Raw genomic sequence first — 226356 nt, forward strand, 5'->3', positions numbered from 1 at the left:
GAGCCGCTGGCAACGCCCGAAGTCGTCGCCGTCCGCAATCCCGATACTCTGGAGCCACTGACGAGACTGCAAGGCCAGCCTATCCTCGTCGCCCTCTTCGTCCGCATCGGCACCACCCGCCTGCTGGACAATCGCGTTATTGGTCTCAAGCAGACCGTTAGCGACAAGGCCGCCTGAGATGAGCACCGTTGGACAAACCAAGCGCACCACCCCCGCCCAGATCGAAGCGATGAAGGGCACACGCCCGATCGTCAGCCTGACGGCCTACACGACGCCGATCGCCCGTCTTCTCGACCCGCATTGCGACCTGCTCCTGGTCGGCGATTCCCTCGGCATGGTTCTCTACGGCATGGAATCGACCGTCGGCGTAACATTGGAAATGATGATCGCCCATGGTCAGGGCGTCATGCGCGGCGCAAAAAAAGCCTGCGTCATCGTCGACCTGCCCTTCGGCTCCTATCAGGAATCGAAGGAACAGGCTTTTCGCAATGCGGCGCGCATTTTGAAAGAAACCGGCTGCAACGGCGTTAAGCTGGAGGGCGGTGAAGAAATGGCCGAGACGGTTGCCTTCCTCACCCAACGTGGCGTGCCGGTCTTCGGCCATATTGGACTGATGCCGCAACTGATCAACACCACAGGCGGTTATCGCTCGCTCGGTCGCTCCGACAAGGAAGCTGACAAGATTCGGCGAGATGCAAAAGCAATCGCCGACGCCGGTGCCTTCGCCCTTGTCGTTGAAGGGACGGTCGAGCCACTCGCCCGCGAGATCACCCAATCGATTGCCATCCCCACCGTCGGCATCGGCGCTTCAGCGGCCTGCGACGGCCAGATCCTCGTCTCCGACGATATGCTCGGCCTCTTCAACGATTTCAAACCTCGCTTCGTGAAGCATTTCGCCGAATTGGCGCCGACCGTTTCCAAGGCGGCGGAAGCCTATGCAGCGGAAGTGACGGCGCGGACATTCCCAGGCCCGGAACATACATTCCAGGTCAAAAAGTAGCGGGACGCGCCGCCACATTCGTTGTCCTTCCGATAGAATGCCTTCGGGGCAGCAACCGAAACGAGGCCAGTTCGATGGTTTGTGTGGAACGAGGAAGCCTCCTTGGTACCGGTAAAGAGGCGGAGGTCTATGAAAACGGCCAGTTGGTCCTGAAGCTATATAAGTCATCCAAGACTTCAGCCTTTCGGGAGGCGGCGATCCTCGCAATCCTCGAGGATCTCGGAGTAGACGCCCCAAGGGTGCAGGACGTTGGCGATATCGAGGGCCGCTGGGGCCTGACCATGACGCGAGCCGAAGGCGGCACATTCGGCGAAGCAATTGCCCTGCAGCCGCTGCAGGCGTCGGTCTATCTCAATGCTCTGGTAGCTATGCATCGCAAAATCCACGAACATAGCGGCGTCAGGCTTCCAAGCATAAAATCGCGCTTGGCTCATAACATTGAGAGCGCGGCGCAATTAGAGGAGATCCAGCGGCAGCATCTCTTGTCCGGGCTTCGTCTCCTACCGGACGGCGACAGGCTTTGCCATGGCGATTTTCATCCGTGGAATGTGCTTGGATCTCTTGAGCGCGCGGTCATCGTCGATTGGCTTGACGCCTGCAGCGGAGACCCCCTTGCCGATGTCTGCCGAAGCTACGTTCTCATGCATCACTATGACCATGACCTGGCCGCAGCCTATCTCGATGCCTATGCGGGTACAAACGGCGGGAGCCGTGCGGCTATCCTCGCCTGGCTTCCTTATGTTGCGGCGGCTCGTTTGTCCGAGGGCGTTCCGGATGAGGTCGACAGTTTGATTAGGATGGTCGAGAGCGACACGCCGATCTGAGTCACCGCTTACCCGGCGGTGAATGGCTTACCGCTTCCTTCTCCAACAGATAGATCGCCTCACCGAAATCCTCCATCTTCGTCATCAGCGCCGCATGGGCGTCGCGCAGGCCCTGATTGTAGAAATGCGGGCCGATCTCGCTGGTGAAGAAATCGAACAGGAATTCCGCCGGCAGCGCACCAATCGTCTGGTCGAGTTCGTCGGAAAAATAGTGCTGAATCCGGGCCACGATCGCGGCCTTTTCCTCTTTAGAAAAGCTAATCTTTTTCACGTGTTGCGCTCCGACGTTTACGAGCAAATCCAATCGGCTGGATCAACGAAATCAATTGTCCCATCAAGGAAATTGAATTGCCGACGCTCCACACGCAGCTTACAGGGCGAAAGGTTTTCCATAAAGGACAGAGCGGGAGATGGGTCGCGCGGATTTTTTTGAGGGGTTGAAGGGTGGTATTCCCGTCGGCCTCGCAGCGGCGCCCTTCGGCGCATTGTTTGGCGCCTTGGCGCGCGACCAGGGCATGTCGCTCGGCGAGCTGACCCTGATGAGCGGCACGGTCTATGCCGGCGCCAGCCAGATGGTGGGCATCGATCTTTTCGGCCACAACGTCCAGGCATGGCTGATCGTGCTGTCGATCCTGGCCGTCAATTTTCGCCATGTGCTCTACTCAGCGGCAATCACCCGTTACATCAGGCATTTCTCGCCCGTCCAAAAATTCTTCACCTTCTTTCTGCTGGTCGACCCGCAATTTGCCGATACGGTCAAACGCGGCGAGAGCCGCAAGCCAGTCACCTTTGCCTGGTATCTCGGTTTTGCAGCGATGGTGTATATCCCCTGGGTGGTGCTGAGCTTTGTCGGCGGTCTGCTTGGCAGCCTGATCGGCGATCCCCGGACAATCGGCCTTGATATTCTGCTGCCGGTCTATTTCCTCGGCATCGTCATCGGTTTCCGCAAACGTGACAATTTCCTACCCGTGGTCATCGCCAGCACCGCTGCCTCCGCCATTGCCTACCGCTACGTCGGTTCGCCCTGGCATGTCAGCATCGGCGCCCTTGCCGGCGTTGCCCTTGCCGCCGCGCTGCCGCCGGTCAAGTCGAACCGCAAGCCCGACCTCGCCACCGAAAATCACGAGGTCTGAGCATGACCGATTTCGACCCGCATATGGTCCTGCTGATCTTCGCCGCCGCCGTCGTGACATATCTCACCCGCATCGGCGGCTACATTCTCATCACCAAGATGACGCGCATTCCTCCGCGCGTCGAAGCCGCATTGAATGCCGTGCCGGCTGCCGTGTTAACGACACTCGTCGCACCGGCCTTTTTTATCGGTGGCTGGGATACGAAGGTGGCGATGGCTGCGGCACTGCTAGCAGGCCTGCGCTTCTCACCGACAGTCATGCTGATCACGGGATGGGTCGTCGTGATGGCATGGCGGCACTTTGCCGGGATTTAGAGCAATCTCAGGAAAAGTACGCAGCGGTTTTCCGCCTGAAAATTTCGAAAAAACAACGGGATAGAGCGGTTCTAAGATTCGTGAAAAGCCGAACCGCTCCAATACCTTCTCCCTCGTCGGGAGAAGGTAACTTGCTTCAATGGCTCAATTCCAGCGTCGCGTTCTCCAGCCAGGCCTGAATATCCGGATCGTGGATCAACGGCATCAGCGCCTCCCGGGTCTTGGCGTGGTAGTCGTTCAGCCAGTGCAGCTCATCATGGGTCAGCAGTTCCGGAAGAACGAGACTGCGGTCGATCGGGCAGAACGTCAGCGTTTCAAAACCAAGCATCGGCATATCACCGCCTTCGATCTCTTCCGGATCGCGGATATAGATCAGGTTCTCGATGCGAATGCCGAAATGGCCGGGACGATAGTAGCCGGGCTCGTTCGACAGGATCATGCCGGGCAGCAGTTCCTGCGTCGATAGCCGCGAGATGCGCTGCGGGCCCTCATGCACGGAAAGGTAGGAGCCGACGCCATGGCCCGTGCCATGGGCGAAGTCGACGCCGGCTTTCCACAGAGCGATGCGCGCCAACGGGTCCAGATCGCAGCCGCGCGAACCTTTGGGGAAACGCGCCGTGCTGATGGCGATCATGCCCTTCAGCACTAGTGTGAACAGGCGCTTCTGCTCTTCGGAGACCGCGCCAATTCCCACCGTGCGGGTGATGTCGGTGGTGCCATTGATATATTGCGCGCCGGAATCGATCAGAAACAGCTCGCCGGCTTGAATCAGCCGATCAGTCTCCGTCGTCACGCGATAGTGCATGATCGCCGCATGCTCGCCGGCACCGGCAATGGTGTCGAAGGAGATATCCTTCAGCGGGTTCTGCATGCTCTGGCCGACGCGCGCGCGGCTTGCCTCCAACCGCTGGGCGGCGGCTATTTCCGTGATAGTGCCAGGCTTGCTGCTTTCCAGCCAATAAAGGAATTCGACCATGGCGGCGCCGTCCTGCAGATGAGCGGCGGCTGAGCCGTTGATTTCTGCGGCATTCTTGCACGCCCGCGGCAGCCGGGCCGGATCGGTGCCCTCCACCACCTCGCCGCCCTCGCGACGGATGATATCCGTCAGCGCGTAGGAGGCTAGATCGGGATCGACCAAAATGCGCCCGCCATTTGCGGAGGCTATGGCCAGTTGCTTGACGAAATCGGAAGGCGGCAACTGCGTGCAGATCTGCGCCAGATAGGCCTCCGCCTCGACCTTGGTCTTGCGCTTGTCAAGGAAAAGCTGTGCCTCGCCGTCGGCATAGATGATGGCACGGGCAAGAGGATGCGGCGTATGGGGCACGTCGTTACCGCGAATATTGAAGGTCCACGCGACTGAAGACGGATCGGTGATCAGCGCCGCCTTGAGGTTCTTTGCCTTCAGATCGACCGCCATGGTTGCCAGCTTGTCTTTGGCTAACACACCGGCTTGCGCGATATCCTGGATGATGACGGCACCCAGCGGCTCGGCCGGCCGGTCGCTCCAGAGCTTGTCGAGCGGGTTATGCGGCAGGAAGATGAGCTTGCCTCCGATTTCCGCCAGCGCCTTTTCCAGCCGCCGGACTTCAGCGCCGGTATGCAGCCACGGATCGATGCCGAGTTTGAAACCTTTAGGCGCATGGCGCGGCAACCACACATGCGGCGGCTCGTCGACCAGATCGCCGCCGGTGAAGACGGATCCGTCCACCTGCTCGGCAAGCTGCGTCACATAGCGGCCATCGACGAAAACCACGGCTTGAGACTGTGTCACAAGTGCAACACCCGCCGAGCCAGTGAATCCCGTCAGCCAAGCCAAACGCTCCGAACACTTGGGCACATACTCGCCCTGATATTCATCGGCGCGGGGTACCAGGAAGCCATCTATGCCGAGATCGCCGAAGGCTGCGCGTAGACCGGCGACGCGTTCGCGGCCGAATTGCGGGGTGGAGGTGACATCGAAAGACTGGAACATGGCTTAATCCGAAATTGATCGAGAATCCGCGAAACTGAGTGCTGACAGCATGTTAGAGCATGATCCCGTGAAGTGCGAAACGATTTTCGGACCGGATTACGCGCTATTGATCCGATAGCGAGCTCCAGTCGAGGAACACACAAATGAAGCGAGTCGCGCGTTAACGAATTCGCCCATTTCGTGAGCAGCCGGTGCGGATTGTGACATCATCACGGCACATAATATGCATGAACTGCATAGCTCCCATGAAGCATGCCCCCTGCCACGCAGGAGTGCGAGTCGCTATATCGGCCGCATCAAACGGGGTTCACAGCGAACCCACTCGAAAAGGACTATGACAATGACTATCTCTCGCTCCGCATATGTTAGCCCGGCGCTGGCAGGCGAGCGTCGCACCGTACGCCACTCCATCGGCGCGCTTCGTCAGCTCGAGGTCGAAACGTCGAAGGCAATCGGCGCAAACCGTGGCGGTCGCCACTAACAGTTACAAAGCTACGCGTTCGTATTGGATCGCGGTCCGGAACTCCTCCTCCCTCCCCGGCTCGCATCCAGAACGGTAGAGCCCGCTTGAGCACTCCTCCACACGCTCGCGGGCAAGATCGGTCAAATACCGATCTGCAAGGCGGTGCTTCGGCACCGCCTTTTGCATTTTGAACGCATACTAAACTCCCCTCTCCCCGCGTTGGGCAAGGGTGAGGGGCAAAGAGCCTGGCGAAGGATCTTAAGGCCGGTCGAGATGGATCGTGACCCAGCCGTTGCGCCAGATGGTGCGCACATGGCGCATCCTCGCACCATTGTAGGCCGCCAGCACCTTCCAGCGTTGCGCGGCGAGGATGCCGGAAAGAATCACTGAGCCACCGGGAGCGAGATGGGCGACCAGTTGCGGCGCCATCCTGATCAGTGGCCGAGCAAGAATATTGGCGATGATCAGATCGAAAGGCCCGTGGCGGGAAAAAGCTGTCGAATGAAAGCCAGGCGCCGTCTCCAGAGCGATACCGGAGGCAATGCCGTTGCGACGGACGTTTTCGCGGGCGACGCGGACGGCGACCGGATCGATATCGGTAGCGAGAACCGGAATATTGCGCAGTTTGCGCACGCCGATCGCCAGCACGCCGCTGCCGGTGCCGAGATCAAGCGCATTGCGCACCCGCCGGCTGGCGAGCACTTTTTCGATCGTCTCCAGGCAGCCCGCCGTCGTACCGTGATGACCCGTCCCGAAAGCTTGGCCGGCATCAATCTCGATGGCGATATCGCTAGGCCCCACCTTGTCGCGGTCATGCGAGCCGTGCACCAGGAAGCGCCCTGCCCGAACCGGCTTCAATCCCTCCAGCGACTTGGCGATCCAATCGACATCGGGAATGACTTCCCTTTCGATGACGAGCTCCGGAAAAGCCGGCTTCAGAACGTTCGCAAAACGGGCGCGAACCTCATCTTCGTCGTCTGCGTAGAGATAAATAGAAGCTTCCCAGATATCCTTCTTCTCATCGATCTCGGTGGTAGCAATCGGCAATTCTTCGTCTTCGAACACCGGCGTCATCAGATCGAGAATCTGTTCGGCCTTCTTCTCGGTCGTCGTCACATAGAGGCGGATTTCACTCAAGTCTTTGGTCTCTCTTAATTCTTATTCGGCCCAATCGATCCATGGCGGCCTTGGCGTGTCATAGCCGGAAATACTATGAAGCAGCTGGCGCCGCACCGGTCCAAAACGCAGAAGCAACGGTGCGAACAGATTGCGCGCGGCAATCGCCAGCGGATTTCTCATCGTGACCAGGCGGGTCAGGCCATAGGTCTGCTTCAGCACCTGTTTCACGGCTGGAATTCTGAGCGCCGAATACTCCTGTTCGCGGCCTTCCGCAATGAGCCAGGCGAGCCAGCAGGCATCCTCTATGCCGAGATTCATGCCGCGGGCTCCCGCCGGGGAATGAATATGGGCCGCATCACCCGCCAGGAACACGTTGCCCTTGGCCATCGGCTCGACATGGCGGAAATGGATACGGAACTGCGAGACCCAGGTCTTTTCGACAATCGCCTCGGGATGAACGATGCGGCTTTCGAAATCCTCCAATGTCGAGATGTAACGCAGCACATCGGCGGACACCGGCAAACGTCCGAGCATGCCGGGATCGCAAAGTGTGATCTCGGCAAAATGCGCATCCACCGGTTTCACATACCGAAAATCGGCGAGATAGAAATAAGCCTCCAGCGCCTCGCCGGGAAAACCGGCGCCAAGTGCCTTACGAACGGCCGAATGCGCACCGTCAGCCCCGACGAGGATGTCGGGGCGAACCGTTTCCGTGGTCCTGTCCAAGCGCCGCAGCGTCACCTCCGGCTTCAGAGGATCGGCGATTGTTTCCGGCTCGACCGCCGTTTGCCACTCGGGCGAAATGCCGTAATCCGCTAGCGCTTCGATCAACAACCGCTCGGTTGCTCCCTGCGCCAAGCCATGAATAGCACAAAAACGGCCCGGCAACCGCCGCGTATCGACATTGGCAAGAACCTTCGCTCCGGAACGGAGGCGGAAATGGGCAATCGGCTGAGCGGCTGCAACAATATGATCGGTAACACCAGCGGCCGAAAGCAGCGTCAATGTCCGGGCATTGATACCGAGAGCCCGGCTCTCCTCCAGGGGCGCCGGCCCTTGGCCATCATCGACGATGCGTGGGACAAAGCCGCGGCGAGCAAGTTCCAGGGCCGCAGTCAGGCCAACCGGGCCTGCACCTGCAATCAGGATGGATTTGGCCTTCGCCCCGTCCCCCATCGGCGCTCCTATCCCTTTTTGATGAGGTTCTCCAGTTTCTTGACCGCCATGTCCGGGTCTTCCTGATAGGCGATCGTGCCCGCGAAACGACCGGCAGAATCAAGCAGGAAGACCGAGGCAGTGTGGTCCATGGTATAATCACCATTCGGGTCCTTCTCGTCGAGCGGAACTTTCTTGGCGTAGACCCTGAAGCCCTTGACCATATCCATCACCTTGTCGGGATCACCCGAAATGCCGGTAATGCGGCTCGATACGTTGGAGACATACTGGTTCATGATCGCCGGCGTATCGCGCTCCGGATCGACAGTGACGAAATAAGCGTTGAGCTTCGTTCCGTCGGGATCGACCTTCTGCATCCAGCCGTTCAACTCGAACAAGGTCGTCGGGCAGACATCAGGACAATGCGTATAGCCAAAGAACAGCGCCGCCGGTTTGCCGCGAAGTGCCTGGTCGCTGATCGGCTGGCCATTCTGCGCAACCAGCGTGAACGGCACCCCGTATGGGCCTGCACTCGCGACGTCCGGCGACCGGGTGATCCCAAAGCTCAACCAGCCCAACAGCCCGGCCACAATCACCACGGCTATCCAGACAACAATCCGTACGGTCTTCATCGCTGCTTTCCTCACCACCCACCGCGGCTCGATATATGGGCGGCGGGCATCATTGCGTGGGTGTAGCCGGTTGAAGTGGAGGAGGCAATTCAAGAAGATGTTTTTGGGCCTACAAGCCCGAACCAAGCGCAAAGATACGGAATCAGGGCCGGTGTTAAACCAATCCTAACCACTCCGCGCCAACATCAAAAACACAGAGGCGAAGTCCGACTCGCCGGCCGCCCAATATGCGGCAGACCGATCTTCTTTCAGAAGGGCATGACGCCCGCCGGAGCAGCGAAGCGTTTTTCAAACGCCAAAGCCACCGGATGCTGCCGCAGCCACGAGCCGCCCCAGCCGATCCCTTTTTTCAATCACTACCGCCGCCTGCCGCCGGCGCCAAACGGGAAGTTCTTGACCATGACGAATGCCATCAAACAATCGGGCGCCTATCTGGAGATCGTCTCCTTCCATCTCGGCGACCAGGAATTCTGCATCGACATCATGGCCATCCGCGAAATCCGCGGTTGGGCGCCCGTGACACCGATGCCGCATACGCCGCCCTATGTGCTTGGCCTCATCAACCTGCGCGGCGCGGTGATTCCGGTCATCGACATGGCCTGCCGCCTCGGCATGAAGATGACCGAACCGTCCGAACGCTCCGCCATCATCGTCACCGATATCGCCGGCAAACTCGTCGGCCTGCTGGTCGAGCAGGTCTCCGACATGATGAGCATCAAGAGCGAAGATCTTCAGCCGCCGCCGGAAATCATCCCGGAAGCACAGCGCGCCTTCTGCCGTGGTATCGTGGCGCTGGAAAAGACCATGGTCTGCTTCCTGAACCTCGACACCGTCATCGCAGACGAGCTGGCGCAGGCAGCCTGATTTCCGGAAAATGCAATAAACCAAAATCGCCCTGGAGCAGCAGCTTCAGGGCGATTGTGTTTGTAAGACCGACGTCGGCAGGGGTGTTGCCGGTGCGCCAGTCGCGCAGGCCGTGAACAGATGGAAGCAGCGCCTCCACGTTCGTCCCTAGAACTGCACCAAAACGGTGCAGTCCGAAAGCGACCGGGAGGTATTCAGTAACCAAACGGCAGGACTTTTTTTGGTACAAACCCCTTGACGATTGCAGATGCGGTATCCCGGTAATCCTATTTGGGTTTACCGTTCTTCCAGGTGACGCTTTGACCGAACAGCGGAACGGTCGAGATCGCCATTTTCGCCGAACCGTCGGTCAATTCGCGCGAATGGACGAGATAGATCAGCGTGTCATTTTTCTTGTCATAGATTCGGTTGACCACCAGCTTCTTCCAGATCAGCGACAAGCCGGCGCGAAACACCTCCTCACCACTCTCTGACAGGCTGATGTTGCCAATCTCGATCGGCCCGGTCTGGCGGCAGGCAATGGAGTTGTTGGAGGGGTCCTCGAACCAGTTGCCATTCTTCAGCCGGTCGATCACGCTGCGGTCAAAATAGGTGACATGGCAGGTGACTCCGGACACTTCCGGGTCAGGCACGGCGTCGACCAGAATGTCGTTGCCGGTCCAATCCACCCCAACCTTGCCGACAATCTCGGCTGAAGCGGAGACAGGCGCCAGTGCCAGGAGCGACGTGGCAATGGCGGCATGCAATTTCAATGAACACATCGAACATCCTCCAACATCGCCGCCGGTCGAGCAGCGGCACCGCTAAGGTAAGATGGCGGTCCGAGGATGCAAGGAGGTCGGGGCGCGACACAGACGCCCCGCAATGCTCACCTGATTTCTTTCAACACGACCTCGCCTGTCTCCAGAAGCGATTTGAGGTTGGATAGAATTTTCGGCCAACCGCCAGAGACGGCGCCGATGAATTTTGCGCCTTCTAGTTCCATCGTATGGGTGACCGTAAGTTTTACCGAGTCATCCACCGGCTCGATATCAATCACGCAACGCGACCAGCCCTCGGCCTTCAACTCGGGCATGAATTCGTTGCGCCATTTGATGGCCAGCCGCTTCGGCGGATCGAATTCCGCGATCTCGCCGGTGTCGGTGACCCGACCGTCCGGATAAATCATCCTCCATGGTGAGCCGACCTTCCAATCGGTCTCGTGCAGGATGTTGAACCAATATTTCTTGATGAATTCCGGCGTTGTCAAAGCCGACCAGACCTTCTCGGGCGTGGTGCGGATATAGGTGACATAAACAAAACTGCTTCCGGTCATGACATTTCTCCTCCTGTTAGGGTGGTTGCTGTTCACCGTGATCTGGCAACCGCTATTGGCCGCCATCGCCCTCCAGAGCTTTCTTGAGAGCGGAAAGAGCACTCAATTGCCGACGCTCGAATTTGTTGATCCAGCGTTCGGCAATGTGGTTGATCGGTACGGGATTGATGAAATGCAGCTTCTCCCGGCCCTGCCATTGCACGGACACGAGGTTCGCCTCCTCCAGGATGGCAAGATGCTTCGCCACCGCTTGGCGCGTCATCTCCAGCCCCTGGCAGAGTTCGCCGAGCGTCTGGCCGTTCTGCTCGTACAGCCTGTCCAGCAATTGCCGCCGGCTTGCATCCGCCAAAGCTCGAAAAACCGCATCGTCGTTCATATCAAACACGGAACCATTTAGTTGCCTATTAATGACCTTATAGGCAACTATTTGGTTGCATGTCAAGCGACATGTTCAGAGGCCGCAGCGGGAAACCGGTCAAGGCAGAGTTTTGGTCGTCAGATGGCGATGGCGTATTGCTCCTGCTCCATGCGCAGATGATCGAGCATTCGCGCAATTCCCTCCTCCAGACTGACGCGTGGGGAGAGCCCGTAAGAGCGCTGCAGGGCAGTATCGCCACAGCGATAGAAAACGCCCTCGGGGCGATCGCAGCGGCCGTTCACGACAGGATTCCAGCCAATTTGCCGGGCGATAATTCCCGCCAGCTCCATAAAGGAGGTAGCCCTCCCGGTCGAAAGGTTGAGGCTGGCACCATCTGGCAGGAGCTCCTTGGTTTTCCAGATGAAATCGATACAGTCATCGATATGGATAAAGTCCCGGCATTGCCGGCCGGAACCCCAGACGAAGACTTCCCTAGCACCTCTTTCCTCAAGCAGACGACGACAAATGGCCGGAAAGGGATAGGCGAGATCCTGATCCTCACCATAGCCGCTGAACGGCCGATAGGCGATGGCCCGGCTGCCATAGCGCTCGACATAGAGCTTCATAAGATATTCGCCGGTCAATTTCGCCCATCCATAGCTGAGATCGGGTACGCCGATGGCGGCGTCGAAAGAAATCATATCTTCCGAAAGCAGCCGATGGCTCGCGACCGTCTGCAGCGAGACGGGATAGGCCGCACTGGAACTGAAGAATACGACGCAGCCGGGTTTGGCGCGTGCCGCCCATTTCCACAATTCCGTATCGACTGCCAGATCCTCGGCAACGTCGAGCGTGCGGGCCTCCAGCGTCACACGGCCGCCGACCAGCGCCGCGAGATGGAAAACATAATCGAAATGTTCCACAGGGCGGAAAAAGAAAGTACGGCAGTCCTCCTCGAAAAAGGTGAAGCGCGATCCGGGAAACCGCTGCCAGACATCGGGATGCCGAGCCCCCGTCCCTTCCACCAGTTGGTCGACGCAGACGATATCCAAGCCTTCGGCCAAAAGTCGCCTGATCAGATGCCTCCCAACAAAACCACAGCCCCCCGTTACCAAAGCCCGCGCCATGTTATTGCCCCCTTTTCAATGAGCGAAGAAGCCGCTCCTGCCTGTATAGATATCGACCATGCGCCGACCCCATTCTGCTTTGCTGGGTGCAATCCGCTGGCCAAGCGCTAACGCGCCTTCGCATAGTTTCTGCATCAATCTGTCGTCATCGGTGCTCGCCAGGCGCTCCGCCAGCGAGCCGGCATCGCCGCTTCTAAAGACCAGCCCGGCGCCGTTCCGCTCTACTTCGGCGGCGATCAGCGCATTGCTGCTGACGATGACGGGAATGCCGGACATCAGTGCCTCGGCGGCCACAAGTCCGTAGGGTTCGGGCATGCGGGATGGCATGATGAAGACGCGCGCTTCCCCCGCCAGCGTCGTGACCTCTTCGTCGGCCAGCCAGCCCGGTACCCAACAATGCGGCAACGCTCGCTGCATTTCGTCGAGCAGCGGTCCGCGGCCGATCAGCGTCGCCGTTCGCCCAGTCTTGTTCAACGCGTCGGCGAGCGTGCGAACGCCCTTTTCCCAGCACATACGCCCCAAGAAGACGGTACGGCGGTTGCGCCAGGCCTCCACGGGAACCGGCGTCAGGGGCTCGGTTGGCGTGCGCAAGGTCAGAAAATGTTGCAGTGGACCGGAGCGCAGATAGGCCTCCATGCTCTCGTGAGCGAGTACGATGCCGACGCGGCTCCAGAATTCTTCGCCGACGCCGCGTTGTGTCAGCGTGCGGCGAAAGCGCCAGAGTTTGTGGAGATAGTTGCGCTTGTCGCAATTGGTCGCAAGACACTCCGCCGACAGCGGACGGACATTACAGACCGTACCACTTTGGAAATTGATCAGTCCTCCGTTCGGACAACTCAGGAAGAAATCGTGCGCGGTGATGATGACCTTGGCCTTGTGTTTGGCGAGGGCATAGAAGATCGATGGCGAGAGAATCTGCGACCAGCCGTGCACATGGACGATGGTCTCTTCATCGGTTTCCTTCAACAGCGCATCCAGCGCCTCGTAGGCGCGCTTGTTGTAGTTTTTCTCGAATACGTCGGTGAAAGTAGGGCCGTCGCGCAGCGGTCGTTCGCCAAGTGCGACCGTGCGGATGCCCGCAAAACGCGGCTTCAGCCCCTCGCCGTCATCGCCGACCAGGACGGCGCAATTCAGCCCGGCCTGCCTGCTCGCTTCGATGCATTGCAACGCCACTTTGGTCGCGCCGCCGCGAATGATCGAGACATCGTTGACAAGTATTAGACGCATAGAACCCGACACTCACCAACAGCATTTGCGTGGGGCCAGACGAAAGGGATTCGCCTTTTACATCATGCCCCTGGCGGTATTCAGCGGCCTGTTGAGGTCAGAAAACAATTCATCCTTTCGTATTAAGGCGAGCGGTCGCACGGCACGCGCGAGTAGGCTTGCAACCCCTGTTACTTCCGTTAGGGGAGTTGACTTCTGGAAAAAAACTCTGAAAGTTCAGCCCATGATCGCAAACTGTGCCATCGTGATGCATCTTCTCACCACCTCGCCCCTTGCAGGGAGAGTGGGAGCAGCGTTGCGTTAAGCTGACTGCGATCCCCTTCAACCCTGCCGAGGCGAGCAGGGTTTGAAGGCTCTGCTCTCCTCTTGAACCTTAAGGAGAGCAACATGAATTCCGAATCACAAGATCCAGACGAACGACGATTGCGAAAACCGGGCGGGTGCGAAATCCGCGCTGCGCGGCCATCCGACGCCGAGGCGGTAGCCCTCATCGCCAATCTGCCCGGCTACCGCGCCGGCACGCTGCGCCTGCCCTTTCAGAGCGTTGAAGAAACCCGGCAACGGCTGGAAAAGCCCGCATCCGATTCGGTCAATCTCGTTGCTGTGCTCAACGGGCAAGTCGTCGGCAATGCCGGCATGCGCCGCCATTCGGGTCGACAGATTCACACCGGCCACCTCGGCATGGGGGTCCACGACGACTTTACCGGCCGCGGCATCGGCTCGGCGCTGCTTGCCGCTCTCGTCGACGCCGCCGACAATTGGCTGGCGATCAAACGCCTGGAATTGACCGTTTATGTCGACAACGAACCTGCGATCCGGCTTTACGAAAAATTCGGTTTCGAGACCGAGGGCAGGCTTAGAGCCTTTGCATTTCGTAACGGCGAATACGTCGATGCGTTCACGATGGCACGCGTGAGAGTCTAAGTCTAAAAGCGACGCGCGGCGATCCTTCGATCCGCCGCCGTCGATCATCCCCCGATCAACGCCAGCCACTCGTCCTCGGTCATGACTTGCACGTTGAATTCCCGCGCCTTGTCCAGCTTCGAACCCGCACCCGGTCCTGCGACGACGATGTCGGTCTTTTTCGAAACCGAGCCGGAAACCTTGGCGCCGAGACTTTCGGCCTTGGCCTTGGCTTCGTCGCGAGTGAATTTCTCGAGCGAGCCGGTGAAGACCACCGTCTTGCCGACGACGGGGCTGCCCGATGTGGTTGGCTGCTCCGCCTCCTGCGGCCGCACTTCTTCAAGCAGCTTCGAGATCACGGCGATGTTGCGCGGTTCCTTGTAGAACTCGACGATGGCGCGCGCCACGACTTCGCCGATCCCTTCGATATTGTTGAGCTCGTTCCATGCGTCTCCCGCAAGAGGCGCCGCCTCCTTCATCGCCGCCTCGAAGGCGTCGTAGTTGCCGTAGGAGCGGGCCAGCAGCTTTGCCGTCGTCTCGCCGACATGGCGGATGCCGAGCGCGAAGATGAAGCGGTGCAAAGCGATATCGCGCCGCTCGTTGATGGCCGCATAGAGCTTCGAAACGCTGACTTTACCGAAGCCGTCGATATTCTCCAGTTTGGTAAGCGAGGACTGTTGGCGCCTCTCCAATGTGAATATATCGGGCGCGGTGCGCACCTGCAGCGCCGGATCCTCGTTCTCGAAGAAGAAATCGATCTGCTTTGAGCCCAGGCCCTCGATGTCGAGAGCATTGCGCGACACGAAGTGTTTCAGATGTTCCGTGGCCTGCGCCCGGCAGATAAAGCCGCCGGTGCAGCGCGTCACCGCATCGACCTTGCCGGTCTTTTCGTTGATATCGCGCACCGCATGGCTGCCGCAGACAGGACAAACCCTAGGAAATTCGTAAGGAACGCTTGACGCTTCCCGCTTCTCCAGCACGACATCGACGATCTGCGGAATGACGTCGCCAGCGCGCTGCACGATCACCATGTCGCCGACCCGGATATCGCGGCCATCGCGGATCGGCTCGCCCTTGTTGCCGATGCCCTTGATGTAGTCGGCATTATGCAGGGTCGCATTGGTCACCACGACGCCGCCGACGGTAATCGGCTCCAACCGCGCGACAGGCGTCAAAGCGCCCGTGCGGCCCACCTGTATATCGATGCCCATCAGCCGGGTGAATGCCTGCTCCGCCGGGAATTTATGCGCCGTCGCCCAGCGTGGCGAACGAGAACGGAAACCAAGTCGAGCCTGCAGTTCGAGGCTGTCGACCTTGTAGACGACACCATCGATATCATAATCGAGGTCCGGACGCTGGAGGCCGATTTCGTCATAATGCGCGAGAATGTCGGCCACCGAATTCAGCCGCTTCATCAGCGGATTGACCGGAAAGCCCCATTTCCCGAATGTCTGCACCATGCCGAACTGGGTGTCGGCAGGCATGTCTGATATCTCTCCCCAGGCGTAGGCGAAGAATTTCAACTTGCGGCTGGCCGTGATCTTCGGGTCGAGCTGGCGCAGCGAGCCGGCCGCGGTGTTGCGCGGATTGACATAGGTCTGCTTCCCTTCCGCCTCCATCTGCGCGTTCAGCGCCAGGAAATCGCTCTTGGCCATATAGACCTCGCCGCGCACTTCCACGACCGCGGGGGCGCCGGCAGGCAAGGTCTGCGGGATTTCCTTGATGGTGCGGATATTGGCGGTGACGTTTTCACCGGTGGTGCCGTCGCCGCGCGTCGCGGCGTTCACCATCCGGCCATTCTCATAGCGGATCGACATGGAAAGCCCATCGATCTTCGGCTCAGCGGTGAAGGCGATCGACTGATCCGGCAACCGGCCAAGGAAACGATACACGCCGGCGACGAAATCCTGCACGTCTTCCTGCGAAAACGTATTGTCGAGCGACAGCATCGGTCTTGCGTGCACGACGGGTGCAAAGGTTTCGGACGGTGCAGCGCCAACCCGACGTGACGGGCTGTCGGCACGAATCAACGCGGGGAAACGCGCTTCGATGGCATCGTTGCGCCGCTTTAGCGCGTCATACTCGGCATCCGAAATCTGAGGCGCGTCCTTGCCGTGATAAAGCGCATCATTTCGCGCAATCTCGGCGGCCAGATAAGCCAGCGCCGCGGCCGCTTCCTCTTCGCTCAAATCCTCGACGGGCTTCTGTTCGCTGCTCATGAATCTACACTCCCCGATTTCGGAGATGTTTTAGAGCACTTCCCCGAAAAGTGCGAAGCGGTTTTCCGTCCGGAACACGTAAAAACAAAGAGAAAAATCTGGAATCCGGCGGCGGACGCGAACAACCGTGATGGTCGCGTTCACGGCAACTTTCCGCGACAAGCGGTCATTCACGGTGTTACAAATTCTACATCGCCCGCTTGGCCAGACAAAGATTTTACAAATATCAATACTCCGACAGCCGCAACAGCAATCTCCGTCGAACTCTTAAGGTCGGCGGATCTTCCGCGGCTATTGCAAGGGATTTAAGGTAAGGTATCAAGAGAGCCAGCTTTTCGGAAATGATTGGCTCGTCAGCGAAAATTTGGAATCACGCGTGAAATATCGTCCTGCCGTTCTCTCTATTTCTCTCATTATTGCAGTCATAATCATGAGCTCATTCGTCAGCCGCTCTGCTTTGGGGCTGGTCGTTAGAGCCTGCGAGGTTAACTCTACCCTGACAGGATCGCCGTATCCGTGCCTCAAAATAGTCGAGGCGCAGGATCCGCTGTCTTCCTACGCCGTTCTTCGCGAGGCCACCGACAAAGAGCGCACCATTCTTGCGCCACTAGCCGATGTACCCGGCATCGAAGACCCCCGCCTTCTGGCTGCGGGAGCGCCGAATTATTTCGACGCAGCGTGGAGAGAGCAATCAGCCACAATCGGCCTGCGCACATCGAAGGGTTCGCCACAGGATTTTGCGCTGGCAATAAACGCCGCCAGTTGGCGCACCCAGGATCGGCTTCATATCCACATGGGATGCGAGACGCCTCGCTTTCGCGCTCTTCTGAAGACCCATGCGACAGAAATTGGAAGCGGCCGGTTTACAAAGTTGAGGACCAACGCCGGTTGGTGGGCAACATTCCAGGCAGCCGATGATCTCTCGAATTTGAACCCGTTGAAGCTTGTCGCAGACGGTTTGGATGGAGCCCGCTCAAATATGAAAGACGTGGTGGTTGGCGTCTTTGGCTCCACATTGCCGGACGGGCAGCATGGCTTCTATATTTTGGCGAGAATAGTCGGAGCAAACAAATTCCGCGGATCCGCGGAGGATATGATTGATCCTAAGTGCCAACCCTAGAGCGGTCCGCTTCGGTGAAGGTTTTTCGATGCGGGCCGCGGTGTGACGGTGGCGGCTGGGCGTGTGTCGGCCCGCGTTGAAAAACCTTCCAAGGAGGAGGCCTGCGGGGGCTGGGTGGAGCGCCTATGGGGAAAGCGTGCGGCTGCGGTTTTCTGAGGTGGCTATCGGTGGGAGCGTCGGGTGCAAGCGGGTTGCCCCGAAGGCTTGCAATGACGCGATCGGGGTTGGGGTGCTCCTCTTTCGTAGGCCTCGCATCGGCGGTTTTGCAGTGTGCGGCGTTGCCTGGCGCAAATCGGCGCCACCCCGGAATGCATCGCAGATCCGGGCCGGCCTTGGCTGATGTGACAGGCGTTTCGTCATGCGGCGTCCTTTCGGGGTGGCGCACGGGATTTGGGTCGCTGGCCACGGCGGAATATCTCGACGATGCGCATCGGGCCGCCGCAATCTGGGCATGGCTGCCTCAGGGTGAGCGGGATGCTCTCGGCGCTTGGCGTGTCGTCCTGTGATGGCGCTTCCGTCCCGAGCAGTTTCCTTATCTTTGCGACATTGGCCTTGCGGCCTGCTCCGGCCAGCAGGCCGTAGTGGCGGATGCGGTGGAATCCGTCGGGCAGCACGTGGATTAGGAAGCGGCGGATGAACTCGTCGGTGGCCAGCCGCATGACCTTGTGACGGTCACCGGTCTTGATGCGGTAGTCCTTCCAGCGGAAGGTGACCGCCTCGGCATTCGCGCTGATCAGGCGGCTGTTCGAGATCGCCACGCGGTGCGTGTAGCGGCTGAGATAGGCCAGCACGGCCTCGGGGCCGCCGAATGGGGGCTTGGTGTAGACGACCCAGTCGGATTTGCGGAAGGGGGCAAGCCAGGCAGCGAAGGCATCCGCCTCTGCAAGCCGGGCTAGATCGCCGAAGAAGCAGAGCACCCCGGATTGACTGAGTGCCATCAGTCCTTCGAGAAACAGCCGCCGAAACAGACGAGACAGAACCTTTATGGGCAGAAGGAACCCCGGGCGACAGCCAATCCAGCGCGTGCCATCCGGCGACAGTCCACCGCCGGGCACGACGATGTGCACATGCGGGTGATGGGTCAGCGCCGACCCCCAGGTGTGCAGCACGCTGGTCATGCCGATGTTTGCGCCAAGGTGCCGGGGATCGGCGGCGATGGTGGTCAACGTCTCCGCCGATGCCCGGAATAGAAGATCATAGACCGTCTTCTTATTCCAATAGGCGATCTGCGCGATCTCGGCGGGGATGGTGAAGACAACATGGAAATACTCGACCGGCAGCAGGTCTTCGGCACGGGCGGCCATCCAGTCCCGCGCCGCGGGTCCCTGGCACTTCGGGCAGTGCCGATTCTTGCAGGAATTGTAGGCGATGTGATGGTGGCCGCATTTGGCACAGGCTGCCACATGCCCGCCGAGCGCCTCGGTTCGGCAGGCCTCGATCGCCGCCATGACCTTGAGCTGGGTCAGGCTAACATGCCCGGCATTGGCCCGCCGCCACGCCGGGCCATAGGCACGGAAGATGTCGGCGATCTCCAGTTTTGGCCGGATCACCGGACGGGCGCTACTCCAGTTCGCGTCGGAGCGTTTGGTCCTGCAGCTTCTTCAGGGTCTCGAACGGGCTGATCGTGTCGCGGATCGTCTTCGTGGCGACATGCATATAACGGGCGGTGGTCGTCAGCTTGGCGTGTCCCAGAAGGACCTGGATCACCCGCACATCCGTGTTCGCTTCCAGCAGGTGGGTGGCAAAACTGTGCCGCAGGGTGTGCAGCGTCGCTGGCTTGGCGATCCCGGCCAGTTTTTTGGCGGCGGTGAAGGCGCGGTTGAGCTGCCGCGGCGAGATCGGGTTGATCTTCGGTTTGCCAGGAAAAAGCCAGCCCTGCGGCCGTGACTCGCGCCAATAGTCGCGCAAGAGTTCCAGCAGCAGGGGCGACAGCATCACCTTGCGGTCCTTCTGTCCCTTGCCCTGTTCGACATGGATCAGCATCCGATCGCTGTCGATGTCGCTGATCTTGAGGTTGCAGACTTCGGAGGCCCGCAGTCCGGCGCCATAGGAGATGCTGAGCGCCGCTCGATACTTCAGGCCCGGCCCCTGGGCCGCCACAAGCAGGTCGGAAACCTCCTCAACGCTCAAGACAACGGGCAACTTCTGCGGTTGCCGACGGAACTGCATATGCCGCTTCATCTCTTCGCGGTCGCAGGTGATGCCGAAAAAGAACCTCAGCGCGACGATGCGGGCGTTGAAGGTCGGCGGCGTGACGCCCGCATTGGTCATGTGCAATTGGTAGGCGCGCAGGTCGTCGGGTGTCGCGGTATCCGGAGATCGCTTCAGAAACCCGGCGAAATCCTTGATCGCCCGAATATGGGCTTGCCGGACTTTGTCGCCCATCCCGCGGATGCGCATGTCTTCGATCATCCGTTCGCGCAGCGGGGTCGTCTTCTCCTCCGTCATGGGAACCTCCTGTCTGGTGATTGAGAAGACCCCAATCCTCAGCCAGGACGGCAAACCCACAAAATGCACGGCGTTCAGATCGTTGCTGCACCGTCACCACGGGCGCCAATGCCGCGCGAGCGGCTTCGTCCTTGGGCCGAAAATGGCCATCCCGGGCATCTGCTAGATAAGACCGGAAAATCCAGCGACGGGACACGCGTAGTGATCAGCCGTTGCCAGCCAGCAAGCGCTTGGCGGCCGCCCTCGCCTCTTCGGTCACCGAAGCGCCTGCGAGCATGCGGGCGATTTCCTCCGTGCGGTCTTTCGGCTCCATTGTAGCGACTCGTGTGGAGATCTTCTCCGAGCCATCCGCAACTGGTCCCTTGGAGATCAGGAGATGTGTCGCAGCACGTGCTGCAACCTGTGGCGCATGGGTGACGGAAAGCACCTGCACACGATCGGAGAGACGCTTTAGCCGCTGGCCGATCGCATCCGCGACTGCACCGCCAACGCCGGTGTCGATTTCGTCGAACACGAGGGTCGGTGCCGAACCACGGTCGGCGAGTGCCACTTTCAAAGCCAGCAGGAAACGCGACAGTTCGCCGCCGGAAGCGACCTTGGTAATCGGACCGGGCCTTGTGCCCGGATTGGTCTGAACATGGAATTCGACGATATCGATGCCATCGGCGGTTCCGCCATCGGGATCGCTGGTGATCTCCACCATGAAACGCGCCCGTTCGAGCTTCAGTGCCGGCAATTCCGCCATCACGGCGTCAGCGAGCGCTTTACCCGCATGACGTCGCTTTTCCGAGAGGCTGCGCGCGGCCGCGTCGTATTCCGCCTTGGCGGCGGCAAGCTCTGCATCCAGACGAGCCAACCTTTCTTCGCCGGCGTCAAGATCTGCAAGATCCGAAATCATGCGCGCGGCCAATGCTGGCAGTTCCGTTACCGGTACGGAATATTTTCGCGAGGCACCCCTGAGCGCAAACAGACGCTCCTCGACCCGCTCCAACTCCCTCGGATCGTATTCGGTCTTGCGCAGCGCCGCCTCCACTTCCATCTGCGCATTGGAGAGCTGGTCCAGCGCCGCGTCGAGCAGGGCCACGGTATCTTCCAGCAAGCCTGGCGCCTCGTGGCTCTTGCGCTCCAATCGGCGAACCAGGGAGGCGATGTGCGGCACAGGTGAGGCATTGCCGTTCAGGAACTCCGAGGCCTCCGAGATGTCGCCGGCAATGCGCTCCGCCTTCATCATCCGCGAACGACGTTCAGCCAGGTCGTCCTCCTCTCCATCCTGCGGCGACAGCTTCTCCAGTTCCTCGACTGACGCCCGGAGATAATCAGCTTCGCGCGCGGCTTTCTCCACCTGCTCACGCTGCTTCTTCAGCGTCCGCTCGGTGTCACGCCAGATCTTGTAAAACCGTCCAACAGATTGGGTTTCCTCGGCGATGCCGGCGAAGGCATCGAGCAGCATGCGATGCGCATCGGTATCGACCAGGGCACGGTCGTCATGCTGTCCGTGAATTTCGACAAGAAGCTGCCCCGCCTGGCGCATCAGTTGAACGCTGAGCGGCTGGTCGTTGACAAACGCCTTGGTGCGACCATCGGCGGATTGCGTGCGACGGAAGATGAGGTCGCCATCGTCATCGATGCCATTTTCGCGCAGAAGCTTGCGGGCGGCATGCTGCATGCCGACATCGAAGACTGCCGTCACCTGGCCGCGATCCTCGCCATGACGCACGAGATCGCCATCGCCGCGCCCGCCAAGGGCTAGCGAAAGACTGTCAAGCAGGATGGATTTGCCTGCGCCCGTCTCGCCGGTTAGTACCGAAAGCCCGGTTTCAAAGGCAAGATCCAGCCGCTCGATCAGAACGATATCGCGGATCGAAAGCTGGACCAGCATGTGCGCTCAATCTCACGTCCCAAGAAGAAGTTTCTTGCCCGCTCTCGAAATCCAGGAGCCCTCGTTTTCATTCGGCGAAAGGCCACCGGTCTTCAGAAGCTTGTACGAATCGGCGTACCAGCGGCTGTCCGGATAGTTGTGGCCGAGAACGGCGGCTGCCGTCTGCGCTTCCTGAACGATACCCATGGCGTAGTAGGCTTCGACCAAGCGTGCCAACGCCTCTTCGATCTGATTCGTCGTCGGATATTGCTCGACAACAATACGGAAGCGGGCGATGGCTGCAAGATAATCCTTGCGCTCAAGATAGTAGCGGCCGATCTGCATTTCCTTGCCGGCGAGCTGGTCGCGGGCAAAGCGAATTTTGGCCTGCGCGTCGCTGACATATTGCGAGTTCGGGTAGTTGCTGACGACCTTGGACATGGCTTCGATCGTCTGCTGCGCGGCGCGCTGATCCTGCGTCACGTCAACGATCTGCTTGGCGTAGGACGAACCGACGAGATACTGCACGTAATCGGCATCTTCGGAGCCGGGATACTGCTTGAGATAGCTATTGCCCGTCTGGACGGCATCATCGTAGGCGCCGGTACGGTATTTGACGAAAGTGCTCATCACCAGCGCCTTGCGCGCCCATTCGGAGAAGGGCTGCTGCTGGTTGATGGCGTCAAACTTTTTTCCGGCCTCCGTCATATTGCCAGCTTTGATATTGGCAAGGCCCTGATTATAGAGCAGTTCCGGCGGATCGGTCTCGACACCGAGCTTGGTGATGTCGATATCCCTCTTCGTATCACAACCCGTCACCACCGCACCAGTACCGGCCAGGAGAAGCGATACGAGCAAAGCCCGTGCTGTAATCTTCATGCTTTCAGACCCTGCAAAACCCATCGGATGACTGTCCCACTAGCCGTTGTTGCGGAAACGGCGTTTTCTCGCTGGCGTTTCTAGCCGCAAAAGCACCATCAGGGCAACGCAATGATGATGCATTAACGCATTTTTGTGGCAAAGATTGAACGATGGCAGGCTTTAACCGCTGTATTGACAAGAGATTTCGTTTCCGGCCTGCTCTGCCGCGGCTTTAAAGCACCATTGGCGAATCTCTTCTCAAAAAAAGAGCCGCCCCCTTTCGGGAGCGGCGACTCTGCCACCTGGGTTTCTGGAGGTCACGCAGACCAGGGGGCGAATTCGGGAGCATTGACGGCGACGAATTCGCGGCTATGCGCACGCTGACGCGGTGCGGAAGTCTCCACGACATCATAAGCCGAGGGATCGCTCAGCAGTGCCTTCAACGCATTGGCGTTCATGCGGTGACCGCCGCGATAGGAGCGGTAGCAGCCGATGAACTGGGCGCCGGCCAACGCCAGATCGCCAACGGCATCCAGCGTCTTGTGGCGAACGAATTCGTCTTTGGCGTAACGCAAGCCCTCGATATTGATCACCGTATTGTCGTCGGAGATGACGACGGAATTTTCCAGCGAAGAGCCGAGTGCATGCCCCGAAGCCCAGAGACGTTCGACATCACGCATGAAGCCGAAGGTACGAGCGCGCGACAGCTCGGCCTTGAAGGTCTTGGCAGTCAGATCGCCTTCCCACTTCTGCCGGCCGATCAGCGGGCATTCGAAGTCGATCTCGACCTCGAAGCGCGTGCCGTCATAGGGGCGGAACTCGCACCAGGAACCGCCAGCTTCGATTCGAACAGGCTTGGTGACGCGGATATAACGGCGCTTGACGCCGAGCGAAACGATACCGACCTGCTCGATCGCTTCGATGAAAGGATAGGCGCTGCCGTCCATGATCGGCATTTCTGCACCGGAGACTTCGACGATGACATTGTCCAAACCGATCGCGTAGATCGCCGCCATGACATGTTCGACCGTCGCGACGGAACGCGCCGGCGAGAAGCCGAGAACCGTACAGAGATCGGTATTGCCCACTTGCGAGGAAACCGCGCGCAGCTCTGTCACGTCGCCATTGTCATGCATGCGCTGGAAGATCACACCCGTGCCGGCCTCAGCCGGATAGAGCGTAATCGACACGTTGGCGCCGGAGTGAACGCCGATACCCGAAAGTGCTACAGGGTTTGCAATGGTGGTTTGAAAACCCAGCAATCCGATTGCCATATAAATTCTGCCTTCGTCTTTCTGTCCCAGACCGGGCGGTCATCTTCGGACCCTTGCCCTTTTTGCTGGTTCAGTCTGTTACCTACCCCGCGAATTCACATGCAACAGTTGTTGAACGTGATTCCACAGGCTCGCTTGCTACTTACATACGCGCGAGAACATCGCATTCCAAATCACTGTTTCTTTCGCTTTGTTACGAAAGCAGATAATTGAATTTGCTGGGTAATTTTAGAATTAAAGACAGGCCGAAAATAAAGAAATCCGGGGCTCGTGAGCCCCGGATTCAATAAACATGGTTAGTATCCTATTAATAGGATGACCTATACGGGATCAGTTCGACTGACGGCGCAGGAAAGCCGGAATTTCGAGCTGGTCGTCTTCCTGGGTCGCCATGCGCGCCTGCGGAACCTGACGGCCCTGCTCATCGAGCTGGCCGCGACGCGGTGCGTAGAGGCTGGCTTCCGGCGACAGCGGACGGCGCTGCTGCGAAGCGGCACTCGGAGCCGAAGCCGTCATGTCGTTGAAAGCCGGATCCTCGTCGCGGCGACCGAGCGAATTGGTGATTCGCTTCAGCAAGCCCATCGGACCACGCTCTTCCGAAGCCTGGGCGGCAACCGGCTGAGCACGATGTTCCATCTCGGCCTTAACGACCGGCGGGAAATCCTCGACCTTCGGCATGCGGACCTGCTCGGGAGCCTGACGGATGATCGGCTCCTGACGGATCGGCTGCTGCATCTGCGCGGGAGCCGGCTGATGCTGCATCACAGGCTGTTGATGCATGACCGGTGCCGGCTGATGCTGAAGCGGAGCCTGACGCATCGGCTGTGCTTCCGGTGCAGCTGCAAAGATGCGGCTCTGCGGACGGAAGGTCTCTTCCTGAGCGAGCGGCGGCTGCTGCATTGCCGGCTGCGGTTGGCGGGTCATCTGGATTTCCAGCTCGCGTTCCATATCGGCTTCCGCCATACGGATGGTCTGCGCGATCGGATCGACAGCGGCCTTCGGTGCCTGCGCGACGTGGGCAGGCTGAGCTGCGGCCGCTGCCGGAGCAACGGCCGCGGAGGGACGGACAGCCGGCTTTGCAACCGGACGGAATTCCATGGCCTTGTCGGCCGCTTCGTTCATCGCGCGGTCGATACCGGTTGCGACGACGGAAACGCGGATGATGCCTTCCAGCGATTCGTCGAAGGTGGCGCCAAGGATGATATTGGCGTCCGGATCGACTTCTTCACGAATGCGGGTCGCAGCTTCGTCGACTTCGAACAGGGTGAGGTCGCGGCCGCCGGTGATCGAGATCAGCAGGCCCTGTGCACCCTTCATCGAGGTTTCGTCGAGCAGCGGGTTGGCGATGGCGGCCTCGGCAGCCTGCATTGCACGGCCCTGGCCGGAAGCCTCGCCGGTACCCATCATGGCGCGGCCCATTTCGCGCATGACCGAACGGACGTCGGCGAAGTCGAGGTTGATGAGACCTTCCTTCACCATCAGGTCGGTGATGCAGGCAACGCCCGAATAGAGAACCTGGTCAGCCATCGAAAACGCGTCAGCGAAGGTCGTCTTGTCGTTGGCGATACGGAACAGGTTCTGGTTCGGAATGACGATCAGCGTGTCGACCGACTTCTGCAGTTCCTGGATGCCCATTTCGGCAAGCCGCATGCGGCGACCGCCCTCGAAGTGGAACGGCTTGGTGACAACGCCAACGGTCAGGATGCCCTTGTTGCGAGCGGCCTGTGCGACGACCGGCGCAGCACCCGTGCCCGTGCCGCCGCCCATGCCGGCGGTGACGAAGCACATATGCGTGCCATTCAGGTGATCAATGATCTCGTCGATGCACTCTTCAGCAGCCGCACGGCCGACTTCCGGCTGCGAGCCAGCGCCGAGGCCTTCGGTGACATTGACGCCGAGCTGGATGATCCGCTCTGCCTTCGTCATCGTCAAAGCCTGTGCGTCCGTATTGGCGACGACGAAATCGACGCCTTGCAAGCCTGCCGTGATCATGTTGTTGACGGCATTGCCGCCACCACCACCGACACCGAACACGGTGATCCGCGGCTTCAGCTCGGTGATATCTGGCTTATGCAGCTTGATAGTCATGGTACCCGTTCCTTCTCTTTATGGCCGCATCGCCACGCCGGCCAATTCACTAAATTTCACTTGCCTGACCCCTGCCCGGAAAGCGCTTGTCGCGATCCGGGATCAGGCACTCAGAAACTCTCCTTCAGCCATTGGCCAACGCGACCGATGCGGCTGTTGTTACCCCCAAACGACGAGAGCAGACCGCTGCCCGCCGCATGTGTCTCCATGTCCGCAACCTGCGGATAGATCATCAGTCCGACCGCCGTCGAAAAAGCAGGCCCCTTGGCTGCAGTCGGCAAGCCGGACACGCCCATGGGGCGGCCGATGCGAACGTTGCGGGCAAGGATGCGCCGCGCCACGTCCGGCAAGCCGGTCAACTGGCTGGCGCCGCCCGTCAGAACGACGCGCTTGCCTACGATCGGGCTGAAACCCGAGCGCTGGATGCGGTCGCGAATCAGCTCCAGCGTTTCCTCGATGCGTGCCTTGACGATGCGCGACACAAGCGCCCTCGGCACCTGAGTCGGCTGGTCGCGTTCATCCTCGCCGATCGGCGGGATGGAAATCAGTTCGCGCTCTTCCGAGGAATTGGCGAGCGCGGAGGCATGGACCACCTTCAGCCGCTCCGCATCCTCGATGCGGGTCGAAAGACCGCGAGCCAAGTCTGTGGTCACGTGATGACCGCCGAGACTGACAGCGTCCGTATGCACAAGCTTGCCTTCGGCAAAGACCGAGATCGTCGTCGTACCGCCGCCCATATCGATCGCGGCGCAGCCGAGCTCGACTTCGTCGTCGACGAGAGCGGCAAGACCGCTGGCATAAGGCGTCGCAACCATACCCTCGACAGAGAGGTGCGCGCGATTGATGCAGAGCTCGAGATTGCGAAGGGCTGCGCGCTCTGCGGTGACCACATGCATGTCGACGCCCAGCGAGTCGCCGAACATGGCGAGCGGATCGCGAATGCCGCGCTCGCCGTCAAGCGAGTAGCCCGTAGCGAGCGAATGCAGCACGGCACGATCCTGGCGCAGCGACTGCTGGCAAGCGGCGGCAAGCACCTTCTTCAGATCGTTGGCTTCAACTTCCTGACCGCCCAGATCGATCGTGGCCGTATAGATGTCGCTGCCGAGGCGACCCGCGGAAACATTGACGATAAGGCTGTCGACGGTAAGGCCAGCCATGCGCTCGGCGGCATCGACCGAAAGACGGACGACATTTTCCAATGCGTCGAGGTCGGCGATTACACCGGTCTTGATGCCGCGCGAACGCTGATGGCCAATGCCGATGATCTCGATATTATGCGTGCGGTTCGGCAGAACCTGGCTTTCCTCGCGCGGCGTCAGCCGGCCGATCATGCAGACGACCTTCGTCGAACCGATGTCGAGGACCGATACGATGTGCGACCGCTTGGATGACAGCGGCTTCAGGCGCGGCAGACCGAAATGGGACGAACTGAACAAGCTCATGTATCCTGCCCTGCTTTCTTCAAAGCCTTGGTTCTTGCATCCAACGCCGCCTGGCGGCGAAGCGCTGCATCCTGCGTCAATTCAATAGCGGTACGGTCAGCAAGGCGAAGGTCGACGGCTGCAATATCGCGCTGCAGCAGGTTCTCATCCTTGTCGAGCTTGGTAAGCCGTGCGAGCGCGCCATCAATGTTGTCTTCCGGCAATTTCACGATTACGCCATTGTCGAGATAGAGATCCCAACGGCGGCCGGCGACACGCACGAACGCCTTTACATGGCTGCGAACATCCGGCCAGCTGGCAAACTCGTCATCGATCGATGCCGCAGCAGTTTCGGCATCGCGACCGACGAAAAGCGGCAGCTTGGCGAATTTATTGTCGCGCAGCGGCGCAATCACGCTGCCGTCCTTCTGGATCAGCGACAGTTCGGAGCCGTGCTGCCAGATGGCATAAGCCTTGCGCTCCGTGAGCTTCACCTCGACCGTCTTCGGATAGACCTTGCGGACCTCGACGTTCTGCACCCACGGCAGGCTCGCGATCTTCTGGCGAGCTGCATCGGCATCGAGCGCGACCAGAGAAGTCGTGCCGTCGAGACCGAGAAGCTGCAGGATTTCGATTTCCGAGGTCTGGTCATTACCCGAGACCTTCACGTCCTCGATGGCAAAGCCAGCAGCCGACGTCGTCGCCTGTGCAACGTCCTGCGTATGGCCACCGATCGACATGCCATAAAAGCCAGTCGCAGCCAGGAGAGCGAGAGCGGAGACCGTGCCCGTGTGGGCCGGAATGTTGACGCGGCCGGAACCGAGGCTCACAAGGAAACGCACGACGCGACGCATCGGCCGCGGCAACACGAAGGTGTCCTCGACATCGTCGATCGCGAGCGGGACACGGTGGCGGGACCGCCTCATATTTTTGACCGTCAGCGCAAACAAGACGCGTCCTCCACCATCCACCGGAGAAATTCACCAAAAGAGTAGCCGGCGTGAGCGGCCATTTCGGGCACCAGCGAGGTAGGCGTCATGCCGGGCTGGGTGTTGATTTCCAACCAGATAAGCTCGCCCTCTTCGGAAAAGCGATCGTCATAACGGAAGTCAGACCGACTGACGCCACGGCAGCCGATAGCTTGATGCGCCCTTAACGCTAATGTTTGTATCTTTTGGTAAAGATTCGGTGAAATTTTAGCAGGGATGACGTGTTTTGACCCACCCTCTGCATATTTGGAGTCGTAGTCGTAGAAGCTATGCCCCTGCGGTACGATCTCGGTCACGCCGAGCGCGGTATCGCCCATAACGCCGCACGTCAGTTCCCGGCCATAGATATAACGCTCGACCAGCACTTCGTCGCCATAGCGCCACTCGCAGGAGGTAATGATCTGCGGCAGATGCGCTTGATCTTCCTTGACGATCACGACACCGAAGCTCGACCCTTCCCGCACTGGCTTGACGACATAAGGCGGCTTCATCGGATGCTCGCCAGTAATGGCGAAACGGTTCATCACACGCGAATCGGCCACAGGAATGCCGGCGCCATCAGCCACCTTCTTGGCACGCGACTTGTCCATCGCGAGCGCAGACGCAAGCACGCCGGAATGAGTGTAAGGAATCCGCAGATATTCAAGGATGCCCTGGATGGTACCGTCTTCGCCGAAAGGACCATGCAGAGCGTTGAAAACGACATCAGGCTTCAGATCGGCAAGGCGCGCGGACACGTCGCGCTCCACATCGACACGCGTGACTTGGAAACCCTCGGCATCGAGAGCATCGGCGCATGCTTTTCCCGAGGACAGGCTGACGGGCCTCTCCGAGGAAAATCCGCCCAAAAGGACAGCCACATGCTTGCCACCCATCAATACCCCCAATTCACACCTTCGATCGACGTCTGCTTGATCGCTAAGCTGCGATTCTCGCTACGTCTTTTGCTGCTCCATTAGAACTACATTAAGGTTAATGAAGCGTTTACTTTCGTTAACTTCCGACCGCTTTCGCCGACATCGGTTTCTTCGAATCAAATCAACTTGAAGAATTCTGCCATTAGAATCAGAGAGTTGCTACTTTTGAATATCAATCTTTAGAAATTTTTAAACAAATAGGCCCGCGCCGGGGTGTTCGGCGCGGGCCTTCATAGGGCTTATCGTGACCCTGAATCAGTCGCGATCGCCGAGCAGTTTCCAGATGATACCGCCGAGTGCACCACCGACAATCGGAGCCACCCAGAACAGCCATAGCTGCTGCAGCGCCCAGCCTCCGACGAACAATGCCTGGCCGGTCGAACGAGCCGGATTGACCGATGTATTGGTGATCGGGATCGAGATCAGGTGGATCAGCGTCAGTGCGAGGCCGATGGCGATCGGCGCAAACCCAGCCGGCACCCTGCTGCTGGTCGAACCGAGAATCACGATCAGGAAGAACAGCGTCAGTACGATTTCGGCAACCAGCGCCGAAACCAGCGAATAACCGCCCGGCGAATGCTCGCCGTAGCCGTTGGCGGCAAAACCGCCAAGCTGAAAATCAGCCTTGCCGCTGGCGATCAGGTACAGCACGGCCGCTGCGACGATCGCGCCGACGACCTGGGCGATGACGTAGGGAATGAGCTGCGAACTTGGCAAGCGACCCGCAACCGTCAGACCGACTGAAACCGCCGGATTGAAATGGCCGCCCGACACACCGCCGACTGCAAAAGCCATGGTGAGTACAGTCAACCCAAACGCGAAAGCAACACCTAGAAAACCGATACCGAGACTCGGGAAAGCCGCCGCAAAGATCGCACTTCCGCAGCCACCGAACACAAGCCAGAACGTTCCAAGAAACTCTGCAATAAGTTTTTTCTGCATAAAACCTGTCTCCTCAGCCCTCAATCAGAGCGAAAGTTAGCCATTTATGAAAAAAGATCCGGTCAGCACCCGCCGGACAAACGCCGATAAAAACAGCAGACGTTCGCACAATTGCTCTCGAATCAACGAATACGATTAAAGATTAGCACGCATTCAATCGTTTCTTGCTTTTTAAACGTTTGCGCTGAACAAAAATTGCGTTAAGGACACATGCTACCCGCTAAGGTAACCTTAGCACCTTCTAATTTGGTGGGACCATGACTGACGCGATATCTCCTCTATCGCCGACCCCCTCGTCATCGAACAGCGTTGTTGCGAATTCCCCGGCACGCGTTCTGATCGCGAGCCTTATCGGTACAACGATCGAATTTTTCGACTTTTACGTTTATGCGACAGCGGCGGTTATCGTCTTCCCCAAGCTGTTCTTCCCGGCAAGTGACCCGACTTCGGCAACATTGCAATCCTTTGCAACCTTCTCCATCGCCTTCTTCGCCCGGCCCATTGGCGCGATGATCTTCGGCCATTTCGGCGACAAGGTCGGCCGCAAGGCGACGCTGGTAGCCGCCCTGATGACCATGGGTTTTTCGACCGTCGTGATCGGCCTTCTTCCGGGCTACGAATCGATCGGCATTCTCGCACCGCTGCTGCTGGCGCTCTGCCGTCTTGGCCAGGGTCTTGGTCTCGGCGGCGAATGGGGTGGCGCAGTGCTGCTCGCCACGGAAAACGCACCCGAAGGCAAACGGAGCTGGTACGCCATGTTCCCGCAGCTCGGCGCGCCGATCGGCTTCATCCTGTCGGCTGGTCTCTTCCTGATCCTGCGTGAAAGCATGCCGGATGCCGACTTTCTGAATTATGGCTGGCGCATTCCGTTCCTCATCAGCCTGGCGCTGGTTGCGATCGGTCTTTATGTGCGTCTGAAGATTACCGAAACCCCCGAATTCCGCCGCGCCATCGAAAAAGAGGAGCGCGTTTCGGTTCCGATCGCGGTCATCTTCCGTTCGCATCTGCGCAGTCTCATCCTCGGAACGATCATCGCCGTTGCGACCTTCGTGTTGTTCTACCTGATGACAGCGTTCACGCTGAGCTGGGGTACCAGGCCGCTTTCAGCCGTCCCCCCCGGCCTCGGCTTTTCGCAGGGCCAGTTCCTGGTCGTCCAACTCGTCGGCGTCGTCTTCTTCGGTCTGACAATCCCGCTCTCGGGCCTGCTGTCGGATCGTTATTCGCGCCGGCTGGTTCTAATTCTGACGACGATCGGCATCCTGATCTTCGGCCTGTTCTATTCGACGCTGCTGACCGCGGGCCTTGCCGGCGCGTTTGCTTGCTCGATCATCGGTCTTGCCTTGATGGGCTTCACTTATGGTCCGATCGGCGCGGCCCTTGCCGCCCCCTTCCCGACCGCCGTGCGCTATACCGGCGCCTCGATGACCTTCAACCTCGGCGGCATCGTCGGCGCCTCGCTGGCGCCCTATATCGCCACCTGGCTCGCATCCAACTACGGCCTCGTATACGTTGGCTACTATCTGGCGCTGGCCGCCCTTCTCTCGCTGATCGGAATCCTGCTCTCGAGCAACGACGAAGTTTGAGAGAAGCTCGAGGACTCCACCATAACCAATTGAAAAGGCCGGGTGAAAACCCGGCCTTTTTGTTCTTTTTGTTGAATCATCGCATGAAGGGAAGCGCGGCGGAAAGCTTATTCCGTCGTCACCCCCTGAAACGGCCGGACCTCGCGGCCGGGCATGAAGCAACCCAGACGCTTGATTTCCCATTCCAGCTTGATGCCGGATTTCTCGAAGACTTCGCGCCGAACCTGTTCGCCGAGATATTCGAGATCGTAGCCGGTCGCCTGCCCCATATTGATCATGAAATTGCAGTGCAGCGACGACATCTGCGCCCCGCCGATGACGAGGCCGCGGCAACCGGCTTCGTCAATCAGCTTCCAGGCGGAATGTCCTTCGGGATTCTTGAAAGTCGAGCCGCCGGTCTTTTCGCGAATCGGCTGCACAGTCTCGCGATGCGCACGCACGGCATCCATCTCGGCCCGGATCTTGGCTCGATCCTCGGGATACCCCTCGAAAAGAACATGGGTAAAGATCAGATCGTCCGATGCCGTCGAATGACGATAGGTGTAGCCCATCTCTGCATTGGTCAGCACATGCTTTTTGCCCTTGCGATCGACCGCATGCACCTCGACAAGGCGATCGCGCGTCTCGCTGCCATTGGCGCCGGCATTCATGCGCGCAGCGCCGCCTATGCCGCCGGGAATGCCGTAAAAGAAGTGGAAGCCGCCGATGCTGTTATCCATGGCCATGGCGGCGACGTGCTTATCCGGGCAAATGGCGCCGGCCACGATGCGGTTCTCGCCGGCGAGCTCCACCGAACCGAAGCCCTTGGCCGACAGGCGCAGCACAACGCCCGGAATGCCGCCGTCACGCACCAGAATGTTCGAACCGACACCGACCACCGTCAACGGCACTTCGGCCGGCAGGATCTTCAGGAACGCGATCAGATCGTCTGTGTCATGCGGCTGGAACATCAGCTCCGCCAACCCGCCGGCGCGAAACCACGTGACGCGATCCATCGGCGCATCCGGCGTCAACCGGCCGCGAATATCTTTTATGCTGTCGCCGAGCGACGCAAGAAGCTTTTCCCCATCTACCTGTTTCATGCGGATTTACCCGAGAGGCCTTCCAATTCCTTTGGCAATGAAGCTGCCCAATAAGTGATGCTACCAGCCCCCAAGAGAACCACAAAATCACCCGGGCGCGCAATCTCCGCGACCATGGGGGCAAGATCCTCCTGAGACGGCAGATAACGCGCGTCGCGATGGCCGCCTGCCTTGATGCGCGACACCAGCGCCTGCGAATCCGCACCCTCGATCGGGTCCTCGCCGGCTGCATAGACCGGTGCCAGGAAAATGCTGTCGGCATCGTTGAAGCAGGCGGCGAACTCCTCGAACAGGCTCGACAGGCGCGTGTAACGATGCGGTTGGTGAACGGCGATGATGCGGCCTTTGCAAGCCTCACGCGCCGCCTTCAGCACAGCCTTGATCTCGACCGGATGATGACCATAATCATCGAAGACCTTAACCCCGTTCCATTCGCCGGTCAGCGTGAAGCGACGTTTGACGCCGCCAAAAGAGGCGAGCCCCTTCGCGATAGCCTCGTTGGAAATGCCAAGTCGATTGGCGACAGCGATCGCCGCGGTCGCATTGGAAATATTGTGCCGGCCGGGCATCGGCATGACGAGATCCTTGATCTGGATCACCTTGCCCGTTCGGCGCCTGCGTATTTCGATATCGAAGAGCGAGCGCGTTCCGTCGATGCGCACATTCTTGAAGCGCACATCGGCCTGCGGATTTTCTCCATAGGTGATGACCTTGCGATCCTCGATACGGCTGACCAGCGCCTGCACTTCCGGATGGTCGAGACACAGGACGCCGAAACCGTAGAATGGCACATTCTCGACGAACTGCCGGAAAGCGGCGCGCACAGCGTCAAAATTGCCGTAGTGATCCAGATGCTCCGGGTCGATATTGGTGACGACTGCGACGTCGGCGGGCAGCTTCAGGAAGGTTCCGTCCGACTCGTCGGCCTCGACCACCATCCACTCCCCCTCGCCCATGCGGGCGTTCGTGCCATAGGCATTGATGATGCCGCCGTTGATGACAGTCGGGTCGAGCCCGCCGGCTTCGAGCAGCGTCGCGACCAGCGAGGTCGTCGTCGTCTTGCCATGTGTGCCGCCGATGGCGATGGCGTTGCGGAAGCGCATCAGCTCGGCCAGCATCTCGGCACGACGCACCACCGGCAGCAGCTTTTCGCGCGCGGCAACGAGTTCCGGATTGTTCTTCTTGATGGCCGTGGAAACGACCACGACTTCGGCGTCGCCGAGATTCTCCGCCTTGTGACCGATATGGACCGGGATACCCTTGTCGCGCAGCCGCTGCACGTTTGCGCTCTCCGACTGGTCGGACCCCTGCACGCGATGGCCAAGATTATGCAGCACCTCGGCGATGCCGCTCATCCCGATACCGCCGATCCCGATAAAATGCACAAGGCCGATAGCCTTCGGCAGCTTCATGCGCCCGCCCCCTTGAATTCCTGAATTGAACGTTTTGCGGCAACAGCCTCTACCATATCGGCCAGCAAGCTCGCCGCATCCGGTTTGCCCGCCTGCTTGGCGGCCGCCGCCATCTTCGCGAGCTTCTCCGGCATCGTCATCGCCCCACGAAGAATCGTCGAAAGCTTCTCCGGCGTAAGGTCGGCTTGCGCAATGACCTTTACGCCACCCGTCGCCGCAAGGGCGGCGGCATTGGCCGCCTGATCGTGATCCAGGGCGTAGGGATAGGGCACGAGGATCGCCGGGCGGCCGATGACAGCGAGTTCAGACACGGTCGAAGCGCCGGACCGGCAGAGAACGAGATGTGCAGCGCCGATACGCTCCGCCATGTCGGTGAAGAACGGCGCGACATCGGCGTCCATCTCCAGCCTCCTGGCGCAGCTATTGACCGTCTCCATATCCTCGGGGCGCACCTGCTGCGTGATCCGCAAGCGCTTGCGCAGCGGCTCTTCCAGCAAACTGATGGCCGTCGGCATCGCCTTGGAGAAATATTGCGCGCCCTGGCTGCCGCCGAAGACGACCAGGTTGAAAGGATCGTCCGCGCCGGACGGCACATAGGGCCGCTTGGCCGCTTCGATAACGGCCGGACGCACGGGATTTCCGGTCGTCACGGTCTTCTCCGGAAACGCGCCACCTTCTCCGGCAGGAAGCCGCCGGCGATCGCCTCGACGCGCCCGGCAAGCGCTTTGTTTGCGCGGCCCATGACGGCGTTCTGCTCATGAATCATGGTCGGCACGCCCATGCGGGTGGCGGCAAGCAGTGGCGGTATGGTCGGGTAGCCGCCGAAGCCGACGACGCAGAGCGGCTTTATATTGCGGATCAGCTTGCGTGCTGCGCGCATGCCCGACCACAGCGTCCAGAGCGACCTGGCGACCTTCATGGGATTTTTCGAGCCGATCGTTGCCGACGGCACCACATGGATCTCATCGGCCGGGAACTTGCCGGCATAGCGTTCAGCGCGGCTGTCGGTGACCAGGTGCACGGAATAACCGCGCTCCCTCAGCTTGTAGGCCAGTGCCTCGGCAGGAAATACATGGCCGCCGGTTCCGCCGGCGGCAAGCAGGACAATACCTTTACTCATGATCTTCGCTCCCGCGAATACCCCTCTACACAGGGCATCCCCCTAATATAGGAAGCCGCCATCCCCGCGTCACCGACGTGCGTCAGGCTTCCTTCATAGACCTCCATCCCCGCGAAAGCGAACAAAGAATACGCGTAATCCGGGAGACTGGGGCAAAGTGTAGACGAGTCCAATACGATCACTCCGCCGGCAATCCATGCGTCACGCGAAAGAGCGTGCGATCCTGCGCTCTCTTTTCCGGCCGATGGCGCGTCAGGGCGAGAATGAAGCCTGCCGTCACGCAGATGGCGGTCATCGACGAGCCACCATAGGAGATCAGCGGCAAGGTCATACCCTTGGCCGGCAGCAACTGCAGGTTCACGCCGACATTGATGATCGACTGAATGCCGATCTGCAGCACCAGGCCGGCGACGGCAAAGCGGTTGAAATCGTTCTTTTCCCTATAGGCATGAGACAGACCGCGCAGCACTAGGAAGGCGAAGATTAAGACGAGCACCATGCAAAAGACGACACCGAACTCCTCGGCAGCCACCGAGAAGATAAAGTCGGTGTGGGCGTCCGGAATGATGCGCTTGACGATGCCTTCACCCGGACCGACGCCGAACCAGTTGCCGTGAATGATCGCTTCCTTAGCGGTATCGACCTGAAACGTATCGCCCTCGCCGGTCATGAACTTGTCGACGCGAAGCGCCACGTGGGGAAAGACATAATAGGCCGCTACGAAGCCGCCGGCGCCGAGTCCGCCGAGCACTCCAATCCATAGCCAGGGCATGCCCGCCATGAAGAACATGCCGCCCCAGACGGCCGTGGTGAGAATCGTCTGCCCAAGGTCCGGCTGTGCAACAAGGAGTGCCGCAACAATGCCGAAGAGGATGATGGCAAAGAGATTGCCCGGAATTTCCGGTTGACGCGCATGCTCGGCGAACAGCCAGGCGCAGACGACGACGAAGGCGGGCTTCATGAATTCCGACGGCTGGATGGAGAGCGCCGCGATATTGACCCAGCGCCGCGACCCTTTGACCTCGACACCGAAGAACAACGCAAAAAGCATCATCGCCAGCGAAACGATCAGCAGGATGACCGCGGTGCGCCGCACCTGCCGGGGCGACATGAAGGAGATGCCGATCATCGTCGCGATCGCCGGAACGAGGAACAGGGCGTGGCGCTTCACGAAATGGAAGGGCTCGAGCCCGATGCGCTCGGCGACTGCGGGCGACGCTGCGAAAGAGAGCATGAAGCCGATACCGATCAGCAGGATGAATAGTGCCAGGAACACACGGTCGATGGTCCAGAACCAATCGGCCAAGGCCCCACGCTCAACGCGGCTTACCATATCAATTGCCTCCAGTTGCTGAACCGACCAGCATGGTGACACCTTCGATCGCAGCCACGTGGCTGACGAAGGCATCACCCCTGACCTCGAAATTCTTGTACTGATCGAAGCTTGCGCAAGCCGGTGACAACATCACTGCCGCCGCCTCATGTTCGTCCCGGTCCGCATCAGCTGCAGCATGGGCGACCGCGCGCTCCAGCGTGCCCGATATCTCGTAGGGCACTTGTTCGCCGAGCGTCGCCGCAAAGGCGGGAGCCGCCTCGCCGATCAGATAGGCCTTGGCGATGCGCGAAAAGAGCGGCGCCAGCGTCGTGATACCGCCTTCTTTCGGCAAACCACCGGCGATCCAGTAGATGTTGTCGTAGCTCGATAGCGCCGGTGCAGCGGCGTCCGCATTGGTTGCCTTCGAATCATTGACGAAAACGACGCGGCCGCGCCGGCCGACCGGCTGCATGCGATGCTTGAGACCGGGGAAGGATTTGAGCCCCGCACGAATCTGATCCGCTGATATACCAACCGCAAGGCAAGCGGCGATTGCAGCCGCTGCGTTCTGCGCATTGTGCCCGCCGCGCAGCGTCTGGATGCCGTCGAGATCGGCGATCTCCGAGGTCGCGCCGGTCGATGCCTGGATGATGCGGCTACCCTCGGCATAAAGCCCGTCAGCCAGCACATTCCGCCGAGAGATGCGCGTCACCTTGACATCAGCCCGCTCGACACGGTCGGCGATCAGCGAAGAATAGCTGTCGTCGACGCCGATGACGGCAACGCCGCTACCGGCCACCAGCCGTTCCTTGATATCGGCATAGTGTTGTATCGTACCGTGACGGTCGAGATGATCGGGCGTCAGGTTGAGCAGAATGCCGGCGGAAGGATTGAGTGTCGGGGCGAGATCGATCTGATAGGAGGAGCATTCCACGACGTAGTAACGCTCGGCCTTCGGCGGCTCCAGCGTCAGTATGGCCGTTCCGATATTGCCGCCAAGCTGCGTGTCGCGGCCGCTCGATTGCAGGATATGGGCGATCAGCGCCGTCGTGGTCGATTTGCCGTTGGTGCCGGTGATGGCGATGAAAGGGCAATCCGGCGCATGTGCTCTCCGCTCGCGGACGAAGAGCTCCACATCGCCAATGACCTCGACGCCAGCCGCGCGAGCGAGGTCGACGGTCCAGTGCGGCCTCGGATGCGTCAGCGGCACACCGGGCGACAGCACGAAGACAGACAGCCCGTTCCAATCGATGGTTCTGAGATCGGCGACAGGGATGCCCTCTGCGCCAGCCTTCGCCACGCTGTCGGGATTGTCGTCCCAGGCGATCACCTCGGCACCACCGGCGACAAGCGCCCGCGCGGTGGCAAAGCCCGAGCCGCCGAGGCCGAAGAGTGCGACCTTTTTCCCCTTGAGCGTGGTGACAGGGATCATCGCCGCCTCACCGGAGCTTCAGGGTGGAGAGGCCAATCATCGCCAGGATGACCGCAACGATCCAGAAGCGCACGACCACCTGGCTTTCCGTCCAGCCCTTCTTCTCGAAGTGATGATGGATTGGCGCCATCAGGAAAACGCGGCGGCCAGTCATCTTGAAGAAGCCGACCTGGATGATGACCGAAAGCGCCTCCAGCACGAAAAGGCCACCAATAATTGCCATGACGATCTCATGCTTGGTGGCAACCGCCACCGAACCGATCATGCCGCCCAGCGCCAGAGAACCGGTATCCCCCATGAAAATGGCCGCCGGCGGCGCGTTGAACCAGAGGAAACCGAGGCCGGCGCCGATAACTGCGCCGAGCACCACCGCCAATTCGCCGGTACCAGGCACGAAGTTGATCGCCAGATAGTCGGCAAAGACATAGTTGCCGGCGAGATAGGCGATAATACCGAACGAGGCGGCGGCAATCATGACCGGCACGATGGCAAGTCCGTCGAGACCGTCCGTCAGGTTCACGGCGTTGCCCGCAGCAACGATGACGAAAGCACCAAACAGCACGAAGAACATGCCGAGATTGAGCATGAAATTCTTGAAGAACGGGAATGCTATCGATGAGCCGAAGGTCGAACCGGCGGCGCCGGAGGACAGCGCCGTGGTCATCATGAAGTAGACGGCGATGGCGGCAATAACGAACTCGATGCCGAGGCGGGCACGGCCGGAAAAGCCCTTGTCGCTCTGCTTCGTGACCTTGAGATAGTCGTCATAGAAGCCGATGGCGCCGAAGCCTAGTGTAACCAGCAGCGTTGCGACCACATAGACGTTGGCAAGATCGGCCCACAGCATTGACGACACGACGATGCCGGCCAAAATCATCAGCCCGCCCATGGTCGGCGTGCCGGCCTTCTTGAAATGAGTCTGCGGACCGTCGGCGCGAATCGGCTGTCCCTTGCCCTGGCGCACACGCAGGGAGGAGATGATTCGCGGCCCGAAGAGGAAGACGATCAACGCCGAAGTGAACAAAGCGCCGCCGGTGCGGAACGTGATATATCTGAACAGATTGAGAAATCTGAAATGAGTACTGAAAAAATGAATGTGGTCCGACAGTTCGGCAAGCCAGATCAGCATAAGAGCCCTTTCTAAAGCCCCTGATGGGAGTGGGGCTCCGTGTCGGGGAATGCTGGAAACTTGTCAAGCAAAGCTGCCACGATCTTCCCGAATCCTATCCCCAGCGACGATTTCACCATCAAAACATCGCCTGGGGCGATCGAGTTGAGCACGAATTCCGCGAGCTCCTCCGTAGTCTCACGATATTCGACATGGACACTTTCCGGCAGCGCATCCCTCAACGCCGCCGTCTCCGGACCTGCCAGCCAGACATGCTCGATACCGGCCGCCAGCAGCGGACCGGCGAGGTTGGCATGCACTCGTTGGGCATAATCCCCCATTTCCAACATGTCGCCGAGAATGGCGACCCGCCTGCCCGCTCTGCTGCCGACATTGGCGTCCGGCAACGATGTCGCCAGCAGCGCGATAGCCGCGCGCATGGAGGCGGGGTTGGCGTTGTAACTTTCATCGATCAGCGTGAAATAGCCGTTGCCGATCGCCCGTTTGTGGCGCTGCCCCCTGCCCTTTTCCGCCCGCAGGTCCGCCAAGGCATCCACGGCCTTGTCGAGATCAGCTTCCACGAGCATGACCGCGCCGAGCACGGCAAGCGCGTTTTCGGCAATATGACGACCCGGCGCGCCGAGCGCTACTTCCATCGTCTCGCCGCCGATCGTCAGCCACAGCGTCGAATTCTCTTCCGACGCGTTGAACTCCGCCAGCCGCACGTCGGCCTTGGCGTGCTGGCCGAAACTGTGCACATGCTCGACACCGGCAGCCAGCGCGGCACGCTCCAGGAAATCGAACTGGTCGTTGTCGCGGTTGAGGATGACATGACCGCCCGGTACGACACCGTCGAATATCTCTGCCTTGGCGGCTGCGATCTCGGTGATGTTCTTGAAATTACCGAGATGTGCCGGCGCGATCGTTGTGATGATGGCCACTTCCGGCTGCACCATCTTGGTCAGCGGCCGGATTTCCTCCGGATGGTTCATACCAATCTCGAAGACACCGAAATCGGTATCCTGAGGCATGCGCGCCAAACTCAGCGGCACGCCCCAATGATTGTTGAAGGAGGCGACTGAGGCATGCACCTTGCCCGATGGCGACAACGTTCGGCGCAGCATCTCCTTCGTGGTGGTTTTGCCGACCGAACCGGTGACGGCGATGATCTTCGCAGCCGTGCGCTGGCGGGCGGCAACACCCAACCTGGCGAGCGCTGCCAATACGTCGTCGACAACGATCTTCGGCACGGTCAGCCGGCCCATCGCCGGCAGCCGTGCCTCGCTGATCACGATCAACGCGGCGCCGTTGGCCATCGCCAGATTGGCATAGTCATGGCCATCGACGCGATCGCCCTTGATGGCGAAGAAAGCTTCGCCTGGCTTGATCGAACGGCTGTCGATGGAAATCCCAGTCACGCCCTCAGGCAGCGCTCCGAAGGAGCGGCCCGCAATGGCGGCGATCATGTCTTCAGTTGTCCATAGCCAGCTCAAGACCTTACCTCCTCCAGTGCTTTGCGCAGTTCGGCATGGTCGGAAAAGGGCAGCGTGACGCTGCCGATCGTCTGACCTTCCTCATGCCCCTTGCCCGCGACGATTAGTGTATCGCCGGATTTCAGCATGCCGACTGCTTCGCGGATTGCCTTGGCACGGTCGCCGATCTCGGTGGCGCAGGGTGCTGCGGCCATGATCTCGGCGCGAATCGCCGCCGGCTCTTCCGAGCGCGGATTATCGTCGGTGACGACAACCACATCGGCCAGACGGCAGGCAATTTCGCCCATGATCGGCCGCTTGCCGCGATCGCGGTCGCCGCCACAACCGAAGACGACAATGACGCGGCCGGTGGTGAAGGGCCGCACCGAATTCAGCACATTTTCCAAAGCATCCGGCTTGTGCGCGTAGTCGACATAGGCGAGTGCGCCGTCATGGGTATGACCGACAAGCTCCAATCGACCGGAAGCACCGACGAGCTTTTCCAGCGCCGCCATGGCAACCGGCGCGACAACGCCGGTGGAAATGGCAAGACCAGCGGCAGCCAGCGCATTGGCGATCTGGAAATCGCCGGCAAGCGGAATGTGAACCTCGAAAATATCGTCGCCGATATGAACTTCGGCGACCTGCTTGTGACGGAAATGCTCGACGCGCTTCAACGTCAGGAAATCGCCCTTGCGACCGACAGTGCGGATGACCTGCGCGGCCTCGCGCGCGGCCGCAATTGCCTGTTCCGACCAAATATCGTCGGCAAAGATCACCGCGGGCGAGCCCTTCGGCAACAAATCGCGAAACAGCCGCATCTTGGCGGCCATATAGTCCTCGACCGTCGGATGATAATCCATATGGTCACGGCCGAGATTGGTGAAGGCAGCGGCAGCGAGCCGGACGCCGTCTAGGCGGAATTGATCAAGGCCATGACTGGAGGCCTCCATCGCCGCATGGGTAACACCTTCATCCGCAAGCTCGGCAAGCAGTTGGTGCAGGGACACCGGATCGGGCGTCGTCAGCGAGCCGTAATCATTGCGCGTCGGTGAGACGACTCCGGTCGTGCCGATCATCGCCGCCGGATGGCCCGCATGTGCCCAGATCTGACGGGTGAACGACGCGACCGAGGTTTTACCGGCCGTGCCGGTAACGGCAACCATCGTCTCGGGCTGCCTGCCATAAAAGCGCGAAGCGGCGACAGCGAGAAAACGGCGCGGCTCCGCAACGGTCAACAGAGGTACGCCGGTGGTGACAGCGCCATGGCCGGCGACAACCACAGACGCACCACGCGAAACCGCATCGGCAATGAAACTTGCGCCGTCAGCCTTCGTGCCGGCGACAGCTACGAAAGCCATGCCGGGTGCAACCTTACGGCTATCGGCGGAAAGGCCTGTTATCTCAAGATCGCCAAGTGTCCCGCCGACTTGTTCGTTGAGTTCCGGAAACGCTTTCCCGGCAATGTCCCGCAAGTTCATCGAATATACTTTTCGCCTTCTCGATCAGTCCGCCCCTCGCGAATCGACCCGTGTATTCTTTCACGCTTAATAAGACACCAGCAAGGCCGAGTTGCCGTTTCCGAAGCTGGGCTGGATTCCGAGTATGGGTGCGGCCCGCGCGATGATGTCACGAGCGATCGGCGCTGCCGTATAGGCCGAGATCGTGCCACCGTGCTCACCGGTCTTCGGCTCGTCGCAGAAGGTCATGACGACATATTGCGGATTGTCGATCGGGAACGCGGCTAGGAAAGTGTTGAAATTCAGCGTGTGCGAGTAGCGGCCGTTGACGACCTTGTCAGCGGTGCCGGTCTTGCTGCCGACGTCATAGCCGGGCACGCGGGCAGCCTTGCCCGATCCCTTGGAGCCGTTGAAATCAAGCAGGAAGCGGATGTCATCGCTGGTGCTCTTCTTGACGACGACCTTGGCGACCGCGTCGGCCTGCTCGCGAGTGCGCGGCAGGAAAGTGGGCTCGATCAGCCTGCCGCCATTGACGAGGGCCGCGCCGGCGACCGCCACCTGCAGCGGCGTGGTGGAGACACCGTGGCCGAAGGAAATGGTGATCGAGTTGATCTTCTTCCAAACATGCGGCTGGGTCGGCATCTTCACTTCCGGCAGCTCGGTGTCCATCTTGGTCAGCAGCCCCATCTTGGTCAGGAATTCCTTGTGGGCATCGATGCCGATGAGATCGGCGATCTTCGCCGTACCGATGTTGGAGGAATACTGGAAGATTTCCGGAACGGTCAGCACACGATGCTGCCCGTGGAAGTCGTGAATGGTGAAGCCGCCGATACGGATCGGGTTGGTGGCGTCGAAGGCATCACGCAGCGTGACCTTGCCGGAATCGAGCGCCATCGCCATGGTGAAAGTCTTGAACGTCGACCCCATTTCGAACGTGCCGTTCGTCATGCGGTTGAGCCAGCCTTCCGCAGCGCCCTCGTTCGGATTGTTCGGATCGAAGTCGGGAGCCGACGCCATGGCCAGCACCTCGCCGGTACGAGCGTCAAGTACCGCTGCACCCGCACCCTTCGCCTGGAAATTATTGACGGCATTGACGACCGCATCGTGGACGATATCCTGCACGCGCAGATCGACCGAAAGCTTCACCGGCTGCAACGGCTGGTCACTGGTCATGCCGGCCGCCGCGAGATCGGCAAGGCCCTGGTCGTCGATATATTTCTCCATTCCGGTCACGCCGCGGTTGTCGATATTGACGTAGCCAAGAATGTGGGCAGCGGTCGAACCGCCCGGATAGAAGCGTCGCTTTTCAGGACGGAAACCGATACCGGGGATGCCGAGCGCCAGAATCTGGCTCTGCTGTTTCGGCGTCAACTGGCGGCGAAGCCAGGCAAAATGCGAGGTCTTGACGGCAAGTTTCTTATAGGTGCCCTTGGTATCGAGGTCGGGCAGAACGGTGCGCAGTTGCTCGACAGCCTCATCGGGATCGATGATCTTGTTTGGCTCGGCAAACAGCGACACCGTGCGAATATCTGTCGCCATTAGGGCGCCGTTGCGGTCGACGATGTCAGGGCGCGAGGCCATGAGCCGATCTGGCGGCAGGATGCTCGAGGTCGTATCCGGCGGCGTCATGGCGAACTGGGCAAGGCGTCCGCCGATGATGCAGTAAACGACGGTAAAACTCACGACCAACAGAACGACACGGCTCTTGGCCTGATTGGCCTTGCGTTTGCGGGCACCTTCGAAGGTCGAGCCTCTGAAACCGTCGTTCGGGCGGTTATTGCCGTCGGTGGAGAAATGCGCCTTGCTTTTCAAGACCATGATGCGCGAAAGAAAAGACATCACTCGTCCACCGATCCAGTTGCGATATCGTCGACTTCTTGTTTTTTATGCTTCAGCAACGGCGGCGCCTTGGCGACCGGACGCGGTGCAGGAGCGGCGGCGACATCGGCAATCGCCTTCCTGATTTCCGCATCCGTCGTGTCGCCATTCTTCGACGCAGCGGCGGAATTCACCTTCCCGCCAGGCGCTTTGGCGCTGGCGCCCTTCGCGCCATCCTTGGCATCGGCAACGGTTTCGGGCGGAAGCTGCGAGCGCAGCATCGGCAACTCGTTCGGCTGCACAATCGCTGTCGACAGCGTCGGCTCCAGCTTGAGTTCACTACTATAGTTATTGACCAATCGCTCCAAACGGTTCGGCTGCACGACCAGCGCCCAATCCGCTTTCAGAAGCTCGATCGTGTCCTTTTCCAATTTGATCTCGGATTCGAGGCGATGAACCTCTTCGAGTTTCAGTTCGGCACGATGTTTGATGGTGTAGGTAACGGAGGCCATCGCCGTCATGACGCCAATCAGAACGATGTCAAAAGTCCTCAGCATATCAACCTCCGAGCTTTCCGAGACTGGCGAGATTGGGCAGATCGAAGATCGAGAGATCGGCAGCCTCGGCCGGGGCAGCCGTACGAAGACCGGCGCGCAGCTTGGCCGAACGCGCCCGCGGATTGGCTTCCGCTTCGACGTCACTGGCCGAAACCATCGACTTACCGATCGGATCGAAGGTCGCCAGCCGCTCATACACCATGGGCATGTGGCGGGAGCCGGTAGCGCGACCGGAGCGATCGGCAAAGAACTTCTTGACGATCCGGTCTTCCAGCGAATGAAAAGTCACGACGACCAGACGTCCGCCCGGCTTCAGCGCCCGCTCGGCAGCAAACAGCGCCTGCGCCAGCTCGCCGAGCTCATCGTTGACGAAGATGCGCAGCGCCTGAAAGACGCGGGTCGCCGGATGAATCTTGTCCTTGGCCTTTCGCGGCGTGACGATCTCGATCAGTCCGGCGAGATCGCGAGTGGTCACGAACGGCACTTCCGCCCGCCGTTTTTCGATTGCATGCGCAATGCGCGGCGCCTGCTTTTCTTCGCCGAGGAAGGCGAAAATGCGAATGAGATCGGCCAGCTTGGCGCGATTGACGACATCGGCCGCCGACACGCCGCTTGCCGACATGCGCATATCGAGCGGGCCATTCTTGCTGAACGAGAAGCCGCGCTCGGCCTCATCGAGCTGCATGGAAGAGACACCGATATCGAGCACGACGCCATCGAGCCCACCCTGCGGCGCATGATCGGCGAGCCGGGAAAACTGCGAATGAATGAGAGAAAGGTGACCGGCATGAGCAGCGACCATTGCCTGCCCAGCCGCAATCGCCGTCGGATCGCGATCGAGTGCAATCACATCCGCGCTGGCCGCGAGAATTGCCGAGGTATAGCCGCCAGCACCGAACGTGCCGTCAAGAATGAGCTTGCCGGCCGCCGGAGCCAACGCCTCAAGCACTTCCGCAAGAAGAACCGGAATGTGGCGAACCGGTCCGCCACCGGCATCAGTCGAGCCTCCGCCAGGATTCGCCACCATTCCGCTTCCTCGTTCTAGTCCGAGCGCCTGCCCGCCAGCCTGCGCTCCTCTCGTGCCTGCGCCTGCAAGGCCTGAAAGGCCTCCGGCTGCCACAATTGAAAATGATCCGCCCGCCCGACGAAGGTTACCTCGTTGGCGATACCGGTGAAATCGCGGATAAAATCCGTGACCATCAGCCGCCCTTCCGCATCGAGCCTCATAAAGACCCCGCCCCCGTGAATCAGGAGCGACATCTGGTTCGCCGCCGGCGAAAAAGGATCGTCCGCCGCAATCTGCCGCTCGAACCGATCGAGCAAATCGAGACCGCCGACGCTGATCGCCGGGAACACAAAATCCTGGAAACAATACAGCTCCTGGATATTGCGCTCCGCCAACACGGAACGGAATACCGCCGGCACGGAAACCCGGCCTTTGGCATCTATCCTGTTGGTCGCATTTGACAGGAAGCGGTTCATGACGCGAAACACCCGTTCCCCATGACACACGGGCGATCATTCGCCCGCAGACATAGCCAAAATCGGACACAGCTTCGCAAGCCGAAAGAGAGAACACCCTTCCGACACCTCCGAGAAAGGAGGAATCATGGCTTTGCGATGAACGGGCGATGATTTGCCCTTGTGCAGTGGGTTTTTGGGATACCATGGGACCATATGGGCGTCAATGGGATGAAGCCACGCAGACGTGGCCACAGCCTGAATATTCATAAGCTGTTAAGTTTAACGAAAGGTTAGGATCGCCCTGAGGCAAGGTGCCAAAACGGATTGTTTTCACGGATGAAAACGCCTTCTTCCGACACAGTGGAGAGGCTGAAAACCAGGCGTTCCGGCGGTCTGAAAAATTGTTTCCACAGCACCCGAGAGCATCGACTTTCGCCGAAAGATAATTTGCCAGTTGGCCTGTAAGCCGGGTTCTGTATGGCTCCGACCGAGGCCGGAACGTGGCAGCCATTCATCTTGGACGCCGCTTGCGCGCCGCCTCATGCAACCCACCCGGATGACCGGCCCGGAAACAGGCTGGACCGCTTTCGCGATCCGCGTCATCCCTATTCGGTTTTGCTCCCGGTGGGGTTTACCGTGCCGTCGCTGTTGCCAGAGACGCGGTGGGCTCTTACCCCACCCTTTCACCCTTACCCGATCCGAGGACCGGGCGGTTTGCTTTCTGTGGCACTTTCCCTGAGGTTACCCCCGCCGGACGTTATCCGGCACCGTGTTTCCGTGGAGCCCGGACTTTCCTCACCCCACCGCCTTTCGGCATTGGTGAGGCGCGGCTGCCCGGCCAACTGGCAGGGCTCCATTAGCCGAGAGCGCCGGTAATTGCCACCGAAATATGCGGCTTTCTCTTCCTGTCGGCCTAAACACGGAAATGCGCAGAGAAATCCGTATGGTAGCCGTCATCCTTGATTCGACCTTCGAGCAACAATTCGGCCCCGAGCCTGCCGATCTCGTCGGAACTTTTCGCCGCCATGCCGCAACCGCCGGTCAGAACGGCGGCGCGGGGCGACGACGTGTAACCGATCATCGGATAGCTCGTCGGTGAATAGGAAACGGCGCAGGAATTGGTAAAGGCCGATGGACCCGTCACACTCGGAACCAGTTCCTGGATGATCCGCGTCAGGTGATCGCGTGCCTTATCGCGGCCGGCGGTTCGAAACCACGCGCGCAGTTCCGGCTCGCTGTCGAGCTGGAAGTCATCCGGATCGCCACCGATCTTGATATAGTATTTCCCGTCCGGATAGCGGATCGGCGGCAGCAGATAGATGCTGTCGATATCGTCAGGCCTGGAAGATATCAGCGACGGCATGGCCGAAAGCGCTTGAGCCTCTGTCTCGCTTACCTCGAAGAATGTCACCGTGCGACCATAAACCTTCATCTCAACCGATCGCGGCAACAGATTCTCGGCAATGGAGAAACCGCCCGCGGCGAGGAGAACTTTCTCCGCCCGGAATGTCTCGCCTTCCGCGGTGGTGACGGCCACCAGGCCGCCCTCGTCGCGGATCGAGGCGACGGTCTGCTTGATGATGCGAGCCCCTGCCTCCTCCGCCAGTAGCGACTGCGCCTTCACCAACCGTCGCGGGCTGATATGACCGGCGCCGTGCGGCTCGTAGATGCCCTCGCTGCCTTCAGCGAAGGAGAAGAAGGGGAATTTCGCCTTCAACCCGGCGTCATCCAAAAGTTCCGTCTGAACACCGAGCCGAGCGGCGGCATCGACGACATTGCCGACATAAGCATGAGCGCCACCACGCTTCGGCCCGACCACGAGGCAACCGACGGGGGCATAGAAGTGAATGCCACTGTCGCGCTCGATCTCGGCATAGCGGGCGATCGAGCGGTTGGCGAGCCGCGCCCAATCGGCGTCCGGATCGATGGTGCGGGTGATCCGGCCTTCGTCGTAGTGACTGCCGAAAACACCCTGGTGGTTCGCGCGGTCGTCGGGTTCATCCGGGCCGATAACGGCTACGCCATCCGCCTGCTTGGCCAGATGGCGGGCGGCAGCCGCCCCCATCATTCCCCGACCGACGACGATGAACCTGAAATTCGCTGCCATGTTATATCCCTCGCAAATGATCGCGACTCGATAACATGGAAAGCAGCTCAGCCCTACCCGCAATCCTCTTGAGAGCGGCCGTTAATCAAGGAGCGCCAGCACCTTGCCGCAATATTCCTGCGAGACAGGATTCATGCGCGTCGCCGCGTGGCCGGCATTGTATTTGAGGATGGTGTTGCAGGTCGGTCCGCCGCCAAGCTTCTGTGCCATGGCGAGGTATTTCATGCCGAACTTAATGTTCGTGTCGGGATCGTAAAGCCCCTTGGCACTGCCGGCATAGCCCATCAGCTTCGCAGTGGTAGGCTTGACCTGCATCAGGCCGATCTCGCCGGCGCTGCCGCGCTTTTTAGGATTGAAATTGCTTTCGATCTGAACAACTGCGGTTGCCAATTCGACCGGCACGCCGTTCTGCTTGGCGTATTTGGCAATCACGGCCGAGTAGGGATTTTGTGCGGCAATGGAATTTTCCGTATCGCGCAATTCGGCGGGAACATTCGGTGTGGCATAGCCGGTCGTGCGTGTGATGGTCTTTAAAGGAAGGGTCTTGGTTTTTTCGTCGCGTGGGCCAGCGAAGGCGCAATCATATCCTGTCAGCAGCACGCTCACGCACGCTGCAGCGGCAATAATCAGATTTTTCATGTAGTCTTTTGTCTCCAGGCGCGGGATCGCGGACAGCACTAAGCCATCAGTCCGGCGGGAGGCAAAAAGAGCCGCCGGAGTGTACGGTCCCCGTTAGTCTTTACGGCCGCGCGACACACAAACCAGACTTGCGCGACCGCCGTTAAGCGGGCGTCGTTAGACCAGCGCAATGCGGAGATAATAGGGAAATGATGTGGCGCTGCAGTACGTTACGCATTTTGCGCGCTACGGTTTCTTTAGCATTGCAAAATGGAAACCCGCCTAACGTTAGGAAAAACGAGGCAGTGCGGACAGCAAGCGATGCAGCGTGTCGATGGTCGAAAAATCGGCGATCCCGTCCACCCTCTCCTGGCGGAAATGACGCTGGAAAGCCTCGACGTCACCCTCCAGCTTCGTGGAGAATTCGCCTGTAATTTCCGTACTGTAACCATAGAGCGAGAGCATGGATTGCAGCGCCTCGATCGGCTGTCCCGCATCGCCCTTCTGGAAAAACCGCCCACCTCTGATCGGCGTCGGCTCGACCCAATGACCGACCCCTGCTGCGGCCAGTCGCGCCCACGGGAATTTTTCGCCCGGATCGACCTTGCGGACCGGGGCGACATCGGAGTGTCCAAGTACACGCTCAGGTGAAATTGCCCAGCGATGGCCGCAATCGCGACAAAGTTCGATAATTGCTTCGATCTGCGCGTCGGGAAAGTCGGGCAGCCCGCCGGGATGGCCGGCATTGGCAATTTCAATGCCGATCGACAGCGAGTTGATGTCGGCCTCGTTGTGCCAGGCGCTCTTGCCGGCATGCCAGGCCCGACGTTCCTCCGGCACGAGCTGGATCACGCGCCCATCCTCGAAGATGAAGTAGTGGCTCGACACCTGGCTCTCGTCGCGGCAGAGCCAGTCAAGCGCACCTTCGGCCGTGCCCATGCCAGTATAGTGCAGGAGGATCATGTCCGGCTTGCGCCCGTCCTTCCGCTCGCCATAGTTCGCCGACGGCTGCACGCTGGCGCCTGCATAATCTGCCGCAAAGGAACTCATGCAGCGCGGCGTTCTTTCTCGATTTCCGCATATGCTGCGTTGAGGGCCGCCATACGCTCATTGGCGATGAGGTGGAATTCTTCCGGCACGCCGCGTGAGACGAGGCGATCGGGGTGGTTCTCATAAACCAGGCCATGGTAGCGGCGACGGATGGTCTTGAAATCATCCTGGGGCGACACGCCAAGTACCTTATAAGGATCGCGGCCGCCGACGCTGACATGGCGAGCCATGATCTGCTCGAACCGCTGCTCGCTCATATGGAAGATCTGGGCAATATGCTGCAGGAAGGCCATTTCCTTCTCGTGAATCAGGCCGTCAGCCTTGGCGATATGGAAAAGACCGTCGAGCACGTCTTCCAGTACCGGACAATTCTTTGAGCAGGTGACGCAGAGCGACGACAGCTTCTCGGCATAGGCTTCGTAACCGGCGACGTCCTGGCGGGCCAGATTATAAAGACGCGCAACGTTCTTCGCCTGGTCCGGCGGAAATTCGAAGATCTCGCGGAATGCGTTGACTTCGTTTTCAGTCACCACACCGTCGGCCTTCGCCATCTTGGCGGAAAGCGCGATGATGGCGACGGAAAAGGCTACCTTGCGGCGGGTTTCCGGATCGCCTTCGAACAGCGTGCGAATGGCTTCAACCACCGCCGACAGGGCATTGCCAGCGGTGCCACCAACAGCATTCAGCAATTTTTCCCAGAACGACATGATGGTCTTAACTACCCCTTCTGAATAAGAAACACGTTGATCAAATAATGGTTGCGATTGCAAGCAGTCCATTGGTCGCAGAGCCGAAAACACTTTTCACAATTCGGTAATGATGGCGTGTTCGAAGCCGCAATTTGTGATGCCGTACGGCCGGCCATGCTGATTGCCCGATTGAAAAAGCAAAGCATGCCTTTCTTAAATTCTTTACTTTACAGCCATCTCCGCCTGTCGCATCCATTCGAACGGCAATCACCGCAATGACGCAGCTAGGCTGCAAGGAGGATCCCCATGGCCAAACAAAAAGTCGCAATGCTCACCGCCGGCGGATTGGCGCCCTGTCTCTCCTCCGCGGTTGGCGGCCTGATCCAGCGCTACAGCGACGTCGCGCCCGATCTCGACATCATCGCTTATCGCTCCGGCTATCAGGGCGTTCTACTGGCCGATCGCATTGAAATCACGCCCGGTATGCGCGAACGGGCCCATCTGCTGCACCGCTACGGCGGTTCGCCGATCGGCAACAGCCGCGTTAAGCTCACCAACGCTGCCGATTGCGTCAAGCGCGGCCTCGTCAAGGAAGGTGAAAATCCACTCCGTGTCGCTGCCGAGCGCCTCGCCTCGGATGGCGTCACCATTCTTCACACGATCGGTGGCGACGACACCAACACGACGGCGGCCGATCTTGCCGCCTATCTCGGCGCCAATGGCTATGACCTGACTGTGGTCGGCCTGCCGAAAACGGTCGACAACGATGTTGTGCCGATCCGCCAGTCTCTCGGCGCATGGACGGCAGCCGAAGTCGGCGCGCATTTCTTCGACAATGTCAGCAATGAACAGACCGCCGCTCCGCGTACCCTCGTTATTCATGAAGTCATGGGCCGCAGCTGCGGCTGGCTGACGGCGGCGACCGCCCGCGCCTATATCCAGAAGACCAGCACCTATGAATATGTGGAAGGCTTCATGATGAATGCCGCCATGAAGAGCATTGACGGCCTCTACCTGCCGGAAATGGCCTTCGACATAGAAGCGGAAGCCGAGCGCCTGAAGGCCATCATGGACAAGACCGGTCAAGTGACGCTGTTCGTTTCGGAAGGTGCCGCTCTCGACGCTATCGTCGCCGAGCGTGAAGCCGCCGGAGAAACCATCAAGCGCGATGCCTTCGGTCATGTGAAGATCGATACCATCAACGTCGGCAACTGGTTCCAGAAGCAATTCGCCACCCTCCTCGGCGCGGAGCGCTCCCTGGTACAGAAGTCGGGCTACTTTGCCCGCTCGGCGCCGGCCAACGGCGAAGACCTGCGTCTCATCCAGGGCATGGTCGATCTCGCGGTTGAAAGTGCATTGAATAAGGTGTCCGGCGTCACCGGCCACGACGAAGGCCAGGGCGGCAAGCTGCGCACCATCGAATTCCCGCGCATCAAGGGCGGCAAGCCCTTCGATCTGTCATTGTCGTGGTTCGCCGAGGTCATGGAGCATATTGGGCAAAAATACACCCAATCCTAATTGACGGATCATAAATCCAATGTCTTTGCTGGCGGCGAATAGGAATAGAGGAGGATTCCATGTCCATCGAAACCTGGCTCGCTTTCGCCGCCGCGTCCTGCATCATGCTGGCAATACCCGGTCCGACCATTCTCCTTGTGATCTCGTATGCACTCGGCCATGGTCGGAAGACGGCGCTGGCAACCGTGACCGGCGTGACGCTTGGCGACTTCACGGCGATGACCGCCTCGCTCGCAGGTCTTGGCGCACTTCTCGCCACCTCAGCGACTCTGTTTACGATTCTCAAGCTGATCGGCGCAGCCTACCTCATGTTTCTGGAATTAAGCTCTGGCGCGCTCCGATCGTGACCGGCCCGATGGGCGATAATGACAACCTTCCCGAGGAAAAACCGCTGAAGATTTTGCTGCACGCTTATGTTGTGACGGCGCTTAATCCGAAGAGCATCGTCTTCTTCATCGCCTTCGTTCCGCAATTCCTCGACATGTCGAAGCCCTTCCTTCAGCAAACCCTTATTTTGGAGGCGACTTTCCTGACTTTGGCGGCATTGAACTCGCTAATTTACGTTTTCGTCGCCGATATGGCGCGCGGTTTTATCCGCAAGGCAAGCGTGCAGCGTGCCGTCAACCGGACGGGTGGAACCCTGTTGATAGCCGCCGGCGCAGTGACCGCCGGATACCGCCGGATGGCCGCTTGATCGCCGTCCAGGGTTGCGGGGAGATCACGGATAGGTTAATGGGGGATTCATAAATTTATTGACCCTGTGACTGATTTGCATCGCAGGGAGGTTTGGTTTTTTCGAAAGTGACAGAATGGTAACGATCGGATTTCCCAGCCTGAAGCGCAGCGTTGCCTTTTCGGCAATGATGTGCGGCGTTCTTGCGGGGTGTGCAAGCACTCAGCAACAGACGTCCCAGGCAGGACTCCCGTCGGCACAAACCAACGTGCCGCATCCGAATACAAACCCGGCTTCGGTCGGTGCTACATCGTCTTCAGGCGGCGTGGCTATGGCATCCACCACACCGGCAACAGCAGGCCAGCAGATCCAACCGCAGCAGCAGACCGTGCCGCAACAGCAGGCAGTATTGATGAAATCCGACCGCGTTGGCGCCGGTTTTGCGCAAAACGTTGGCGGCGGTTCGGCTGCTCAAAACCAGGTCCAAATAGCCCAGGACCGCATGGGTGGTCCGGTAACGAATGCGCCGAACGCAGCCAATCAGGGCACCGTCGCCATTGCGGCCGTGACCGGCACTCCGACGGCGAACACATCCGCAGCAGCCGCATATGCAGCCTCCGACGAGCCGCCGATCCCCGCCGTCGTCGCCATCCCGATTCCGAATCCCGCGCGTCCGGGCGATACCGCGCTTCTGCCTGTTTCGAGTTCCGTGACCGAGGGGCAAGCAACCATTCCGATGACATCGGACGTGGCCGCCATTCAATCCGTCGTTCCGACGCCCCGCCCTGGTGAAGATGCGCCGATCATGGCGCCGACCGAAGTCGCCTTTGCTGCACCCACGCAGATTCCCGGCATGGGCTACGTGGACAACCGCATGCACTACGATTTCAACTTCGATGCCAGCGGTCCAACGATCGTTCCGGCGGTGCTGCTCCCTCGGAATGACGATTCCTCGGACGTGCCGGCCGCTGAGAAGAGCTATGTATCGAAGCTCATTCAGAAATATGCCAAGCTTTACGAAATTCCGGAATCGCTCATCCATCGCGTCGTTCATCGCGAGAGCCGCTACAATCCGAAGGCCTATAATAGGGCCGGTTATTTCGGCCTGATGCAGATCAAATACAATACCGCCAAGTCCATGGGTTACGAAGGTCCGCCTTCAGGCCTGCTCGACGCGGAGACCAACATTAAATATGCCGCGAAATATCTGCGCGGCGCTTGGATGGTGGCCGACAACAAGGCTGAAAACAAGGAAGTCAATGCGGTTCAGCTCTATGCGCATGGCTATTATTTCGACGCCAAGCGCAAGGGCCTAGAGGCCGTCGCAAACGGCAATTACTGATTATCCTGGACCATTTTATTGGCGCCGGTCGGACCTGAGGTTTTGGCCGGCGTCGTTATATCCAGAATCTTCTTCAGCAGAATCTGCGGCTTGTAGTCGACCCAGCCCGGCGTCAGCCCCATGCGCACCAGCACGAGATTGGCCGATGGTACGATAGCAACACTCTGCCCATCATGTCCGAGCATCCAGAATGTGTCCGTCGGCAGGCCGAACTGTGCATCGGAGCCACCGGGGCCCGCGAGCCAGGCTTGAACCTGCGTATAGATACCTTCCGATGCCGTCGTCGGGGTCCGCATGGCGCCGACAAAGCCTTCCGGCAACAGGCGCTGACCTTTCCAGACGCCATCCTGCAGCAGGAATTGCCCAAAGCGCGCCCAATCGCGCGCCGTCGCGTAAAGATAGGAGCCGCCGACATAGGTGCCACGCTCATCGGCTTCGAACACCGCGCTGGACATGCCGAGCGGAGCAAACAGCGCCTCGCGCGGATAGGCGATCGCAGCACTCTCATTCGGAAGCCTGTTCATCCAGAGCCTCGCGAGCAATATCGCCGTGCCGCTGGAATAGTTGAAGCGCTCGCCGGCCGGAGCCTCCTGAGGCGCGCTGGCGGCGACCCTCGTCGAGTCCGGATCGAGATAGAGCATGCGCGTCACGTCGGAGACAGCGCCATATCCTTCGTTGAAAGCCAGCCCGCTCTCCATGCCGAGGAGATCGCTGAGCTTGATGTTCTTGCGCACATCGCCGCTCCACTGCGGCAGGAGATTCTGATCGTCGAAGGACATGCGGCCCGAAAGCATCAGACGGCCGATGATGGCGGCATTGACTGTCTTCGTCATCGACCAGCCGATCAGCGGCGTGCCGTTGTTGAACCCGTCGCCATAGGCCTCGGCCGCGATGCGGCCGTCCTTGACGACAACGATGGCACGCATTTCCGGACCGGCAAAGTCCGGATTGGCGATAAGTTTTGAAAGCGCGACGCCGGTCTCATTCTGATCCAGTACGACCTTACTGCCATCCGGCCAAAGGGAATCGTTTTTGGCCACCCTCACCTTGTTCAGGAAGACCGCGCTCCGTGCCGCATGTAAATCGCCGTCCGGAACTGTCGTGCACCCGAGCGCGCCACGATAGAGTGCATAGTTAGGCGCGAACATGCCCAGGAAACGGGCGGTTACTACCCCATCCTCTCGATCAACCGAAACACTGACGAGTTTCAGCGCTGGATTGCCTGGTGCCTGCACGTCATCCGCCAACACCTTTTCGGGATCGCGCTTGGCGATAAAGGTGTTCGAGCAGACGATTTTGGCGGCATAACCGTCGCCGACCCTCAGCAATTCCGGTGGCGAGACCGAAAGCCAGACGACACCGCCCGCGACAATGATCAGCAGCAAAAGGAAAAGAGCTCCGATCACTCTCGATATCAAATGCATATCATACCCTCCAAAGGTATGCGGACACAATCAGGAAACGCTGCAGTATGAAAGGCCTATCGTTATCGCACTTCTGTAAATGCCCGCGCGACGGTCCTTTCGGCGGATCTACCAACAGCCCACGTCATCAGACTGTAGCATTACCGGGTTACACGCCCTGAACCTGACAAATTGGTGACAAGACTCAGATGACGGAATTCGCCCCGGATGCCGGTCTCCGCAAGAACCGGAAAGTCAAGGAAGCTGTTCTGCAACACAAGGCTCTGTCGAAAGCCGGCTTTTCCGAGCGTCTGTTCGGCATGCTGTTTTCCGGCCTTGTCTACCCGCAGATCTGGGAGGATCCGGATATCGACATGGAGGCGATGGAGCTTCAGCCCCACCACCGCATCGTCACCATCGGCTCCGGCGGCTGCAACATGCTCGCCTACCTCTCGCAGAGCCCGGCTTCGATCGATGTCGTTGACCTCAATCGTCACCACATCGCCCTGAACAAGCTCAAGCTCGCCGCCTTCCGGCTGCTGCCCGCTCATGCCGATCTGGTGCGCTTCTTCGGCACGCCCGGCGTCAGCGCCAACAGCCAGGCCTATGACCAGTTCATTGCGCCGCGGCTGGATCCGGCAACTGCTGCCTATTGGGGCGGCCGCGATATGTATGGTCGCCGCCGCGTTACGGTGTTCAACCGCAACATCTACAAGACGGGCTTGCTCGGACGCTTTATCGGCGCCGCTCACGTGCTGGCGCGCCTGCATGGCGTCCGTCTCGCCAAGATGACGGAAGCGCGCACGGTCAGGGAACAACGGCAGTTTTTCGACAATGAGATTGCGCCGATCTTCGACAAGCCGATGGTACGCTGGCTGCTCGGCCGCAAGAGCTCGCTTTTCGGCCTCGGCATCCCGCCGCAGCAATATGACGAACTTGCGAGCCTCGCCGGCGACGATTCCATCTCGGGTGTTCTGAAGCACCGCCTGGAGAAGCTGTCGTGTCATTTCCCGATGCGCGACAACTATTTTGCCTGGCAGGCCTTCGCGCGGCGCTATGCCGCCCAGCATCAAGGGCCGCTCCCGACCTATCTGCGGCCCGAGCATTATCCCGCCATTCGCGCCAATGCTGACCGCGTCGACGTACATCACGCCAACTTTACCGAACTTTTGGCTTCCAAGCCGGCCGCCTCGCGCGACCGCTACATCCTGCTCGACGCGCAGGATTGGATGAACGACGAACAGCTGAACCAGCTCTGGGCGGAAATCACCCGGACGGCCCGCGAAGGCGCCCGCGTCATTTTCCGCACGGCTGCCGAAAAGAGCATCATCGAAGGCCGCCTCTCCCCCGCCATTCGTGATCAGTGGGTCTATTTCGAAGAGCGCTCGCAGGAGCTTAACGTCCGCGACCGCTCGGCGATCTACGGTGGCTTCCACATCTATGGGAAAAAAGCGTGAGCCAGGCGGACACAGGTCTTCAGACAAGCTCTAAGAGCCATGCCGGACTGATGGACGGCATGTACCGCTACCAGCGGCACATCTACGACTTGACCCGCAAATACTACCTCTTCGGCCGCGACCGCACCATTGCGCACCTCAACGTGCCTTTCGGCGGCTCCCTGCTGGAAGTGGGCTGCGGCACCGGCCGCAACATGTTGCTGGCGCATCGCCGCTTTCCGTCGGCCAGGCTTTACGGCCTCGACATCTCGCAGGAAATGCTGATCTCTGCCCGCAATAATTTTCGCGGCCTAAAGCAGACGCCGGATTTCCGTGTGGCCGACGCCACCGCCTTTTCGGCTGCCGATTTCGGTGTCGCCGGCTTCGACCGCGTTATGATCTCCTACGCTCTGTCGATGATCCCGGATTGGAAGAGCGCGATCGATGCCTCTCTCGATGCGGTTATTCCCGGCGGCGAACTGCATATCGTCGATTTTGGCCAGCAGGAGCGACTGCCGGGCTGGTTTCGCACCATGCTGAAGGGCTGGCTGAAGAAGTTCCACGTCACGCCGCGAGCCGACCTCCGTACGGTGCTGGAAGAGCGCGTTCAGGCGCGCGGTGCCAAGCTGATATTCGAAGAGATCGGACGTGGTTACGCATGGAGAGCCGTCGTCGTTAAGCCGCGCGCCTAGCGAAAAGAGTGGAATTCGGCATGAAATCCACTCAAACGGCATTTCAAGTATAAGAATTTACTTGAAGATAACACATTTTTTACGTTGATATGGTTAAAAAGTGGCAAGGCCGGCTGACAACAGCTTGGTCCATTGCCTCTTTTGGGACTTCGGGGACCACACATCACGGAAGCCAAGCTTTGGGGCAGCTAGATTACTCGCGCCATAACGGGATATCCATGCGCAGGCTTCTGTCATGCTTACTGCCGCTCGCCTTCCTCCTCAACAGCTGCACCATGGGCTATGACAGCTTTCAGACCGCGTCGGTACCGAAGTCTCGTTTCAAGGATACGAAGCCGCAGGACTTCGGCCGCGATCATCCGGAGCGTCACCCCGTTCACGGCATCGACATCTCGAAATGGCAAGGCGATATCAATTGGCAGTCGGTGAAGAACTCAGGCATTGCCTTCGTCTTCATCAAGGCGACCGAAGGCAAAGATAGGATCGATGACCGCTTCAGCGAATATTGGCGCGACGCGAACGCAGCCGGTATCCCGTACGCGCCCTATCACTTCTACTATTTCTGTTCGACGGCAGACGACCAGGCCGACTGGTTCATTCACAATGTGCCGAAGAACGCGAGGATGCTTCCGCCTGTTGTCGACGTCGAATGGAACCCTGACTCGCCAACCTGCCGTACCAGACCGGCTCCTGAAACGGTGCGCGCTGAGATCAAGCGCTTCATGGATCGCCTGGAAGCCTATTACGGCAAGCGCCCGATCATTTATACGTCGGTCGACTTCCACCGCGACAACCTCGTCGGATACTTCAAGGACTATAAGTTCTGGGTGCGCTCAGTCGCAAAGCATCCCAAGGAGATCTACGCGGATCGCAGCTGGGACTTCTGGCAATACACGTCGACGGGCCTGATCCCGGGCATCAAGGGACCGACTGACATCAATGTTTTCTCCGGTTCCGAACAAAATTGGCACAACTGGGTGGCGGCAGTAGAGAAGGAAGGAAATTCTTGAGACTGCCCGAACTTCTCTCTTGCTTCTGTCACAATCTTCTGTGAAAGCGACCCTATTCTGTCAGCAAAGAGGATCGCCCATGGACCCCTATACTATTCGACGCAGCGCACTCGCGTTGGTCTTCGCTTCAGCCATGGCAAGTGTGGCAATGGCGCAGAACGCAACCCCGACTGCGGCGCCGAATACAGGTGGAACCGGTGCCTCACAGGTGGCATGCGGCGGGGACCTCGCTTCCTTCCTGGCCGGTGTCAAGGCCGATGCCATCGCGGCCGGCGCAGATGCGGCCGCCGCGGACAAGACCCTTGCCGGTGCTCAGATCGACCAGAAGGTCCTCTCCATGGACCGAGGCCAGGGCGTATTCCGACAGACCTTCCTCGAATTCTCGCAGCGCACGGTCAGCCAGGGTCGCCTAGATATCGGTCGCCAGAAGATGAAGCAGTATGCCGACGTCTTCGCCAAGGCCGAGCAGGACTACGGTGTCCCTCCCGGTGTCATCACGGCCTTCTGGGCCATGGAAACTGACTTCGGCGCCGTTCAGGGCAATTTCAACACCCGCAACGCCTTGGTCACTCTCGCACATGACTGCCGCCGGCCGGACTTCTTCCGCCCGCGCCTGATCGCGCTGATCGAATTAGTGCAGCGTGGCGATGTTGACCCGGCGACCACCACAGGTGCATGGGCCGGCGAAATTGGTCAGACGCAGATGCTGCCCCCCGATATCATTGCCTATGGCACCGATGGCGACGGCGACGGTCATGTCAATTTGAAGACGAGCGCACCCGACGTCATTCTGACCACGGCAAGGTTCCTTCAGCATCTCGGCTTCCAGCGTGGCCAGCCTTGGCTGCAGGAGGTCACGGTGCCAGATAATCTGCCCTGGGAGAAATCCGGCATCGGCGGCACGCTCACGGCTGGCGATTGGTTCCAGCTCGGCGTCAAGCCGCGCGACGGCAACACGAATTTCGGCTCGCTGCCGGCCGCCCTCATCCTGCCGCAGGGTCGCAAGGGCCCGGCTTTCCTGACCTATCCGAATTACAACGCCTATCTCGGATGGAACCAGTCGTTCATCTACACGACGTCCGCGGCCTATTTCGCCACCCGTTTTGCCGGTGCTCCGACCTACAACAAGGGCACACCGGAAGCGGGCCTGAACGATGTCGATATGAAAGCGCTTCAGACCAAGCTCACGGCACGGGGCTACGATGTCGGCAAGATCGACGGCATTCTCGGCTCCGGCACGCGCGTCGCCGTCCAAAAGGAACAGTTTCGTCTCGGCCTTCCCGCCGATGGTTGGGCGACGCAATCATTACTGAACGCGCTTTGAGCACTACTGCTCTTCCAGGAAAGGCGGCCGTTGGCCGCCTTTTCGTTTTATGGACAAGCAACTATTCGGGGATCTTTCGGGCACTTGATCGACGCTCGGCAAGAAACGGGTGGAAAGCGCCTCTCCTTTCGCCAGAATAAGTTCAAAATAGCGGAGGCGCATCAATGAACACCACCAACGGCATGAACGCGCTGACCTGGAGTCTGCTGCTATTGCTCGGACTCATCTGGGGCGGCTCGTTCTTCTTCGCCCGTATCGCCGTTCACGACGTGCCGCCCTTCACGCTGGTTTTCCTCCGTTTGTCGCTGGCGGCAATAGCGCTACATGCCTACATCGCCGGTCGTTTCGGAATCTATGGTTTGCTGCGAACGCATTGGCGGCAATTCCTGTTGCTGGGCTTAATCAACAACGCCGTACCGCATGCGCTGATCTTCGTCGGCCAAACGCAGATGGGCGCGGGGCTCGCATCTATCCTGAACGCGACGACGCCGATCTGGACCGTATTGATCGGCAACCATTTCACCACCGACGAGCGGCTGACTTCCGCCAAGCTCGCCGGCTGCCTGACGGGGCTCGTCGGCACGATCGTACTGCTCGGGCCAAGCATGACTGATAGAGCCGAGGTTCCATTCTGGGCGCTGCTGCTGCCGATCCTTGCCGCGATCTCCTATGGCTTCGCCGCAATCTATGCCAAGCGTTTCAAAGGCATGGCGCCGCCTGTTATTGCGGCGGGCCAATTGACCTGTTCCGCTACCCTCATGCTGCCGGTGGCCCTTTTTGCTGACCAGCCCTGGACCTTGGCAACGCCACCCACCAGCGCCCTCGCCGCCATTTTCGGCATGGCACTCTTGTCGACCGCGTTTGCCTATATCCTCTACTTCCGCATCATGGCGCTCGCAGGCGCCACCAACGCCTCGCTGGTGACCCTGCTCGTGCCGCCGAGCGCTATCCTGCTCGGCTTTCTTTTCTTGGGCGAGCGACTGGGGATCACCGAAATCACCGGCATGCTGCTGATCGGCGCCGGCCTGCTCATACTCGACGGACGGCTCTACGCGCGCATGCGACCGAACGTCCGAACGAGCGGTCAATAGCCCAAACAATGGTTTGCCAGACCAAAGCCCGAATTAACCGATTCACGGTTCAGCAGGACACATTCGCCTTAATTTGCTCACGGCTAAATTAACGATGCATTAAATTTCGTGAGCGACATGCCGTTCAAATTTTTCATATAAAACAACATCTTGCCTGAAGATCGTGATTCAAGATCTGCGTTGCATGCCGCGACGCAGCATCGAATTCGCTTTCCAAGCGACACATTTTCGACATAGAGTTTACCAGTTGACTGAGGAGGAAGACATGGGATTGACGCGATCCATCAACGTCCTAGTGGTCAGTGCAGCGTTTGTATTCGTGCTGACGATGCTTTTCATCTAACGAAATACGAACATCGCAGGCAGCCGTACTCCTGAAAGCTAACAAAACAATCCATTTCATTTAAAAAAGCGCATGCCGAAAATCGACATGCGCTTTTTCATGTTCGTATCCCGGATTCCGTTAGGCAGCGGCACCCTCGCAGGCATCCGCCTTCCGCCGGATGCCCAATCGTTCGAGAACGGCTGAGACAAGCGGTGAGCGATTCATCGTGTAGAGATGAAACTCGTTGATGCCGCGGCGAACCAGGTCTTCGATCTGCTCCGCGGCGACATCTGCGGCGACGCTGGCCCGCTTGTCTGCATGCTCGTCTAGGCCGTCAAAGCGCTCATCCAGCCAAGAAGGGATGCTGGTGCCGCAGGCGCCGGCAAAGCGCTTCAACTGAGTCAGGTTCTGGATCGGCATGATACCCGGCACGACGGGAATCTTGACACCGGCGGCGCGGACGCGGTCGTGATAGCGTTCAAAGACGTCATTATCAAAGAAGAACTGGGTCAAAGCCCGGTTGGCGCCGTTATCAGCCTTGCGCTTCAGCATGTCGATATCAGCGGCGGTGTCACGGCTTTCCGGGTGCTTTTCCGGATAGGCCGACACGGAAATATCGAAATCACCGCGCTCACGCAACGCCGACACCAGTTCGGCGGCATTGGCATAACCGCCGGGATGCGGCCGGTAAGCAGAGCCGACGCCGCCCGGTGGGTCACCACGCAAGGCCACGAAACGGCGGACTCCAGCGGAGAGGAAATCATCGATGACGCGATGCGTATCCTCGCGCGTTGCGCCGACGCAAGTCAGATGTGAAGCGGTCGTAAACGGTGTCTCATGGATCATACGGCGCACGGCTGACAGGGTCGGCGCCTTGGTTGAGCCCCCGGCGCCATAGGTGACCGAGACGAATTCCGGCTGCCACTCGGTCAGGTCGGCGACCGTGTTCCACAATTGCACCTCGGCCTCTTCCGATTTCGGCGGGAAGAACTCGAAGGAAATGCGGATGCCACGCTGGCCGTTTTCAGTCTTTGAAGACATATCAAGCTCTCCCGGCAAGAACTGGGGACGACTGGAGGCCCTGCCCGGCGGCGATCAGCAGCCGCGGGTCGCGTGCCAGCCAGATCGTGACCGTCAGCGCTTGACCGCCTTCCTTCCCCGAATGAAGGTCCAGCACCTGTTCGACATCGAGCCCCGCCAATTTCAGCCATTCCGATATGGTCTGATGCGAGAAACCGAGTCTCAAATGCGCATGTTCGTCGCGTAGATATTCCAGCCCATGCGGGGCGAGATCGATGATCACCAGCCGGCCGCCGGGCCTGAGCATTCGTGCCGCCTCGTTGATGGCGATCTCCGGCTGATCGAGGAAATGCAGCACCTGATGAATGGTGATCAGGTCGAAGTCCTGCGCCTCGAGCGGCAGATTGAAGATGTCGCCATGTCGCACCGAAGCGGCGGTGATGTTCGATCGGTCGAGATTGGCGCGCGCCACCGCCAGCATGTCGCGGCTGGCATCGATGCCGACCGCACGGCGATAATGGCCCGCCAGCAATTGCAGCATGCGGCCTGTACCGGTGCCAAGATCGAGGAAAGAGTCGATCTGCTGCGGGCCGATCAACTCGATCAGAGCCTTGTCGACATCCTCATCAGCCACATGCAGGCGGCGCAGTTCGTCCCATTCGGCTGCATTGCGGCTGAAGTAGGCTTGCGCCCGCTCGGCACGGATGCGCTTGACGGCGGCAAGCCGCTCGCCGTCGCGCAGCAATACCGGATCATTTTCAGCCGCGTGCCGGAGAAGCGTGCGCACGAGGATGACCGCCTTGCCTTCCTGCTTCAGACGGAAATAGGCCCACGCGCCCTCCTGATAGCGGTCAATCAGGCCAGCCTCGCCGAGCAGCTTCAGATGCCGTGAAATACGGGGCTGCGACTGGCCGAGAATTTCGGTAAGATCGGTGACGGTGAGATCGCCGGCGGCAAGAAGCGCCAGCAGCCGCAGCCGCGTAGGCTCGCCTGCCGCCTTCAGCACATCCACCAGACCATCCAAACCGAATTTCACCAGATCCGTCATCCACCACCCAATCAAGATATAAAGATATCTTTATGTGATTTGCGTGCAATCTGCAAGGGCCAATTGCCCCTTGAGAGAATTCAATGTCGGAGATCTGTTAGTTTCTGTCGGCTCAGGAATATGCGCTTCCCGTGTCAAGACAAAGAAAAACCCCCGAAGGTTTACATCCAACTTTCGGGGGTAGTTCAGAAGCGCAGCTCTCGATGAGCCGAAATATGCGAGCTTTAGCGTGTCAGCCGCTTGTGCGCCTGGCTGCCCGGATTGAGAGCATCGGGGCCGAGGCGGCGGATCTTGTCCTGCTCGTAATCTTCGAAATTGCCCTCGAACCATTCGACATGGCCTTCGCCTTCAAAGGCCAGGATATGCGTGGCCAGGCGGTCGAGGAACATGCGATCATGGCTGATGATGATGGCGCAGCCGGCGAAGTTTTCGAGCGCGCTTTCCAGCGCCCCCAGCGTTTCCGTATCGAGGTCGTTGGTCGGTTCGTCGAGCAGAAGCACGTTGCCGCCAGCCTTCAGCAGCTTGGCCAGGTGAACGCGGTTGCGCTGACCGCCGGAGAGATTGCCGACCTTCTGCTGCTGGTCACCGCCCTTGAAGTTGAAGGCGCCGCAATAGGCACGCGAGTTCATGTCGAACTTGCCGAGCTTGATGACTTCAGCGCCGCCGGAGATTTCCTCCCATACGGTCTTATTGCCGTCAAGCGCGTCGCGGCTCTGGTCGACATAGCTGAGCTGCACCGTCTCGCCGATGCGGATCGAGCCGGAATCCGGCTTTTCCTGCCCGGTGATCATCTTGAATAGGGTCGTCTTGCCGGCACCGTTCGGGCCGATGATGCCGACGATGCCGCCCGGCGGCAGCTTGATCGACAGATCGTTGACCAACGTGCGGCCTTCGAAGCCCTTGGTGATGCCCTCCATCTCGATCACCACCTGGCCGAGACGCTCGCTGACCGGAATGATGATCTGCGCATCACCGGGACGCTGCTTTTCGGCGGCATCGACCAGCTGTTCGTAAGCGTTGATACGCGCCTTGGACTTGGCCTGACGGGCCTTGGGGCTGGAGGCGATCCATTCCTGTTCGCGGCTGATCGTCTTCTGGCGGCCGGCTTCTTCGCGGGCTTCCTGCAGCATGCGCTTGGCCTTGGCCTGTAGATAGGCGGAGTAGTTGCCTTCGTAGGGAATACCACGGCCGCGGTCGAGTTCGAGAATCCAGCCGGTAACATTGTCGAGGAAGTAGCGGTCGTGGGTGATCATCATCACGGCGCCTGGATAGTCGCGCAGGTGCTTTTCCAGCCAGGCGATGGTCTCGGCGTCGAGATGGTTGGTCGGTTCGTCGAGCAGCAGCAGGTCCGGCTGCGACAGAAGCAGCTTGCACAGCGCCACACGGCGGCGTTCGCCGCCGGAGAGGTTGGTGACGTCGGCATCGCGCGGCGGGCAGCACAATGCTTCCATCGCCATCTCGACCTGGCTTTCCAGATCCCAGAGGTTCTGGCTGTCGATGATGTCCTGGAGCTTGGCGCCCTCTTCCGCAGTCTCGTCGGAATAGTTCATCATCAGTTCGTTGTAACGATCGAGCACCGCCGTCTTCTTAGCGACGCCTTCCATGACGTTTTCGAAAACCGTCTTGTTGGGATCCAGCTGCGGCTCCTGCGGCAGATAGCCGATGGTGGCCCCTTCGGCCAGCCAGGCCTCGCCGGTATATTCCTTGTCGAGGCCGGCCATGATGCGCAAAACGGTCGACTTACCGGCGCCGTTCGGGCCGAGAATGCCGATCTTGGCGTCGGGATAAAAGGAGAGATGAATATTTTCGAGAATCTTCTTGGCGCCATAGGCCTTATTCAGACCGGCCATATGGTAGATGAACTGACGTGCCATAGCTTGGGTTACTCCACGGGCGGATAACATTTCGAATTGTGCCGCTATGTAGGCGAAACCCCGCCCTCGGGCAACGGCGAAACCTTGTCCGAGGGCAATTATCCGCGCCGAGCCGCTTGTCGGATGTCAGAAACCTGCTGCGTCCACCACGCCCTGATCGCAGCCGAATGATGTGCTGCCGGCACCCTGGATCAGTTGCTCGAGACGCGGCTCGTTTCCTTCCGACGGCTGAATAGCGTCTTCCGACAGGCCGATCGTCAGTTCCGAGATCACGCGCACCTTGCCGACTTGGCGGCAGCTCATCTTCACGCGACCGCTGGCGCCTTCGCCAAAACTCTTGTCGAAAGCGGCCTTGATGGCTTCGGCATTAAGCGTCTTGCCGATATTCTGCGCGAAAAGATCACGCACGGCCGAACCATTGAGTTCATTGATCAAACCCACCGCCGCCCCGAAATAATCATCGGCGCTGAGCTTGGTGCAACTGCCGTGTTTGATCCATTCATGCCGCTCCAGACCCGATTGCGTGCCGGGCATGACTTTGTCCAGTGCGGCCTTGGTTTCTGCCGACAGTTGAACAGCCGGCAGGTCTTTCCAATCGTTGCTACTATCGGATTGCTTCAAATCATCGGAAACGTCGCAATATTCCTGCCGCATTGGCCAGAGACCATGTAGCGAAAAGTTCTTGGCGTCGAAATTGTTCGGTGATTGATTTCGGCACTCTGCCTTCTTTTGGTTCGTCGCGCAGAAAGCGGGTTCCCAACTTGCCGCCAGAATAAATCGCGTCCGGCCACGGCTGTTTTCCTGCGCCACGGCACTCGTCGCCATCACCACCGCGGTCAGAACCGCAACTGCAAACCCCTGAAGCCAAGGCCTCATTCCACACCTCCAAAAACAGAACAATATGAGAACAAATAAGCAGTTTGATTTGCGGCACGCAACCCTGAATCGCAAAAACCACGAACATTTATTTCTGTGAGCTTCACTCGCCGTCCATTGCAATCCCGTCGGCGATGACCTTTCGTTCACATGGGGAGGAAACGTGCATCATGTTCGCCGAGACGAGGCATCTGGCTAGCCCAACGGGCGCGACACTCGCCTATCATCATGCGCCGGCTGAGGGCGACGCGCTTGGCGTGCTTCTCATCAGCCACGGCCTTGCCGAACATTCCCGTCGCTACGAACGTTTCGCCGGAGCCATGGCGGCGGGCGGCTTTCATGTCTACGCTCACGATCACCGCGGCCACGGCGATACAACAGCTGCCGAGGCGCCACTCGGCCGCTTCGCAAGGCGCAACGGCGTTGATGCGGTCATTGCCGATGTGCTGGCCATGCGTGAGCTTGCCGCCGCCGCCCATCCCGGCCTGCCGGTAACGCTCTTCGGCCATTCAATGGGTGGGCTGATTAGCCTCAACGTGGCAGTGACGCATCCGAACAAATTCGACGCGGTCACTGTCTGGAACGCGAACTTCAATCCGGGGCTTGCCGGGCGCGCTGCTCAGGTCATCCTGAAGGCGGAACGCATGCTGAAGGGTTCCGACGTCCCGAGTGGGTTGCTGCCGAAGCTGACCTTCGGCGCCTGGGGCCAATCGATCGCAAACCGCCGCACCGAATTCGATTGGCTGTCGCGCATTCCCGAGGAGGTCGATAAGTACATCGCCGACCCGCTCTGCGGCTTCGATGCCTCAGTCTCGCTATGGCTGGATATTTTCGAGCTAACCTTCCGCGCGCCGCAAAAGGCCCATCTCGATCGGCTCAAGCGCGAGATGCCGATCCATCTCGTCGGCGGCGGACATGACCCGGCGACGAATAATGGAAAAGCGATTTCCTGGCTGTCAAACCATTTGAAAAAGGCCGGATTCTCGCATATCACCATGGCCATCCATCAGGACATGCGGCATGAGACGCTGAACGAGATCGGCGCGGCCGCAGCCATTTCGGATTTTGCGGACTGGTGTCAGCAAGTGACGGCAAGGGCCTGATTCCCAAAGGAATGTTCGAATGAGTTCCACCGGCAGTTCCCTGCCCCGTTTGCGTCAGTCGGAATTGACATTCGGCCTGTTGATGATGTTCCTGTCCGTTTTCCTGTCACCGATCGTCGACATTTTCTCGAAGCTTGCCGCGACCACCATTCCGCCGGCGGAAGTCACCGCCGCCCGTTTCATCTTTCAGTGGCTGTTCGCGCTGCCGATGTTGGCCCTGCGCGGCCAGTGGGGCAGATGGTCTCTGCGCCGCAGCGGGGTGCATGCCATTCGCGCCGGCGTGCTGACGCTGTCGATGGTCTCTTTCGTCACGACGCTGCAAGTCATGGAGGTAGCCGACGCCATCGCCATTTTCTTCGTCGAACCGATCATGCTGACCATCCTCAGCAGCATCTTCCTGAAGGAAACGATCGGTTGGCGACGCTACACGGCCTGCGCCGTCGGCTTTTTCGGCGCGATGTTGATCATTCAGCCGAGCTTCGAGCAGGTCGGCTTCGTGGCGTTGTTGCCCGTCGTCACCGCGCTCTGCGTCGCCGTCTATGTGATGATCACGCGCGTCGTCTCGCACAGCGAGGATGCCTGGCCGATGCAGTTCCAAACCGGTCTCTGGGGCATGGCCATCTGCCTCATTCTGCTCGCGATCGGTCACGGCTCGGGCTCACCCATCATCGCTTCCGTCATCCCTGATGGTACCGCGATGGCCTATCTTCTGGGCGTCGGCGTCACCGCCGCAGCCTCCGGCATCCTCACTGTCCATGCCTATCGCGCCGCACCGGCCTCGACGCTGGCGCCGCTGCAGTATTTCGAGATCGTCTCGGCAACGATCTTTGGCTGGCTGGTCTTCCACAACTTCCCGGATCTGATCAAATGGGCCGGCATTTTTATCATCATGGCCTCAGGCCTCTACATTCTCTGGCGCGAGCGGCGCTTTGCTTCCAGGCCCGTATCCGATACATCTGAGACCACTTTCGCGCCGTAGCCGCCCATCTGGACCGACATGACCGACAATAAGACCAAGAAACCGCCCCTTTCAGGCATTCGCGTCATCGAATTGGCCCGCGTTCTTGCCGGCCCCTGGGCAGGGCAGATGCTGGCTGATCTCGGCGCCGATGTCATCAAAGTCGAGAACCCGAATGGAGGCGACGATACGCGCCAATGGGGTCCGCCTTTCGTCGAGGGCAAGGATGGGGAAAACCTTTCGGCCGCCTATTACCATTCCGCCAATCGCGGCAAACGTTCCGTCGTCGCCGACCTCAAGACCGAAGAGGGCCAGGCCCTCGTTCGGCGGCTGGTCATGACCGCCGATGTGCTGATCGAGAATTTCAAGCTCGGCGGTCTGGTCAAATACGGGTTGGACCACGAGAGCCTCAAGAAGATCAATCCCAAATTGGTCTATTGTTCGATCACCGGCTTCGGCCAGACCGGCCCCTATGCCGGCCTCGCTGGCTATGATTATATCGTTCAGGGCATGTCCGGCTTCATGTCGATCACCGGCGAGCCGGATGGGCAACCGATGAAAGCAGGCGTCGCGATCGCCGATATCTTCACCGGTATCTATGCTGTCTCCGCGATCGAAGCGGCTCTGATCCATGCATTGAAGACCGGCGAAGGCCAGCTTGTCGATATGGCGCTGCTCGACGTGCAATCCGCCGTGCTCGCCAATCAGAACATGAACTACCTGATCTCCGGCAAGGCCCCCACGCGCCTTGGCAATGCCCATCCCAATATCTCGCCCTATGAGGTCGTGCCGACGGCCGATGGCTATCTGATCCTTGCTGTCGGCAATGACGGGCAGTTCCGCCGCCTCTGCGCGATCCTCGGCATCGACGAGCGGGCGAATGACGAACGCTATGCGACCAACAAGGCCCGCGTCGCCCATCGTGACGAAGTCCGCACTTTCATCTCGGCGAAAACGCTTTCATGGAAGAAAGCGGATCTGTTGAAAGCCTGCGAGGACAGTGCGGTCCCGGCGGGCGCCATCAATACGATCGAAGACATGTTTGCCGATCCACAGATCCAGGCTCGCAGTTTGCGGCTCGATCTCGAGGACGCTGCCGGCACCGTCATCCCGAGCGTGCGCACACCGGTCGTCTTGTCGGAAACGCCGTTGACCTATACGCGGCCGAGCCCGCGTCTTGGCGAACATCAGGAGGAGGTTCTCGCCGAACTGGCGGAACTGGAAGGAAAGGCAAAATAATGAAGCGCACCGGCGGCCAACTCATCGTCGAAGCCCTGAAGGCAAACGGCGTCCGGCGAATTTCCTGCGTTCCCGGCGAAAGCTTTCTCGCCGTGCTCGATGCGCTGCATGACAGCGATATCGACGTGCTCGTCTGCCGCCAGGAGGGTGGCGCGGCGATGATGGCGGACGCTTGGGGCCGTTTGACGGGCGAACCCGGCATCTGCATGGTCACGCGCGGTCCGGGCGCGACCAATGCCTCCGCAGGCCTGCATATTGCGCGGCAGGATTCGATCCCGATGATCCTCTTCATCGGCCAGGTCCAACGGGACGCACGCGAGCGCGAAGCCTTCCAGGAGGTCGAATTCCGGCGAGCCTTCACCGAATTCGCCAAATGGGTCGGCGAGATCGACGATGCCGCCCGCATTCCGGAATTCGTCACCCGCGCCTTCGCCGTCGCGACATCGGGACGGCCCGGCCCCGTCGTGCTGACCCTGCCCGAGGACATGCTGCGCGACGAAGTCGATGCCCCGCCTGCCAAGCGCTATATGCCGGTAGCGGCCCATCCAGGCCGCAGCCAGATCGACGATCTCTATCTGCGTCTGATCGCAGCCGAACGGCCAATGGTCATCCTTGGCGGCACCCGCTGGAACGAAGAGGCGGTTGCCGGTATCCGGCAGTTCGCGGAGCGCTTCAAGCTGCCGGTCGGCTGTTCCTTCCGCCGGCAGATGCTGTTCGATCATCTGCACCCGAGTTACGCCGGCGACGTCGGCATCGGCATCAATCCGGCACTGGCAAAGGAGATCAAGGAAGCCGATCTGCTGATCCTGCTTGGCGGCCGGTTCTCGGAGATGCCGTCCTCCAGCTATACGCTGATGGACATCCCCTATCCGCAACAACAGCTAATCCATATTCATCCCGATCCATCCGAGCTCGGCCGTGTCTACCGCCCGGATCTGGCGATCTGCGCCAGCCCCGCCGATTTCGTAGCCGCGCTGGCCGATCAAGAAGCTCCGGCTGAACCGCGTTGGGCAGAGCGGACGGAGCGCATACATGCCGCCTATCTCGCCTGGTCGAAGACGCCGGAAAAAAGTCCCGGCGCTGCGCATATGGGCCGGATCATGGACTGGATCGAAGCCAATACCGCGCCAGACACCATCTTCACCAACGGCGCCGGCAACTATGCCACCTGGCTGCATCGCTTCCACCGTTTCCGCCGCTTCAACACCCAGGGCGCACCTGCCTCCGGTTCGATGGGTTACGGCTTACCGGCGGCTGTCGCTGCCAAACAACTCTTTCCTGAGCGCGAAGTAGTCTGCTTTGCGGGAGATGGCTGTTTCATGATGCACGGACAGGAGTTCGCGACTGCCGTGCAATATCACCTGCCCTTGATCGCCCTGGTCATCAACAACGGCATGTATGGCACCATTCGCATGCACCAGGAGCGGGAATATCCCGGCCGCGTCAGCGCCACTGCTTTGAACAATCCGGATTTTGCGGCTTTTGCCCGCGCTTACGGCGGCCATGGCGAAACGGTGAAGGCAACCGAGGAATTCGGCCCGGCCTTTGAACGCGCGCGCGCGAGCGGCAAGCCGGCGATCATCGAGATCGTGCTCGATCCCGAAGCGATCACGCCGTCACGCACTTTGACGGAAATTTCGCAAGCAAAAGGCCGGTGAGCATGCGCTCACCGGCCTTGCAAAAAGCGTCAAACGAAATCAGTCGATCGCGGCGGTGACGATGAACTCGACCTTGTACTTCGGTGCAGCGAGCTTGGCTTCGCTGGTGGCGCGGGCCGGCGTATTGGCCGGATCGACCCAGGCTTCCCAAGCGGCGTTCATTTCGGCGAAATAGGAAATGTCGGAGAGATAGATCAACGTCTGCAGGATCTTCGACTTGTTGCTGCCGGCGGCGGCCAGCAGGCGATCGACTTCGGCGAGCGCAGACTTGCATTGATCCGTGACGCTTTCGCCTTCACCAACCTGGCCGGCGAGGTAGACGGTGTTGCCGTGAATGACAGCACCGCTCATGCGGGCTCCGACGTCGATACGCTTGATGCTCATGGTTCTCTCCTGATGTTGTCCGGTGACGGGTAACAAACCGGGCGCTGCTCGTCAGCAGCGCCCTCAATTTCTCGCATGTTCGGGATGCGGTGGCTTAGCCGCGGATGTGATGGGTCTTCTGATAGATCGCGGTCGAGCGCGCGCCGGAACGGCAATAGCCGAGCATTGGCCGCGGGAATTCGTCGAGAGCGTCGACCATGCCCTGCACGGCCTCTTCGGTCACGCCCATCGGCCCAACGGGCACATGCGCGATTTCGAGCCCCAGCTCCTTGGCGTGGGCTTCGATGACCGAAAACGGCGTCTGATCCGCGCTCTCATTGTCCGGGCGGTGGCAGACGATCGACTTGAAACCCATGGCCTTGATCTGATCGAGATCCTCCAGGGTGATCTGGCCGGAAACCGAGTATTCGTCATCGATCGGGCGGATATCCATGGTTCATTTCCTCTGTAAAACCGTGGGCCTTGGTCTACGCCGCCATAAAGGAAGCGTCAACCGCTCAGACCTTTCAGGCGAAGGCAAAGTTGAGCGCGAAACTCCTGGCTTCCCCGGGCTGGAGAATATTGAATTCACCCGCCTCTTCCAGCTCGCCGCGTGACGCTAACCGGTGCGAAACGGGTTCGATGCCGAGGATATGGGCCGGCGCGCGCTGATTGCGCCAGACCTGCAGGAACGGCAGGGTATCCGTGCCGAAGCGTACCCGCAGGGATTTGCCGCCGATGGCAGCGATCGGCCCGAGGCATACCTCCGACCAATCCTCGCCCTTCGCCGTCGCCGGCACGCAGAAAAGACCGCCCAATTCCTCGCCGAAGGTCCAGGGAAAACCGCCGTTCTCCAGCATCTGGCCAGAAAGGCGCACACCGCCGTCGAACCATTTGGCGCCGACGTTCATATGATACATCAGGAAGACCGGCATAGCCTCGACGCTGGTGTTGACGACACGGTCCATGAGCGAAACCTCGCCTGTTGTCCCGTCGATGCGCCAATGGCGCTCCAGCCGCGCCGTGCGGCGTTCGGCGGTGACGATATCGATATCGGCACGGCACTCCGCATTGTCATCCTCGAATCGAGTCCACAGGATTTTGGCAGGATGCGAGGAAAAAGAGCCGTGCAACGGATAACGCTTGCCCTCGAAAGCGCCCGACATCGGCTGCGGATGGCGGATATGATCAGGGCCGCAGGTAAAGAGGAAGCCCTCTAACGAATGATCGATGCGCGGGTCGCCGTCATCCGGGATGGCGCGTCCTGGCGCAAGATTGTTGCCGTCGACGATGCAGGCGCCGATATCCAGCACAGAGCCTTCATCCAACGTCAGTTTCGGTCCCTTGGCTGCGGCAAAATCCATCATCTCCTGCAGTCCTCCCTGGTCGGCTCTCGATCGGCCATCCCTCATCGACATGGCTCGAAACGGGACAGGACGAAAATTAATGGTGGTTTGTCTTATCGAACGTTAACTTGACGCCTTGATCACACAAAATTTTATCTTTTATTCAGCATGATAATCTTTAATTCCATACTGGCGTCAAAATTGCCATGTGTGTGTCGGCTCAGCCATCACCCGAGGGATTCGACAGACGTGAACCGGTTCCTGAAACTAAGTCTTACTCTGGCCTTGGCGGCCACGGCATCTGCTCTCGCATTGACTGATGCGCAGGCACAATACTACCGTAACGGGAACAACGACATCATCCTGGTGACCCCCGACGGACGAATCCTCGATCAATATCCAGAGCAAGGCGTGGTGACCGTCGCACGCGACGGGCGTGGCCACCGCGTATTGATCGACCGCTACGGCAATGTCCTCGCCACCGAGATGCGGGCCAGCACCTATTACCCGCGCGCGCCCGGCCGCAACGTCTACAATGACAACGGCTATGGCGACGGCAACCGGTACGGCGACACGCAGCTTTCCAACAATGGTGGCTACCGCGACTATCGCCAATATCGGGGCGGCGACTACGGCAATGACGGTGGCTATGTCGACAACGGTGATGGCCAACAGGATCGCGGCGTCATCACCAACGGCATCCCGCGCGATGGCGACGTCCAGAGCGAGCCGCTCGACAACCAATCGCTGCCGGAGATGAATGGCCAGTCGCAACCCAATCCAAACGGCACCGACTACGCATCGATCGATCCCCAGGAGGCAACACCCGGCATCGAACGCAAGCCGCCGGCCGAGCCCGTCATCACGCTGAAGGGCAAATCGAAATTGGAGATCACCGCGCTTGAGGTCTTCCTCGCCCGCCAAGGCATTTCGCCGGGCGCGATCGATGGCCGTATGGGTGCCAATGTCACCAAGGCGATCTACGCCTACCAGCAGATGACCGGCCAGACGCTAAACCCGAACGATACGGATTCGATCCTCGAGCAACTGCGCCTGTCAGGCGGCATGCCGATCATCAACTACACGATTACGCCTGCCGATGCCGCCGGCCCCTATGTCGCGTCGATCCCTGAAGATTATGCCGCGAAGGCGCAGATGCCGTCGCTTGGCTACACGTCGACCACGGAAATGCTGGCCGAACGTTTCCATATGGACGAAGGCTATCTGAAGGAGCTCAATCCCGGCGCCAACTTCACAGTTCCCGGCAGCACGATCAAAGTGGTCAATACCGGTCCCGGCAAAACCGGTACCGTTGCAAAAATTCTCGCCGACAAGGGCCGCAAGCAGGTTTTCGCCTACGATGCCAGTGGCGCCCTGATTGCCGCCTACCCCGCCAGTATCGGTTCCACCGACACACCATCGCCCTCTGGCACTGTGACGGTCGAACGCGTCGCCTTCAATCCCGGCTATACGTACAATCCGAAGATCAACTTCAAGCAGGGCGCCAACGACAAGATCCTCGACATTCCGCCTGGCCCTAACGGCCCTGTCGGTGTTGTCTGGATGGCGCTGTCGAAGCCTACCTACGGCATCCACGGGACACCCGACCCTTCGAAGATCGGCAAGTCACAGAGCCACGGCTGTGTGCGCCTGACCAACTGGGACGCGACAGAACTCGCGAAAATGGTCAAACCCGGCGTGGTCGTCGAATTCGTCGATTGATCGCGCGGAGCAAATGACAAGGCCGTCGGATGGTTCGTCCGGCGGCCTTTTTTCTATTGTGAGTTCGTTAGACTAGGCCGCGCTGCGGATCGCGTCGTGGCCGGCACCGCGGGCCGAAGCCGTCAGCCGCACCGGCAGGAGTCGCATCATCTCCTCGGCAAAGACGCGGGCGTTCTCCTGAGCCTTGTCTAGATTGCTAACGCGGTTTGGGTCCATCGTATAGAGCGTTCCGCCACAGTCGAAGATGTCGCGGAAGGCCGAACGTTCAATAATCGGCGTTTCAAGAACCGTAACGCTCCGCTCGGACAGCAGGGCCTTCACCGTCTGCAGCGCCCTAGTCGTCACCATCGAGTTCACGCGGGTCAGAACGACCGAATGATTGATGTGAATGCCGGCCCGCTGTTCCAGATATTGCAGCAGCTCAAGCACCTGTGCCCCACCTCGCGCATCCATCGCACAGCCCTGGATCGGAATGAGCACATGATCGGAAAGACCGAGTGCCGTTGCCAGCAGCGGCGTGCGAGCACCCGGCAGATCGAGGATGAAATAATCCGTCCCGCTGTTTTCCGAGAGATGCACGGGCAAGGATGCGCTGGTCACGAAATCGATGACGGAGATGTTGGGCACATGGCCGGAAATTTCGTACCAGTGCGAAATCCAGTGCTGCGGATCGGCGTCGAGAATGGTGACACGATAACCGCGCCTCGCCAGCTCCGTGGACAACAGCAGAACCGCCGTCGTCTTCCCCGCCCCACCCTTCGTATTCGCAAATGTGATAACTGGCATTGTCGGTCTCCGGCGTGATGGCGGTGAGCACGAACATCGCTCTTTCGGCACCATCTGACTCATCGGTGCAGTTAACGCATTGTTTCGAGATATGGTTAATAAAGCCTTAATGGTCACTTTGGCGACAGCATGGTGTTGCATGGGTGAAACCTAACCCGCTGCCCTACCGGCACACTACTTGCCGATGAAAATTGCCGTCGCCAACCCGGCCGGCGGACAGACACAAAAAATCGTGCCGCAATCGTCTCGCGGCACGACCGAGAGCTGGGACGATATGCCTAGAAGCAATCGTGGAAGAGCGCCTTGGTGTTTTCCAGGGTCATTGCCACAGGATTGCCGCCGGCGCTCGGATCTTCGATTGCCATGGCCGAGAGCTCGTCGATGCGATCGGGCGCAATGCCCATGGCCGAGAGGTTTTCGGGAACGCCGAGTTCGGCCCGCAGCTTCAGCACATACTCATAGAAACCGTCGAAACCGCCGGAAATGCCAAGATAAGCAGCGGCACGGGCGATCTTGTCTTCGATAGCCTTGCGGTTGAAGCGCAGGACGGCCGGCATGACGACGGCATTGGTCATGCCATGATGCGTGTTGTAGACGGCGCCGATCGGGTGCGACAGCGCGTGAATGGCGCCAAGACCCTTCTGGAAAGCGACCGCGCCCATGGCGGCGGCACTCATCATGTTGGCGCGAGCTTCGAGGTCGGTGCCTTCCCTATAGGCGCGCGGCAGGAATTCCTTGACGAGCCGCATGCCTTCCAGCGCGATGCCAGCCGACATCGGGTGATAGAAGGGCGATGAATAGGCTTCCAGGCAATGGGCGAAAGCGTCCATCCCCGTGCCGGCGGTGATGATCTTCGGCATGCCGACGGTCAGTTCCGGGTCGGCGATGACGACGCCCGGTAGGAATTTCGGATGGAAGATAATCTTCTTCACATGCGTCACGGAATTGGTGATCACGCTGGCGCGGCCGACTTCCGAGCCGGTGCCGGCGGTCGTCGGCACGGCGACGATCGGGGCGATGCCTTCGACACTCGCACGAGTCCACCAATCACCGATATCCTCGAAATCCCAGACAGGTCGCGTCTGGCCGGCCATGAAGGCAACGCATTTGCCGAGATCGAGCCCCGAGCCGCCGCCAAAAGCGACGACGCCGTCATGACCACCATCCTTGAAGGCCTTGACGCCGGCATCGAGGTTCTTCTCGTTTGGGTTCGGATCGACATCGGCGAAGATGGCGCGGCCGAGGCCGGCGTCTTCGAGAATATCCAATGCCGTCTTGGTGATCGCCATCGAGGCAAGTCCCCGATCGGTGATCAGGAGCGGCTTCTTCATGCCCAGACTCTTGCAGGCATCCGCCAGTTCCGCGATCCGGCCGCGGCCGAGCTTGAAGGCGTTCGGATAGCTCCAGTTGGCTGAGATATTGCTCATGCTGTTACTTTCTTCAGGTGATAGGATTTCGGACGCGTCAGATTGTGGAAGCCGATGATCGACAGCGAACCGCCGCGGCCGGTTTCCTTGACACCGGTCCAGCAAAGCGCCGGATCCAGATAGTCGGCGCGGTTCATGAAGACAGTGCCGGTTTCGATCTCGCGACCGATGCGCGAAGCGCGCTCAACATCCTTGGTCCACAGCGAAGCTGTCAGGCCATAGGGGCTGTCATTCATCAATTCCAGCGCTTCCGCGTCGCTCTTCACCTTCATGATACCGACGGCCGGGCCGAAGGTTTCCTCGCGCATGAAAGCCATCGAGTGATCGACATCGACGAGGATCTGCGGAGCGAGATAAGCGCCGCCGTCATCGGCCGGGAAAAGCTTGGGATCGACCAGTGCTTTGGCACCCTTGGCGACGGCGTCAGCGATCTGCTCGCGCACCACCTTGGCGAAGCGCTTGTTCGCCATCGGGCCAAGTGTGGTTTCCGGATCGAGCGGATTGCCGAGCTTGTAGTTCGACACCCAGGCAACGGACTTTTCGACGAAGGCATCATAGAGCGATTCATGCACATAGATGCGCTCGATGCCGCAGCAGCACTGCCCGGAATTATAGGTAGCGCCATCCATCAGGGTATCGACGGCGGCCTCGAGGTCGGCATCTTCCATGACATAGCCCGGATCCTTGCCGCCAAGTTCGAGGCCAAGGCTGGTGAAGGTGCCGGCAGCCGCGCGTTCGATCGACCGTCCGCCTTCGACCGACCCGGTGAAGTTGATGAAGTTGAAGCTACCCGCGGCAATCAGCGCCGACGTCGTTTCATGATCGAGATAGATATTCTGGAAGACATCCGCGGGAACGCCAGCCTCGACGAAGGCCTGCACCAGCCGCTCTCCGACCAAAAGCGTCTGGCTGGCATGCTTCAGGACAACGGTATTGCCAGCCATCAGTGCCGGGGCGACCGTGTTGATTGCCGTCATATAGGGATAATTCCATGGCGCGATGACGAAGACGACGCCGTGCGGCTCGCGCTCGATGCGACGCGCGAAATTCGCGCTGTCTTCCACCACCATCGGCGACAGCGCGTCGGCTGCGATCGACGCCACATAATTTGAGCGTTCGTTGAAGCCGCGATATTCGCCGCCGTATTTAATCGGGCGGCCCATCTGCCAGGCTAGCTCCGGCACGACGACATCGGCCATCTCGTTGAGCCGGGCAACGCCCTTCAAAACGAGCTGAACGCGATCCTCCAGCGGGCGGCGCGCCCAATCCTTCTGCGCCTTGCGGGCGCGTGCGACAGCTTCCTTAGCGGCCTCCAGTGACAGCGCCGGACGCTCCGCATAAACCTCCCCGTTCACCGGGGATACGCATGTGATCATGGTCATGATCGAATTCCTGTTTTCTTAGTCATCCATTGATTGCCCGATGTCGCACAACCTGCAGCCGCATTCAAACGGGAAACAGCGCGCAGGAAAAACATCCCGGCGCCTCCGCCCGATCGTAGAATGAAAATCGGGCATGGGGCAGATCTCAAAAGCCTTACGCCCTTTCGAATCCGCGCGCCACTTCCCAGTCGGTAACGCGGCGATCATATTCCTCCTGCTCCCAGTCAGCAGCGCGGGTGTAATGATCGATAACGTCGTCGCCGAAGGCGGCGCGCAGCATCTTCGAATCGGTCATCGCGGTCGTGGCATCGCGCAGGGTGCGCGGAATTTCGCGAACCTCGCGGGCGCCGTAGGCGTCCCCCACAAACGGCGCTTCCAGCTCAAGCTTGTTCTCGATACCGTCCAGGCCGGCGGCGATCAGCGCCGCGAAGGCGAGATGGGGATTGAGATCGGAACCACCGACGCGGCATTCGATACGGATCGACTTGGTATCTTCGCCGCAAAGACGATAGCCCGCCGTCCGGTTGTCCTTGCTCCAGATCGCCTTGGTCGGCGCAAACGTGCCGGCCATGAAGCGCTTGTAGGAATTGATATAGGGCGCCAGGAAGTAGGTGATTTCGCTGGCATGGGTCAGGAGGCCGGCGACATAGTGCTTCATCATTGGCGACATGCCGTACTTGCCGCCTTCTTCGAAGAACATCGGGCTCTTGCCGTCGACGCTCCAGAGCGACTGATGAATATGCGAAGAGCTGCCGGCGGCGCTGTAGTTCCACTTCGCCAGGAAGGTGATGGCCTTGCCCTTCGACCAGGCTATCTCCTTGCAGCCGTTCTTAATGATCGCGTGCCGGTCGGCCATGGTCAGCGCATCTGCGTAACGGACATTGATCTCTTCCTGGCCGGCGGAAGCCTCACCCTTGGAATTTTCGACTGGGATGCCTGCGCCCTGCAGCCCGGTGCGGATCGCCCGCATGACCTCTTCTTCCTTGGTGGTCTGGAAGATATGGTAATCCTCGTTGTAGCCGCTGGCGAGCTTCAGATGGCGGTAGCCCGACTCTCGCGCGCTGTCGTAGCTTTGATCGAAGAGGAAAAACTCGAGCTCGGAAGCCATGTAGGCCTTCAGGCCCATGGCTTCCAAACGCTTGACCTGCTTCTTGAGGATGGCGCGCGGCGAATGCGCCACTTCCTCATGCGTGTGATGGTCGAGCACATCGCAAAGCACCAGAGCCGTGCCCTCGAGCCAGGGAATGCGGCGTAGCGTGGAGAGATCAGGCTTCATCGTATAGTCGCCATAGCCCTTCTCCCAGCTTGTCGACTTGTAGCCGGAGACGGTTTCCATCTCGATGTCGGTCGCCTGGAGATAATTGCAGCTATGCGTTTCCTTCCAGGCGCTCTCGACGAAAAATTCCGCCTGGAAACGCTTGCCCATCAAGCGACCCTGCATGTCCACCTGACATGCCAGAACCGTATCGATGCGCCCCTCGGCCACATCCTGCTTGAGGTCTTCGAACGTATAGCTAGTGCTCATGAGTGATCCGCCTGAACAGTGAATTGGGACTTCGGACAACAAAACAGCAGCCTGCGGCCGGGTGCGACCTGGCGCGGTGCGTTTCGTTGTACCGGTGAAGGGGCCGCACGCAGGCGGCCCCGCCGTTTAAGAAATGCAGCTCGACGCTCAGCGTTCGCCGACGGCCACTTCGGCCGCTGCGATTTCGGCTTTGCGCCTGGCGATTTCCTCGCCGATCGGCGGGCCTCGGAAACGGCGACGTTCGAAGCCGAACCAGACGATCGCCGTCAGGGCAAAGAAGCCGACGGTGATGATGCCCGCCCAATCATTCGGCGGCTGAATGCCGATAACAAAGATCACGATCATTGCGATGATCGACAGCACGGCAAAAAGCTTGAACGCGCCCTCGCCGAGGTTCCACGGGCCCATCTTGTCCCACTTCGACGTGCCCCATGCGAACAGACCAAGCGTGATCGGAATCGCAAAGGAGAAGAAGAGGAAGATAACGGTGCACGACACGACGATGGTGTAAACAGGCGTATCGCCGATCGATACCAGCGACGAACCCCAGACGAACAGCACCGACAGGATCGAGCCGGTCCAGATCGCGGAAACCGGCGTGCGGTATTTCGGGCTGACCTTGGAGAGCCCCTTCGATGCCGGCAGGCCGCCATCACGCGAGAAGGCGAAGATCATGCGCGATACCGACGTGACCGTCGCAAGGCCGCACAGCCACTGGCTGACGAAGATCAGGAAATACAAAATATCCTTGACGACAGGATTCACCCGGGCGTCCATCGCCCAGAAGAACACATTCCAGCCCTGCTTTGCGGCATCGTCCATATTCGGGATCATCAGAACGAACGCACATAGCATGATGTAACCGAACAATGCCGACCAAAGCACGGAGGCTACCATGCCTCGCGGAACGGAATGCGCTGCCTTGACCGTTTCCTCCGAAGTATGCGCCGAGGCGTCATAGCCGGTGATCGTGTAGATCGGCAGCAGGAGGCCGAGAGCGAAGACCCAGAAGGTCGACACCTGCGGCCAAACCGGTGCTCCGGTGGCCGATCCGTCGGTAGCGATCGTTGCGACGCCCGAGTAATTCGTGAAGGTGAACAACCGCGCGAAATCATAGGACGGCGCAGCGATCAGGCACACGATCGCCAGCGCGATCGAAGTCGCGAAGATCAGATAGCCGGAGAAGTCGGTCAGCTTCGCGGTGAGCCCGATACCCATGTGGTTCACGAGTGCCTGAAGGCCGGTGATGACGACCAGGAACAGGATCCGGACCAGTGTTGTATCGACCATGCCAAAATAGCCGCCGAGAGCGCCGAAGAAGAAATAATAGGTGCCGACATTGATGGCGCCGAGAACGGTGACAAGGCCGAGCAGATTGAACCAGGCTGTCAGCCAACCGGTGAAGCGGTTGCCGAGGATCGACCCCCAGTGGTAGAGCCCGCCCGCGGTCGGATAGGCCGAGCTGATCTGCGCCATCGCCACGGCAAAGACCAGAGAGATAAAGCATCCGACCGGCCAGCCGATGCCGATCGCGGCACCGCCTGCGCCCGAAGTCGCCTGGGCGAGAGAATTGATGCCGCCCGACAGAATGCAAATAATCGAAAAGGATACGGCGAAATTCGAGAACGAGCTCATGCGCCGCTCCAACTCCTGGGCATAGCCCATGGAGTGCAGAATATGCACGTCCTGCTTCTTGTCCAACTCTGTGTAATCAGACATGTCATTCCCCCTAAAACCCGGTCGTCCGCGGAATTGCGGACAACCATGTACCAAGTGCGCCGCCGGCTTTTTGCCGTGCGGCCCGATCGCAGTTGAACTGCTCCCCGGGTCTCTTTTGCTCAGGCTTCCAGACTGCTCTGGATAAGCCCTGTCAGATAGCCGGCCACGACCCCTTGGCCGACGTCATCTCCGATGAGGTCGTTGCGGACCTCGATCATTACGTTATGCAAACCATTGGCGAGCCCATGCAGTTTCAGCGTATGGGTAACGCCATCCTCCGGCCCGTAAGGCTCGTTTCGTTCAGTGCGATAGAGCGGCGCCTTGGCGGCCGCATCGAGCATTCGATCCGCCAGCCAGCGGTCTTCATCGTGCAGAATGCCGAGCTCCACTGCCCGCTGCCTGCCGTTGTACACAGGCGTAAAACTGTGAACCGTGACGATCACGGTTTTTTGTTCTTTCGCCGCCCGTTCTTTCAAGAGAGCCCGAATGCGGTCGTGGAACGGTATATAAAGAGCGTCGATGCGTGCCTGCCGGTCGGCGGCCTGCAAGTGCTGGTTGCCGGGGATCGTGTATATCTCGCTGGTTTCCGGCATGGCGCCCGCGCTTTCCGGCGGCCGGTTGCAGTCATAGATCAAGCGCGAGAAGCGTTGGTAGACCAGCGTGGCATCAAGGCTGTCAGACATTTTTCTGGCAACGGCCAGTGCGCCCGGGTCCCATGCAATGTGACTGGAAAGCGCTTCGGCCGAAAGGCCGAGATCGCCGAAATACTCGGGCAGCGTGCGCGAAGCATGTTCGCAAATAATTAGAACCGGGCTCTTTCCGGCCGGCCGTTCGACCGCAACGCAATCGCCATCCGCTTCCGTCAGAATGCCTTGCCGGGCAAGCATCAAAGGGGGCCCCATCGCTTAATAAAATCTTTATAAGAAAAGAATTCTTCAGGTTTCGGCGACTGTCAACTGGGAACTGAAATTATTTCTTCATTTGTGACATTGACACCAAATGTGACAGCGTAGTTATATCTTTAGAGGAGACTGGCATAAGACCGTCCCGGGGAGCAAAAAACGAGTGAGCAATGCGTCGAAGACAGTTTCAGACGTAATCCATGCCCAATTCGACGCGCTGACACGCGCCGAAAAGCAGCTCGCCAAGAGCCTGCTCGACAACTACCCGGTTTCGGGGCTGGGCAGCATTACAACGGTTGCCGAAAATGCGCGGGTTTCCACGCCGACAGTGGCCCGCATGGTGCAGAAACTCGGTTTCAAGGGTTATCCGGACTTTCAGTCCCGCCTCCATCAGGAGGTCGAGGCGACCATCTCAAATCCGCTGACGAAGCATGACCGCTGGGCATCCAATGCCCCGGTACACATATCCTCAACCGTTTTGCCGACGCCATCATGGGCAATCTCCGCCAGACCTTGACGGATATCGATGCGGCAACCTTCGATAGCGTCGCTGCACTGCTGTCGGAGCGCAAGCGCGGGCTTTATTTCGTCGGTGGACGCATCACCGGCGCGCTTGCCGAATATTTCTTCACCCATATGCAGGTCATCCGCCCGAATACCACCCTGCTCTCCTCCAATTCCAGTTCCTGGCCGCAATATGTTCTGAACATGAATCCCGGCGACCTTCTGGTGATCTTCGATATCCGTCGTTATGAACAGGAGATCGTCAGCCTTGCCGCTGCCGCCCGCCGCCACGGGGCCGAGATCATCGTCTTCACCGACCAATGGGCTACCCCAGCCGCCAAGTACGCTAAACACACGTTCCGCGTGCAAATCGAGGCGCCATCGGCCTGGGATTCCTCCGTCGTTACCCTCTTCATCGTCGAAGCCCTGATCGAAGCTGTGCAAAGCTCGACCTGGGACGAGACCAGTGAGCGCATGAAAACGCTCGAAGGCCTGTTCGAACAAACAAGGCTGTTCCGCAAGCTAGGTTAGAGGGAGGGAAAGTATAAAATTACAACTTGAGGATCGGCCGGCAAGACAAAGCCTGTCATCGTTAGCGGATAAAAGTAAATCCCCGACGTTTCAGGAAACGCAACCCGCTGCAACCCGTCACACAACCTTCATGCAACGTCATTAACAGCAACGCCAGACACTGAAAACCCAAAAGGAGGAATACCAGTGATCTCGAAAATTCATCGTCTTCTGACGCTCTCCACTGCGATGATCGTAGCTTCGACCGCCATCGCTGCTGCTGAACCGAGCGCGGACCTCATCGCTGCCGCCAAGAAGGAAGGCACGCTGACCACCATCGCCCTGCCCCACAACTGGTGCGGTTATGGCGACCTCATCGCTGCTTTCAAGGCAAAGTACGGCCTCGATGTCAACGAACTGAATCCGGACGCCGGTTCGGGCGATGAAGTTGAAGCCATCCGCGCCAACAAGGGCAACACTGGCCCGCAGGCCCCCGATGTGATCGACGTTGGTCTCTCCTTCGGCCCGACCGCCAAGAAGGACGGCCTTCTGCTGCCTTACAAGGTTTCCACCTGGGACTCGATCCCGGACAGCGCCAAGGATGCTGACGGCTCCTGGTACGGCGACTACTACGGCGTTCTCTCCTTCGTCGTGAACAAAGACGTCGTCAAGAATCCGCCGAAGGATTGGTCTGACCTGCAGAAGTCGGAATATGCCAACACGGTATCGCTCGCCGGCGACCCGCGCGCTTCCAACCAGGCTGTTCAGGCCGTTTACGCTGCCGGTCTCGCCGCTGGCGAGAAGGATGCAACCAAGGTTGGCGACGCTGGCCTGAAGTACTTCGCCCAGCTCAACAAGGCCGGCAACTTCGTTCCAATCATCGGCAAGTCCGCTTCGCTCGCTCAGGGTTCGACCCCGATCGTCGTCGCTTGGGACTATAACGGCCTCGCATGGCGCGACAGCCTGAATGGCAACCCGCCGGTCGACGTTACGGTTCCGGCTTCGGGCGTTATCGCTGGCGTATACGTCCAGGCGATCTCGGCTTTCGCTCCGCACCCGAACGCTGCCAAGCTCTGGATGGAATTCCTGTATTCCGACGAAGGTCAGATCGGCTGGCTGAAGGGTTATTGCCACCCGATCCGCTTCAACGACCTGGCAAAGAACAAGAAGGTTCCGCAGGAGCTTCTCGACAAGCTGCCGCCGGCAGCAGCCTATGAAAAGGCCACCTTCCCGACGCTTGACGAACAGAACGCAGGTTCGGCTGTCATCACCAAGCAGTGGGACAGCGTCGTCGGTTCGAACGTTCAGTAATCTGACTTGATCTGACCTCCCCGCTTCCGCGGGGAGGTTTTCCATTTTTCGACGCCGCAAATTGGGGCCTCTCATGAGCACCGTCACAACATCAGCAGTCAGTACCGCACCACTGATCAACAAGCGTATCGTCGTCGACTGGCTGGGCATCGCCCCGTTCGTGATCTTCACGCTGTTGTTCCTGATTATCCCGACGCTCTATCTCGTCATGGGCGCGTTTCTGACGCCGGACGGGAGCTTCACGCTCAAGAACCTCGGCGACCTGTTCACGCCGACCATCATGAGCGCCTATTGGATCAGTATCAGAATCTCGGTTGCCTCGGCGCTCGGCGGCGCCATCATCGGCTTTTATCTCGCCTGGGCGCTCGTACTTGGCGGCCTCCCTTCCTGGATCCGCAGTGCCTTTCTGACCTTTTCCGGCGTCGCTTCCAATTTCGCAGGCGTGCCGCTGGCCTTCTCTTTCATCGCAACGCTGGGCCGCCAGGGCCTAGTCACCATATTGCTCGCCCATTTCGGTTTGAACCTTTACGCAACCGGCTTCAATCTTCTGAGCTTCTTCGGTCTCACCATCACCTACATGTACTTCCAGATCCCGCTGATGGTGCTTATCATCACGCCGGCGCTGGACGGCATGAAGAAGGAATGGCGCGAAGCCGCCTCCATTCTCGGCGCCACCAACAAGCAATATTGGCTGATGGTCGCTCTGCCGATCCTCTGGCCTAGCCTGCTCGGCACGACGCTGCTGCTGTTCGCCAACTCCTTCGGCGCCATCGCAACCGCAATCGCGCTTACCGGCAGCTCGCTGAACATCGTCCCGATCGTGCTCTATGCACAGATCCGCGGCGACGTGTTGCATAATGCCAACCTCGGCTATGCGCTGGCGCTCGGCATGATCGTCATCACAGGTATTTCAAACGTCATCTATATCTTGATGCGCATGCGCGCTGAACGGTGGCAAAAATGAAGCTGCAAAAATTCTTTGCCTGGATCGCAGTCGCCATCGGCGTCATCTATTTCTTCGTTCCGCTCATCGGTACGCTGGAATTCTCGTTACGCATGCGGCGCGACGTCTATAGCTTCGACGCCTATAGGTCGGTCTTTTCAGACCTGGGCTTCCTGACCGCCTTCGGCTTCTCCATGCTGATGGCGCTACTCACCATCATCTTCGGCATGCTTCTCGTCGTGCCGACGGCCTATTGGGTGCGGCTGCGTTTGCCACAGATCCGCCCCTTCGTCGAATTCATCACGCTGATGCCGCTGGTCATTCCCGCCATCGTCATCGTCTTCGGCTATCTCCGCCTTTATAATTCGTCGTCGATCCTGCCGCTAACCGGCTACAATCAGACAACGAACCTCCTGCTCGTCTGCTCCTACATTGTCTTGTCGCTGCCTTACATGTACCGTTCGGTGGATACGGCTATGCGCACCATCGATGTCGGCACGCTGACGGAAGCGGCGGAAAGCCTGGGTGCAAAATGGACGACGATCATGTTCAAATGCATCTTCCCGAATGTGATGAGCGGTGTCCTTTCCGGCGCTTTCATCACGCTCGCGATCGTCATGGGTGAATTCACCATGGCCTCGCTGCTCAACCGTCCGGCCTTCGGGCCTTATATGCAGCTCATCGGCGCCAACCGGGCTTACGAGCCGTCGGCGCTGGCGATTATCGCGCTCGCTGTAACCTGGCTCAGCATGGGCCTGCTTCAGCTCGTTTCACGCTTCTCCAAATCCGCTCCGATTAAGGCGTAAGGCTTCACACCATGGCTTTTCTCGAACTCACACACATCAAGAAGTCCTTCGGCGAAGTCCAGGTCGTTCACGACTTCACCATGCATATCGAGAAAGGGGAATTCATCTCCTTCCTCGGACCGTCTGGCTGCGGCAAGACGACCGTTCTCCGCATGATCGCCGGTTTCGAAACCCCGACCGCCGGCACGCTGACGATCAACGGCAAGGACCAGCGTCCACTGAAGCCGAACCAGCGCAACATCGGCATGGTGTTCCAGGCATACGCCCTGTTTCCAAACATGACCGTGCATGACAATGTCGCCTTTGGCCTCAAGGTAGCCGGTGTCGCCAAGCCTGAGATCGACAAGCGCGTCAAGGAAATGCTTGCCCTGATCAAGCTCGATCATCTTGCCGGCCGCTATCCCTTCCAGATGTCCGGCGGTCAGCAGCAGCGCGTGGCACTCGCCCGCGCTATCGCCGTCAAGCCGCAAGTTCTGCTGCTCGATGAACCGCTCTCGGCCCTTGATGCCAAGATCCGTGTATCCCTGCGCGAAGAAATCCGCGCCATCCAGCAGCAGCTCGGCATCACCACTGTCTTCGTGACACACGACCAGGAAGAAGCTCTGTCGATCTCCGACCGCATCGTCGTCATGAACGCCGGCCGCGCCGACCAGATCGGCACGCCCTTCGAAATCTACAACACCCCGGCTACCCGTTTTGTCGCGTCCTTCGTCGGCACGTTGAACCTCATCGAAGGCAAGGTCGTCGATCCGGACAGCAGCCGCATCATGATCGGCGATCAGGGCGTCACCTTGAAGCAGTCGGTCACCGCCTATAAGCCCGGCGATACCGTATCGCTGGCGCTGCGCCCGGAAGCCGGCTCGCTGGCGGAATCGGCCAAGGGCGATACTGCCTTGACCGGCGAAGTCGCCTCGGCGCACTTCCTGGGTTCGGTCATCCGCACCCGCATGAATGTCGGCGGCAATACAATTTCGTTCGACATGTTCAACAGCCCGGGCATGATGCCCCCCAGCGTCGGCGAGAGGGTTACGCTGCGCTTCGCCTCCTCCGACTTGTTGGTTATCCAGGACTGACGGACGAGGACAATCGGATAGATTTTTCGCAAGCGCCGGGCAAATCGCCCGGCGTTTTTCTTTGATTTCTATTGCACCGCATTTATAGTCCAGCCGTTCTCAGGGCGGGGTGCAACTCCCCACCGGCGGTATGGAGATTCGTCTCCGAGCCCGCGAGCGCCTTCTGGTCCCCAGAAGGGTCAGCAGATCCGGTGAGAGGCCGGAGCCGACGGTATAGTCCGGATGGAAGAGAGCAAGCTGGATCGCACCCTCCTCCCCCATGAGGAGCGCGGCAGTCCTGCGTGTTCGCCCAAGGGATATTTGACAACAACCCTTGAAAGGCAAAATTCATGACCATTTCGATCTCCACCCAGCCTAGCCGCATTGCGCTGATCCGAGCCCGGTGGCATGCCGACATCGTCGATCGTTGCGTCGATTCATTCGTCGCCGAATGGCAGACGGCAGAGGGTGCATCACCCATCGATATTTTCGACGTACCGGGCGCGTTGGAAATTCCACTGCATGCACAGACACTCGCTCGCAACGGCCGCTATTCTGCGATCGTCGCCACCGCTTTCGTTGTCGACGGTGGCATCTATCGCCATGAATTCGTCGCCAACACAGTCCTGGATGCAATGATGCGCGTACAGCTCGACACCGGCGTGCCGGTCCTGTCGGCTGTCCTGACGCCGCATCACTTCCAGGAATCGGAAGCCCATATCCAGTTCTTCAAGGAGCATTTCATCATCAAGGGCCGCGAAGTCGCAACCGCCTGCCGGCAGATTCTGAGCGAACGCGCCAAGCTGCTGCCTTCGGTAACGGTCTAAGCTAAGATGGTGGAGGCGCGGCAAAGGCCCGCCTCCATTTCTCTGCCAAGGAGCATCGCATGACCGTTCTGCGAATTGTCCCCAATCTCGCCGGCGACTCCGCCAGCGCTCGTGCCTTCTATGGCGACCTGCTCGGCCTGGATACCGTCATGGACCACGGCTGGATTGTCACCTTCGCCTCTGATGCGGCGACCTTCCCGCAGATCAGCATCGCGAGCGAAGGCGGCTCGGGAACTGCCGTACCCGATCTCTCGATCGAGGTCGACAATGTCGATCAAGTCTATGAGCGCGCTCAGTCGATGCAGCTCGACATCGTCTACAAGTTGACCGACGAACGCTGGGGCGTTCGGCGTTTCTATGTCCGCGATCCCCTGGGCAAGATCGTGAATATCCTGTCGCACCGATAGGCATCATCCCACATCGACCTTGAAGGTCACCCGCTCCGCCGACCATAGTGTCTCGGAATAAGTAATCGGCGCTCCGTCGCTATCGACGTCCACTTTGAGGACCACCAATACCGGCGTCGACTTCGGCTGCCGCAGCAGCCGGGCCTCCTCAGCACTCGGCATGCGCGCCTCGATCTCGGTCGACAGGCGCACATAGTCATGGATGTCGTAGCTCGCGAGTGCTGCCGTAATCGTCTGGTATTGCAGCCTCGCCTTGTCGAAATCCGGAAAGCGGTCAGCCGGATAGTAGGTGTCGCCGAGTTCTACAGGAACGTCGTCTGCCGTCATGACGCCGCGGCGATGAATGACCGGCGCGCCGGAGGCAAGCTTCAGCCGCGCCGCAACTCGCTCCGACGCTGGAACAATCTCGTGGATCAGCAGCTCGCCGCCAGGCTCGAAACCCTGCTCGATCAGATTCTGGGAGAATCGCGTCTTCTTCGAGAGCCTATAGTCGAGAGACCCTCTATGTACGAAGGTTCCGCGCCCCTGTTCGGCACGCACCAATCCCCGCTGCTCCAGATGGCCGAGCGCCTGGCGGACGGTGAAGCGGCTGACGCCGAAGCGTTCCATAAGCTCCGGTTCGGTCGGCAATTTGGCGCCTGGAGCAAAGGTCCCGGCGCCAATATCAGCCGCCAGGATTTCGCCGATCTGATGCCAGAGAGCGCTGCCGCTCTTGCGATCGATCGTCTCCATGTCACACGCGCTTTTCAAGCCGGAACAGCAGCTTGTATTCGGCGGGATAGCTCAGCGCATCGAGAATGCTCGGATAATATTTGCGATCCTTCGATCCGCTGACGAAGCCGTTATAGCCGAAACGCCTGACGGAGACATCGAAGCCCGCGGCAACGAAGGTATCGATATAATCCTGCGGGGACCGATCCTGTACTGGCGCATTGCTATTAGCGCCGATCAGCTCGCGCCATTTCGGCCAGAGAGGCATCTCATTGTGGCAACCAGTGACGGCATAATAGACGCCGCCATTGCGCATGACCTCGAACATCTGCGCGGCATGCCGTTTCAATTCCGGCAGGAGATAGATGACCTCATAGCTGAATGCGACATCGAAGCTGTCGACAAAGGGCGAAAGATCGGTGGTCACATGAAATTCCAGCGGCATGTTGCCCTTTGCCGCGGCAGCCGCCGCAACCGATTCCGAGGCGATGTCGATGCCGACACCACGGCGGAACGGCCGCATCGCGTGAAGCAGCCGCAGGAAGCCGCCGCGATTGCAGCCGAAGTCCAGCACCGTCTTCGACGAAAAATCCCGCTCCGGCACGGTCTCGATGAAATGCCGCCAAAGCGGACTGTGCGACTCTGCCATCGCCACGTCGCCATTCGGTTGAGTATGCCATGTTGCATAGGTGGTTGCTGCGTTTGTCATGATGCGCTCGCTGTTGGAGTGGACTGAGCGAGCAATAACGCAGCCCTGTGACAGGCATATGAATTCATCCGGACGACTGGACTATTTGAAGCTATCGCCGGACAAATAAAAAGAGGGCCCTGCCGAAGCAGAGCCCTCTTCGATTTGGCAAATACCGACGCCTACGCGCGGATTGCCTGATCATTCGCATCGAAGCGATGCATATGTCCGGCATCGGGCGTCGCATAGACCGTTTCGTCCGGCTCGTATTTGTGTTCGCCGAAGAGGCGCACGGTCAGAAGGCCGGTTTGGTCGGATTCGAGATAGATGATCGTGTCGGCGCCCAGGTGTTCGACATGGATCACCTTGGCCGCCCAAGTGCCCTGTTCGCGTGACAGATTGATATGCTCCGGACGAATGCCGATGGTCTTGGCGCCGCTTTGCTCGAGCTTTTCAGCAGGGATGAAATTCATCTGCGGCGAACCGATGAAACCGGCGACGAAGGTGTTCGCCGGACGGTTATAAAGCTCCATCGGCGAACCGATCTGTTCGATCGCGCCGGCATTCATCACGACGATCTTGTCGGCCAGCGTCATGGCCTCGACTTGATCGTGGGTGACATAGATCATCGTTGCCTTCAGACTGCGATGCAAACGGGCGATTTCGAGGCGGGTCTGGACGCGCAGCGCCGCGTCGAGGTTCGATAGCGGCTCGTCGAACAGGAAGAGTTCCGGCTCGCGCACGATCGCGCGGCCGATGGCGACACGCTGACGCTGGCCGCCGGAAAGCTCGGCCGGACGGCGGGCGAGGTAGGGTTCGAGAGCGAGCATGCCTGACGCCTTGTCGACGCGACTATCGATCTCGTCCTTGGCAGTACCGGCCTGCTTCAGGCCGAGGCCCATATTGTCCTTCACCGTCAGATGCGGATAAAGCGCATAGGACTGGAACACCATGGAAATGCCACGCTTGGCGGGCGGCGTCACCGTTACATCCTTGCCATTGATCATGACCGCGCCCGAGGTCACATCTTCAAGACCGGCGATACTGCGCAGAAGGGTAGACTTGCCGCAGCCAGAAGGGCCGACGAAAATCACGAACTCGCCGTCCTTCACGTCGAGATTGATACCTTTCAGCACCTCGTGCGTGCCATAGGCCTTGCGGATGGATTTCAGGTGAAGCGATCCCACAGTGTCTAATCCCTTACAAATAAATGGGCTTGCCGGTGCGCACGCTCTCGTCGGCGGCGAGGCAGATGCGCAGCGATTGAACGGCGTCGGCCATGTGGCGGCTGAGGTCGACGTCCTCCCGGATGGCCTTCAATACGAAGGCTTGCTCAAGGTCACAGAGCTCCTGATGACCTGGCTCGCCGTCCATACGCAAATCCTGGTCCGGCCGGATGAACTTGCCGTCCGGGCCGGTTTCGGCGGTGTGCAATCGGATGACCGAGGTCTTGGTGTGTGTATCGATGTCGTCCGACTTGGCATTCGGGTCCATGACGATCGAGACTGCGCCATTCGGTGACATCACATCCTTCACGAAGAAGGCAGTCTCGGAAATCATCGGTCCCCAGCCGGCCTCATACCAGCCGACAGAACCGTCCTCATAGATCACCTGCAGATGGCCGTAATTGTACATGTCCGGCGCGATCTCGTTCGACAGGCGCAGACCCATGCCACGCACCTCGACCGGCTTGGCGTCGGTGATCTGGCACATGACGTCGACATAATGCACGCCGCAATCGACGATCGGCGATGTCGTGCGCATCAGTGCCTTATGCGTCTCCCAGGTCGGTCCGCTTGACTGCTGGTTCAGGTTCATGCGGAACACATAAGGGCCGCCCAGCTTGCGGGCTTCGGCGATTAACCGCATCCACGATGGATGATGGCGCAGGATATAGCCGATCACCAGCTTGCGGCCGGCCTTCCTGGCAGCGGCTACAACCCGCTCCGCATCCTCGACGGTCGTCGCCAGCGGCTTTTCGACGAAGACATCGCAGCCTGCCTCGAAGGCCATGACGGCATAGTCCGCATGGCTGTCGGAATAGGTGTTGATCGAGCAGAGGTCGGGCTTCAACTCTTTCAGAGCTGTCTCGAAATCCGGATGGATCGTGTAACCCTGCAGTTCTTCCGCCAGCTTCGGCTTGGAGCGGTTGACGAGACCGACGATCTGAAAACCGGGATTGTTGTGATAGGCGAGCGCATGGCTGCGGCCCATATTGCCAAGGCCGGCGACGAGAACGCGGATCGGCTTTTCGGATGAGCTCACTTGACTGCTCCGGAGGTAATGCCACGAATGAGTTGGCGGGAGAACAAGACGTAAAGGATGAGGATCGGCAGGATGGCGAGCGTCAGCGCTGCCAGCACGGCGTTCCAGTTGGTGACGAACTGGCCGATGAAGATCTGCGATCCCAGCGTCACCGTCTTGGTCGCCTCGCTCGGCGCCAGGATCAGCGGGAACCACAGGTCGTTCCAGATCGGGATCATGGTAAAGACGGCGACCGTCGCCATGGCTGGGCGAACCAGCGGCAGCACGAGACGGAAGAAGATCGCATATTCGCTGAGCCCATCGATGCGGCCCGCATTCTTCAGGTCATCCGACACGGTACGCATGAATTCCGACAGGATGAAAATGGCCAGCGGCAAGCCCTGCGCCGTGTAGACGAGGATCAGCGCGGTCAGCGTATTGACCAGACCGAAGGCGACCATGCCCTGGAGGATGGCGACCGTGCCAAGGCGGATCGGGATCATGATGCCGATCGCGAGATAAAGCCCCATAATCGTATTGCCGCGGAAACGGTACTCAGACAGCGCGAAGGCGGCCATGGCGCCAAACAGCAGTGTCAGGATGATCGACACGATCGTCACGATGAAGCTGTTCTCGAAATAAGTCAGAAAGTCTCCCTGCTTCAGCACGGTCTGATAACCGATCAGGCTGAAGCTGGACGGCGTCGGGACGCTCAAGGGCGCCCGGAAGATCGAGGCGCGATCCTTGAAGGAGTTGATGATCGTCAGGAACACCGGGAAAACGGCAAGCAACGTGTAGGCGATCAGCGCCAGATGCATGAGGCCGGAACGGACAAGGGAAGTGCGTGCCTTGGACATGGTCGCCTCTCCTCAGAACTGGTAACGGCGGATGCGCCGTTGAATGATGAAAAGGTAGAAGGACACGCCGGCGAGGATGATCAGGAACATCACCGTCGCGATCGTCGCACCCATGGAACGGTCGCCGAGCTGCAGCTGGAAGCCGAAGAAGACGCGGTAGAGCAGCGTACCGAGGATATCGGTGGAGCCATCCGGCCCCGCCAGCGCGCCCTGCACAGTATAGACCAGGTCGAAAGCATTGAAATTGCCAACGAAGGTCAGGATCGAGATGATGCCGATCGCCGGCAGCACCAGCGGCAGCTTGATCTTCCAGAACTGGCTCCAGCCGGTGATGCCATCGCATTCGGCCGCCTCGATAACCTCTTCCGGGATGTTCAGCAGCGCCGCATAAATCAGCATCATCGGGATGCCGACATATTGCCAGACCGAGATCAGCGCGACCGTGACCAGGGCTGTGCCGGGCTTGCCGAGCCAGGGAGCGAAGAACGACTTGAGGCCGACCAAGCCCATCAAATCGGGCGCCACACCCCATAGAGGTGACAGGATCAGCTTCCAGATGAAGCCGACGATGACGAAGGAAAGCAACGTCGGCAGGAACATGGCGGTGCGATAGAAGGCGACGAACCGCAGTTTCGGCAGCGACAGAAGCGCCGCGAGCGCGATACCGATCGGGTTCTGCACGCACATGTGGATGACAAAGAAGATCAGATTGTTGCGCAGCGCATTCCAAAAGTCATGCGACCAGCGATCATCGCCAAACAACACTTTGAAATTGTTGAGACCCACGAAGGTCTCCTGATTGTCGACGACGTTATACAGCGACAGCCGCAACGTTTCGATCAGAGGCAGGATCATCACGGCCGTATAGACAATGAAGGCCGGAAGAAGAAAAACGAAGATGTGCCAGCGTCTTTGGCGTTTGATCGGAACCGCATCAAACGCGGCTGATATAACGGCTTCGCTCATGGCTTTCTGCCTGTTTTTATTGGCTGCTGATCGGGGCGGCAGCGCAGATGTTCAAATCCGCCCGTTGTTCCGGTTCTCCAGCCAAGCATGGAGAAACAATATCGGGCGCGGCACAATGCTGGTGTCACGATAGTCGCCAGTCCAGCGGGCTTATCGGCATAAGAAATAACAAAGGCGCATCATATGCTTGCCCACAAAAGCGGGGAAGCATGTGCCTCTGTTCTTCTCTCCATCTGCACTCACCAGGGAGAGAATAAGGTGAGGAGCCATGAGGCCCCTCACCCACATTGCGTCACAGCAGGATTACTTGCCCGGCTTGAACCAGCTGTCGAGGCCCTTCTGCAGCTTCGCGCCAGCCTGTTCCGGCGTATCCGTACCGTTGATCACGTTGGCAGATGCCGTCCAGGTTTCGTTTTCCAGATTCGGCGTGCCGCGCGACAGGATCTGATAGGTCGAACGAACGGTGGACTTATGATTGTCGCGCCAGGAGACGAATTCCTGGGCGAGCGGATCGCTCATCTTCACCGGGTGCGAATTCAGGCTGAAGAAGCCCGGCAGCGCGTTGGCGTAGATGTTGGCGAACTCGTCGGAAGCAACCCAGCTCAGGAATTTCTTGGCCTCTTCGGGATGCGTACTCTTGGCATTCAGGCCGACACCGATATCTGGATGGTCGGAGATGTAGGCCGTGTCACCAGCCTTTGCGACCGGCGGCGGGAAGGCACCCATCTTGAATTGAGCCTGCGTGTTGAACAACGCGATTTCCCACGAACCGGCCGGGTAGATGGCGGCCTTGCCGAGCGTGAAGAGGTTCTGGCTGTCCGAGTAGCTCTGTGCTTCGAAGCCGTCGCCGAGATAAGGCTTCCACTTGGCGAGTTCCTTGAAAGGATCGACCCACGGAGCATCCGTCAGCTTTTGCTTGCCGGAAATCAGAGCCAGGCGGCCATCTTCACCCTTCCAGTAGTTCGGGCCCACGTTCTGGTAGCCCATGGTTGCGGCTTCCCAGAGGTCCTTCGTGCCCATGGCCATCGGGATGTAGGTGCCGTCGGCCTTGAGCTTGTCCAGCAGAGCGAAGAATTCGTCGCGCGTTGCCGGAACTTTGAGACCAAGCTTGTCGAAGGCGTCTTTGTTATAGATGAAGCCGTGGATGACCGATGCCATCGGCACGCAGAAGGTCGACTTGCCGTCGTCGGTGGTCCAAGCGGCCTTGGCGACCGGCGAGAAGTTATCCATGCCCTTCAGCGTCGTCAGGTCGGTCAGCTGCTTCTTCTTGAAAAGATCCAGCGAGGCGTCGAACGGACGGCAGGTGATGATGTCGCCCGCAGAGCCAGCTTCGAGCTTGGCGTTCAGCGATGCGTTATACTCGGTCGGAGCCGTCGGCGAGAAGACGATCTTGATGCCGGGGTTCTTCGCCTCGAAAGCCGGGATGATCTTCTCCTGCCAAATCTGCAGGTCATCGTTGCGCCAGCTTTCAACCGTCAGCGTCACGTCCGCCGCATGCGCAAAGCCGACTGAAGTCAGCAGGCTGGATGCGAGGAGCAAGCCTTTCAGAACATTGTTTTTCATTTCCCTCTCCTGTTTAAGCGCCTGGAATAAGGCACTGTTCTCGATCTGAAAAATCCGCTGGCATATCCGAGGAAACAGCCAACGCTCCACAAGGACCGCCAACATTGCCGGCCCCAGATGCACAAGGGCGCGCAAGGCACTTTGCCCGATCGGCCCGACCAATCGTGACCCGCCGGACGACCGGACAGAGACACCAGAAACTCAACACACGGGAAATTCATGACGAACGCGGCGCCTGGATCCTCCTGATCCACGCGGCTACTGACAACGGCAGAGGTCCGCCACCTTCTGCTGGGCCTCCGGCTATTATTTATTCTGCCGGTTCTGCCGATGCCTGTTCGAACTGTTCCCTTGGTAAGAATTAAGGCCAAAAAAATACCAATTGTCCAGCCGAATTTACCTTTTTGGGGTGAGAAAAATCGTAAAAAAAAATTTATCAATATTTTTCAATACGATACGAGAGCGAAAAAAGCGAGGCATTGCCTATTGGTAAATGGTATTTTTTTGGTATTGTAAGAAAAAACGGGGAATGGGTGGTATCTGGAGGGTGCGATGGCGGAGTTTGCGATCGGTATCGACGGCGGCGGGACAAGCTGCCGCGCTGCTGTGACAGACAGAATGGGCAGAGTTCTCGGCACCGGCAAGGCGGGTGCCGCCAACATCCTTTCCGATCTCGAAAACTCATTGATCAACATCGTCGCATCCGCCCGGCAGGCACTCGAGGATGCCGCGCTCGATCCCGAGTTGGCTTACAAACTGCCCGCCGTTGTCGGCACGGCCGGTGCCAATGTCGGCGACTACGGCAAGCGCATCGAAAAAGCCCTGCCCTTCGCGAACGGTCGTGTCGTCACCGATGCGATGATTGCGCTTCAGGGCGCGCTTGGCGATGCCGACGGGATCATCGGCGCATTCGGCACCGGCTCCGTCTACAATGCCCGCCGCAACGGCAATATCTGGGGTATCGGCGGCTGGGGCTTTGTCGTTGGCGATCAGGCAAGCGGCGCCCGCCTCGGCCGTGATTTGCTGGAACGCTCGCTTCTGGCGCATGACAGGGTATGCCCGCCCTCGTCACTCACCGAAAAGATCATGGCGGAATTTAGCGGCGATCCCGAACGCGTCGTCGAGTTCGCGCATGTCTCCAAGCCGAAGGATTTCGCGCGTTATGCACCGATTGTCTTCGAATATGCCGAAAGAGACGATGTCATCGCCGTCGGTATCGTCAAGACAGCGGTGAACGCCATCGCCGAAAGTCTCGATGCCCTGCTCTGGCCAGAATGCCCGTCGATCTGCCTGCTCGGCGGCCTCTCGAAGGCATATTATCCATGGCTCGATGCGCGGCATAAAGCGCTTCTCACAGAACCGAAAGGCGACGTATTGCGCGGCGCGGTCGAACTGGCGGCCAAGCTCCTGCAAAATGACGCGGGGGGCACGCCATGACCGAGGATCTGAGCCGTATCTTCTCATCGGGACGCCTGCTCGCCGGCGGCACCGGCCCGCTCTATGTCAAATTGCGCCGGACACTCGAAGACGCCGTCAAAGTCGGAACGCTGAAACATGGCGATGCCCTGCCACCGGAACGTGACATCGCCGAATATGCCGCCGTCAGCCGCGTGACAGTGCGCAAGGCGATCGACGATCTCGTCGCCGAGGGCGTCCTCGTCCGTCGCCACGGCTCTGGCACTTTCGTCGCCAAACCCGTCTCCAAAGTCGAGCAGCGCCTGTCGCAGCTAACCTCCTTCACCGAGGACATGGCGCGGCGCGGCATGACGGCACGCTCGGAATGGCTGCATAAAGGCGTGCACACTCCCTCGCCCGATGAAATGATGATCCTCGGCCTTGCCGCCGGGACCAAGGTCTCCCGCCTCAGCCGTCTACGCATCGCCGACGACCAGCCACTGGCCATAGAACATGCCAGCGTCTCCGGCGAGTTCCTGCCAGATCCATCGACCGTGACCTCATCGCTTTACGCCGAGCTCGAAAAGCGCCAAGTCCGCCCGGTCCGTGCCGTACAACGTATCTCCGCGACCAATATGAAAGAGGTCGACGCCGGCCTGCTAGGCGTCCCCGTCGGCGCCGCCGGCCTGTCGATCGAACGCATTTCCTACCTCGGCTCCGGTCGCGCCGTGGAATTCACCCGCTCGCTTTATCGGGGAGACGCCTACGATTTTGTCGCGGAGCTGACGATCGGGGCGACGTAACGCCGGCTCTCACCGGAGCCGGGCAATCCAGCCGGGACGGTCGGCAAGCCCGTCGGAAACATCGCTTCAAATCAGATCTATCATGCCGCGTCATCTACCGCGGCATCACGCTTTTCCGGCACATAATTGAGCACCGGTCCGAGCCAGCGCTCCACCTCCGCAACCGGCATGCCCTTGCGCGTCGCATAGTCGTCCACTTGATCTCGCTCGACTTTGGCGACACCGAAGTAATAGGAGTTGGGATGGCCGATGTAGAGGCCGGAAACGGAAGAGCCCGGCCACATGGCGTAGCTCTCTGTGAGTTTTACGCCCGTCGCCTCTTCCGCATCGAGCAGGCGGAACAGGGTCTCTTTCTCGGTGTGGTCGGGCTGGGCGGGATAGCCCGGCGCCGGACGGATGCCGGCATAAGCCTCCGCCAGCAGCTCGTCGCCATTAAGGTCCTCATTCTTGGCGTAGCCCCAGAATTCGCGCCGCACCCGCTCATGCATCCGCTCGGCAAAAGCCTCGGCGAAGCGATCGGCGAGCGCCTTGACGAGGATCGAGGAATAATCGTCATTAGCGCGTTCAAAACGCTCGGCAATGGCGATTTCCTCGATACCAGCCGTCACGACGAAGCCGCCGACGTAATCGCCGACGCCACCCGAAACCGGCGCCACGAAATCCGACAGGGCCACGTTCGGGCGGCCATCCCGCTTCGACAATTGCTGACGCAAGGTATAGAAAGTCGCGAGTTCATCGGTGCGCTCCTCATCGGTGAACAGGCGGATATCATCGCCGACCGTACCCGCCGGCCAGAAGCCGATGACAGCGCGCGGACGGAACCAGTTTTCCGCGATGATCTTTTCCAACATGGCCTGCGCATCGGCATAAAGCTGGCGTGCCGCCTCACCCTGCTTTTCGTCTTCGAGGATCGCCGGGAAGCGACCCTTTAATTCCCAGGTCTGAAAGAATGGCGTCCAGTCGATATATTTCGCCAACTCCGCCAGGTCGTAATTCTCAAACACTTTGGTTCCGAGGAACTGCGGCGCCATCGGCTTGTAGCTCGTCCAATCGACTTTTTCGGCATTCTCGCGGGCCCTTGCGATTGGCAGGCGCACTTTCTCCGCCTCGCTGCGGGCATGCGCCGCAGCGACCTTGGCATACTCGGCGCGAACGGTATCGACATAGCCCTGCTTGGCTTCCGGCGACAACAGTGCCGAAACGACGCCGACAGCGCGGCTGGCATCCGTCACATAGACCGTTTGGCCCTTCTCATAGCGCGGATGGATCTTCACGGCCGTATGCACGCGGCTAGTGGTCGCGCCACCGATCAGCAATGGAATATCAAACCCTTGCCGCTCCATTTCCGCAGCAACATGCGCCATTTCGTCCAGAGACGGTGTGATCAGGCCGGAGAGGCCGATAATATCGACCTTCTCGGCAATTGCCGTTTCCAGGATCTTCGTGGCCGGCACCATAACACCGAGATCGATGATTTCGTAATTGTTGCAGGCGAGCACAACGCCGACGATGTTCTTGCCGATATCATGCACATCGCCCTTGACGGTCGCCATTAGTACCTTGCCCGCCGCCTGACGCTCACTGGCGCCGCCATTCGCAAGCTTTTCCGCCTCCATATAGGGCAGCAACACGGCAACGGCCTGCTTCATGACGCGGGCAGACTTCACCACCTGGGGCAGGAACATCTTGCCCGAGCCGAATAGATCACCGACGACATTCATGCCCGCCATCAGCGGTCCTTCGATAACATGCAGCGGGCGCTCCGCCTTTTGCCGTGCTTCTTCGGTGTCCGCTTCGATATATTCGGTGATTCCGTTGACCAGCGCATGCTCCAGCCGCTTCTCGACCGGCCATTCGCGCCAGGCGAGATCCTGCACCTTGGCTTCGCGGCTGCCGGCGCCACGAAAACGTTCGGCTATTTCGAGCAGCCGCTCGGTACCGTCGGGCCGGCGGTTGAGGACGACGTCCTCGCAGGCTTCGCGCAGCTCGGGATCGATGTTGTCGTAAACTGCCAGCTGGCCGGCATTGACGATACCCATGTCCATACCCGCCTGAATGGCGTGGTAAAGGAACACGGCATGCATCGCCTCGCGCACCGGCTCGTTACCGCGGAAGGAGAATGAGAGGTTCGATACGCCACCCGAGATATGAACCAGCGGCATGGTCTGGCGGATCGTGCGTGTCGCTTCGATGAAGTCGACGCCGTAATTGTTATGCTCTTCGATGCCGGTCGCGATCGCGAAAATATTCGGGTCGAAGATAATATCTTCCGGCGGCAGCCCGGCCTCTTCTGTCAGAAGCTTGTAGGCGCGCGCGCAGATCTCGACCTTGCGCTGATAGCTATCGGCCTGCCCCTGCTCGTCGAACGCCATGACGACGACAGCAGCACCGTAATTGCGCAGCAATCGCGCCTGCTTGAGGAAATTCTCTTCGCCCTCTTTCAGCGAGATCGAGTTGACGATCGGCTTGCCCTGCACGCATTTCAGGCCCGCCTCGATGATCGAGAATTTCGAGCTGTCGATCATGACAGGCACACGGGCAATATCCGGCTCGGCGGCGATCAGGTTGAGGAACTCAACCATCGCCTTTTCCGAATCGATCAGGCCCTCGTCCATATTGATGTCGATCACCTGCGCGCCGTTTTCGACCTGATCGCGGGCAACAGCCAACGCTGCCGTGTAGTCGGCATTGGTGATCAGTTTGCGGAACTTTGCCGAGCCGGTGACGTTGGTACGTTCGCCGACGTTGACGAAGGGGATATCCTTGGTCAGCTCGAACGGCTCAAGACCGGAGAGCGACATGAATGGGCGGTGTGCCGCGGGCTGGCGCGGCTGGTATTTCGAGACCGCTTGAGCAATCGCGGCGATATGCTCCGTCGTCGAGCCGCAGCAGCCACCGACGATATTGACGAGGCCGTCGCGGGCAAAGCCTTCGACTTGCGCCGCCATCATCTCAGGCGTTTCGTCATATTGGCCGAATTCGTTGGGCAAGCCAGCATTGGGATAGGCGCAGATGAAGGTATCGGCGGCAGCCGAAAGCTCCTGCAGATGCGGCCGCATGGCGTTGGCGCCAAGCGCACAGTTGAGGCCGATGGTGAAGGGGCTGGCGTGGCGCACCGAATTCCAGAAGGCCGAGGGCGTCTGGCCGGACAAGGTGCGACCGGAGAGATCGGTGATCGTACCGGAGATCATCACCGGCAGGCGGACACCCTTGGCGTCGAACCGCTCCTCACAGGCAAAAATCGCCGCCTTGGCGTTCAGCGTATCGAAGATTGTTTCGATCAGGATGATATCGGCGCCACCGTCGATCAGGCCGTCGACCTGCTCGCCATAGGCCAGGCGCAAATCGTCGAAGCCTACTGCACGATAGCCGGGATTGTTTACATCGGGAGAAATCGAGGCGGTACGGTTGGTCGGGCCGATAGCGCCGGCGACAAAGCGGCGCTTGCCGTCCTCGCGTTCGGCACGGATCGCAGCTCGGCGGGCAACTGCCGCGCCCTCCTTGTTGAGATCGTAGACTGCACCTTCCATCTGATAATCGGCCTGGGCGATCCGGGTTGAAGAGAACGTATTAGTTTCCAGAATATCCGCGCCTGCCTTGGCGTAGCGATAGTGGATCTCCTCGATGGCGTCAGGCTGAGTGAGTATGAGAAGGTCGTTGTTGCCCTTCTGATGACAGGCGCAGCCGATGAAGCGATCACCGCGGAAATGATCCTCGTCAAAGCCGAGCCCCTGGATCTGCGTGCCCATGGCGCCGTCAAGCACGAGGATTCGCTCACTCGCCGCCTGCCTCAGGGCCGCAAACACTTCGCTGCCATCGCGTTTCGCTGTTTCCGACCCAAAAAGATTGTCAAACATAAACGAACTCCATTGGCCTGATTGCGACTTCGCACTCAGATCACATAAAGATATCTTTATGTCAACATATCTATGCCTCGGAGAAGCCTGGCGCAAGGATAATGCTGCTGTAGTTCATCGCGCTTCCGAAAAATATCGATGTGATCGGCTGCAAACCCTTCAGCCATGGACAACGCTAAGCAGCCGACACAGTTTCATCCCATAAAGTCATGACAGCGCTTTCAGGCAGCGCTATAGGGCTTATGGCAAAAGAGTCTTGGGAGGATAGTATGAGCATACAGCGTGAAACGGCAGCACTCGGAAATTGGAGCACGCGAGCCTATCACCGCCGCTGGCTGCTGGATCAGGCGAGCGAGCTTTTCGATTTCTTCCAGTATCGCGGTATCAATCCCAAGGGTGGATTCTACGACATGGACGATGCCGGCAGGCCGCTCGATGCGGTCAATCCCGTGCGCGGCATTCATTCGACCGCGCGTATGGTGCATTGCTTCTCGATCGGTTCGCTGCTCGGGCGCCCTGGCTCAGAGGATATCGTCGATCACGGCATGAACTACCTCTGGAAACATCATCGCGATGCCACACATGGAGGTTATGTCTGGTCGCTCAACAATGACGGCCCCGTCGATGCAAGCAAACAAGGCTATGGCCATGCTTTCGTGCTGCTCGCCGCCTCCTCCGCCAAGACCATCGGCCATCCCCTCGCTGACGGCATGCTCGCCGACGTCACGAAAATCCTGAACACGAAATTCTGGGAAGAAAAACACGGCGCCATCGCCGAGGAGTTCAATCAGGATTGGTCACCGATCGATGGTGGCAGCTATCGAGGCCAGAACTCCAATATGCACCTGACGGAAGCGCTGATGGCCGCTTTCGAAGCGACTGGCGACAGGGCGTATCTCGACAAGGCCGATAGCATCGCCGATCTCGTCATCCGCCGCTCCGCCGGTTCCGTCGGCTGGCGCGTCGCCGAACATTTCAACGCCGACTGGGAGCTCGACAAGGATTATCGCGGCAACGAGATGTTCCGCCCCTCTGGCACGACGCCCGGCCATTGGTTGGAATGGGCGCGCCTCGTCCTGCAACTTTGGTCTCTCGGCGGCAAGCGGCACGACTGGATGCCGGACGCCGCCAAAGGCCTGTTCTCCCAATCGATGTCACTGGGCTGGGACAACGACAAGGGCGGCTTCTTCTATACGCTCGATTGGGCTGACGTTCCCGCCAAGCGCAACAAGCTCTGGTGGCCTGCCTGCGAGGGCGCCGGTGCTGCGCACTACCTCAACGAGCATATGCCGAGCGATTTCCACGAGGAGAGCTATCGCAAGATCTGGGGCACCATCGGCCGCGCCTTCATCGACCACAAGAATGGCGGCTGGCATGAGGAATTGACGGAAGACCTGGTTCCTGCCCACACGCTTTTCCCTGGCAAGGGCGATATTTATCACGCGCTGCAGGCTTGCCTCATCCCGCTCTTCCCGGCAACCGGCAGCCTGACCAAGGTTATCGCCGAGGCTGGCGGGAAAATCTGAAATCAAGGGCGGCGTCCGCCTCGAGCGTGACGCCGCACTCGTCTTTTACGACAGGCTGAGATTGTGCAGCTCGTGGCCAAGCGTAAGCGCCAGAGCCTCGACAACGAGATTGTGGTCTTCGCGCTGCGGAAGTCCCGACACAGTGACAGCACCGATACAGCCTGTGCCGTTGACGAAGATCGGAAAGCTGCCGCCGGATGCGGCATAGTCGGCACTTGAGAGCCCGTTGTGCTCGATCGTCTTACCCTGCTGTTCCAGCCGCAGCGTGCTTGCATAACTGCTGCGGAAATAGCGCAACACCATATTGCGCTTACGGCGAATCCAGTTGGAATTGTCGGGCGTCGAGCCCGGCAGCGCGATGTAAAATACCGGCATGGAATGCAGCGTAATGTCAATTGCGACACCCAGATTGCGCTCGCTGGCAAGGTCGTGCAGCAGTTTGCCGAGCACCCAGGCGGTCGAAAGATCGAAAGCGTCGAAGCGCAGCGTCTCTTCCTGCAGCGCGATGCGGCTGAGGTCATATTCGATCGTCATGGACATCCTTCCTCCAACATTGATCGGCTTATCAAACGCGGACGAGGCGATTTGTCTACTGCTCTCTTCGGTAGGTCGAAATCGAGCCGCCATTTTTGGTCGAAGATGCGAATTTCCACCAATGTTTTCCGACATCACCCGACGAGCACCAAGCCAACGTCAAGTGTTGCATCCCCTTGCCCCTTGAAGACGAACAGGTCATTGATACTGTTCCAAGATCACCCCGCCGAAGGAGCCTCCCGTCATGAACGCAAAATATGCACTGCCCGCCATCCTGGCCTGCACTTGCACCTGCGTTATGACACCGGCATTGGCCGAGGATCCCGCTCAATTGGTGCTGCACGATGGTTTCGATGGTAGCGACTTCGCTCCCTCGGGCCATCTCTATTATCGTGACAATTCCGAACAGGAAGCCGGCAAGGTCGAATTCCAATCGGAAGTAAAGCGCACCGGCACCGGTGCGCTGAAGCTCAGCGTCAAGCCGCTGTGCGCTCCAGGTAAGGTAAACTGCAGCGAACGAGCCGAAATCTGGGAGCGCACTAAATCTCGTGTCCCCTATAACCAGGGTGTCTGGTACGGTTTTGCGGTCAAATTCGCCGACCCCATTCCCTCCGGTGATCATCGCTATCTCATTGCTCAATGGAAGCGCGAGATCGGGCCGAAGGCAAAGGGAGACTTCAGTCCTTTCCTCGCGCTGCGATTGAACAATGGCAAACTCTTCGCCACGGTTGAAACCAACTATGTCGCTCCACCAAAGACCGACGTTAGCGCCGGGGCAAAGACATGTGACGACAATCAGACGCCAGTCTGGTTCCGCGCCGACACGAACCAGATGCGTGCACTGGTCGCCACCGACGGCAATTGGGGCAAGGAGGATGGCAAAGAATTTACCGGCTGCACCAGCGCCATCACAATTACCGATCACGGCAACAAGTTGCCGACGCCGGATTCCGGCTGGATCGACTTTGCCATCTACAGCAAACCAGGCCCTGACGGCACCGGCCATATCGAGCTCTTCGCCAACGACAAATGGATCGTCACCGTCAAGGGACATATCGGTCATGCCGACAAGGGCCTGGGCAAAAACCAGTATTTCAAGTTTGGCCCCTATCGCGCCGCCGACAGCACAGAATGGATACTCTATTACGACGATTTCCGTCGCTCACCGCGCTGTGCTGATGTATTGTCGGATATGAAGCTCTGCCCGATGAAGTGACCCATTTGCGCGTGTTTCAGCATCAATGAGGTCATTGAGAAAAGCCAATCGTCACGGGACCAGATTTTCATAGAATTTGGCTGAACCTTTTTGCTTCTCATTGGTTATCTGCCTCAGCAGAGGAGACCGCTGAAATGCTCACCACTCATCGTGATTGCAAACATCATGTGGAGAAAAATGCCATTCCTTCACTCGGCGAAATCGAGGGACGTGTCGCAGTCCTCGAAGTCGTCGCGCAATCCGCCCTGACGCATGTCTTCTATGAAGGCCATGTCGACCTCGACGCGGCCTTGCTGTCCGAGATTCGCAGGGCCATGCATCGCAAATGCCGGGAATTGAAACTTGATGGCGAAGACACAGCCTCCGCGCTGTCCTATGCAGAGGAATTGATCGAAGCGGCAGTTGAGGCGTCTCACCCGGTCCATCAATGATGCCTTCGCGGCCGAGACTTATCCTTCTGATCATGGTGGCGCTGGCCCTTGCGCTGGGCGTCCTTCTTTTCGTCGTGCCACATAACGGTAGAGATCAAATTGCGAATCCGGCGCCTCACGCGCCCGACCAGACGCCGCAGTAGTGTCTTCCAGCAAGCATCTGTCCCGATACGAAACTGGATCTGTATCATATCAGGCGGGCGTTAACGCCGGCGCGAGAAGTCGATTGCAATCTTTTGGAATAAAAGCAGTCTTTCTTCCGCCCCGCTCAAGTTTGAGCTTCCAACCACGGTGTAGCGAATGTCTATGATGGTCAACTCGCCCCTATTCGACGATGTCGATATTCTCGCCGGCGCGCTTTACGCATGGTGCGCCGAACGCAGCATCAAACTGCATAGCCAAGAAGGTTTGTCCGCGGCCAATGTCGCGATCAACCTCTATGAGGCCGGCTATCAGACGCAGGATCGACTGCTCGGCGCCCTGCACGAGCACGAATTTCACTGAAATTCGCAGCGCCGTTTCAAGTGAACACTGGCACCTCAACGATGGAAATCAATCGCCGATGGCAGGCTCAGCTATTCGCGTGAGCCTTGCCGCGATAGATTGATAAACCGCGAACATGGGAGCCTCTCCCGCGTCAACGTCCGCCGCTGGGCGCTTCCATGCGTTCTCCGACAGTTGCCCTTTGGCTCTGCTTGCCCAGGTAAAGCCCGCTTGCCGCGAAGGAGGCCCTCCTCTGCGGCAACATCGGGCCATCACGCCGCTGCAGCCGCTTTCCGCAACACACTGGCTACGCAATCCCGCTCTTCCAGGAGCCCTAGCCATTCGTCCTCATAAAACGAGGAGTCGTAGATCAGCGTAAACGGGCCTTTGTAACCGGCGGCATTGGAAAGCTCGACGCAGCGGACATAGTCCTCGATATCAAGACCGGTGTCTGAATAATGCGCCTTGGCGTGGCAGAGCTCGGCGCGGCCCATGATCTGAGCCAGATCGCCGTATTTGCCCGCGCCCTTCCAATTGCCGAAGTCGCCATTGAGACCAAGCTTGCCGTCGAGCCCGTCAAGCACACGATTGACCTCGACCGGCCCCGGCAGCAGCGAGAACCAGTTTTCAATGACAAGGCGGATATCGGTGCCGGCAATCCGTTCGGCCAGCCAACGAAGATGTTTTTCTGCCCGGGCCAGCGCCTCGTCGGTCGGCTGCGACTTACCGGCAATCACGCGCATATTTTCGGCGCCAAGGGCCACAGCGACCTTGATCCAGCTCGCCATCCATTCAGCATCGCGCTCGGCCGTCTCTGGACTGCTGAGATCGCCGTCTTCGACCAATAGCGTTTGTAGCTTGACGCCCGCCTTATCGAAGGCATTCCGCAAGTCGGCAAGATAAGATGACGAAAGGCTCGGGAGATGAAACGAGCAGATCTCCATCCGGAAGAAGTCGCGCTCGGCAAATTGTTGCGGAAGATCGATCAGCTCTACCGAGCCTTCCCCATAGGTCGGCAGGCGCGTTGGTGCGTCCGAGCCGCCAGGTCTGTAAGGATAAGTGCCACCGAGGGCACGATGCAGAGACCATGTGGAAACGGCAAAACGATCTGCCAAATCAGCCGTGAAAACCATTGATATTTCCTCCTTTTTTGCCCGCGATGGGCAATCGCGATCCGCCGAAAGCCAGGCGGCCGGCAGCAAATCAGAAATAGAGCGACATGACGATATCTTGATCGAAATCGCCAAAACCCTTGCCGAAAATATTCAGGCCGCCGGGATTGCCCGCCGTCTCATCGATGCCGATGCGAAAGCGGATCGAGTGATGGTCGTGCAGCCCGAGCGATGTGATCGTCTGCATCGAAACCATGGTACCGTCGATCCAGGTGCCCTGATCGTCGATGCTCCAGGTCTTCAACTTGCCATATTGAGAGCCGCTGAGCTTCCACCAGCTCGGCGAATAAAGCCCGCGCCGGTCGCCGAAATCGCCGGGCGACGTCCAGTGGCCGGCCTTGATGCCGTTGACCCAGATGGAGATATCGGATGGCCAATTGGAATTGGTGGCCGGCGTCTCGGAACTGAGCTCGGCGGAGAATTCCACCTTGCGGATCCGACGCCCGCTGACTTTGGCATTGTTCGGAAACTTGTATTCGACGTAACCGCGCGTGAACCAGAGAAGCGCTGCCTGCATGCGTTGCGGGTCGAGAAATACACCCGGCACATCGAGCATGCCGATGACGTTGTTGACCGAACAAAGACCGCAAGGCGGACCGACCTCGAACTCGGTGAACAATCCGATGGGCATGCTGACGGCGACGACGTCTTCGCGCAGACTGGTAGAACGATTTTCGAAGCGGATGAGGATTTCGCCGTAGACGCTGGAACAGATCTTCTGGTTGCCCTTGCTCGCTTTCATGGTGTGGGTTTCGATCAGCCCGGCCTTCTCCAGCGACTTGATATTGATGGCGGCGGTCGATTGCGGCAGCTTCATATGCGCCGCTATATCATTGACATTCAAGGGACCTTTGAGACGGAGCAGATTGAGGATTTCGATACGTGTGGCCGAGCCCAGGGCCTCGACAACCTCCGTATCCTTCATCGGATCAACTGTTAAAAGCTTCGTCTCCATATCGAACTGTCAAATCTCCGCGTCATACCAATCTTTGGCTCATATCACGCTCTTCGGTTGTTTTCCTCTCACTTTTTCGGGGTACCGGCCCGCGGTCCGGGAGAGGATACCGCGGGCCGGTGAGGGAAACGCAGCCGCTCATCCCTTGATGCCCGAAGACAGCATCAAGGCCTGCGTCACCCGTTTCTGGAATAGAAGATAGGCAACGGCAACGGGCATGGCAGCGAGGATCGCCACGGCCATGTCTCGAGCATATTTGATGCCGAAAGCATCATCGACCTGGGTGATACCGACCGTAACCGTCATAGTGCTTTCGGAGTTCGATACCAGGAAAGGCCACATGAAGGCGTTCCAGGCCATGATATAGGTGATGATCGCCAACGCCGTGGTGATCCCCCAATTCAGCGGCAGGTAAAGCCGGAAGAGGATCTGGAATTCGCCGCAACCGTCGAGCTTTGCCGCCTCGCGCAGCTCCTTCGGCACGGAATCGAAGAACTGTTTATAGACGATGACGACAACCGGCACGATGAGTTGTGGCAGGACGATGCCGCTCAGCGTATTGATCAGCCCGAGCTTCTGCATCAGCACGAATTGCGAGATGATCAACGCTTGCGACGGCACCATGAAACTTGCCAGAATGACGAAATAGAGCACCCGCCGCCCCGCGAAGACAATCTGCGACAGCGCATAGGCGCACATCATGCTGATAACAATGACGATCACCGTCACGCTGACCGATGTCACCACCGAATTCATGTACCAGGTCGGCAAGTTGGTCTGGAACAGCGCGAAATAATAGGATGAAAAATCGAAGACACGTGGGATGAAGGTCGTGCTGGCAATAACGTCCTGCTCCGGCTTCACCGAAGTTATGATCGCCCAGTAGATCGGGAAGGCCCAGAGACCGGCGATGAAAAGCGTCAAAATCAACAGCAGCGAATTGCCGATCGCGCGTCCTGGCATCAGCTTGCTCTCCTCACTCTCAAAAGCTGGTACTGCAACACCGACGCGGCCACGATGATCAGAAACAATATAACCGCGATCGCCGAAGCAGCACCACCATGGCTAAGGCGAAAGCCTTCGCGATAGACAAGCAACAACAGTACATATGTGGAATTGAACGGCCCGCCTTCGGTGAGCAGGTAGATCTGATCGAAGATCTTCAGTTGCAGAATGAGTTGCAGCGTCAGCACAAGCGTCGTCACCGGCCATATCAAGGGCCACGTTATGCGCCGGAATGCCTGGAGACGAGATGCGCCGTCGAGGGCGGCGGCTTCATAATAATCCTTGGGTATGTTCTTGAGCGCAGCGATAAAGAGCAGCAGGTTGAAGCCGTTCGTCCACCAAATGGTGACAAAAGCAACCATCGGCATCGCCCATATGGGATCGCGAAAGACGCTGACGGGATGACCGGTGAAAAGTTGAATCACGTTTTGCGCGATGCCGAATTGCTGGTCCAGTACCCATTTCCAGATTGTCGTGACAACGGAGACCGGCAGAATATAGGGAATGAAGAACAGTACGAGCACCAGGCTCTGCAACCGGCCTTCCAATCGAACGACCATCAGCGCCAATGCAAGCCCGATCAGCGTGTTGGGCACGGCACTCAAAAGGACGAAATAGCCGGTGTTCCACATCGAGGTATAGAACAGCTTCTGGCTGAAGAGTTTGATGTAGTTGTCGAAACCTACCCATTGGCCGTCGCCGATCAGCGGGGCGTTGGTGAAGCTCAACGCAAACATCTTGTAAACGGGATAGGCAAATACGATCAGATAGACAATCACGAAGGGCGCCACCATCAGCACGACGGTCAGAGCCTTCTTTCGTCCTTCGCTAGCGAACATGGCGCTTCCTCTTGCCAGCAGGAAGCCGACCGGATCAGTTCCGGCCGGCCTTTGTGCCCAGGGCTGCTATTGCTGGCCCTGCAGCTCTTCACGCATCTGATCGATGGCGTCCTTCGGATCGAGCTGGGCATTGATTGCCGGAATGATGAAGTTCTGCGCAGCCTCGTAGATCGGCCCAGCGACACCGGCGAGCGGCGAGATCGGATCATAGACGGCGGTATCGGCAAGCTTCGAATAGACGGCGTTCGGCTGCATATTCTTGAAGTCGGCGCTTTGCGTCACCGGCTTGTAGGCCGGGATGTGGCCGGCACTTGCCCAAGAGATGCTATTCTCGTTCATCCACCGGATGACTTCGAGCACGGTCTTGACCTTATCCTCCGAGATCGGCTTCACGGTGCTGTTCGGAATTGCGAAGGAGTGGGAGTCGACCCAGGTCGCCTGCTGCCCCATCAGGTTCGGAATTTCGATTGCGCCCCATTGAAAGCCGAGCTGACCTTTCTTTTCCAGGTCGACCATGGTCGGCACTTCCCAGACCCCGTTGATATGCATCGCCGCCTTGCCCGAAGTGAAGAGCGCGATCGATGCCTCGTAGGAGATGAGCTGCGGGGAATAGCCGGACTTGATCCAATTCGTTATCGTATCCAGCGCCTTCAGGCTGGAATCGCCAGGCATAATCTCCTTGCCGTCCAAGAACTTGGCGCCCTGTTGAGCGACGAGCGTATAAAAGATGCGCCAGATGGAAGCGCCCTGATCGCTATTAATCGACAACGGATATTGGACCTTGCCGAGCGCCTTGATCTTGCCCAGCACCGCATTGAAATTATCGAGCCCATCCAGCCCTTTTGGCAAACCGTCATCCCCGAGGAGGCCGGCCTGCTTCAGGATATCCTTGTTGTAGTAGAGAATGATCGAATGGACATCGAAGGGAATGCCGTAGGTCTTTCCGTCGGTGGTCGCCGAGTTCCAGGCGGCGTCGACATAATTCTCTTTCTTGATGCCCGCCGCCGAAAGCTCATCGGCCGTAAACGGGCGCAGGATGCCGGTCGGCACGGCCAGTGGATAGCGCGAGATATGGTAAGTCATGATATCGGGCTGCTGACCGACAGCGGCGGCGGTCTGCACCTTGGTGTAGAAAGGTACGCCCCATTCCAGCGTCGTCGCATTGATCTTGATGTCAGGATGCGTGTCGTTGAATTTTTGGATCAGCGCCTTCATGCGCACGCCATCGCCACCGCTGAGGAAGTCCCACCAGGTGATTTCAGTCTGCGCAAAAGCCGCCGTAGCCGGCAGCAAAGTCAAAGCGGCCGCCATCGCCAATTTCAAAAGTCGTCTCATGTCTGTCTCCTCCAACACAGGGGCATGATTGCCATTGAACCGGCTCGCTCCACCGAGCCGGTAGACCCATCGGAAACGTCCGGCATCCTCTTGCCGGCCGCATTCCGTCATTCTCAAACTGCCTGCACACTCAATATTTTACGATACATATCAAAAAAAATGATATCATCGGATACGCCTGCCATTTTCGCTAAAAGCCAGCAGCGTCTCCGGCGTCATCGTCAGCACCACCGGCTCGCCCGGTTTTGGACGGTGGTCGCTGCGGCATTCGATCGTCAATTCGGTGCCGGTGCGGGTCAACGCGTGCAGGTATGCAATACCGCCGAGCTCCTCGATGAACTCCGCCTTCACCTGTAGGGAGGCGGACCGAACCTCACCGTCCAGCGCCAACTGCTCAGGCCGGACGCCGATGAAAACCTTGGCCCCGGCCTGTGGCAAAACACCCGTCAGAGGCAAAGCGATCGAGGTTTCGGGCTGGTCGTCAAGCGTGATGACCAGGCGACCATCGGCGTTGCCGACGACCTTGCCGGAGAGAAAATTCATTCCCGGCGAGCCGATAAAGCCGGCGACAAACATATTGTCGGGATTACGGTAGAGATCGAGCGGCGCCCCAGCTTGCTGCACAACGCCGGACTTCAGCACCACGATCTTGTCTGCGAGAGTCATCGCTTCGACCTGATCGTGGGTGACATAGACCATTGTTGCGCCGATCTGGCGATGTAACCGGGCAATCTCCATCCGCATCTTCACGCGTAGCTCGGCATCGAGATTCGACAGCGGTTCATCGAACAGAAAAACCCGAGGCTGACGGACAATGGCGCGACCGATCGCGACGCGTTGACGCTGACCGCCGGAAAGCTGGCTGGGTTTGCTCTTGAGATAATCGGTGAGACGCAGGATCTCGGCGGCCGATCGCACCTTTTCGGCAATTTCAGCCTTGGGTCGCCCCGCTACAGACAGGCTGAAGGCCATATTGTCGAAGACGGTCAGATGCGGATAAAGCGCATATGACTGGAAGACCATGGCCACGCCACGGGTGGACGCTTCCTTGTGCGTGACATCCCGGCCCTCGATCTCGATCCGGCCGCCCGACGTTTCCTCCAGCCCGGCAATCATGCGCAGCAAGGTCGATTTTCCGCAGCCGGAAGGTCCAACGAAGACGGCGAACTCGCCCTGCTCAATCTTGATGTCAACACCATGGATGACCTTCAGCGCGCCGAAGGACTTGCTGACATCCGTCAACTGGATTCCTAGATTCTGGACTTTGGCATTTTGAACGTCGGCACTCTGAATTCCCACCATGAGCCTGATCCTCCCGTGATCAACTCCCCTCCGGACGGCGGCCTCTTTCGCCACCGTCCAGCGGACCCAGCTTGTCAGGCTGTTGCGACCGACAGCAGGATGAAGTGGTAGGATTTCGGCGGCAGCTTGCCGGCAACAGCGCCTTCATCCGTCAGACCAAGACCGGAGCCGTCTCTCGGAACAACGGTGTGCTGTGCGTCGACCGTATTTCGGGCTCTCAGATCTTCGCCAGTCATAATCGTGTGCTTCTCGATTTTGACATTCTTGAAGCCCTGAAGCGCAACGGATAAATCGAGCGATTGATCAACGCTGCGGTTAACGGCAAAAATCGCGATGCTCCTGCCCCCCTCATGCAGCACCGCCGAAATGTCGAGGTAGGGTACGTCCTGGGCGACCTCGCAATCATAGGTCGGCCCCGATGCCGAGACGTTCAACGCCGTGCCACGTCCATACTTGGACGCAAGCTGCAACGGATAGTAGATGGTTTGGCGCCAGGCCGGGCCATCGGTGCGCGTCAAAATCGGCGCAATGACATTCACCAGCTGAGCCATGCAAGCGATCTTGACGCGATCGGACCGACGAATAAACACATTGAGGAGCGAGGCGACGAACAAGGCATCCTCGAGGTTATAGACCTCTTCGAGCAGCGCCGGCGCTTCGGGCCAGTTCCAGCTGGCGATGCGCTCACCGTCCTCCTTGCGATCGTGATACCAAACATTCCATTCATCGAAGCAGATTTTCACATCGCGCTTCGAGCGCTTCTTTGCCTTGATATAATCGATGATGCCACCGACGGTCACAATATAACGGTCAAGATCCATCGCCTTGGCGAAGTAGTTGAGCGTATCCTGCTCCTCATTGCCGAAATATTTGTGCAACGAGATATAATCGACGCTCTCGTAGGCCTGATCGAGAACAGTCGCCTCCCACTCTGGATAGCTCTTCATCTTGTCATTGGACGAACCGCAGGCCACCGTTTCCAGAGTTTTATCGAAGTATTTGAATGCCTTGCTGACCTCATTGGCGAGATGGCCATATTCAGCCGCACTTTTATGACCAACCTGCCAAGGCCCATCCAATTCGTTGCCCAAGCACCATATACGGACATTATGCGGGTCCTTATAGCCATGCTTGGCGCGCAAATCGCTCCAATAAGTGCCGCTCGGATGATTGCAATATTCGAGGAAATTGCGGGCATCATCGAGGCCGCGTGAACCGAGATTCATGGCAAGCATCATCTCGGTCTTGGCAAGCTTCGCCCAATCGGCGAACTCGTTGACGCCGACTTGGTTGGTCTCGCGCGTCCTCCAGGCAAGGTCGAGGCGTACTGGCCGCTCCTCGCGCGGACCGATGCCGTCCTCCCACCGATAAGCGGAAACGAAATTACCCCCTGGATAACGCACGATCGGCATATCCAGATCGCGAACATACTCCAGAACATCCTGACGAAAACCGTTCTTGTCTGCCGTCTCGTGAGCCGGTTCATAAATTCCGGTATAAACCGCCCGCCCCATATGCTCCAAAAACGAGCCGAAGACCCGTTTGTCGACGTTGGAGACGGTAAAGTCCTTGTTGATGACGGCTTGAGCTTTCATCGTGTTCCCTCGCTTATTGCTGTTGGTTGCTGGCGAGAGTATGATGGAAAATTTTTTAATTCAAGTTTTTTGTTTTATATCGTATTTTTTGTTTTACTTGGCCCGATCATGCCTGCCAACCGTTTCATATGCGCAAGCGCGTCATTCGCCAAAACAGTGGTCAATTCAGCCGATCGAAGCGATCGCGCCAATTTCGCAGCCTGACCGGACCAGAGGTTGGTGAAATCACCGGAATCAGCTGCTTCGGCCTTGGCGCGCAGGGGCGCCAGCGCGCCACCAGCCGTCGGAAATGCGGGCGCCAAATGGGAGAGTGGCCCAACTTCGCGCATGATACGGTTCATCACACCCCTCGCCGGCCGTCCGGTGAAGACATTGGTCAACGCTGTATTGTCGTCGGCTGCATGCTCCAGTGCTGCGCGATGAACGGGAGGAATTTTCGCTTCGGGCGTAAACAAATAGCTGGTGCCGATTTGTGCGGCGGCGGCGCCGAGTGCGAAAACCGCCGCAATCCCCCGCCCGTCCGCAATTCCGCCCGCGGCAATAACGGGAACTGTGACAGCATCGACAATCTGCGGCACCAGCGCCATCGTGCCAACCTGGGTCGCCATATCTTGCGTCAGGAAATTGCCGCGATGGCCACCGGCCTCAAAACCCATGGCGATAACTGCGTCGACGCCACGTTCGGCAAGCCACCGTGCCTCCGCCACCGTAGTCGCTGAGGAGATAATCTTCGCTCCGGTTGCTCGTACCCGTTGGACCAGCTCCGCATCTGGCAACCCGAAATGAAAACTGACGACCTCGGGCCGATACACCTCTACGATTTCACAGAAGGCGGTATCGAACGGCGACCGGCCACCTGCCGGAACTGGTGCCGCGGGATCAAGCCCTGCCTCGACATAATAGGGCGCAAGCCGCGATCGCCATGCCATTTGTCCCGCGGGATCATCTTCGGGCATGGTGTGGGCAAAGAAGTTGACATTGATCGGCTTTTTCGTAGCCGCTCGTATCGTATCCAGAGTCGCTCGGAGTTGCTCGGCATTATACTGCGCGCTCGGCAGGGATCCGAGCCCGCCAGCCTCACTGACCGCAACCACCATCTCCGGCGTGGTCGCGCCTGCCATGGGCGCCTGGATGATGGGGATGTCGATACCGAACAGATCAAGGATCCGGTTGTCTGGCCATTGGCTCATCGCAAGCGCCTTTCATCTTCGATGTCCGCGAGCCACTATTACCAGCCAAACGACGGCGGTGATAATGATTAGTTCAGATGAAAGCCATTGCTCTTGGCGATAGATACGAAGATCTCACATTGCGATTCGGTTACTGTGCCTCGGCAAAAACGCTGTCCCGTACGACGACAAAAGCCATAAACACAAAAAAAGTCCTCTCCTGTTCAGGAGAGGGCGAGGTAGGCAAATTGCCGGCATCAGGTGAAGCCGACAAATCCATAGGGGCAAACAGAGATAGTTGCGACAACCGTGTGTGATGGTGACATTCAGGGTATGGCCCTCCCGCCTCTAATCCACCGCGAAATCGAATCGATAGCTAGGTCTGCGATCCACATGGCGCAGACGCCGACCACAAAGGCCGTGGCATTCATGGCAGCAACATCTTTTTGCGGCAACGGCCAATTGACCGCGCGCAGATAGTAAAGCGCCGGCTCCGTCAGGTAAGCCGCCGCCAGTGCTCCGCAAATGGGTGATGCAATGATTTCGCGGGTGGTATATCGGCGACGCGATAGGCCGTACAAAATGCCGCCTGAGAGACCAGCGATGACAACTCCGACCTTGACGCCTGACGCATCGAGAAATTCGTTCACTATCATGACCTGCCTCTAAACCCCTTGAAATTAGAATCCTCGCTCCCTCCGGCTATGTTAGCCAGGGAAGGCGCTCTCATTTAACGGCCGGCGGCTGAGGCTTCGCCAAGCTGGACAGTCTATCGCGCGTAACCTTGACCACCGCCGCTTCAAGCGGATCAAAACCAGAAAATTAGGAAGCAATTGCCTCAATCCGCGTCGCGTTCGAGCTTCTGAATTTGCTCTGCACAGACGGCGTCTACGAGATTGACTAGCACCGCAGCGCGATCGGCAAGCCAGGCAAGAGCTTCCTCGCTGATGTCGAAATGTCTTGAATACCGCGCCTTCACATAGGCTTCATTCAATGTATTAAACCAGGCGCGCTCACGATGCTGATCGCGGGGAAATACCTTTGCCAGCCGTCGCTCCTGCTCTTCTGCGAGCGAGCGGAGGAATTTGATATTGTGGGATGGCGGTGCGTAGTTCGTCAGCGTTAGCAAGACACAGGAGTAGGCTTGCTCAAGTGACTGATGCAAATCGAACGCGGCTACATCATAATTGCCTCTGCTTATATGGAATTTGGCCCCTTCCGCGAATTGACGAAGTAGGCTTTGGCGAGACGCATAATGCCGCTGTGCTACCCGCAACCTATCCAGCGCCGATAGCGGTTGCGGCTCAGGCAGTGGCTCATCGTCTAGCTCGTAGAGAACCACACCTTCCTTGCGGATGTCGGAAAAGAAGTACTGTCCGTCCTTGAGGAAGGTGTTAACCTCGCGTCTGGAATGGACGATGAAACTGATCGGCGTCTCGATCGCATTGTCACGGATGATCCGGTCGGCGGCCTTGTGCCAGTATGTGGCGAAATCGCAGAGTTTTCGGTTGTTGACGATGATCAGTAGATCGAAGTCTGAGCGATAGCCCTTCATCGTAAATGGTTCATCGACCCAGCTGCCCTTGGCATAAGAGCCGAACAGGATGATCTTGAGGATCCGGCCGCGTTTCTTGAATTCGGCCGTGCCTTCCTTCAACGCGTCCTCGAATTCCTCGTGGAGGATTTCGACAACACGGCTGAGCTCGCGCTGCTTGCGAAGCGGAATATGATCAACTGACGTCTTCATCATGGCAGCAATGATTCCCCAATCGAGCTGAAACAATGGTTAAAACGGGTGAGCCAGTATCGGCTCGTTCTACACGGCTTACGCGAGCGCTCAAAGTACCGATCGGCATCGACAGCCAATACCGCATAGCCGTCTGATCGCAAGAGCGACCAGCCCAACCCGCCTTGCAGATCCTCTTACGCATGATCGAACAGGCCCTCGGCTGTGTCGATATCGAGCTGATTGGCAAATAAAGTTCTGTTACGGTCACGGGTTAGGAAACCCGGAAACTCTGGCCGCAACCGGGCAAAGAGGCCTTTCGAGACATCGTCGCGGCAATGCGCGAGACGTCGAATGATGGAGGCGCCGACCTCGATCTCACGTCTCGTGTCCTCGGAGCGTTCCTGGCTGTTCAGCCGTGCTTGGAGAGCCTTCTTGTGTGCTTCCCGTTGGCCCGGTGTTTCCCTGATGGATCTGCGTGCCATGTGATTGGTCCTCTTTCCTCCATGAGAGGGGAAACCAATCGAACGGCTGGCGCTATAATTAAATGTACCGGGGCACCACTCTGGCGTTCACTCGGATTCTGGTGAACATAGGATGCGGCGATCTTCGCCATTTCATCTCGCCGCTTCTGATCCGCCTCGTCGTCGCGCATGACTTTCAGCATATAGTCGAGCGGCGTATCGCCTGCGGGCACGCGGCTTGCGCGGTGCGACAGGCTTGTCGGCAGTGGACATGCTTTGGAATTTCCGATGGAACGTTGAAAGGGAAACAAGCGGTCGATAGTGCCGCTCGTGGTCAACAGTGCGTCGCTGCAACTGTTCTCATCATGCCAAAATCAATAGCCCAATTCGGCGCTGTTGGCGACACCCTTGATCGACGAGCCGGCTGCAAGGATTGGGAAATGTTCGGCGACCCCATAGATAATATCTTGAAATTACATCAAAATATCGCATCCTGTCGTCCGACGAGTGAAGCGGAATACTCCGCTTTCCCTGCCGGTAGCTCCAACAGCTGACAAGCAAATGACTGAAAGACCAGATGGACATCAGCCCGATCACTTCTCGCAAATCAGCACGATACTGTTGCGCGAGTGGGACCCGATTGACATCCAGGAGAGATCGGAAATCAGCGACGAATATGACAGTTATGCCGGGGAAATCTCGACAATGCTGACGCTCGAAGAGGTCACACCGGCGACCGTGGCCGCCCATCTCCACGCCATAGCAGTCGAACGCATGCAGTTATCCGAGTCGCAGTTCTTGACCGAACGCTGCGAGCGTGCCGCGAAACGTCTTGTTGCGCTTCAGTTCACCTGGCCACAGATGGAAACTCCGGAAAATGCCGAGCAAAGCTTAGCCAGGATCGAGGCGGCAAAAGATTTCATCTTCGCCAATCTTCCTGTCCTGCCTGTCCCGTCTATTCCGGAAATTCGCCTGCACAGAGCCGGACCGCAAAGCGGCTTGTGGCGGCTTGCCGAACAGGATCCGGAATTTGGCTCACCCTACTGGGCGCATCACTGGGGCGGAGGGTTGGTGCTGGCGCGGTATCTTCTCGATCGGCCTGACGTGGTTGCCGGCCGGCGCGTGCTCGATCTCGGGGCCGGCTCCGGCATTGTCGGCATTGCAGCGGCAAAGGCGGGCGCAACGGAGGTGATCGCGGCCGACGTCGATCCCTATGCGATCGCTGCGATAGGACTGAATGCCGCCATCAATGGGGTGACAATTCTGCCTGTTCTCGCCGATCTGACGAAAGGCGAGCTTCCCGCCACAGACATTGTCTGCGTCGGTGATCTCTTCTACGAAGCCGGGCTTGCCGAGCGCGTCACGGCGTTTCTCGATCGTTGCCTGGAACAAGGCATCGATGTCCTGATTGGCGATCCCTGGCGTGCCCATCTGCGGCAGTCGCGGCTGCGGTTGCTAGCGGAATATACTGTGCCGGATTTTGGCGCCGCCACCAGCTCGAGGCCGAGCGGGGTCTTTGCATTTGAAAGCAAAACGCCCCGGCAAAGCCGAGGCAACGAAGATCAATCTTGACGACGAAAGCCTTGGGTTTGAACCAGGGCCGATAGCGAACTTAAGCTTTCATCTTCGCACGCCGCCGGTTCTCTCGTTCCAGCCGATTCGCCAGTACCGCCAATTCCGGGCTGGCTGCATCGAAGACCGGCTTCGAATCTTCCGGCAGCCAATGCGTCGGATGCTTTACGGGCGGTGTTTTCATTCGCTCAAAACTCCCTCCGGAGTTCGGCATCATCGGCGATATGCGTGACCAATCGGGCTCGTGCAGCGAGGGCGAAATTGCGAGCAGTGCATTGGCAACGTTTTGAAATTCGCTCTGGATACGCCGTTCCGCCGTTCGCCGCACCCGCCCTGTCCTCCCGCAGAAATCGCGGAAGGAACCGACGATGTGGGGCGCGACAAGGCAGACAGACCATCGGGAAAGCAGGATGCGGCGCTCCGGGTCCCTGATATGGGTCAGCAGCCAGCCCTGTAGCACTTCTTCGGCACGGCTGATCGCTGCCGCATTCGGGCGATAGCGGATACGGATATCGCCGTGATCGGTCGGTTCAGGAAGAACATCGGGCCAAAGCGAGCGCACCTGATCGGGGCGCACGCCCCGCACATCGAGATGGATCATCGTGTCGGCAGCCTCGACAAAACGGGCGCGAACGATCAGGCTCAGATCGGCGATCTCAGCCGCGCGCTCCGACAAATCGTCAACCTGCAAGGCGTTCCGATGCATCAAGGCGTTTCTCCAGTTCCCGATAGATCAAAATCCGAAGTGTCGCGCGCACCGGCCATGGACGCCGCACCACGGCGTCGGCGCGCAAAGCGCCAAGCGCGATATCGTCGAAGGCGGCCAGCAGGTCGCTGGGGCGCTGCAGCGCCCAATCCTTCCGCTGAACGAGGATGTCGGAAACGGCTCCGATCGTGTCCGACCAAAGTTCATCGCGGTTGCTGCCGGTCTGGCGGATACAGCGCAATACGAAGACCAGATGCCCGTCGCCGTGCTGCCCGCGAATTTCCTGCATTGTGCCGCGCGCATGACTTTGTGCAGGAGCGCGGCGGCGGTGAACCGGGACCAGCTTGATGCCGAGACCGTCAAGAAGAGTATCGAGCCTGCCTTTGCTCATGGGTATCTCGCCTCACTTCCAGGAAAAAAATGAACGCAATCAATGGCAACCTCTTGGTCATGCCACCTTCCCGTTGGCTGCTCCGGCGTCGGCGAAAGGATGCCTCGGCTTGAACAGCGCTTCCGCCTTTGAGATCGCCTCCACTCTCGCCCCATCGCGCAGCATCGGCGTGTTGAGATAAGCAATCATCGCCTCCCCGGCTGCCGCCTTGGCCGCATCCTGGGTCGAGAAAACAATGGGTTCGCCGCGATGATCCCTGAGGACTTCGTTCGTGGCGCGGTGGACCTTGCGTATCCAGCCAAGATGGCCTCCGGCGACGGCCTCGGTACCGATTTGAAATTCATTCATGGAAACCTCCTCTGGCCGCTTCGGACCAGGTCTTTGAATTAGGATTTGAAATTGTTTCGATCGCCGATCTGGTGTTCCGCGTTGTGTTTCAGCGCGCGACGCGATCTTGGGTGCACCTCGCACTACTCGTTCCCGGTCATCCGGAAGTGGACCAGATCCCCCTCTGGCGCGCCGCTGGCGTCATCCTCCTCGCCGGCGGACAGCCGCGACGAAATGATCGGCTTCAGGGTTGCAAGAACACAGGTGAAGAACAGGGCGGCACCGACACTGGCAAGAAAGCCTTGAATCATCTCGCTCATATCGCCTTCTCCATGTCGGGCTGACTCCCGACCGAACCAGTATCAAATGTCTCCGCTGGCTCGACATGTTCGTCGCAGGCCTCACAGTGCTGCTCGATCACCTCCCCGATCGACAATGCCCGGCCACAGCCAGGGCAGCCCCAGAAGAAGTCCAAATAACCTGAGCTCAAGCCCGCCTTTCTGCCCTTCCCAGTCGAGATCATGCGATCACTCCCAAAACCGTTGTTCGCCGGACGCCGTTTGCCCCGGGACTTCAGCCTGCTGCGAATTTCGCCACCGGCATCTTGATGGACACAAAATATGTTGTTATTAATATCGATGTCAACATGATTTGTGTTATTTGTTTTGCGAGTGTTGGATCATGCAGAAATCCATGGGCGAACGACTGAAGGCGGCGCGCGAAGCCGCAAATTATCCCTCCGCGACGAAAGCGGCGGAGGCGCTCGGTATCGGGTTATCCACCTACCGAGCGCACGAAAACGGCCAGAACGAATTCGGCCCCGAGATCGCCGATCGCTATGCCAAGAAGTTCAGTACCACTGCCGGCTATCTCCTGACCGGCGAAGGTCCAAGGAAGGTTGAGCGGCCAGGACCACGCATGGTGGTCACCTCCTTCGACCCGGATGAACAATATAATGAAGGGTTTGCCGAGGGCGTCGAAGACCTCAGCTACAGTCGGGAACATTGGCAGCCGAAGATCGAAGGCGCGACGCCGGAGGTGGACGTCAAACTCGGCGCCGGCAGCGGCGTTGTCGGCGAGGTCATCAATCTGCCCGTCGGCGCGGGCAATGTCGCCGGCCACAAGATTGTCGCGGAATGGCTGATTCCCTCAGGCTACTTGCGCAACGAAGCGAAGGCATCGCCGAACCATACCATCATCATGGAAGTCATCGGCGATTCCATGCAGCCCACCTACATGCCGGGCGACCGCGTGATCGTCGATCTCTCGCAGAATCAAATGGCGACCGACACGGTCTATGCCATCAGCGACGGCTATTCCGAACCGCAGATCAAGCGCCTTCAGCGTGTTCCCTTCACCCAGCCCAGCCAGGTCAAGATCATTTCAGACAACCCCGCGTTGGAAACCTTTACGGTGGAGCTGGCACGGCTGACGATCATTGGACGCATCTGCGGGCATATTGCCAGGAAGTGAGCCGAAGCGCTCTTCCTTTACTCATCGCCTATTCAGGTCCAGCCTAGACCGAATCCGACCGGTAGCGCTCAGCTGAAACTAAAGAACATCATTTGTGTTTATTCTCAACCATAAGACACAAAATATGTTGACATGTATCGTGCTGCCTGACAATTTGCCTTTCACGAGCCGGTCGGCCGAAACGGAATGAGCCCGCGCAAGTCTAGAGATCTTGCCTGAAGCCAGCGAAACCGGATCGGCTGGCCGAAAATGATGTCGCAGCGTAACGGCTGCGGAAAGGGAGATTGTCGTTCATGCCTCTAGAGGTCCGGTGTCAGACAATAAAACCGCTTGTGCCGACAGCACTGATGGCCGCCTAATGATGTCCGCTGACGTTTTCTCCTGTGAATACTCATTTGACGAACTTACCATCAACCTCTGCGACCGTTGGGAAACGGGCTTGCTTCTTTACGGCTGCGCCGATTTGACATCGGCAGGAGACGATTATGATGGCGAATTTTATGTCTCGGCGATCCGATTGGACGGAGGTGCGCGGCTGCCACGGCCAAACCCGATCAACACTGCGGGCGGCTTTGAGGCCGAACTGTTCCGGCGGATCGCTGCCGTGATCGAGAACGACAGAACATCTGCCGGCCGGCATGCCGCCGAGCTATTCGCTATCGAGTATGAACAGTCTAGAGAGACGGATTACTGCATGTTTCGCAAGATCGAGCAGGAAAAGGCTTTGGAGCCGATGGCGATGGCCGCGCCGATCTACACGTCTTTCCACTTCGAAAACGTCGCGGCCTGCCCACGTCGATTTCCGTCGCGGTCGATGAGTTGCCAGACAATGCCGTCTTCCATCCAGAAGCGCCGCCCCGACTTTGTGATCCGCAACCCGCGATAACCCGAGATGAAGCCGTCCCGCGTAACCGCATCTAACAATTGCTGACGTTCGGCGCGGTTCGGAAGCTCCGCCGAAAGACGCGACGGCAAAGTGATGAATTCGTCCCAAGGATATTCGAAACAAGCCTGGCCAGCTTTATTGGCATAAATGAAACGCGGATCGGCGTCGGTATTGTGCGCGACCACCACGAAGGGAGCATCGTTATAAAGCCAATCAGGTCCCAGCTCCTCGCCGATAAGAGGCGTCCCAACGATGCGGGCATAGCTTCCGGTCAGCAGATCGAAGAACTCAGGGTCAACAGACAAATCGGAGGCATTGCGTTCGGGATTGGTGGCCATGGATATCTTTCCTGTCGTGCACACCCGGTTTTTTAGGCCGGAAATGCTGGAAACCAAATAGAACATCTGGCTGACGCTTGTAATTGGTCTGGTGCATAAATCACACGTGGCGTGCCCGGAGGCACGCCACAACCACCGAAAATCAATGATTTAGACGAAAATGGGATCGGAAAACTTCCGGCGGCCAGTCCCGATCGCCGACTCGGCTATTGATCGTCCTCGTACCGCGACGAGGAGGACCGCCCTTCAAGCCTGTCCAGAATTTGGTTTAACTCGTCTGCACATGCCTTCATTGGTTCGTCATCGGCACATTTGATGTCGATTTTGACGTCGCCGTTCTCGATGCGGAAACGAGCGGCCCTAGACAGGAACGGACGATGGTTCATTGGCCCCCTACGCCAACCGCCCCTCATCATTGCATCGTCATCAGGTCGGTGCTGCCCCATTTCTGGTGGTTGCGGCGAGTTTGCTGAGGGTGCGGTTTCGGTCTGAGCTGGCTGTTGGGCCGGCGGTGTCGGTGTTGCTGTATTTGGAGCTTGCTGGGCGAAACTGACGCCAGCGGAAAGCATTACTGTAAGTGCGGCAACAGATAGAATCGTTTTCATTCCTCGGTCCTCCTCTAGACAGTGTGAAGAACACGCGAACCTAAGGATGGTTGCCAGAATATACGAAAATTTGAGCTGACCTTGGTTTGTGGCGATATCAGCGAGCCAAAATCGCCTTGCGCGTAACATATCCGCGAGGTTCTAGGAAAAAGGCGAACACGGTATAAACGCCAGCTAATGCCGACAACGTGAGAAATTGCTGGCGCACGTCGGCAACGGTTGCTCCCAATTGCGCAACCGCGACCAGTCCGTTGATCGCGGAGGTGCTCGGGAGCGCAAGTGCCGCCGCCTTCAGCCAAGCCGGGATTGCTTCTGACGGCCATGAAAAACCCGCCAAGAACAGAAATGGTATTCCGACTGCCGCCGTGAGGAGCTGAACCGCCAATGGGTTCCTCACTAGTCGTGCAATGACCATTCCAAGAGATGATACTGCGATGACGAACGGGATGGCGAGGGCCGCTATCGCCATTGGTGATCCGAGCCTTGGCAGCCCGTAAAGATACGGCAGGGCGATCAGGTAAAAGGATACCGCGAATAGCTGAAGCGTCATATAGGCCAGCAGTTTTCCGAGGACCCTGTCATAGGGACCTGCCTGTGCGGGCGAGAGCTCTTCCAATTTGGGATTGGCGTGGGTTCCGAGCAAGCCGACGCCGATCAGCAAAGTCTGCTGCAGAATCAGGACAAAGGCTGCAGGAAGTATGTAGGTGGCATATCCCCCCTGCGGATTGAAAAGGGTCACGGCAGTGAGGGGCAAGGGATCCGGAACAGCCGCCGCGATGGCGGGATCTACGTGAGCTGCAATCAGACGGGCCGTCTCCACCTCCGCCCCCATCGTCCGGGCGACCGCCGTCACAGCCCCCGATATGCGCTGGTAGATCAGGAAATAGCTCGCATCCGCATAAAGGGCGATCGGCGACGCGCGACCGTGCAGCAGGTCCCGCTCGAAATATTTCGGTATGATGACAAGCCCGTAAAGGTTCCTGGCGAAGATCTCCCGCTCCGCTGAAACCTCGTCCGGCAAGGTGGCGGCGATAGCAATATCCGAGGAAGCATCCAGCCGGCGGGCAAGCTGCCGACTGCTGTCGGTGTCGTCTTGATCGACCAAGGCGATGGGGACGTCGCGCAGGGCCTCGTTTCTATACGGTTGGGGGTAGAATACCGAATAGATAAGGACGGCGATCACCAGCACCGCAAAAGCGGGCCGCAGGGTGAAGATACGTTCCAATTCGATACGATAGACCCTGAAGGCTCCGGTCATGCCGAGGCTTCCCTTCCGAACCGGTTTGCGTTTTCTCGGTCCGTACGAGCCCGGATCTTTTCCAGCCGAAGGAAGACAAAGATGGCGAGCGCTATCGTCAATGCGAGAAGGCTGGCGAGCGGCCTCAGCGACAAATCAAAGGGCGTTCCGCGGACCGTCTGATCCACGCGCACCATGAGATACCAGGTTCCCGGTAGCAATTGCCCCCAGTAATAGGCGAAGACATTCATCCCCAACCTGGGAAAGCCGATACCCATGAAGCCGAAAGCGGGAGCGGCAAAGAGTGCGCCGATGCTGATTGCGCTTGCCGTGGGGCGAAGGATCAGAGCGAGAAGCGTTCCGATAAGCTGGCAGGCCAGCACGAACAGGATCGCCCCGCAAACCAGCAGCAGCCGGTCGCCGCGTAGCGGCGCTTCCAGAACCGCGAAGAGCACGATATCGGAAAGACCGAGCACGAAGAGAAACAGAACCGTGTAGGGCAAGATCTTCCCGAATAGTGCCGGCCACAGACCACCTCCGAGCCTGCGCAGCACGCGCAATCGGTGCGGCCTGTCAACGTCAAGACCCACACTATAGGCCATTGTCGTGATGATCGCGACCTGCAGGACAGAGGGCATCAATGCCGCAAGAAGGAAATGGGCGTAGTTCAGGGTCGGATTGAACAGTGGGTGGATTTGGACAGGAATGGGCTGCAGATCCGCCTCAGCGATATCGACCGGCTCGCCCTTCTCGGTTCGCAACGCCAGCCTGATCCCGGCGGCGACGCTCGGCACGGCCGCGCTGACGCCCCGAAGCGTCAGGTTTCCGGGCGTCAGGGTCTGGGTGTTATAGAAGAAGACGACTTCCGGTCGTCGGCCGCTCAGAGTATCGCGCTCTAGATTGCGAGGAAGAAACAGCAGGCCATGCACCTTACCCGACAAGATGAGCTGTCGTCCCTCGGCCAGATCGGCCACTCTGACAGCTACAGCCGTATCAGGCGTGGCGTCCACCGTCCGGATGATGGTCCGCGATAAATCCGAATCATCCAGATCGAGGACGGCGATCGACAAGCGCGTTGCCAAACCTTCGTTGAAGACGGTTGCCAGCAGACCCATCAACAGCAACGGCAGCAGCGTGGACAGAAAGAGTAGGAAGGGACGACGCCAAAAATGATCGATTTCCCGCCTGAAGACGAGGGCGAACCCGTACCTGATCCTTCCTTTCCCGAGCACGTTACGACCTCGCCTTAGGCCAGCGTGCGATTGCGCTCATGCCGGGTCGCAGCCCCTTGATCGGACTGGTCGGCTCGGCACGAACCTCGAATGTGCGCAAATCGAAGTCGCCCGTCGCCCGGGTTGCCCGCCACGTGGCGTACTGCCCCTGTACGTTGATCACAGTCACCTGCACCTCGATCTTGCTGTTGTCGAGAGCCGGGACCGTCACATCGAACCGATCACCGATCGCGAGACCCTTGATGAGATCTTCGCGCAGGTTGAACGTGAACCAGGGATGGTTGATGTCGATCAGCGAATACAGCGGCGCGCCGGCGCTAAAATTCTCGCCGAGTTCAGCCACGCGCGTCGTCACCTGTGCATCGATCGGCGCCCGGATAGTCAGTTCGCCGACATCCGTTTGCGTCTGCGCTAGTGATGCCTTGGCCTGCTCGACTTGGGTCGCGGCAAGCGCCTTTTCTTCCTTGCTCGATCCGGCGACGGCGAGGTCGAGAGCGGCCTGCGCGGATTCCCGTTTGCGGATTGATCCTTCGAGATTGCGTGTCGCCTCATCGACCATCGACTGCGTCGATGATCCCGAACTGATCAATTTGGCCTGGCGGGCGGCATTTTCCTGGTAAAGCGTAACATCGGCATCGGCGGCGGCCAGTTCGGCCTTGCGGGCCGCGATGGTTTCCGGTCGTGTACTGTTGACGCGAACAAGATCGGCCTCGGCCACGGCGAGCGCAGCCTTCGCCATCTGGAGGCTCGCTATCAATTGCGGGCTATCCAGTTCGGCGATCACCGCGCCTGCCGCCACGTTATCGCCGACGTCGGCGTTGAGCTTCGCCACACGTCCCGATACACGTGGGCTAAGATCGATCCGGTTGGCGGAAACCTCGCCCTGGACCACCAGCGGCGGCGGCCTGGTTGCGAACCAGAGAACAACGCCAAGGGCGACGATGGCCACCAAAGCGATCAATGCCCGAACGAGCCTCAGCATGCGGATATTTCCCCTCGAAATCTCTGCTTTCAAACCGGTCGGGCCGGATGTCGCCGCAACATGACGTCGGTTTTTCACGCTGAAAACGTAAGTAACTGTTAGACGCTAGCAGCTAACGGCGGCATTGCCCAGATCCGGATAAACGAGCTCGCGTCTCACGTCAGATCAGCTCATGGACAGTGAGCGCGACGAACAGCCCACCTTTTCTTTTGTGAATGAGGCCGCGAGATAAGCTCTATCATTGATAGGAGTGGACCGGGATGGTTGGAGATCGCGCTGATGCCATGCTTGAAGTCATGGATGAAGGCATGCATGAAGCCAGGCATGAGGGAAAGTATCGGCGGATCGAGATGATCACCGGTCGGCGGCAGCGGCGGAATTGGACTGACGAGGAGAAGGCGCGGATTCTCGCGGAGAGCGCAGAACCTGAAGTGAACATTTCGGCTGTTGCGAGGCGCTGGGGCGTCAATCGCGGCTTGCTGAATGTGTGGCGACGGGAAGCCGGACTAACCTCTCAACGGTCGGCAAAGACCAGTTTGCCACCTGCCGTGTTCGTGCCGGTGACAGTGGTTGGGGATGGCGCACGACACGAAGGCTCGCCATCGAATGCCCCGGAGGTTCTCGCTGGCCGAATTGAGATCGAGATTGCGGGCGCACGCATGACGGTCATCGGCTCGGTGGCGCCTGAACTGGCGCAGGCGATGGTAGCGGCGTTGCGAGGGCGCCGGTGATCGGAGTTTCGCCAAATGGCGCGAAGATCATGGTTGCGACGCAACCTGTCGACTTCCGGCGCGGGATGAATGGGCTTGTGGCCTTGGTGGCGTCAGCGCTTGCGGCCGATCCCTATTGTGGCGACGTGTTTGTATTCCGCGCCAAGCGCCTCGATCGCCTTCGCTGCATTTACTGGGACGGATCAGGCATGATCCTGGCAACAAAGTGGTTGGAAAGCGGAAAGTTCGTTTGGCCGCCGATCTGCGATGGCGCGATGCAGATGAGTGCCCAGGAGTTCTCGCTTTTGCTGGCCGGCATTGACTGGACGCGGGTCAAACGAAACGCGGTGAGAAGGCCCTCAAAAGCAGGCTGATCCTATTGGTTTTGCTTGAAGATTCAGGCTCATATGGTAGGGTCTGTCATGCCGCTTCGACCCGATCCCTTGCCCCAGGATGCTGCGCAATTGACCCGGATCATTCTCTCGCTCAACGAAGAGAATGCCGACCTCAAGGCGCGCGTGGCCTTCCTTGAGCGCCAACTCTTCGGGACGAAATCGGAGAAGATGACGGTGCTCGATCCGACGCAGGCAATGCTCGATCTTGGCGATCTAAGCGACATTCCCGTTGCTGCCAATGACGATGTCGCGCCAGTCGATGACGACAAAACGCAGGCACGGAGATCGCCAGCCCGCAATATCGGCCGCTTGCCCAAACACCTTCCGCGTTATGACGAGGTCATCGAGCCGGAGAGCAAGACTTGTCCCTGCTGTTCGTTCGAACTTCATTGCATCGGCGCTGATGTCAGCGAGGCGCTCGACATCGTGCCTGCGGTTGTCAGGGTGAAACGGACGATCCGGCCGCGCTATGCATGCCGGGCTTGCGAAAACGTTGTTGTGCAGGCGCCGGCACCAGCGCGCGTGATGGACGGTGGCATGGTGACCACGGCGTTTGCCGCGCATGTCGCTGTTTCGAAGTTTGCCTGGCATCTCCCGCTCAATCGCCAGGCCCAGATGCTGGCCTCCTGCGGCGTCATCATCGATCGCGGCACACTCGGTGCCTGGGTGACGCGGGTCGCCTGGTGGCTCGAACTTCTCTATGATGCACTCACCGCCTTCATCCGCTCGCAGCCAAGGGTGTTCTGTGACGAGACGCCACTTCCGCGCCTCGATCCGGGGCGCAAACGAACCAAGCTTTGCCAGTTATGGGCGCAAGCAGTTGACGACCGCCCCTGGAATGGTCCGGCGCCACCGGCGGTGGCCTATACTTTTGCCGAAAGCCGCAGCGCTCGCGAGGTTGAGGGGCAACTGTCGTCGTTTGCCGGCGTGCTTCAGGTTGATGGATACCAAGCCTATAAAACCATGGTCAAACGACGCGGCAAGAGCAACGTTGCCCCCATGCGGCTGGCCTTCTGCCTCGCCCATGCACGGCGAAAGTTCGTTGATGTCGTCAAACTGACCGGCTCTTCGGAGGCCTTGTCGATCCTTGCCAGGATTGCCGAAATCTATCGCATCGAAGCAAAACTACGAGGGGAAGATGAAGATACCCGGCTTAGCGGCAGGCGTCGTGAGGCAGCTCCCATCATGAGAGAACTGAAGGTCCATCTCACCGAACTGAGCGACGAGGTGTCGTCGAAATCGGCACTTGGCAAGGCAGTCACTTACATGCTCAACCACTGGAGCGGACTGACAGCCTTCCTGGAGGATGGCCGGATCGAGGTGGACTCCAATGTCGTCGAGCGTTCAATGAAATCCGTGGCCTTGACGAGAAAGAACTCATTATTCGTGGGCAACGAGCGGGGTGGCAAGACCTTCGCGGTCCTGGCATCGCTCGTGAACACGGCAAAGCTTAACGGCGTGGACCCCGACGTCTGGCTTGCCGATGTGCTGGAGCGCATCATCTCCGGCAAAGTGAAAGCCAACGAGATGGAGAGCCTTTTGCCTTGGGCCTGGAAGGCGGAGCGCGAAGCGATGACACAGCAGGAGCGACAAGCGGCATGACACAGAACAGCCAGGAGATGACGCCGCGACCGAAGCTCGATGACGAAGCGTTCGAAGCCTTTATCAGGAGACGTCGTCCGCCATCGCCTATCTGGTCAATGAGCAGTCTCGATGGTTATCTTACGGCCCTCATCATCGGCCCGAAGTTCATCGACCCACGGCAATGGATCCCGGAACTGACCGGCCCGGATGCCCTAAACCTGCCGATGGAAACAACCGAACATCGGGCCGTGCAGACGATCGTTGCAGAGTATAATCGGATATCTGCAAGCCTTTCCGAGAGACCGAAAGACCACCGGCCAAGGTTCACCCAGATCGATGATCAGACCCTTGATCCATTTGATTGGGACCTCTGCTTTTTGCTGGGAACAGGGTATGCGCCGAAGCTGTGGCGGCCTGTCCTTCGAGGTCATGCCGTCACTGGGGATATCATCGCGCCACTCCGCAAGCTCGGCGAGATAAAACGGAAAGCGACCCACCAGGATGCTGCTGCCGTCGCCGAAGCACTCGTCAATATCCGAACCTATTTTATGCCGAAGCGGGCAAAGCAGAAGTTCTGACCGAGAGCCAGAAACCTATTTTAGTCAATCACAAAAGCCGTGGGCCATTCATTGCGCTCACCATGGACAAACACGCCGCGAGCGGAGAACGGTACAGCATCGGGTGGCCGATCAGGAAATTCCTCACTTCGACAAGCTTGCCCGCTTCCCATCGGGAAACGGCCGCAACGGTCAAGTCGATATCGCCGGCCGGGTTGGAGCCATGGGGACGTGTCGCGGTGAGGCGGGCAATGGAACAGGTTTTGTTCCCGTCGTGGCTCATAAAGAGGTCGACATAGGGATCGATATGCAGGTGCGCGTCCGGAAAGGCGCGGCAAAGTTCTCTCGATCTCCTTACGAGCTCGCTCTTTCCATGAGGGCGCCTGTGGGGTCCGATGAAAAGGACGGCGCTGTCGTCTATCAACTCGGCATAGTCGTCCCAGCGTCGAGCGTTCCAGGCGCGATCCAGGTCCTTCACACTGTTGAGATTGCGCCTCCCCACGCGCCTTCCCTTCGTTTCGCGGCATCGATAGCCAACAGGCTGACTTATTTTAGCCTGCAGACAAAGTGAGGCGTCCACGATCTTACGGTAACAAGCTATGAGGCTCGTTGCGCATTCAGCTCATCCACCAGAGCCTGGAACTCGCGGCTATCACGGAACCTGTCGAAGCGGGCATCAGAGCGAATCCAGACGGTCGCCAGTTCGCGCTTTTCCAGAGCCAGGCGGAGTTGTGCGATCGTCCTGTCCTGATCGTCGATTGAGGCGGCAAGAGTTGCCAGCGCATATTCGCTTCCTTTCCTGGCTGGGCTATCAAAGACGCGAGTGGCCAATTGGCGGTTGCCCAACCAGGCCTGCAACTCCGCATGCGCATGGACGAGCATTGGATGATCGATCAATCGCCTGGAGAAATCGATCGAGCGGGCCGCCGCCTTCGCCGGATCGCCGGCAAAGTACTGTGCCAAAGCCAAATAGAAAGCAGCCTCTCCAGGGAGCGATGCACTATCCTCATCGGCATTCGCCTCCATCATGAGATCGTAATGTCGGGATTGATAGCGGCTGGTCGTTTCAGCGATGTCCTGCTGCTCTGAATATGGCTCCATCCCGCGCGCTTGCGCAAAAAACGCTTCCGCTTCATCGCCTCGGCCCAAGATCGTCAAGAAGACGCCGTAAATGCGAGCGGCGCGCGGCGTTGAGCCTACCTCCAACGCCTGAATGAAAAAGGCCTCGGCCCTTTCGCGATCCCTTCCCAACCAGGCGGCGATTGTCGCAAGCGCGGTATAGGCTTCCGCAGAACGATCGTCGATTTGAAGCGCGCGTTCGGCGGCTTTGGTGGCTTCCGCGAGAGCCGTGTCCCTCCCTACGGCGCCAATGCGGTAGAGGTCGCAAAAACAGTCAGCGATCCCTGAGAACCCACGTGCGTAATCTGGTACCGACGCCGCGACATCCTGAAAGATCGCCAATGCTTGCCGTATGCTTGACGGCATCTGCCTGTCGAGCAAGCGCCTCGCCTTGTAAATCATCGCATGGGCTTCGAGAATGGCGGGACCTGGGCTGATCGCGCGCGCCCGCATTTTCGAATTGTCGAGACGAACGCGGCTGAGAAGAGTGGCTGTCACACGTTCCTGCAACTGCTTACGGTTCGCGGACGGCCCGGAGAAGCGGTCCGACAGGAGAACAAAACCGCTGCGGTCCGAAAGTTCAACCGTGATCTTCAGCTGGTCGTCTTCCTCGCGGACCGTACCCTGTAACACGACGTCAACGCCAAGCTCGGCGGCGATGGCGGCCGGCTGGCGCTGTGTTTCTCCGAACGGATAGACCATGTTCCTGGCCGAAACCCGAACGCCGGGCTCCAATCCCAGCAGATAAATCAATTCGTCGCTGAGACCCTCGGCGAAGACTCGCACGGCAGAATCGAGGGCGAAGGCGCGAAATGGAATGACGGCGACCGAAGCGCCGGCTCCCTGCGTATAGACTTTCGCTCGTTCGGACGGAGCTTCGGCGAAGCCATCGTAGTTCACGGCCTCTCTCACCGAGAACTGCGGAATATAGCTCCCTGTGGGTATTACGATCAGGACAAGGTCCTGCCGACCCTCGGAAATAAAATAGTCCTTCAGTTTGGCGCGAAGGCGCCGCGCCTCCACGCGCACAGTCGAATCGATGCGGGGATCGTAGGGTGGATCGCGTCGATATACGGCATTGCCAATGACGGCCTCCCGCAAATGTTCCCCTCGCCCTGAAAGCGTTTCCTCGACCAGATAACTCAGCAATGCAATCAACCGGTCGGAACCGGCAAAGGTCTCACTACGTCTAAGACGGCCAAGTTGATCCGTCACGTCTAACGGCGACGGTGTCCCAGCAGCATTCATCCAACCCTCCGGCCATCAAGCGAGAATGCGATCATCCTATGTGATCTCTTCGCAAATGATAAAGCGCGTTGCATTTGGACGAAATTATCAAGGGTGCAAAGGTTAGTTGCCTGTTAGGCGGGAGTGGTCGGCTGTAGCAACAGATCGTAGCTTGGACGTTAACAACACTCTGAAAATGAAGGAGACTTTTGACTTCGACCACTTAGGCGAAAATTGGTGGGCCCGGAGGGAAACCCCAATTTTTTGAAAAAGACCTTGCAAATCAACCTACTACGGACCAATCTGCGAGCAACATGTGTAGCAACATTGTGCAGCGACAGCAAGGCTGCCTCCTCTCGCGATCGTAGCCAACCGTTTGTAGAGCTCAACATTTGCGCGACTCATCATTCGGTTGTAAATTAGACCCGGACAGCAGAAGATAACGGGAACATCGATCAAGTTTAGCTTTTGTTATCAATTAGTTAACGAGAATTCAACACTTGTGTTGACTTCCACAGATCTGTTGAATGCGCTATATAATGAACGCAAGCGAATTCAGGCGTTGGCTCGCCAAACAAGGTTGCACCTTTGAAAACCATCGCGGTGGGAGCGGACATGTTACTATTTACCGCGATGGAAAGAAATCCCAACTTCCTACTCACGGTGGGAACAAAGAGTTGGGTCCAGGCTTGATTAACACAATCAAAAAACAGCTTGGCTTAAAATAAGAGAGGATGAGATATGGCGTGGTACAAACTGGCTCTTCAGCCGGACGGTGACGTTTGGCTGGTAACTTCACCCGATTTCGAGGAAGTTGTCTCCTTTGGGAAAACTCAGGAGGAGGCATGCCGTAACGGCCGGAATGCCATTGAAGAAGCGATAGCTGCGCGCATCGCCGACGGGGAGGATATTCCTTTCCCGATGAAGGATACCGACGGCAAAGGACATTTTGTCGAGGTACCAATGATGGTGTACCTGAAATCCGCTATATACATGCTAATGCGCGAAAAAGGGTGGACGCGTGCCGATCTTCAACGCGCTTTGGGTTGGAGCCACCGTGAGCAGATCGACCGACTTTTCAGGCTTGATCATCAGACCAAGTTGGATGCGATCGAGGACGCCTTCAAGGCTTTAGGAGTGACACTTACAATTGATACCCCTTTTAGTCATGCAGCTTGAGACCCGCTTCGGCGGGTTTCTTTTTGGCCTCTGGCATAGCAAAGAAAATCCAAACGCAACGGGATAGGCGACAAGAAAAACATCGCGATGCTGCAACGAGTTGCAACTTTCGCCTCGGCAATCCGGGATGGCTGTTCATTTCTTCGGATCAAGCTGAATTGTCTTAATCTTTGCCAGAAGTTCCTTGTTAAAAGGCGTCTTGTCGACACCAGAATGTGCACGTCGATGACAGTTCGGGCAAAGAGCGATCACCGTCCGCGGATCATCCGGACCGCCGTCACTGACCCTGTAGATATGGTGTGGTTCAAGGTACGGTTCGCCGTCTGCACGGAGAAAGGGGGCCGGCGCACCATCGTATTCGCATTTGCCTTTGGCGCGGCGCAGCACCCAATTGCGAACATCTTTGCTTCGCTCATATATGTTCGCCCTCCCTTTGCCTTCGGACTTACCTGCTTGAGGTTTTGCGGCGGCGAAGGCTCGCTTTTCAAGCTCCTCGTCACTGACTCCTGGCTCCGCGGCACTTTCCGTGTCAACCTCTTCATTGATGTTTTCCAGCGGTCGCAAATGGAAGACGATCGCCTTACGCATCTTTTTGTTTTCACCCGGGGCTTGGCGTTCGTCATAACCTTCGCAAACATACTCGCCAAGGAAGCGGAGTTCGCGTCTCTCTTCTTTGAATAGAAGGAGGCTTTTGCCGTCGGCACTATGTTCATAGAGCCGTCGGTTGCGGTCTCTGAACTTCATATCCCCATTTCGGCCAGCACCGAAATAGTGATAGCTACCGTCGGACATTCGTTCGTCGGCGTAGCCGTGTTGTTTGCCGCGATCGCCCGTTATGGCAATCACGACCTTGTGGTCAGCCGGCGTGATAATGCCGCCTTGCTCCTGACCTGCAAACTTTCCGTGAATGTCATTCTGTCGGTTGTAGCGCTTGTCGCGCTCAAAGCCCCAGCTCATCAGACCGCTCCCTGCATACTGCTTCCGATTGTTGTCCTGGAAACAGATTGCAATCGAGTTAAGGAGGCATGCCAGTTTCAGATTGGAGCCCAGCCGCTACCGGCGGGTACCTCGTCTGGCTAAGTCACATGCATTAAGAATGCTAAGAGCAGCCCATCACTTTCGCGCGCTCTCAGATGGTGGCGGACTAGACGCCGGCCCCTTCGAGAAGGAATAGTCACAAGCAGTCCCTATATAGGTCAACAAAGGCGCATCGCCGTGCAACACGTTGCAATAACTTACTGAAATTATTGACAAACACTTGCATATATGGCATTTTGTTGTTCTAAATTCTTGAGATATTGAAACAGATGCAACGCCATAGGAAAGGTCAGCACAATCATTAATTGTCGAAGAGAGGCTTAAGGCCAATATGCTCCGGTTTGATTTCAATGAACGAATGTCCACGGGTATCAATCATACGGCCACCCTCTAAATGAGTGTTCATTTCGTCACTGCCAAAATCATAAGAAAAGATCATCTCGAAACTGTCGAGGGTCCTCTCTAGATCGTCTGCCCCTCCCTCGGGCTCCCAAGTCAGTCTTCTTTTGACAAGGTCAACCGCACTTATTGCGATGATATCATTGCCTAATCGAACAGGGTTTTTGCAGTGCACCGTACGAATAAAAACTCTTTTCCCAAAATTTGCCCTCAGTTCGACTTGGTAATTAAGTTGGCCTGACCTGGGCCTCTGCAGAAAAATTCCCTTTTCGTCATCTGGACCTGCTAGAAAAGTGAGAGTGACGCCATTGTCCTTCGGATTTTTTTTATCGTCTTTGCCCGCATTCTTGGCGTTCACATCGGTCGCGAAATTGAAGGTGACAGGGTCGGAATAGAGAGGACTGGTCGCGGCAATTTTCTCGAATTCATTTGGCGTCATGTTGAACGTAGTAAAGACAGGGAAAAGTAAGTCGTCTCTCTTTGCAATCTCATCAAATTTGGGGTCGCGAGGAAAAGGATGCTCGGTCTGGTAAATCTTTGGGCAAGTTCACGCGCTGTCTGAACGTAGTCCCGAAGCGCTTCCTGATCCATTGGAAACTCTTCCGTAAAGACCAATTGAATTGGTTCAAGCGGATAGGAAAGTCCGGCAAGCCTCAGAGCTGTTTTCGTATTTTGCGCATTGATCTTGGCGGCCGTTGCAGCGTCAACGGTAAATTGAAATACCTGAGCTGCCCCGGCCAAGAACAGGCCCGCACCTGCGGCACAAACCACCAACCAGCCCTTCAACGTCAGCCGCCCTGAGTCGACTGTCTTTGTGCCGTCTAGGTATGCGCCTGCTATCGCCGCCAAAGTCGACGTTAAAGTTCCGAGAAATTTTATTAGCTCAATAATAATGGCCAATCTCGCCCCCCTATCCAGCGGCAGCATCCGCACAACTTGATGAGCTCATGAACAACAGGTCCGCCCTCGTCTCGCAGATTGCTACATGCCTTCAGTGAAATCGCACAAAGGCGGCGGCTTCACGAAAACACCCGCGAACTCCCCAACATCCTTGGCCTGAACCCAGCCGTCCATGCCGGGTTTCCAAAGGAACGTTTCGCCTTCCACCGCTCCCGATCGGAATAGCGCACGCAACTCCTCTTCCTCAATCGACCCCTCATAATCCTGTCCGACTGCATAGTGCCACGTCGACGTCCGTATGACCCCACCCATAACGCGGGGGCAATATTACACAACCTCTGCGGACGGTAAATGAGCCGGCATTTCGCCTGGCTCGAACGTAGACGCCTTGCATCCGCAAAAGCCGCGACGTCTCCCCCTCTCTCTCCAATGAACGTCAGGCTGGCGTCGCTTGCTATCGAAGTGCCGCCAAGTCACCAGCAGCAACACAATGGGCCAACCAAGACAAAATAGCCCGACCACGATTATCTTAGGTTGGCTAAGCCGATCTACGCCACCAAGTCGATACTTCGAAAAGGTATGCTTCAAGCGCACCGGGAAATTCGTTTCTAAATCGCACTTCGATAAATCAATTTGACAATGTAAAACGAAGCGATATAAATAGAAGTGGTTAAAACGAAGCAAAGGCTATTTCGATGTTTATTCGGGCATACCTGAGGGCCTCCACAAAAGAGCAGGATGCCACGCGCGCAAAGCTGGACCTCACCCGCTTTGCGGACGAGCGCGGCTTAAAGATTGCTGCCACTTACATTGAGAATGAAACGGGTTCCACGCTAAAGCGCCCTGAGCTTTTCCGGCTACTCTCGGATTGCCAGCCTGGCGACGTCTTGCTGGTCGAACAAGTAGACCGCCTCAGCCGCCTCAACACCGAGGACTGGTCGAAGCTCAAGGCGGAGATCACGGCGAAACGCGTACGCGTGGTAGCGCTCGACCTGCCGACTTCACATCAGCTAGCGCAACAGGGAGACGAATTCTCCTCCCGGATGCTCGATGCTATCAACGGCATGATGCTCGACATGCTAGCGGCTATAGCTCGCAAAGATTACGAGGACCGTCGTAGACGCCAGGCTCAAGGCATCCAAAATGCCAAGTCCCGGGGCGCCTTCAAGGGGCGCCCCGAAGACGAGAAGCGCAACGCCGCACTGACAGCAATGCTCAAGAGCAAACAAAGTTGGGCAAGCATCGTCGCAGCGACAGGCGTCTCAACTTCGACACTAGCGCGACTGGCCAAGCGCATCCGCGAGGAAGAAACGGCTATATGAACCTCGAGACACAGCCGTTTTCGGTGCAACGGGTTGCAAAAGCAAGGGGTGACGATGACCATTGCAAAAACCTTCATGGATAAAGCACTTTGTCCCCGGTCACGCCGAAATCGCGTCAACCCATTTGGAGAATTCGAAGCTGTTCCATCACATGGCACGCTTATGGGCAACAGAGGCGATCTCCACAACAATGATGGCAGTATAGGCCGGAAATGGAAACTGAAACGCTGGATTAGCTGCATCCTGCACTCGCCGACTGGACATCGCGTAGCCTTCGATACGCCAGGACGCTACACGCCGCTCTTCTTCGCCGACGAAGTCACGGCCCTAGCAGCAGGTCATCGACCATGTGCAGAGTGCCGTCGCGGCGAGTATGATCGTTTCCGGCAAGGCTGGCAGGTTGCATTCGGAGCACCAGTAACGGCGGCAGAGATGGACGAGACCCTGCACCGGGCGCGCATCGATCGACATGGCCGCAAGATCACGTTTGAGGCCAGTCTCGGCGATCTCCCAGACGGCACGTTTGTCGCGACGTCGCAGCCGGCGCTGATCTGGAACGGCGCATTACATCCTTGGGCGCACGCCGGTTACGACACCCCTCGGTCGTTCAATCCTGATCTCACTGCTACAGTACTGACGCCAGCTCCGACGGTCGCCGTACTTCATGCCGGATACAGACCACAAGTCGCGTTGCGCGAAATTGCCGGGATAGCGCACTTCCCGACCGACGACATGGCAGCATGAACGGTCATTCGTTGCAACGCGTTGCACTGGCAGCGCATCTTACGCAGCCAGCAGCGCCGATATCTGCCGACGGTCGCGCTCTACTAGCTTCCTGAAAACGGATTGAAGCGCCCGCCGTGCATCTGGCAAAGCCCGGTCGTAGGCCCGTAGCCGCGCCAAAATCCAGAAATCACCCGCCTGCCATTCGCGGAAAGCCGCGCGCCACGCCTTTACGGCTCGCAACATCTCTTTTCCGCCTGCGTCTTCGCCGACAACCTGCCTTGCGGCCAGCCGATCGAATTTTCGGGCGAACTTTTCGACGTTTTTGCCGGTCGGCACTGCCTCGACTTTGCCTCTCACTCGTTTGATTTGGTATCCAAGGAAAACGAAGCCGTCCGAAAGTCTCTTGATGCCATCGCACGTCAGACGCATATCGCCAGCAGGGTGCTGCCCGAAGGCAGCGGACAGGGATTGAATAGCGGCTTCAAGCTCTCGCCTTGTCCGCGCTAGAAGAGCAAAATTGTCGGCGTAGTTCACCAACTCGACATCGGCGATAGCCTTTGTCGGATGGAGGGTGCCGAGAACTTGCGCCACTATGGCATCAGCGACGATGGAGCTTGAAGCGGCGCCCTGCAAAAGACCCTGCCGGCTCGCGTACGTGAGTGAACAACTAGAGAGACAATGAAAGGCACTCGCTAGCCCATACCCCGACAACCTTGACCGGGTATGACTGTTTTCAGCCAACACGACATTGGCCGAAACTCGTACCCCAACTGGCAGGTTGGCCTTGAGCCAGTCTCTGCACACGTTAGGGTAAAAATCCTTGATATCGAGCGTTGCTACAAAACGGAACGTTTCGTTCTCAACAAGCTCTAGCATCCGCTTGATTGCGGCCGGCCTGCCGCCGTTGCGGGTTGCGTATTGGTTCGGCTCTACCGGCATGAACGGTTGGGCGCACCATCCGAATAAAAGCTGCCGCGCCGTCTCTGCAGGGCCGAAGGCGTGAATAGGACGAAAGTCCGGATACCGCTTTTTATTCACAGCCTTGATATGGATTTGTTCCGTGCCCGGCCGAATAAGACTTAGTGCAGCGGCGGCGGCATAGAACGCCTCGCCTTGCGGCCTATTTTTCTTGAACCTAGCGCCTTCGTATGCCGCATCGAGCGCAACGATCTTGCCCGACATGCTGCTGCCCAACATCTGCGCCCAGTTCCGGGCCTTGTACTGCGCACTTTTGCAACGCGTTGCATCACCTGCCACTCTCGCGGCTTCCGCGTCGGCAAGCGCATGCTCAATACGGCTGCGCAGCTTCGCGACATGCTTCTGTGCTGCCGCCAATGTCGGCGGGCATTCATGCGCGATTATGTTTGTGCCGGCTGGCATGAATTGGAAACCTGTCCTTCCCTATCCCAAACCTCTTTCACCGCCGCCCGCCTAACAGCGCGGGACAGGGAGGCGCTGCAGGCTTTGGGCGGGGTCGCACGGTAGCTACTCCGTACAACTAATAATATAGTTCCGATACCCTCCTGGATCAAGGAAGGCAGAGTCATTTTTGAGATTTTATTATTTTAATTCCAGCCGCTTAGGCGAATGTTTCTTGTTTGTTCCACTTATTGCAACAAGTTGCAAAAATTCAGAGGCGCATGCCCCTCGACGGTGATCTTAACCAACTTAAAAACACTACAGAGCAGATGTTGCGCACCGGCTTAACGCTCAACAACTCCTGTTAGGATCGCTTTCTTCCGCCCCTCAAAATCTGCGGCGGTGTAGCCCCTTCGGCAGGGACTTCGAATAGGTCGGCAACCTCCACCAAAAGCGCACCAGCGAGCTTATCGAGCACGTCAACGCCCGTGTTGACTGCTTGGCGCTCCACTTTGGCAAGGTAAGCCCGGTCCACGCCCGCGTCGGCGGCAAGCTTCTCCTGAGAGAGCCCCTTCTCAACCCTAATCCGTCGCAAATTCCAAGCGACAATTGCGCGTGCGTTCATGCACGCAAATCAAAACGTCTGGAGGCAATAAACCCACTGGCGATCGCCACAGGATTGCGATATTTCTTCGCCGGGGCACACGTGAATTCCGTGCCCTGCGATGTGGGGCATTCAATGAAGATAATGCGTAATGTGGCGCTCTTCGCAGCGCTGCTTCTTTCCGGCTGCACAACGTATACGCCTGCAGAACAGGAAAAAGCCGTACAGAGCATGCCGCGCGATTATCGCGCGCAGATTGTCGACCATGTACACGGCGCTTTAAATGATCCGTTCTCCGTCAAAGAAGCCGAGATCACAGGAACGATCCCCGTCTTCGCGCCAATCGGCAAACGACTTCCTGGTGTCTGCATTCGCTTCTTCGCAAAGAACCAGTATGGCGCCTATATGGGCCGGGTGACCTATGCTGTCTCATTCGAAGGCGGCAAGTTGTATCAGGTGAACCCTTATGGCGCTGAATGCGCCGGTCCTTGGCAACCGTTTCCCGAGCTGGATGGCAAGGAATGAGTTGCAACCCGTTGCAACGATCCGTGACGCTAGAGCCAGCATAACAGCCGCCAATCTTCTGGGAAGGTGAAAAATGGCATTCGTGTTAGCCGCAATAGGCATGATTTACTGCGTTGGAATGGTGGTTCTGTTGCTATTCAGGCGAACTCGGAAGTTTGCCTTTTGGACTGGATTGCTTGCCGCTCTCATTACGCTTCCCCTGCTAGTAGTGGCCGGTGTTCAATTAGACGACGACGCGCGAAAGGCCGGCTTTCGGGATGCAGACGATAAATTTAACGCCCAGAAGGCTGGCATTTCGGATGCGGAATTGTGGAACGAGCGGCGAGTTGAGTTTCTGTCAAAGTGGTCGGCAGAGGAACGGCAGAAGGAAGCGGACGCAAGACGAGCAGAGGCAGAGGCGGGGCGCTCCTCCAATGCCGCCTGTAAAGCCGATTTTAATTGCTGGACGAACAAATTCCAGCGCACAGCGACAAACCTATGTGCTCAGCAAATCGAACACCTAGCCAAGAACAATTTCGAATGGACTGACAGCTTCAGCTCACCCAAATTCCCCCGAGCGAGAATTTCTGGCCCGGGCACGTTGATCACCTACGTTGGTGACAAGATAAAGATGCAAAACGGCTTCGGGGCATGGACAATCGTAACCTACGAATGTGATTTCGATACCGAAAAGGGCGTTGTCCTTGCGGTCCGAGCGAACCAGGGGCAGTTGCAGGAGTAGCACCCGGCGACATTGTCGGTCGAAAATTGCCCCCGACCAGTTTAGTGCAGGAGCCGCTTACCGAAGCCAGTGGTTGTTGACTCCAGGCAAACGGGACTGGATGATGCCTCAAATGAGAGCATATTCGCAGAGGAAACCATGGGGCAAACTGTACTTCCGTCCGCTCTGGTCGACGCGGTCCGGGCAGGTGATGCTATGCTGTTTTTGGGAGCAGGCGCGTCGCGGGGGGCCAAGCATCCAAAGGGAATAAATCCGCCGAACGGAAATCAGTTGCGGGACCTGCTGTGCGACAAGTTCTTGAATGGCAAACTCAAGGATCGGTCATTGGCCTCTGTCGGACAATATTGCGTCACCGAAGTCGGCTTGAACCCTCTACAGACCTATATCCGAGAGGTCTTCATTGATTTCTCTCCTGCTCCATTTCATGAGTTGATACCGGAATTCAACTGGCATTCTATTGCGACGACAAATTACGATTTGATCATTGATCGCGCTTATCGGAACCACCGTTCCCCTCTGCAGTCGCCAGTGAAATTCGTGAAGGACAGCCAAGAGATCGAGCGCGAGTCGAAGAAGGTTGCTCACCCGCTCCGTTACATGAAGCTCCACGGCTGCCTTGATTTCATCAGCGACGCCGAAATACCTCTAATCCTCACCACTGATCAATACGTAACCTATGCCAAAAACGTATGCGGCGTCCACGCCCCATCGAATTTTCAGTTGCAGCGGTCTGAGGTTGATCTACGGGCCGTCAAATGAGCTCACCGAAGAGTACCTGACGAGCTCATTGTGAGGCTCTGATCCGTTGCGCATAAGCCCATGGCATCAGGGCGTCGATGTCTTTGGCGAGGTGGCCGTTTGCGAGGCGGGTGAAGAGGTCGCACAGATAGGCGTAGGGCTCAACGCCGTTCATTTTACAAGTGCCGATCAGGCTGGCAAACCGGGCCCAATTGCGGCCCCCTTCATCGTGCCCCGCAAAGAGCGCATTGCGGCGGTTCATGGCGGGTCGGCGGATCGCGTTTTCCACCAGGTTGGAGTCGATATCGACGTGGCCGTCGTCCAGGAACAGCCGGAAGCCGTCCTGCCGCGTTAGCATATAAGCCAGGGCTTTTCCGAGGTCAGACTTGCGTGAGATGCGCTTGGCTTGCGCTGCCAGCCAGGTGAAGAACTCGTCCACCAGCGGGAGGGACAGGTCCTGTCGAACTGCCCGGCGATGTTTGGGATCTGAGCCCCGGATACTGTCTTCGATCTTGTAGAGCGCGGCGATCCGCACCAGCGCCTCGTCGACGATGGGCGATCCACTCTTTGGCGTGGCCTTGATCAGCTTCCTGCGTCCGTGCGCCCAACAGAAAGCCAGCTTCAAGGGGTCGCCACCCATCCGGTCCGACGTGGCGAGGTGAGAGTAACCACCGTAGGCATCCACCTGGATTGTCCCGTTGAAGCCGTCGAGGATTTCAGCGGCATATTCGCCTTTACGCCCAGGTCGATAATGGAACACCACGCCCGACGGCGCGGAGCCATTCCAGCCGCGATCGTCACGCAACACGGCCCATAGATAACCGGTCTTCGTCTTGCCGCGCCCCGGATCCAACACCGGAGCCGTGGTCTCGTCGACATAGAGCCGCGCGCTTTCCGACAGCAGCCGTTCGGCCATGTGGTCGACCACCGGTGCGATTTCGCTGCCCGTGCGCCCAAGCCAATCGGCCAGGACCGTGCGGTCTATCGGCACCCCGTGTCGCGCCATGACTTCGGCCTGCCGGTTGAGCGGCATATGTTCGGAATGCTTGGAGACGGCAATCTCAGCCAGAAGGGCTTCCGTCGGCCAGCTCCCTTCCAAGAGATGCGCCGGCGCTCTGGCTTGGACGACGCCCGTTCGACCCTTGGGGCATGCGTATTTCGGGCGGATCGTGACGATCACCTCGTAGCGTGCCGGAATCCGGTCGAGCCGTTCCGTCCGATCTTCGCCGATCCGGACCATGTTGCCGCAACCACAGGGGCAGACAATACTGTCGGGCTCAATCACCTTCTCGACCCGCGGCAGGTGTTCGGGCAGTGCACGGGCCTTACGCTCCTTGCGAGGAGCGGCCTTTTCCGGATCGGATGCGCTGGCTTCGATCTTTTTCTCGACGGCGGCGATCCGCGCCTGTGTTTCGGCAATCGCCGTTTCAAGGTCTTCCAGCGCCAGTTCCATCTGCGCCGGATCGAGCTTTTCCGATTTCGGCCCGAACTTGGTGCGCCGATAGTCGTGAACCTGCCCCTCAAGCTTCTCGATCAGTTCCTTCAGCTCGGCGATGAAGGCGTCCTTTTCGGCCACCACAGCCTGCTCATGCTGACGCGCAGCACGCTCGACCGACAGCTCGAACTGCATCGCCGCAAAGGCTTTGATAACCTCTGGCGGAAGGTCCGGAAACAGGCTGAGATCAAGGCGCGACGACATGCGGCCTTATAGCAAGGCAGCACAAAAAAGCCAAATAAAACAATGCAAAGACGGCCGGATATTTACCCTGCCGCCGACGGCGCGGTCACCCGCTGTGCCATGACCCGTCGCCAGTCAAGACCTTCGAACAAAGCCTCATATTGACCCCTGGAAAGACGCATCGTCCCATCCTGAACCTTGGGCCAGGCAAAGTTTCCATGTTCAAGAATTTTGTAGGTTAGCACCATTCCGGTGCCATCCCACACCAGGATCTTCAGGCGATCCCCGCGCTTCGACCGGAAGATCACCGTCACCCCGGAATGCGGGTCGAGCTTCAACTCGGTCTGCACCATCAAGGCCAGCGCCTGATGCCCACAGCGGAAGTCCACCGGACGCGTTGCAATCAGGATCGGCAGTCGTTGGCCCGCGACGATCATGCCGTCCCTCGCATGGCTCGTACCAGAGCCGCCACACGTTCAACCGGCACATCGCCGGGAACCCGCATCACAACATCCGGGCCGATCTCCAACGTCAAGACCGGCCAACCCGCCTCCGGCAGCGGCGGCGCCAAAACATTCACCGCCTCGCTCGGCTCTGCCGCAACCGCCAAAGGCACAAATGCAGGCGCGGCATCGCCGCTCTCCGACAGGCCCGACATAGCCTCAAAAGGCAGGGCCAGAATGCCCTCGCGCACTTGCCGGCGCCACAAGGAAAGCTGGTGCGGCACAACGTCATGACGGCGCGCGACATCAACAACACGAACACCAGGCTCAAGGCTTTCCGCCACGATCCGCGCCTTCACATCATCCGGCCAGCGCCGGTTTCCGCGGCGCGGCTCGACAATTTCGTAGCGGCCAACAAATCCATCATCTGCCATGCCAATCTCCAGATAGTCCTGGAAACCTTCTCGCACACGCAGCAAGCCTCAAAATACAGCCAATCCAATGGGGCGGAGACGGCGCTTACCCAAAAACCGCCAGCGGCTTTTCGATACGTTGCGCGGTAGCGCGTACGAGACGCCGATCATTTTTTGCGGCTACTCCTTGGATGATCCTAATATCCGGACAGTGCTGTTCGACCTGATGAACGAGGATATTCGTCGTCCTACTTATTATACAGTTAGTCCGCATTTCGATGATATTGAGATACGCAGCTTTGCTCGCCAGCGCATCTCAGCTATCCCGCTGACGTTCCAAGCGTTCCTTGAAGAGCTCGATCGCCAGATTGCGAAGCCGAAGCGTTCCCTCGGACTCTTCGCAATGAGCAAAACATCCACCGTTGCAAAGTTTTTCGTCGCCCATGACCGAAGTCTCAGCGAGGCGACCGCCACCTATCTGGAAAAGGATGTCATTCACATCCGGCGTGACCTGCCCGTGGAAGCGGCGAAGCCGACTGAGTTTTACAAAGGCTATGACGTCGGTTTTGGGGGAATTGCTGCAGAGCTGGATGCCAAACGAAAGATCGCAGACACAATATTGGTTGATGCCGTACTCTCCGAAGAAACGAGCACACGAAGGGACGTCGAACTCTTCGTGTTGAAGGGAGCCGCCGGCAATGGCAAGACGACGGTACTAAAACGCGTTGCGTGGGATGCCGCTGCGTCCTTCGGGGCGCTTGTCCTCTTCGTGCCCGAAAGTGGCGCGCTCATCGCAGAGCGGGTCAGTGAATTGTCTCTTCTCACCGACAGGCGCATTTTTATATGCGTCGATCGCGCCGCTTTGCGCGCAAACGAGCTTGCGCGTTTCATGCGTCAAATGGCTGCTGATCGTGTAAAAGTGACAATTATCACGGCAGAACGAGATAGTGAATGGAATACGCGATGTGAAGCGCTCGAAGAATTTGTTACTGCCTCCCATGCGGTGCGCTACCTAAGCGATGATGAGATCAGAGACTTGTTAGAGCGTCTCGAGAAACACGGATCACTGGGGCTTCTAGCTGAGCAGTCACCACAACAGCGCTTCGTCGCCTTGAATGAAAGAGCGCAGAGGCAATTGTTAGTGGCGCTACACGAAGCCACCCAAGGGCGCCCGTTTGAAGACATAATCGCAGATGAGTATGCGCGAATTATGCCACCCGAGGCCCAAAATCTCTACCTCGACATCTGCACACTCCATCGGTTCGGAGTCGGCGTAAGAGCGGGTGTGATCTCACGAATTTCCGGCATTCGGTTCGAAGACTTCCAACGCTCCCTTTTCCTGCCGCTCGAAAACATTGTCTCAGCAACGTTCGACCGCTTCATTAAGGATATGGTCTATCGTGCGCGCCATCAGCACGTTGCTGAAATCGTATTTATGGAAGCATTGAAGACCGATGAAGATAAATTCAATCAAATCCTAAGGCTTTTGCGCGGACTGAACGTCAATTTCGGCATTGACAAGGAGGCTTTTGGCAATCTGACACGAGGCAGAGCGATAGCCCAAGCCTTCCGTTCCGTGGACATGGGGCGTGCATTATTCAAACTCGCGGCAGAAATCGGCGGGGAAGACGCGTATCTGCTCCATCAGGAAGGTAACTTCGAAATCAATCATCATGGCGGCGATCTCGATCGTGCCGAAACGCTTCTCAAGAAAGCGGAGGCTATCGCAACCCACAATGATCCAAGCATTCAGCATAGCCTTGCAAATCTCTATCGCAAGAAAGCGCTAGAAGAGCCTAACGAGCTGTTGCGCAAGGAGCTTCGCCAGCGTGCGCTATCGCGTCTGCGCCTCCAAGATGCGTCAGGGCGGAACCATGTCTACACCGTGAACACAAAGCTCTTGGTACTGATCGACGGCTTGAAGGAAATGCTGCCGGCGAACGGAACCAAGCTTGATCCGCCAGCTGAGCGCGTACTCGTCGATCGGATGAAAGAGATCGAGACGGAGTTCGTCACTGCACATCAGATGTTTCCCGACGATGAATACATCCTCTCTGCAGAGGCAAATTATCGAACAGCTATCAGCGAGCACCCCAAGGCGCTAGCGGCCTTGGAGAAGGCATTCACCACCAATCCCAGGCAGGAATGGCTGGCCCTGAGATTGGCGTCTCACTACGAGAGCGCAGGTCGCTTGCCAGAGGCTAAGGCGGTTTTGCTTAAGGTCACACACGAGGTCCCGACTGCAAAACAGGCACATTTTCGCGTTGGTCAGATGAATGCGAACTCCGGCAACGAGACCGAACGTAGAACAAGCCTTCAGCATTTTCGATCGGCATTTTCGAACGGTGACACCAATTACATAGCCCAGCTGTGGTACGGGCGACAACTGTTCCTCGATTTGCAGTTCCAGGAAGCGGATAAGGTCTTCGAACACCTTTCCGGTACCAAGATCACCTCCGCAACAAAGCTCAAACCACGCGCAATTTTAACGGACACCAACGGATCATCCGTTCGGTTTCGCGGCGACGTAGTGACGATTGAGGCGGGTTATACGTTCGTACAAAACAAAGAATATGGCCGGAACCTCTTTTCACACGAAGCGAACTCGGATGCGAGTGAATGGGCAAAATTAAAGGTCGGCGCAGAAGTAACCTACGAGCTTGCCTTCAACTTCAAAGGACCCTGCGCGGTAAGCTTAAGATCGATCGAATAGGCAGTGCGGTGGTCGGTTTTTCGCTGATCCGTTTATCAATGGCAAAAAGCCTGTTTGCGTTGCCCGCACCAATCGCGGACGCTATGAAGTGGACGCCAGCGTCTTTACATAATTTCGGGTTTCTGCAACGCGTTGCAAACACAGCGCCCCTTTGCCCATCACCGGCGCGAAATCTTCCAGGCGTAACCGGTGAATTTGGCCGAGGTGTCAGGAAAGGCGCACAACGTCGTCCGTGCTACAGCGTCGTCATACCCCCATTGCAACGGGTTGCAAATGATCGGGTGGATCAAGCCCCTCATAGCTGATCTCTGCCACCCATCTGGCAAGCGTGCGGACACTTACGCCCGCACCATACCTCTCCTCAACGATGCCCGACCTCGACCAGCCACCTAAGGCGCGCGTCGAGTCGATCGGCACGCCGTTTTCACGCAATGCGTCGCGGAAGTTATGGCGCAAGGAATGGAACGACAGACCGCGCTGCTTGATACCTAGCTTTGTCAGCCAGTAGCTAAAGCGCTTTTGGAACAAATCGGAAAGTTGGTGTTGGTCTTTGCCTGGAAGCTCGGGAAAAAGACGCCCTCCCCCCGCCTTCTTGGTTTCCTCTACGAGATCAATTAGACCGAGGCGCACCAATTCCGGGTGAACGGGAATAAGGCGCTCACTACCCGGCGTCTTGTATTCCTGATCGTCTGTCTCCCAGAGAACGAAGCAATGCTCGCCATACGTTTTCTCAACATCATTCACAGTCAAACCCACGATTTCGCCCAGGCGCATGCCCGAGAACAGAGCAATCAGCGGCACCCAATAGCGACCAATGCTCTCACTCTCCCGCGACCATGCGGGCAAGCCGGCGATGATTGTGTTAAGGGCGTCGATCTTCCAGGGGCGCCTTGCATTCTTCGCCCGTTTCTTGCCGCCCGCTAGCCTTGCGGCCGGGTTGAGCGTGAGCAGGCCCTTGCGTACCGCCCAATTGAAGAAGGCGCTGAGGGTGTGTGTGTACACCTTGACGGTGGTCGGAGACAGCATGCGATCGGTCCGGGTGGCCGCCAAGTCAACTATCTCCCGCATTGTCGCACAAGTCTTGTAGGCCTCCAGCTTAGCAACGTTTGCCGGCAGCCCGGCAATGAGTTCCTGAACACCGGCGCACTCGGCACGTGTGATCGTAGCAAGCGGCTTGTCCTCGCCGAGCAGTTCCTTCATGGCACGGAAGGTAACGACATACTTTGCATCTGCGGTGTCGCCCAAATGAGCGCGCGTGGGATCACTTTGCATTCTGGTGATGGCTTCCCCGAGCGTGATGCCGTCGGATTGGGCCGGCACGACCGATACAGAATTGACGCCCTTGAACAAGGGATCATGCTCCTGGTCGCCGTGCGCGCCCTCCAAGCGATCAATCATTCGCTTGAGGTGCTCGACATCGGCGCGGCGGATCAACTCCAGAAGGCGTTGTAGCTCGGGCGACGGGATGAAGGGCTCTCTCGCTCCGCCCACAGTCCTCTCGGCCGGCAGGGAGATGTTGAGCTTTCTTTCCCGGATAATGGACCGAGCTTGAGCGAACAGCGCAGCTTCGGCAGATGGATCGCGGGTTTCAAGACCGCCGATCTCGTGTTCAATATTTTCTCGTCTCTCGTCATCCCCTACCGTTATTGCTGCAGCTTGCTCGCGGGCCCAGAAATCACTTATCACAGCGCGACGAAGTTCGCCTTCCGACAGCCGATCATTCGGGTTGATTTTTCCGCCCTGCTTCAGTGTCTCCCGGTGCTTCTCCCACTGGAGATCAAGTCGGACTGAAGCGAGTCGCGCTTCCTTGGCAGCGGCGCGGTAATCAGACGTCCCTAACGCGATCCATATTTCCGTCTTGCCAAGCGCCTTGACCAGATCAGTCGGCACGCGCCGGCGCAAGCTGTAGGTGCTGCCGCGCCGTATCAAACCCGTAACCTTGGTCACCTCTTGCCCCTCGCCTGTGTAGCGGTCTTGTGTAGCAGAGCGGCCGTTTACAGATTTGATTTTGCTTTTCTTTTTCAAATTTCAATCCCTTAGGAAGGAATTGGTGGGCCCGGAGGGACTCGAACCCCCAACCAAGCGGTTATGAGCCGCCGGCTCTAACCATTGAGCTACAGGCCCGGCACGATTAAAAATGATCGTGCATGCAGCTTCGGGGCAATGGTTCCCCGGGAGCCGATCTGGCTCTAGCCCAATTCGTCTTTTCCCACAAGGGACTGCCGCAATACCTTCACAATCAATCCGCAAAAGCGAACCTCAAGGAAACACCAACCAAGGAATGAGCCATGCCCCTGATGAAAACCAGAGATTTTGTTTTTACTGCTCTTCTCGGCGCGACTCTCCTCGTGCCCGCCACCCATAGTTTTGCTGAGGATGCAAGACCGCGCGAGGCTATCATCACTGTCACCGGCGAGGGACATTCGGCCATCGCGCCGGATATGGCCGTTGTCACGCTCTCGGTCGTCAAGCAGGCAAAAGCCGCCCAGGACGCGCTCGACCAGAATAACAAGGCGATGGGCGCCGTGCTGGCAACGCTGAAGAATAGCGGCATAGCCGACCGCGACCTGCAGACATCGGGCTTCTCGATCCAGCCGCAATATCTCTATCAGAACGACAAGAATGGCCAGCCGCTGCCGCCGACGCTGACCGGTTATCAGGTCACCAACGGCCTGACGGTGCGCGTGCGGGATCTTTCCAAGCTCGGCGCCCTCCTCGACCAGGCGGTCAACCTTGGCGTCAACCAGGGCGGCGATATCCAGTTCACCAACGACAAGCCGGATGCGGCGCTCGAAGAAGCGCGAAAGAACGCGGTGGCCGATGCCGCAGCCAAGGCAAAAACCTTGACCGAGGCGGCAGGTGTCAAACTCGGCCGCATCATTGCGATCAACGCCGGCGCCATCGTCACGCCACCGCAGCCGGTTATGCGCTCCATGGCCATGGCGTCTGCCGAGAAGTCGGTGCCGGTGGCGGGCGGTGAAAACAACTATAACGCCTCGGTCAGCATCACCTACGCAATCCAGCAATAACCATAAACAAAACCGCCCTTCGCTCAGGTCCGATCGGACCGAACAAAGGGCGGTTTAGCGGCCCCCACCGAAAAAAGCGAAAGCGTCAAGCGGTGGCCGCCGGGCGCAAAGCGCCCCAAGGCCGTATCAGCGCCCGATCAGCGGGCAGCCGCGGACATTGGCGAACATCATCGTATCCGGACCACGGCGGCCGAAACCATCGACAATGACGCGACGTGGCGTCACGTCGACCACGCGAGCACGGTGCAAGCCGTAGCTGCGGGCAACATCCATGGCCTCCCGCGGATCGCAGCCGCGGCGCTCGTAGCGCGGCGGCGGGGCATAGTAATCCGGCGGTGGCGGCCGATGGTGACCTGGGCCGATATAGATGTCGACGCCCTGGGCGGAAGCATATTCTGTCGTGCCCGACAGCGCGGTGACGGTGATCGCGGCGGCGATCCCCAATTTTGCCAGCAATTCTTTCATTTGTCCTCCATGGAGCGAGAAGCCTCTCTCAGTCATGCCGCATCTGCTGAGCGAGTGCCGTGGGAGTAATGGCGTGTTTCTGAACAAGTTCAGAATCAGCCGTTCATACGCTGTTCAGCTACAATGAAAGCAAAAACGAGACCAGAGGCGGACTCACTCAATAACAGAAAATAAAAGCCGCCCTCTCTTGTGAGGACGACTTCACTGATCTTGGAATATCGCCAAGGTGGCACGATCATGACTGTAGATATTCGCGCTACCTGCCGTTGTAGTCCGGCATCAACTGTGGATCAGCGGGCAGCCCGGCACGTTCGCGAATACAACGCGGTTCGGACCATGGCGTCCAGCACCTTCTACGACCACACGGCGCGGCGTGATGTTCTTGCTATGGGCGCGGCGCAGGCCTATGGCGCGAGCCTTCTGAACGGCTGATATCGGTGAGCAGATACGGCCGTGATGAGGGTCGTGACGCTCCTGATGACTGCTCGCCGAAACGTCATTGGCCGATGCCGTGGAAACGGTGGCTGCAACGGCGCCGAGCGTGATGAGAGCTGCAATGCCTGCCTTGGCGAAAATATTGATCATGAGTGTTTCTCCTTCAAATCCTGCTACGGATCGTTGTAATCCCGGTAATCGGCCCGATGCCTTGGGATTGGAGCCACACTAGGTCAGCCAAGTTGAACCCTACGCGAATTCGCGGTTCAGATTGTATTCAGAACAATTAACAGCCGACAGACGAGAAATTTCGGTGATTCAGGCGGAAAGATGCAGAATGATTTCGCGCCGATGCGGTCGGTCGCGATGCTCGAAAAGATAGATGCCCTGCCATGTGCCGAGCGCCAGACGCCCGCGCATCACGGGGACGCTGATCGACACCTGTGTTAGCGCCGCCTTGATATGCGCCGGCATATCGTCCGGCCCCTCCGCTGTATGCACGATCCAGCGCATCGAGGGATCGGAAGACGGTGGTACGAGCCGGCGGAAAAAGGCGTTGAGATCTGTCTTCACATCAGGATCGGCATTCTCCTGAATGAGGAGGGAACAGGAGGTATGGCGAACAAAAACGGTGAGCAGCCCCTCACCTGCTCCCGAGCTCGCCGCACGGACGAATTCCGCCGCCTGCCCTGTAAGTTCGTAGAGCCCTTGACCATGGGTGGATAGGGTAATGACGGTCTGCGGCATGATATCTTTCGGCAATGAGTACAGCGGTCTACGTGAGGTCGGTCGCGGCGGCCGGAAAGTCAAGCCCGGCCGCCGCCAGGATAAGTTAGAGCTGCAGAAAGATATCGAAACCGCCGTAGATCATACGCTTGCCATCGAAGGGCATGTTCGCCATCTCGTCCTTCAATCGCGAATCGACCATGACCTTTTCCATCACGGCATCCCGCTGCTGACGAGATTCATAAGTGATCCAGGAAAAGATCACGACCTCGTCTTCCTTGGCCTGCACAGAGCGCGGAAAGGATGTCAGCTCGCCATAGGGCACATCGTCCCCGATCGACTCGACATAGCTCAGCGCACCATATTCCATCCAGATGTCGCCGGCCTTTCGCGCCAGCGCCTTGTAGGTCTCAATCTTGTCTTTCGGAACGGCAATAACAAAACCATCCACATAGGGCATAATAGCAGTCTCCTCTGTTCAGTTCTCACACGCAAAGGACGACCGATCATAGCGCGATCCGACATGTGATGCACTTTTCCGTTTCAATCACCCCGACCTTGTCGGCCTTACTCCCCCATTGCTTCGGCTCGCTGTGCAGCTAAACTTGGCATTGCATCATCATCAACAATCAGCGAGAGGGATGATTATGGCGATCGAATTCAGGATCGATCCTTATCCTGAAAACGATGCACTCAACGCCCTGTGGGCTACGGCTTGGAACGAAGACGCGCGCGATTTCTCGACGATTCTGTCCAGAAGCCTCACCCACATCGGCGCCTTCGATGGAGCCCGCCTAGTAGGCTTCGTCAATGTTGCCTGGGATGGTGGCGTGCACGCCTTTGTTCTCGATACCTGCGTAGCCCCGGAGTTCCGCCGACAGAAAATAGCAACCGGACTTGTCGAAATAGCAACGAACATTGCGCGCGAACGTGGCGCGGAGTGGTTGCATGTCGATTTCGAACCGCATCTCGCCGGCTTGTATCGGAACCTGGGCTTTGCAGCGACAGAGGCCGGTTTGATCAGGCTGCGCTGTTGACGGCGGTCGGGCCGCTCACACAATTGCGTTGACGCGAGATATCAGCCAATTGCGAAACAACGCCGCCGACGGGTTCTGCAGGGCATTCGGCGGATAGAGCAGATTGTAGCTGACGGCCGCCGGCTGCACCTCCACGAAGCAACGCAGCAACTGTCCTTCCGCAATGTCTTTCGCGACAAGGGAACTGCGAACCAGTGCAAAGCCGAGGCCGTCTCGGCATGCTTCAAGCATATCCGCGAAGGTCTCAAATAACGGTCCGCTCTCCGCCGCCTGGCCAATATCGAAATCCGCTATCCCGCCATCGTCATCATGATCAGTCACCTGCTCGTACCAGCGTTGCCAATCCAGCACGGTATGCCGCATGCCGGTGTAACGCAGCAAGGATGCTTCCCTTATGGCATTCCGCTTCGGCAGCCGCTCAGACAGTTTCGGCGAACTGACGACGAATTCCTCGTCCATCAGCAGTTCTTCCATAACAAGGCCGGCTTCGGCTCGCCCGAGCCAGATCGCGAGATCGACGCCACCAGGCCCAAAATCGGGCCGTTGATAGCCGACGGCCATCTTCAGCTCGATGTCGGGGTAGCGCTGACAGAAATCCCCGAGTCGAGAAGCCAGCCATTGGCTTGAAAATTCCGGGGTCACCGACAGCGTCAGAGTGCGCACCGAGACAGCGGCCCGCGCCTGATACAGTGCTGTCTCCAATTGAGAGATCGTCTCCACAATCGCCGGGTGGAGACGCGCACCCAGCGGCGTCAATCTTGCGCCTGAGCGGCCGCGATCGAAAAGCTTGCCGCCGATCCAACCTTCAAGCTGTGAAAGCTGATGGCTGACGGCAGTCTGCGTCAGCCCCATCCGCTCGGCCGCACGTCCAAAACCGCCGGTTTCGACGATGGCGCAGAATGCTTGCAAGACGGCCAGCGGTGGAAGCGGTCTTTTTCCCATGAAAATCCTTCATGTATGATTGGCGAGGACTTCATTATACATGACAAATTTTTGGGCGCATTCGTCGAAGCCGTGAGACCATACGGCTTATGACAGATGAAAATAATTCATGCATTCATTTTGATGCGCCTCATCGGAGAGCGGGCCGGTCGGCTGCTCGGCCAACTCGCTTATGTCCGGAAGCCACGTGCCGAAAAGAAGGCTGGACGTAAAAACATCCTATCGGTCAACGGCCACCTCAGGCGAGATGCCGGGCTGGACAACATCGAGGATGATCCATAAGTCAGCGAACCACCGGCCTCGGTAGGATTCCAAGCATTCGGCGCTCGCAGCGATACGCTCGATCGTCTCGCCGATCTCACATCAGCCCTTGAGTGTCTTGACCTTGGTCAGATCCGGAAAGATCCTCATCCAAAGCAGCACGACCGCGATTGTGCCGACGCCGCCGACGATGCCGGTGAGAACCGGGCCAAGTGCGCTGGCGAGCATCCCCGATTCGAATTCGCCGAGCTGGTTGGACGTGCCGATGAACAGCGAGTTCACAGCATTGACGCGGCCGCGCATATTGTCGGGTGTCAGAAGCTGCACCAGCGAACTGCGCACGACGACGCTGACCGTATCCGACGCGCCGACGACGAGCAGCGCCGCAACGGAGAGGATGATGTTGCTCGAGAGCGAGAAGACGATGGTCGCGATCCCGAAAACGAAAACGGCAAGCAGCATCTTCTTGCCGACATCCGTCTGAAGCGGCCGGCGCGCCAGCCAGATCGACATGATCAATGCACCGATCGCAGGCGCGGCACGCAGCAGGCCGAGACCCCAGGGGCCGGCATGCAGGATGTCGCGTGCAAACATCGGCAGCAGCGCCGTGGCGCCGCCGAGAAGTACAGCGAAAAGATCGAGCGAGATCGTACCCATCATCACCGGCCGCCTCTTGATGAAAGAAACACCGGCAAAGACTGACCTCAACGTCACCGGCTCGCGCGACGATGGCTGCCGCCGTTCGACACGGATCGAAACGACGTTGAAGCTCGCGATGACATACAGCGCGGCAGACACCGCGAAAGGCGCGATCGGACTTATTCCATAAAGCAGCCCGCCGAGCGAGGGGCCGATGATGAAGGCGGTCTGCATCATCGACGTGGAGGTCGCGATCGCCATCTGCAACATCGACGATGGCACGATATTCGGCAATAGCGCGGCCATCGTCGGGCGTTCGAAGGCCGTGGCGGCGCCCATGACGGCAACGGCGGCGAGGATGCCGGCCGGACCGATCCAGTGCTGCCAGACGGCGACGGCAAGGACCAGTGCCGTCAAGGCTTCGATCAACTGGCAAACCAGGCCGATGCGCCGCCGTTCGAACCGATCGGCAACGTGACCGACGATGAAGGTCAGGATCACCATCGGCAGGAACTGGCAGAAGCCGACCAGACCAAGGAAGAAGGCGCTATGCGTCTGATCGTAGATCATCCAGCCCATGGCAACGGTGACCGACTGGAAACCGATGGAGGAAAAGACGCGAGAGGCAGCGAAGGAACGATATCCGGGATGACCGAGCACGCTTACCCGGTCTTGACTCTGCAGAGTGTCCATATGTCTTTCTTCGGCTCCGGGCATAGTGGACGGAGCAAACTTTATGAGCAATATGAAATATTTATCTATGCCCCCTGCTCTGCCCGAATGCCGCGCTTGTCAACTGTGTTTTCGCCCGGATCGACAATTTGCCGCGGAAGCAGGAATGACTAGAGATCAAATCGTGGTGAAGAGCGACTAAGCACCCTAGTCTTGGCATCGACCGACCATGCACCGGCCAGTTCTGCGGCAAGGGTCGCGATCAATCTCGGCGCATCATTGCCGGCCGATTCATGCATGGCCTCGGCGACGATCAGCACGGATCGCGTATCCTCCCGAACGGCGGAAAGGCCGCTCTGCCTGTTCGTCCAGCGCCGCGCATGCGCCCGGTCCGCGCCATCGGCAAAGATCACCTCGCGCGGCTCCGGATGCTCCGTCTCGCCGGCAAAGGTCAGATAGGTCTCTTTCCCGGTCGCATGTCTGACTTCGAGATCGCCGGAAATCTTTGCGAGATCGAAGACCGCGACAGGTATCGCAAAGGCGATCGAAACGGCGTTGCACAGGTCGACCAGCGGATGCAGTTGCGGCAGCGATTTTTCCTGGCGGAATCGTCTGAGCAACGCCTCGGACGCACAGCGATATTGCGTCGGCTTCAGCCCCATTTTCGAGAAGGTGCGCCGCCAGGCTTGGATTTCGGGCATCTCACCTTCCGAACTGCTCGCCAGCCGTTCTTCGGCTATCGCATGGAACTTCGCGATGCGATCAGCGACCGCGGCATCCGCGGTGATCCCTCCCACGAAGAGCGCGCCGGGAACCAGATCGGGGAATTCGTTCCACATCGCATTCGAATGGCGGAAATACATGGCTTTTCCTTCTGCACGGTTTTCACTTGGAGCAGCAGAAAAACCCGATGCCGCCATTCGGTCTTGAACGAAATTGCAGATGCTTTCAGCGCATGGTGTCGGCATAGGTGCGTGGCGACACACCAAAATTGCGCACGAAAATCCGTGTCATATGGCTTTGATCGGCAAAGCCGCTGGCAAAAGCCGCTTCGGCTAATGGCATGCCCCCGGCAATCAGCCGCCGTGCTCCATGGATGCGGCGCTGAAGCAGATAGGCGTGCGGCGTCAGCCCGGTCGCCTTGGCGAAACCGCGCAGGAGCTGGAAACGGCTAAGCCCACTCACCTCGGCGAGATCGGCCAGCGTCAGCGGTGCCGCCGGATCATCATCAATGAGATCGCGGGCTCGTGTGATCGCGGCCGGAGCGGCGATGCAGTCATCCGCTGGCCTTTGCTCGCGCATCACGTCCGCGACAACCGATAACAGCAGTACATCGTGCCGCAGTGCCGCTTCCGAACCACCCTGGACGATCACCGTCGAAAACAGCGTCCTGAAACGCGCTGCTGCCTGCTCGTTGCGAATGACTGGGGAAGGAAATTCCGAGCCGGAGGCGTCACCAAGGCCAATATCGTCCAAAAGATCAGCAATCAGCCGCGGATCGAAATAGAGCATCGACCAAGCCCGGCTCTCTCCAACCGGCATGCCGTCATGCACCTCGTTCGGATTGAGGGTGATGATATCGCCGGCCTCGGCCCGCACTACGCCACGCCCGCTCAGCGATATCTGCGCGCCGCGCTCGATGACGCCGATGCCGAATTGATCATGTGTATGCCTGGGAAAGCTATGTCCCGTCTCCGCTGCCACCGCTTCGATGCCGGTGACGGAAGAGCGGAACATCCTGAACTGGCCGGGTTTCATGCGTGCCGCTCTTCCAGTTTGCTGAAATCCGTCATCCCAACGCTTGGCCGGGCAGCAATACGCGACCACCATGACGCCAAACGCGGATGATGGTCGATCATCTTCCGCCCCTCAGGCGTCATGAGAAAATAATCGAACATCGGCGCGACATACAAATCGGCCAGCGTCAGATCCGGGCCGCAAAACCAGGCACTGTCGCCGATCAGATCGGACAGAGCGGCAAGGCTGATTGCGGCTTTGGAAAGGCTCGCAGCAATCCGCTCTTCGTCGGCGGCAATACCCTTTGCCGGCTTCGTCACCCGTTCCACGCAAACGCCCCACACGAGATGAGGATAGAGATATCCGTCGGCAATGCTGACTATTTGGTTCATTCGCGCCCGTGCCCGCAGCGCTACAGGCTGCAGGCACGGCCCGTCGAATGCCTCATCGACATAGCGTGTGATCGCAGCAGTCTCGTAGAGCCGAAAATCATCATGCTCGAAAGCCGGAATCCGACCGAATGGATGCCGCTCCAGATAAGAAGTAGAAGGCCCGCCGTCGGCGAAAATGTCGATCGGCACCCTCCGATGATCGACGCCTTTCTCAAGCAGCGTGAGCCGCGCAATTCGCACGTAGACACTATAATCTGCGCCAAACAGGCAAGGCTTTTCCATGTCTCAACGCCCATTCCGTTCATCAGCCGGCATCTTTTCGGACTTGGTCGCTGCGGTCAATGGTGACCCCTATCGCCTCAACCCTCGCGCGCCCGCCGCACCTCATAGGCCTTGAGATGGGCATAAACCGTCTCCAGCATGAAATAGGACGGACGCTTTGCGGGATCGGCGCGATTCAAGAGATCGCCGATGATCTGGTCGCTTTCGATACGGCCGCCGGCTTGGATGTCGCGCAACATCGAAGCGGTGATCGGAGAGCCGGCGCGCGTCAGATTTTCGCGGATGCGTTCGTCGGCAATCTTGGAAAGTGCGAAGCCGTGACAGGCTGCGATCTCGGCACATTCGTCGATCAGTTTCAGTGCCAGCTTATCGGCGCCGGCGGCAACGAAGTCGCCGATGGAGGAGCGCATCAGGCAAGTCATGCCGGCCGTTGCTGCAATGAAGATCCACTTCTCCCACATGTCGGTGAGGATCGTCTCGCTCGCCTGCGCCATAAAGCCGGCATCGGCAAAGACCGCGGCAATGGCTTCGATACTCGCCGGCATGCCGCCGCGTCGGTCGCCATAGGTCAGGCGGTGGAGGTCGTTCATATGCAGGATCTCTCCATCTTGCCCGATCGTCGCCGAGATGAAGCAAGTACCGCCGAGGATGGCTTCGGCGCCGAACCGCGTCTCCAACCGGTCGAGATGGGCCATGCCGTTCAAAAGCGGCAGGATTGCCGTTTCAGGCCCAACAGCCGGCGTAAAGGAGGCAATGGCGTCTTCGAGATCGTACGCCTTACAACTCAGCAAAATGAGATCGAAGGTCTCGCCAAGTTCATCGGCGGTGACGACTTTCGGCACGGCGATATGGGCGTCGCCCAGAGGGCTGCGGATGACAAGGCCGTTCTTGCGCAAAATCTCAGCCCGCTTCGGCCGCACCAGAAAGGTAACGTCACGGCCGGTCGCCGCCAACCTGCCCCCGAAATACCCGCCAATACCACCGGCGCCGACCACAAGAATACGCATGCTGAAATTCCTTTGCCTATAGATGAGGAGCTTCAGCGTTGCCAAAATCGAACGAAGGTCAAGCAACGAGATGACATGGCTGGGAAGCGGCACGCGAACATCTGTGCCGATTTAGCGCCGAACCTTGAAGCTTCGGCCGCTACTAACAGTAAACTGGTGGGCATTGAACCGATTCGCTTGCATTAAAGTGACCGGTCATATAAATCTGATTGTAAGTTTCCATTAGGATGTGCCTACATGCCCAGACCCAGCGTACGCGGAAAATTGGTGGATGCCGGATATGAAACCCTTTTTTCTCAGGGATTTCAGGGCTCCTCCATCCAGGACATCACCGAAGCCGCCGGCGTGCCAAAAGGCTCTTTCTTCAACCATTTCAAGACGAAAGAGGCTTTGGTGCTGGAGGCGTTGGCACGATACGAAGAGGTCGGCCGCGGCGATCTACTATTCGATGAAACCAAACCGCCGCTGCAGCGACTACGGCAGCATTTCGAGTTCCTGGCCGACAGGCTTGAGGGATGGGACTTTAATCGCGGCTGTATGATCGGCAACTTCGCAACGGAAATGGCTGATGCCTATCCGGTGGTGCGGGAGGCCTTACTCGGTGCTCTCACGCGCTGGACCGATGCCGTCGCTTCCGTATTGCGCAGCGCCCAGACGGCCGGCGAAATTGATCCGCGGCACGATGCCGATCTATTGGCGCGTTTCCTTGTAAATGGCTGGGAAGGTGCAGTTATTCGTCTCCGCATCGTTCGAAATCGACAGCCGCTGGACGAGTTTTTCGCCATCTGCTTTGGAATGCTGCTGAAATAGACTGCCCCGTTCCAGCCAGTAAACGACCCTTCGCTTTGCCAGGTTTCCAATCTTTGACTAAGCGATCTTGTCAAAGGCAGAAATTTTTAATTTGACATTTTAAAGTGACTGGTCATTTTAAAAGCATCACTGAGATTGGGGGAACCGGCTGAATACGGCAGGCAACCCGAACGTTGAGCTGAGGAATTTAAGATGCTTGCCATTCATCTGAACGCCTATGGCGATCCCGCGGAGAACCTTGAACTCGTCAATCTTTCCGAGCCGCCGGCACCAGGCTCTGGAGAGGTTCTTGTCGGCGTCGAATATTCGCCGATCAATCCTGCCGATCTTCTGCTCGCCATGGGTTATTATGCGTTGCGCCCCGCCCTTCCGAGCGTCATCGGCAACGAAGGCGTCGGCTCCGTGCTCGCCATCGGCGCTGGCGTCACCAACGTCAAAATCGGCGACCGGATCATTCCGCCGCTGTCGAGCTTCCTCTGGCGCGAGCGCTTGGTCCTTCCCGCCAAAGGCCTGGCCGCCCTGCCGTCGCAAGCCGACCCGAAACAGTTGGCAATGCTCGCCGTCAATCCGGTGACCGCCGCGCTGCTGCTCAGCGAGTTCAAGACGCTGAAGCCTGGTGACTGGATCGTCCAAAGTGCCGCCAATTCCGGCGTTGGCCGATCGGTCATCGCTTATGCGCAGGAGCGCGGCCTGAGGACCATCAATATCGTTCGCCGCGAAGAGCTGGTAGCGGACTTGAAAGCCAAAGGCGGTGATGTCGTTCTGGTCGACGGGCCTGATATCGTCGAGCGAGCCAAGGCACCGGTCGGCAATGCCGATATCGCTTTTGCCCTTGATTGTCTGAGTGGGCCGGCCACAGCCATGCTCGGCAGTATCCTCTCGCAAGGCGGCACGCTCGTCAGCTACGGCGCCATGAGCGGCATGCCTATCACGGTCAATCCCGGCGACATGATCTACAAGGCGCTGACGATCAGGAGTTTCTTCCTGGGTCACGAGCAATATGCCGCCAAGCTTCCAGCCTTGATCCAGGAATCGGCAAACCTTGTCGCCTCCGGAAAACTGCATGTACCGGTCGCGGCAACCTATCCGCTGACAGCCATCAAGGATGCCGTCGCGCACGCAAAACGCGGAGGCAAGATCCTCTTGGACATTTCCGGCGACTAACGGCCCGGACAACATCCCTGAACCTTAAATCCCGCTGCCCCACGCCGCGCCCAACCGGCGCGCGATGAACACCACATGCCTTTGATTTCGCGCAGAGTTTCATTTCTGAGGATCATTGCCCCGGGAACCTGCGTCAACACGGGAAAGGACCCGCTTATGCCGAATACCCTGAAAACCCTCGCTCTTTCCACTGCTCTGTTTCTGTCTGCCGTCACCCTGCCGACGACTGGCTTCGCACAGGAACACGGCAAGGTGCTGGTCATTCTGTCTAGCGCCCATCAGCTCGAACTTCGCGACGGCAAGAGCTACCACACCGGCTATTATCTCGATGAATTGGAAATTCCCCTCCGCAAGATCATCAATGCCGGCTATACGCCGATCTTCGCCGATCCCAAGGGCGACGATCCGAGCTTCGATCCGGTCTCAAACGACAAGATTTTCTATGGTGGCAACGAGGCAGCCCGTGCGGACGCCGTAAAGTACGTCGAGGGGATCAAGGAGCTGCATCACCCGAAGACGCTGTCCACCATCCTGGCTGAGGGCACGAGCGACTATGTTGGCATCTTTATTCCCGGCGGCCATGCGCCGATGCAGGATCTGTCGCAGGATGAAACGCTCGGCAAGATCCTGACAAGCTTTCACACCACCGGCCGCCCTACGGGCATTATCTGCCATGGCCCGACGGCACTGCTGTCGACGGTCATCGACCCCATCGCTTTCCGCAAAGCAATGGTTTCCGGCGATTTCAACGCGGCTGCGAAGCTTGCCGCCGGCTGGCCCTATGCCGGTTATCGGCTGACGGTGTTCTCGTCCGGTGAAGAACATGCAATCGAAGGCAAAGGCAACCAGCTTGGTGGTTCGGTCCAGTTCTATGCCGCCGACGCGTTGGCTCAAGCCGGCGCCCATGTCGATCGTATCGGCGCGTGGCAGGTCAATGTGGTAGAGGACCGCGAAGTGGTGAGCGGCCAGCAACCCTTCTCTTCGGATGCTTTCGGCGACGCCTTCGTCGCAAAACTCAACGCTGCCAAATCGCTGTAAGATCTTCCGCGACGTTGTTCCAATGCCCGGTCAGCCCCGCTGGCCGGGTTTTTGCTATCAAAATGGCAAGATCGTCTCGCCACTATCCCAATGAGGCAATGATCTCGCGGTAAGCTGCTTCAGGAAAGGCCTTCAGCGTCTGTGTGCGTACATTGCCGAGCATTCCGACCGACAAACCGAAACGGGCCATCACCGCATCATCGGGTGCCTCGCAGACAGCGACCATGTCATATTCGCCCATGGTCAGGAAAAATTGCTTGAACGAACCGCCCATGTCTCCCAACTGCTTTTTGGCTGCATCCAGCCGCTTGGGCGATTCCTTTACGCTACGCACACCCTGGTCGGTCCAATTGAACAGAACGATATAAGTGGTCATCTCACACCTCCTCCGCTGCATCTTGCGCCCATCGGACGCGCAAAAGATGCAGTTGCGGTTTGATCCACACGTAAGCCCCTCGAAATCCGTCTCGATTTTCAGGGTTACGCGCCGCCGCCCCAGTGTTTCGAATGTCCTCTCCCGAAAATGCGATCCCCCAGGAAAAATCATAGGCTTATCACCTTGCAGCGACAATAAACCTAATACCCATTCATTCGGGTGACGGGCGATAGAGTTACAACCAACCCGTATCACCTATTTGGTGTGTTGGCCTGCGACTCCCGTGTTGTAGCCAACGCCGGCGTGTTGGCGGCAAGAACGGCTGCCGGCAGCGGCGTGCCGCGTTTGCGCTCGCGCGCCAGCGTCAGCAGGCCGGAAAAGATGATGAGAACGATACCGAGCGCCATCGGCAGGTCGATATCGTCGTTGAACAGCAGATAACCGAAACCGATCGCCCAAATCATCTGGCTATATTGTGGCGGCGCGACGAGATTGGCCGGTGCCAGATGCGCGGCGTTCATCAGCAGAACGGTGCCGACAGCACCGAGAAGGCCGTAGCTTGCAAGGAATATCCATTGCCATGCCGTCGGCCACATCATCTCGGGCAGCATCAGCAAGCCGCTGACGATCAGCGCGCCGAACAACGCTGCGCCATAAAGCGAGACGCGCTTCTCCTTCGACCCGAGCGCGCGATTGATGACGATCGAGACTGCCCCACTCAAGCCACCGATCGCCGCACAGACATGACCGGCCGAAAGCTCGCGAAAGCCTGGTCGCAGCACGATAAGCACGCCGACGAAGCCGAGGAACACCGCCGTCCAACGCTGCCAGCGCACATCCTCCTTGAGAAAGACGACAGACAGGATGGTGACGAAGGATGGCAGCAGGAACAGCAGCGCGAAAGCCTCCGCCATCGGCAGCTTGGTAAAAGCCACGATCGAGCAGATGGCGCTGATGGCACCAGAGGCAAAACGCAGCATCCATAGTGGCCGGTTCGTCGTCCTGACGACATCCAGCCACCCATCCCCGCGTGCCTTCAAAAACGGGATCGCCGCAAATCCGAACAGCGAGCCGATGAAGGCCACTTCGTAGGAGGGCAAGGTCCCATGCAATATCTTGATTGATGCGTCACTGAAGGCGAAGACGGCATAGGATGCGAATGCCACGAGCACGCCACGAAGCGTGGAATGGCTGGCAGCCATCGAATTGGAATCGGCTGTGATTGATGTCATTGGAATTGTGCAATGCGAAGGGAGGGGATGAATCAGACGTTGTCGGCCACAATTGTATGATGAAATCGGCCGAATTTCGATCAGGGGTAGGAATAAACTATTGTTTCAAGCTGATGAAGCAGGTGCGCCCTTCAGTAGCTGGGAATGCCCAGTTTCTCTATCTGACTTATTGAGATGCGACCTTTGACGGCATAGGAGAAACCAACGACCTTCAAGGCGTCGTCATCAACTTGGCATTTGAATTGGACCTGTTGCCACCCTTTAGGTGTTTGGACTGCGACACCATCGCCGTAGGCGCCGACGTCCGAGATCATCGCTGGCGAAAGCGCGGAATTGACGAAACCGAGACCGTAAGCGTGCAATTCATAGCCGTACTGCAGCTTTTCCTCGCTATTGCAAAGCTGCTGCACTCGTGTACGTCGTGGCAGCTTTTTCCAGGCGTCCAGTTCGTCCTTCGACAAACGCGCCAGTTGGCTACCGGAATAGAGACGCTTCGCTTGGGTAAATTTGCCCTGTTGACCGCCGGACTTTTGCTCGGTCTGCGACGGATCGGTTTTCGATGCCTCTTGTGTGCCGTCCGCTGACTGTGTCTGCTGCGGCCGAGGTTGAGGCTCGGGAACGAAGGTGGTTCCCGCCGTTGGATCACTGGGGTTGCCGGAGGCCGATTGGTCCTGAGGTTGTTGCTGTGGTTGTGCGCCGCCGGTTGTTGGAACGGCGACATCCGGCGCGACCTTAGGATCAGCGACGGCCTGCTGTTGTGCGTTCGGATCCACCTGCCCTTCCGCAGCTTTCGCCTGCCCCGTTGCGAGGTCGGTTGCCGTTCCGGGCTTTTGCTCCGCCTGTGTGCCTGCTTCATCCGTCGAAGGCTTATTCGGCTCGGCAATTTGGGTGTCGGATGGCTGGTTCGTCGCCAGCTCTTCGGGTGTGGCGGCAGATGCCGGATCACGGGCGTTCGGATCGGTTGCAGACGCAGCAGCATCCGCCTTGGTTGCGTTTGCTTCCGCGTTGGCCTGTGCCGCTTTCTCTGCCAATGCTTGTAGCTGCGATTGCATATCCGCATCCGTCGCGGAGGGGGTCGCGTCGGGTTGCTGCTGCGCCTTGGCATCTGCGGCAGCCTGTTCGGCAGGCGTCGGCTGAGCCGGATCGTCGGCCGACGGCTTTGTGCTGGCCTGATCCGCCTGCGTGTCCGGCTTTGGCTGATCTGCCGCCTGCGCGGTCTGCATATCGGGGTTGGTAGCGGGCGGCGCCTGATTCTGCTGTTGTGCGTCCGGAGGCGTTGGCGTCTGATCTTGCTGCTTCGCTTGATCATCGGACGGTGTCGGCGACGGGGCGTCACCCGGCTGCGGCTTCGCATCCGCCTGCTCCGTGGTCGGTGCCGGCTGATCAGCCTTTACATCGGCAGGCTTATCGGCCTGCGCCGGCTCCTGCGACTTCGCATTCTGGTCCTGGGCATTGGGATCGGGACCCTTCTCAGTCTTCGTCTTGCTCTCGTCGCTCAACTTGTCGGCAGTCTGCTCGCCTTCCTTTTTATCGGTTGACTCGGTCTTCTGTTCCTTCTGAGGCTGCTTCTCGTCGGGCTTGGGCGTCGGAGTCGGCACGCGGCCGGATCGCTCGTTCGGCTTGGCGGCGTTCTTTGCCTCCTCCTTTGGCTGCGGCACCATCTCGACATGGATACTCTCTTCCGGCTGCGGTAACGGCACGGCCACCACCGGCAACAGGAAAAGCGCGGCGAAAAACAGGATATGCAGCAGGATGGAAGGAATCAGTCCCCATCCACGCTTTTCCGGTTCCCGCTGTTCGGCGACGCGCTCCATCGGTCAGCGGCCACAGCGCTGACAACACAGGGCAGACGGAGAAGCGGTCAATAATTTCATCCAAACCTTACCGAACAAACGACATCCTATGATGCCTATATCCCCGACATATGGTGTTAAACATCAAGGCCAGAAAGAGGCAGTCGGGAAATTGTAAATTGTCAGGCCTGCGACCGCTGCGCAATGCCCAGAAAACACAGCTACGTGATGACAAGGCGGCAGTTGATAGCGAAGCACGTTGTAAAGATCCACCACCAGATCTAGATTAGACTAAAATTATGGTCAGGAACGACAATGACGACAGTCAATCTTGCAGAAGCAAAGGCCCACCTCAGTGAATTGGTGAGCGAGGTCGCGGCTGGCAGCACCGTGCGTATTCTACGGCATGGTAAGCCAGTGGCACAATTGACACCGATAAAATCCGAAAAGAAGCCTATCGACATCAAATTTTTGCGCTCCGTAACGGATGGGATGTCGACACAGGTCGAAAGCGCCGGCGATTTCATGCGCGCTCTGCGCGATAGTGAGCGCTACTAATGTCCTATATCGATACGTCTGTGCTGATATCCGCCCTGACGAACGAAGCGGCCACCGCGCGAGCGCAAGAATGGCTCGCAGCCCAGGGAGCCGCCGACCTCTATATCAGCGATTGGACGATCACCGAATTTTCTTCGGCGCTCTCCACTAAACTCCGAACTGGGCAGATATTGGCCACTGAACGTAATACAGCACTGGCAGCCTTCAATCATCTGGTGGTTTCGACCTTTGAAGTCTTACCTGTTTCCGCGGTACACTTTCGAACTGCGGCCCGATTTTCCGAGCGTATTGAGCTTGGTTTGCGCTCCGGCGACGCACTGCATGTGGCGGTAGCTATGGAGCACGGAACGCGAATCGTCACATTCGATCGGCGGTTAGCCGAAGCAGGAAATCTGCTCGGCGTAAATTGCGTTTGTTTATAGCAAAAACCCGGCTCACTTTCGCGAACCGGGTCCGATTTGAGAATGGCACAAGCCGCTCAGCTATCGAGGAACGAGCGCAGCTTCCGGCTGCGGCTCGGATGCTTCAGCTTGCGCAGCGCCTTGGCTTCGATCTGGCGGATACGTTCGCGGGTGACCGAGAACTGCTGGCCGACCTCTTCGAGCGTATGGTCGGTGTTCATGCCGATGCCGAAGCGCATGCGCAGCACGCGTTCTTCGCGCGGCGTTAGCGACGCCAGCACGCGAGTCGTCGTCTCGCGCAGGTTGGCCTGAATGGCCGCATCGATCGGCAGCAGCGCGTTCTTGTCCTCGATGAAATCGCCGAGATGCGAATCCTCTTCGTCACCCACCGGGGTTTCAAGCGAGATCGGCTCCTTGGCGATCTTCAGCACCTTGCGCACTTTTTCGAGCGGCATGGCGAGCTTTTCAGCCAATTCTTCCGGCGTCGGTTCACGGCCGATTTCGTGCAGCATCTGGCGCGAGGTACGAACGATCTTGTTGATCGTTTCGATCATGTGCACCGGAATGCGGATCGTGCGGGCCTGGTCGGCGATCGAGCGGGTGATCGCCTGCCGGATCCACCAGGTGGCGTAGGTCGAAAACTTGTAGCCGCGGCGGTATTCGAACTTATCGACCGCCTTCATCAGGCCGATATTGCCTTCCTGGATGAGATCGAGGAACTGCAGGCCGCGGTTCGTATATTTCTTGGCGATGGAGATGACGAGGCGCAGGTTCGCTTCGACCATTTCCTTCTTGGCGATGCGCGCTTCACGTTCGCCCTTCTGCACCATGTGCACGATGCGGCGGAATTCCGAGATCGAAATACCGGTTTCGGTCGCAAGGTTCTGAATTTCCTGGCGGATATCGCGGATCGTGGTGTTTTCGCTCTTGGCGAATTCCTTCCAGCCGCGAGCGGCCAGATTGCCGATCGACTTCATCCAGTTCGGATCGAGCTCGGCGCCCTGATACTGCTCCAGGAAGCTATCGCGCTTGACGCCGTAGGATTCGGCAAGACGCAGCAGGCGGCCTTCGTTCTGCACGAGGCGCTTGTTGATGTCGTAGAGCTGCTCGACGAGAGCATCGATGCGGTTCTGGTTTAGCGAAAGGGACTTGACCGACTTGACCAGCTCATCCTTCAACTCCTTGTAGCGGCGCTCCTGCGCCGACGACAGCGTGCCGGAAGCCGACAGACGCTGCTCGACCTGCTGATCTTGCAGCTTGCGCAGCTTCTTGTAGGTCTCGGCAATCGTGTCGAGCGTCAGCATGACCTGCGGACGAAGCTCGGCTTCCATAGCGGCGAGTGAGAGGCTGGATTCGTCCTCGTCCTCTTCCTCCTCCTCGATCGGCATGCCTTCGCCGCCGACATCGGTTATATCGTCATCGCCAGAGGGACGGCGGCCGCGGGCCTTTTCCTTCTCCTCAGCGGCCTTGCGGTCAGCCTCGATTTTTTCCGGGCTCTGGAACTGCGGCGCAGCCTTGGCCTCGGGACCGGAATAGGTGGTTTCGAGGTCGATGATCTCGCGCAGCAGCGTCGTGCCTTCGTTGAGTTCGTCACGCCAAATGATTAGCGCCTGGAACGTCAACGGGCTCTCACAGAGGCCGCCGATCATGGTTTCGCGACCGGCCTCAATGCGCTTCGCAATCGCGATTTCGCCTTCGCGCGACAGCAGTTCGACGGAACCCATCTCGCGCAGATACATGCGCACCGGATCGTCGGTGCGGTCGGTCGGCTCTTTCTTCTTTGCAGTCGTCAGCGCCGAACCGCCGGAGGGCGCAAGTTCGCCGCCTTCTCCATCGTCGTCGCCGCTGGAATCGTCGTCGTCGCCACCGCTGGCTGCCGCGCCCGCCTCTTCGACATCCTCGTCTTCAATGACGTTGATGCCCATATCGGAGAGCATAGCCATCGTATCTTCGATCTGCTCGGACGTCACTTCTTCGGACGGCAGAACGGCGTTGAGCTCGTCCATCGTCACGTAGCCGCGTTTCTTCGCGGCCTTGATCATCTTCTTGACCGCGTCGTCGGAAAGATCGAGAAGCGGGCCATCGGAGGCGCCGTCGCGTTCGACTTCAGCTTCTTCGTTCTCTTTGACCTTGGTTGCCATCTCTATATCGTCGCTTTCCCTGACGCTTAAAACTTACACGCGGTTACTGACCGCGCTGGCCCGGCGCGCCTCACGCCAGCCCCGAATCATCGACAAACACCTAACGGAATGACCTTTAATGCCCAATTAACCACAATCACCGGCACCGGACAGCAAAGCTGGATTGCGTTTGGATTTCCGGCCATGGTATATGTGATCCGCTTGACCCAGTTCACCGTTTTTCCGAGGACAAACGGTGATTCCTACAATTTTTGCTCCCGTCAAGCTTTTCTAGCAAAAAAGCCCGTTAAAAACGTGAAAAAGCCTTATCCACAGGCTCCACACGTCACAAACAATTGTTTCCGGTATTTAGGAAGTCCCTGCGCGATGACAAGAGCAGGCTCGTGAAACCACCAGTATTTCCGCAGTTGCGGCTAATGTTGATGCTAACAAGCCACATATCGGATCAAATCCAGTCCATCACCACCTTGCCGGAGTTGCCGGAGCGCATGGCTTCGAACCCCTCACGGAAATCATCGATGCCGATGCGGTGGGTAATAACCGGCGAGACGTCGAGGCCGCCCTGGACGAAGGCGATCATCTTGTACCAGGTTTCGAACATCTCGCGGCCGTAGATGCCCTTCAGATTGAGCATCTTGAAGATTACCTTGTTCCAGTCGATCTCGAAGCCCGCCGGCGCAATGCCAAGGATGGCGATCTTGCCGCCGTTGTTCATCTTGTCGATCATGTCGCGGAAAGCGGGCGCCGCACCTGACATCTCCAGACCGACATCGAAACCTTCGGTCATGCCGATAGACTTCATCACATCGGCAAGATTTTCTTTCGAGGCATCCACGACATACTCGATGCCAAGCTTGCGGGCGAGCGCCAGCCGGTTGGGGTTGATATCGGTGATGACCACCTTGCGCGCGCCGGAACGCTTGGCGACCATGGCGCCCATGATGCCGATCGGTCCGGCGCCCGTGACCAGCACATCCTCGCCCACCAGATCGAAGGAAAGCGCGGTGTGTACCGCATTGCCGAAAGGATCGAAAATCGCCGCCACCTCGTCCGGAATATCGTCGGGGATCTGCACCACGTTGGATTCCGGAATGCAGACGAATTCGCCGAAGGAACCGGGACGATTGACCCCGACGCCCAGCGTATTGCGGCAGAGGTGTCCTCTGCCCGCCCGGCAGTTGCGGCACTTGCCGCAGACGATATGTCCCTCGCCGGAAACGCGCTCGCCGACATGATATTTCGTGACCGCCGAGCCTATCTCGGCAATCTCGCCGCAGAATTCGTGGCCGACGACCATGGGTACCGGAATGGTCTTTTGCGCCCATTGGTCCCAATTCCAAATATGCACATCCGTGCCACAGATCGCCGACTTCCTGACCCGGATCAGCACGTCGTTCGGCCCAACCTCGGGAACCGGCACGTGCTCCATCCACAGCCCGACTTCAGGCTTCGATTTGACCAGTGCCTTCATCATGTTTGACATGAGCTGTCGTCTCCATCCGATTCAAATGATTCCGAGTTCACGCCCAGCCTCGGCGAAAGCGGCAATCGCGCGCTCGACATCGGCTTTCGAATGCGCCGCCGACATCTGCGTGCGGATGCGCGCCTGCCCCTTCGGCACGACCGGGAAGGAGAAGCCGATGACATAGACGCCCTTTTTCAGCATCAGCGCCGCCATCTCCTGTGCCAGCTTGGCATCGCCGAGCATGACCGGGATGATCGGATGATCGGCGCCCGCCAAAGTGAAACCGAGCTTAGTCATTTCACTGCGAAAGAACTCCGCATTGCCACAAAGTCGGTCGCGAAGACCATCGCCGTTTTCGATTAGATCGAAGACTTTCAGCGAAGCGGCCGCGATCACCGGAGCCAGCGTATTGGAGAAGAGATAGGGGCGCGAGCGCTGCCGCAGCCAATCGACGATCTCGGCTTTCGCGGAGGTATAGCCACCCGACGCGCCGCCGAGCGCCTTGCCGAGCGTACCGGTGATAATGTCGATCCTGCCCTCGACGCCGCAATATTCCGGCGAACCACGGCCATGATCGCCGACGAAGCCGACGGCGTGGCTGTCATCGACCATGACCATCGCTGCATATTTTTCGGCAAGATCGCAGACGCCCTCGAGATTGGCGATGATGCCATCCATGGAGAAAACACCGTCGGTGGCGATCAGCTTGAAACGGCTGCCCTCGGCCTTCTTCAATTCCTCCTCCAGTGCCGCCATGTCGTTATTGGCGTACCGGAACCGCTTCGCCTTGGAGAGACGCACGCCGTCGATGATCGAGGCGTGGTTCAGCGCGTCGGAGATGATCGCATCCTCTTCGGACAACAACGTCTCGAAAAGCCCGCCATTGGCGTCGAAGCAAGAGGAATAGAGAATGGTATCTTCCATGCCGAGGAAAGCCGATATTCGCGCCTCAAGCTGCTTGTGCTCTTCCTGCGTACCGCAGATGAACCGCACCGAGGCCATGCCGTAGCCATAGCGATCGAGTGCCTTCTTCGCGGCCTCGGCCAATTCCTCGTTGTCGGCGAGACCAAGATAGTTGTTGGCGCAGAAATTCAGCACCCGCTCGCCGCCAGCGACGGCGATTTCGCCCGCCTGTTTGGAGGTGATGACCCGTTCGGATTTATAAAGGCCCGCTTCTTTCAGGCCGGCAAGTTCTGTACGCAAATGGGATATGAATTCAGAGGTCATCGTCGCATTCCGATGCTGGTCGTGGGCGGAGACGAGCTGAGAAATAACACAGGATTCGCTCTCTTGCTGCATTCAGCAGCGGCAAAAATACGCGAGGCTTTGCCGCACACGCGATATGGTAGTGGACGGCCTCGGTATTGCCCGTCGCTATCGCAAAAAATTATTTGACTGAGTCCATCATCTTCCCGCAAACATAATGCAGTTCCCGTATGGTGAGGATGTGATGAGTATATTCCATAGGTTTTCACTCAAGGGTCGGGTCGCGCTCGTCACCGGCAGTGGTCGCGGCCTGGGTTTCGAAATGGCGAAGGCACTTGCCGACGCGGGAGCCCATGTCATCGTCAATGGACGCACGGATGCGACGCTGGACAGTGCCTTGGAAACCATTCGTACGACAGGCGGCACCGCCGAAGCTGCTGCTTTCGACATTGCCGACCATGAGGCGCAGCGTGCGACAATGGCGGATATCGAAAGGAACCATGGCCGGCTTGACATACTGGTCAACAATGTAGGTGCTCCGGACAGACGCCCGCTGGTCGATTTTGAAGATGAGGAAATCCTTGCTCTCCTCAACACGGATCTGGCCGCCTCGATCATGCTCTCTCGCAACGCTGCACGCCTGATGAAACGGCATAGTCACGGACGACTGATCTCGGTAACCTCGATCAGCGGTCACGTCGCCATGCCGGGCGACTGCGTCTACCCCGCGGCCAAACAGGGGCTGACCGGCCTTATGCGCGGCATGGCCGTGGAATTCGGCCCATATGGCATCACAAGCAACGCCATTGCTCCGGGCTGGTTCGCGACGGAAACGAACGCCGCAATGGCGGCGAACGAAGAGCTTATGCCCTTCGTGCGCCAGCGCATTCCTGTTCAACGCTGGGGCCGTCCGGACGAGATCGCCGGCGCCGCGCTGTTTCTCGCCAGCGACGCTGCTTCCTTTGTCAACGGCCATGTGCTGACCGTTGATGGCGGCATGACCGTCAGGATGTGAGCATGCTCCGCGAGAGAATGTTACCGATTGGTGAAATCTTCTATCACCTTCAAGAACGCGTCCCCATACCGTTCCAACTTCGACTGCCCCACGCCCGAAATTCCCAGGAGAGCATCGCGGGTTGCCGGCTGCTCCGTAGCGAAAGCAATCAACGTCGTATCCGGAAAGACGACATAGGGCGGCACGCCGAGCGCTTTGGCGATCTTGGTCCGCTCCGCTCTCAACGCCTCGAATAGAGGTTGAGCCTCGCCGGAAAGGGCGGATGCGCGCTTCTCGATCCGCGCAGCCTTCTTGGTGCGCCGGCCCGTCTCCGACCTATCCTTGCGAAAGAAGACCTGACGCTCGCGTTTGAAGACCGCCCGTGCCTCCGGCTCCAGCTTCATCGCGCCGAAAGCCGTGTGATCGATGCTGACGAAGCCGCTCGCCAACAGTTGACGGAAGACGGACTGCCAGGTGCGCGCCGGAATTTCCTTGCCGGCCCCGAAGACCGGCATGTCCACATGACCGAAACGCTCGGTCTTCTCATTGACTGTCCCTATCAGCACGTCGATGACATGGCCGGTGCCGAAACGCTCCCCCGTGCGATAGACGGCGGCGAGTGCCTTGATTGCCGCTTCCGTGCCATCCCACGTCTCGACCGGCTTCAGGCAGGTATCGCAATTGCCGCACCCCCCGCCATGCCCCTCGCCGAAATGCGCAAGGATGGCCTGTCGGCGGCAGCCGGCCGTCTCGCAGATGGCGAGCAGCGCGTTGAGCTTGGCGCGCTCTACGCGCTTGATCTCTTCCGCCGCATTGCCCTCGTCGATCATGCGTCGCCGCTGGATGACATCGGCCATGCCATAGGCCATCCAGACTTCGGACGGCAAGCCATCGCGTCCGGCGCGTCCCGTCTCCTGGTAATAGGCCTCGACGGAACCGGGCAGATCGAGATGGGCGACATAGCGCACATTGGGCTTGTCGATGCCCATGCCGAATGCGACCGTCGCCACAAGGCAAAGATCCTCTTCCTTCAGGAAGGCATCCTGATTGGCATCGCGGAGCGACCGATCCATGCCGGCGTGATAGGCAAGCGCACGAATGCCCTGCCCGTTCAGCCACTCCGCGGTATCCTCGACCTTGGCCCGCGACAGGCAATAGACGATGCCGCTATCACCACGATGACCATCAAGGAAACGCAGCAATTGCTGGCGCGGCTGATCGCGCTCCACGATCTCATAGGTGATGTTCGGCCGGTCGAAGCTGGTGGTGAAAACCTTGGCGTTGTCGAGCGCCAGCCGCTCGATGATATCGTCGCGCGTGTGCGGATCGGCAGTCGCCGTCAAGGCGATGCGCGGCACGTCGGGAAAGAGGTCCGCGAGCCTGCCGAGATCACGGTATTCCGGCCGGAAATCATGTCCCCATTGCGAGACGCAATGCGCCTCGTCGATCGCGAACAGGGCAATTTTCGCCCTGGCGATCATCTGTTGAAAGCCGTCCGTCAGAATACGCTCGGGCGTGACGTAGAGCAGATCGAGCGTGCCGCTGGATATGGAGCGATAGACATCGCTTGCTTCCTCACGCGACAACGACGAATTCAGCGCCGCCGCGCGGATGCCGAGCTGTTTCATCGCCTCGACCTGATCGCGCATCAGAGCAATCAATGGCGAAACGACGATGCCGACGCCGTCGCGGCATAATGCCGGAATCTGGAAACATAGCGATTTGCCGGCGCCGGTCGGAAACAGCACCACCGCATCCCCGCCGGAAACCACATGCTCGACCACTTGCTGCTGCTTGCCGCGGAAGGCGGAATAGCCATAGACCCGCTTGAGAATATCGAGCGGCGCGGCTCCCGAGTTGTCTCTCCCGAACAGCGGATCATCGGCGGAAAACCGCGGCTCCTGTCGATCTGGCTGTGACATCTATCCCCTATTTCCCCGCTGCCCCTTTGATGCGGCCGGAAAGCACGCCAAAGCCATCGATGATCGCTTCCTGGTTTTCGAGGCGCAAAGCTTCGAGCTGCACTTCCTGCAAAGCACGCATCAACTGCTCGATAAGGTCGCCGTCGCCCTCTTCCGTCGCCTCCGCGATCGCGCTTTCCAGCTCGATCTTGTGCCAACGCAATGCCTTCGAGCGTTTGTGAAGCGCAAGCGCCTGGCGATAGCCCTCCCGCGCATCTTCCGTTGCGGCGTCCTCGGTCGCTGTCCAGAGGCGAGCATTGCGCACCTGCTGGTCGAGGCTTTTCAGCAAAGCGGCGAAACCCTGCTCCTCCAACTGCTCGAGCAGCCGTTCGCGCGTAAGCTGCGGACCGGCCATCGCCGCCGCCGTGCCGAGCATGGCGGACCATAGACGCTGCAATTCGCGGCTCTCATAATCGATCGCGGCGATCTCATCATATTCATCCTGCAACAACAGCGGGTGATTGACGATGGTCACCGCCAGCACGCTCTCGCGCAGGCCCGGAATGTCTTGATGACCCTTGATCATGCCCGAACGTGTCAAGCGATCCGACGCCGCTATATTGGCCGCCTGCTGCCGGTCCCTGCCCTGCCCGCCACGGCCACCAAAATTGCGGCCGTTGCCGTCGCGGGAAAAGCCGCGTCCCTGCTGATTGCCGGCCCGCTGAAACTGCGGCTGGAACAGCCCGTTCAGCCGGTCGCGCATGTCCTGCTGATAGTGCCGGCGGACGTTCTCATCGGCAATAACCGAAACCATCTGCTTCAGCCGGGCCTCAAGCTCGGCGCGCGCCTCCGGCGTGTCAAAGGTTCCGCTGCCCGCTTCGCGCGTCCATATCATTTCCGCCAATGGCTTTGCTTGCGCCATCACCTTATCGAAAGGCGCCCGGCCATCGTGGCGCACCAGATCGTCCGGATCCTTGCCATCGGGCAAAAGCGCAAAACGGACCGTGCGGCCAGGCTTGATGTGCGGCAGCGCCAGATCGGCCGCGCGATTGGCGGCGCGAATGCCGGCGCCATCGCCATCAAAGCAGAGCACTGGCTGCGGGGTCATCTTCCACAGGAGTTCGAGCTGGTTTTCCGTCAGCGCCGTGCCGAGCGGCGCGATGGCGTTTTCGACGCCGACCTGATGTAGCGCGATGACGTCCATATAGCCTTCGACGGCGATAATCGTCCCTGCGCCGTCGCTGCCCTGAGCGGCACGGCGCGCGCGGGCGAAATTGTAGAGCACATTGCCCTTGTGAAAGAGCTCGGTCTCATTGGAATTCAGATATTTGGCCGGCGCATCCGGCGACATGGCACGGCCGCCGAAGGCAATCACCTTTTCGCGCGACGACAGAATGGGGAACATGATGCGGTCGCGGAAACGGTCGTAAGAGACCGGCACATTTTCGTGCACGACAAGGCCGCAGCCTTCCATCTGCTCCTTCAACACGCCTTTGCCTGCCAAAAACTCCTTCAGCGCGTTGCGGCTGTCCGGCGAATAGCCAAGGCGGAACGTCTCGATGGTGCGGCCGGTCAGGCCTCGATCACGCAGATAAGCGCGCGCCCTCGCCCCGTTTGCCGTCTGCAACTGATCCTGAAAGAACTGCGTCGCCATCTCCATGACGTCGAGCAGCGACGTGCGCTCCTTTTCGCGCTTTGCTTCCATGGGATCGGCAACCGGCATGGGAACGCCCGCCATGTCGGCGATCTGCTGCACCGCTTCGGGAAAACTGAGCCCCTCGAGCTCGGTCAGAAAACGGAAATGATCGCCGGTAACGCCGCAGCCGAAGCAGTGATAACGGCCCTTGCGGTCCTCGCAGTGGAAGCTCGGCGACTTTTCGCCATGGAACGGGCAGCAGGCCCAGTAATCGCCGCGAGGCACATTCGTCTTGCGCCGATCCCAGGTCACACGTCGACCGATCACGTCCGAAATGGGAACGCGGTCGCGAATCTCATCGAGAAACGTATTGGAAAATCGCATGACTACCTCTGACTTGCTCCCATATAATCAGGAACGGAGCGCATTGCCACGAGAACCCTCCTCCACGCCCGCTATTCACAGCCCCGTTATCGCCGATCGAAATTCAACCTTTCCGATCACAACTCCGTGAAAACCTCGACGCGGATAACACGCGCACGCCTGCTTAAAAGACGATTTTGACATCATCTCACACAAAATCCCAGTGGCTCTCCGCGGTCTATATGCACACCGAGAAGCCCGCGGCCACAGCCTCGCCGGGCGAGAAAAGCCACGCAAAAGCAAAGAGTTGCTGAGATGAACAAGAGTGTGCAGTGATGCCCGCGGCAACCATTGGCCGAGGGTTGATAGGCGTGCCTCCTCGCCCATTGGTGGCGCATTTGCGGCATCGTTCGTAAGCCAAACATTATTTTTTTGTAATTTGATTGTTCGTGTGCACCGCAATAGCGTTCTTCTCACGGGACGAGACAAGCCGGCGAACAAAATGCTTCGCGACGCGACATGCCTAGACGTCCCGCCGAACGGAAAGCCAAAGGTACAGGTTTTCAGTTTAGGAGAATTCAAATGCGCGTTCTGCTCGTACCCTTTGCTGCCGCTGCCCTCTTCGTCACAGCCACCTATAGCTCGGCTACGCTGACGGATGCAGCAGCCACGAGCAACGTGCTTTATACCGAAGCCGGCTATCAATTGCCGGTTGACATGAAAGTTCCGGCTCTCAAGGCCGGCATCAAGGTTCAGGTATCCTGGTCGCAGACGCAAGGCGCGCCTCAGCAAGTCAGGATTATCAGGTAAAGTTCACCCCATACTCAGGTGAGGCACCATCCCTACCCCCGGCGCCGCCTCACCTGAGTGCCTTTGCAATAGACGTTTGATTTTTGGGCCCCACCCTGCGTCATCAAACGGCTGCAAAGCGCAAGAAGGCAGGAGCTCCCCCAGCTCCTGCCTTCTCTATTTTGGCCGCTGGCGGCAGAAGCACTAGCTCGCGAAGTCCATCAAAGTCGCATGATCACAGTTACATTAGAAAAACTTGATCATAAGTAGCTTTTACTAAATTCAATTGACAATCGTCTGAGCCGTGCCAATGAATTTCCAGTTCATCGGGAACCCTTGCATGTCGTTTACCGCAAACGAACTCGCATCTGATCTTAATTTCTTCAGGACTATTCTCGGCTTCTCGCGCGAGATGGTTGCTGGCTATGCTGAAAATCCACGCATGAGCTCGATTTTTGCCTCGCAGCAACGCTGGCTGATGGCACAGGCGGGCTTTGCGCTGCATTACGGCGGAATCGACGGAGAGCAACGAGGCATCTATGTCCGCCGATTTGTCGACTACGTTCTCAAACATGAGATCGCCAGCCACAATACGGCGATAAGCTTCATCCACGAAATGCTGGCATATCGCTACCTGCGTTATCTGTCCGATTCACCCGACAGACGCGTGCGGCCGATGGAGCCGACCGAAACGGCGATCGAAAATTTCGCGAAGTGGTTCCATATCCATCTGGCGGTACTCGACAGCCTGGATGGTGGTATGCGGGCCATGACGTTCGCCGAACGCCCGGAGATTGTTGCGGCGATGCAGCCGGCAATCGCGGCGGGAATCCTCGCCAACGACAAAGTCCGTCATCCCGGCGAGACCTTCGATCTGTTCACCTGGGCAAATTCTGGCGGCGTGATGATGGACTATCTGATCTCGCGTATCGGAACGTTCGATCCCACGGCGGCAAAAACGACCATCGACCCGATTTCGTTCAGTGATATCTGTGATCGATTCCTTATCTCCAGAACGCATGTGAAGCGGTTGATGAGCAAGGCATCAGCAATGGGGAGCGTGGGCTGGACAGGCACTCCGGGAAAGAGCGACTTCTGGCTGTCGCGCGGCTTTATTCAGGAATATTGGGATTATCAGGCCGAAAAATTCGCCATCATCGCCGCGGTCTGGGAAGAGAGCATCGGCGCTCAGCCGGAGCCGGCGCCGATGGGAGGGCAGAGACTTACTTCAGCAGCTCTTTGAGGATCGCCGAAGCCTTGGCGAAATCCATCTGTCCGGCATAGCGCTCACGCAGCGCGGCAACGCACTTGCCCATGTCCTTCAAGCCCTGCGCACCGAGTTCGGCCACCACAGCGACACAGATCTCGCGCACCTTCTCATCAGAAAGCTGCTCAGGCATGAAGCCCTGGATGACGGCGATTTCCTCGCGCTCCTTGTCGGCCAGTTCCGGACGGCCGCCATCCATGTAGATCTTCACGGACTCTTCCCGCTGCTTGACCATCTTGGCGAGCAACTGGAGAATCTCGTCGTCGCTCGCCTGTTCCTTGCCGAGACCACGATTGGCGATGTCCTTGTCCTTGATCGCGGCGAGCACGAGGCGCACGGTCGAGAGCCTCGCCGCGTCCTTGGCCTTCATGGCATCCTTCTGGGCGTTGGAAAGCGTTTCGCGGATCATGTTTTTAACTCCCTAAGCAGGCCGGCGACGATCACCTGGCCTCTCATTTCGCGTTGCCAGTCTCATAGACCATGAGCGGCGATCAATGCAATTGCGTCCGACCGATCGAAAGCCGGCGAATTCCTTGGCGAGAAACGAACGGGGCGCATTGACCGGCACGCCTTGTTTGGCTATGTCCAGCACCTGCACATTAGATCGATATTAAGGTCTCGAGCCGCGACAAACGTCGCCGGCTGCAATCTGCGACAAACATGGCGGAAGCCCCCGGTCTTTTCAAGGCCGCGCACGACGCCGGAAACGGGATGACAATGACCGCGACAGCCCCATGGACAACTGAAAAGCCGAGTGCCCTGCTCGTTCTCGCCGACGGCACCGTGATCGAAGGCAAGGGCATCGGCGCGACCGGCAAGGTCCAGGCCGAAGTTTGCTTCAACACGGCGCTGACCGGTTACGAGGAGATCCTGACGGACCCCTCCTATCTCGGCCAGATCGTTACCTTCACCTTCCCCCACATCGGCAATGTCGGCACCAACGACGAAGATATCGAAGATCTGACGCCTGCCGCGCGGCACGGCGCCGTCGGCGTCATCTTCAAGGCCGATATCACCGATCCCTCGAACTACCGCGCCGCAAAACATCTCGACCAGTGGCTGAAAGCGCGCGGTATTATCGGCATGTGCGGCATCGATACGCGCGCACTGACCGCCTGGATCCGCGAAAACGGCATGCCGAACGGCGTCATCGCCCATGATCCCAACGGCGTCTTCGATATCGAGCAGTTGAAGGCGGATGCCAAGGCTTGGAGTGGCTTGGAAGGTCTCGACCTCGCCAAGGTCGCCTCCTCCGGCCAATCGTCGCAATGGTCGCAGACGCCCTGGATCTGGAATGAAGGCTATGGCGAACTCGACGCCGACGATGCCAAATATCACGTCGTCTGCCTCGACTATGGTGTCAAGCGCAATATCCTGCGCCTCTTCTCCGGCCTCGACTGCAAGGTCACAGTGTTGCCGGCAACCTCCTCCACCGACGACGTGCTGGCGCTGAAGCCGGATGGCATTTTCCTGTCGAACGGCCCGGGCGATCCGGCGGCGACCGGCGAATATGCAGTGCCCGTCATCAAGGACCTGCTGAAAACGGAAATTCCGTTGTTCGGCATCTGCCTCGGTCACCAGATGCTCGGCCTCGCTCTTGGCGCCAAGACCGCGAAGATGCATCAGGGCCATCACGGCGCAAACCATCCGGTCAAGGATCACACGACGGGCAAGGTCGAGATCGTTTCGATGAATCATGGCTTCGCAGTCGACTCGAACAGCCTGCCGGAAGGCGTTGAAGAGACTCATGTTTCTCTCTTCGACGGCAGCAATTGCGGCCTGCGCGTTTCCGGCAAGCCGGTCTTCTCCGTGCAGCATCATCCGGAAGCCTCTCCCGGCCCGCAGGACAGCCACTACCTCTTCCGTCGCTTCATCAATCTGGTGCGCGAGAAGAAGGGCGAACCGGCGATGGCCGAGCGCGCCTGAGCAACCGCCTGAACCCATAAAAGGAAGCCTCGGATTGGCAAGCAATCCGAGGCTTCTTTGTGTGTCGACTTGGGAGGATTATGTCTTCACATCGGCTTACGCCTGCAGGCGACGCTGCTTCACGACTTCCAGCTCGCTCATCATGATCTCCTGCAGGAACTCGAAATCGGACTCCCCAAAGGCGACAAGTCCGGATCTCAGTCTGTATCCCCAGTTCTTGTCCTGGGTAAAATCCAGCCAGCCCAGCAATGGACGGAGCGGCTGTTCAGGCGCATCGAGCCAATCGACATCGCGGCGATAGGCCTTGCCACAATCCATCTGCGCCGGATACGGCTCGCCGTCACGGACATAGCCAATGGCCGTGAAGCTCTGGAACCCGTCCTTGTCTCCCATTGCTATCGATGGCGAATAGTAGACGATACCGTCTCCTGGCTTGACGCGCTTCAGAGGCCCCGGTTTGCCGTGGCAAACCTGCATGAAGCCCTGTTCTCTCCCGTGGCGAACATGGTCCGCACAGGCAACCGCCAGCCAATAGGATTTCCGCGCCGGCTCGGGTTGCCGGCGCGACGCATTGGCATGTGGGAAAAGGCGAACCATCCTGCCCTGATCAATGGAATCTTCCCGCGGGAAAAGCGCGGCATCAATATGATCGCTTGCCTTGAATGTCATGGTCATCTCCCGTCTTTGGTATGAGACGACTATAGACGAGCATGCTGTCAATTTTTGTCAGCAGTCTCTCGATCCATGATCGATTCCGCCATCAATTGGCAACCCTCTCCGAGCGCACCAAGATGTAGAACCGCGCACAAAGCATGGTCGCGGCCGAGGCCAGACCAAGGAGGAAGCCGAACCAGATGCCAATGCCGCCGAAGCCGAGCGGGAATGCCAGCAGCCAGGCGAGGAAGAAACCGATCGGCCAGTAGGCGATCAACGCCAGGATCATCGGCACACGCGCGTCCTTCAGACCGCGCAACAGACCGCTGGCGATCGATTGCAGGCCATCGACGAGCTGGAACAGTCCCGCGACGACGATCAGCGGCGCCGCATAGGCAAGCACCTGCGGCGCATCGGCCGAGGTAACGTCGAGAAACCAGCTTCCGAGCCAGGACGGTGCTGTCGCAAACAGGACGCTGCCACACAGTGAGATGAAGCTCGAAACGATGACGACGACGATAGCCGCACGCGTCAGCCCCGCGTGATCCCCCTGTCCATGCGCAATACCGATGCGAACGGTTGCCGCCTGGCTAAGGCCGAGCGGTATCATGAAGGCGATCGACGCCCACTGCAGCGCAATACCATGCGCGGCAAGCTCGATCGTTCCGATCTGTCCCATCAGCAGCGAAGCCGCCGTAAACAGGCTGACTTCAGCCAAAACCGTGACGCTGATCGGAAAACCAAGGCGAACGACTTCCCACAACGCATGCCAATCCGGCCGCCAAAGTCGAACGAAGATTTCGTAGCGGCGTGTCTCTTCGCGGCTCTGGACATAGGCGACGATGAACAGGAAGCCTGCCGTCTGCACCGCGACTGATACCATGGCCGCGCCATGCAGCCCGAGCGCCGGCATGCCGAAATGGCCGAGCACCAGGCAATAGGCAAGCACGGCGTTCATCACCAGCATGGCGATGGTGACACAAAGGATGACACCAGCCCGGCCGATAGCGCTGACCAGGGCGCGGATAACGTTGTAGAGCAAGCCCGGCAGCACTGCGAAATGGCCGATAGCGATATAATCGCTGGCAAGCTTCGCGACGTCGGGCTTCTGGCCGGCGGCCAAGAGAATCTGCTCGGAGTAGAGAAAGGCCGGCTGCACAATCAGCCAATAGGCGGTGACGGCCCAGAGACCCATGCGCAGTGCCCGTCGAACCGACGTGACATCACCCTGACCATAGGCCTGCGCCACCAGCGGCACGACGGCGATGGCGAAACCGGAACCGAAAATCAGAACCGTGAAAAGGAACTGACCGGCAAGAACCATCGCAGCAAGTTGCTCGGCGCCGAGCCGGCCAACGATCATCACATCCGTGGTGTTGATGCCAAGCTGCGCCAGTTGCGCGCCGATCAACGGTATGCCGAGCGCCAGGGTGGCGCGGAGATGCGCAGACCACGAATTATTGTTGTCGTGCGCGCCCGGACGCGCAGCTACCGGCATATCCATCTCGAAAACTCGATTTTAAGACAGCGCAAAATTGCCCTACCTAGGCGTGCGCAAGCCTGTCGGCTTAACGCAACTTCGCCCGAAAAGCCAGTCGGCAAAGCCTCGATGCTGAAGAATTCATCAGATCATCAAAATATCTGATGATTATTTAGGCCACTTCCTGAACAGACGGCTCCACCATGGCCTTCCGTTCATCCTCGCGCACTTTGGCAACGAAGAGAACAACCGCGGCCAGGATCAGGATCGCTGACATGATGAACGGAGCGCCTGCGAATACGACGGGGGCGGTCGGCGTGGTAAAATAGCGAAACAGATAGGGAAACAGCACCGGTCCGATGATCGCGGTAATGCTGGTGAGGCTGCCGAGAGCGCCTTGCAGCTCGCCCTGCGCCGACGGCGGCACTTTGCTTGCAGCGATGGAGCGCAGTGGCGCATCCGAGACATTTTCGATCACCGTGACCACGATGACGACGTAGACCATCCAGCCCTGCCACGCAAAAGCATATCCCAGCAAGCCAACGCCGGAGAAGACAAGCCCGAACACCACGGTCTTCCATTCCCCGAGCACTGCCACGATGCGAGGCAAAGCAAGCCCCATGACCAGCGCCATGCCAATGCCGTAGGCACCGAGCGAAATGCCGATCTCCAGCGAGGTCCATCCATAACGATAGGAGCTGACGAAGGACCAGACCGCCGGAAAGACACCATGCGCCAGCCAGTTGAAGAACATGACGACGAATACCCAACCGAGGCCCTGATAACGCCGCACTTGCCGCAGCGCGCCGAGCGGACTGGCGCGCCAGAATTCGAAACGACGGCGGTTCCTCGCTTCCAGCGTTTCCGGTAGCAGGAAATAGGCGCCAACGAAGTTCAGGAACGACAGCGCTGCCGCACCGTAAAAGGGTGCGCGCGGGCCGAGTTCGCCCAGGAAACCGCCAATGACGGGCCCGAGCACAAAACCGACGCCGAAGGCCATGCCGATTAGGCCGAAATTCTTCGCCCTGTTCTCGTCAGTGCTGATGTCGGCGATGTAAGCGGAGCATGTCGAAAAACTCGCCCCGCTGATGCCGGCCAGGATACGACCGGCAAACAACATCCAATAGCTCCCGGCGATGGCGCAAATGAAATTGTCGATCGCGAAGGTCAACACGGAAGCAAGCAAGACCGGGCGACGGCCGAAACGATCGCTCAAATTGCCGATCAGCGGCGAGAATAGAAATTGCATCGCAGCATAGGCAAGCAAGAGCCAGCCGCCATCAGTCGCCGCCTCGCTGACCGAAGCGCCCGTCAGCTCTTCCAGGTATTTCGGCATGACCGGCATGATGATGGCGATACCGATGACGTCGAGGAACAGGATGATGAAGACGAGGAACAAGCCGCGACGTACGAATTTCTGATCGATCATGGAGTTTGCAGTCTGCCTATGGGTGGCCCCATCTCCATGAAGAGACAGAACGTGAACGAAAAACCAGAACGTCCCCTTACCTAAAGATTTTGGCGGAAACAATCCGTGAACGCTTCAATCTTCCTGATTTATCGACCGATTTTTTTGATCCTTGGCCGGAGAGCGACACCTATGCTTCGTTCGTCCGGCGCTGCTCCAATTTCAGGAAATCGACGAAGGCCCGAAGCGGCGCCGGCATGTGACGGCGGCTGGCGTAGTAGAGAAACGGGCCGGGAAAAGCTGTCTCCCACTCATCGAGAAGCGGTATCAGATCGCCGCTTTCGATCTGCGGCGCAACGAATTCCGTGAAGGTTCTGATGATGCCGAGCCCCTCCACGGCGGCGCTGCGTTCGATATCGACTGAATTGGTGGCGAGGACCATGGGCGGTGAAATGACGATCGTCTCGCCCTGCCTTTCGAACTCCCAGGGGAAAGCCGAGCCGCTGACGAAGCGATGTCGGATACAGCGATGGTGGAGAATGTCGCGCGGGTGACGGGGCACACCATTTGCCGCAAGGTAGGCCGGCGACGCCGCGGTCACGTAGCGTTGCTGCCGCGGCCCGATCGGCACGGTGATCATATCCCGCTCCAGCCGCTCATCATGACGAACGCCGGCATCATAGCCCGCCGCCAGCACATCGCTGAAACTATCTTCGGCGACGATCTCGACCGAGATGCCCGGATAAACTTTCAGGAAGCGGTTGATGATCCCCGGCATGATGACGATCGCGGCAACTGTGGGCACGTTGAGCCGCAGCGTTCCGCCGAGACTATCGCGAAATGTGTTGATGTCGTCGAGCGCGGTGGCGATCTCGCCTATCGCCGGCGCCAGCCGCTCGATCAACCGCGCGCCTGCCTCTGTCGGCGTGACGCTACGGGTGGTACGGTTGAGCAGGCGCACGCCGAGCCGTTCCTCGAGCCGTCGCAGCGCTTCACTCAATGATGACGCGGAGACGTGGCGCTTGCGTGCCGCCTCGCGAAAGCTGCGCGCGCGGGCGACCGCCGCGAAGGCATCGAGGTCGGCAAGCGGCAAGTCATCCATTGTACGAAATTCCAAACAACCTGTTTTGATTTATCTGGATTATCGCACAAAAGCCGGTGGGGTAAAACCATTCGCGAAGACGCCGTTCGCAAGAGGCAGGATCCCACAAATGTGACGCGGTTTTCGACTAAGATCACGCCAAACCGAACAAGGGCGCCGCTGACCAAGGAGAACTGAAAATGCAGATGCATCAATTGGGCAAGACTGGCCCCGAAGTATCGGCCATCGGCCTCGGCTGCATGGGCATGTCCGGCATGTACGGACCGTCTGACCGCGCCGAAAGCATCGCCACCATCCACGCCGCCCTCGACGCCGGCATCAACTTGCTCGATACCGGCGATTTCTACGGCATGGGTCACAATGAAATGCTGATCGGCGAGGCGATCAAAGGGCTTAGGCGCGACGATTTCCTGATCAGCGTCAAGTTCGGCGCTCTGCGCGATCCGGCCGGCGCCTGGTTGGGCTACGACGCCCGGCCGGCCGCAATCAGGAACTTCGTCGCCTATACGCTGCAGCGCCTCGGCGTCGACCATATCGATATCTACCGCCCTGCCCGCCTTGATCCGAACGTGCCGATCGAGGATCAAGTCGGGGCAATGGCCCAACTGATCAAGGAAGGTTACATCAGGCACATCGGCCTTTCCGAGGTCGGCGCCGACACCATCCGCCGTGCCGCAGCCGTACATCCGATCGTCGATCTGCAGATCGAATATTCGCTGATCTCACGCGGCATCGAGGACCAGATCCTGCCAACGTGCCGCGAACTCGGCATCGGCATCACCGCCTATGGTGTCCTGTCACGCGGCCTGATCAGCGGCCATTGGCAGAAGGATGCAACGCGGAAGGGTGATTTCCGTGCCTTCAGCCCCCGCTTCCAGGCCGGGAATGTCGAAAAGAACCTGGAACTGGTGGAGGCACTGCGCCAGATCGCCGACGCCAAAGGCGTCAGCGTCGCCCAAATCGCCATTGCCTGGGTCGATGCTCAAGGCAAGGACATCATCCCCCTCGTCGGCGCCCGCCGCCGCGACCGCCTGACCGAAGCCCTCGGCTCGCTGTCTGTTGAATTATCCGCACCGGATTTCGCGGCGATCGAACGCGCAGTCCCGAAGGACGCCGCCGCCGGCGGCCGTTATCCAGAAGCACAGTTGGCACATATGGATAGCGAGAAGTGATTGACAGTCTCCTCTCCCAGCATCGCGGGGAGAGGAGACTTAGTGGCTAAACCGGATTATTCAGCGTATCGCAATCAGTCAGCTTGCCGGATTGGAAGCCCTGCTTGAACCATTTCACACGCTGCGCCGAAGTGCCGTGGTTGAAACTATCCGGGACGACATAGCCCTGGCTGCGCTTCTGAAGCGTGTCGTCGCCGATCTGCTGCGCGGCATTGAGCGCCTCTTCGAGGTCGCCTTCCTGCAGAATGCCTTTCTGCTGGGTGAACTTGCCCCAGACGCCCGCAAAACAATCGGCTTGCAGCTCGATGCGCACCGACAACTTGTTCGCATCCACCTCGCTCATATTCTGGCGCGCCTGATTGAATTTCGGCAGGATCCCCAGCAGGTCCTGAACATGATGGCCGACTTCATGCGCAATGACATAGGCCTGGGCGAAATCGCCGGCGGCGCCGAATTGATCCTTCATCTGCTGAAAGAAGGCCATGTCGAGATAGACCTTCTGATCACTCGGGCAATAGAACGGCCCGGTCGCGGCCGAGGCGGTGCCGCAAGCCGAAGGGAAACGACCCGAGAACAGCACAAGCTTCGGATCGGTGTAGGTTTTGCCCATCGACTTGAAGATGCCCGTCCAGGTGTCTTCCGTATCGGCGAGCACCGTCGCTACGAACTGCTTCATCTCGTCGTTGGCAGGCGGGGCAGTGCCGCCGCTGGAATCGCTCTGCTGGTAACCAGGCCCGGTGCCGCCATCCAAGGCGCCGCTCTGCTGCAACAGCCCGATGACGTCGACTCCCATGGCCCTCAGCACCAGGAAAATCACCACCAGAATGACAATGGTGCTGATGCTCAAGCCGCCGCCGCGCCGCATGCCGCCGCCGGGAAAACTGCCGCCGCCGAAGGGACCGCCTCCCGAGCCGCCGCTCATGGGCGACGAGCCGCGTTCATCCTCGATATTGTCGGATTGCCGACGTCCCTTCCAATCCATGATTGCACCTCCCGGCGATGCAGGTCCCTGAGAGAATGGAGTCTAGCTCCTTCTGAAATATACCGTGTCATCATAGATTATGAAAACCGGAAAGAGAATTTTCACCATCGTGTCTTTCGGACCTTAGATAGCAACAAAATCTGGGCGAGCATTCTTTAAATGTCTCCGGCGCCTACCTACGTCTTTGCACGCGCCAATATTCTTTACGTTGCATTCTATAATCATGTGGACAACCGCAATTCCGCGTTTCGCCGTGCGTTGCGGTTGAGTGGTATATGCGCGTCATAATTGAAGTGTAACGGCGCATGAACATATGCGCTATGCGCCGAGGGTTTGATGAAACGATCGATGAGTGTGTCGCTGCTGCTGATGGGAACGGCAGCACTGACGGGCTGTGGCCAGAAGGAAGATACGGTTCAGATATACAGCGACGTCGACGCCTGCATAACGGGCAAAATCTTTTCTGCTGACGAATGCCGCTCTCAACTCGCAGAAGCAGAGACCGAGCGCGAACGAAATGCACCCGCCTATGAGACGGCAACGAACTGCGAAAAGGACTATGGCGTCAATAATTGCCAACCGACGACCAGCGCCCATCAGTCAGGCACGGGACATTTCATTCCCATGCTGGGCGGTTATCTTGTCGGCACAGCGGCCAGAACACTAGACACTAGGGCACTTTACCGCCCCCGAGGAAGCAGCGACTTTCGAACGGCGACAGGGCGAAGCCTTGCAAATGGCATGCAGCTCGGAGCCGCGACCTATGCGCAAAGAAAAAAAGATGACGATACTCAATCGTCATCTGGTGGCGGCGGCGGCGGTCATGGCTTATGGCGATCGTCTTCCGAAAGCTCTACGCGCTCGGCTAGCACGGTAGAGCGTGGCGGCTGGGGTTTTCGCGGCTTCCACCTTTCGGGCTAACGGATAAGCAGATGAAACGGGTTATCATGAACGAGCGGCCGGATTGGAAGGTCGACGCAGAGGCCTGTGGCTTCACCATCCACTCCATGTATGGCCAACGCTATTGGGACGAGAGGCACGCCTACGCATTCACCCTCGATGAGGTCGAGACAAAACTGGAAGATCCCTCCGCTTCATTGTTGGAAATGTGCTATGCGGCGGTAGAAAGGATCGCTTCGGACGACGAATTGATGCTCAGGATGGCTATTCCGTCGGCCTGTCACGATGCTGTATTACGCTCCTGGCGCAATCGGGAACGCGATCTCTATGGGCGATTCGACCTCTCCTATAATGGAAACGGTCCGGCAAAGCTCCTCGAATTCAATGCCGACACTCCAACCAGCCTGTTCGAGAGTGCTGTCTTCCAATGGCGCTGGCTAGAAGATATGAAGCAGCGCGGCGAGCTCCCGTCCTCGGCAGACCAGTTCAATTCGGTGCATGAACGACTGATCGACGCGATGCGCATCCTTGCTGCGCCCTCAGGGCGCATGCACTTTGCCGGTATGCTAGAATCGGAAGAAGACCTGGTGACATTGAACTACCTTGTCGATTGCGCCGTCCAGGCCGGCTGCAAGACAAAGCTTATCGCCATGCGTGATATCGGCGTCGACGACAGCCAGCGGCTGATAGATCTTCAAGACGAACCCATCGACTGCATATTCAAGCTTTATCCACTCGAAGATATGGTGCGCGAGCCTTTCGGTCGTTATCTACCGCTAACCCCCACGCGGATAATCGAGCCGCTGTGGAAACTGACACTGTCGAATAAAGGACTTCTGCCAGTCCTATGGGAGATGTTTCCCGGCCACGAAAATCTCCTCCCTGCCTATTTCGAAGACGATCCGCGCATCGACGACCTTGGCGATCGCTATGTCCGTAAACCGTTGCTGTCACGCGAAGGCGCGAATGTGACGCTCGTCAGCCACGAAGCCGGAGCTGGCATATATCACGTCGAGGGACCCTACGGCGAAGAAGGATATATAAGACAGGCGTTGCATCTCCTTCCCCGCTTCGGCAACGACTGGACTGTGATCGGCTCGTGGATTGTCGCCGGCAAGCCCGCTGGCATCGGCATTCGTGAGGACGATACGCCCGTCACCCGCGATACGTCTCGCTTCGTGCCGCACTACATACTCGATACCTGAGTTCCAGGAAAAACCACGAGACGCGGAAGGGAAAAAGCCGAGCGTGGGCAGATCACCTCGCCCTGTCATCCATCGCTTCCCGAATTCCTGTCGATTCCGCGATTTATGGGGTTCCGTTTGCAAATACATTTGCCTATAAGCCGCTTCTAGCCTGAAAAGACATGCCCATGCGCCCCGGCCGGTGACCTCCCACCCTGGCCGGTTTTTCGCGCAACAAAAAAACGGATGTGAGCCCATGCCGAAGCGCCAAGATATCAAATCGATCCTCATCATCGGCGCAGGACCGATTGTTATCGGACAGGCCTGTGAGTTCGACTATTCCGGTACACAGGCCTGCAAGGCGCTCAGGGAGGAAGGCTATCGCGTCATCCTCGTCAACTCCAATCCGGCAACGATCATGACTGATCCGGGCCTGGCGGACGCGACCTATGTCGAACCGATCACCCCGGAAGTGGTCGCCAAGATCATCGCCAAGGAACGCCCGGATGCGCTGCTGCCGACCATGGGCGGCCAGACGGCACTAAACACGGCGCTCTCGCTGAAGCGCATGGGTGTGCTCGACCGCTATAATGTCGAGATGATCGGCGCCAAGCCGGCCGCCATCGACATGGCCGAAGACCGCGCTCTTTTCCGCGAGGCCATGGCCCGCATCGGCCTCGAAACCCCGCGGTCGATGCTGGCGAACGCCACTGACATCAAGGATGCCGACCGCAAGACGCATGAGGCCGAGCGCACCAAGCTGAAGGCACAGCTTTCCGGCGCCGAACTCGACAAGGCGCTGGACGAGCTGGAGAACCAGTGGAACCTCGGCGAAAGCGACCGCAAGCAGCACTACATGAACCACGCCATGGCGATCGCCGCCCAGGCGCTCGATCATGTCGGCCTGCCTGCAATCATCCGTCCTTCGTTCACGCTCGGCGGCACCGGCGGCGGCATTGCCTATAACCGCTCCGAATTCTTCGACATCGTCGGCGGCGGCCTCGATGCTTCGCCGACCACGGAAGTGCTCATCGAAGAATCGGTTCTCGGCTGGAAGGAATTCGAGATGGAAGTGGTCCGCGACAAGGCGGACAACTGCATCATCATCTGCTCGATCGAAAACATCGACCCGATGGGCGTTCATACCGGCGATTCGATCACTGTCGCTCCGGCGCTGACGCTGACCGACAAGGAATACCAGATCATGCGCAACGCCTCGATCGCGGTTCTGCGCGAGATCGGCGTCGAGACCGGCGGTTCGAACGTGCAATTCGCCGTCAATCCGAAAGACGGCCGCCTCGTCGTCATCGAAATGAACCCGCGCGTATCGCGCTCCTCCGCGCTCGCATCGAAGGCCACCGGTTTTCCCATCGCCAAGGTCGCTGCCAAGCTGGCGATCGGCTATACGCTGGACGAACTCGAAAACGATATCACCGGCGGCGCCACACCGGCATCGTTCGAACCGTCGATCGATTACGTCGTCACGAAAATTCCGCGGTTCGCCTTCGAGAAATTCCCGGGCGCCTCGCCGGTGCTGACCACAGCAATGAAGTCGGTCGGCGAAGTCATGGCGATCGGCCGCACCTTCGCGGAATCGCTGCAGAAGGCGCTTCGCGGCCTTGAAACCGGCCTGACAGGCCTCGACGAGATCGAGATCCCCGATTTCGAGGAAGGCGAAGCCAGCCAGAACGCCATCCGCGCCGCCATCGGCACGCCGACGCCGGATCGCCTGCGCATGGTTGCCCAGGCGCTGCGCCTCGGCATGTCGCCGGAAGAGGTGCATGAAGGCAGCAAGATCGATCCCTGGTTCATCGCACAGTTGAAGAACATCATCGATATGGAAGCCCGCATCCGCGAACACGGCCTGCCGAACGATGCCTCCAACCTTCGCATGCTGAAGGCCATGGGTTTTTCCGACGCGCGCCTCGCGACGCTGACGGGCAAGCGCCCAAAGGAGGTGGCGGAACTGCGCAACCGGCTGAACGTCCGCCCGGTCTTCAAGCGCATCGACACTTGCGCCGCCGAGTTCGCCTCGCCTACCGCCTATATGTACTCGACCTACGAAACGCCCTTCGTCGGCGTTGCCCGCTCGGAAGCGCAGGTTTCTGACCGCAAGAAAGTCGTCATCCTCGGCGGCGGTCCGAACCGCATCGGCCAGGGCATCGAGTTCGACTATTGCTGCTGCCATGCAGCCTTCGCGCTGAAGGATGCCGGCTATGAAGCAATCATGATCAACTGCAACCCCGAAACCGTCTCGACGGATTACGACACCTCGGACCGACTTTATTTCGAACCGCTCACTGCTGAGGACGTGATCGAGATCCTGAAGATGGAGCAGGAAAACGGCGAACTGGTCGGCGTTATCGTCCAGTTCGGCGGCCAGACGCCGCTGAAGCTTGCGGAAGCCTTGGAAAAGAACGGCATCCCGATCCTCGGCACGGCGCCCGACGCGATCGACCACGCCGAAGACCGCGACCGCTTCCAGAAGCTTTTGATGAAGCTTGACCTCAACCAGCCGAACAACGGCATCGCCTATTCGGTGGAGCAGGCCCGCCTCGTTGCAGCCGAAATCGGCTTCCCGCTAGTGGTGCGCCCGTCCTACGTGCTCGGCGGCCGCGCGATGCAGATCATCCACTCGGAAAGCATGCTGCAGACGTATCTTCTCGACACCGTGCCGGAGCTCGTGCCGGAAGACATCAAGCAGCGCTATCCGAACGACAAGACCGGCCAGATCAATACCCTGCTCGGCAAGAACCCGCTGCTGTTCGACAGCTATCTCGCCAACGCCATCGAAGTCGACGTCGACTGCCTGTCCGACGGCACCGATGTCTACGTTGCAGGCATCATGGAGCATATCGAAGAGGCCGGTATTCACTCGGGCGACTCGGCCTGCTCGCTGCCGCCGCGCACGCTATCGCCCGCAATGATCGATGAGCTGGAGCGGCAGGCGAAGGCCATGGCCAAGGCGCTGAACGTTGGCGGGTTGATGAACGTGCAATTCGCCATCAAGGACGACACGGTCTACGTTTTGGAAGTCAACCCCCGCGCCTCCCGTACCGTTCCCTTCGTCGCCAAGACCATCGGTGCACCGATCGCCAAGATCGCCGCGCGCGTCATGGCTGGTGAAAAGCTGGACGCGACCTTCGCCGCCTACGGCGAAAAGCCGGATCCGCGGAAACTCAAACATATCGCCGTCAAGGAAGCTGTCTTCCCCTTCGCCCGCTTCCCCGGCGTCGATACCCTGCTCGGACCGGAAATGCGTTCGACCGGCGAAGTCATCGGCCTGGATACCGATTTTGCGCTGGCCTTCGCCAAGTCACAGCTCGGCGCCGGCGTCGAGCTGCCGCGTGACGGGACCGTCTTCGTCTCCGTGCGCGACGACGACAAGCCGCGTGTTCTGCCCGCCATCCGCATGTTGGCCGAGCTGGGCTTCAAAATGCTCGCAACCGGCGGCACCCAGCGCTTCCTCGCTGAAAACGGCATCGAGGCGACCAAGATCAACAAGGTGCTGGAAGGCCGCCCGCATATCGAGGATGCCATCCGCAACCGCCAGGTTCAGCTTGTCATCAACACGACCGACAGCAACAAGGCGATCTCGGACTCGAAATCGCTGCGCCGCGCCACACTGATGCAGAAGGTGCCTTACTACACCACCATGGCCGGTGCCGAAGCCGCGGCCATGGCGATCAAGGCACTGAAGGCCGGTAACCTCGAAGTCCAGCCTTTGCAGAACTACTTCTGAGACTGAGTAGTTGTTCACGATGACGGAGCCCAAATAGCGGCTTCGTCATCGCTTGTAATGGCGGGCGCCTCCCGCTTCAGAAAATCCACCAGCACGTGGACCGCAGGCGGCATGTGGCGCTGACGGGAATAATAGAGGTGCCATCCTGGAAAGGATGGCGAATAGTCCTCCAGCAGGGGAACGAGCCAGCCGGCTTCAATAAAAGGCCGCATGAGCTGCTCCGCCCAATAGGCGATACCGACACCCTGGAGCGCTGCCGATACAGCAAAGGCGCGATCCGAAACCACGAGCGGCCGTTGACCGCGACAGTGAACCATTGGCCGTTGAGCTGAAAATCCCAACTGTAGATGCCTCTGCTTCCCGATTGCCGCCAATTGATACAGCGATGCTGCAGGAGATCTGCCGGTGTCTCGGGGCAACCATGCTGGGCTATATATTCCGGCGAAGCCACCGCAATCTGCCGTAGATGCGGTCCGAGCGGCACGGCGATCATGTCGTTTTCAAGGAGCTCGCCAAGGCGGATGCCGACGTCGAAGCCCGCCTCGACGATATTGGTGACGGTGTCGTCGATGGCGAGATCGAGCGTGATCTCCGGATAGGCCTGGTGGAAGCGGCCAAGCACCGGCTCGATGAGGGTTGTGGCGGCGAGTCGCGGCACATGTAGACGCACGGTGCCGCGTGGCGTACTGCTAAGGCTCCCGAGCTCCTCGACCGCCGCGTCCATCTCCGCCATTGCCGGGCGAATGCGTTCGATCAACCGCCTTCCGGCATCGGTCGACGACACGCTGCGTGTCGTGCGATTGAGAAGCCGCACGCCGAAACGCTCTTCCAGCTCCCGAATCCGCTGGCTGAGCATCGAGGGGGAAATGCGGAGCTGGGCCGCGGCGCGGGCGAAGGTACCGAGCTCCACGATGGTGATGAAGGCCCTGAGGTCGGCATATTCGCTGCCGCGCATTTGAACTCCGATTATGCCGCAATCTCTAAAGAGTGTTTTTAGTTTATAGCAGATAGTCCGCAGGGCGATATCGGTTTAGAGAGTCCCTTATTTCGTGCGAATGCCCTCCCACGCGTTCGCCTCTCTCCTGAAAAACAGGTCATCGTCAAATGTCCGATATAGAAATGATGGAGGCGCAAGCCTCCAATGAGGCACGGCCGTTCATGGTGCTTTTTGCCTCCATGACCGGCATCATGCTGGTTTCGCTCGACGTCTCGGTGGTCAACGTCGCCGTCGAATCGCTGCAGTCCTCTTTTCGCGTGCCGCTTGAAGAGTTGCAGTGGGTGCTGAACGCCTACACGCTTTCCTATGCCACTTTCCTCCTCAGCGCCGGCGCGCTCAGCGACCGCATCGGCGCCCGCCCCACCTTCCTCTGGGGTTTCGGCATTTTCCTTGCTGCTTCGCTCGTCTGCGGCGCTGCCCCCAATTTCCTGACCCTGACGCTGGCGCGCGTGGCGCAGGGATTGGGAGCGGCATTGTTGGTTCCTTCCGCCATGGCATTGCTCCAACGCGCCTTTCCTGAAAGCCGGGAACGCGCCAAGGCCGTTGGTCTCTGGGCTGGCTCGGGAAGCCTCGCCATCGCTGCGGGTCCGCTGGTCGGCGGCGCCTTGATCAGCCTCGTCGGCTGGCGAACGATTTTCCTCATGAACGTGCCGATCGGCATCATCGGCATCTGGTTGACGCTTCGTCACGGCCCGACGCTGCTCGCGAGAGTAAAGCGCGATTTTGACCTCGCCGGACAATTCACCGCAGCTGCCGCGCTTGCGTGCCTGACAGCCGCGGTGTCGTATGCCGACGTCGCCGGCAGCGGCGCCTGGATCGCCGGCGGCTTGATCGTAGCCGCCCTGTTTGCCGCCGCCTTCCTTTATATCGAGAGCAGCATCCGCCAACCCACGGTCCCGCTCGGCCTGTTCCGCAACACCGGCTTCACGGTCGCGACGGTCGCAGGCTTTATCCTGAACTTCGTCTTCTATGGAATGATCTTCGTCTTCAGCCTGTTCTTCCAAACCGTGCAGGGTAAATCCGCCTTTGCGACTGGCGGCGCCTTTGTGCCGATGAGTGCCGTGATCATGATCGTCAATGTCGTGGCCGGCCGGCTGGCCGCGCATTTCGGCATCCGGCCGACCATGATGATCGGCCTGCTGTTGGCGACGGTCGACTACGCCGCCATGTGTTTCATCGGCGCCGATGCCAGTCTCTTCCTGGTCGCTCCCACCTTTATGATCGCCGGAGCAGGCATCGCCCTCGCCATCCCCTCGGTTATGGCGGCGACACTGGCCTATGCCGATCCGCAATCCGTCGGCGTCGCTTCAGGCGTCGTAAATGCCTCAAGACAGGTCGGCGGCGCGATTGGCGTCGCCCTGTTCAGCGCCATCATCGGCACCGCAGCCGGCAGCGAATTCGTCGCCGAGATGCATGTCGCGAGCATCATCTCCGCCGTTGGCCTGATTATTGCTGCAGCTTGCGTCATCTTGATCATGCCGACACTCCGTCATGCGGAGACCCCGCCAACGAGCGGGATGACGGAGCATTAGCGAAGACATGCCTCTGCCCCGCTCAGTGATTGGCAAGCGCTCCAACCCGCCGGCGGATGTGTGCATAAAATCAGGCTTCAGCGAGTATCGGCCCGGACCGGCCTCGCCATAAGTCACCGAATTTTCTGGAAATCGTCTGTCGCAATCTGCTATAGATGACAGAATAATGGCTCTGTATGGTTCCGAAGTACCGCTTCGGGACCTGTTTTCTTTTGTGTCTGCGACAGAGCAACGCAGGGAGTGAAGGACAAGAAAAATGGTTGAAAAGGTACCGATGACGCAGAACGGGTTCGTCAAGCTGCAGGAAGAGCTGCGCTGGCGTCAGCAGGAAGAGCGCCCGCGAATCATCGAAGCAATTTCGGAAGCGCGCGCCCATGGCGATCTTTCCGAAAACGCCGAGTACCATGCCGCCAAGGAAGCCCAAAGCCACAACGAAGGCCGCATCAGCGAACTCGAAGACCTGACAGCGCGCGCCGAGGTCATCGATCTCGCCAAGATGTCGGGCTCGAAGATCAAATTCGGCGCCAAGGTGAAACTCGTCGACGAAGACACCGAAGAAGAGAAGATCTATCAGATCGTCGGCGACCAGGAAGCCGACGTGAAGGCCGGCCGCATTTCCATCTCCTCGCCGATCGCCCGCGCTCTGATCGGCAAGGAAGTCGGCGATTCCATCGAGGTCAACGCCCCCGGCGGCGCCAAGGCCTACGAAATCCTCTCCGTCACCTGGGGCTGATCGCCCGTGCGCGATCGCGACGCATCGCACGCAAGCGATCTCAGCGAGATCGAGGTCATTGCGACGAACTTCAAACGCCGGCTGTCCGGCGTTACGTCGACGATCGTGCAGTTGATCCCGAAGCAGATCGAACTCGGCTGCCATATCGCCACGCTCGGTCCAGGCTTGCCGGAAGATCTGCCCAAGCTCGGCTGGGCACGGCTTCCTGGCCTCTGGACAAAGCCGCGCCGCCACCGTGTCCGTGTCTGGCATGCCCGCCGCAATAACGAGATGCTGGTCGGCCTGTTGCTGCGCTCCGTGCTGCGCATGCCGCTGAAACTGGTCTTCACCTCGGCCGCCCAGCGTCGCCACACTGCCTATACGCGTTGGCTGATTCGCCGCATGGACGCCGTGATCGCCACGAGCACCCGCTCCGGCAGCTTCCTGCAAGTGCCGCACACCGTCATCCAACACGGCATCGACCTGAACATGTTTCATCCGCCGGAAGTGCCCGGCGACCGCATGACCTCCACCGGCCTGCCCGGCACTTATCTGATCGGCTGCTTCGGTCGCGTTCGTCATCAAAAGGGGACGGATCTCTTCGTCAAGGCGATGATAGAGCTCCTGCCACGCTACCCAGACTGGACCGCCGTCATCTGCGGTCGGGTAACTGCCGAACATCGCGGTTTCGGCGACGAGCTGGTGAAGATGGTGGCCGCAGCCGGCCTCAGTGATCGCATCCGCTTTCTCGGTGAAGTCGACGATATCAGACCTTGGTATCGCCGCGCGACACTCTATGTCGCCCCTTCCCGCAACGAAGGTTTCGGCCTGACGCCTCTGGAGGCCATGGCCTCGCGCACCGTCGTCGTCGCCTCCGATGCGGGCGCCTATGCCGAACTGATCGTGCCTGGGGAAACCGGTGCAGTCGTACCCGCTGGCGATGGGGAGGCGTTGACCAAGGCCATCGCCTGGTATCTAGCCAATCCCGAACAGGCACTTCAACAGGGTGAAAACGCGGTGCGTCACGTGCGCAGCGAATTCGCGCTCGAAAAGGAAGCGACTGCGATCGGCGACATCTATCGGCAATTGCTCGGCGCCGCCCGCTGAACACGCGGGCTTACTGGAGCAATTCCAGGAAAAGTGCGAAGCGGTTTTCCGTCCGGAATTGCGTAAAAACAAAGGGCTAGAGGTCGATACGGTTGCGCTCGATGAAATCGATCATCGCCCGATCCTCGACCAGATCTTCCTCGATACTTTTGACGATCGATAAAACCTTGTCCCGGTACTTGGTCGGCGAGGCATCGTAGGACCATCCGCGGGCCAGCTTCGCCATCAGCTCTTCGCGGGATTTGGTGTAATAGTGATTGAGCTGCAGGAACCCGTTCGAATAGAAATCCGGCGATTTCCGTGCGCGGCGCGCGAACCGCTTTCCGGCATCGTTCGCCGTCAGATCGCCGTATGCGCGTGTCTTGAACTGATGCACGCTGACTTCGATCACCTCGCAGGGATCGACGATACACTTGAAATTGCTGACATTTTCCTTGCGGGTCATCGGATCGGCGCCACGCATCGTGTAGTTCAAAGCCAGCGGACCACCAGGCGGCGTTTCATGGCCGCTGGTCGCAAACATGTGCCATGGCAGCGAAACATTCGGAAAGTCGCCCACAGCTTCGAGCGCCTGCTCCACCGTGCGCCCCTCTTTCGGCAGCAGGAATTCGTCGACGTCGATGAATGCCATCCAGCGGTATGCGCCGCCGAAATTAAGTATCGCGTGGGCAAAGACGATGACCTGACCGTTCAACGGCGCGCCTGTGGTTGCGTCGGTCATGCGTCCGGTCCAAGGGATGATTGTTAGCGTGTCGGGATCGAGGAGACCGCGCAGAATGGTGAGGGTTTCATCCGTGGAGCCATTATCATAAATATAGAAGTGACGAATACCGACAGCCTGGTGGAAGCGCACCCATTCCTCAATGTAGCGCGCCTCGTCCTTGACACAAACGGCAATCGCGATGCCGTGCCGACCCTCCTGCGGCTTCGGCGGATCGATTGTAAGCTGCTTCGCGTCCGATATCTTGGGCTTCAGCCACCCCATGTGTCCGTTCCCTGCAACTCAGACCGTCGATACCGCGGCAAACCGCGCATCATAACCAAATCCATATTTCAATAGCGCCGAAACCGGCGAATAGTTGACAAATGTCACGCCTCGTTCCGACCCGATTTTCTTTGCCAAAACAAAATGTTCGAGGATGCGATCTTCGGCGCGGGCGATGCCCGAAAAGGCGGTTTCATCGCTGGTTTCATAAAAGCGCGGCTCACGGGCATTGGAAATGTCGATGCCGAGGAAGCCAATCGTTTTGGGCGAGCAATAAAGCGCGAACTGCAGTGCTGACACCGCAACAGAGCCGCCTTGGAAAACGCCGCGATCCGGTGCAAAGGAAAAGCCGGCGGAGCCGGTTGTATTGAGCCGCACGAAATCGAGCCGCTTCATGTCATCGATGGAACGACGACGTGCGCCATATGGCTTGCGGATGTCGTCGATCAGAATAACCGTCTTGTCCGCCAGCCAGCGGCTGTCGAGCTCCGAAATCGCCCTCAGCACGGCGACGGAAAACAGGCAGATCGTGCCGGACCTGATCTCACGCAGCATCATTTCCGAATGCCGCCAGACGAAACGCTCGTCCTCCACGGCGATGGCAAGCGGCGTCGCGATCTGCTCGCCGATCAATCCAATGGCGCCATTCAACAGAATGGCGCTGCCTTTCTCCAGTTCGGCCAGATCGCAGTCCCGGATCGAGGGGCCGGAACCGACGACATGGATGATTCCACTGGACCGTTCGCGTAAACGGTCTGCGGAGGAAAGGTCGGCAATCTTCGTGCGGCGATAAAATACCTCCCCTGCGCCGTTCCTCCGGACGATATTGAGTCCTGGAAACCCGTCCTGCACATGGCCGCGCGAACCGCCGAGCAGCAGGCGTACGCCGGTCTTGATCAGCGATCGGTGCCAGGGGCGGTCAGCCATCGTCTCAGAGCTCCACTAGGCCGAGTTTCTTCACTTGTCGGATGGTCAGCATGGTGCGCACCGTATCGACATGCTCATTCGCTGTCAGCACTTCGATGACGAAATCCTGAAACCGGGTGAGGTTTTCCGCAACACAATGCAGCAGGAAATCGCTGTCGCCGGACACCATCCATGCCTGGCGCACGAGCGGCCATTCCGCCGTCGCATTGGCAAAAGCCTTCAGGTTTGCTTCCGATTGATGCTTAAGGCCGACCATGCAGAATGCAACGAGATCGAAGCCGAGCTTCGGACTGTTGAGCATGGCATGATAACCCTCGATGACACCCGCCTCTTCCAGCTTGCGCACCCTGCGGAGACAGGGCGGCGCTGAGATGCCGACACGGTCGGCAAGCTCGACATTGGTCATGCGACCGTCGCGCTGCAGTTCCCGCAAGATCTTGATATCGATGGCGTCGAGTTCAGCCCGCAGCACTTTTATTGCCTTTCCTTAATTCCCACCGGCAGCTTCTATACTTTCTTTAAATCCCCTACGGCAGCTTCTATATAAAGCGGGGAAATACGCAAGAAAGTTTCCCTCGCGTAACCGAATCTTACACAAAGCAGATTTGCCCTGTTAGTAATGCAAGGCTGCCCTTGAATAAATGCATAAGGCAATCATAAATGGGTCGGCGGATCGTGAAATCGCCTGCTTTGCCCATTTTGAAGCCGACGCTTGCGAAACGCTGAGATTGAAAGGACTTATTATGACTGCCCGCCACACCAAGGTGCTCATTATCGGCTCCGGCCCCGCCGGCTATACGGCCGCGGTCTATGCGGCGCGCGCCATGCTGAAGCCGGTTCTGATCGCCGGCCTTGAACAGGGTGGCCAGCTTATGATCACCACGGATGTCGAAAACTATCCGGGCTTCGCTGATCCGATCCAGGGGCCGTGGCTGATGGAGCAGATGCTGCAGCAGGCACAACATGTTGGCGCCGAGATCGTCAACGATCTCGTGACCGAAGTCGACACCAATCAGCGCCCCTTTGTCGCGCGTACCGACAGCGGCCAGGTCTGGACCGCCGACACGCTGATCATCGCGACCGGCGCCAAGGCAAAGTGGCTGGGCATCGAGAGCGAACAGCATTTCCAGGGCTTTGGCGTTTCTGCCTGTGCTACCTGCGACGGCTTCTTCTATCGCAACAAGGATGTGATCGTAGTCGGCGGTGGCAACAGTGCTGTCGAGGAAGCGCTCTATCTTTCCAACATCGCCAAGTCGGTCACCGTCGTGCATCGCCGCGATTCGTTCCGCGCCGAAAAAATCCTGCAGGAGCGCCTGTTCGCAAAGCCGAACGTTAAGGTCCTCTGGAACACGGAAGTCGCCGAAATTACCGGCACGCCGGCCAAGCCGCCGATGCCGCCGTCGGTTTCCGGCGCACGCCTGCGCGACACCCGCATGGGCGTTGTCACCGACGTGACCATCGACGGCGTTTTCGTCGCCATCGGCCACGCACCGGCGACCGAGCTTTTCAAGGGCAAGCTGAAACTCAAGGACAATGGCTATTTGTGGACCGCACCGGATTCGACGGCGACCAGTGTCGCGGGCATTTATGCAGCCGGCGACGTGACCGATGATACGTTCCGACAGGCGGTCACCGCAGCGGGGATGGGCTGCATGGCGGCGCTTGAGGCGGAACGCTACCTGACTGGGCATATGCCCGTCGCCGTGGCTGCGGAGTGATGCAGCCGATGAGGGGAAACGGCATGCCATTGGACTGGGACAAGCTGCGTATCTTTCACGCGGCTGCCGAAGCGGGTTCGTTCACACACGCGGCCGACAAACTGCATTTGTCCCAATCCGCCATCAGCCGACAGGTTAGCGCACTCGAGCAGGATGTCGGTATCAAGCTGTTTCATCGCCATGCCCGCGGCCTGATCCTGACTGAACAGGGCGAACTGCTTTACCGCACCGCGCATGACGTGCTCTTGAAGCTCGAAACGGTCAAGATGCAATTGACTGAGACGACTGACAAGCCAAGCGGCAAGCTGCGCGTGACGACAACGGTCGGCCTCGGCCAGGGCTGGCTGACCGACAAGATCCAGGAATTCCTGCAGCTTTATCCCGACATGTCGATCCAGCTCATCCTCGACAATGAGGAGTTGGACGTGAACATGCGCCATGCCGACTGCGCCATCCGTCTGCGCCAGCCGCAGCAGTCGGATTTGATCCAGCGCAAGCTCTTCACCGTGCATATGCATGTCTACGCTGCTCCCTCCTACATCAACCGCCACGGCGAGCCGCAATCGGTGGAGGATCTGGACAATCACCGCATCATCAGCTTCGGCGAACCGGCGCCGAACTATCTGCTCGACGTCAACTGGCTGGAGATCGCCGGCCGCTCGTCCGATAACAAGCGCGCTCCGCATCTGCAGATCAACAGCCAGACCTCGATCAAGCGCGCCTGCCTGCTCGGCATCGGCATAGCGGTGCTGCCGGACTACATTGTCGGCCGCGACCCTGGACTCATTCAGCTCGCGATCAATGCCGACGTGCCGTCCTTTGACACCTATTTCTGCTATCCCGACGAAATGAAAAATGCCGCCAAACTCAAGGTTTTCCGGGATTTTATCGTTTCGAAGGCACGAAATTGGAACTTTTAAGTTAGCTAAGACTCTGGGAAACCAGTCTTTTTTCGCGGCGATACATCTGCCACGCGTATGATGCATGGCTGATATGCACAAATGAGAGTTGAAGCGTGCCCAATTAACTACCATATCGCAATTAGCTGATGCACATGGTGGCTTTTCCTCCCAGTTCCACCGCATTGGCTGTTCCCCTCTGGAGGTTTTTAACCTTCATACCTATAGGGCCCTGGTTGTTACCGGCGGCCCTTTTTTTTGCCTTTTTGCGCCGGACGTAGCAAATGCATAACTGCCATGCACAAAAAAGCATTGCGCACTGCACAAATTAGCATCATACAGCACACAGCTGATGCACATGGTGGCTTTTCCTCCCAGTTCCACCGCAGCAGCTGTTCCCCTCTGGAGGTTTTTAACCTTCACACCTATAGGGCCCTGGTTTATTCCGGTGGCCCTCTTTTTTTGCCCAATTTCTGAGCACGGCATCAAAGTGCCTTGCATAAAATAATTTGCTGCGGCGCACCTTGATATATCGAAAATCGACGATACATAAATCGTCTCTTTTCGATATTCACCTGGTGAACGCCATGGACAAAACTGAGATACTGAAGGCATTGGCCCATCCGGCCAGGCTCGAAATCCTCAACCAGCTCAAAGATCCGCAAATACATTTTCCGACCCAGGAACATCCATTGGAGCTGGGCGTCTGTGCAAGTCAGTTCGAGCGTTGCGGCCTGTCGCAATCCACCGTCTCCGCCCATCTCGGCACCTTACATCGCGCCGGCCTGGTGACCACCAGACGTCTCGGCCAGTGGATTTTCTATAAGCGCAATGAGGAAACCATCGCTGAATTCCTCGCAACCCTGCAAAAGGAACTTTGACATGCCGCTTGCGCTCCTCGTCCTGGCACTGAGCTCCTTTGCCATCGGAACGACTGAATTCGTCATCATGGGCCTGCTGCCCGAAGTCTCCACCGATCTGTCCGTCACCATTCCCCAAGCCGGCTGGCTGGTCACCGGTTATGCGTTGGCGGTGGCGATTGGTGCGCCGATCATGGCTGTTTCCACGGCGCATCTCCGCCGCCGTTCGGCATTGATCATGCTGATGGGTTTCTTCATCCTCGGCAATCTTCTCTGCGCGATCGCACCCGGCTATTGGGTCTTGATGATCGCTCGCATCGTCACCGCGCTTTGCCATGGCGCCTTCTTCGGCATCGGCTCGGTCGTTGCCGCAAGCCTCGTCGCGGAAGACCGGAAGGCTCGCGCCGTCGCGTTGATGTTCACTGGTCTGACGCTTGCCAATGTGCTCGGCGTGCCGCTCGGCACCGCATTCGGCCAGGCCTTCGGCTGGCGCGCACCCTTCTGGATAGTCACCCTGCTCGGCGTCGCTTCGCTTGCCGGCTTGATGCTTGTCCTGCCCAAAGGCGAGGAAGTCCGCCACGGCAATCTTGGGCGCGAGATCTCGGCGCTGCGCGGCGTCGGTCTGTGGCTGTCGCTGTTGACAACGGTGTTCTTCTCCGCGGCGATGTTCGCACTGTTCACCTATATTGCGCCGCTGCTGCGCGACATCACCGGCGTTTCGCCGCAGTGGGTAACGTTGACGCTGTTGCTGATCGGTGTCGGCCTGACCATCGGCAATCTTATCGGCGGCAAACTGGCGGACTGGCGTCTCGGCGCCACGCTTGCCGGCGTCTTCGCGGCAATCGCGCTGACCTCCGCCATCTTCAGCATCACCAGTCACTCCTTCATTCCCGCCGAGATCACCCTCTTCCTCTGGGCTGCGGCAAGCTTCGCCGCCGTACCGGCGCTACAGATCAATGTCGTCAGTTTCGGCAAGGATGCGCCGAACCTGGTGTCGACGATCAACATCGGCGCCTTCAATACCGGCAATGCGCTCGGCGCCTGGGTCGGTGGTGCGGTCATCGACGCCGGCTTCTCGCTATCACATGTGCCGCTTGCCGGCTCCGTCATGGCGATCCTCGGCTTTATCACCGTGGTGTTGACCTTCGCGACTGCCAGAGCGAAGGGCGCCGCGCTCGCCTCCTCCTAAGACCCCTCCTCATCCTCCCGCATAGCAAGAAAGGACCTTCCATGACCAAACTCTTCGAACCGACGAAACTTGGCGATATCTCCCTCGCCAACCGCATCGTCATGGCGCCGCTGACGCGCAATCGCTCTCCGAATGCCGTTCCGAACGACCTGAACGTCAAATACTACGCCCAGCGCGCCACGGCGGGCCTGATCATCACCGAAGCGACGGCCATCACCCATCAGGGCCAGGGCTATGCCGACGTACCCGGTCTCTACACCAAGGAAGCCCTCGACGGCTGGAAGAAAGTGACTGATGCCGTGCATGCCAAGGGCGGCAAGATCGTCGTGCAGATGTGGCATGTCGGCCGTATCTCCCACACCACGCTGCAGCCGAACGGCGGCAAGCCTGTCTCCTCCACCTCCAAGCGCGCCAACGCCAAGACTTACCTGGTTAACGGCGACGGCAGCGGCGGCTTTACCGATGTCTCCGAGCCACGCGCTCTCGAGGCCTCGGAAATTCCAGGCATCATTGAAGATTACCGCAAGGCCGCCCGCGCCGCGATCGAAGCCGGTTTTGATGGCGTCGAAATTCATGGGGCCAACGGCTACCTCATCGACCAATTCCTGCGCGCCGACGTCAACGACCGCACCGACCAGTATGGCGGCTCGATCGAAAACCGCGCCCGCTTCCTCTTCGAAGTGGTTGACGCTGTCGCCAAGGAAGTCGGCGCCGGCCGCACCGCGATCCGCATCTCGCCGGTAACGCCATCAGGTGATTCCAGCGATCCCCATCCGCAGACACTTTTCACCTATGTCGTCGAGGGTCTGGCCAAGTATGGCCTCGCCTATATTCACGTCGTCGAAGGCCAGACCAGCGGCGCGCGTGACTTCCTGCCCTTCGACTATGATGCCCTGCACACTGCTTACAAGGTTGCGGGCGGCACGTCGGCTTGGATGCTCAACAACGGCTACAATCGCGAGATGGCGATAGAAGCGGTCGAAAGCGGCAAAGCCGACGTCGTCGCCTTCGGCAAGCCCTTCATTTCCAACCCGGACCTCGTTCGCCGGCTGAAGGAAAACGCGCCGCTCGCAGCGCTCAACCAGGCAACGCTCTATGGCGGTGGCGCAAACGGCTACGCCGACTACCCGACTCTGGACGAAGTGGCTTAACTCCCACCGCTCCGGCCATGTTGGAAAATCCCGCTGCAAGGCGGGATTTTCTTTTTGGGGATAGCCGCTAGAGTGCACGCATGTTTGAGCACTATCTGAAGCGCTGGTCGCTGACGCCGGATGGCGAAGCGATCATTACTCGTTCCAGCCATCTCCTGCCGGTTATCTGGCGCGGCTTGCCCGCCATGCTGAAAGTCGCGCTCGATATCGACGAGAAACTCGGCAGCCAGGTCTTGCGCTGGTGGGACGGCGACGGCGCCGCGCATGTCTACGAACATGACGGCGATGCCGCTCTCCTGGAACGGGCGACCGGACCGGGCTCGCTGCTGACGATGGCGATGGAAGGCGGTGATGACGAGGCAAGCCGGATCATCTGTCGCACGGCCGGAAAGCTTCATGCGCCGCGGGCAACGCCGTTGCCGGATCTGGTTCCGCTTGACCGCTGGTTTCGCGAGCTTGAGCCGGCCGCACGTACTCATGGCGGTCTTCTCGCCACCTGCGCCGATATTGCGCGTCACCTGCTCGAGGATCAACGCGACCCTACAGTGCTGCACGGCGACATCCACCACGAAAATATCATGGATTTCGGCCCCCGCGGCTGGCTCGCCATCGACCCGAAGCGCGTCTACGGCGAACGCAGTTACGATTTCGCCAATACCTTCTGCAACCCGGAACTTCCCATCGTCACCGCCCCCGGCCGTCTGCAGCGGCAATTGCCGATCGTCTGTGCCGAAGCGAAGCTGGAGCCGAAGCGGATGCTGCGGTGGATCGTCGCCTATGCCGGCCTTTCCGCCGCTTGGTTCCTCAGCGACGGCGATGCCAGAAATGCCGAGTCGGATTTCAGCGTCGCCAGGATCGCGCTCACCGAACTCCAGATCTGACCCCGCGCCTCAGCGCGCCGGCAAGCAGCCGATTGCCACAAGGCTTGCCTTCACCGCCACCTCGATGGGGGTATGCGGTTCTTCGCCAAGGACTGCCACCAGCTTGTCGTTCCGCATCTGCAACGGCACTTTCCAGAGATAGCGCATTTCCCGCAATTCTCTCATGACCGTTACGAAGGGTGCGGCGAGCGGCAGGATCCACCAGGGAAAGGCCTTCACCTTGACCTTGTGCCCGACGACACGTTCGATCGCAGCAACCATCTGCCGACCGTCTCCATCCCAATGACCGCGCATGTGGTAGACAGCGAAGGCAGGAAGCGCGTCACCCTTCTCGATCAGGCGGGCCATCGTTTCGGCAACATCCGGCAGATAGGCCCATTGATGGCCGATGCCGGCGCGGCCCGGATTGCTCACTGATGTCACCGGCTTGCCGGGCTTGACGATGCCCTGCGAAAACCAACTGTTGGTGGCTTGGCCGAAGAAATCACCGGCGCGCACAATGATGACGGACGTGCCGCTTTCCGCCGCGGCCTTCAGCCGCTTCTCCATCTCGACGCGAATCGCACCCTTGCGCGTCCGCGGGTTCTGCGGACTGTCCTCCGTAACGTTAGGAAAGACATCAGGGCCGAAATTATAAACCGTGCCGGGGAGGACGATCCGTGCACCAACCGCTTTTGCCGCTGCAATCGTGCTGTTCAGCATCGGCAGCACGAGTTGCGCCCAGTTCCGGTAGCCGGGCGGGTTGACGGCATGCACGATCACGTCGGCTCCGTCAGCCGCCTTCAACACATCGCTCGCTTGCATCGCATCGCCCTGCACCCAGTCGAAACCAGGCTCGCGCCGCGCCGCTTCCGCCGCATTGCGGTTCAGCGCCCGGATGTGCCAGCCACGGGCGGCGAGCGTGCGGGCCACGGCACCGCCAATACCGCCGGTGGCACCCAGGACGAGAGCGGTCTTTCCATTGTTCATCTGCTCAGTCATCGTCATCTCCATCGATTTAATGGCATGACTATGCCGCGCAATCGCGATAAACGAAATTGCCGAAAAATCTGGATATGATATACAAAAATTTATGAAAGCATCGGAACCAAGCTGGGATTTCTACCGCATCTTCCTCGCCGTACTTGACCACGGCTCGCTTTCGGCTGCCGCCCGGGATCTCGGCCTGACCCAGCCGACCATCGGCCGCCATATCGACGCGCTAGAGGAAGCCGTTGGCAGCGAACTTTTCACGCGCTCGCAACAAGGTCTGCTTCCGACAGATGCGGCCCTTGCACTCAAACCCTATGCCGAAACTCTGGCCAGCACGACCGCCGCCTTGCTCCGCGCGGCTTCTGGTGCACGCGACAGCATCAACGGCACGGTACGCATTAGCGCCAGCGAGGTGATCGGCACTGAAGTCCTGCCGCCAATCCTGGCCGAATTGCAGATGGCACATCCCGACCTGACGATCGAACTGTCGGCATCGGACAATGTGGAAGACCTGTTGCAGCGTGAAGCTGACGTTGCCGTGCGCATGATAGTCCCGGCCCAGGATGCCCTACTCGCGCGTCGTATCGGCATCATCTCCTTGGGCTTCTTCGCGCATCGCAGCTATCTCGAACGATATGGTGAACCCAAAAGCGTTGGCGAACTGCGCCGGCACAAGCTGATTGGCTTCGACCGGCAGACTGCTTTCATCCGCACCATGTTGAAGCGCTATCCCATGTTCGACGACATTTCCTTCGCTTTCAAATCAGACCACAGCATCGTCCATCATAACGCGTTGCGCGCCGGCATCGGCATCGGCTTCTATCAAGTGCCGCTTGCGAGACGAGATGAGAATCTTGTTCGGGTGCTACCCGAGATCGAATTGTCGCTCGATACCTGGGTCGCCATGCATGAAAACCTGAAGACGTCACCGCGTTGCCGCGTGACTTTTGATGCGCTGGTGGCGGGATTACTCGACTACGTCAAAGGTGGCGTAGAGCGGTAAACACCATGACAATGCGCAATCCGGTTGAATCTTAAGCACCTGGAGCCGTATCGACCGGCGGGAAATGCACCTTGCCGTCGACAACTTCCGTTTCCGGTCGATCGCCGCCGTCGGTATATTCTTCGTGCCATTTGCCCCGCTCATCCTGCCAACTGATCTCGGCAGAGTCGCCGCCAATCTGCTGCTCGGCCGCTACGATCCTGGCCGCCTCCACCGCTTCGGAATGGGTCGGAAACGCCTCGGAATAGACGTCGCCAAAACGATACGCCCATCCGCCATCATGTGGCACGATTTCGTAAGTGACCTTGACCATGCATACCTCCTTTTCCTCTGCCAAGACCTTAGGGTCCGGGTGCCACCCGGCGGGACCGCGGTCCATCTGAGACGATTTCGAGGATGCCGCGATATTGGGTTGGGCAGACCGATCAGGGTAGTATTCCATTAAACGGCGCCGACTGCAAATTTTGTCATCAACGCGCATGCTTGATGTGAAAAATCATTGATTTAGAGTGAGAAAGTGAATCGGTGCGAGAGGTGGGGACCTTGGCAATATCGACCTGGCTGAAGCGGGAAACGTTCCTGGTAGTTGCATTTGCCGTCGCTGTGGTCGCCTATCTCGGCGAACATGCGGTGCTGGATATGGGACAGGCCGTATCGCTGCTGGCTGCAGCCGCACTGGTTGCAACCATCATACTTGTCTCCATGCGTGTGGCCCATCACGCCGAAATTCTGGCGGCGAAAGTCGGTGATCCCTATGGCACGATGATCCTGACGCTGTCGGCTGTCTCCGTCGAAGTGATCATGCTGGCGATCCTGATGGGCGGCGAAAGCTCGCCGACGCTGGTGCGCGACACGATCTATTCCGCCGTCATGCTCGACATCAACGGCATCCTCGGCCTCGCCGCCCTTCTGGGCGGGCTGAAGCATGGCGAGCAGCCCTACAACGACGACTCCAGTAAGTCCTACGGCGTGATGATTCTGACCGCCATGGCTATTTCGATGATTGTGCCGGAATTCATCCCCGAAGCGAAATGGCATTATTATTCCGCCTTCACGATTGTCGCGATGATCGCGCTCTACACGCTGTTCCTGCGCATGCAGGTAGGCAAACACAGCTATTTCTTCAGCTACAGCTATCCGCGCGCTGAGAACAAGCATGGCGCGGAAGAGGATCGTCATGGCCAAGAGTCAACGGCGGCCTCAATCGCCACAATCCTGATCGGCGTCATATTGATCGGCGGGCTTGCGGAATTCATGTCGGCCTTCATGGATGTCGGCCTGCGAGATAGCGGCGCGCCCCCGGCGATTGCCGCCATCGTCGTTGCCGCTATTTCTGCCGCCCCTGAAATCCTGACGGCCTTGCGGGCAGCGCTGCGCAACCGCATGCAGGCCACGATCAACATCGCCATGGGCGCCTCTCTCTCGACCGTCATTCTCACTGTGCCAGTCATGGAGGCGATCGCGCTCTATACCGGCCAGCCCTTCATCATGGCCATGTCGCCGGTGCAGACCGTGATGATCATGATCACCCTCATCGTCGCCGCCATCAATCTCAACGATGGCGAAACCAATGCCATCGAAGGCATGACCCATTTCATTCTCTTCGCCACCTTCATCATGCTGACCGGATTGGGGCTTTGAGTTTTATTTCAAGGACTTGTGCCGACAGGCAGACTCAATTTGCAAAGCACTTGAATCAGTTGACGAACCCGAAATCATCAGCCTGAATACAAAAAAGCCCGCCATCTCTGGCGGGCTTTTCATTTGAACGACTATTGATCGCTTACTTGCAGGCCGCGCAGAAGCGCTGGATGCGGCGGCATGCTTCCTCGAGAAGTTCTTCCGAGGTCGCGTAGGAAATGCGGAAGTTCGGGCCAAGGCCGAAGGCGGAGCCGTGAACGACGGCGACACCTTCCGATTCCAAGAGTTCCGACACGAAGTCTTCGTCCGTCTCGATGACCTTGCCGGTCGGCGCCGTCTTGCCGATCAGGCCGGCGCACGACGGATAGACGTAGAAGGCGCCTTCCGGCACCGGGCAGGAAATGCCCTTTGCCTGGTTCAGCATCGACACGACGAGGTCGCGGCGGCCTTCGAAGATCTTCTTGTTGCGCGGGATGAAATCCTGCGGCCCGTTCAGCGCTTCGACGGCAGCCCATTGTGCAATCGACGTCGCACCCGAGGTCTGCTGGCCCTGGATCATGTCCATCGCCTTGATAAGCTGCAGCGGGCCGGCGGCGTAACCAATACGCCAGCCGGTCATCGCATAGGCCTTCGAGACGCCGTTCATCGTCAGCGTGCGATCGTAGAGGCTCGGCTCGACTTCGACCGGTGTGGCGAACTTGAACTCGCCATAGGTCAGGTGTTCGTACATGTCGTCGGTCAGGATCCAGACATGCGGATGCTTGACCAGCACGTCCGTCAGCGCCTTCAGCTCGGCATGCGAATAGGCAGCACCCGACGGGTTGGACGGTGAGTTGAACATGAACCACTTGGTCTTCGGCGTGATCGCAGCTTCAAGATCGGCAGGCTGCAGCTTGAAGTTATTGGCCTGCGTCGTCGCGATGAAAACCGGCGTGCCGCCACAAAGCGCCACCATTTCCGGGTAGGAAACCCAGTAAGGTGTCGGGATGATGACTTCATCGCCGGCATTCAGCGTCGCCATGAAGGCGTTGAACAGGATCTGCTTGCCGCCGGTGCCGACGATCGTCTGCTCCCAGGTATAGTCGAGATTGTTCTCGCGCTTGAACTTGGCAGCGATCGCCTTGCGCAATTCTGGAATGCCGGAGACCGGCGTGTACTTCGTCTCGCCGCGGTTGATCGCGTCGATGGCGGCCTTCTTGATATTATCAGGCGTATCGAAATCCGGCTCGCCGGCGCCGAGGCCGATCACGTCGCGTCCTTTTGCTTTCAGATCGCGTGCTTTCTGGGAAACGGCGATGGTGGCAGAAGGCTTTACACGGGAAAGAGCGTCGGCAAGAAAGGCCATGGTGATCGGTCCTAATCGGTTGAAGTGGGCAGAAAGCCTGTGGACCAGATTTCTGCGCTAAGGTCTATGTCGAATGTAGGCCGCCGTTTCAAGCACAAAGGCGTCACAGTGACGTTATTTCAGGGGCCGCGGCGTTATATCGTGGATGCCGCGTTGGTGGAAACCGGCGACGAGCAGGTCACGCGACACGAAGAGACGGCTTCGATGGACACAAAGACGTTATCGCGGCCCTAGCTCGCCTTGAAGAACAATCTGCCCACCCCACGTTGCATGAACGGCTCGTCGAAGGGAGGAGATGGTTTGAAGCGCCTTCACAGAACCGGATATTGCGTTGTTCTTGCGGCTTCTGCGCTGCTGATGGTGAATCCCGCACACGCCGATCCAGTCAAAACGATCGACACACAGAAGGTCAAAGTTAAGGTCGAGACAGTCGCAAGCGGGCTCGATCATCCCTGGGCGGTCGAAGTGCTGCCGGACGGCGCCTATCTCGTGACGGAGCGGCCTGGCCACCTGCGCATCATCCGTGACGGCAAGGTGTCCGCTCCAATCGCAGGCGTGCCAAATGTCTACGCGCACGGCCAGGGCGGGCTGCTCGACGTAGCCCTTGATCCGAAATTCGCCGGCAACCGCACCATTTATTTCACCGCCTCCATTGCCGAGGACAGCGGCAGCGGCACGGCAGTCTTCCGCGCTGTCCTATCGCCGGACGAACGGCGGCTGATCGATGTGAAACGCATCTTTCTGATGAACAAGCTTTCGCAGGGCGACTTGCAATACGGCTCGCGTATAGCAATCGCCAAGGACGGGAGCCTGTTCGTCAGCCTGGGTGACCGCTTCGAACAGGATCGCGCCCAGGATTTCCATGACGATGCCGGTTCGATCATCCATATCCGGGCCGACGGCAGCATACCCGCCGACAACCCGTTTAAGGATGGCGTAAAGGCTTTGCCGGAAATATGGTCCAAGGGACATCGCAATCCCGAAGGCATCACCTTCGATGCCGCCGACGGCAGGCTCTATACGGTTGAACACGGCCCCAAAGGCGGCGACGAGATCAACACACCGGAGGCGGGCAAGAACTACGGCTGGCCGGTCATTTCCTACGGGCGTAACTATGACGGCACCAAGGTCGGCATTGGCACTGCCAAAAAGGGGATGGAGCAGCCGATCTTCTATTGGGATCCGTCGATCGCACCCGGCGCCATTGCCGTCTATCGCGGTCGGATGTTCCCGGAATGGAAGGGCGATTTCCTGGTCGCCGCGCTGAAATTCAAGCTGCTGTCGCGTCTTGATCGCGACGGTAGCGGCAAGGTGACCGAACGCGAACGCATGTTCAAAGGTGATTTCGGACGGCTTCGCGACGTCGTGGTCGCGCCGGACGGCGCGCTGTTGATTACGACGGACGAAAATGACGGCGCGTTGCTGCGCGTCTCCAGAGCAGCAGAATAGTGCGGCGCCGCCGGCGTCTTTCGCTTGCCCGGAAGAGACGCAGCTGCTAACCGTCGGCTTCCCTTTTCTCCCCCTCCCGTAGGATGTAGATGACTCGCGTACAGGCGAATTTGGTATTGTTGTTGGCGGCCGCTATCTGGGGTGGCGGCTTCGTCGCACAGTCGACGGCGATGAAAGCGATCGGGCCATTCTGGTTCATCGGCCTGCGCTTCGCCGTCGCCACCATCGTCGTCCTGCCGTTCGTCTGGATGGAAAACAGCAAGACAAAAAAACCCTTGACGCGCCGGAATTGGCTTTCCTTCTTCCTCACCGGCGTCGCACTCTTCGGAGGAGCGGCAACGCAGCAGATCGGGCTGCTGACGACGACCGTCACCAATTCCAGCTTCATCACCGGCCTCTACGTCGTCTTTGTGCCGTTGATAGCCGTCGTCTTCCTCCGCCGGCCGCCGCATTGGATCATCTGGCCGGCTGCGATGACGGCCCTTGGCGGTATCTATTTATTGTCCGGCGGCTCCTTTTCGCGCCTCACAATCGGCGATTTCCTGACGGTGGTCTGCGCCCTGTTCTGGGCAGCGCAGATCACTCTTGCCGGCTCTTCCGTCAGTGAAACCGGCCGGCCGCTCGGAATTTCCGCCATGCAGTTTGCCATCACGGCGGTCGCCGCCCTTGCCGTCGCAGTGGTTGCCGAGCCGATCACCATCGCCGACATCCAAGGCGCGCTGGGCCAAATCCTCTATGTCGGCATCTTTTCGTCCGGTCTTGCATTCGCGCTGCAGGTGATCGGCCAGCGTTACACAACCGCGCCGCAGGCTGCGATCTTCCTCTCGTCAGAAGCTCTGTTCGGCGCGTCGCTGGGTAGCTTGCTGCTTGGCGAGACCATGGGGCCGCTCGGTTATGCCGGCTGTGCTTTGATGTTTATCGCCATGCTTGCAGTGGAATTGGTGCCGGAACTCCTCCGGCGGCGCAGTGTCGCCGCCTGAAATTTTTCCCGAATACCCGTTATGGCTGTTTTGCGCTGCCCTTAGTGAATTTTTTTCGAATGATCCGAAAGACGGATTCTGACTAGATTATTTGGGAAAATTTCGCCGAAATTATATCGCAAACGATACAAAAACCTTAGAAACCCGTTCTTGCGAGGGAAAATTTCCGATTCGCGCTAACACACTTGCGTTACGGCAGTGTGCTCTCCTGAACACGTTAAAAAACTTTTGCTTGCCAATTAACGATAAACACAGCACTCTCAGTGGTGTTCGGGCATTTTTACAGCATGGGAAGTCCTTAATAAAATTGCGCGCCGGAAACGCTAAATATTCCGGTCAGCCCGGTTGCGAAGCGAGCACGAGTGTCGTTTCAATGCCGCGCCGAGGTATAGGGGACCTTTTCCTTCAAATTGCGAGAACTGCCTGCAAGCGCCCGCGAGGGCAATACAGCAATGCTGCCCGTGTGGATGGTGGGCAGAGAGAAAAGGACCTGAGGCATGGCCGAGACTGGCACTGTAAAGTTTTTCAATACCGATAAGGGCTTCGGTTTTATCAAACCTGACAAAGGTGGCGCGGACATCTTTGTGCACATTTCCGCAGTGCAGGCTTCTGGTCTGGCAGGATTGTCGGAAAACCAGAAGGTGAGCTTCGACACGGAACCGGATCGCCGCGGCAAGGGACCGAAGGCCGTCAATCTTCAGATTGCTGGCTGAGAGCGCCCTACGGCTGTCATTCGAGTTGAAGCCCGGCAGAGATGCCGGGTTTTATCATTCAGTCTGTATTCAGCTTGCTATGTCTAGTCTGTCCTCATGTAAGATTGGGAATTACGGTCTTCCGGGTTCCCCTTAGAGGACAGACTAATGAACATGCTCGGCAAATCCCTCGCTATGTCCGCTATGGCTGCAGCACTGGCGCTGACATCCATTTCCACCGCTTCGGCCAATGAATGGCATCATCACAACGGAGAGGGTTGGGCGATTGGCGCGGCAGGTCTCGCCACTGGCCTCATTGTCGGTTCGGCGATCGCCAGCCAACCGCGTTATGTCGAGCCAGATCCGGTCTACGTCGACCCTGACTACGCGCCGGCCCCGCCCTATTACTATCGCGCTCCGCCGCGCCGCGTCTATGTCGAGCGTGATGTCGGCTATTACGCACCGCAGCCGGTCGGCTTACGCCCCTGGTCGTCCCAGTGGATGCGCTATTGCTACGACCGCTACAGCAGCTTCGACGGCCGCAGCGGTACCTATCTCGGCTATGACGGCATGCGCCATTTCTGCACGGCCGACTAATCGCCGTATCGGCTGATTGCCCGTAACGAAGCGCCGCCATTTCGCGGCGCTTTTGTTTTGGCTTCAAAGTCCGCGCAGGAAAGGATTGGTGCGGCGCTCATCGCCGATCTGGCCGCCGGGGCCATGACCGCAGATGAAGCCCACATCATCGCCCAAGGGAAATACCTTGTCGCGGATCGACTCCAAAAGCTGCTGGTGATTACCGCCCGGCAGGTCGGTGCGGCCGATCGAACCGTGAAACAGCACGTCACCAACATGGGCAAATTTCTGTGTTCTGTTGAAATAAATGACATGGCCTGGCGCATGGCCGGGGCAATGGAAGACTTCGAACTCGTGCTCGCCGAAGGAAACTTTGTCGCCGTCCTTCAGAAAGCGATCCGGTACCACGTTGCGTACGCCCTCGATGTTGAACATTTTGCTCTTGGCCTCGATATCCTGCAGCAGCGATCGGTCGTCTTCATGCGGACCGATAACCTCGATGCCCAACGTTTCCCGGAGCTCGTCCGCGCCGCCGGCATGGTCGATATGGCCATGCGTCAGCCAGATTGCCGTCAATGTGATGCCATTTTCACGCACCGTCTGCAGGATGACATCGACATCGCCGCCGGGATCGACCACGACTCCCTCTTTCGTGTCCGGATCGAACAGGATTGTGCAATTCTGTTCGAAGGGTGTCACCGGAATGATGCCGGCCTGGAGCATGCCCATAGGAAGCGCCTCGTCTGTTGAATGCGTACCAGCCGATATAGCCTCAAACACCGGGTAAAACAGCCCCCTCCCCCGGAAAACGCCGCGGCCGGGGGAAGGCGCAGCGGAACCCTCGGCTCTTCCGGGCGTTTGCACAGGTAGACTCCGCAAAACAAAGGAGAAAGCCAATGCCCTCGAAAAGAAACCTGCTGCTGACGGGCCTCCTGCTCCTGGGTAGCGCCGGGCTTGCGCAAGCACAGATGTCGGCGACAACAGTTACCGATCTTGACGTCCGCACCGGTCCGGGTCCGCAATATCCGACTGTCGGTACGGCAACCCGTGGCTCGGAAGCGAGCCTTGACGGCTGCATCCAGGGTAGCAACTGGTGCCGCATCGATGTCAACGGCATGCGCGGCTGGGTGGATGCCCAGACATTAAGCGTCGAGCAGAACGGAAATCCTGTTGTTGTCGAGGAGCATTACTCGGAGCTCGGTGTACCAACGGTCACCTATGCCCAGACCGATCCTACAACGACAGGCAGCGTCTCCCCTTCGCCGGACGATGAACTGATCGGTCCGGTCGGACAGGTCGAGGTCGTCGCTCCGCCGAATGAAGTCCACACCTACATCACGCAAAACCCAGTCAACACCGTGCGGCTGCGCGGCGACGTCGTGGTCGGCGCCACCCTGCCCCAAAGCGTCGTCGTCCATCGTATCCCGGATTACGACTACAGCTACGTTGAGGTGAATCGCCAGCCTGTGCTGGTCGATCCGAATACCCGCCGCATCGTCTACGTCTACCGCTGATTCGTTTTCAGCAGTAATTTGTCAAAATCATAGGCGGCCAAATGGCCGCCGCTTTTCTTTGTGCGGGTTTTCCCCCGGATTATCGCAGAATTCTCCCGTATGAGTTGCCTTTCTATTTCCACCAGCCGATGCATGATGTAATTCTAATATCGGTGAGGATTATTGCCGCTCCCGAGGCTAGAGCATGTCGCGCAAAAGTGCGCAGAGGTTTTGCGATAACGACAAGCGCAAGATCAAAAGCCCGGGACGCGGCGCGGGGCATCCGGAAAATGGCTTCCGGAACAATGGGAGAAGGGTAATCATGGAAAGTTTGGGGCCAATCATCACGCAACTGATCGCCGGTGCAATCGGTGGTAACGCGGCCAGCGCCGCGCTCAAGCAGGAAGGGATCAATCTCGTCGCCAGAACGATTGCCGGCGCCGTCGGCGGCCTTGGCGGCGGCCTTATTCTCAACCTGATCGGCAGCGAAGCGCTCACCGGCCTTATCGCGCAGGGCATTTCCTCGTTGATCGCCGGTGGCGTGCTCTCTGCGATCGTCGGCGCGGTTCTCGGCCGCAAATAAGCCGAGGGGCTGGAAACAACAAAAGCCGGACGACCAGATGGCCCCCGGCTCCCGTTGATCGTTTCAAAGCCTTATTCGGCTGCCGCAGCAGTCGGATAGACTTCCTTCATGTAGTCGTTCATCAGCGTTTCGCTGATCGATGCAGGCGTGAAGCGATAAGGCCCAATTTCCGACACTGGGGTCACTTCCGCAGCCGAGCCGGTCAGGAAGCACTCGCTGAAATCGGAGAGTTCTTCCGGCATGATCGCGCGTTCGATCACCTGCAATCCGCGCCGCCTGGCGAGGTCGATCACCGTCTGGCGCGTGATGCCGTTCAGGAAGCAATCCGGCGTTGGCGTATGGAGGACGCCGTCCTTGACGAAGAAGATGTTGGCGCCCGTCGCCTCGGCCACCTGGCCACGATAGTCGAGCATCATCGCGTCGGCATAACCCTTGGCTTCGGCGGCATGTTTGGAAATGGTGCAGATCATGTAGAGGCCGGCCGCCTTCGAAGCGCAAGGCGCAGTCTTGGGATCGGGGCGGCGATATTCGGCGATATCGAGACGAATGCCCTTCAACTTTTCGGCCGGATTGAAGTAGCTGCCCCACTGCCAAATCGCGATTGCCACGTTGATGCGGTTATTCTGGGCGGACACGCCCATGCTCTCGCTTCCGCGCCAGGCGATCGGCCGCACATAGGCCTCGGAAAAGCCCTGGCGTTTCAGGAGCTCGATTGTCGCCGCATCCAGTTCGGCAACGCTGTAGGGAATTTTGAAGCCGAGAATATCGGCGGACTTGTGAAGACGCTGATTGTGCTCCGTCAGCTTGAAGACGCGGCCGCCATAAGCGCGCTCGCCCTCGAAGACCGCGCTCGCATAATGCAGACCATGGGTCAGCACATGAATCTTAGCGTCCTTCCAGGGCACGAATGCGCCATTGAACCAGATCTCCCCATCCAGTTGATCAAAAGGAACCGATGCCATCTTAATTCTCCTCCGGCGCCCGGACGCCATGACTGTTGATTGTTGTCCCCATTACGCATTATCCACGATGCAGATGGGGAAAATATGAGACGGGTTGGAATTTTTGCGAAGCCGGGCTTAGTTTCCAAATATGGCCATATCCGTCCGGGCGGCGCAAGATCGGCGGAAACTAGCAGCGACGTAAAAATACGTCAATAAAGCTGACATATTTTTGCGTAAGTTTCCCAGTTGCCCCAAAATAGGAAAGGAAATGCCAAGGTGCCACGACAGACGAGCCAAAAGGCGGCAAAACCGGAGCTGCTGGCGACGCCGATGGAGAATGCGGGGATCATCGATTTCGAGATCATCGAGCTGCTTTTCTTTGCCTATCGCGATTTCGTATCCGATCCCGATCAGATCCTGGACAAGAGCGGATTCGGGCGCGCTCATCATCGGGTTGTTCATTTCGTTAACCGCGAACCCGGCATGACGGTTGCGGACCTGTTGGAAACGTTGAAGATCACCAAACAGAGTTTGGCGCGGGTTCTCAAACAATTGATCGATTCAGGCTATATTCGTCAGGTGGCTGGGCCTGAAGATCGCCGGCAGCGTAAACTCTACCCGACGCAGGCCGGCCGCGATCTGGCATTGGCGCTGGCCGAGCCGCAATCGCGCCGTATTGAACGGGCATTCGGAGGCGCGTCCGATGCGACGCGCGAAAGCGTCAAACGGTTCCTGAGGGGAATGCAGGACTGAGATATGATCTCGAACCGAAGAGCCGCGAAGCGGAGACTTGGATAAGATCATCTCAATCAAACGGATAAAACAAAGATCGAGACGGATTGAATGACGACAAAGACAGCAATTTCGGACGATGCAGCACACCTCCTGGTCGTGGATGACGACACGCGTATCCGCGCCCTACTCAACCGTTATCTCATGGAAAAGGGATACCGGGTGACGGCCGCCGCCGACGGCGCCGAGGCCCGCCGCAAGCTCGAAGGGCTCGATTTCGACCTGATCATCATGGACGTGATGATGCCTGGCGAATCCGGCATCTCGCTGACGGCAAGCCTGCGAGCCATCAAGAGCATTCCGATCATCATGCTGACCGCTCTTGCCGAATCGGAAGCCCGTATCGCGGGACTGGAAGCCGGTGCCGACGATTATCTGCCGAAGCCTTTCGACCCACGCGAACTCGTGCTTCGCATCAACAATATCCTCCGGCGCAATGCACCGGCCGATGCACCGAAGATCGAACAGGTGATGTTCGGGCCCTACACTTTCTCGCTCACCCGCAAAGAGCTGAAGAAGGCCTCGGAGCTCATCCGCCTGACCGACCGGGAGCAGGAAATCATGCTGCTCTTTGCCAAGCGCGCTGGCGACACCATTCCTCGCCACGAGTTGATCGGCAACGATGCCGAGGTCGGCGAGCGCACTATCGACGTCCAGATCAACCGTTTGCGCCGCAAGATCGAGGACGACCCGGCCAACCCCGTCTGGCTGCAGACGGTGCGCGGCATCGGCTATCGCCTGAGCATAGATTAATATCAATTCCCTAGGATCAGCGGCGATGGTGACATTCGACTCGATCAGGCGCGATCAGGAGCACACGCCCTCCAACGGCCTGCGTTGGTTTTCTCGCTGGTTGCGCCGGCGTCTGCCAACCGGCCTCTATGCGCGCACGCTGCTGATTTTCATCCTGCCGATGATCATCCTTCAGGCAGTCGTGACGATCGTCTTCATGGAGCGCCACTGGCAGATGGTGACTCAACGGCTGTCGATGGCCACCACCCGCGACATTGCCGCCATCATCGATATCATCCAAACCTATCCGCAGGACGCCGACTTCTCCGATATCACGCAGATGGCCCGGCAAAAGCTCGATCTCACCATCTCCATCGAGCCGGGGGGCGAATTGCCGCAGCCGCGCGAAAAACCGTTCTTCTCGATCCTCGACGGCATCTTGAGCGACGAGATCCGCGGACAGATCAACCTCCCCTTCTGGATCGATACGGTGGGCAATTCCAGCCTTGTCGAAATTCGCGTGAAGCTGCCGGATAAGGTGCTGCGCGTTTTTGCCAAGCGCAGCCAGACCTACGCCTCGAATACGCATATCTTCATTCTCTGGATGGTCGGCACATCGCTGGCGCTGATCGGCATTGCCGTACTGTTTCTGCGCGGCCAGATCCGGCCGATTCTCGCGCTAGCGCAGGCTGCGGAAAGTTTCGGCAAGGGCCAGCGGCGGGACGATTATTCGCCACGCGGCGCCGACGAAGTCCGCCGTGCCGGCCTCGCCTTCATCCTGATGCGAGAGCGCATCGAACGGCAGATCGAGCAGCGCACGGCGATGCTCTCCGGCGTCAGCCACGACCTGCGCACCGTGCTCACTCGCTTCAAGTTGCAGCTCGCCCTCATCGGCGATAATCCCGATCTTGCCGGCCTCAGCGAGGACGTCGAGGATATGCAGAGCATGTTGGAGGGCTATATGGCCTTCGCCCGCGGCGAGGCGGAAGAGGATGTCGGCACCCTCCGGCTCAGCGATATCCTCGACAAGGTCGAACAGGACTTCTCTCTGCACGGCAAATCCATGACCTTCTCCATCGAGGGCGATAACGATATCTCCGTCCGCCCGAATGCCTTTACGCGGCTGGTGACGAATCTCGCCTCCAACGCGCGCCGCTACGCACACACCTTGCGCATTGAGGCCAAGCACAGCGCCAAATGGCTGACGATCATCTTCGATGATGACGGCCCGGGCATTCCCGTCAATGCGCGCGAGGATGTGTTCAAGCCGTTCTTCCGGCTGGACGAGGCGCGCAATCTCGATAATTCCGGCACCGGTCTCGGCCTTGCCATTGCCCGCGATATCGCACGCAGCCACGGCGGCAATGTCACGCTCGGCGACAGCCCGCTGGGCGGCCTGCGCGCCACCATCCGCATTCCGGCTTAAGAGAGGACATCGCATGCCGATCGACATCAACGACATGCATTGGCTGAATCTACCGCCAGCTTGGGAAATGAACAACGGCCGGCTCATCGTGCGCTCCGGCAACAAGACCGACTTCTGGCAGGGAACCTATTACGGCTTCCACCGCGACGACGGCCATTTCCTCGGCCGGCAGTGGCGTGGCGACTTCACCGCCGAGATCACTTTTATCGGGCGTTATCGCGAACTCTACGACCAGGCCGGCCTGATGGTCCGCCATGACGCCACGCACTGGATGAAATGCGGGATCGAATATACCGATGGCGCCAAGCATTTCAGCGTCGTGGTCACCAACGGCAATTCCGACTGGTCCGCCTTCCGGCTCGATCACGAGTTCGATACCCTATCGGTGCGGGTGACGCGCAATGGCGACGCGCTTTTCATCCAATACCGCACCGACAAGATGACCGAGTGGCGCATGGCCCGGCTCGCCTGGTTCGATCCGGCTCTCGAAGAGGTCTCCGTTGGTCCCGCCTTCTGCTCACCACAGCGTGACGGTTTCGAGGCGGAATTTCTCGATTTCAGTATAACGGAGCCGCTGTCGCGGGATATTCACTGAGATGTGACCATCTCTCCAGCCGGGAGAAGGTAAAAATCACATCATCTTCTTGCCATTCGGCACCGGTTGCGTCACGGCCGCAAGCACGATCGCGCCGGCTTCATCCTCGAACCCAAGAGTCAGCACTTCGGAACGTACGGGGCCGATCTGGCGCGGCGGAAAATTGACGACGCCGAGAACCTGACGGCCAATGAGGGATTCCGGCGTGTAGTGCACCGTGATCTGTGCCGAGGAGCGCTTGATGCCAATCTCCGGTCCGAAATCGATCCTCAACTTGAAGGCCGGCTTGCGTGCTTCTGGAAACGGCTCCGCCTCGATGATCGTGCCGACGCGGATGTCCACCCGCTCGAAATCGCCATAGGTGACCTCATCCGCCATACGCAGACCCTTTTGATACTGGAAAACTAACCGGCCAGTTCCTGCGCACGCTTGCGCGCTGCCTCGATCGCCTCGTCGAATAGAGGCTGCATGCCGTCTTCCGCCATCAGAACGGCAAGGGCGGCGGCGGTGGTACCGCCGGGAGACGTCACGTTCTGGCGAAGACGCGAAGCGTCATCGGGGGACTGATGCAACAACTCACCAGCCCCCGCGACAGTTTCTCGCGCGAGTCGCATGGCGAGGTCCGCCTGCAGGCCAAGCTTCCGGCCCGCCTCCGCCATGCACTCGACGAGATAAAAAACATAGGCCGGTCCGCTGCCGGAGACGGCCGTCACGGAATCAATATCGGCTTCCTCCGGCACCCATTCGACCGGACCGGATACCTTCAAGAGATTTTGCACCAACTGCCGCTGGGGCTCGCCGACTTGGGCGTTGGCAAACGCACCGGTTACGCCCCGACCGACCATGGCCGGCGTGTTCGGCATGGCGCGCACCATCGCCATTTCACCTAGATGCTTTTCAAGGAAAGCCAGCGTCTTGCCGGCAGCGATCGACACCACCACGGTATTCGGTCCGATCGTCGTCTTGAATGGCGGCAATACCGCCTCCATGACTTGGGGCTTGACGGCAATGAAGAGAACGCCGGCAGTGATGTCAGTCGGAACGCCTGCGACATGGCTCGCGCCGGCATCGGCGATCAACTTCAGCATCGGCTCGGACGGCTTGGGATCGACGACGATCACCGAAGAGCCCGGCACACCGCTTTTCAGCCAACCCGTCAGCAGAGCGCCGCCCATATTGCCAGCCCCGATCAGGATGATGGGGTCGGAGGATGCAAAAGCGCTCGATGATGCTTCTGTTGCCATATCAGGCTTCGCCTACGGTTTCGAAAAGCACGGCTTCCATGGCGCGGTTTGCGTCAAGGCCGGACCATACTACAAATTGGAAAGCCTGATAGTAAGCCTCGCAGGTGTCAAGAGCGTTGGATAACAGCACTTCCACTTGCCGGTTCGTCGGCTCCGCGCCGCCCGAGAGCAACAGCGACTGCCGGAAGATCACGATATCCTCTTGCCGCCACAGATCGAAGTGTCCCATCAGCACCTGCCCATTGATGCAGGACAGCAGCTTGATCACCTCGTTGACACGCGGATCGGGAACTTTGATGTCAAATGCGCAGGCTATGTGCAGCGCCTCGAACTCCTCCATCCAGGAGAACGAGACGTGATAATCGGTCCATCGCCCCTCGACGGTCATGGCGATTTCATCCTCGCCGGACCGCTCGAACGACCAGTCATTGTTGGCAGCCACGAACTCGATCATGTCGACCGGGTTCGATTGTCGTTCGACTTCCATTTCCATAAGGCTCATGCAGCACCTTCTTGACCGGAACGAATGCAGCTTCCTCGTGCTCAAACACCTGAAAGAACGCAAACAGTTTTACTCCGGAAACATCCTCGGGATGATGTTGAACGGCTGCCAGACTAACGCATCCACCCTGCCCGGAGCTTACCAAGTCCGTTTCGAATCATCATTTAAAATCAGTGTATAACGGCATGCCCGGCATGCCAGCCCCCATCAGTGATTTTGGCGAAGGGCGCTGTGGAAAGCTCTTCCGATGTCTATTCAGAAGCGAGTCATAACTGACTCTGGCGATTGGCTTTTTTGCCTATGTCCACAGGTGGATAAACTACCGAAAATTTTAGAGGAAAAATGCGCGGCAGACGCGTGCCGCGCCGATTTCTCGCAAAATGAATCGCGATTATTTGCCTTCGGAGGAAAGACGCGCTTCCAACGCTTCGATTCTGGCGCGCAGCGCATCGTTTTCATCCCGTGCCTTGATCGCCATTTCGCGAACGGCTTCGAACTCCTCACGCTTGACGATATCGAGATTGTTTAGCCAGCGCTCGGCCTGGGCATTGAACGCTGTTTCGATCTCCCGGCGCACGCCCTGGGCGGCACCGGCGGCATCGGTCATCAACTTGGCGAATTCGTCCAAGATACGGTTCGGTCCAGTGCTCATAGTGGTCTCCTTGCGGCCGTCGGCCCCGAAAAATGGACGGCATCATATAGGGGTCAGATAGGTCTGAGGTAAGATTTCCTAGGGTCCGATGCAAGCAAATTGAGATAGCGCGGGACAACCCGGCCCAAGACAAGAGACACACGAATAATCGACTTGACCGTTTCAATACCGAACGCCATGTTCCGCCCACACTGGATTTAGCATGCTCTTATCCAAAAACTGCCGATAGTTTTTGGGAATCATGCTCTAACGGACCCGATAATCTTGCTGACATCCGCCAATCTCGCCGCCATTCTGCCGTTTCCCGATATCGATCCGATCGCCTTTTCGCTCGGTCCGCTGTCCATCCATTGGTATGGCCTCGCCTATGTCGCGGGCATCCTGCTCGGCTGGTTCTATGCAAGACGGCTGGTCGACAATGGCAAGCTTTGGCTCAACGACGCCGCGCCGATGACGCGTGCGCATCTGGACGATTTTATTCTTTGGGTCGCCTTCGGCATCGTGCTCGGCGGGCGCATCGGCTATATCCTGTTTTACGATCTCGATCCGGTGCTCGCCAATCCGATCCGCGCCATTCAGGTCTGGAATGGCGGCATGTCCTTCCACGGTGGATTAATCGGCACGACCATCGCCATGATTTTGTTCGCCAATCGCAACAAGATCCCGATGTGGAGCCTGTTCGATATTGTCGCCGCCGTTGCCCCCATCGGCCTTTTCTTCGGCCGCATCGCCAATTTCATCAATGGCGAGCTCTGGGGCCGGACCACTGACGTGCCCTGGGCGATGGTTTTCTGCAGCCCGCACGTCATCGCCGCTCACGAGGGCGTCTGCCCTGCCGGGCTTGATCCGCGCCATCCGAGCCAACTCTACGAAGCCGGCATCGAGGGCATCGTGCTCTTCCTCGTCCTCTTCGTCCTCACCCGCTGGGCGTTGGCGCTGAAGAAACCCGGCACCGTCAGCGGCGTCTTCGTCATCGGCTATGCCTTCTCGCGCATTTTCGTCGAGTTCTTCCGCCAGCCGGATGAGCAACTGGGCTATCTCCTCGGCACGAATTGGCTGACCATGGGCATGGTGCTTTCCTTGCCGATGGTGGCCATCGGCCTGTGGGCCATCATCCGCGCACGCCACGTTGCAGCCAGACAGACGGCTTGAACTCTGGGTTTAATGTCGCATGATCTTTCCGAAAGCCGCCTCACATTTTTCGGGACCATGCTTTAGCGAGACCAAACGATGACGACCGCGCTCGGGGAAAAAATCAAGGCCATCATCCGTGCCAACGGACCGGTCAGCATCACCGACTATTTCTCGCTCTGCCTCGCCGACCCGCAGCACGGCTACTACAAGACGCGCGAACCCTTCGGCCGTCTCGGCGACTTCGTCACGGCACCCGAGGTCAGCCAGCTCTTCGGCGAGATGATCGGCGTCTTCATGGTGCATGCCTGGCAACGCCACGGCACGCCCCCCGATGTTCGTCTCGTCGAAATCGGCCCTGGCCGTGGTACGATGATGGCGGACATGCTGCGCGTCATCGCCAAGCTGGCGCCGCCGCTCTATGACGCGATGAGCATGCATCTGGTCGAAACCAGCGAGCGGCTGCAGGGTTTTCAACGCCAGACGCTGGACGTCCATGGCGACAAGATTTCCTGGCATTCGGACTTCGATGACGTGCCGGCGGGTTTTACTTTGCTTGCCGCCAACGAACTGTTCGACGCTATTCCCATCCGCCAGTTCGTCCGCACCGCCAATGGTTTTCGTGAGCGCACTGTCGGGCTTGACGTCAATGACGAGCTGACCTTCACTGCAGGCGTCGCGAGCCTCGATCCCGAGCTTCTCCCAGAGGGGCCGCTTCCGCCTGTCGGCACGATCTTCGAGATCGCCCCGGCCCGCCAGGCGGTGATGACAACGATCTGCGACCGGCTTGCCGCCCACGGCGGCACGGCACTCGTTATCGACTACGGCCATATGGCGACGGGCTTCGGCGATACACTGCAGGCGGTGCGCATGCATGAATACGACCCGCCACTCGATCATCCCGGCGAAGCGGACCTCACCAGCCACGTCGATTTCCAACATCTGGCCGAAACCGCTCTCGCATCCGGCCTGCATATCAACGGATGCTGCCATCAGGGCGATTTCCTCATCGGGCTCGGACTCTTGGAGCGGGCTGCGGCTCTTGGCCGCGACCACGACGCCGCCATGCAAGAGGGCATTCGCGCCGCCGCCGAACGCCTCGCTGGCGCCGGCGAAGGCAAGATGGGAGAGCTATTCAAGGTGTTGGCGGTCTCCAGCCCGGCGATCGATCTTTTGCCCTTTCGGCAAGTACGCTGAACAACAGTGTTGATCTCCGCGGATTGACAGAGCGCGCATGCCTGGGCCAACATCGCGCTCAAAATCGAACCGCTTCGCCACAGAAGCGTTATTTCCATTACGAAAGAACACATCAAGGGACGCAGCATTGCCGACTCCGATCGAAAGCACGCTGCTGAGCGCCTTCAAGAGTGCCGGCATCCGCCACGGTTATTTTACCCGTGACGGCGGTGTTTCAGAGGGCCTTTATCGCGGATTGAACGTCGGTCTCGGTT

At 58.8% G+C, this 226356-nt stretch carries 216 protein-coding genes, 1 tRNA gene, 1 other RNA gene, 4 pseudogenes and 1 riboswitch (2 of these 223 running past the window's edge); of the genes and pseudogenes, 90 read left to right on the forward strand and 132 right to left on the reverse strand.

Annotated features, from left to right (window positions below):
* From panC to CCGE525_RS12740, 3 genes are all read left to right on the forward strand, one after another.
* Positions 1–177: the 3' end of a pantoate--beta-alanine ligase gene (panC, locus tag CCGE525_RS12730; RefSeq protein ID WP_120704579.1), read on the forward strand. It extends 699 nt beyond the left edge of the window; 177 of the gene's 876 nt are visible here — the last part of the coding sequence; its start codon lies beyond the left edge, outside the window; the stop codon is at positions 175–177.
* A gap of 1 nt (position 178) precedes the next feature.
* Entirely contained in the window at positions 179–1000 is an 822-nt protein-coding gene (gene panB / locus CCGE525_RS12735) for a 3-methyl-2-oxobutanoate hydroxymethyltransferase (protein ID WP_120704580.1), read from the forward strand.
* A gap of 83 nt (positions 1001–1083) precedes the next feature.
* Positions 1084–1824 (forward strand): phosphotransferase family protein, encoded by a 741-nt coding sequence (locus CCGE525_RS12740; RefSeq protein ID WP_245472012.1) that lies wholly within the window; start codon positions 1084–1086, stop codon positions 1822–1824.
* A gap of 1 nt (position 1825) precedes the next feature.
* Here the strand turns inward: CCGE525_RS12740 and CCGE525_RS12745 are convergent, their stop codons facing one another.
* Positions 1826–2095 carry a DUF2164 domain-containing protein gene (locus CCGE525_RS12745; protein ID WP_120704582.1) on the reverse strand — a complete coding sequence of 90 codons (270 nt, stop codon included), beginning with the start codon at positions 2093–2095 and terminating at the stop codon, positions 1826–1828.
* A gap of 139 nt (positions 2096–2234) precedes the next feature.
* On the opposite strand from CCGE525_RS12745, the gene CCGE525_RS12750 reads away from it, so the two are divergent.
* Positions 2235–2957 (forward strand): AzlC family ABC transporter permease, encoded by a 723-nt coding sequence (locus tag CCGE525_RS12750; protein ID WP_120704583.1) that lies wholly within the window; start codon positions 2235–2237, stop codon positions 2955–2957.
* Positions 2958–2959: 2 nt separating this feature from the next.
* Positions 2960–3271, forward strand: coding sequence for an AzlD family protein (locus CCGE525_RS12755; RefSeq protein WP_120704584.1), 312 nt, complete (start codon positions 2960–2962; stop codon positions 3269–3271).
* A gap of 136 nt (positions 3272–3407) precedes the next feature.
* Here CCGE525_RS12755 and CCGE525_RS12760 read toward each other — a convergent pair whose 3' ends face one another.
* The gene (locus tag CCGE525_RS12760; protein WP_120704585.1) at positions 3408–5243 is read right to left on the reverse strand and encodes an aminopeptidase P family protein; all 1836 of its coding nucleotides are present in this window, start codon (positions 5241–5243) and stop codon (positions 3408–3410) included.
* A gap of 340 nt (positions 5244–5583) precedes the next feature.
* On the opposite strand from CCGE525_RS12760, the gene CCGE525_RS38285 reads away from it, so the two are divergent.
* The gene (locus CCGE525_RS38285; RefSeq protein ID WP_162950096.1) at positions 5584–5724 is read left to right on the forward strand and encodes a hypothetical protein; all 141 of its coding nucleotides are present in this window, start codon (positions 5584–5586) and stop codon (positions 5722–5724) included.
* A gap of 240 nt (positions 5725–5964) precedes the next feature.
* On the opposite strand, the gene CCGE525_RS12765 is transcribed toward CCGE525_RS38285, so the two are convergent.
* Genes CCGE525_RS12765 through CCGE525_RS12775 form a run of 3 tightly spaced genes read right to left on the reverse strand, consistent with a single transcriptional unit; the run spans position 5965 to position 8612 of the window.
* Entirely contained in the window at positions 5965–6843 is an 879-nt protein-coding gene (locus CCGE525_RS12765) for a 50S ribosomal protein L11 methyltransferase (RefSeq protein WP_120704586.1), read from the reverse strand.
* A 21-nt stretch (positions 6844–6864) separates the two neighbouring features.
* Complete coding sequence (locus tag CCGE525_RS12770) at positions 6865–8001, reverse strand: FAD-dependent oxidoreductase (RefSeq protein ID WP_120704587.1); 1137 nt, start codon at positions 7999–8001, stop codon at positions 6865–6867.
* Between the two features lie 8 nt (positions 8002–8009).
* Complete coding sequence (locus tag CCGE525_RS12775) at positions 8010–8612, reverse strand: SCO family protein (RefSeq protein WP_120704588.1); 603 nt, start codon at positions 8610–8612, stop codon at positions 8010–8012.
* A gap of 399 nt (positions 8613–9011) precedes the next feature.
* On the opposite strand from CCGE525_RS12775, the gene CCGE525_RS12780 reads away from it, so the two are divergent.
* Complete coding sequence (locus tag CCGE525_RS12780) at positions 9012–9476, forward strand: chemotaxis protein CheW (RefSeq protein ID WP_028752375.1); 465 nt, start codon at positions 9012–9014, stop codon at positions 9474–9476.
* Positions 9477–9742: 266 nt separating this feature from the next.
* On the opposite strand, the gene CCGE525_RS12785 is transcribed toward CCGE525_RS12780, so the two are convergent.
* The 5 genes from CCGE525_RS12785 to CCGE525_RS12805 form a co-directional block, all read right to left on the reverse strand.
* On the reverse strand, positions 9743–10237 hold the full coding sequence (locus CCGE525_RS12785) for a CreA family protein (RefSeq protein WP_120704589.1): 495 nt from the start codon (positions 10235–10237) through the stop codon (positions 9743–9745).
* A gap of 107 nt (positions 10238–10344) precedes the next feature.
* A complete protein-coding gene (locus tag CCGE525_RS12790) occupies positions 10345–10791 on the reverse strand; it encodes an SRPBCC family protein (protein WP_120704590.1) in 447 nt (148 codons plus the stop codon).
* Positions 10792–10843: 52 nt separating this feature from the next.
* Complete coding sequence (locus tag CCGE525_RS12795; RefSeq protein WP_120704591.1) at positions 10844–11167, reverse strand: ArsR/SmtB family transcription factor; 324 nt, start codon at positions 11165–11167, stop codon at positions 10844–10846.
* A 119-nt stretch (positions 11168–11286) separates the two neighbouring features.
* Positions 11287–12276, reverse strand: a complete 990-nt coding sequence (locus tag CCGE525_RS12800) for an NAD-dependent epimerase/dehydratase family protein (protein ID WP_120704592.1) — start codon at positions 12274–12276, stop codon at positions 11287–11289.
* 15 nt (positions 12277–12291) lie between these two features.
* Entirely contained in the window at positions 12292–13503 is a 1212-nt protein-coding gene (locus CCGE525_RS12805; protein ID WP_120704593.1) for a glycosyltransferase family 4 protein, read from the reverse strand.
* A gap of 387 nt (positions 13504–13890) precedes the next feature.
* Here CCGE525_RS12805 and CCGE525_RS12810 point away from each other — a divergent pair, with 387 nt between their 5' ends.
* Complete coding sequence (locus CCGE525_RS12810; protein ID WP_120704594.1) at positions 13891–14427, forward strand: GNAT family N-acetyltransferase; 537 nt, start codon at positions 13891–13893, stop codon at positions 14425–14427.
* Between the two features lie 44 nt (positions 14428–14471).
* On the opposite strand, the gene ligA is transcribed toward CCGE525_RS12810, so the two are convergent.
* Positions 14472–16625, reverse strand: coding sequence for an NAD-dependent DNA ligase LigA (gene ligA, locus CCGE525_RS12815; RefSeq protein WP_120704595.1), 2154 nt, complete (start codon positions 16623–16625; stop codon positions 14472–14474).
* Positions 16626–17001: 376 nt separating this feature from the next.
* Between ligA and CCGE525_RS12820 the strand changes: the two genes are divergently transcribed.
* Complete coding sequence (locus CCGE525_RS12820) at positions 17002–17745, forward strand: CDP-diacylglycerol diphosphatase (RefSeq protein ID WP_120704596.1); 744 nt, start codon at positions 17002–17004, stop codon at positions 17743–17745.
* Between the two features lie 356 nt (positions 17746–18101).
* Here the strand turns inward: CCGE525_RS12820 and CCGE525_RS12830 are convergent, their stop codons facing one another.
* From CCGE525_RS12830 to aqpZ, 10 genes are all read right to left on the reverse strand, one after another.
* On the reverse strand, positions 18102–19295 hold the full coding sequence (locus CCGE525_RS12830; RefSeq protein ID WP_120703951.1) for an IS91 family transposase: 1194 nt from the start codon (positions 19293–19295) through the stop codon (positions 18102–18104).
* Positions 19296–19305: 10 nt separating this feature from the next.
* Positions 19306–20193, reverse strand: coding sequence for a tyrosine-type recombinase/integrase (locus tag CCGE525_RS12835; RefSeq protein ID WP_120703950.1), 888 nt, complete (start codon positions 20191–20193; stop codon positions 19306–19308).
* A 205-nt stretch (positions 20194–20398) separates the two neighbouring features.
* On the reverse strand, positions 20399–22072 hold the full coding sequence (gene recN, locus CCGE525_RS12840) for a DNA repair protein RecN (RefSeq protein ID WP_120704597.1): 1674 nt from the start codon (positions 22070–22072) through the stop codon (positions 20399–20401).
* A 12-nt stretch (positions 22073–22084) separates the two neighbouring features.
* Positions 22085–22954, reverse strand: a complete 870-nt coding sequence (locus tag CCGE525_RS12845) for an outer membrane protein assembly factor BamD (protein ID WP_205587391.1) — start codon at positions 22952–22954, stop codon at positions 22085–22087.
* A 275-nt stretch (positions 22955–23229) separates the two neighbouring features.
* On the reverse strand, positions 23230–24186 hold the full coding sequence (lpxC, locus tag CCGE525_RS12850) for a UDP-3-O-acyl-N-acetylglucosamine deacetylase (RefSeq protein WP_120704599.1): 957 nt from the start codon (positions 24184–24186) through the stop codon (positions 23230–23232).
* Positions 24187–24516: 330 nt separating this feature from the next.
* Positions 24517–26274, reverse strand: a complete 1758-nt coding sequence (ftsZ, locus tag CCGE525_RS12855; RefSeq protein ID WP_120704600.1) for a cell division protein FtsZ — start codon at positions 26272–26274, stop codon at positions 24517–24519.
* Between the two features lie 110 nt (positions 26275–26384).
* On the reverse strand, positions 26385–27716 hold the full coding sequence (gene ftsA / locus CCGE525_RS12860) for a cell division protein FtsA (protein ID WP_120704601.1): 1332 nt from the start codon (positions 27714–27716) through the stop codon (positions 26385–26387).
* Positions 27713–28645, reverse strand: coding sequence for a cell division protein FtsQ/DivIB (locus CCGE525_RS12865; protein ID WP_120704602.1), 933 nt, complete (start codon positions 28643–28645; stop codon positions 27713–27715). The genes ftsA and CCGE525_RS12865 overlap by 4 nt, the downstream gene beginning before the upstream one ends.
* The gene (locus CCGE525_RS12870) at positions 28633–29559 is read right to left on the reverse strand and encodes a D-alanine--D-alanine ligase (protein ID WP_120704603.1); all 927 of its coding nucleotides are present in this window, start codon (positions 29557–29559) and stop codon (positions 28633–28635) included. Before CCGE525_RS12870 ends, CCGE525_RS12865 begins: the two co-directional genes overlap by 13 nt.
* Positions 29560–29856: 297 nt before the next feature.
* Complete coding sequence (gene aqpZ, locus CCGE525_RS12875) at positions 29857–30543, reverse strand: aquaporin Z (RefSeq protein ID WP_120704604.1); 687 nt, start codon at positions 30541–30543, stop codon at positions 29857–29859.
* 257 nt (positions 30544–30800) lie between these two features.
* Between aqpZ and CCGE525_RS12880 the strand changes: the two genes are divergently transcribed.
* The gene (locus CCGE525_RS12880; protein WP_120704605.1) at positions 30801–32126 is read left to right on the forward strand and encodes an MFS transporter; all 1326 of its coding nucleotides are present in this window, start codon (positions 30801–30803) and stop codon (positions 32124–32126) included.
* Positions 32127–32233: 107 nt separating this feature from the next.
* On the opposite strand, the gene murB is transcribed toward CCGE525_RS12880, so the two are convergent.
* From murB to CCGE525_RS12965, 17 genes and pseudogenes are all read right to left on the reverse strand, one after another.
* Positions 32234–33208 carry a UDP-N-acetylmuramate dehydrogenase gene (gene murB, locus CCGE525_RS12885; protein ID WP_120704606.1) on the reverse strand — a complete coding sequence of 325 codons (975 nt, stop codon included), beginning with the start codon at positions 33206–33208 and terminating at the stop codon, positions 32234–32236.
* A complete protein-coding gene (gene murC, locus CCGE525_RS12890; protein ID WP_120704607.1) occupies positions 33205–34620 on the reverse strand; it encodes a UDP-N-acetylmuramate--L-alanine ligase in 1416 nt (471 codons plus the stop codon). The genes murB and murC overlap by 4 nt, the downstream gene beginning before the upstream one ends.
* Positions 34617–35740: pseudogene (gene murG, locus CCGE525_RS12895) on the reverse strand (undecaprenyldiphospho-muramoylpentapeptide beta-N-acetylglucosaminyltransferase). The gene murC and the pseudogene murG overlap by 4 nt, the downstream one beginning before the upstream one ends.
* Positions 35741–35918: 178 nt before the next feature.
* Positions 35919–37073, reverse strand: coding sequence for a putative lipid II flippase FtsW (gene ftsW, locus CCGE525_RS12900; protein ID WP_120704608.1), 1155 nt, complete (start codon positions 37071–37073; stop codon positions 35919–35921).
* A 1-nt stretch (position 37074) separates the two neighbouring features.
* Complete coding sequence (gene murD, locus CCGE525_RS12905; protein ID WP_120704609.1) at positions 37075–38487, reverse strand: UDP-N-acetylmuramoyl-L-alanine--D-glutamate ligase; 1413 nt, start codon at positions 38485–38487, stop codon at positions 37075–37077.
* A 7-nt stretch (positions 38488–38494) separates the two neighbouring features.
* Positions 38495–39616: a phospho-N-acetylmuramoyl-pentapeptide-transferase gene (gene mraY / locus CCGE525_RS12910; protein ID WP_120704610.1), complete on the reverse strand. Its 1122-nt coding sequence runs from the start codon at positions 39614–39616 to the stop codon at positions 38495–38497.
* Between the two features lie 11 nt (positions 39617–39627).
* Positions 39628–41088: a UDP-N-acetylmuramoylalanyl-D-glutamyl-2,6-diaminopimelate--D-alanyl-D-alanine ligase gene (locus CCGE525_RS12915; protein ID WP_120704611.1), complete on the reverse strand. Its 1461-nt coding sequence runs from the start codon at positions 41086–41088 to the stop codon at positions 39628–39630.
* Positions 41085–42548: a UDP-N-acetylmuramoyl-L-alanyl-D-glutamate--2,6-diaminopimelate ligase gene (locus tag CCGE525_RS12920; RefSeq protein WP_120704612.1), complete on the reverse strand. Its 1464-nt coding sequence runs from the start codon at positions 42546–42548 to the stop codon at positions 41085–41087. The genes CCGE525_RS12915 and CCGE525_RS12920 overlap by 4 nt, the downstream gene beginning before the upstream one ends.
* Positions 42549–42614: 66 nt before the next feature.
* Positions 42615–44366, reverse strand: coding sequence for a peptidoglycan D,D-transpeptidase FtsI family protein (locus CCGE525_RS12925; protein WP_120704613.1), 1752 nt, complete (start codon positions 44364–44366; stop codon positions 42615–42617).
* Positions 44366–44902: a cell division protein FtsL gene (gene ftsL, locus CCGE525_RS12930; protein ID WP_120704614.1), complete on the reverse strand. Its 537-nt coding sequence runs from the start codon at positions 44900–44902 to the stop codon at positions 44366–44368. The genes CCGE525_RS12925 and ftsL overlap by 1 nt, the downstream gene beginning before the upstream one ends.
* Before the next feature lies 1 nt (position 44903).
* Positions 44904–45929, reverse strand: coding sequence for a 16S rRNA (cytosine(1402)-N(4))-methyltransferase RsmH (gene rsmH, locus CCGE525_RS12935; RefSeq protein WP_120704615.1), 1026 nt, complete (start codon positions 45927–45929; stop codon positions 44904–44906).
* A 14-nt stretch (positions 45930–45943) separates the two neighbouring features.
* Positions 45944–46384, reverse strand: a complete 441-nt coding sequence (mraZ, locus tag CCGE525_RS12940; RefSeq protein ID WP_120704616.1) for a division/cell wall cluster transcriptional repressor MraZ — start codon at positions 46382–46384, stop codon at positions 45944–45946.
* A gap of 428 nt (positions 46385–46812) precedes the next feature.
* Positions 46813–47212: RNase P RNA component class A (gene rnpB, locus CCGE525_RS12945), an RNA gene on the reverse strand.
* A 67-nt stretch (positions 47213–47279) separates the two neighbouring features.
* Positions 47280–48473: an NAD(P)/FAD-dependent oxidoreductase gene (locus CCGE525_RS12950; protein ID WP_120704617.1), complete on the reverse strand. Its 1194-nt coding sequence runs from the start codon at positions 48471–48473 to the stop codon at positions 47280–47282.
* Between the two features lie 81 nt (positions 48474–48554).
* On the reverse strand, positions 48555–49112 hold the full coding sequence (locus tag CCGE525_RS12955) for a lytic transglycosylase domain-containing protein (protein WP_120704618.1): 558 nt from the start codon (positions 49110–49112) through the stop codon (positions 48555–48557).
* Between the two features lie 267 nt (positions 49113–49379).
* Positions 49380–50141 (reverse strand): N-acetylmuramoyl-L-alanine amidase, encoded by a 762-nt coding sequence (locus tag CCGE525_RS12960; RefSeq protein WP_120704619.1) that lies wholly within the window; start codon positions 50139–50141, stop codon positions 49380–49382.
* Complete coding sequence (locus tag CCGE525_RS12965; protein WP_120704620.1) at positions 50138–50848, reverse strand: J domain-containing protein; 711 nt, start codon at positions 50846–50848, stop codon at positions 50138–50140. Before CCGE525_RS12965 ends, CCGE525_RS12960 begins: the two co-directional genes overlap by 4 nt.
* 288 nt (positions 50849–51136) lie before the next feature.
* Between CCGE525_RS12965 and CCGE525_RS12970 the strand changes: the two genes are divergently transcribed.
* From CCGE525_RS12970 to CCGE525_RS12980, 3 genes and pseudogenes are all read left to right on the forward strand, one after another.
* Positions 51137–52348, forward strand: a complete 1212-nt coding sequence (locus tag CCGE525_RS12970; RefSeq protein ID WP_120704621.1) for a pyrophosphate--fructose-6-phosphate 1-phosphotransferase — start codon at positions 51137–51139, stop codon at positions 52346–52348.
* Positions 52349–52407: 59 nt separating this feature from the next.
* Positions 52408–53042, forward strand: a pseudogene (locus CCGE525_RS12975) (LysE family translocator).
* 115 nt (positions 53043–53157) lie between these two features.
* Positions 53158–54363 carry a lytic transglycosylase domain-containing protein gene (locus CCGE525_RS12980; protein WP_120704622.1) on the forward strand — a complete coding sequence of 402 codons (1206 nt, stop codon included), beginning with the start codon at positions 53158–53160 and terminating at the stop codon, positions 54361–54363.
* On the opposite strand, the gene CCGE525_RS12985 is transcribed toward CCGE525_RS12980, so the two are convergent.
* Entirely contained in the window at positions 54357–55787 is a 1431-nt protein-coding gene (locus CCGE525_RS12985) for a serine hydrolase domain-containing protein (RefSeq protein ID WP_120704623.1), read from the reverse strand. The two genes, CCGE525_RS12980 and CCGE525_RS12985, sit on opposite strands and share 7 nt — an antisense overlap.
* A 188-nt stretch (positions 55788–55975) precedes the next feature.
* Here CCGE525_RS12985 and CCGE525_RS12990 point away from each other — a divergent pair, with 188 nt between their 5' ends.
* From CCGE525_RS12990 to CCGE525_RS13010, 5 genes are all read left to right on the forward strand, one after another.
* On the forward strand, positions 55976–57223 hold the full coding sequence (locus tag CCGE525_RS12990; RefSeq protein ID WP_120704624.1) for a BtaA family protein: 1248 nt from the start codon (positions 55976–55978) through the stop codon (positions 57221–57223).
* Positions 57220–57894, forward strand: coding sequence for a class I SAM-dependent methyltransferase (locus tag CCGE525_RS12995; RefSeq protein ID WP_120704625.1), 675 nt, complete (start codon positions 57220–57222; stop codon positions 57892–57894). Before CCGE525_RS12990 ends, CCGE525_RS12995 begins: the two co-directional genes overlap by 4 nt.
* Before the next feature lie 218 nt (positions 57895–58112).
* Complete coding sequence (locus tag CCGE525_RS13000; RefSeq protein ID WP_120704626.1) at positions 58113–58904, forward strand: glycoside hydrolase family 25 protein; 792 nt, start codon at positions 58113–58115, stop codon at positions 58902–58904.
* A 79-nt stretch (positions 58905–58983) separates the two neighbouring features.
* The gene (locus tag CCGE525_RS13005) at positions 58984–60228 is read left to right on the forward strand and encodes a lytic murein transglycosylase (protein WP_120704627.1); all 1245 of its coding nucleotides are present in this window, start codon (positions 58984–58986) and stop codon (positions 60226–60228) included.
* 164 nt (positions 60229–60392) lie between these two features.
* Positions 60393–61319, forward strand: a complete 927-nt coding sequence (locus CCGE525_RS13010) for a DMT family transporter (RefSeq protein ID WP_120704628.1) — start codon at positions 60393–60395, stop codon at positions 61317–61319.
* A gap of 463 nt (positions 61320–61782) precedes the next feature.
* Here CCGE525_RS13010 and metF read toward each other — a convergent pair whose 3' ends face one another.
* The 4 genes from metF to CCGE525_RS13030 form a co-directional block, all read right to left on the reverse strand.
* Positions 61783–62685 carry a methylenetetrahydrofolate reductase [NAD(P)H] gene (metF, locus tag CCGE525_RS13015; protein WP_120704629.1) on the reverse strand — a complete coding sequence of 301 codons (903 nt, stop codon included), beginning with the start codon at positions 62683–62685 and terminating at the stop codon, positions 61783–61785.
* A 1-nt stretch (position 62686) separates the two neighbouring features.
* Positions 62687–63712, reverse strand: a complete 1026-nt coding sequence (locus CCGE525_RS13020; protein ID WP_120704630.1) for an ArsR/SmtB family transcription factor — start codon at positions 63710–63712, stop codon at positions 62687–62689.
* 224 nt (positions 63713–63936) lie between these two features.
* Positions 63937–65586 carry an energy-dependent translational throttle protein EttA gene (gene ettA, locus CCGE525_RS13025; protein WP_120704631.1) on the reverse strand — a complete coding sequence of 550 codons (1650 nt, stop codon included), beginning with the start codon at positions 65584–65586 and terminating at the stop codon, positions 63937–63939.
* A 126-nt stretch (positions 65587–65712) separates the two neighbouring features.
* Positions 65713–66462, reverse strand: coding sequence for a ribonuclease T2 family protein (locus CCGE525_RS13030; RefSeq protein ID WP_120704632.1), 750 nt, complete (start codon positions 66460–66462; stop codon positions 65713–65715).
* Between the two features lie 170 nt (positions 66463–66632).
* On the opposite strand from CCGE525_RS13030, the gene CCGE525_RS13035 reads away from it, so the two are divergent.
* From CCGE525_RS13035 to CCGE525_RS13050, 4 genes are read left to right on the forward strand one after another with little or no spacing between them, the layout of a single operon-like run.
* Positions 66633–67565, forward strand: coding sequence for an alpha/beta fold hydrolase (locus CCGE525_RS13035; RefSeq protein WP_120704633.1), 933 nt, complete (start codon positions 66633–66635; stop codon positions 67563–67565).
* Between the two features lie 19 nt (positions 67566–67584).
* Positions 67585–68544 (forward strand): DMT family transporter, encoded by a 960-nt coding sequence (locus CCGE525_RS13040; protein ID WP_120704634.1) that lies wholly within the window; start codon positions 67585–67587, stop codon positions 68542–68544.
* An 18-nt stretch (positions 68545–68562) separates the two neighbouring features.
* Positions 68563–69762, forward strand: coding sequence for a succinate--glutarate CoA-transferase (caiB, locus tag CCGE525_RS13045; RefSeq protein ID WP_120704635.1), 1200 nt, complete (start codon positions 68563–68565; stop codon positions 69760–69762).
* Positions 69762–71420 carry a thiamine pyrophosphate-binding protein gene (locus CCGE525_RS13050; protein WP_120704636.1) on the forward strand — a complete coding sequence of 553 codons (1659 nt, stop codon included), beginning with the start codon at positions 69762–69764 and terminating at the stop codon, positions 71418–71420. The genes caiB and CCGE525_RS13050 overlap by 1 nt, the downstream gene beginning before the upstream one ends.
* Positions 71421–71459: 39 nt before the next feature.
* Here CCGE525_RS13050 and CCGE525_RS13055 read toward each other — a convergent pair whose 3' ends face one another.
* From CCGE525_RS13055 to CCGE525_RS13065, 3 genes are all read right to left on the reverse strand, one after another.
* Complete coding sequence (locus CCGE525_RS13055) at positions 71460–71804, reverse strand: RidA family protein (protein ID WP_120704637.1); 345 nt, start codon at positions 71802–71804, stop codon at positions 71460–71462.
* A gap of 94 nt (positions 71805–71898) precedes the next feature.
* A complete protein-coding gene (locus CCGE525_RS13060; RefSeq protein ID WP_120704638.1) occupies positions 71899–72237 on the reverse strand; it encodes a protein tyrosine phosphatase family protein in 339 nt (112 codons plus the stop codon).
* A 73-nt stretch (positions 72238–72310) separates the two neighbouring features.
* Positions 72311–73150 (reverse strand): DUF4432 family protein, encoded by an 840-nt coding sequence (locus CCGE525_RS13065; protein WP_120704639.1) that lies wholly within the window; start codon positions 73148–73150, stop codon positions 72311–72313.
* A 228-nt stretch (positions 73151–73378) separates the two neighbouring features.
* Here CCGE525_RS13065 and CCGE525_RS13070 point away from each other — a divergent pair, with 228 nt between their 5' ends.
* Positions 73379–74851 carry a L,D-transpeptidase gene (locus tag CCGE525_RS13070; RefSeq protein ID WP_120704640.1) on the forward strand — a complete coding sequence of 491 codons (1473 nt, stop codon included), beginning with the start codon at positions 73379–73381 and terminating at the stop codon, positions 74849–74851.
* Positions 74852–74923: 72 nt separating this feature from the next.
* On the opposite strand, the gene CCGE525_RS13075 is transcribed toward CCGE525_RS13070, so the two are convergent.
* The 6 genes from CCGE525_RS13075 to CCGE525_RS13100 form a co-directional block, all read right to left on the reverse strand.
* Entirely contained in the window at positions 74924–75637 is a 714-nt protein-coding gene (locus CCGE525_RS13075) for a ParA family protein (protein ID WP_120704641.1), read from the reverse strand.
* A gap of 278 nt (positions 75638–75915) precedes the next feature.
* A complete protein-coding gene (locus CCGE525_RS13080) occupies positions 75916–77064 on the reverse strand; it encodes an iron-containing alcohol dehydrogenase (protein ID WP_120704642.1) in 1149 nt (382 codons plus the stop codon).
* On the reverse strand, positions 77061–78446 hold the full coding sequence (locus tag CCGE525_RS13085) for an aldehyde dehydrogenase family protein (protein WP_120704643.1): 1386 nt from the start codon (positions 78444–78446) through the stop codon (positions 77061–77063). The genes CCGE525_RS13080 and CCGE525_RS13085 overlap by 4 nt, the downstream gene beginning before the upstream one ends.
* Before the next feature lie 154 nt (positions 78447–78600).
* Positions 78601–79971 (reverse strand): glutamine synthetase family protein, encoded by a 1371-nt coding sequence (locus tag CCGE525_RS13090; RefSeq protein WP_120704644.1) that lies wholly within the window; start codon positions 79969–79971, stop codon positions 78601–78603.
* A gap of 147 nt (positions 79972–80118) precedes the next feature.
* Positions 80119–81690: an amino acid permease gene (locus CCGE525_RS13095; protein WP_120704645.1), complete on the reverse strand. Its 1572-nt coding sequence runs from the start codon at positions 81688–81690 to the stop codon at positions 80119–80121.
* A gap of 119 nt (positions 81691–81809) precedes the next feature.
* Positions 81810–82577, reverse strand: coding sequence for an N-formylglutamate amidohydrolase (locus tag CCGE525_RS13100; RefSeq protein ID WP_120706393.1), 768 nt, complete (start codon positions 82575–82577; stop codon positions 81810–81812).
* 178 nt (positions 82578–82755) lie between these two features.
* On the opposite strand from CCGE525_RS13100, the pseudogene CCGE525_RS13105 reads away from it, so the two are divergent.
* The 7 genes and pseudogenes from CCGE525_RS13105 (at position 82756) to CCGE525_RS13135 (ending at position 88952) form a co-directional block, all read left to right on the forward strand.
* A pseudogene (locus tag CCGE525_RS13105) lies at positions 82756–83627 on the forward strand (MurR/RpiR family transcriptional regulator).
* Between the two features lie 186 nt (positions 83628–83813).
* Positions 83814–84917 (forward strand): ABC transporter substrate-binding protein, encoded by a 1104-nt coding sequence (locus CCGE525_RS13110; protein WP_120704646.1) that lies wholly within the window; start codon positions 83814–83816, stop codon positions 84915–84917.
* Positions 84918–84990: 73 nt separating this feature from the next.
* Positions 84991–85881, forward strand: coding sequence for an ABC transporter permease (locus CCGE525_RS13115; RefSeq protein ID WP_120704647.1), 891 nt, complete (start codon positions 84991–84993; stop codon positions 85879–85881).
* The gene (locus CCGE525_RS13120) at positions 85878–86666 is read left to right on the forward strand and encodes an ABC transporter permease (protein ID WP_120704648.1); all 789 of its coding nucleotides are present in this window, start codon (positions 85878–85880) and stop codon (positions 86664–86666) included. The genes CCGE525_RS13115 and CCGE525_RS13120 overlap by 4 nt, the downstream gene beginning before the upstream one ends.
* An 11-nt stretch (positions 86667–86677) precedes the next feature.
* Complete coding sequence (locus tag CCGE525_RS13125; RefSeq protein WP_120704649.1) at positions 86678–87739, forward strand: ABC transporter ATP-binding protein; 1062 nt, start codon at positions 86678–86680, stop codon at positions 87737–87739.
* 91 nt (positions 87740–87830) lie between these two features.
* Positions 87831–87977: riboswitch (FMN riboswitch) on the forward strand.
* A 91-nt stretch (positions 87978–88068) separates the two neighbouring features.
* The gene (locus tag CCGE525_RS13130) at positions 88069–88545 is read left to right on the forward strand and encodes a 6,7-dimethyl-8-ribityllumazine synthase (protein ID WP_120704650.1); all 477 of its coding nucleotides are present in this window, start codon (positions 88069–88071) and stop codon (positions 88543–88545) included.
* Positions 88546–88604: 59 nt separating this feature from the next.
* On the forward strand, positions 88605–88952 hold the full coding sequence (locus tag CCGE525_RS13135; RefSeq protein ID WP_120704651.1) for a VOC family protein: 348 nt from the start codon (positions 88605–88607) through the stop codon (positions 88950–88952).
* 3 nt (positions 88953–88955) lie between these two features.
* On the opposite strand, the gene phnF is transcribed toward CCGE525_RS13135, so the two are convergent.
* From phnF to CCGE525_RS13170, 7 genes are all read right to left on the reverse strand, one after another.
* Positions 88956–89684 carry a phosphonate metabolism transcriptional regulator PhnF gene (gene phnF, locus CCGE525_RS13140; protein ID WP_120704652.1) on the reverse strand — a complete coding sequence of 243 codons (729 nt, stop codon included), beginning with the start codon at positions 89682–89684 and terminating at the stop codon, positions 88956–88958.
* Position 89685: 1 nt separating this feature from the next.
* The gene (locus CCGE525_RS13145) at positions 89686–90372 is read right to left on the reverse strand and encodes a class I SAM-dependent methyltransferase (protein WP_120704653.1); all 687 of its coding nucleotides are present in this window, start codon (positions 90370–90372) and stop codon (positions 89686–89688) included.
* 161 nt (positions 90373–90533) lie between these two features.
* A complete protein-coding gene (locus tag CCGE525_RS13150) occupies positions 90534–91538 on the reverse strand; it encodes an ABC transporter ATP-binding protein (RefSeq protein ID WP_120704654.1) in 1005 nt (334 codons plus the stop codon).
* A gap of 13 nt (positions 91539–91551) precedes the next feature.
* Positions 91552–92565, reverse strand: a complete 1014-nt coding sequence (locus CCGE525_RS13155) for a Gfo/Idh/MocA family protein (RefSeq protein ID WP_425375900.1) — start codon at positions 92563–92565, stop codon at positions 91552–91554.
* Between the two features lie 47 nt (positions 92566–92612).
* On the reverse strand, positions 92613–93452 hold the full coding sequence (locus CCGE525_RS13160; protein ID WP_120704656.1) for a carbohydrate ABC transporter permease: 840 nt from the start codon (positions 93450–93452) through the stop codon (positions 92613–92615).
* Positions 93453–93464: 12 nt separating this feature from the next.
* Positions 93465–94418: a carbohydrate ABC transporter permease gene (locus tag CCGE525_RS13165; RefSeq protein ID WP_120704657.1), complete on the reverse strand. Its 954-nt coding sequence runs from the start codon at positions 94416–94418 to the stop codon at positions 93465–93467.
* Positions 94419–94721: 303 nt separating this feature from the next.
* Positions 94722–95981, reverse strand: a complete 1260-nt coding sequence (locus CCGE525_RS13170; protein WP_120704658.1) for an ABC transporter substrate-binding protein — start codon at positions 95979–95981, stop codon at positions 94722–94724.
* Between the two features lie 552 nt (positions 95982–96533).
* Between CCGE525_RS13170 and CCGE525_RS13175 the strand changes: the two genes are divergently transcribed.
* On the forward strand, positions 96534–97418 hold the full coding sequence (locus CCGE525_RS13175) for a glucosamine kinase nucleotide-binding domain-containing protein (protein WP_120704659.1): 885 nt from the start codon (positions 96534–96536) through the stop codon (positions 97416–97418).
* On the forward strand, positions 97415–98179 hold the full coding sequence (locus CCGE525_RS13180; RefSeq protein ID WP_120704660.1) for a GntR family transcriptional regulator: 765 nt from the start codon (positions 97415–97417) through the stop codon (positions 98177–98179). Before CCGE525_RS13175 ends, CCGE525_RS13180 begins: the two co-directional genes overlap by 4 nt.
* An 80-nt stretch (positions 98180–98259) precedes the next feature.
* On the opposite strand, the gene metH is transcribed toward CCGE525_RS13180, so the two are convergent.
* Positions 98260–102036, reverse strand: coding sequence for a methionine synthase (gene metH / locus CCGE525_RS13185; protein WP_120704661.1), 3777 nt, complete (start codon positions 102034–102036; stop codon positions 98260–98262).
* A gap of 269 nt (positions 102037–102305) precedes the next feature.
* Between metH and CCGE525_RS13190 the strand changes: the two genes are divergently transcribed.
* Positions 102306–103562: an AGE family epimerase/isomerase gene (locus tag CCGE525_RS13190; protein WP_120704662.1), complete on the forward strand. Its 1257-nt coding sequence runs from the start codon at positions 102306–102308 to the stop codon at positions 103560–103562.
* A gap of 45 nt (positions 103563–103607) precedes the next feature.
* Here the strand turns inward: CCGE525_RS13190 and CCGE525_RS13195 are convergent, their stop codons facing one another.
* On the reverse strand, positions 103608–104096 hold the full coding sequence (locus CCGE525_RS13195) for a heme-degrading domain-containing protein (RefSeq protein ID WP_120706394.1): 489 nt from the start codon (positions 104094–104096) through the stop codon (positions 103608–103610).
* A gap of 244 nt (positions 104097–104340) precedes the next feature.
* On the opposite strand from CCGE525_RS13195, the gene CCGE525_RS13200 reads away from it, so the two are divergent.
* The 3 genes from CCGE525_RS13200 to CCGE525_RS13210 all read left to right on the forward strand — a co-directional run bounded on the left by CCGE525_RS13200 (position 104341) and on the right by CCGE525_RS13210 (position 106247).
* The gene (locus CCGE525_RS13200) at positions 104341–105312 is read left to right on the forward strand and encodes a polysaccharide lyase family 20 protein (RefSeq protein ID WP_120704663.1); all 972 of its coding nucleotides are present in this window, start codon (positions 104341–104343) and stop codon (positions 105310–105312) included.
* A 134-nt stretch (positions 105313–105446) separates the two neighbouring features.
* Positions 105447–105743 (forward strand): hypothetical protein, encoded by a 297-nt coding sequence (locus CCGE525_RS13205; protein WP_120704664.1) that lies wholly within the window; start codon positions 105447–105449, stop codon positions 105741–105743.
* 300 nt (positions 105744–106043) lie between these two features.
* On the forward strand, positions 106044–106247 hold the full coding sequence (locus CCGE525_RS13210; RefSeq protein WP_120704665.1) for a hypothetical protein: 204 nt from the start codon (positions 106044–106046) through the stop codon (positions 106245–106247).
* A gap of 251 nt (positions 106248–106498) precedes the next feature.
* Here CCGE525_RS13210 and CCGE525_RS13215 read toward each other — a convergent pair whose 3' ends face one another.
* The 11 genes from CCGE525_RS13215 to CCGE525_RS13265 all read right to left on the reverse strand — a co-directional run bounded on the left by CCGE525_RS13215 (position 106499) and on the right by CCGE525_RS13265 (position 117809).
* The gene (locus CCGE525_RS13215) at positions 106499–107359 is read right to left on the reverse strand and encodes a sugar phosphate isomerase/epimerase family protein (protein ID WP_120704666.1); all 861 of its coding nucleotides are present in this window, start codon (positions 107357–107359) and stop codon (positions 106499–106501) included.
* 70 nt (positions 107360–107429) lie between these two features.
* Positions 107430–108353 carry an ArsR/SmtB family transcription factor gene (locus CCGE525_RS13220; RefSeq protein ID WP_120704667.1) on the reverse strand — a complete coding sequence of 308 codons (924 nt, stop codon included), beginning with the start codon at positions 108351–108353 and terminating at the stop codon, positions 107430–107432.
* Positions 108354–108491: 138 nt separating this feature from the next.
* The gene (locus CCGE525_RS13225) at positions 108492–109316 is read right to left on the reverse strand and encodes a carbohydrate ABC transporter permease (protein ID WP_120704668.1); all 825 of its coding nucleotides are present in this window, start codon (positions 109314–109316) and stop codon (positions 108492–108494) included.
* A complete protein-coding gene (locus CCGE525_RS13230) occupies positions 109316–110197 on the reverse strand; it encodes a carbohydrate ABC transporter permease (protein WP_120704669.1) in 882 nt (293 codons plus the stop codon). Before CCGE525_RS13230 ends, CCGE525_RS13225 begins: the two co-directional genes overlap by 1 nt.
* A gap of 66 nt (positions 110198–110263) precedes the next feature.
* A complete protein-coding gene (locus tag CCGE525_RS13235; protein WP_120706395.1) occupies positions 110264–111532 on the reverse strand; it encodes an ABC transporter substrate-binding protein in 1269 nt (422 codons plus the stop codon).
* A gap of 165 nt (positions 111533–111697) precedes the next feature.
* Positions 111698–112834 (reverse strand): ABC transporter ATP-binding protein, encoded by a 1137-nt coding sequence (locus CCGE525_RS13240; protein WP_120704670.1) that lies wholly within the window; start codon positions 112832–112834, stop codon positions 111698–111700.
* A gap of 74 nt (positions 112835–112908) precedes the next feature.
* On the reverse strand, positions 112909–114429 hold the full coding sequence (arfA, locus tag CCGE525_RS13245) for an arabinosylfuranosidase ArfA (RefSeq protein WP_120704671.1): 1521 nt from the start codon (positions 114427–114429) through the stop codon (positions 112909–112911).
* 74 nt (positions 114430–114503) lie between these two features.
* Positions 114504–115619, reverse strand: coding sequence for an NAD(P)H-dependent flavin oxidoreductase (locus CCGE525_RS13250; protein WP_120704672.1), 1116 nt, complete (start codon positions 115617–115619; stop codon positions 114504–114506).
* A 305-nt stretch (positions 115620–115924) separates the two neighbouring features.
* Complete coding sequence (locus CCGE525_RS13255) at positions 115925–116254, reverse strand: hypothetical protein (RefSeq protein ID WP_120704673.1); 330 nt, start codon at positions 116252–116254, stop codon at positions 115925–115927.
* A 182-nt stretch (positions 116255–116436) separates the two neighbouring features.
* Positions 116437–117348, reverse strand: a complete 912-nt coding sequence (locus CCGE525_RS13260; RefSeq protein WP_342637426.1) for a nucleotidyltransferase and HEPN domain-containing protein — start codon at positions 117346–117348, stop codon at positions 116437–116439.
* A gap of 173 nt (positions 117349–117521) precedes the next feature.
* Positions 117522–117809 carry a mobilization protein gene (locus tag CCGE525_RS13265; protein ID WP_120704674.1) on the reverse strand — a complete coding sequence of 96 codons (288 nt, stop codon included), beginning with the start codon at positions 117807–117809 and terminating at the stop codon, positions 117522–117524.
* 62 nt (positions 117810–117871) lie between these two features.
* Here CCGE525_RS13265 and CCGE525_RS38290 point away from each other — a divergent pair, with 62 nt between their 5' ends.
* Together CCGE525_RS38290 and CCGE525_RS13270 are read left to right on the forward strand one after the other, a co-directional pair.
* Positions 117872–118342, forward strand: a complete 471-nt coding sequence (locus CCGE525_RS38290) for a hypothetical protein (RefSeq protein ID WP_162950097.1) — start codon at positions 117872–117874, stop codon at positions 118340–118342.
* 307 nt (positions 118343–118649) lie between these two features.
* Complete coding sequence (locus tag CCGE525_RS13270; RefSeq protein ID WP_120706397.1) at positions 118650–119360, forward strand: class I SAM-dependent methyltransferase; 711 nt, start codon at positions 118650–118652, stop codon at positions 119358–119360.
* A 40-nt stretch (positions 119361–119400) separates the two neighbouring features.
* Here CCGE525_RS13270 and CCGE525_RS13275 read toward each other — a convergent pair whose 3' ends face one another.
* The 4 genes from CCGE525_RS13275 to CCGE525_RS38295 all read right to left on the reverse strand — a co-directional run bounded on the left by CCGE525_RS13275 (position 119401) and on the right by CCGE525_RS38295 (position 121104).
* Positions 119401–120066: a DUF6362 family protein gene (locus CCGE525_RS13275; RefSeq protein ID WP_120704675.1), complete on the reverse strand. Its 666-nt coding sequence runs from the start codon at positions 120064–120066 to the stop codon at positions 119401–119403.
* Positions 120041–120457, reverse strand: a complete 417-nt coding sequence (locus CCGE525_RS13280; protein WP_120704676.1) for a hypothetical protein — start codon at positions 120455–120457, stop codon at positions 120041–120043. The genes CCGE525_RS13275 and CCGE525_RS13280 overlap by 26 nt, the downstream gene beginning before the upstream one ends.
* A 57-nt stretch (positions 120458–120514) precedes the next feature.
* Positions 120515–120805 (reverse strand): hypothetical protein, encoded by a 291-nt coding sequence (locus tag CCGE525_RS13285; RefSeq protein ID WP_120704677.1) that lies wholly within the window; start codon positions 120803–120805, stop codon positions 120515–120517.
* A gap of 122 nt (positions 120806–120927) precedes the next feature.
* Positions 120928–121104: a hypothetical protein gene (locus tag CCGE525_RS38295; protein ID WP_162950163.1), complete on the reverse strand. Its 177-nt coding sequence runs from the start codon at positions 121102–121104 to the stop codon at positions 120928–120930.
* A gap of 361 nt (positions 121105–121465) precedes the next feature.
* On the opposite strand from CCGE525_RS38295, the gene CCGE525_RS13295 reads away from it, so the two are divergent.
* Positions 121466–122257, forward strand: coding sequence for a S24 family peptidase (locus CCGE525_RS13295; protein WP_120704679.1), 792 nt, complete (start codon positions 121466–121468; stop codon positions 122255–122257).
* A gap of 753 nt (positions 122258–123010) precedes the next feature.
* Here the strand turns inward: CCGE525_RS13295 and CCGE525_RS13305 are convergent.
* The 5 genes from CCGE525_RS13305 to CCGE525_RS13325 form a co-directional block, all read right to left on the reverse strand.
* On the reverse strand, positions 123011–123481 hold the full coding sequence (locus tag CCGE525_RS13305; protein WP_120704680.1) for an MEKHLA domain-containing protein: 471 nt from the start codon (positions 123479–123481) through the stop codon (positions 123011–123013).
* Between the two features lie 206 nt (positions 123482–123687).
* The gene (locus CCGE525_RS13310) at positions 123688–124086 is read right to left on the reverse strand and encodes a hypothetical protein (protein WP_120704681.1); all 399 of its coding nucleotides are present in this window, start codon (positions 124084–124086) and stop codon (positions 123688–123690) included.
* A gap of 97 nt (positions 124087–124183) precedes the next feature.
* Positions 124184–125344, reverse strand: a complete 1161-nt coding sequence (locus tag CCGE525_RS13315) for an ABC transporter permease (protein ID WP_120704682.1) — start codon at positions 125342–125344, stop codon at positions 124184–124186.
* Complete coding sequence (locus CCGE525_RS13320; RefSeq protein ID WP_120704683.1) at positions 125341–126555, reverse strand: ABC transporter permease; 1215 nt, start codon at positions 126553–126555, stop codon at positions 125341–125343. The genes CCGE525_RS13315 and CCGE525_RS13320 overlap by 4 nt, the downstream gene beginning before the upstream one ends.
* Before the next feature lies 1 nt (position 126556).
* Complete coding sequence (locus tag CCGE525_RS13325) at positions 126557–127537, reverse strand: HlyD family secretion protein (RefSeq protein WP_245472013.1); 981 nt, start codon at positions 127535–127537, stop codon at positions 126557–126559.
* Between the two features lie 260 nt (positions 127538–127797).
* Here CCGE525_RS13325 and tnpA (CCGE525_RS13330) point away from each other — a divergent pair, with 260 nt between their 5' ends.
* Genes tnpA (CCGE525_RS13330) through CCGE525_RS13345 form a run of 4 tightly spaced genes read left to right on the forward strand, consistent with a single transcriptional unit; the run spans position 127798 to position 130804 of the window.
* Positions 127798–128268 carry an IS66-like element accessory protein TnpA gene (tnpA, locus tag CCGE525_RS13330; RefSeq protein WP_120702912.1) on the forward strand — a complete coding sequence of 157 codons (471 nt, stop codon included), beginning with the start codon at positions 127798–127800 and terminating at the stop codon, positions 128266–128268.
* Positions 128265–128621: an IS66 family insertion sequence element accessory protein TnpB gene (gene tnpB, locus CCGE525_RS13335; protein ID WP_120702911.1), complete on the forward strand. Its 357-nt coding sequence runs from the start codon at positions 128265–128267 to the stop codon at positions 128619–128621. Before tnpA (CCGE525_RS13330) ends, tnpB (CCGE525_RS13335) begins: the two co-directional genes overlap by 4 nt.
* 48 nt (positions 128622–128669) lie before the next feature.
* On the forward strand, positions 128670–130244 hold the full coding sequence (gene tnpC / locus CCGE525_RS13340; protein WP_120702910.1) for an IS66 family transposase: 1575 nt from the start codon (positions 128670–128672) through the stop codon (positions 130242–130244).
* Positions 130241–130804 carry a UPF0149 family protein gene (locus CCGE525_RS13345; protein WP_120702909.1) on the forward strand — a complete coding sequence of 188 codons (564 nt, stop codon included), beginning with the start codon at positions 130241–130243 and terminating at the stop codon, positions 130802–130804. The genes tnpC (CCGE525_RS13340) and CCGE525_RS13345 overlap by 4 nt, the downstream gene beginning before the upstream one ends.
* 28 nt (positions 130805–130832) lie before the next feature.
* Here the strand turns inward: CCGE525_RS13345 and CCGE525_RS13350 are convergent, their stop codons facing one another.
* Both CCGE525_RS13350 and CCGE525_RS13355 read right to left on the reverse strand, forming a co-directional pair.
* On the reverse strand, positions 130833–131285 hold the full coding sequence (locus tag CCGE525_RS13350) for a nuclear transport factor 2 family protein (protein ID WP_162950164.1): 453 nt from the start codon (positions 131283–131285) through the stop codon (positions 130833–130835).
* 95 nt (positions 131286–131380) lie between these two features.
* Positions 131381–133150, reverse strand: a complete 1770-nt coding sequence (locus tag CCGE525_RS13355; RefSeq protein ID WP_162950165.1) for a hypothetical protein — start codon at positions 133148–133150, stop codon at positions 131381–131383.
* Between the two features lie 518 nt (positions 133151–133668).
* On the opposite strand from CCGE525_RS13355, the gene CCGE525_RS13360 reads away from it, so the two are divergent.
* Both CCGE525_RS13360 and CCGE525_RS13365 read left to right on the forward strand, forming a co-directional pair.
* Positions 133669–133857 carry a type II toxin-antitoxin system HicA family toxin gene (locus tag CCGE525_RS13360; protein WP_120704686.1) on the forward strand — a complete coding sequence of 63 codons (189 nt, stop codon included), beginning with the start codon at positions 133669–133671 and terminating at the stop codon, positions 133855–133857.
* A gap of 13 nt (positions 133858–133870) precedes the next feature.
* Positions 133871–134308: a type II toxin-antitoxin system HicB family antitoxin gene (locus tag CCGE525_RS13365; RefSeq protein ID WP_120704687.1), complete on the forward strand. Its 438-nt coding sequence runs from the start codon at positions 133871–133873 to the stop codon at positions 134306–134308.
* A gap of 135 nt (positions 134309–134443) precedes the next feature.
* Here the strand turns inward: CCGE525_RS13365 and CCGE525_RS13370 are convergent, their stop codons facing one another.
* The 4 genes from CCGE525_RS13370 to CCGE525_RS39835 form a co-directional block, all read right to left on the reverse strand.
* Positions 134444–135265, reverse strand: coding sequence for an HNH endonuclease (locus tag CCGE525_RS13370; RefSeq protein ID WP_120704688.1), 822 nt, complete (start codon positions 135263–135265; stop codon positions 134444–134446).
* A gap of 382 nt (positions 135266–135647) precedes the next feature.
* Positions 135648–136184, reverse strand: coding sequence for a hypothetical protein (locus tag CCGE525_RS13375; RefSeq protein ID WP_120704689.1), 537 nt, complete (start codon positions 136182–136184; stop codon positions 135648–135650).
* The gene (locus tag CCGE525_RS13380) at positions 136181–136645 is read right to left on the reverse strand and encodes a hypothetical protein (RefSeq protein ID WP_162950166.1); all 465 of its coding nucleotides are present in this window, start codon (positions 136643–136645) and stop codon (positions 136181–136183) included. Before CCGE525_RS13380 ends, CCGE525_RS13375 begins: the two co-directional genes overlap by 4 nt.
* A gap of 81 nt (positions 136646–136726) precedes the next feature.
* Positions 136727–136957: a DUF4339 domain-containing protein gene (locus CCGE525_RS39835; RefSeq protein WP_120704691.1), complete on the reverse strand. Its 231-nt coding sequence runs from the start codon at positions 136955–136957 to the stop codon at positions 136727–136729.
* A gap of 383 nt (positions 136958–137340) precedes the next feature.
* On the opposite strand from CCGE525_RS39835, the gene CCGE525_RS13390 reads away from it, so the two are divergent.
* Both CCGE525_RS13390 and CCGE525_RS13395 read left to right on the forward strand, forming a co-directional pair.
* The gene (locus CCGE525_RS13390; protein ID WP_120704692.1) at positions 137341–137967 is read left to right on the forward strand and encodes a recombinase family protein; all 627 of its coding nucleotides are present in this window, start codon (positions 137341–137343) and stop codon (positions 137965–137967) included.
* Positions 137968–138021: 54 nt separating this feature from the next.
* The gene (locus tag CCGE525_RS13395) at positions 138022–138711 is read left to right on the forward strand and encodes a hypothetical protein (RefSeq protein WP_205587392.1); all 690 of its coding nucleotides are present in this window, start codon (positions 138022–138024) and stop codon (positions 138709–138711) included.
* Between the two features lie 39 nt (positions 138712–138750).
* Here the strand turns inward: CCGE525_RS13395 and CCGE525_RS13400 are convergent, their stop codons facing one another.
* Together CCGE525_RS13400 and CCGE525_RS13405 are read right to left on the reverse strand one after the other, a co-directional pair.
* Positions 138751–140073 carry an RNA-dependent RNA polymerase family protein gene (locus tag CCGE525_RS13400; RefSeq protein WP_120704693.1) on the reverse strand — a complete coding sequence of 441 codons (1323 nt, stop codon included), beginning with the start codon at positions 140071–140073 and terminating at the stop codon, positions 138751–138753.
* A gap of 343 nt (positions 140074–140416) precedes the next feature.
* Positions 140417–140647: a helix-turn-helix domain-containing protein gene (locus tag CCGE525_RS13405; protein ID WP_245472152.1), complete on the reverse strand. Its 231-nt coding sequence runs from the start codon at positions 140645–140647 to the stop codon at positions 140417–140419.
* On the opposite strand from CCGE525_RS13405, the gene CCGE525_RS13410 reads away from it, so the two are divergent.
* The 3 genes from CCGE525_RS13410 to CCGE525_RS13420 all read left to right on the forward strand — a co-directional run bounded on the left by CCGE525_RS13410 (position 140552) and on the right by CCGE525_RS13420 (position 142661).
* Entirely contained in the window at positions 140552–141181 is a 630-nt protein-coding gene (locus CCGE525_RS13410; protein WP_245472194.1) for a hypothetical protein, read from the forward strand. The genes CCGE525_RS13405 and CCGE525_RS13410 overlap by 96 nt on opposite strands.
* Before the next feature lie 73 nt (positions 141182–141254).
* Entirely contained in the window at positions 141255–141902 is a 648-nt protein-coding gene (locus CCGE525_RS13415) for a hypothetical protein (RefSeq protein ID WP_120704696.1), read from the forward strand.
* Between the two features lie 138 nt (positions 141903–142040).
* A complete protein-coding gene (locus tag CCGE525_RS13420; protein ID WP_120704697.1) occupies positions 142041–142661 on the forward strand; it encodes an SIR2 family protein in 621 nt (206 codons plus the stop codon).
* A 25-nt stretch (positions 142662–142686) separates the two neighbouring features.
* On the opposite strand, the gene tnpC (CCGE525_RS13425) is transcribed toward CCGE525_RS13420, so the two are convergent.
* The 3 genes from tnpC (CCGE525_RS13425) to tnpA (CCGE525_RS13435) form a co-directional block, all read right to left on the reverse strand.
* Complete coding sequence (tnpC, locus tag CCGE525_RS13425) at positions 142687–144339, reverse strand: IS66 family transposase (protein WP_120702553.1); 1653 nt, start codon at positions 144337–144339, stop codon at positions 142687–142689.
* Positions 144340–144401: 62 nt separating this feature from the next.
* Positions 144402–144755, reverse strand: coding sequence for an IS66 family insertion sequence element accessory protein TnpB (tnpB, locus tag CCGE525_RS13430; protein ID WP_028005268.1), 354 nt, complete (start codon positions 144753–144755; stop codon positions 144402–144404).
* The gene (gene tnpA / locus CCGE525_RS13435) at positions 144752–145195 is read right to left on the reverse strand and encodes an IS66-like element accessory protein TnpA (protein ID WP_120702554.1); all 444 of its coding nucleotides are present in this window, start codon (positions 145193–145195) and stop codon (positions 144752–144754) included. The genes tnpB (CCGE525_RS13430) and tnpA (CCGE525_RS13435) overlap by 4 nt, the downstream gene beginning before the upstream one ends.
* A gap of 166 nt (positions 145196–145361) precedes the next feature.
* Here tnpA (CCGE525_RS13435) and CCGE525_RS13440 point away from each other — a divergent pair, with 166 nt between their 5' ends.
* On the forward strand, positions 145362–147887 hold the full coding sequence (locus CCGE525_RS13440; protein ID WP_245472014.1) for a tetratricopeptide repeat protein: 2526 nt from the start codon (positions 145362–145364) through the stop codon (positions 147885–147887).
* A gap of 246 nt (positions 147888–148133) precedes the next feature.
* Here the strand turns inward: CCGE525_RS13440 and CCGE525_RS13445 are convergent, their stop codons facing one another.
* Both CCGE525_RS13445 and CCGE525_RS13450 read right to left on the reverse strand, forming a co-directional pair.
* A complete protein-coding gene (locus CCGE525_RS13445; RefSeq protein WP_120704699.1) occupies positions 148134–149912 on the reverse strand; it encodes a site-specific integrase in 1779 nt (592 codons plus the stop codon).
* A 23-nt stretch (positions 149913–149935) separates the two neighbouring features.
* Positions 149936–150011 (reverse strand) — tRNA-Ile (locus tag CCGE525_RS13450).
* Between the two features lie 164 nt (positions 150012–150175).
* Here CCGE525_RS13450 and CCGE525_RS13455 point away from each other — a divergent pair.
* On the forward strand, positions 150176–150916 hold the full coding sequence (locus CCGE525_RS13455; RefSeq protein WP_120704700.1) for an SIMPL domain-containing protein: 741 nt from the start codon (positions 150176–150178) through the stop codon (positions 150914–150916).
* A gap of 126 nt (positions 150917–151042) precedes the next feature.
* Here CCGE525_RS13455 and CCGE525_RS13460 read toward each other — a convergent pair whose 3' ends face one another.
* The 4 genes from CCGE525_RS13460 to CCGE525_RS13475 all read right to left on the reverse strand — a co-directional run bounded on the left by CCGE525_RS13460 (position 151043) and on the right by CCGE525_RS13475 (position 153002).
* Entirely contained in the window at positions 151043–151381 is a 339-nt protein-coding gene (locus tag CCGE525_RS13460; protein WP_120704701.1) for a hypothetical protein, read from the reverse strand.
* A 279-nt stretch (positions 151382–151660) separates the two neighbouring features.
* Positions 151661–151966, reverse strand: a complete 306-nt coding sequence (locus tag CCGE525_RS13465; protein ID WP_120704702.1) for a hypothetical protein — start codon at positions 151964–151966, stop codon at positions 151661–151663.
* Between the two features lie 168 nt (positions 151967–152134).
* Complete coding sequence (locus CCGE525_RS13470) at positions 152135–152563, reverse strand: secondary thiamine-phosphate synthase enzyme YjbQ (RefSeq protein ID WP_120704703.1); 429 nt, start codon at positions 152561–152563, stop codon at positions 152135–152137.
* A gap of 85 nt (positions 152564–152648) precedes the next feature.
* A complete protein-coding gene (locus tag CCGE525_RS13475; RefSeq protein WP_120704704.1) occupies positions 152649–153002 on the reverse strand; it encodes a DUF1428 domain-containing protein in 354 nt (117 codons plus the stop codon).
* Between the two features lie 187 nt (positions 153003–153189).
* Between CCGE525_RS13475 and CCGE525_RS13480 the strand changes: the two genes are divergently transcribed.
* Positions 153190–153579, forward strand: coding sequence for a GNAT family N-acetyltransferase (locus tag CCGE525_RS13480; protein ID WP_120704705.1), 390 nt, complete (start codon positions 153190–153192; stop codon positions 153577–153579).
* 15 nt (positions 153580–153594) lie between these two features.
* On the opposite strand, the gene CCGE525_RS13485 is transcribed toward CCGE525_RS13480, so the two are convergent.
* The 6 genes from CCGE525_RS13485 to panE all read right to left on the reverse strand — a co-directional run bounded on the left by CCGE525_RS13485 (position 153595) and on the right by panE (position 159511).
* Entirely contained in the window at positions 153595–154521 is a 927-nt protein-coding gene (locus CCGE525_RS13485) for a LysR substrate-binding domain-containing protein (protein ID WP_120704706.1), read from the reverse strand.
* Positions 154522–154884: 363 nt separating this feature from the next.
* The gene (locus CCGE525_RS13495; protein WP_120704708.1) at positions 154885–156114 is read right to left on the reverse strand and encodes an MFS transporter; all 1230 of its coding nucleotides are present in this window, start codon (positions 156112–156114) and stop codon (positions 154885–154887) included.
* Positions 156115–156263: 149 nt separating this feature from the next.
* Positions 156264–156956 (reverse strand): B3/B4 domain-containing protein, encoded by a 693-nt coding sequence (locus CCGE525_RS13500; protein ID WP_120704709.1) that lies wholly within the window; start codon positions 156954–156956, stop codon positions 156264–156266.
* 85 nt (positions 156957–157041) lie between these two features.
* The gene (locus CCGE525_RS13505; protein WP_120704710.1) at positions 157042–157851 is read right to left on the reverse strand and encodes an AraC family transcriptional regulator; all 810 of its coding nucleotides are present in this window, start codon (positions 157849–157851) and stop codon (positions 157042–157044) included.
* Positions 157848–158504, reverse strand: a complete 657-nt coding sequence (locus tag CCGE525_RS13510; protein ID WP_120704711.1) for a glutathione S-transferase family protein — start codon at positions 158502–158504, stop codon at positions 157848–157850. Before CCGE525_RS13510 ends, CCGE525_RS13505 begins: the two co-directional genes overlap by 4 nt.
* A 77-nt stretch (positions 158505–158581) precedes the next feature.
* The gene (panE, locus tag CCGE525_RS13515) at positions 158582–159511 is read right to left on the reverse strand and encodes a 2-dehydropantoate 2-reductase (protein WP_120706400.1); all 930 of its coding nucleotides are present in this window, start codon (positions 159509–159511) and stop codon (positions 158582–158584) included.
* Positions 159512–159778: 267 nt separating this feature from the next.
* Here panE and CCGE525_RS13520 point away from each other — a divergent pair, with 267 nt between their 5' ends.
* The 3 genes from CCGE525_RS13520 (at position 159779) to CCGE525_RS13530 (ending at position 162523) form a co-directional block, all read left to right on the forward strand.
* Positions 159779–160321: a TetR/AcrR family transcriptional regulator gene (locus CCGE525_RS13520; RefSeq protein ID WP_245472154.1), complete on the forward strand. Its 543-nt coding sequence runs from the start codon at positions 159779–159781 to the stop codon at positions 160319–160321.
* A gap of 192 nt (positions 160322–160513) precedes the next feature.
* On the forward strand, positions 160514–161485 hold the full coding sequence (locus CCGE525_RS13525) for a zinc-dependent alcohol dehydrogenase family protein (RefSeq protein ID WP_120704713.1): 972 nt from the start codon (positions 160514–160516) through the stop codon (positions 161483–161485).
* A 156-nt stretch (positions 161486–161641) separates the two neighbouring features.
* A complete protein-coding gene (locus tag CCGE525_RS13530) occupies positions 161642–162523 on the forward strand; it encodes a type 1 glutamine amidotransferase domain-containing protein (RefSeq protein WP_120704714.1) in 882 nt (293 codons plus the stop codon).
* 82 nt (positions 162524–162605) lie between these two features.
* Here the strand turns inward: CCGE525_RS13530 and CCGE525_RS13535 are convergent, their stop codons facing one another.
* The 3 genes from CCGE525_RS13535 to CCGE525_RS13545 form a co-directional block, all read right to left on the reverse strand.
* Positions 162606–162899 carry a GYD domain-containing protein gene (locus CCGE525_RS13535; RefSeq protein WP_120704715.1) on the reverse strand — a complete coding sequence of 98 codons (294 nt, stop codon included), beginning with the start codon at positions 162897–162899 and terminating at the stop codon, positions 162606–162608.
* Positions 162900–163150: 251 nt separating this feature from the next.
* Complete coding sequence (locus tag CCGE525_RS13540) at positions 163151–164131, reverse strand: DMT family transporter (protein WP_120704716.1); 981 nt, start codon at positions 164129–164131, stop codon at positions 163151–163153.
* A gap of 131 nt (positions 164132–164262) precedes the next feature.
* Complete coding sequence (locus CCGE525_RS13545; RefSeq protein ID WP_120704717.1) at positions 164263–165945, reverse strand: DUF930 domain-containing protein; 1683 nt, start codon at positions 165943–165945, stop codon at positions 164263–164265.
* A gap of 294 nt (positions 165946–166239) precedes the next feature.
* Here CCGE525_RS13545 and CCGE525_RS13550 point away from each other — a divergent pair, with 294 nt between their 5' ends.
* Both CCGE525_RS13550 and CCGE525_RS13555 read left to right on the forward strand, forming a co-directional pair.
* Positions 166240–166482 (forward strand): type II toxin-antitoxin system Phd/YefM family antitoxin, encoded by a 243-nt coding sequence (locus CCGE525_RS13550; protein ID WP_120704718.1) that lies wholly within the window; start codon positions 166240–166242, stop codon positions 166480–166482.
* Positions 166482–166904 (forward strand): type II toxin-antitoxin system VapC family toxin, encoded by a 423-nt coding sequence (locus tag CCGE525_RS13555; protein WP_120704719.1) that lies wholly within the window; start codon positions 166482–166484, stop codon positions 166902–166904. Before CCGE525_RS13550 ends, CCGE525_RS13555 begins: the two co-directional genes overlap by 1 nt.
* Before the next feature lie 56 nt (positions 166905–166960).
* Here CCGE525_RS13555 and rpoD read toward each other — a convergent pair whose 3' ends face one another.
* The 3 genes from rpoD to CCGE525_RS13570 form a co-directional block, all read right to left on the reverse strand.
* On the reverse strand, positions 166961–169024 hold the full coding sequence (gene rpoD, locus CCGE525_RS13560; RefSeq protein ID WP_120704720.1) for an RNA polymerase sigma factor RpoD: 2064 nt from the start codon (positions 169022–169024) through the stop codon (positions 166961–166963).
* 445 nt (positions 169025–169469) lie between these two features.
* A complete protein-coding gene (gene tdh, locus CCGE525_RS13565; protein ID WP_120704721.1) occupies positions 169470–170507 on the reverse strand; it encodes an L-threonine 3-dehydrogenase in 1038 nt (345 codons plus the stop codon).
* A gap of 21 nt (positions 170508–170528) precedes the next feature.
* Positions 170529–171716: a glycine C-acetyltransferase gene (locus CCGE525_RS13570; RefSeq protein ID WP_120704722.1), complete on the reverse strand. Its 1188-nt coding sequence runs from the start codon at positions 171714–171716 to the stop codon at positions 170529–170531.
* Between the two features lie 223 nt (positions 171717–171939).
* Here CCGE525_RS13570 and CCGE525_RS13575 point away from each other — a divergent pair, with 223 nt between their 5' ends.
* The gene (locus CCGE525_RS13575; protein WP_120704723.1) at positions 171940–172710 is read left to right on the forward strand and encodes an SDR family oxidoreductase; all 771 of its coding nucleotides are present in this window, start codon (positions 171940–171942) and stop codon (positions 172708–172710) included.
* A gap of 20 nt (positions 172711–172730) precedes the next feature.
* On the opposite strand, the gene recQ is transcribed toward CCGE525_RS13575, so the two are convergent.
* Both recQ and dnaG read right to left on the reverse strand, forming a co-directional pair.
* The gene (gene recQ / locus CCGE525_RS13580) at positions 172731–174611 is read right to left on the reverse strand and encodes a DNA helicase RecQ (protein ID WP_120704724.1); all 1881 of its coding nucleotides are present in this window, start codon (positions 174609–174611) and stop codon (positions 172731–172733) included.
* A gap of 7 nt (positions 174612–174618) precedes the next feature.
* Positions 174619–176610 (reverse strand): DNA primase, encoded by a 1992-nt coding sequence (gene dnaG, locus CCGE525_RS13585; RefSeq protein ID WP_120704725.1) that lies wholly within the window; start codon positions 176608–176610, stop codon positions 174619–174621.
* Between the two features lie 561 nt (positions 176611–177171).
* Between dnaG and CCGE525_RS13590 the strand changes: the two genes are divergently transcribed.
* On the forward strand, positions 177172–177399 hold the full coding sequence (locus tag CCGE525_RS13590; RefSeq protein WP_120704726.1) for a hypothetical protein: 228 nt from the start codon (positions 177172–177174) through the stop codon (positions 177397–177399).
* Positions 177400–177718: 319 nt separating this feature from the next.
* The gene (locus CCGE525_RS13595) at positions 177719–178621 is read left to right on the forward strand and encodes a hypothetical protein (protein WP_120704727.1); all 903 of its coding nucleotides are present in this window, start codon (positions 177719–177721) and stop codon (positions 178619–178621) included.
* Here the strand turns inward: CCGE525_RS13595 and CCGE525_RS13600 are convergent.
* Positions 178602–179054: a GatB/YqeY domain-containing protein gene (locus CCGE525_RS13600; RefSeq protein ID WP_120704728.1), complete on the reverse strand. Its 453-nt coding sequence runs from the start codon at positions 179052–179054 to the stop codon at positions 178602–178604. The genes CCGE525_RS13595 and CCGE525_RS13600 overlap by 20 nt on opposite strands.
* 308 nt (positions 179055–179362) lie before the next feature.
* Between CCGE525_RS13600 and carA the strand changes: the two genes are divergently transcribed.
* A complete protein-coding gene (gene carA / locus CCGE525_RS13605; RefSeq protein WP_120706401.1) occupies positions 179363–180571 on the forward strand; it encodes a glutamine-hydrolyzing carbamoyl-phosphate synthase small subunit in 1209 nt (402 codons plus the stop codon).
* Between the two features lie 96 nt (positions 180572–180667).
* On the opposite strand, the gene CCGE525_RS13610 is transcribed toward carA, so the two are convergent.
* From CCGE525_RS13610 to CCGE525_RS13625, 4 genes are all read right to left on the reverse strand, one after another.
* A complete protein-coding gene (locus CCGE525_RS13610) occupies positions 180668–181240 on the reverse strand; it encodes an EVE domain-containing protein (protein WP_120704729.1) in 573 nt (190 codons plus the stop codon).
* A 91-nt stretch (positions 181241–181331) separates the two neighbouring features.
* Entirely contained in the window at positions 181332–182729 is a 1398-nt protein-coding gene (locus CCGE525_RS13615) for an MATE family efflux transporter (protein ID WP_120704730.1), read from the reverse strand.
* Between the two features lie 148 nt (positions 182730–182877).
* Positions 182878–184134 carry a TCR/Tet family MFS transporter gene (locus tag CCGE525_RS13620; RefSeq protein WP_120704731.1) on the reverse strand — a complete coding sequence of 419 codons (1257 nt, stop codon included), beginning with the start codon at positions 184132–184134 and terminating at the stop codon, positions 182878–182880.
* Positions 184135–184303: 169 nt separating this feature from the next.
* Entirely contained in the window at positions 184304–185215 is a 912-nt protein-coding gene (locus CCGE525_RS13625) for a LysR family transcriptional regulator (RefSeq protein WP_120704732.1), read from the reverse strand.
* Between the two features lie 179 nt (positions 185216–185394).
* Between CCGE525_RS13625 and CCGE525_RS13630 the strand changes: the two genes are divergently transcribed.
* Entirely contained in the window at positions 185395–186387 is a 993-nt protein-coding gene (locus CCGE525_RS13630; protein WP_120704733.1) for an aldo/keto reductase, read from the forward strand.
* A gap of 46 nt (positions 186388–186433) precedes the next feature.
* Here CCGE525_RS13630 and ypfJ read toward each other — a convergent pair whose 3' ends face one another.
* Entirely contained in the window at positions 186434–187369 is a 936-nt protein-coding gene (gene ypfJ, locus CCGE525_RS13635; RefSeq protein WP_120704734.1) for a KPN_02809 family neutral zinc metallopeptidase, read from the reverse strand.
* Positions 187370–187705: 336 nt separating this feature from the next.
* Here ypfJ and CCGE525_RS13640 point away from each other — a divergent pair, with 336 nt between their 5' ends.
* The 3 genes from CCGE525_RS13640 to carB all read left to right on the forward strand — a co-directional run bounded on the left by CCGE525_RS13640 (position 187706) and on the right by carB (position 193195).
* Positions 187706–188290 (forward strand): DUF1190 domain-containing protein, encoded by a 585-nt coding sequence (locus CCGE525_RS13640; protein WP_120704735.1) that lies wholly within the window; start codon positions 187706–187708, stop codon positions 188288–188290.
* Between the two features lie 11 nt (positions 188291–188301).
* A complete protein-coding gene (locus CCGE525_RS13645; RefSeq protein WP_120704736.1) occupies positions 188302–189474 on the forward strand; it encodes a glutathionylspermidine synthase family protein in 1173 nt (390 codons plus the stop codon).
* 235 nt (positions 189475–189709) lie between these two features.
* Positions 189710–193195: a carbamoyl-phosphate synthase large subunit gene (carB, locus tag CCGE525_RS13650; protein ID WP_120704737.1), complete on the forward strand. Its 3486-nt coding sequence runs from the start codon at positions 189710–189712 to the stop codon at positions 193193–193195.
* A gap of 14 nt (positions 193196–193209) precedes the next feature.
* Here carB and CCGE525_RS38950 read toward each other — a convergent pair whose 3' ends face one another.
* Positions 193210–193512, reverse strand: a complete 303-nt coding sequence (locus CCGE525_RS38950; protein WP_245472015.1) for a LysR substrate-binding domain-containing protein — start codon at positions 193510–193512, stop codon at positions 193210–193212.
* Positions 193513–193586: 74 nt separating this feature from the next.
* Positions 193587–194150: pseudogene (locus CCGE525_RS38955) on the reverse strand (LysR family transcriptional regulator); the annotation flags it as partial.
* A gap of 149 nt (positions 194151–194299) precedes the next feature.
* Between CCGE525_RS38955 and CCGE525_RS13660 the strand changes: the two are divergent.
* The 3 genes from CCGE525_RS13660 (at position 194300) to CCGE525_RS13670 (ending at position 197543) form a co-directional block, all read left to right on the forward strand.
* Positions 194300–195724 carry an MFS transporter gene (locus CCGE525_RS13660; RefSeq protein ID WP_120704738.1) on the forward strand — a complete coding sequence of 475 codons (1425 nt, stop codon included), beginning with the start codon at positions 194300–194302 and terminating at the stop codon, positions 195722–195724.
* 256 nt (positions 195725–195980) lie between these two features.
* A complete protein-coding gene (gene greA / locus CCGE525_RS13665; protein WP_120704739.1) occupies positions 195981–196457 on the forward strand; it encodes a transcription elongation factor GreA in 477 nt (158 codons plus the stop codon).
* 6 nt (positions 196458–196463) lie between these two features.
* Positions 196464–197543, forward strand: coding sequence for a glycosyltransferase family 4 protein (locus CCGE525_RS13670; protein ID WP_120704740.1), 1080 nt, complete (start codon positions 196464–196466; stop codon positions 197541–197543).
* Between the two features lie 76 nt (positions 197544–197619).
* On the opposite strand, the gene CCGE525_RS13675 is transcribed toward CCGE525_RS13670, so the two are convergent.
* The 3 genes from CCGE525_RS13675 to CCGE525_RS13685 are packed head-to-tail and all read right to left on the reverse strand — an operon-like array spanning position 197620 to position 199927.
* The gene (locus tag CCGE525_RS13675) at positions 197620–198528 is read right to left on the reverse strand and encodes a glycosyltransferase family 92 protein (protein ID WP_120704741.1); all 909 of its coding nucleotides are present in this window, start codon (positions 198526–198528) and stop codon (positions 197620–197622) included.
* A gap of 18 nt (positions 198529–198546) precedes the next feature.
* Positions 198547–199455, reverse strand: coding sequence for a glycosyl transferase (locus tag CCGE525_RS13680; protein ID WP_120704742.1), 909 nt, complete (start codon positions 199453–199455; stop codon positions 198547–198549).
* 4 nt (positions 199456–199459) lie between these two features.
* Positions 199460–199927 carry an Lrp/AsnC family transcriptional regulator gene (locus tag CCGE525_RS13685; RefSeq protein WP_120704743.1) on the reverse strand — a complete coding sequence of 156 codons (468 nt, stop codon included), beginning with the start codon at positions 199925–199927 and terminating at the stop codon, positions 199460–199462.
* A 271-nt stretch (positions 199928–200198) separates the two neighbouring features.
* On the opposite strand from CCGE525_RS13685, the gene trxB reads away from it, so the two are divergent.
* The 6 genes from trxB (at position 200199) to CCGE525_RS13715 (ending at position 206153) form a co-directional block, all read left to right on the forward strand.
* Positions 200199–201173: a thioredoxin-disulfide reductase gene (gene trxB / locus CCGE525_RS13690; protein ID WP_120706402.1), complete on the forward strand. Its 975-nt coding sequence runs from the start codon at positions 200199–200201 to the stop codon at positions 201171–201173.
* 23 nt (positions 201174–201196) lie between these two features.
* The gene (locus CCGE525_RS13695) at positions 201197–202093 is read left to right on the forward strand and encodes a LysR family transcriptional regulator VtlR (protein ID WP_120704744.1); all 897 of its coding nucleotides are present in this window, start codon (positions 201197–201199) and stop codon (positions 202091–202093) included.
* A gap of 566 nt (positions 202094–202659) precedes the next feature.
* A complete protein-coding gene (locus tag CCGE525_RS13700; RefSeq protein ID WP_120704745.1) occupies positions 202660–202953 on the forward strand; it encodes an ArsR/SmtB family transcription factor in 294 nt (97 codons plus the stop codon).
* A gap of 1 nt (position 202954) precedes the next feature.
* Positions 202955–204121, forward strand: coding sequence for an MFS transporter (locus tag CCGE525_RS13705; RefSeq protein WP_120704746.1), 1167 nt, complete (start codon positions 202955–202957; stop codon positions 204119–204121).
* Between the two features lie 41 nt (positions 204122–204162).
* Positions 204163–205272, forward strand: a complete 1110-nt coding sequence (locus tag CCGE525_RS13710) for an alkene reductase (RefSeq protein WP_120704747.1) — start codon at positions 204163–204165, stop codon at positions 205270–205272.
* An 80-nt stretch (positions 205273–205352) separates the two neighbouring features.
* Positions 205353–206153, forward strand: coding sequence for an aminoglycoside phosphotransferase family protein (locus CCGE525_RS13715; RefSeq protein ID WP_120704748.1), 801 nt, complete (start codon positions 205353–205355; stop codon positions 206151–206153).
* 9 nt (positions 206154–206162) lie between these two features.
* On the opposite strand, the gene CCGE525_RS13720 is transcribed toward CCGE525_RS13715, so the two are convergent.
* A complete protein-coding gene (locus CCGE525_RS13720) occupies positions 206163–207134 on the reverse strand; it encodes an SDR family oxidoreductase (protein ID WP_120704749.1) in 972 nt (323 codons plus the stop codon).
* A gap of 91 nt (positions 207135–207225) precedes the next feature.
* On the opposite strand from CCGE525_RS13720, the gene CCGE525_RS13725 reads away from it, so the two are divergent.
* The gene (locus CCGE525_RS13725; RefSeq protein WP_120704750.1) at positions 207226–208128 is read left to right on the forward strand and encodes a LysR family transcriptional regulator; all 903 of its coding nucleotides are present in this window, start codon (positions 207226–207228) and stop codon (positions 208126–208128) included.
* 31 nt (positions 208129–208159) lie between these two features.
* Here CCGE525_RS13725 and CCGE525_RS13730 read toward each other — a convergent pair whose 3' ends face one another.
* Positions 208160–208441 carry a DUF2188 domain-containing protein gene (locus tag CCGE525_RS13730; RefSeq protein ID WP_120704751.1) on the reverse strand — a complete coding sequence of 94 codons (282 nt, stop codon included), beginning with the start codon at positions 208439–208441 and terminating at the stop codon, positions 208160–208162.
* A 230-nt stretch (positions 208442–208671) separates the two neighbouring features.
* On the opposite strand from CCGE525_RS13730, the gene CCGE525_RS13735 reads away from it, so the two are divergent.
* Complete coding sequence (locus CCGE525_RS13735; RefSeq protein ID WP_120704752.1) at positions 208672–209769, forward strand: calcium:cation antiporter; 1098 nt, start codon at positions 208672–208674, stop codon at positions 209767–209769.
* Between the two features lie 142 nt (positions 209770–209911).
* On the opposite strand, the gene CCGE525_RS13740 is transcribed toward CCGE525_RS13735, so the two are convergent.
* Complete coding sequence (locus CCGE525_RS13740; protein ID WP_120704753.1) at positions 209912–211114, reverse strand: pyridoxal phosphate-dependent aminotransferase; 1203 nt, start codon at positions 211112–211114, stop codon at positions 209912–209914.
* 357 nt (positions 211115–211471) lie between these two features.
* Here CCGE525_RS13740 and CCGE525_RS13745 point away from each other — a divergent pair, with 357 nt between their 5' ends.
* The 4 genes from CCGE525_RS13745 to CCGE525_RS13760 all read left to right on the forward strand — a co-directional run bounded on the left by CCGE525_RS13745 (position 211472) and on the right by CCGE525_RS13760 (position 214832).
* Positions 211472–212563 (forward strand): PQQ-dependent sugar dehydrogenase, encoded by a 1092-nt coding sequence (locus tag CCGE525_RS13745; RefSeq protein WP_245472156.1) that lies wholly within the window; start codon positions 211472–211474, stop codon positions 212561–212563.
* Between the two features lie 89 nt (positions 212564–212652).
* A complete protein-coding gene (locus CCGE525_RS13750; RefSeq protein ID WP_120704755.1) occupies positions 212653–213543 on the forward strand; it encodes a DMT family transporter in 891 nt (296 codons plus the stop codon).
* A 497-nt stretch (positions 213544–214040) separates the two neighbouring features.
* Entirely contained in the window at positions 214041–214256 is a 216-nt protein-coding gene (locus CCGE525_RS13755) for a cold-shock protein (RefSeq protein ID WP_004116423.1), read from the forward strand.
* A 147-nt stretch (positions 214257–214403) separates the two neighbouring features.
* The gene (locus CCGE525_RS13760; RefSeq protein ID WP_120704756.1) at positions 214404–214832 is read left to right on the forward strand and encodes a BA14K family protein; all 429 of its coding nucleotides are present in this window, start codon (positions 214404–214406) and stop codon (positions 214830–214832) included.
* Between the two features lie 63 nt (positions 214833–214895).
* Here the strand turns inward: CCGE525_RS13760 and CCGE525_RS13765 are convergent, their stop codons facing one another.
* Positions 214896–215540, reverse strand: coding sequence for an MBL fold metallo-hydrolase (locus tag CCGE525_RS13765; RefSeq protein ID WP_120704757.1), 645 nt, complete (start codon positions 215538–215540; stop codon positions 214896–214898).
* 167 nt (positions 215541–215707) lie between these two features.
* Between CCGE525_RS13765 and CCGE525_RS13770 the strand changes: the two genes are divergently transcribed.
* Positions 215708–216325: a DUF1236 domain-containing protein gene (locus tag CCGE525_RS13770; RefSeq protein WP_120704758.1), complete on the forward strand. Its 618-nt coding sequence runs from the start codon at positions 215708–215710 to the stop codon at positions 216323–216325.
* A gap of 301 nt (positions 216326–216626) precedes the next feature.
* Positions 216627–216887, forward strand: coding sequence for a hypothetical protein (locus tag CCGE525_RS13775; RefSeq protein WP_120704759.1), 261 nt, complete (start codon positions 216627–216629; stop codon positions 216885–216887).
* Between the two features lie 71 nt (positions 216888–216958).
* On the opposite strand, the gene CCGE525_RS13780 is transcribed toward CCGE525_RS13775, so the two are convergent.
* Entirely contained in the window at positions 216959–217849 is an 891-nt protein-coding gene (locus CCGE525_RS13780) for a branched-chain amino acid aminotransferase (RefSeq protein ID WP_120704760.1), read from the reverse strand.
* 258 nt (positions 217850–218107) lie between these two features.
* Here CCGE525_RS13780 and CCGE525_RS13785 point away from each other — a divergent pair, with 258 nt between their 5' ends.
* The 4 genes from CCGE525_RS13785 to CCGE525_RS13800 all read left to right on the forward strand — a co-directional run bounded on the left by CCGE525_RS13785 (position 218108) and on the right by CCGE525_RS13800 (position 221376).
* Entirely contained in the window at positions 218108–218584 is a 477-nt protein-coding gene (locus CCGE525_RS13785) for a MarR family winged helix-turn-helix transcriptional regulator (RefSeq protein ID WP_120704761.1), read from the forward strand.
* 90 nt (positions 218585–218674) lie between these two features.
* On the forward strand, positions 218675–219376 hold the full coding sequence (locus tag CCGE525_RS13790; protein WP_120704762.1) for a response regulator: 702 nt from the start codon (positions 218675–218677) through the stop codon (positions 219374–219376).
* A 25-nt stretch (positions 219377–219401) separates the two neighbouring features.
* Positions 219402–220781: an ATP-binding protein gene (locus tag CCGE525_RS13795; protein WP_120704763.1), complete on the forward strand. Its 1380-nt coding sequence runs from the start codon at positions 219402–219404 to the stop codon at positions 220779–220781.
* Between the two features lie 13 nt (positions 220782–220794).
* Positions 220795–221376 carry a DUF1349 domain-containing protein gene (locus CCGE525_RS13800; protein WP_120704764.1) on the forward strand — a complete coding sequence of 194 codons (582 nt, stop codon included), beginning with the start codon at positions 220795–220797 and terminating at the stop codon, positions 221374–221376.
* Positions 221377–221412: 36 nt separating this feature from the next.
* On the opposite strand, the gene CCGE525_RS13805 is transcribed toward CCGE525_RS13800, so the two are convergent.
* The 4 genes from CCGE525_RS13805 to CCGE525_RS13825 form a co-directional block, all read right to left on the reverse strand.
* Positions 221413–221754, reverse strand: a complete 342-nt coding sequence (locus tag CCGE525_RS13805) for a tRNA-binding protein (RefSeq protein ID WP_120704765.1) — start codon at positions 221752–221754, stop codon at positions 221413–221415.
* A gap of 26 nt (positions 221755–221780) precedes the next feature.
* On the reverse strand, positions 221781–222620 hold the full coding sequence (gene proC / locus CCGE525_RS13810) for a pyrroline-5-carboxylate reductase (RefSeq protein WP_120704766.1): 840 nt from the start codon (positions 222618–222620) through the stop codon (positions 221781–221783).
* A gap of 1 nt (position 222621) precedes the next feature.
* The gene (locus CCGE525_RS13815; protein WP_104823731.1) at positions 222622–223122 is read right to left on the reverse strand and encodes a type III secretion system chaperone family protein; all 501 of its coding nucleotides are present in this window, start codon (positions 223120–223122) and stop codon (positions 222622–222624) included.
* A 391-nt stretch (positions 223123–223513) separates the two neighbouring features.
* Complete coding sequence (locus CCGE525_RS13825; RefSeq protein WP_120704768.1) at positions 223514–223774, reverse strand: accessory factor UbiK family protein; 261 nt, start codon at positions 223772–223774, stop codon at positions 223514–223516.
* A 264-nt stretch (positions 223775–224038) separates the two neighbouring features.
* On the opposite strand from CCGE525_RS13825, the gene lgt reads away from it, so the two are divergent.
* The 3 genes from lgt to pgeF all read left to right on the forward strand — a co-directional run.
* Positions 224039–224926: a prolipoprotein diacylglyceryl transferase gene (lgt, locus tag CCGE525_RS13830; RefSeq protein ID WP_120704769.1), complete on the forward strand. Its 888-nt coding sequence runs from the start codon at positions 224039–224041 to the stop codon at positions 224924–224926.
* A gap of 78 nt (positions 224927–225004) precedes the next feature.
* Positions 225005–226102, forward strand: coding sequence for a class I SAM-dependent methyltransferase (locus CCGE525_RS13835; protein WP_120704770.1), 1098 nt, complete (start codon positions 225005–225007; stop codon positions 226100–226102).
* Positions 226103–226139: 37 nt separating this feature from the next.
* Positions 226140–226356, forward strand: partial view of a peptidoglycan editing factor PgeF gene (pgeF, locus tag CCGE525_RS13840; protein ID WP_120704771.1) — the 5' portion only. The gene runs 656 nt beyond the window's last position; only the first 217 of its 873 coding nucleotides appear in the window; its start codon is at positions 226140–226142; its stop codon lies off the right edge, out of view.

Origin of the sequence: Rhizobium jaguaris, from assembly GCF_003627755.1 — a bacterium.
GTDB classification, from domain to species: domain Bacteria; phylum Pseudomonadota; class Alphaproteobacteria; order Rhizobiales; family Rhizobiaceae; genus Rhizobium; species Rhizobium jaguaris.

What these genes read in the sequence shown, in the direction of transcription:
- CCGE525_RS13495 (WP_120704708.1), bottom strand. Translation starts at nt 156,114, where the DNA reads ATGGACACTCTGCAGAGTCAAGACCGGGTAAGCGTGCTCGGTCATCCC.
- CCGE525_RS13535 (WP_120704715.1), bottom strand. Translation starts at nt 162,899, where the DNA reads ATGACCACTTATATCGTTCTGTTCAATTGGACCGACCAGGGTGTGCGT.
- CCGE525_RS13415 (WP_120704696.1), top strand. Translation starts at nt 141,255, where the DNA reads ATGGCATTCGTGTTAGCCGCAATAGGCATGATTTACTGCGTTGGAATG.
- CCGE525_RS13235 (WP_120706395.1), bottom strand. Translation starts at nt 111,532, where the DNA reads ATGAGACGACTTTTGAAATTGGCGATGGCGGCCGCTTTGACTTTGCTG.
- ftsW (WP_120704608.1), bottom strand. Translation starts at nt 37,073, where the DNA reads ATGGTAAGCCGCGTTGAGCGTGGGGCCTTGGCCGATTGGTTCTGGACC.
- CCGE525_RS13755 (WP_004116423.1), top strand. Translation starts at nt 214,041, where the DNA reads ATGGCCGAGACTGGCACTGTAAAGTTTTTCAATACCGATAAGGGCTTC.
- CCGE525_RS13700 (WP_120704745.1), top strand. Translation starts at nt 202,660, where the DNA reads ATGGACAAAACTGAGATACTGAAGGCATTGGCCCATCCGGCCAGGCTC.
- CCGE525_RS13055 (WP_120704637.1), bottom strand. Translation starts at nt 71,804, where the DNA reads ATGAGCATCAAGCGTATCGACGTCGGAGCCCGCATGAGCGGTGCTGTC.
- CCGE525_RS13360 (WP_120704686.1), top strand. Translation starts at nt 133,669, where the DNA reads ATGAACGCAAGCGAATTCAGGCGTTGGCTCGCCAAACAAGGTTGCACC.
- proC (WP_120704766.1), bottom strand. Translation starts at nt 222,620, where the DNA reads ATGGCAACAGAAGCATCATCGAGCGCTTTTGCATCCTCCGACCCCATC.
- tnpB (WP_028005268.1), bottom strand. Translation starts at nt 144,755, where the DNA reads ATGATCGTCGCGGGCCAACGACTGCCGATCCTGATTGCAACGCGTCCG.
- CCGE525_RS13165 (WP_120704657.1), bottom strand. Translation starts at nt 94,418, where the DNA reads ATGAGCGAAGCCGTTATATCAGCCGCGTTTGATGCGGTTCCGATCAAA.
- CCGE525_RS13270 (WP_120706397.1), top strand. Translation starts at nt 118,650, where the DNA reads ATGGAAACTCCGGAAAATGCCGAGCAAAGCTTAGCCAGGATCGAGGCG.
- CCGE525_RS38950 (WP_245472015.1), bottom strand. Translation starts at nt 193,512, where the DNA reads ATGGTTCACTGTCGCGGTCAACGGCCGCTCGTGGTTTCGGATCGCGCC.
- CCGE525_RS13630 (WP_120704733.1), top strand. Translation starts at nt 185,395, where the DNA reads ATGCAGATGCATCAATTGGGCAAGACTGGCCCCGAAGTATCGGCCATC.
- CCGE525_RS13510 (WP_120704711.1), bottom strand. Translation starts at nt 158,504, where the DNA reads ATGGAAAAGCCTTGCCTGTTTGGCGCAGATTATAGTGTCTACGTGCGA.
- CCGE525_RS13125 (WP_120704649.1), top strand. Translation starts at nt 86,678, where the DNA reads ATGGCTTTTCTCGAACTCACACACATCAAGAAGTCCTTCGGCGAAGTC.
- aqpZ (WP_120704604.1), bottom strand. Translation starts at nt 30,543, where the DNA reads ATGCAGAAAAAACTTATTGCAGAGTTTCTTGGAACGTTCTGGCTTGTG.
- CCGE525_RS12950 (WP_120704617.1), bottom strand. Translation starts at nt 48,473, where the DNA reads ATGGCAGCGAATTTCAGGTTCATCGTCGTCGGTCGGGGAATGATGGGG.
- CCGE525_RS13135 (WP_120704651.1), top strand. Translation starts at nt 88,605, where the DNA reads ATGACCGTTCTGCGAATTGTCCCCAATCTCGCCGGCGACTCCGCCAGC.
- CCGE525_RS13760 (WP_120704756.1), top strand. Translation starts at nt 214,404, where the DNA reads ATGAACATGCTCGGCAAATCCCTCGCTATGTCCGCTATGGCTGCAGCA.
- CCGE525_RS13145 (WP_120704653.1), bottom strand. Translation starts at nt 90,372, where the DNA reads ATGACAAACGCAGCAACCACCTATGCAACATGGCATACTCAACCGAAT.
- CCGE525_RS13180 (WP_120704660.1), top strand. Translation starts at nt 97,415, where the DNA reads ATGACCGAGGATCTGAGCCGTATCTTCTCATCGGGACGCCTGCTCGCC.
- CCGE525_RS13600 (WP_120704728.1), bottom strand. Translation starts at nt 179,054, where the DNA reads ATGATCCGCGAAACGCTTTCCAACGCCCAGAAGGATGCCATGAAGGCC.
- CCGE525_RS12800 (WP_120704592.1), bottom strand. Translation starts at nt 12,276, where the DNA reads ATGGCGCGGGCTTTGGTAACGGGGGGCTGTGGTTTTGTTGGGAGGCAT.
- panB (WP_120704580.1), top strand. Translation starts at nt 179, where the DNA reads ATGAGCACCGTTGGACAAACCAAGCGCACCACCCCCGCCCAGATCGAA.
- CCGE525_RS13155 (WP_425375900.1), bottom strand. Translation starts at nt 92,565, where the DNA reads ATGGGCCGCAGCCATGCGCTCGCCTATCACAACAATCCCGGTTTTCAG.
- tnpC (WP_120702910.1), top strand. Translation starts at nt 128,670, where the DNA reads ATGCCGCTTCGACCCGATCCCTTGCCCCAGGATGCTGCGCAATTGACC.
- CCGE525_RS13210 (WP_120704665.1), top strand. Translation starts at nt 106,044, where the DNA reads ATGTCTATGATGGTCAACTCGCCCCTATTCGACGATGTCGATATTCTC.
- CCGE525_RS13200 (WP_120704663.1), top strand. Translation starts at nt 104,341, where the DNA reads ATGAACGCAAAATATGCACTGCCCGCCATCCTGGCCTGCACTTGCACC.
- CCGE525_RS13795 (WP_120704763.1), top strand. Translation starts at nt 219,402, where the DNA reads ATGGTGACATTCGACTCGATCAGGCGCGATCAGGAGCACACGCCCTCC.
- CCGE525_RS13590 (WP_120704726.1), top strand. Translation starts at nt 177,172, where the DNA reads ATGCGCGTTCTGCTCGTACCCTTTGCTGCCGCTGCCCTCTTCGTCACA.
- CCGE525_RS13115 (WP_120704647.1), top strand. Translation starts at nt 84,991, where the DNA reads ATGAGCACCGTCACAACATCAGCAGTCAGTACCGCACCACTGATCAAC.
- CCGE525_RS38290 (WP_162950097.1), top strand. Translation starts at nt 117,872, where the DNA reads ATGTACCGGGGCACCACTCTGGCGTTCACTCGGATTCTGGTGAACATA.
- tdh (WP_120704721.1), bottom strand. Translation starts at nt 170,507, where the DNA reads ATGTCAAACATGATGAAGGCACTGGTCAAATCGAAGCCTGAAGTCGGG.
- phnF (WP_120704652.1), bottom strand. Translation starts at nt 89,684, where the DNA reads ATGGAGACGATCGATCGCAAGAGCGGCAGCGCTCTCTGGCATCAGATC.
- CCGE525_RS13550 (WP_120704718.1), top strand. Translation starts at nt 166,240, where the DNA reads ATGACGACAGTCAATCTTGCAGAAGCAAAGGCCCACCTCAGTGAATTG.
- CCGE525_RS13010 (WP_120704628.1), top strand. Translation starts at nt 60,393, where the DNA reads ATGAACACCACCAACGGCATGAACGCGCTGACCTGGAGTCTGCTGCTA.
- metF (WP_120704629.1), bottom strand. Translation starts at nt 62,685, where the DNA reads ATGTCTTCAAAGACTGAAAACGGCCAGCGTGGCATCCGCATTTCCTTC.
- carA (WP_120706401.1), top strand. Translation starts at nt 179,363, where the DNA reads ATGACCGCGACAGCCCCATGGACAACTGAAAAGCCGAGTGCCCTGCTC.
- CCGE525_RS13610 (WP_120704729.1), bottom strand. Translation starts at nt 181,240, where the DNA reads ATGACATTCAAGGCAAGCGATCATATTGATGCCGCGCTTTTCCCGCGG.
- CCGE525_RS13640 (WP_120704735.1), top strand. Translation starts at nt 187,706, where the DNA reads ATGAAACGATCGATGAGTGTGTCGCTGCTGCTGATGGGAACGGCAGCA.
- murC (WP_120704607.1), bottom strand. Translation starts at nt 34,620, where the DNA reads ATGAAGCTGCCGAAGGCTATCGGCCTTGTGCATTTTATCGGGATCGGC.
- CCGE525_RS13175 (WP_120704659.1), top strand. Translation starts at nt 96,534, where the DNA reads ATGGCGGAGTTTGCGATCGGTATCGACGGCGGCGGGACAAGCTGCCGC.
- recQ (WP_120704724.1), bottom strand. Translation starts at nt 174,611, where the DNA reads ATGTCACAGCCAGATCGACAGGAGCCGCGGTTTTCCGCCGATGATCCG.
- ftsA (WP_120704601.1), bottom strand. Translation starts at nt 27,716, where the DNA reads ATGAGCTTGTTCAGTTCGTCCCATTTCGGTCTGCCGCGCCTGAAGCCG.
- rsmH (WP_120704615.1), bottom strand. Translation starts at nt 45,929, where the DNA reads ATGGTGGCGAATCCTGGCGGAGGCTCGACTGATGCCGGTGGCGGACCG.
- CCGE525_RS13040 (WP_120704634.1), top strand. Translation starts at nt 67,585, where the DNA reads ATGAGTTCCACCGGCAGTTCCCTGCCCCGTTTGCGTCAGTCGGAATTG.
- CCGE525_RS13035 (WP_120704633.1), top strand. Translation starts at nt 66,633, where the DNA reads ATGTTCGCCGAGACGAGGCATCTGGCTAGCCCAACGGGCGCGACACTC.
- CCGE525_RS12780 (WP_028752375.1), top strand. Translation starts at nt 9,012, where the DNA reads ATGACGAATGCCATCAAACAATCGGGCGCCTATCTGGAGATCGTCTCC.
- carB (WP_120704737.1), top strand. Translation starts at nt 189,710, where the DNA reads ATGCCGAAGCGCCAAGATATCAAATCGATCCTCATCATCGGCGCAGGA.
- dnaG (WP_120704725.1), bottom strand. Translation starts at nt 176,610, where the DNA reads ATGCGATTTTCCAATACGTTTCTCGATGAGATTCGCGACCGCGTTCCC.
- CCGE525_RS13545 (WP_120704717.1), bottom strand. Translation starts at nt 165,945, where the DNA reads ATGGAGCGCGTCGCCGAACAGCGGGAACCGGAAAAGCGTGGATGGGGA.
- CCGE525_RS12955 (WP_120704618.1), bottom strand. Translation starts at nt 49,112, where the DNA reads ATGAAAAATCTGATTATTGCCGCTGCAGCGTGCGTGAGCGTGCTGCTG.
- CCGE525_RS13780 (WP_120704760.1), bottom strand. Translation starts at nt 217,849, where the DNA reads ATGGCATCGGTTCCTTTTGATCAACTGGATGGGGAGATCTGGTTCAAT.
- CCGE525_RS12845 (WP_205587391.1), bottom strand. Translation starts at nt 22,954, where the DNA reads ATGGGTTTTGCAGGGTCTGAAAGCATGAAGATTACAGCACGGGCTTTG.
- CCGE525_RS13715 (WP_120704748.1), top strand. Translation starts at nt 205,353, where the DNA reads ATGTTTGAGCACTATCTGAAGCGCTGGTCGCTGACGCCGGATGGCGAA.
- CCGE525_RS13280 (WP_120704676.1), bottom strand. Translation starts at nt 120,457, where the DNA reads ATGAGCAAAGGCAGGCTCGATACTCTTCTTGACGGTCTCGGCATCAAG.
- metH (WP_120704661.1), bottom strand. Translation starts at nt 102,036, where the DNA reads ATGTTTGACAATCTTTTTGGGTCGGAAACAGCGAAACGCGATGGCAGC.
- CCGE525_RS12790 (WP_120704590.1), bottom strand. Translation starts at nt 10,791, where the DNA reads ATGACCGGAAGCAGTTTTGTTTATGTCACCTATATCCGCACCACGCCC.
- CCGE525_RS12770 (WP_120704587.1), bottom strand. Translation starts at nt 8,001, where the DNA reads ATGGGGGACGGGGCGAAGGCCAAATCCATCCTGATTGCAGGTGCAGGC.
- CCGE525_RS13230 (WP_120704669.1), bottom strand. Translation starts at nt 110,197, where the DNA reads ATGTTCGCTAGCGAAGGACGAAAGAAGGCTCTGACCGTCGTGCTGATG.
- CCGE525_RS12990 (WP_120704624.1), top strand. Translation starts at nt 55,976, where the DNA reads ATGACGGAATTCGCCCCGGATGCCGGTCTCCGCAAGAACCGGAAAGTC.
- CCGE525_RS13765 (WP_120704757.1), bottom strand. Translation starts at nt 215,540, where the DNA reads ATGGGCATGCTCCAGGCCGGCATCATTCCGGTGACACCCTTCGAACAG.
- CCGE525_RS13725 (WP_120704750.1), top strand. Translation starts at nt 207,226, where the DNA reads ATGAAAGCATCGGAACCAAGCTGGGATTTCTACCGCATCTTCCTCGCC.
- CCGE525_RS13525 (WP_120704713.1), top strand. Translation starts at nt 160,514, where the DNA reads ATGCTTGCCATTCATCTGAACGCCTATGGCGATCCCGCGGAGAACCTT.
- CCGE525_RS13800 (WP_120704764.1), top strand. Translation starts at nt 220,795, where the DNA reads ATGCCGATCGACATCAACGACATGCATTGGCTGAATCTACCGCCAGCT.
- CCGE525_RS13195 (WP_120706394.1), bottom strand. Translation starts at nt 104,096, where the DNA reads ATGACGATCGAATATGACCTCAGCCGCATCGCGCTGCAGGAAGAGACG.
- CCGE525_RS12985 (WP_120704623.1), bottom strand. Translation starts at nt 55,787, where the DNA reads ATGCATTTGATATCGAGAGTGATCGGAGCTCTTTTCCTTTTGCTGCTG.
- CCGE525_RS13285 (WP_120704677.1), bottom strand. Translation starts at nt 120,805, where the DNA reads ATGAATGAATTTCAAATCGGTACCGAGGCCGTCGCCGGAGGCCATCTT.
- CCGE525_RS13080 (WP_120704642.1), bottom strand. Translation starts at nt 77,064, where the DNA reads ATGAGCAATATCTCAGCCAACTGGAGCTATCCGAACGCCTTCAAGCTC.
- panE (WP_120706400.1), bottom strand. Translation starts at nt 159,511, where the DNA reads ATGCGTATTCTTGTGGTCGGCGCCGGTGGTATTGGCGGGTATTTCGGG.
- CCGE525_RS13275 (WP_120704675.1), bottom strand. Translation starts at nt 120,066, where the DNA reads ATGCATCGGAACGCCTTGCAGGTTGACGATTTGTCGGAGCGCGCGGCT.
- CCGE525_RS13625 (WP_120704732.1), bottom strand. Translation starts at nt 185,215, where the DNA reads ATGGATGACTTGCCGCTTGCCGACCTCGATGCCTTCGCGGCGGTCGCC.
- CCGE525_RS13375 (WP_120704689.1), bottom strand. Translation starts at nt 136,184, where the DNA reads ATGACGCCAAATGAATTCGAGAAAATTGCCGCGACCAGTCCTCTCTAT.
- CCGE525_RS12785 (WP_120704589.1), bottom strand. Translation starts at nt 10,237, where the DNA reads ATGTGTTCATTGAAATTGCATGCCGCCATTGCCACGTCGCTCCTGGCA.
- CCGE525_RS13500 (WP_120704709.1), bottom strand. Translation starts at nt 156,956, where the DNA reads ATGTATTTCCGCCATTCGAATGCGATGTGGAACGAATTCCCCGATCTG.
- CCGE525_RS13730 (WP_120704751.1), bottom strand. Translation starts at nt 208,441, where the DNA reads ATGGTCAAGGTCACTTACGAAATCGTGCCACATGATGGCGGATGGGCG.
- mraZ (WP_120704616.1), bottom strand. Translation starts at nt 46,384, where the DNA reads ATGAACCGCTTCCTGTCAAATGCGACCAACAGGATAGATGCCAAAGGC.
- CCGE525_RS13680 (WP_120704742.1), bottom strand. Translation starts at nt 199,455, where the DNA reads ATGGCTGACCGCCCCTGGCACCGATCGCTGATCAAGACCGGCGTACGC.
- CCGE525_RS12880 (WP_120704605.1), top strand. Translation starts at nt 30,801, where the DNA reads ATGACTGACGCGATATCTCCTCTATCGCCGACCCCCTCGTCATCGAAC.
- CCGE525_RS12750 (WP_120704583.1), top strand. Translation starts at nt 2,235, where the DNA reads ATGGGTCGCGCGGATTTTTTTGAGGGGTTGAAGGGTGGTATTCCCGTC.
- CCGE525_RS13530 (WP_120704714.1), top strand. Translation starts at nt 161,642, where the DNA reads ATGCCGAATACCCTGAAAACCCTCGCTCTTTCCACTGCTCTGTTTCTG.
- CCGE525_RS13120 (WP_120704648.1), top strand. Translation starts at nt 85,878, where the DNA reads ATGAAGCTGCAAAAATTCTTTGCCTGGATCGCAGTCGCCATCGGCGTC.
- CCGE525_RS13255 (WP_120704673.1), bottom strand. Translation starts at nt 116,254, where the DNA reads ATGATAGTGAACGAATTTCTCGATGCGTCAGGCGTCAAGGTCGGAGTT.
- CCGE525_RS13455 (WP_120704700.1), top strand. Translation starts at nt 150,176, where the DNA reads ATGCCCCTGATGAAAACCAGAGATTTTGTTTTTACTGCTCTTCTCGGC.
- CCGE525_RS13570 (WP_120704722.1), bottom strand. Translation starts at nt 171,716, where the DNA reads ATGACCTCTGAATTCATATCCCATTTGCGTACAGAACTTGCCGGCCTG.
- tnpA (WP_120702912.1), top strand. Translation starts at nt 127,798, where the DNA reads ATGGTTGGAGATCGCGCTGATGCCATGCTTGAAGTCATGGATGAAGGC.
- CCGE525_RS13365 (WP_120704687.1), top strand. Translation starts at nt 133,871, where the DNA reads ATGGCGTGGTACAAACTGGCTCTTCAGCCGGACGGTGACGTTTGGCTG.
- CCGE525_RS13250 (WP_120704672.1), bottom strand. Translation starts at nt 115,619, where the DNA reads ATGAGCCAATGGCCAGACAACCGGATCCTTGATCTGTTCGGTATCGAC.
- CCGE525_RS13555 (WP_120704719.1), top strand. Translation starts at nt 166,482, where the DNA reads ATGTCCTATATCGATACGTCTGTGCTGATATCCGCCCTGACGAACGAA.
- CCGE525_RS13225 (WP_120704668.1), bottom strand. Translation starts at nt 109,316, where the DNA reads ATGCCAGGACGCGCGATCGGCAATTCGCTGCTGTTGATTTTGACGCTT.
- CCGE525_RS13575 (WP_120704723.1), top strand. Translation starts at nt 171,940, where the DNA reads ATGAGTATATTCCATAGGTTTTCACTCAAGGGTCGGGTCGCGCTCGTC.
- CCGE525_RS12980 (WP_120704622.1), top strand. Translation starts at nt 53,158, where the DNA reads ATGGTAACGATCGGATTTCCCAGCCTGAAGCGCAGCGTTGCCTTTTCG.
- CCGE525_RS13460 (WP_120704701.1), bottom strand. Translation starts at nt 151,381, where the DNA reads ATGAAAGAATTGCTGGCAAAATTGGGGATCGCCGCCGCGATCACCGTC.
- CCGE525_RS13205 (WP_120704664.1), top strand. Translation starts at nt 105,447, where the DNA reads ATGCTCACCACTCATCGTGATTGCAAACATCATGTGGAGAAAAATGCC.
- ypfJ (WP_120704734.1), bottom strand. Translation starts at nt 187,369, where the DNA reads ATGGATTGGAAGGGACGTCGGCAATCCGACAATATCGAGGATGAACGC.
- CCGE525_RS13240 (WP_120704670.1), bottom strand. Translation starts at nt 112,834, where the DNA reads ATGGTGGGAATTCAGAGTGCCGACGTTCAAAATGCCAAAGTCCAGAAT.
- greA (WP_120704739.1), top strand. Translation starts at nt 195,981, where the DNA reads ATGGTTGAAAAGGTACCGATGACGCAGAACGGGTTCGTCAAGCTGCAG.
- CCGE525_RS12760 (WP_120704585.1), bottom strand. Translation starts at nt 5,243, where the DNA reads ATGTTCCAGTCTTTCGATGTCACCTCCACCCCGCAATTCGGCCGCGAA.
- CCGE525_RS13020 (WP_120704630.1), bottom strand. Translation starts at nt 63,712, where the DNA reads ATGACGGATCTGGTGAAATTCGGTTTGGATGGTCTGGTGGATGTGCTG.
- CCGE525_RS13215 (WP_120704666.1), bottom strand. Translation starts at nt 107,359, where the DNA reads ATGGTTTTCACGGCTGATTTGGCAGATCGTTTTGCCGTTTCCACATGG.
- CCGE525_RS12960 (WP_120704619.1), bottom strand. Translation starts at nt 50,141, where the DNA reads ATGAGTTCCTTTGCGGCAGATTATGCAGGCGCCAGCGTGCAGCCGTCG.
- CCGE525_RS13720 (WP_120704749.1), bottom strand. Translation starts at nt 207,134, where the DNA reads ATGACTGAGCAGATGAACAATGGAAAGACCGCTCTCGTCCTGGGTGCC.
- CCGE525_RS12925 (WP_120704613.1), bottom strand. Translation starts at nt 44,366, where the DNA reads ATGTCTTTTCTTTCGCGCATCATGGTCTTGAAAAGCAAGGCGCATTTC.
- CCGE525_RS13465 (WP_120704702.1), bottom strand. Translation starts at nt 151,966, where the DNA reads ATGATCAATATTTTCGCCAAGGCAGGCATTGCAGCTCTCATCACGCTC.
- CCGE525_RS13090 (WP_120704644.1), bottom strand. Translation starts at nt 79,971, where the DNA reads ATGAGCACTAGCTATACGTTCGAAGACCTCAAGCAGGATGTGGCCGAG.
- CCGE525_RS13005 (WP_120704627.1), top strand. Translation starts at nt 58,984, where the DNA reads ATGGACCCCTATACTATTCGACGCAGCGCACTCGCGTTGGTCTTCGCT.
- CCGE525_RS13355 (WP_162950165.1), bottom strand. Translation starts at nt 133,150, where the DNA reads ATGAATGCTGCTGGGACACCGTCGCCGTTAGACGTGACGGATCAACTT.
- tnpA (WP_120702554.1), bottom strand. Translation starts at nt 145,195, where the DNA reads ATGGCAGATGATGGATTTGTTGGCCGCTACGAAATTGTCGAGCCGCGC.
- CCGE525_RS13400 (WP_120704693.1), bottom strand. Translation starts at nt 140,073, where the DNA reads ATGCCAGCCGGCACAAACATAATCGCGCATGAATGCCCGCCGACATTG.
- rpoD (WP_120704720.1), bottom strand. Translation starts at nt 169,024, where the DNA reads ATGGCAACCAAGGTCAAAGAGAACGAAGAAGCTGAAGTCGAACGCGAC.
- CCGE525_RS13305 (WP_120704680.1), bottom strand. Translation starts at nt 123,481, where the DNA reads ATGGCCACCAATCCCGAACGCAATGCCTCCGATTTGTCTGTTGACCCT.
- CCGE525_RS12795 (WP_120704591.1), bottom strand. Translation starts at nt 11,167, where the DNA reads ATGAACGACGATGCGGTTTTTCGAGCTTTGGCGGATGCAAGCCGGCGG.
- CCGE525_RS12775 (WP_120704588.1), bottom strand. Translation starts at nt 8,612, where the DNA reads ATGAAGACCGTACGGATTGTTGTCTGGATAGCCGTGGTGATTGTGGCC.
- CCGE525_RS12810 (WP_120704594.1), top strand. Translation starts at nt 13,891, where the DNA reads ATGAATTCCGAATCACAAGATCCAGACGAACGACGATTGCGAAAACCG.
- CCGE525_RS13295 (WP_120704679.1), top strand. Translation starts at nt 121,466, where the DNA reads ATGCAGAAATCCATGGGCGAACGACTGAAGGCGGCGCGCGAAGCCGCA.
- CCGE525_RS13130 (WP_120704650.1), top strand. Translation starts at nt 88,069, where the DNA reads ATGACCATTTCGATCTCCACCCAGCCTAGCCGCATTGCGCTGATCCGA.
- CCGE525_RS13050 (WP_120704636.1), top strand. Translation starts at nt 69,762, where the DNA reads ATGAAGCGCACCGGCGGCCAACTCATCGTCGAAGCCCTGAAGGCAAAC.
- CCGE525_RS13595 (WP_120704727.1), top strand. Translation starts at nt 177,719, where the DNA reads ATGTCGTTTACCGCAAACGAACTCGCATCTGATCTTAATTTCTTCAGG.
- CCGE525_RS13170 (WP_120704658.1), bottom strand. Translation starts at nt 95,981, where the DNA reads ATGAAAAACAATGTTCTGAAAGGCTTGCTCCTCGCATCCAGCCTGCTG.
- CCGE525_RS13000 (WP_120704626.1), top strand. Translation starts at nt 58,113, where the DNA reads ATGCGCAGGCTTCTGTCATGCTTACTGCCGCTCGCCTTCCTCCTCAAC.
- CCGE525_RS13540 (WP_120704716.1), bottom strand. Translation starts at nt 164,131, where the DNA reads ATGACATCAATCACAGCCGATTCCAATTCGATGGCTGCCAGCCATTCC.
- CCGE525_RS38285 (WP_162950096.1), top strand. Translation starts at nt 5,584, where the DNA reads ATGACTATCTCTCGCTCCGCATATGTTAGCCCGGCGCTGGCAGGCGAG.
- CCGE525_RS13065 (WP_120704639.1), bottom strand. Translation starts at nt 73,150, where the DNA reads ATGATGGATTTTGCCGCAGCCAAGGGACCGAAACTGACGTTGGATGAA.
- murD (WP_120704609.1), bottom strand. Translation starts at nt 38,487, where the DNA reads ATGATCCCTGTCACCACGCTCAAGGGGAAAAAGGTCGCACTCTTCGGC.
- CCGE525_RS12870 (WP_120704603.1), bottom strand. Translation starts at nt 29,559, where the DNA reads ATGGGTGGCAAGCATGTGGCTGTCCTTTTGGGCGGATTTTCCTCGGAG.
- CCGE525_RS13705 (WP_120704746.1), top strand. Translation starts at nt 202,955, where the DNA reads ATGCCGCTTGCGCTCCTCGTCCTGGCACTGAGCTCCTTTGCCATCGGA.
- CCGE525_RS12965 (WP_120704620.1), bottom strand. Translation starts at nt 50,848, where the DNA reads ATGTCGTTCTGGGAAAAATTGCTGAATGCTGTTGGTGGCACCGCTGGC.
- CCGE525_RS13620 (WP_120704731.1), bottom strand. Translation starts at nt 184,134, where the DNA reads ATGATCGATCAGAAATTCGTACGTCGCGGCTTGTTCCTCGTCTTCATC.
- lpxC (WP_120704599.1), bottom strand. Translation starts at nt 24,186, where the DNA reads ATGGCAATCGGATTGCTGGGTTTTCAAACCACCATTGCAAACCCTGTA.
- CCGE525_RS13310 (WP_120704681.1), bottom strand. Translation starts at nt 124,086, where the DNA reads ATGAAAACGATTCTATCTGTTGCCGCACTTACAGTAATGCTTTCCGCT.
- CCGE525_RS13075 (WP_120704641.1), bottom strand. Translation starts at nt 75,637, where the DNA reads ATGCCAGTTATCACATTTGCGAATACGAAGGGTGGGGCGGGGAAGACG.
- CCGE525_RS13095 (WP_120704645.1), bottom strand. Translation starts at nt 81,690, where the DNA reads ATGTCTGATTACACAGAGTTGGACAAGAAGCAGGACGTGCATATTCTG.
- murB (WP_120704606.1), bottom strand. Translation starts at nt 33,208, where the DNA reads ATGAAACAGGTAGATGGGGAAAAGCTTCTTGCGTCGCTCGGCGACAGC.
- CCGE525_RS13660 (WP_120704738.1), top strand. Translation starts at nt 194,300, where the DNA reads ATGTCCGATATAGAAATGATGGAGGCGCAAGCCTCCAATGAGGCACGG.
- CCGE525_RS13220 (WP_120704667.1), bottom strand. Translation starts at nt 108,353, where the DNA reads ATGGAGACGAAGCTTTTAACAGTTGATCCGATGAAGGATACGGAGGTT.
- CCGE525_RS13480 (WP_120704705.1), top strand. Translation starts at nt 153,190, where the DNA reads ATGGCGATCGAATTCAGGATCGATCCTTATCCTGAAAACGATGCACTC.
- CCGE525_RS13265 (WP_120704674.1), bottom strand. Translation starts at nt 117,809, where the DNA reads ATGGCACGCAGATCCATCAGGGAAACACCGGGCCAACGGGAAGCACAC.
- CCGE525_RS13775 (WP_120704759.1), top strand. Translation starts at nt 216,627, where the DNA reads ATGGAAAGTTTGGGGCCAATCATCACGCAACTGATCGCCGGTGCAATC.
- CCGE525_RS12805 (WP_120704593.1), bottom strand. Translation starts at nt 13,503, where the DNA reads ATGCGTCTAATACTTGTCAACGATGTCTCGATCATTCGCGGCGGCGCG.
- ftsL (WP_120704614.1), bottom strand. Translation starts at nt 44,902, where the DNA reads ATGCTGAGGACTTTTGACATCGTTCTGATTGGCGTCATGACGGCGATG.
- caiB (WP_120704635.1), top strand. Translation starts at nt 68,563, where the DNA reads ATGACCGACAATAAGACCAAGAAACCGCCCCTTTCAGGCATTCGCGTC.
- CCGE525_RS13825 (WP_120704768.1), bottom strand. Translation starts at nt 223,774, where the DNA reads ATGAGCACTGGACCGAACCGTATCTTGGACGAATTCGCCAAGTTGATG.
- mraY (WP_120704610.1), bottom strand. Translation starts at nt 39,616, where the DNA reads ATGCTGATCTGGCTTGCCGAACTGTCGGACCACATTCATTTTTTCAGT.
- CCGE525_RS38295 (WP_162950163.1), bottom strand. Translation starts at nt 121,104, where the DNA reads ATGAGCGAGATGATTCAAGGCTTTCTTGCCAGTGTCGGTGCCGCCCTG.
- CCGE525_RS13740 (WP_120704753.1), bottom strand. Translation starts at nt 211,114, where the DNA reads ATGGCCTTTCTTGCCGACGCTCTTTCCCGTGTAAAGCCTTCTGCCACC.
- CCGE525_RS12835 (WP_120703950.1), bottom strand. Translation starts at nt 20,193, where the DNA reads ATGACGGAGGAGAAGACGACCCCGCTGCGCGAACGGATGATCGAAGAC.
- tnpC (WP_120702553.1), bottom strand. Translation starts at nt 144,339, where the DNA reads ATGTCGTCGCGCCTTGATCTCAGCCTGTTTCCGGACCTTCCGCCAGAG.
- CCGE525_RS13060 (WP_120704638.1), bottom strand. Translation starts at nt 72,237, where the DNA reads ATGGATATCCGCCCGATCGATGACGAATACTCGGTTTCCGGCCAGATC.
- CCGE525_RS13260 (WP_342637426.1), bottom strand. Translation starts at nt 117,348, where the DNA reads ATGATGAAGACGTCAGTTGATCATATTCCGCTTCGCAAGCAGCGCGAG.
- CCGE525_RS13395 (WP_205587392.1), top strand. Translation starts at nt 138,022, where the DNA reads ATGACCATTGCAAAAACCTTCATGGATAAAGCACTTTGTCCCCGGTCA.
- CCGE525_RS13750 (WP_120704755.1), top strand. Translation starts at nt 212,653, where the DNA reads ATGACTCGCGTACAGGCGAATTTGGTATTGTTGTTGGCGGCCGCTATC.
- CCGE525_RS13675 (WP_120704741.1), bottom strand. Translation starts at nt 198,528, where the DNA reads ATGGGGTGGCTGAAGCCCAAGATATCGGACGCGAAGCAGCTTACAATC.
- CCGE525_RS13470 (WP_120704703.1), bottom strand. Translation starts at nt 152,563, where the DNA reads ATGCCGCAGACCGTCATTACCCTATCCACCCATGGTCAAGGGCTCTAC.
- CCGE525_RS12920 (WP_120704612.1), bottom strand. Translation starts at nt 42,548, where the DNA reads ATGAACTTGCGGGACATTGCCGGGAAAGCGTTTCCGGAACTCAACGAA.
- CCGE525_RS13315 (WP_120704682.1), bottom strand. Translation starts at nt 125,344, where the DNA reads ATGACCGGAGCCTTCAGGGTCTATCGTATCGAATTGGAACGTATCTTC.
- CCGE525_RS13835 (WP_120704770.1), top strand. Translation starts at nt 225,005, where the DNA reads ATGACGACCGCGCTCGGGGAAAAAATCAAGGCCATCATCCGTGCCAAC.
- CCGE525_RS13100 (WP_120706393.1), bottom strand. Translation starts at nt 82,577, where the DNA reads ATGCTTGCCCGGCAAGGCATTCTGACGGAAGCGGATGGCGATTGCGTT.
- trxB (WP_120706402.1), top strand. Translation starts at nt 200,199, where the DNA reads ATGACTGCCCGCCACACCAAGGTGCTCATTATCGGCTCCGGCCCCGCC.
- CCGE525_RS13710 (WP_120704747.1), top strand. Translation starts at nt 204,163, where the DNA reads ATGACCAAACTCTTCGAACCGACGAAACTTGGCGATATCTCCCTCGCC.
- CCGE525_RS39835 (WP_120704691.1), bottom strand. Translation starts at nt 136,957, where the DNA reads ATGGGTGGGGTCATACGGACGTCGACGTGGCACTATGCAGTCGGACAG.
- CCGE525_RS13790 (WP_120704762.1), top strand. Translation starts at nt 218,675, where the DNA reads ATGACGACAAAGACAGCAATTTCGGACGATGCAGCACACCTCCTGGTC.
- CCGE525_RS13475 (WP_120704704.1), bottom strand. Translation starts at nt 153,002, where the DNA reads ATGCCCTATGTGGATGGTTTTGTTATTGCCGTTCCGAAAGACAAGATT.
- CCGE525_RS13190 (WP_120704662.1), top strand. Translation starts at nt 102,306, where the DNA reads ATGAGCATACAGCGTGAAACGGCAGCACTCGGAAATTGGAGCACGCGA.
- CCGE525_RS13345 (WP_120702909.1), top strand. Translation starts at nt 130,241, where the DNA reads ATGACACAGAACAGCCAGGAGATGACGCCGCGACCGAAGCTCGATGAC.
- CCGE525_RS13325 (WP_245472013.1), bottom strand. Translation starts at nt 127,537, where the DNA reads ATGCTGAGGCTCGTTCGGGCATTGATCGCTTTGGTGGCCATCGTCGCC.
- CCGE525_RS13805 (WP_120704765.1), bottom strand. Translation starts at nt 221,754, where the DNA reads ATGGCGGATGAGGTCACCTATGGCGATTTCGAGCGGGTGGACATCCGC.
- CCGE525_RS13815 (WP_104823731.1), bottom strand. Translation starts at nt 223,122, where the DNA reads ATGAGCCTTATGGAAATGGAAGTCGAACGACAATCGAACCCGGTCGAC.
- arfA (WP_120704671.1), bottom strand. Translation starts at nt 114,429, where the DNA reads ATGAAAGCTCAAGCCGTCATCAACAAGGACTTTACCGTCTCCAACGTC.
- CCGE525_RS13645 (WP_120704736.1), top strand. Translation starts at nt 188,302, where the DNA reads ATGAAACGGGTTATCATGAACGAGCGGCCGGATTGGAAGGTCGACGCA.
- CCGE525_RS13390 (WP_120704692.1), top strand. Translation starts at nt 137,341, where the DNA reads ATGTTTATTCGGGCATACCTGAGGGCCTCCACAAAAGAGCAGGATGCC.
- CCGE525_RS13695 (WP_120704744.1), top strand. Translation starts at nt 201,197, where the DNA reads ATGCCATTGGACTGGGACAAGCTGCGTATCTTTCACGCGGCTGCCGAA.
- CCGE525_RS13420 (WP_120704697.1), top strand. Translation starts at nt 142,041, where the DNA reads ATGGGGCAAACTGTACTTCCGTCCGCTCTGGTCGACGCGGTCCGGGCA.
- CCGE525_RS13745 (WP_245472156.1), top strand. Translation starts at nt 211,472, where the DNA reads ATGGTGAATCCCGCACACGCCGATCCAGTCAAAACGATCGACACACAG.
- CCGE525_RS12755 (WP_120704584.1), top strand. Translation starts at nt 2,960, where the DNA reads ATGACCGATTTCGACCCGCATATGGTCCTGCTGATCTTCGCCGCCGCC.
- recN (WP_120704597.1), bottom strand. Translation starts at nt 22,072, where the DNA reads ATGCTGGTCCAGCTTTCGATCCGCGATATCGTTCTGATCGAGCGGCTG.
- CCGE525_RS13160 (WP_120704656.1), bottom strand. Translation starts at nt 93,452, where the DNA reads ATGTCCAAGGCACGCACTTCCCTTGTCCGTTCCGGCCTCATGCATCTG.
- ettA (WP_120704631.1), bottom strand. Translation starts at nt 65,586, where the DNA reads ATGGCACGTCAGTTCATCTACCATATGGCCGGTCTGAATAAGGCCTAT.
- CCGE525_RS13370 (WP_120704688.1), bottom strand. Translation starts at nt 135,265, where the DNA reads ATGAGCTGGGGCTTTGAGCGCGACAAGCGCTACAACCGACAGAATGAC.
- CCGE525_RS13615 (WP_120704730.1), bottom strand. Translation starts at nt 182,729, where the DNA reads ATGGATATGCCGGTAGCTGCGCGTCCGGGCGCGCACGACAACAATAAT.
- CCGE525_RS13770 (WP_120704758.1), top strand. Translation starts at nt 215,708, where the DNA reads ATGCCCTCGAAAAGAAACCTGCTGCTGACGGGCCTCCTGCTCCTGGGT.
- CCGE525_RS13505 (WP_120704710.1), bottom strand. Translation starts at nt 157,851, where the DNA reads ATGAAACCCGGCCAGTTCAGGATGTTCCGCTCTTCCGTCACCGGCATC.
- ligA (WP_120704595.1), bottom strand. Translation starts at nt 16,625, where the DNA reads ATGAGCAGCGAACAGAAGCCCGTCGAGGATTTGAGCGAAGAGGAAGCG.
- CCGE525_RS13030 (WP_120704632.1), bottom strand. Translation starts at nt 66,462, where the DNA reads ATGAGGCCTTGGCTTCAGGGGTTTGCAGTTGCGGTTCTGACCGCGGTG.
- CCGE525_RS12970 (WP_120704621.1), top strand. Translation starts at nt 51,137, where the DNA reads ATGGCCAAACAAAAAGTCGCAATGCTCACCGCCGGCGGATTGGCGCCC.
- ftsZ (WP_120704600.1), bottom strand. Translation starts at nt 26,274, where the DNA reads ATGACTATCAAGCTGCATAAGCCAGATATCACCGAGCTGAAGCCGCGG.
- CCGE525_RS13485 (WP_120704706.1), bottom strand. Translation starts at nt 154,521, where the DNA reads ATGGGAAAAAGACCGCTTCCACCGCTGGCCGTCTTGCAAGCATTCTGC.
- CCGE525_RS13085 (WP_120704643.1), bottom strand. Translation starts at nt 78,446, where the DNA reads ATGACCATGATCACATGCGTATCCCCGGTGAACGGGGAGGTTTATGCG.